The sequence below is a fragment of the Actinoplanes oblitus genome (assembly GCF_030252345.1).
Lineage (GTDB): Bacteria > Actinomycetota > Actinomycetes > Mycobacteriales > Micromonosporaceae > Actinoplanes > Actinoplanes oblitus.
The window spans coordinates 7433793-7664478 of record NZ_CP126980.1; the positions used below are offsets into that span (position 1 = coordinate 7433793).

General features: G+C 71.6%; 192 protein-coding genes, 3 rRNA genes, 2 pseudogenes and 1 riboswitch (1 of these 198 running past the window's edge). Of the genes and pseudogenes, 50 read left to right on the forward strand and 147 right to left on the reverse strand.

Going from position 1 to position 230686, the window contains the following annotated elements; all coding sequences use genetic code 11:
- The 12 genes and pseudogenes from Actob_RS33065 to Actob_RS44145 form a co-directional block, all read right to left on the reverse strand.
- Positions 1–133, reverse strand: partial view of an NUDIX domain-containing protein gene (locus Actob_RS33065; protein ID WP_284915802.1) — the 5' portion only. The gene continues 416 nt to the left of window position 1, outside the view; only the first 133 of its 549 coding nucleotides appear in the window; the start codon lies at positions 131–133; its stop codon lies off the left edge, out of view.
- Positions 133–1818: a CTP synthase gene (locus tag Actob_RS33070; protein WP_284915803.1), complete on the reverse strand. Its 1686-nt coding sequence runs from the start codon at positions 1816–1818 to the stop codon at positions 133–135. Before Actob_RS33070 ends, Actob_RS33065 begins: the two co-directional genes overlap by 1 nt.
- Positions 1819–1941: 123 nt before the next feature.
- The gene (locus Actob_RS33075; RefSeq protein WP_284915805.1) at positions 1942–4182 is read right to left on the reverse strand and encodes a hypothetical protein; all 2241 of its coding nucleotides are present in this window, start codon (positions 4180–4182) and stop codon (positions 1942–1944) included.
- Positions 4179–5288 carry a glycosyltransferase family 4 protein gene (locus Actob_RS33080; protein WP_284915806.1) on the reverse strand — a complete coding sequence of 370 codons (1110 nt, stop codon included), beginning with the start codon at positions 5286–5288 and terminating at the stop codon, positions 4179–4181. Before Actob_RS33080 ends, Actob_RS33075 begins: the two co-directional genes overlap by 4 nt.
- A 136-nt stretch (positions 5289–5424) precedes the next feature.
- Complete coding sequence (gene murJ / locus Actob_RS33085) at positions 5425–6963, reverse strand: murein biosynthesis integral membrane protein MurJ (RefSeq protein WP_284915807.1); 1539 nt, start codon at positions 6961–6963, stop codon at positions 5425–5427.
- A gap of 110 nt (positions 6964–7073) precedes the next feature.
- The gene (locus Actob_RS33090; RefSeq protein WP_284915808.1) at positions 7074–7901 is read right to left on the reverse strand and encodes a hypothetical protein; all 828 of its coding nucleotides are present in this window, start codon (positions 7899–7901) and stop codon (positions 7074–7076) included.
- 16 nt (positions 7902–7917) lie between these two features.
- Positions 7918–8847 carry a copper transporter gene (locus tag Actob_RS33095; RefSeq protein ID WP_284915809.1) on the reverse strand — a complete coding sequence of 310 codons (930 nt, stop codon included), beginning with the start codon at positions 8845–8847 and terminating at the stop codon, positions 7918–7920.
- A gap of 7 nt (positions 8848–8854) precedes the next feature.
- Positions 8855–10033 (reverse strand): putative cytokinetic ring protein SteA, encoded by a 1179-nt coding sequence (gene steA / locus Actob_RS33100; protein ID WP_284915810.1) that lies wholly within the window; start codon positions 10031–10033, stop codon positions 8855–8857.
- A gap of 162 nt (positions 10034–10195) precedes the next feature.
- On the reverse strand, positions 10196–11953 hold the full coding sequence (gene recN, locus Actob_RS33105) for a DNA repair protein RecN (RefSeq protein ID WP_284915811.1): 1758 nt from the start codon (positions 11951–11953) through the stop codon (positions 10196–10198).
- A 172-nt stretch (positions 11954–12125) separates the two neighbouring features.
- Positions 12126–13013 carry an NAD kinase gene (locus Actob_RS33110; RefSeq protein WP_284915813.1) on the reverse strand — a complete coding sequence of 296 codons (888 nt, stop codon included), beginning with the start codon at positions 13011–13013 and terminating at the stop codon, positions 12126–12128.
- Positions 13014–13216: 203 nt separating this feature from the next.
- Positions 13217–14014: pseudogene (locus Actob_RS33115) on the reverse strand (TlyA family RNA methyltransferase); the annotation flags it as partial.
- A gap of 851 nt (positions 14015–14865) precedes the next feature.
- Positions 14866–15522, reverse strand: a pseudogene (locus tag Actob_RS44145) (phasin family protein); the annotation flags it as partial.
- A 95-nt stretch (positions 15523–15617) separates the two neighbouring features.
- Here Actob_RS44145 and Actob_RS33125 point away from each other — a divergent pair.
- Together Actob_RS33125 and Actob_RS33130 are read left to right on the forward strand one after the other, a co-directional pair.
- Entirely contained in the window at positions 15618–15953 is a 336-nt protein-coding gene (locus tag Actob_RS33125; protein WP_284915815.1) for an SCP2 sterol-binding domain-containing protein, read from the forward strand.
- Positions 15954–16364: 411 nt separating this feature from the next.
- On the forward strand, positions 16365–16625 hold the full coding sequence (locus Actob_RS33130; RefSeq protein WP_284915816.1) for a hypothetical protein: 261 nt from the start codon (positions 16365–16367) through the stop codon (positions 16623–16625).
- Positions 16626–16904: 279 nt separating this feature from the next.
- Here Actob_RS33130 and Actob_RS33135 read toward each other — a convergent pair whose 3' ends face one another.
- From Actob_RS33135 to tyrS, 7 genes are all read right to left on the reverse strand, one after another.
- The gene (locus Actob_RS33135) at positions 16905–17903 is read right to left on the reverse strand and encodes an HAD-IIA family hydrolase (RefSeq protein ID WP_284915818.1); all 999 of its coding nucleotides are present in this window, start codon (positions 17901–17903) and stop codon (positions 16905–16907) included.
- The gene (locus Actob_RS33140) at positions 17900–18913 is read right to left on the reverse strand and encodes a Replicase polyprotein 1ab (protein ID WP_284922420.1); all 1014 of its coding nucleotides are present in this window, start codon (positions 18911–18913) and stop codon (positions 17900–17902) included. The genes Actob_RS33135 and Actob_RS33140 overlap by 4 nt, the downstream gene beginning before the upstream one ends.
- 1310 nt (positions 18914–20223) lie before the next feature.
- Positions 20224–20682, reverse strand: coding sequence for a hypothetical protein (locus Actob_RS33145; protein ID WP_284915819.1), 459 nt, complete (start codon positions 20680–20682; stop codon positions 20224–20226).
- Positions 20683–20886: 204 nt separating this feature from the next.
- Positions 20887–21003 (reverse strand): 5S ribosomal RNA (gene rrf / locus Actob_RS33150).
- Positions 21004–21160: 157 nt separating this feature from the next.
- Positions 21161–24233: ribosomal RNA gene (locus Actob_RS33155) — 23S ribosomal RNA — on the reverse strand.
- Positions 24234–24578: 345 nt separating this feature from the next.
- Positions 24579–26093, reverse strand: a 16S ribosomal RNA gene (locus Actob_RS33160).
- Together the 16S, 23S and 5S rRNA genes form the textbook arrangement of a ribosomal RNA operon.
- A gap of 563 nt (positions 26094–26656) precedes the next feature.
- A complete protein-coding gene (gene tyrS, locus Actob_RS33165) occupies positions 26657–27892 on the reverse strand; it encodes a tyrosine--tRNA ligase (protein ID WP_284922421.1) in 1236 nt (411 codons plus the stop codon).
- An 81-nt stretch (positions 27893–27973) separates the two neighbouring features.
- Between tyrS and Actob_RS33170 the strand changes: the two genes are divergently transcribed.
- Positions 27974–28723 carry a polyphosphate kinase 2 family protein gene (locus Actob_RS33170; RefSeq protein WP_284915820.1) on the forward strand — a complete coding sequence of 250 codons (750 nt, stop codon included), beginning with the start codon at positions 27974–27976 and terminating at the stop codon, positions 28721–28723.
- A gap of 30 nt (positions 28724–28753) precedes the next feature.
- Positions 28754–29242, forward strand: coding sequence for a hypothetical protein (locus Actob_RS33175; protein ID WP_284915821.1), 489 nt, complete (start codon positions 28754–28756; stop codon positions 29240–29242).
- A 70-nt stretch (positions 29243–29312) separates the two neighbouring features.
- Here Actob_RS33175 and ptsP read toward each other — a convergent pair whose 3' ends face one another.
- The 9 genes from ptsP to Actob_RS33220 all read right to left on the reverse strand — a co-directional run bounded on the left by ptsP (position 29313) and on the right by Actob_RS33220 (position 37130).
- Entirely contained in the window at positions 29313–30932 is a 1620-nt protein-coding gene (gene ptsP, locus Actob_RS33180) for a phosphoenolpyruvate--protein phosphotransferase (RefSeq protein ID WP_284915822.1), read from the reverse strand.
- Positions 30925–31200: an HPr family phosphocarrier protein gene (locus Actob_RS33185; protein ID WP_284915823.1), complete on the reverse strand. Its 276-nt coding sequence runs from the start codon at positions 31198–31200 to the stop codon at positions 30925–30927. Before Actob_RS33185 ends, ptsP begins: the two co-directional genes overlap by 8 nt.
- An 8-nt stretch (positions 31201–31208) precedes the next feature.
- Positions 31209–32249 (reverse strand): zinc-dependent dehydrogenase, encoded by a 1041-nt coding sequence (locus Actob_RS33190; RefSeq protein WP_284915824.1) that lies wholly within the window; start codon positions 32247–32249, stop codon positions 31209–31211.
- Complete coding sequence (locus Actob_RS33195; protein ID WP_284915825.1) at positions 32246–32689, reverse strand: PTS sugar transporter subunit IIA; 444 nt, start codon at positions 32687–32689, stop codon at positions 32246–32248. The genes Actob_RS33190 and Actob_RS33195 overlap by 4 nt, the downstream gene beginning before the upstream one ends.
- Entirely contained in the window at positions 32682–32990 is a 309-nt protein-coding gene (locus tag Actob_RS33200) for a PTS sugar transporter subunit IIB (protein WP_284915826.1), read from the reverse strand. Before Actob_RS33200 ends, Actob_RS33195 begins: the two co-directional genes overlap by 8 nt.
- Positions 32991–33016: 26 nt before the next feature.
- On the reverse strand, positions 33017–34183 hold the full coding sequence (gene mtlA / locus Actob_RS33205) for a PTS mannitol transporter subunit IICB (RefSeq protein ID WP_284915828.1): 1167 nt from the start codon (positions 34181–34183) through the stop codon (positions 33017–33019).
- Positions 34184–34303: 120 nt separating this feature from the next.
- Positions 34304–35245, reverse strand: coding sequence for a 1-phosphofructokinase family hexose kinase (locus Actob_RS33210; protein ID WP_284915829.1), 942 nt, complete (start codon positions 35243–35245; stop codon positions 34304–34306).
- Positions 35242–36003: a DeoR/GlpR family DNA-binding transcription regulator gene (locus Actob_RS33215; protein ID WP_284915830.1), complete on the reverse strand. Its 762-nt coding sequence runs from the start codon at positions 36001–36003 to the stop codon at positions 35242–35244. Before Actob_RS33215 ends, Actob_RS33210 begins: the two co-directional genes overlap by 4 nt.
- A gap of 167 nt (positions 36004–36170) precedes the next feature.
- Positions 36171–37130, reverse strand: coding sequence for a LysR family transcriptional regulator (locus Actob_RS33220; protein WP_284915831.1), 960 nt, complete (start codon positions 37128–37130; stop codon positions 36171–36173).
- Between the two features lie 72 nt (positions 37131–37202).
- On the opposite strand from Actob_RS33220, the gene Actob_RS33225 reads away from it, so the two are divergent.
- Positions 37203–38585 carry an MFS transporter gene (locus Actob_RS33225; protein WP_284915832.1) on the forward strand — a complete coding sequence of 461 codons (1383 nt, stop codon included), beginning with the start codon at positions 37203–37205 and terminating at the stop codon, positions 38583–38585.
- An 85-nt stretch (positions 38586–38670) separates the two neighbouring features.
- Here Actob_RS33225 and Actob_RS33230 read toward each other — a convergent pair whose 3' ends face one another.
- Genes Actob_RS33230 through Actob_RS33240 form a run of 3 tightly spaced genes read right to left on the reverse strand, consistent with a single transcriptional unit; the run spans position 38671 to position 40434 of the window.
- On the reverse strand, positions 38671–39330 hold the full coding sequence (locus tag Actob_RS33230; RefSeq protein WP_284915833.1) for an adenylate kinase family protein: 660 nt from the start codon (positions 39328–39330) through the stop codon (positions 38671–38673).
- A gap of 19 nt (positions 39331–39349) precedes the next feature.
- On the reverse strand, positions 39350–39922 hold the full coding sequence (locus Actob_RS33235) for a hypothetical protein (protein ID WP_284915834.1): 573 nt from the start codon (positions 39920–39922) through the stop codon (positions 39350–39352).
- Between the two features lie 26 nt (positions 39923–39948).
- Entirely contained in the window at positions 39949–40434 is a 486-nt protein-coding gene (locus Actob_RS33240) for a type II toxin-antitoxin system PemK/MazF family toxin (RefSeq protein ID WP_284915835.1), read from the reverse strand.
- Positions 40435–40700: 266 nt separating this feature from the next.
- Between Actob_RS33240 and speB the strand changes: the two genes are divergently transcribed.
- Entirely contained in the window at positions 40701–41735 is a 1035-nt protein-coding gene (gene speB, locus Actob_RS33245) for an agmatinase (protein WP_284915837.1), read from the forward strand.
- Here speB and Actob_RS33250 read toward each other — a convergent pair.
- The 4 genes from Actob_RS33250 to Actob_RS33265 form a co-directional block, all read right to left on the reverse strand.
- Positions 41700–42254 carry a TetR/AcrR family transcriptional regulator gene (locus Actob_RS33250; RefSeq protein ID WP_284915839.1) on the reverse strand — a complete coding sequence of 185 codons (555 nt, stop codon included), beginning with the start codon at positions 42252–42254 and terminating at the stop codon, positions 41700–41702. The genes speB and Actob_RS33250 overlap by 36 nt on opposite strands.
- Positions 42255–42266: 12 nt before the next feature.
- Positions 42267–43052 (reverse strand): CAP domain-containing protein, encoded by a 786-nt coding sequence (locus Actob_RS33255; RefSeq protein WP_284915840.1) that lies wholly within the window; start codon positions 43050–43052, stop codon positions 42267–42269.
- A gap of 118 nt (positions 43053–43170) precedes the next feature.
- Positions 43171–43383: a DUF397 domain-containing protein gene (locus tag Actob_RS33260; protein WP_284915842.1), complete on the reverse strand. Its 213-nt coding sequence runs from the start codon at positions 43381–43383 to the stop codon at positions 43171–43173.
- Positions 43376–44251, reverse strand: a complete 876-nt coding sequence (locus tag Actob_RS33265) for a helix-turn-helix domain-containing protein (protein ID WP_284915843.1) — start codon at positions 44249–44251, stop codon at positions 43376–43378. Before Actob_RS33265 ends, Actob_RS33260 begins: the two co-directional genes overlap by 8 nt.
- A gap of 228 nt (positions 44252–44479) precedes the next feature.
- Between Actob_RS33265 and Actob_RS33270 the strand changes: the two genes are divergently transcribed.
- The gene (locus Actob_RS33270; RefSeq protein WP_284922422.1) at positions 44480–44731 is read left to right on the forward strand and encodes a hypothetical protein; all 252 of its coding nucleotides are present in this window, start codon (positions 44480–44482) and stop codon (positions 44729–44731) included.
- 1 nt (position 44732) lies between these two features.
- On the opposite strand, the gene Actob_RS33275 is transcribed toward Actob_RS33270, so the two are convergent.
- Positions 44733–46151, reverse strand: a complete 1419-nt coding sequence (locus tag Actob_RS33275) for a hypothetical protein (RefSeq protein ID WP_284915844.1) — start codon at positions 46149–46151, stop codon at positions 44733–44735.
- 202 nt (positions 46152–46353) lie between these two features.
- Between Actob_RS33275 and Actob_RS33280 the strand changes: the two genes are divergently transcribed.
- A complete protein-coding gene (locus Actob_RS33280; protein WP_284922423.1) occupies positions 46354–46950 on the forward strand; it encodes a DNA-3-methyladenine glycosylase in 597 nt (198 codons plus the stop codon).
- A 42-nt stretch (positions 46951–46992) separates the two neighbouring features.
- Here the strand turns inward: Actob_RS33280 and Actob_RS33285 are convergent, their stop codons facing one another.
- Both Actob_RS33285 and Actob_RS33290 read right to left on the reverse strand, forming a co-directional pair.
- Complete coding sequence (locus tag Actob_RS33285) at positions 46993–51762, reverse strand: LamG-like jellyroll fold domain-containing protein (protein WP_284915846.1); 4770 nt, start codon at positions 51760–51762, stop codon at positions 46993–46995.
- A gap of 313 nt (positions 51763–52075) precedes the next feature.
- Positions 52076–54325 (reverse strand): HelD family protein, encoded by a 2250-nt coding sequence (locus Actob_RS33290; protein WP_284915847.1) that lies wholly within the window; start codon positions 54323–54325, stop codon positions 52076–52078.
- 115 nt (positions 54326–54440) lie between these two features.
- Between Actob_RS33290 and Actob_RS33295 the strand changes: the two genes are divergently transcribed.
- Positions 54441–55226: an MBL fold metallo-hydrolase gene (locus tag Actob_RS33295; RefSeq protein WP_284915848.1), complete on the forward strand. Its 786-nt coding sequence runs from the start codon at positions 54441–54443 to the stop codon at positions 55224–55226.
- A gap of 42 nt (positions 55227–55268) precedes the next feature.
- Positions 55269–55781: a hypothetical protein gene (locus tag Actob_RS33300; RefSeq protein WP_284915849.1), complete on the forward strand. Its 513-nt coding sequence runs from the start codon at positions 55269–55271 to the stop codon at positions 55779–55781.
- Positions 55782–55875: 94 nt separating this feature from the next.
- Here the strand turns inward: Actob_RS33300 and Actob_RS33305 are convergent, their stop codons facing one another.
- The 3 genes from Actob_RS33305 to Actob_RS33315 form a co-directional block, all read right to left on the reverse strand.
- On the reverse strand, positions 55876–57507 hold the full coding sequence (locus tag Actob_RS33305; RefSeq protein WP_284915850.1) for an alkaline phosphatase D family protein: 1632 nt from the start codon (positions 57505–57507) through the stop codon (positions 55876–55878).
- Positions 57508–57606: 99 nt separating this feature from the next.
- Positions 57607–57816 (reverse strand): hypothetical protein, encoded by a 210-nt coding sequence (locus Actob_RS33310; protein ID WP_284915851.1) that lies wholly within the window; start codon positions 57814–57816, stop codon positions 57607–57609.
- Between the two features lie 179 nt (positions 57817–57995).
- Positions 57996–58373, reverse strand: coding sequence for an STAS domain-containing protein (locus Actob_RS33315; RefSeq protein ID WP_284915852.1), 378 nt, complete (start codon positions 58371–58373; stop codon positions 57996–57998).
- Between the two features lie 121 nt (positions 58374–58494).
- Between Actob_RS33315 and Actob_RS33320 the strand changes: the two genes are divergently transcribed.
- Positions 58495–59505: a hypothetical protein gene (locus Actob_RS33320; protein WP_284915853.1), complete on the forward strand. Its 1011-nt coding sequence runs from the start codon at positions 58495–58497 to the stop codon at positions 59503–59505.
- On the opposite strand, the gene Actob_RS33325 is transcribed toward Actob_RS33320, so the two are convergent.
- Positions 59489–59686: a hypothetical protein gene (locus Actob_RS33325; protein WP_284915854.1), complete on the reverse strand. Its 198-nt coding sequence runs from the start codon at positions 59684–59686 to the stop codon at positions 59489–59491. The two genes, Actob_RS33320 and Actob_RS33325, sit on opposite strands and share 17 nt — an antisense overlap.
- An 86-nt stretch (positions 59687–59772) precedes the next feature.
- On the opposite strand from Actob_RS33325, the gene Actob_RS33330 reads away from it, so the two are divergent.
- The 4 genes from Actob_RS33330 to Actob_RS33345 are packed head-to-tail and all read left to right on the forward strand — an operon-like array spanning position 59773 to position 67795.
- The gene (locus Actob_RS33330; protein ID WP_284915855.1) at positions 59773–62109 is read left to right on the forward strand and encodes a putative bifunctional diguanylate cyclase/phosphodiesterase; all 2337 of its coding nucleotides are present in this window, start codon (positions 59773–59775) and stop codon (positions 62107–62109) included.
- 37 nt (positions 62110–62146) lie between these two features.
- A complete protein-coding gene (locus Actob_RS33335; RefSeq protein WP_284915856.1) occupies positions 62147–63031 on the forward strand; it encodes a sulfite exporter TauE/SafE family protein in 885 nt (294 codons plus the stop codon).
- A gap of 59 nt (positions 63032–63090) precedes the next feature.
- Positions 63091–65322, forward strand: coding sequence for a diguanylate cyclase domain-containing protein (locus Actob_RS33340; protein WP_284915857.1), 2232 nt, complete (start codon positions 63091–63093; stop codon positions 65320–65322).
- Between the two features lie 58 nt (positions 65323–65380).
- Positions 65381–67795: a putative bifunctional diguanylate cyclase/phosphodiesterase gene (locus tag Actob_RS33345; RefSeq protein WP_284915858.1), complete on the forward strand. Its 2415-nt coding sequence runs from the start codon at positions 65381–65383 to the stop codon at positions 67793–67795.
- A 900-nt stretch (positions 67796–68695) separates the two neighbouring features.
- Here the strand turns inward: Actob_RS33345 and pulA are convergent.
- The 5 genes from pulA to Actob_RS33370 are packed head-to-tail and all read right to left on the reverse strand — an operon-like array spanning position 68696 to position 79608.
- Complete coding sequence (gene pulA / locus Actob_RS33350; RefSeq protein WP_284915859.1) at positions 68696–74104, reverse strand: pullulanase-type alpha-1,6-glucosidase; 5409 nt, start codon at positions 74102–74104, stop codon at positions 68696–68698.
- Positions 74104–75903, reverse strand: a complete 1800-nt coding sequence (locus Actob_RS33355) for a glycoside hydrolase family 13 protein (RefSeq protein WP_284915860.1) — start codon at positions 75901–75903, stop codon at positions 74104–74106. The genes pulA and Actob_RS33355 overlap by 1 nt, the downstream gene beginning before the upstream one ends.
- On the reverse strand, positions 75900–76745 hold the full coding sequence (locus tag Actob_RS33360) for a sugar ABC transporter permease (RefSeq protein ID WP_284915861.1): 846 nt from the start codon (positions 76743–76745) through the stop codon (positions 75900–75902). The genes Actob_RS33355 and Actob_RS33360 overlap by 4 nt, the downstream gene beginning before the upstream one ends.
- Positions 76742–78355 (reverse strand): ABC transporter permease subunit, encoded by a 1614-nt coding sequence (locus tag Actob_RS33365; protein ID WP_284915862.1) that lies wholly within the window; start codon positions 78353–78355, stop codon positions 76742–76744. The genes Actob_RS33360 and Actob_RS33365 overlap by 4 nt, the downstream gene beginning before the upstream one ends.
- Positions 78355–79608 carry a sugar ABC transporter substrate-binding protein gene (locus tag Actob_RS33370; protein WP_284915863.1) on the reverse strand — a complete coding sequence of 418 codons (1254 nt, stop codon included), beginning with the start codon at positions 79606–79608 and terminating at the stop codon, positions 78355–78357. The genes Actob_RS33365 and Actob_RS33370 overlap by 1 nt, the downstream gene beginning before the upstream one ends.
- 185 nt (positions 79609–79793) lie before the next feature.
- Between Actob_RS33370 and Actob_RS33375 the strand changes: the two genes are divergently transcribed.
- Complete coding sequence (locus Actob_RS33375; protein WP_284915864.1) at positions 79794–80843, forward strand: LacI family DNA-binding transcriptional regulator; 1050 nt, start codon at positions 79794–79796, stop codon at positions 80841–80843.
- A gap of 393 nt (positions 80844–81236) precedes the next feature.
- On the opposite strand, the gene Actob_RS33380 is transcribed toward Actob_RS33375, so the two are convergent.
- The 3 genes from Actob_RS33380 to Actob_RS33390 all read right to left on the reverse strand — a co-directional run bounded on the left by Actob_RS33380 (position 81237) and on the right by Actob_RS33390 (position 85537).
- The gene (locus Actob_RS33380; protein ID WP_284915865.1) at positions 81237–81731 is read right to left on the reverse strand and encodes a sugar O-acetyltransferase; all 495 of its coding nucleotides are present in this window, start codon (positions 81729–81731) and stop codon (positions 81237–81239) included.
- 109 nt (positions 81732–81840) lie between these two features.
- On the reverse strand, positions 81841–84915 hold the full coding sequence (locus Actob_RS33385; protein ID WP_284915866.1) for an NACHT domain-containing protein: 3075 nt from the start codon (positions 84913–84915) through the stop codon (positions 81841–81843).
- A 241-nt stretch (positions 84916–85156) separates the two neighbouring features.
- Entirely contained in the window at positions 85157–85537 is a 381-nt protein-coding gene (locus tag Actob_RS33390; protein ID WP_284915867.1) for a hypothetical protein, read from the reverse strand.
- Positions 85538–85793: 256 nt separating this feature from the next.
- Between Actob_RS33390 and Actob_RS33395 the strand changes: the two genes are divergently transcribed.
- The gene (locus Actob_RS33395; RefSeq protein ID WP_284915868.1) at positions 85794–86999 is read left to right on the forward strand and encodes a pectate lyase; all 1206 of its coding nucleotides are present in this window, start codon (positions 85794–85796) and stop codon (positions 86997–86999) included.
- 109 nt (positions 87000–87108) lie between these two features.
- On the opposite strand, the gene Actob_RS33400 is transcribed toward Actob_RS33395, so the two are convergent.
- Entirely contained in the window at positions 87109–87723 is a 615-nt protein-coding gene (locus tag Actob_RS33400; protein WP_284915870.1) for a hypothetical protein, read from the reverse strand.
- A 277-nt stretch (positions 87724–88000) separates the two neighbouring features.
- Positions 88001–89431: an argininosuccinate lyase gene (argH, locus tag Actob_RS33405; protein ID WP_284915871.1), complete on the reverse strand. Its 1431-nt coding sequence runs from the start codon at positions 89429–89431 to the stop codon at positions 88001–88003.
- 80 nt (positions 89432–89511) lie between these two features.
- Here argH and dapE point away from each other — a divergent pair, with 80 nt between their 5' ends.
- Together dapE and Actob_RS33415 are read left to right on the forward strand one after the other, a co-directional pair.
- Positions 89512–90570: a succinyl-diaminopimelate desuccinylase gene (gene dapE, locus Actob_RS33410; RefSeq protein WP_284915872.1), complete on the forward strand. Its 1059-nt coding sequence runs from the start codon at positions 89512–89514 to the stop codon at positions 90568–90570.
- Positions 90571–90838: 268 nt separating this feature from the next.
- Complete coding sequence (locus tag Actob_RS33415) at positions 90839–91219, forward strand: hypothetical protein (RefSeq protein WP_284915873.1); 381 nt, start codon at positions 90839–90841, stop codon at positions 91217–91219.
- Between the two features lie 62 nt (positions 91220–91281).
- Here the strand turns inward: Actob_RS33415 and Actob_RS33420 are convergent, their stop codons facing one another.
- The 15 genes from Actob_RS33420 to egtA form a co-directional block, all read right to left on the reverse strand.
- The gene (locus Actob_RS33420; RefSeq protein ID WP_284915874.1) at positions 91282–92244 is read right to left on the reverse strand and encodes a hypothetical protein; all 963 of its coding nucleotides are present in this window, start codon (positions 92242–92244) and stop codon (positions 91282–91284) included.
- 106 nt (positions 92245–92350) lie between these two features.
- Positions 92351–92674 (reverse strand): hypothetical protein, encoded by a 324-nt coding sequence (locus Actob_RS33425; protein ID WP_284915875.1) that lies wholly within the window; start codon positions 92672–92674, stop codon positions 92351–92353.
- Between the two features lie 167 nt (positions 92675–92841).
- On the reverse strand, positions 92842–94080 hold the full coding sequence (argG, locus tag Actob_RS33430; protein WP_284915876.1) for an argininosuccinate synthase: 1239 nt from the start codon (positions 94078–94080) through the stop codon (positions 92842–92844).
- On the reverse strand, positions 94077–94970 hold the full coding sequence (locus Actob_RS33435) for a hypothetical protein (RefSeq protein WP_284915877.1): 894 nt from the start codon (positions 94968–94970) through the stop codon (positions 94077–94079). Before Actob_RS33435 ends, argG begins: the two co-directional genes overlap by 4 nt.
- Positions 94967–95473 (reverse strand): arginine repressor, encoded by a 507-nt coding sequence (locus tag Actob_RS33440; RefSeq protein ID WP_284915878.1) that lies wholly within the window; start codon positions 95471–95473, stop codon positions 94967–94969. The genes Actob_RS33435 and Actob_RS33440 overlap by 4 nt, the downstream gene beginning before the upstream one ends.
- Positions 95470–96402 (reverse strand): ornithine carbamoyltransferase, encoded by a 933-nt coding sequence (gene argF / locus Actob_RS33445; protein ID WP_284915879.1) that lies wholly within the window; start codon positions 96400–96402, stop codon positions 95470–95472. Before argF ends, Actob_RS33440 begins: the two co-directional genes overlap by 4 nt.
- On the reverse strand, positions 96399–97550 hold the full coding sequence (locus Actob_RS33450) for an acetylornithine transaminase (protein WP_284915880.1): 1152 nt from the start codon (positions 97548–97550) through the stop codon (positions 96399–96401). The genes argF and Actob_RS33450 overlap by 4 nt, the downstream gene beginning before the upstream one ends.
- Complete coding sequence (gene argB, locus Actob_RS33455; protein WP_284915881.1) at positions 97547–98413, reverse strand: acetylglutamate kinase; 867 nt, start codon at positions 98411–98413, stop codon at positions 97547–97549. The genes Actob_RS33450 and argB overlap by 4 nt, the downstream gene beginning before the upstream one ends.
- Positions 98410–99579: a bifunctional glutamate N-acetyltransferase/amino-acid acetyltransferase ArgJ gene (gene argJ, locus Actob_RS33460; RefSeq protein WP_284915882.1), complete on the reverse strand. Its 1170-nt coding sequence runs from the start codon at positions 99577–99579 to the stop codon at positions 98410–98412. The genes argB and argJ overlap by 4 nt, the downstream gene beginning before the upstream one ends.
- A complete protein-coding gene (gene argC / locus Actob_RS33465; RefSeq protein ID WP_284915883.1) occupies positions 99576–100577 on the reverse strand; it encodes an N-acetyl-gamma-glutamyl-phosphate reductase in 1002 nt (333 codons plus the stop codon). The genes argJ and argC overlap by 4 nt, the downstream gene beginning before the upstream one ends.
- Before the next feature lie 194 nt (positions 100578–100771).
- On the reverse strand, positions 100772–101800 hold the full coding sequence (locus Actob_RS33470; RefSeq protein ID WP_284915884.1) for a hypothetical protein: 1029 nt from the start codon (positions 101798–101800) through the stop codon (positions 100772–100774).
- A gap of 179 nt (positions 101801–101979) precedes the next feature.
- Positions 101980–102945 carry an L-histidine N(alpha)-methyltransferase gene (gene egtD, locus Actob_RS33475; RefSeq protein WP_284915885.1) on the reverse strand — a complete coding sequence of 322 codons (966 nt, stop codon included), beginning with the start codon at positions 102943–102945 and terminating at the stop codon, positions 101980–101982.
- Positions 102942–103676 carry an ergothioneine biosynthesis protein EgtC gene (gene egtC, locus Actob_RS33480; protein WP_284915886.1) on the reverse strand — a complete coding sequence of 245 codons (735 nt, stop codon included), beginning with the start codon at positions 103674–103676 and terminating at the stop codon, positions 102942–102944. Before egtC ends, egtD begins: the two co-directional genes overlap by 4 nt.
- Positions 103676–104956, reverse strand: a complete 1281-nt coding sequence (gene egtB / locus Actob_RS33485; RefSeq protein WP_284915887.1) for an ergothioneine biosynthesis protein EgtB — start codon at positions 104954–104956, stop codon at positions 103676–103678. The genes egtC and egtB overlap by 1 nt, the downstream gene beginning before the upstream one ends.
- Complete coding sequence (gene egtA, locus Actob_RS33490; RefSeq protein WP_284915888.1) at positions 104953–106179, reverse strand: ergothioneine biosynthesis glutamate--cysteine ligase EgtA; 1227 nt, start codon at positions 106177–106179, stop codon at positions 104953–104955. The genes egtB and egtA overlap by 4 nt, the downstream gene beginning before the upstream one ends.
- A gap of 271 nt (positions 106180–106450) precedes the next feature.
- Here egtA and Actob_RS33495 point away from each other — a divergent pair, with 271 nt between their 5' ends.
- Positions 106451–108697 (forward strand): exo-beta-d-1,3/1,6-glucosidase, encoded by a 2247-nt coding sequence (locus Actob_RS33495; RefSeq protein ID WP_284915889.1) that lies wholly within the window; start codon positions 106451–106453, stop codon positions 108695–108697.
- On the opposite strand, the gene Actob_RS33500 is transcribed toward Actob_RS33495, so the two are convergent.
- A complete protein-coding gene (locus Actob_RS33500; RefSeq protein ID WP_284915890.1) occupies positions 108690–109415 on the reverse strand; it encodes a winged helix-turn-helix transcriptional regulator in 726 nt (241 codons plus the stop codon). The genes Actob_RS33495 and Actob_RS33500 overlap by 8 nt on opposite strands.
- A gap of 66 nt (positions 109416–109481) precedes the next feature.
- Between Actob_RS33500 and Actob_RS33505 the strand changes: the two genes are divergently transcribed.
- A complete protein-coding gene (locus Actob_RS33505) occupies positions 109482–110279 on the forward strand; it encodes a class I SAM-dependent methyltransferase (protein WP_284915891.1) in 798 nt (265 codons plus the stop codon).
- Positions 110280–110309: 30 nt separating this feature from the next.
- Here the strand turns inward: Actob_RS33505 and Actob_RS33510 are convergent, their stop codons facing one another.
- The gene (locus Actob_RS33510) at positions 110310–110996 is read right to left on the reverse strand and encodes a GNAT family N-acetyltransferase (RefSeq protein WP_284915892.1); all 687 of its coding nucleotides are present in this window, start codon (positions 110994–110996) and stop codon (positions 110310–110312) included.
- Positions 110997–111466: 470 nt separating this feature from the next.
- On the opposite strand from Actob_RS33510, the gene Actob_RS33515 reads away from it, so the two are divergent.
- The 4 genes from Actob_RS33515 to Actob_RS33530 all read left to right on the forward strand — a co-directional run bounded on the left by Actob_RS33515 (position 111467) and on the right by Actob_RS33530 (position 115526).
- The gene (locus Actob_RS33515) at positions 111467–112162 is read left to right on the forward strand and encodes a SanA/YdcF family protein (protein ID WP_328518396.1); all 696 of its coding nucleotides are present in this window, start codon (positions 111467–111469) and stop codon (positions 112160–112162) included.
- Positions 112163–112464: 302 nt separating this feature from the next.
- Positions 112465–113826: a M20/M25/M40 family metallo-hydrolase gene (locus tag Actob_RS33520; protein ID WP_284915893.1), complete on the forward strand. Its 1362-nt coding sequence runs from the start codon at positions 112465–112467 to the stop codon at positions 113824–113826.
- Positions 113827–113988: 162 nt separating this feature from the next.
- Positions 113989–114732, forward strand: a complete 744-nt coding sequence (locus tag Actob_RS33525; protein ID WP_284915894.1) for a GNAT family N-acetyltransferase — start codon at positions 113989–113991, stop codon at positions 114730–114732.
- A gap of 56 nt (positions 114733–114788) precedes the next feature.
- Positions 114789–115526 (forward strand): SDR family oxidoreductase, encoded by a 738-nt coding sequence (locus Actob_RS33530; RefSeq protein WP_284915895.1) that lies wholly within the window; start codon positions 114789–114791, stop codon positions 115524–115526.
- A 113-nt stretch (positions 115527–115639) separates the two neighbouring features.
- Here Actob_RS33530 and pheT read toward each other — a convergent pair whose 3' ends face one another.
- The 9 genes from pheT to Actob_RS33575 form a co-directional block, all read right to left on the reverse strand.
- The gene (gene pheT, locus Actob_RS33535; RefSeq protein WP_284915896.1) at positions 115640–118108 is read right to left on the reverse strand and encodes a phenylalanine--tRNA ligase subunit beta; all 2469 of its coding nucleotides are present in this window, start codon (positions 118106–118108) and stop codon (positions 115640–115642) included.
- A 4-nt stretch (positions 118109–118112) separates the two neighbouring features.
- On the reverse strand, positions 118113–119174 hold the full coding sequence (gene pheS, locus Actob_RS33540; RefSeq protein WP_284915897.1) for a phenylalanine--tRNA ligase subunit alpha: 1062 nt from the start codon (positions 119172–119174) through the stop codon (positions 118113–118115).
- A gap of 492 nt (positions 119175–119666) precedes the next feature.
- Positions 119667–120440, reverse strand: coding sequence for a TrmH family RNA methyltransferase (locus Actob_RS33545; RefSeq protein ID WP_284915898.1), 774 nt, complete (start codon positions 120438–120440; stop codon positions 119667–119669).
- Positions 120441–120506: 66 nt separating this feature from the next.
- Positions 120507–120899, reverse strand: coding sequence for a 50S ribosomal protein L20 (gene rplT, locus Actob_RS33550; RefSeq protein ID WP_014693392.1), 393 nt, complete (start codon positions 120897–120899; stop codon positions 120507–120509).
- A 38-nt stretch (positions 120900–120937) separates the two neighbouring features.
- A complete protein-coding gene (rpmI, locus tag Actob_RS33555; protein WP_185045693.1) occupies positions 120938–121132 on the reverse strand; it encodes a 50S ribosomal protein L35 in 195 nt (64 codons plus the stop codon).
- 139 nt (positions 121133–121271) lie between these two features.
- Positions 121272–121880: a translation initiation factor IF-3 gene (gene infC, locus Actob_RS33560; protein WP_284915900.1), complete on the reverse strand. Its 609-nt coding sequence runs from the start codon at positions 121878–121880 to the stop codon at positions 121272–121274.
- A gap of 387 nt (positions 121881–122267) precedes the next feature.
- The gene (locus Actob_RS33565; RefSeq protein WP_284915901.1) at positions 122268–122726 is read right to left on the reverse strand and encodes a PH domain-containing protein; all 459 of its coding nucleotides are present in this window, start codon (positions 122724–122726) and stop codon (positions 122268–122270) included.
- Positions 122726–123568: an ATP phosphoribosyltransferase gene (gene hisG, locus Actob_RS33570; protein ID WP_284915902.1), complete on the reverse strand. Its 843-nt coding sequence runs from the start codon at positions 123566–123568 to the stop codon at positions 122726–122728. The genes Actob_RS33565 and hisG overlap by 1 nt, the downstream gene beginning before the upstream one ends.
- A gap of 44 nt (positions 123569–123612) precedes the next feature.
- Positions 123613–123876 carry a phosphoribosyl-ATP diphosphatase gene (locus Actob_RS33575; protein WP_189333382.1) on the reverse strand — a complete coding sequence of 88 codons (264 nt, stop codon included), beginning with the start codon at positions 123874–123876 and terminating at the stop codon, positions 123613–123615.
- Positions 123877–123954: 78 nt separating this feature from the next.
- Between Actob_RS33575 and Actob_RS33580 the strand changes: the two genes are divergently transcribed.
- From Actob_RS33580 to Actob_RS33590, 3 genes are read left to right on the forward strand one after another with little or no spacing between them, the layout of a single operon-like run.
- Positions 123955–124824: an ABC transporter substrate-binding protein gene (locus tag Actob_RS33580; protein WP_284915905.1), complete on the forward strand. Its 870-nt coding sequence runs from the start codon at positions 123955–123957 to the stop codon at positions 124822–124824.
- Positions 124821–125660 carry an amino acid ABC transporter permease gene (locus tag Actob_RS33585; protein ID WP_284915906.1) on the forward strand — a complete coding sequence of 280 codons (840 nt, stop codon included), beginning with the start codon at positions 124821–124823 and terminating at the stop codon, positions 125658–125660. The genes Actob_RS33580 and Actob_RS33585 overlap by 4 nt, the downstream gene beginning before the upstream one ends.
- A gap of 1 nt (position 125661) precedes the next feature.
- A complete protein-coding gene (locus tag Actob_RS33590; RefSeq protein WP_284915907.1) occupies positions 125662–126402 on the forward strand; it encodes an amino acid ABC transporter ATP-binding protein in 741 nt (246 codons plus the stop codon).
- A gap of 3 nt (positions 126403–126405) precedes the next feature.
- Here the strand turns inward: Actob_RS33590 and ribH are convergent, their stop codons facing one another.
- The 5 genes from ribH to Actob_RS33615 all read right to left on the reverse strand — a co-directional run bounded on the left by ribH (position 126406) and on the right by Actob_RS33615 (position 131384).
- A complete protein-coding gene (gene ribH / locus Actob_RS33595; RefSeq protein WP_284915908.1) occupies positions 126406–126882 on the reverse strand; it encodes a 6,7-dimethyl-8-ribityllumazine synthase in 477 nt (158 codons plus the stop codon).
- 45 nt (positions 126883–126927) lie between these two features.
- Positions 126928–128136: a bifunctional 3,4-dihydroxy-2-butanone-4-phosphate synthase/GTP cyclohydrolase II gene (locus Actob_RS33600; RefSeq protein ID WP_284915909.1), complete on the reverse strand. Its 1209-nt coding sequence runs from the start codon at positions 128134–128136 to the stop codon at positions 126928–126930.
- A complete protein-coding gene (locus Actob_RS33605) occupies positions 128129–128728 on the reverse strand; it encodes a riboflavin synthase (protein ID WP_284915910.1) in 600 nt (199 codons plus the stop codon). The genes Actob_RS33600 and Actob_RS33605 overlap by 8 nt, the downstream gene beginning before the upstream one ends.
- A 13-nt stretch (positions 128729–128741) precedes the next feature.
- Positions 128742–129827: a bifunctional diaminohydroxyphosphoribosylaminopyrimidine deaminase/5-amino-6-(5-phosphoribosylamino)uracil reductase RibD gene (ribD, locus tag Actob_RS33610; RefSeq protein WP_284922425.1), complete on the reverse strand. Its 1086-nt coding sequence runs from the start codon at positions 129825–129827 to the stop codon at positions 128742–128744.
- A gap of 138 nt (positions 129828–129965) precedes the next feature.
- Positions 129966–130141: riboswitch (FMN riboswitch) on the reverse strand.
- Between the two features lie 61 nt (positions 130142–130202).
- Positions 130203–131384, reverse strand: a complete 1182-nt coding sequence (locus tag Actob_RS33615; protein ID WP_284915911.1) for an aminotransferase class V-fold PLP-dependent enzyme — start codon at positions 131382–131384, stop codon at positions 130203–130205.
- A gap of 76 nt (positions 131385–131460) precedes the next feature.
- Between Actob_RS33615 and Actob_RS33620 the strand changes: the two genes are divergently transcribed.
- Together Actob_RS33620 and Actob_RS33625 are read left to right on the forward strand one after the other, a co-directional pair.
- A complete protein-coding gene (locus tag Actob_RS33620) occupies positions 131461–132045 on the forward strand; it encodes a TetR/AcrR family transcriptional regulator (protein WP_284915913.1) in 585 nt (194 codons plus the stop codon).
- A 5-nt stretch (positions 132046–132050) separates the two neighbouring features.
- Positions 132051–132728, forward strand: a complete 678-nt coding sequence (locus tag Actob_RS33625; protein WP_284922426.1) for a lysophospholipid acyltransferase family protein — start codon at positions 132051–132053, stop codon at positions 132726–132728.
- Between the two features lie 29 nt (positions 132729–132757).
- On the opposite strand, the gene Actob_RS33630 is transcribed toward Actob_RS33625, so the two are convergent.
- The 19 genes from Actob_RS33630 to pyrR form a co-directional block, all read right to left on the reverse strand.
- Entirely contained in the window at positions 132758–133762 is a 1005-nt protein-coding gene (locus tag Actob_RS33630; protein ID WP_407653469.1) for a GGDEF domain-containing response regulator, read from the reverse strand.
- Positions 133759–134439 carry a ribulose-phosphate 3-epimerase gene (rpe, locus tag Actob_RS33635; protein ID WP_284915914.1) on the reverse strand — a complete coding sequence of 227 codons (681 nt, stop codon included), beginning with the start codon at positions 134437–134439 and terminating at the stop codon, positions 133759–133761. The genes Actob_RS33630 and rpe overlap by 4 nt, the downstream gene beginning before the upstream one ends.
- Positions 134440–134480: 41 nt before the next feature.
- Positions 134481–135950 (reverse strand): RsmB/NOP family class I SAM-dependent RNA methyltransferase, encoded by a 1470-nt coding sequence (locus Actob_RS33640; RefSeq protein ID WP_284915915.1) that lies wholly within the window; start codon positions 135948–135950, stop codon positions 134481–134483.
- Positions 135947–136873 (reverse strand): methionyl-tRNA formyltransferase, encoded by a 927-nt coding sequence (gene fmt, locus Actob_RS33645; protein WP_284922428.1) that lies wholly within the window; start codon positions 136871–136873, stop codon positions 135947–135949. Before fmt ends, Actob_RS33640 begins: the two co-directional genes overlap by 4 nt.
- A 4-nt stretch (positions 136874–136877) precedes the next feature.
- The gene (gene def / locus Actob_RS33650; RefSeq protein WP_284915916.1) at positions 136878–137435 is read right to left on the reverse strand and encodes a peptide deformylase; all 558 of its coding nucleotides are present in this window, start codon (positions 137433–137435) and stop codon (positions 136878–136880) included.
- A 48-nt stretch (positions 137436–137483) separates the two neighbouring features.
- Positions 137484–139664: a primosomal protein N' gene (locus tag Actob_RS33655; protein ID WP_284915917.1), complete on the reverse strand. Its 2181-nt coding sequence runs from the start codon at positions 139662–139664 to the stop codon at positions 137484–137486.
- A gap of 158 nt (positions 139665–139822) precedes the next feature.
- The gene (metK, locus tag Actob_RS33660; RefSeq protein WP_284915918.1) at positions 139823–141013 is read right to left on the reverse strand and encodes a methionine adenosyltransferase; all 1191 of its coding nucleotides are present in this window, start codon (positions 141011–141013) and stop codon (positions 139823–139825) included.
- Positions 141014–141055: 42 nt separating this feature from the next.
- A complete protein-coding gene (gene coaBC / locus Actob_RS33665; RefSeq protein WP_284915919.1) occupies positions 141056–142267 on the reverse strand; it encodes a bifunctional phosphopantothenoylcysteine decarboxylase/phosphopantothenate--cysteine ligase CoaBC in 1212 nt (403 codons plus the stop codon).
- Between the two features lie 145 nt (positions 142268–142412).
- The gene (rpoZ, locus tag Actob_RS33670) at positions 142413–142676 is read right to left on the reverse strand and encodes a DNA-directed RNA polymerase subunit omega (protein ID WP_067705078.1); all 264 of its coding nucleotides are present in this window, start codon (positions 142674–142676) and stop codon (positions 142413–142415) included.
- A gap of 12 nt (positions 142677–142688) precedes the next feature.
- The gene (gene gmk, locus Actob_RS33675; protein WP_284915920.1) at positions 142689–143276 is read right to left on the reverse strand and encodes a guanylate kinase; all 588 of its coding nucleotides are present in this window, start codon (positions 143274–143276) and stop codon (positions 142689–142691) included.
- 32 nt (positions 143277–143308) lie between these two features.
- Complete coding sequence (mihF, locus tag Actob_RS33680) at positions 143309–143626, reverse strand: integration host factor, actinobacterial type (RefSeq protein WP_014693418.1); 318 nt, start codon at positions 143624–143626, stop codon at positions 143309–143311.
- Positions 143627–143800: 174 nt separating this feature from the next.
- On the reverse strand, positions 143801–144631 hold the full coding sequence (gene pyrF / locus Actob_RS33685; protein ID WP_284915921.1) for an orotidine-5'-phosphate decarboxylase: 831 nt from the start codon (positions 144629–144631) through the stop codon (positions 143801–143803).
- Between the two features lie 39 nt (positions 144632–144670).
- Positions 144671–145945, reverse strand: a complete 1275-nt coding sequence (locus Actob_RS33690; RefSeq protein WP_284915922.1) for an adenosylmethionine--8-amino-7-oxononanoate transaminase — start codon at positions 145943–145945, stop codon at positions 144671–144673.
- Positions 145942–146970 (reverse strand): quinone-dependent dihydroorotate dehydrogenase, encoded by a 1029-nt coding sequence (locus Actob_RS33695; protein WP_284915923.1) that lies wholly within the window; start codon positions 146968–146970, stop codon positions 145942–145944. The genes Actob_RS33690 and Actob_RS33695 overlap by 4 nt, the downstream gene beginning before the upstream one ends.
- A gap of 76 nt (positions 146971–147046) precedes the next feature.
- Positions 147047–150364, reverse strand: a complete 3318-nt coding sequence (carB, locus tag Actob_RS33700; protein WP_284915924.1) for a carbamoyl-phosphate synthase large subunit — start codon at positions 150362–150364, stop codon at positions 147047–147049.
- Between the two features lie 5 nt (positions 150365–150369).
- Complete coding sequence (carA, locus tag Actob_RS33705; RefSeq protein ID WP_284915925.1) at positions 150370–151476, reverse strand: glutamine-hydrolyzing carbamoyl-phosphate synthase small subunit; 1107 nt, start codon at positions 151474–151476, stop codon at positions 150370–150372.
- Positions 151476–152747 (reverse strand): dihydroorotase, encoded by a 1272-nt coding sequence (locus Actob_RS33710; RefSeq protein WP_284915926.1) that lies wholly within the window; start codon positions 152745–152747, stop codon positions 151476–151478. The genes carA and Actob_RS33710 overlap by 1 nt, the downstream gene beginning before the upstream one ends.
- Positions 152744–153664 (reverse strand): aspartate carbamoyltransferase catalytic subunit, encoded by a 921-nt coding sequence (locus tag Actob_RS33715; RefSeq protein ID WP_284915927.1) that lies wholly within the window; start codon positions 153662–153664, stop codon positions 152744–152746. The genes Actob_RS33710 and Actob_RS33715 overlap by 4 nt, the downstream gene beginning before the upstream one ends.
- Positions 153661–154245 (reverse strand): bifunctional pyr operon transcriptional regulator/uracil phosphoribosyltransferase PyrR, encoded by a 585-nt coding sequence (gene pyrR / locus Actob_RS33720; RefSeq protein WP_407653470.1) that lies wholly within the window; start codon positions 154243–154245, stop codon positions 153661–153663. The genes Actob_RS33715 and pyrR overlap by 4 nt, the downstream gene beginning before the upstream one ends.
- 295 nt (positions 154246–154540) lie before the next feature.
- On the opposite strand from pyrR, the gene bldD reads away from it, so the two are divergent.
- Positions 154541–155029, forward strand: a complete 489-nt coding sequence (bldD, locus tag Actob_RS33725; protein WP_014446326.1) for a transcriptional regulator BldD — start codon at positions 154541–154543, stop codon at positions 155027–155029.
- A gap of 145 nt (positions 155030–155174) precedes the next feature.
- Here the strand turns inward: bldD and nusB are convergent, their stop codons facing one another.
- The 4 genes from nusB to aroB form a co-directional block, all read right to left on the reverse strand.
- On the reverse strand, positions 155175–155609 hold the full coding sequence (gene nusB, locus Actob_RS33730; protein WP_284915929.1) for a transcription antitermination factor NusB: 435 nt from the start codon (positions 155607–155609) through the stop codon (positions 155175–155177).
- Positions 155609–156166 carry an elongation factor P gene (gene efp / locus Actob_RS33735; RefSeq protein ID WP_014693428.1) on the reverse strand — a complete coding sequence of 186 codons (558 nt, stop codon included), beginning with the start codon at positions 156164–156166 and terminating at the stop codon, positions 155609–155611. The genes nusB and efp overlap by 1 nt, the downstream gene beginning before the upstream one ends.
- 75 nt (positions 156167–156241) lie before the next feature.
- Positions 156242–156661, reverse strand: coding sequence for a type II 3-dehydroquinate dehydratase (aroQ, locus tag Actob_RS33740; RefSeq protein ID WP_284915930.1), 420 nt, complete (start codon positions 156659–156661; stop codon positions 156242–156244).
- Positions 156658–157719, reverse strand: coding sequence for a 3-dehydroquinate synthase (gene aroB / locus Actob_RS33745; RefSeq protein WP_407653471.1), 1062 nt, complete (start codon positions 157717–157719; stop codon positions 156658–156660). The genes aroQ and aroB overlap by 4 nt, the downstream gene beginning before the upstream one ends.
- A 120-nt stretch (positions 157720–157839) precedes the next feature.
- Between aroB and Actob_RS33750 the strand changes: the two genes are divergently transcribed.
- Positions 157840–161106: an NACHT domain-containing protein gene (locus Actob_RS33750; protein WP_284915932.1), complete on the forward strand. Its 3267-nt coding sequence runs from the start codon at positions 157840–157842 to the stop codon at positions 161104–161106.
- Positions 161107–161148: 42 nt separating this feature from the next.
- On the opposite strand, the gene Actob_RS33755 is transcribed toward Actob_RS33750, so the two are convergent.
- Complete coding sequence (locus Actob_RS33755; RefSeq protein WP_284915933.1) at positions 161149–161652, reverse strand: shikimate kinase; 504 nt, start codon at positions 161650–161652, stop codon at positions 161149–161151.
- On the reverse strand, positions 161652–162830 hold the full coding sequence (gene aroC, locus Actob_RS33760; RefSeq protein WP_284915934.1) for a chorismate synthase: 1179 nt from the start codon (positions 162828–162830) through the stop codon (positions 161652–161654). Before aroC ends, Actob_RS33755 begins: the two co-directional genes overlap by 1 nt.
- 189 nt (positions 162831–163019) lie before the next feature.
- Here aroC and Actob_RS33765 point away from each other — a divergent pair, with 189 nt between their 5' ends.
- Positions 163020–164300: a multidrug effflux MFS transporter gene (locus tag Actob_RS33765; RefSeq protein WP_284915935.1), complete on the forward strand. Its 1281-nt coding sequence runs from the start codon at positions 163020–163022 to the stop codon at positions 164298–164300.
- Positions 164301–164735: 435 nt separating this feature from the next.
- Here the strand turns inward: Actob_RS33765 and Actob_RS33770 are convergent, their stop codons facing one another.
- The 17 genes from Actob_RS33770 to Actob_RS33850 all read right to left on the reverse strand — a co-directional run bounded on the left by Actob_RS33770 (position 164736) and on the right by Actob_RS33850 (position 187837).
- Entirely contained in the window at positions 164736–165617 is an 882-nt protein-coding gene (locus Actob_RS33770) for a shikimate dehydrogenase (RefSeq protein ID WP_407653472.1), read from the reverse strand.
- Between the two features lie 46 nt (positions 165618–165663).
- Entirely contained in the window at positions 165664–166854 is a 1191-nt protein-coding gene (mltG, locus tag Actob_RS33775) for an endolytic transglycosylase MltG (RefSeq protein WP_284915937.1), read from the reverse strand.
- 139 nt (positions 166855–166993) lie between these two features.
- Positions 166994–168181: an endolytic transglycosylase MltG gene (gene mltG, locus Actob_RS33780; RefSeq protein ID WP_284915938.1), complete on the reverse strand. Its 1188-nt coding sequence runs from the start codon at positions 168179–168181 to the stop codon at positions 166994–166996.
- A complete protein-coding gene (gene ruvX / locus Actob_RS33785) occupies positions 168182–168643 on the reverse strand; it encodes a Holliday junction resolvase RuvX (protein ID WP_284915939.1) in 462 nt (153 codons plus the stop codon).
- A gap of 237 nt (positions 168644–168880) precedes the next feature.
- Positions 168881–171562, reverse strand: coding sequence for an alanine--tRNA ligase (alaS, locus tag Actob_RS33790; RefSeq protein ID WP_284915940.1), 2682 nt, complete (start codon positions 171560–171562; stop codon positions 168881–168883).
- The gene (locus Actob_RS33795) at positions 171559–171849 is read right to left on the reverse strand and encodes a hypothetical protein (protein WP_284915941.1); all 291 of its coding nucleotides are present in this window, start codon (positions 171847–171849) and stop codon (positions 171559–171561) included. Before Actob_RS33795 ends, alaS begins: the two co-directional genes overlap by 4 nt.
- A 26-nt stretch (positions 171850–171875) precedes the next feature.
- Positions 171876–172325, reverse strand: coding sequence for a DUF948 domain-containing protein (locus Actob_RS33800; RefSeq protein ID WP_284915942.1), 450 nt, complete (start codon positions 172323–172325; stop codon positions 171876–171878).
- Between the two features lie 80 nt (positions 172326–172405).
- Complete coding sequence (locus Actob_RS33805; RefSeq protein ID WP_284915943.1) at positions 172406–173416, reverse strand: hypothetical protein; 1011 nt, start codon at positions 173414–173416, stop codon at positions 172406–172408.
- Positions 173417–177645: 4229 nt separating this feature from the next.
- Positions 177646–179397: a replication-associated recombination protein A gene (locus tag Actob_RS33810; protein ID WP_284915944.1), complete on the reverse strand. Its 1752-nt coding sequence runs from the start codon at positions 179395–179397 to the stop codon at positions 177646–177648.
- Positions 179398–179525: 128 nt separating this feature from the next.
- On the reverse strand, positions 179526–179747 hold the full coding sequence (locus Actob_RS33815; protein ID WP_284915945.1) for a hypothetical protein: 222 nt from the start codon (positions 179745–179747) through the stop codon (positions 179526–179528).
- Complete coding sequence (locus tag Actob_RS33820; RefSeq protein ID WP_284915946.1) at positions 179747–181021, reverse strand: MFS transporter; 1275 nt, start codon at positions 181019–181021, stop codon at positions 179747–179749. Before Actob_RS33820 ends, Actob_RS33815 begins: the two co-directional genes overlap by 1 nt.
- 2 nt (positions 181022–181023) lie before the next feature.
- Positions 181024–181605, reverse strand: a complete 582-nt coding sequence (locus Actob_RS33825; RefSeq protein WP_284915947.1) for a helix-turn-helix domain-containing protein — start codon at positions 181603–181605, stop codon at positions 181024–181026.
- Positions 181606–181779: 174 nt separating this feature from the next.
- A complete protein-coding gene (locus Actob_RS33830; protein ID WP_284915948.1) occupies positions 181780–182268 on the reverse strand; it encodes a GyrI-like domain-containing protein in 489 nt (162 codons plus the stop codon).
- 66 nt (positions 182269–182334) lie between these two features.
- Complete coding sequence (gene aspS, locus Actob_RS33835; RefSeq protein ID WP_284915949.1) at positions 182335–184137, reverse strand: aspartate--tRNA ligase; 1803 nt, start codon at positions 184135–184137, stop codon at positions 182335–182337.
- Positions 184138–184411: 274 nt separating this feature from the next.
- Positions 184412–185134, reverse strand: coding sequence for a hypothetical protein (locus tag Actob_RS33840; protein WP_284915950.1), 723 nt, complete (start codon positions 185132–185134; stop codon positions 184412–184414).
- Positions 185135–186217: 1083 nt separating this feature from the next.
- Positions 186218–186562, reverse strand: a complete 345-nt coding sequence (locus Actob_RS33845) for a hypothetical protein (RefSeq protein ID WP_284915951.1) — start codon at positions 186560–186562, stop codon at positions 186218–186220.
- A 51-nt stretch (positions 186563–186613) separates the two neighbouring features.
- Positions 186614–187837, reverse strand: coding sequence for an alanine racemase (locus Actob_RS33850; RefSeq protein WP_284915952.1), 1224 nt, complete (start codon positions 187835–187837; stop codon positions 186614–186616).
- Positions 187838–187890: 53 nt separating this feature from the next.
- Between Actob_RS33850 and Actob_RS33855 the strand changes: the two genes are divergently transcribed.
- Positions 187891–188817: an aminoglycoside phosphotransferase family protein gene (locus Actob_RS33855; protein WP_284915953.1), complete on the forward strand. Its 927-nt coding sequence runs from the start codon at positions 187891–187893 to the stop codon at positions 188815–188817.
- A 65-nt stretch (positions 188818–188882) separates the two neighbouring features.
- Here Actob_RS33855 and Actob_RS33860 read toward each other — a convergent pair whose 3' ends face one another.
- A complete protein-coding gene (locus Actob_RS33860) occupies positions 188883–190511 on the reverse strand; it encodes a beta-N-acetylhexosaminidase (RefSeq protein WP_284915954.1) in 1629 nt (542 codons plus the stop codon).
- A 74-nt stretch (positions 190512–190585) separates the two neighbouring features.
- On the opposite strand from Actob_RS33860, the gene Actob_RS33865 reads away from it, so the two are divergent.
- The 11 genes from Actob_RS33865 (at position 190586) to Actob_RS33915 (ending at position 202223) form a co-directional block, all read left to right on the forward strand.
- Positions 190586–191974, forward strand: coding sequence for a helix-turn-helix domain-containing protein (locus tag Actob_RS33865; protein ID WP_284915955.1), 1389 nt, complete (start codon positions 190586–190588; stop codon positions 191972–191974).
- The gene (locus Actob_RS33870) at positions 191971–193341 is read left to right on the forward strand and encodes an amidohydrolase family protein (protein WP_284915957.1); all 1371 of its coding nucleotides are present in this window, start codon (positions 191971–191973) and stop codon (positions 193339–193341) included. The genes Actob_RS33865 and Actob_RS33870 overlap by 4 nt, the downstream gene beginning before the upstream one ends.
- The gene (locus Actob_RS33875) at positions 193341–193721 is read left to right on the forward strand and encodes a RidA family protein (protein ID WP_284915959.1); all 381 of its coding nucleotides are present in this window, start codon (positions 193341–193343) and stop codon (positions 193719–193721) included. Before Actob_RS33870 ends, Actob_RS33875 begins: the two co-directional genes overlap by 1 nt.
- 163 nt (positions 193722–193884) lie before the next feature.
- Positions 193885–195615 carry a serine/threonine-protein kinase gene (locus Actob_RS33880; RefSeq protein ID WP_284915961.1) on the forward strand — a complete coding sequence of 577 codons (1731 nt, stop codon included), beginning with the start codon at positions 193885–193887 and terminating at the stop codon, positions 195613–195615.
- A gap of 206 nt (positions 195616–195821) precedes the next feature.
- Positions 195822–197114, forward strand: a complete 1293-nt coding sequence (locus Actob_RS33885; RefSeq protein ID WP_284915962.1) for a serine/threonine-protein kinase — start codon at positions 195822–195824, stop codon at positions 197112–197114.
- A 117-nt stretch (positions 197115–197231) separates the two neighbouring features.
- The gene (locus Actob_RS33890; protein WP_284915963.1) at positions 197232–197534 is read left to right on the forward strand and encodes an urease subunit gamma; all 303 of its coding nucleotides are present in this window, start codon (positions 197232–197234) and stop codon (positions 197532–197534) included.
- On the forward strand, positions 197531–197938 hold the full coding sequence (locus Actob_RS33895) for an urease subunit beta (protein WP_284915964.1): 408 nt from the start codon (positions 197531–197533) through the stop codon (positions 197936–197938). Before Actob_RS33890 ends, Actob_RS33895 begins: the two co-directional genes overlap by 4 nt.
- 49 nt (positions 197939–197987) lie before the next feature.
- On the forward strand, positions 197988–199706 hold the full coding sequence (locus tag Actob_RS33900) for an urease subunit alpha (RefSeq protein ID WP_284915965.1): 1719 nt from the start codon (positions 197988–197990) through the stop codon (positions 199704–199706).
- 27 nt (positions 199707–199733) lie between these two features.
- Complete coding sequence (locus Actob_RS33905; RefSeq protein ID WP_284915974.1) at positions 199734–200378, forward strand: urease accessory protein UreF; 645 nt, start codon at positions 199734–199736, stop codon at positions 200376–200378.
- A 130-nt stretch (positions 200379–200508) separates the two neighbouring features.
- A complete protein-coding gene (gene ureG / locus Actob_RS33910) occupies positions 200509–201132 on the forward strand; it encodes an urease accessory protein UreG (RefSeq protein ID WP_284922429.1) in 624 nt (207 codons plus the stop codon).
- Between the two features lie 215 nt (positions 201133–201347).
- The gene (locus tag Actob_RS33915) at positions 201348–202223 is read left to right on the forward strand and encodes an urease accessory protein UreD (RefSeq protein WP_284915975.1); all 876 of its coding nucleotides are present in this window, start codon (positions 201348–201350) and stop codon (positions 202221–202223) included.
- A 451-nt stretch (positions 202224–202674) separates the two neighbouring features.
- Here the strand turns inward: Actob_RS33915 and Actob_RS33920 are convergent, their stop codons facing one another.
- The 8 genes from Actob_RS33920 to Actob_RS33955 form a co-directional block, all read right to left on the reverse strand.
- Positions 202675–203847, reverse strand: a complete 1173-nt coding sequence (locus Actob_RS33920) for an alcohol dehydrogenase catalytic domain-containing protein (RefSeq protein WP_284915976.1) — start codon at positions 203845–203847, stop codon at positions 202675–202677.
- A 121-nt stretch (positions 203848–203968) separates the two neighbouring features.
- Positions 203969–204871: a sigma-70 family RNA polymerase sigma factor gene (locus Actob_RS33925; protein ID WP_284915977.1), complete on the reverse strand. Its 903-nt coding sequence runs from the start codon at positions 204869–204871 to the stop codon at positions 203969–203971.
- A gap of 204 nt (positions 204872–205075) precedes the next feature.
- Positions 205076–205327, reverse strand: a complete 252-nt coding sequence (locus tag Actob_RS33930) for a hypothetical protein (RefSeq protein ID WP_284915978.1) — start codon at positions 205325–205327, stop codon at positions 205076–205078.
- A 306-nt stretch (positions 205328–205633) separates the two neighbouring features.
- Complete coding sequence (locus Actob_RS33935) at positions 205634–207562, reverse strand: serine/threonine-protein kinase (RefSeq protein ID WP_284915979.1); 1929 nt, start codon at positions 207560–207562, stop codon at positions 205634–205636.
- 348 nt (positions 207563–207910) lie between these two features.
- The gene (gene cphA / locus Actob_RS33940) at positions 207911–210637 is read right to left on the reverse strand and encodes a cyanophycin synthetase (protein ID WP_284915980.1); all 2727 of its coding nucleotides are present in this window, start codon (positions 210635–210637) and stop codon (positions 207911–207913) included.
- On the reverse strand, positions 210528–211415 hold the full coding sequence (locus tag Actob_RS33945) for a cyanophycinase (RefSeq protein ID WP_284915981.1): 888 nt from the start codon (positions 211413–211415) through the stop codon (positions 210528–210530). Before Actob_RS33945 ends, cphA begins: the two co-directional genes overlap by 110 nt.
- 39 nt (positions 211416–211454) lie before the next feature.
- Positions 211455–211757, reverse strand: coding sequence for an MFS transporter (locus Actob_RS33950; protein ID WP_284915982.1), 303 nt, complete (start codon positions 211755–211757; stop codon positions 211455–211457).
- 27 nt (positions 211758–211784) lie between these two features.
- Complete coding sequence (locus Actob_RS33955; RefSeq protein WP_284922430.1) at positions 211785–212213, reverse strand: winged helix-turn-helix transcriptional regulator; 429 nt, start codon at positions 212211–212213, stop codon at positions 211785–211787.
- 229 nt (positions 212214–212442) lie between these two features.
- On the opposite strand from Actob_RS33955, the gene Actob_RS33960 reads away from it, so the two are divergent.
- Positions 212443–212964 (forward strand): PaaI family thioesterase, encoded by a 522-nt coding sequence (locus Actob_RS33960; protein WP_284915983.1) that lies wholly within the window; start codon positions 212443–212445, stop codon positions 212962–212964.
- 327 nt (positions 212965–213291) lie between these two features.
- Here the strand turns inward: Actob_RS33960 and hisS are convergent, their stop codons facing one another.
- Together hisS and Actob_RS33970 are read right to left on the reverse strand one after the other, a co-directional pair.
- Positions 213292–214605, reverse strand: coding sequence for a histidine--tRNA ligase (gene hisS, locus Actob_RS33965; RefSeq protein ID WP_284915984.1), 1314 nt, complete (start codon positions 214603–214605; stop codon positions 213292–213294).
- A gap of 8 nt (positions 214606–214613) precedes the next feature.
- Entirely contained in the window at positions 214614–215312 is a 699-nt protein-coding gene (locus Actob_RS33970) for an MBL fold metallo-hydrolase (protein ID WP_284915985.1), read from the reverse strand.
- Between the two features lie 147 nt (positions 215313–215459).
- On the opposite strand from Actob_RS33970, the gene Actob_RS33975 reads away from it, so the two are divergent.
- A complete protein-coding gene (locus tag Actob_RS33975) occupies positions 215460–216323 on the forward strand; it encodes a peptidylprolyl isomerase (protein WP_284915986.1) in 864 nt (287 codons plus the stop codon).
- Positions 216324–216352: 29 nt separating this feature from the next.
- The gene (locus tag Actob_RS33980) at positions 216353–217189 is read left to right on the forward strand and encodes a peptidylprolyl isomerase (protein ID WP_284922431.1); all 837 of its coding nucleotides are present in this window, start codon (positions 216353–216355) and stop codon (positions 217187–217189) included.
- Positions 217190–217258: 69 nt separating this feature from the next.
- Here Actob_RS33980 and Actob_RS33985 read toward each other — a convergent pair whose 3' ends face one another.
- The 8 genes from Actob_RS33985 to ruvC form a co-directional block, all read right to left on the reverse strand.
- On the reverse strand, positions 217259–219748 hold the full coding sequence (locus tag Actob_RS33985; RefSeq protein WP_284915987.1) for a RelA/SpoT family protein: 2490 nt from the start codon (positions 219746–219748) through the stop codon (positions 217259–217261).
- Positions 219749–219923: 175 nt separating this feature from the next.
- Complete coding sequence (locus tag Actob_RS33990) at positions 219924–220469, reverse strand: adenine phosphoribosyltransferase (RefSeq protein WP_284915988.1); 546 nt, start codon at positions 220467–220469, stop codon at positions 219924–219926.
- 60 nt (positions 220470–220529) lie between these two features.
- Complete coding sequence (gene secF, locus Actob_RS33995; protein ID WP_284915989.1) at positions 220530–221681, reverse strand: protein translocase subunit SecF; 1152 nt, start codon at positions 221679–221681, stop codon at positions 220530–220532.
- Between the two features lies 1 nt (position 221682).
- Positions 221683–223623 carry a protein translocase subunit SecD gene (gene secD, locus Actob_RS34000; protein ID WP_284915990.1) on the reverse strand — a complete coding sequence of 647 codons (1941 nt, stop codon included), beginning with the start codon at positions 223621–223623 and terminating at the stop codon, positions 221683–221685.
- A 166-nt stretch (positions 223624–223789) separates the two neighbouring features.
- Positions 223790–224191 carry a preprotein translocase subunit YajC gene (gene yajC, locus Actob_RS34005; protein WP_407653473.1) on the reverse strand — a complete coding sequence of 134 codons (402 nt, stop codon included), beginning with the start codon at positions 224189–224191 and terminating at the stop codon, positions 223790–223792.
- A 122-nt stretch (positions 224192–224313) separates the two neighbouring features.
- Positions 224314–225357, reverse strand: a complete 1044-nt coding sequence (gene ruvB, locus Actob_RS34010) for a Holliday junction branch migration DNA helicase RuvB (protein ID WP_284915991.1) — start codon at positions 225355–225357, stop codon at positions 224314–224316.
- Positions 225354–225956 (reverse strand): Holliday junction branch migration protein RuvA, encoded by a 603-nt coding sequence (gene ruvA / locus Actob_RS34015; protein ID WP_284915992.1) that lies wholly within the window; start codon positions 225954–225956, stop codon positions 225354–225356. Before ruvA ends, ruvB begins: the two co-directional genes overlap by 4 nt.
- Positions 225953–226480, reverse strand: a complete 528-nt coding sequence (ruvC, locus tag Actob_RS34020) for a crossover junction endodeoxyribonuclease RuvC (protein ID WP_284915993.1) — start codon at positions 226478–226480, stop codon at positions 225953–225955. Before ruvC ends, ruvA begins: the two co-directional genes overlap by 4 nt.
- 97 nt (positions 226481–226577) lie before the next feature.
- Here ruvC and Actob_RS34025 point away from each other — a divergent pair, with 97 nt between their 5' ends.
- Positions 226578–227114 carry a hypothetical protein gene (locus Actob_RS34025; protein ID WP_284915994.1) on the forward strand — a complete coding sequence of 179 codons (537 nt, stop codon included), beginning with the start codon at positions 226578–226580 and terminating at the stop codon, positions 227112–227114.
- Here Actob_RS34025 and Actob_RS34030 read toward each other — a convergent pair.
- Genes Actob_RS34030 through pdxT form a run of 3 tightly spaced genes read right to left on the reverse strand, consistent with a single transcriptional unit; the run spans position 227111 to position 229085 of the window.
- Positions 227111–227680 (reverse strand): Uma2 family endonuclease, encoded by a 570-nt coding sequence (locus tag Actob_RS34030; protein ID WP_284915995.1) that lies wholly within the window; start codon positions 227678–227680, stop codon positions 227111–227113. The two genes, Actob_RS34025 and Actob_RS34030, sit on opposite strands and share 4 nt — an antisense overlap.
- Positions 227681–227711: 31 nt before the next feature.
- Positions 227712–228464, reverse strand: coding sequence for a YebC/PmpR family DNA-binding transcriptional regulator (locus Actob_RS34035; protein WP_284915997.1), 753 nt, complete (start codon positions 228462–228464; stop codon positions 227712–227714).
- A 15-nt stretch (positions 228465–228479) separates the two neighbouring features.
- Positions 228480–229085 (reverse strand): pyridoxal 5'-phosphate synthase glutaminase subunit PdxT, encoded by a 606-nt coding sequence (gene pdxT, locus Actob_RS34040; RefSeq protein ID WP_284915998.1) that lies wholly within the window; start codon positions 229083–229085, stop codon positions 228480–228482.
- A 188-nt stretch (positions 229086–229273) separates the two neighbouring features.
- On the opposite strand from pdxT, the gene pdxS reads away from it, so the two are divergent.
- Complete coding sequence (gene pdxS, locus Actob_RS34045) at positions 229274–230170, forward strand: pyridoxal 5'-phosphate synthase lyase subunit PdxS (RefSeq protein WP_284915999.1); 897 nt, start codon at positions 229274–229276, stop codon at positions 230168–230170.
- Positions 230171–230686 lie beyond the last annotated feature (516 nt).

Below are 230686 nucleotides of genomic sequence, written 5' to 3' on the forward strand. Positions count from 1 at the left end.
CCGCGCCCTTGTTGCGCACCACGTCCCGCTTGGCGGTGCCGCCGTCGGACATGGTCACCTCGTCGGTGAACACGTCGAAGATCGCGCCGCGGTAGCGCTCGACGCGGGTCACCGTCTCGTGCTCGAAGGCCATCAGGACTCGACCGGCTCGACCGGCAGCTCGTCCGCTGCGGCGTAGGCCACCGCCGCCTTCACCAGGCCGTCGAAGAGCGGGTGCGGCCGGGTCGGCCGGCTCTTCAGCTCCGGGTGCGCCTGGGTGGCCACGAAGTACGGGTGGGTCTCCCGGTCCAGCTCGATGAACTCGACCAGCCGGCCGTCCGGCGAGGTGCCGGAGAAGACCAGGCCGGCCTGGGACAGCTTGTCCCGGTAGTCGTTGTTCACCTCGTAGCGGTGCCGGTGCCGCTCGGAGATCTCGGTCGCGCCGTAGACCTCGGCGACGATCGAACCGTCCTTCAGCGTCGCCGGGTAGGCGCCCAGGCGCATGGTGCCGCCCATGTCGCCCTTGCCCGCGACGATGTCCTCCTGGTCGGCCATCGTGGAGATGACCGGGTAGGTCGCCGTCTCGTCGAACTCCAGCGAGTTGGCGCCGGACAGCCCGGCCAGGTTGCGGGCCGCGTCGATGGTCATGCACTGCAGGCCCAGGCAGAGGCCGAGGATCGGGATGCGGTTCTCCCGGGCGTACTTCGAGGTGTTGACCTTGCCCTCGATGCCGCGGACGCCGAAGCCGCCGGGGATGCAGATGCCGTCGACGCCCTTGAGCGCGGCAGCGGCGCCGGCCGGGGTCTCGCAGCTGTCGCTCGGCACCCAGCGGATCTGGATCTTCACGGTGTTGCCGAAACCGGCGGCGCGGATCGCCTCGGTGACCGACAGGTAGGCGTCGGGCAGGTCGACGTACTTGCCGACCAGCGCGATGGTGATCGTGCGCTTGGGGTGGTGCACCCGCTCCAGCAGGTCGTTCCACTGCTGCCAGTTGACGTCCCGGAAGGACAGGCCCAGACGGCGTACGACGTACGCGTCCAGCCCCTCGTCGTGCAGCACCTTCGGGATGTCGTAGATGCTCGGCGCGTCCGGGCAGGCGATGACCGCCTCGGCGTCCACGTCGCAGTAGAGCGCCAGCTTGTGCTTCATCTTCTCGGGGATCTCCCGGTCACTGCGGCAGATCAGGGCATCCGGCTGGATACCGATGTTGCGCAGCGCCGCCACCGAGTGCTGGGTCGGCTTGGTCTTCAGCTCGCCGGACGGGGCGAGGTAGGGCACCAGCGAGACGTGCAGGTAGAACACGTGGTCGCGGCCGACCTCGTGGCGGACCTGGCGGATCGCCTCCAGGAACGGCAGCGACTCCATGTCGCCGACGGTGCCGCCGACCTCGGTGATCACCACGTCCGGGACGAGGCCGTTCTCGTCCGGGTCGGCCATCGCGAAGATCCGGCTCTTGATCTCGTTGGTGATGTGCGGGATGACCTGGACGGTGTCGCCGAGGTACTCGCCGCGCCGCTCCCGGGCGATGACCGCCGAGTACACCTGGCCGGTGGTGACGTTCGCCTTGCCGGAGAGGTCCCGGTCCAGGAAGCGCTCGTAGTGCCCGACGTCCAGGTCGGTCTCCGCGCCGTCCTCGGTGACGAAGACCTCACCGTGCTGGAACGGGTTCATCGTGCCCGGGTCGACGTTCAGGTAAGGGTCGAGCTTCTGCATCACGACGCGGAGACCGCGGGCGGTGAGCAGATTGCCGAGGCTGGAGGCGGTGAGGCCCTTGCCCAGCGAGGAGGCGACGCCCCCGGTGACGAAGATGTGCCGAGTGTCGCGCACTGTTGAGGCCAAGGCCCGCTCCCGTGGTCGCCTGTCTTCCAGATCGTGCAGACCGGGCTTCAGCGCCCCATCCACGGGAGTTCACCGTAACACTCATTGCTGGACTCGCCACGTTCGGGCTGGTGGACGTGCGTGTCAACCAGTCGGCTCGGTTACCGAGAGTTGATCACCGTCGGCTTTGCGCAACAACGGGCCGCCCGGGCCGTCGGTCTCCCCGGGCGGCGGCGTGCGGTCCGCGGCGTGCAACAGGACCCGCAGCGCGGTCAGCACCGCGACCGGCACCGCCGTCGCGGCCGCCGCGCCGGCCACCCCGAGCGCGGTACCGCCCAGGATCCCGGCCGTGATGGTCGCCACCACCGTCCCGGCGATCGCGCCGCGGACGGCCGGGTGCAAGCCGTACACCCGGTTCAGCCCGCCCCACGGGGAGAACTGGCAGAACGCCAGCATCAGCGCGCCGGCCAGGGCCAGCAGGCTGAGCGGGCTGTCCAGCAGCGCCTGGCCGTTCGCCGCGGCGGCCCGCTGCATCGCCGGGCCGGCCGTGCCGCTGCCCAGCGCGCTCAGGAACCGGCCCAGGGTGCCCTGCTCCAGCGGCGCCCGGTGCAGGTCGAAGGCGGCGAACCCGACGGTCACCGCGATCGCCCCCACGGTCGCCCAGGCCACCCGCGGGAAGGTGAGCCAGCCGCCGGAGCTGAGCGCGGCGGCCACGCACACCCCGGCCGTCACGGCGATCGCACCGACCGGGTCGGCGCCCAGGTAGGGGCTGCCGACCATGACCACGCCGAGGCCGCCGAACAGCACCATCACCACCGGGCGCCAGGTGCGGCCCACCCACTGGGCGGAACAGCCGGCCGCCAGCAGCAGCCCGGCGACGAACACGCCCAGCCCGACGCTGCCCAGGCCGGCGTACCGGACGCCGTGCGTGGCGGAGTAACCGGCCACCCCGTTGAGTTGCAGGCGGGCGCCGGTGAGCAGGTCGACCACGACGACGATGGCGCTCAGCACGGCCGCCGCGCCCATCGGCCACAGGGTCATCCGGTAGCGCGGGGCCAGGCGTACCGCGAGGGTGCCGGCGGCCATCAGCAGCAGGGTGGCGCCGCCGAACATCCAGGCCGGGTGGGCACTGGACCACCACGGCGCCACATCGGCCACCAGGGCCGCCGGGATCGCCAGCGAGGCGGCGACCAGGGCCGCCTCCAGCACCGCCACCAGCCGGGGCGGGGGCAGCGGCGGGGCGACCGGGCCGGCGTGCCGCCGGGCCCGCACCAGCACCGGCACGACGGCGAGGAACAGCACCAGCTGCAGGGCGGCCAGCACCCCGAAGAAGATCGACGCCACCCCGCGCTGGGCGATCGCCCGCTGGTCGGCGTTGTGGTGCCCCTGCATCGCGGCGGCCACGTCGTCCGGGCGGCCGGTGGCGACGGTGGCGGCGTACCCGGCGAACAGTTTCTCCGGGGCCGGCCGGCCGAGCGCGGCCAGCACCGTCGGGGCCAGGTCGACCAGCTGCAGGTAGCCGTCCCGGCCGGTGCCGGCCGAGGTGAGCCAGCCGCCCCGCCAGCCGTCGCCCTCGGCGATCGCCACGTGCAGCCGGGAGGTGGCGTCGGTGTCGGCGATCCCGGCGATCAGCATCAGCGACCGGTCCGGGCGGGCTGCCAGGATCCGGGCCAGGGTGGCGTCGGCGGCGGCCACCGCCGCCTTGCGCTCCGCGCCGGTGCCGGTGATCGTGCCCAGGTCGACGATGCTCAGCACGCAGTCGGAGAGCAGTTTCGCCGGGTTGGCGGGCAGCGTGTCGGCGTACTGGTCGACGCGGCCGAACGGCCGGGCGGCGGCGACCGCGGCGTTCGGGCCGATCGCCACGGTGCAGCGCACCGACTCGGCCAGCGCGCCCGGGGTGGTGCCGTAAGGCAGCCGCTCCTGGTTGTTGCGGACCACGGTGTTCTGCGCTGTCACGCTCGCGCCGATGGCGTCCGGGCGGGTCAGCTCCGGCACGGCCACCGGGCACCTGCCGTGGACCGGCCGGACGGTGTCCCAAGCCGCGTAGTTGCCCGCGCCCAGGGTCAGCCAGCCGTCCGCCGGGCAGGTGGTCTGCCGGGCCGAGCGCACCGACAGCCAGCCGGTCGAGCCCCGGGTCGCCTCCTGCCACAGGGCCGGGGTGCGCCGCGGGTCGAGGTCGTCCCAGCGCAGGCCGGCCGCGGCGGCGACCACCACGTAGTCGGCCGCGCCGCGCCGCGCCTCACCGGCCGGGCGGATGGTCAGGCCGACCAGGCTGGCCACCCCGATCAGCATGACCAGCAGATAAGGGACCCAGGCCGCGGCACGCCGGCCGCGCGGGGTGCCCGGCGGGCGCACCCGCCGGATGCGGTCGAGCCGGCCGGTCACGCGGCGCTCACCTCGGCATAGGCCGCCCGGACCGCTTCCACCACGGCTTTCTCGTCGGGCCAGGTCGCGGCCCGCACCGGACCGCGGGCGGCCAGGTCCGCGCGCCGCCGCGGATCGTTCAGGAGTTCGCGTACGGCCTGGTCCAGCGCGTCCAGGTCGCCGGGCGGGATCAGCACCGCCGCGTCGCCGACCAGCCCGGGCAGCCCGCCCACCGCCGTGGTGACCAGCGGAACGCCGGCTCGCAGTGCCTCCTGGGCGAACAGCTGCCGGGCCTCCCAGTCGCTGGTGACCACCGCGAGGTCGGCCCCGAGCAGCAGGTCGGGCACGTCGCCCCGGTGCCCGAGCAGGTGGAACGGGGCGTGCTCGCGAGACGCCCGCTGCGCCAGGGACATGTAGCTGGGCCCGGAGCCGGCCACCACGACCACCGGAGCCGGGTCCAGATCACGCCGCCACCGCGCGGACGCGTCGACCAGCAGGTCGTAGTGCTTCTGCGGGTGCAGCCGGCCGACCGACAGGATCAGCGGCGTGTCGCCCTTGAGCCCGAACTCGGCGCGGACCGCCTTGCGGCTGCGTTTCGGGGCCCGCATCTCCGGGGCGGCGACCGGGCCGAGCCGGGCCTTCCGCGCGCCCAGCGCCACCGCCCGCTCCACCAGGTCCTCCGAGGCGCCCAGGTTGAGCGCGGCGTTGCGGGCCACGATCCGCTCGACGAGCGCACCGGCCTGGCCGCGCAGGCCCTTGGCGAGCACCGCGTTGTGCCAGGTGACGACGAGCGGCACCCCGGTGCGGGCGAGCGCCACCACGAACGCGGCTCGCAGCCCGTGCGCGTGGATCACCTGCGCGTCCCGGCCGGCGATGGCGCGGCGCAGCGCCCGGATCGCGCCGGAGTCCTGCGGGCCGGGGTCGGCCGGGATCTCCACCGGCGCGTAGTCGACGCCGGCGGCGGTGAACCCGTAGTGCCCGTCGTTGGCGGCCGGACCGCAGACCAGCACCCGGCAGCCGGCCGCGACCAGCCCGCGGGCCAGCGAGAGGACGTGCCCGCCGGTGCCGCCGGTGGCCGAGCCGAGCACCAGCACGACCGATCCGTGCCAACCGTCGTCGCTGCTCACGAGCGGTCTACCCCTCTCCGTGCGGACACCCGCGCCACATTCTCCACCGGCTGCCTGGAGCCCGGTGGCTTGCAGACATGGTGTCATCGCCCGACCGGCCGGGCCGCGACGCCCTCGACGACAGTGACTCAGGCCGTCATCGCCGCAGCCGGCGCCGCAGCATCCCGGCCACCGGGCGCAGATCCCGCCGATCCAGCACGAACGCCACCGCCAGGAAGACCACCAGCACCGTGATCCCGCCCAGCACGCCCGCCAGCAGGCTGCCCAGCACGCCGGACCGGAGCCCGTCCAGGCCGCGGACCACGCCCCAGCCGGCGAGCCCGGCCAGCCCGGCCGCCACCACCGCCGCGCCGGCCGCCCGGGGCAGGCCGGCCAGTGCCGCCGCCCCGGCATGCCGCCGCACCCCCACGATCAGCAGGACGGCGAGCACCGTCATCCCGGCGGAGTTGGCCAGGCCCAGCCCGAGCAGCTGCCGGTCCGCGCCGGGCTGGGCGAACAGCAACGCGCCCAGCGCCGCCACCGACCAGCCCACCGCCGTGGAGAACGCCGCCGAGGCGGTCGCGCCGCGGGCGTAGAGCGCCCGGGACAGGAGCGCGAACAGCGCGTATCCGAACAGGCCGGGCGCGAACCCGGCGATCCCGGAAGCCGCCGGCTCGGCGCCGATCAGCAGGGCGGCCGGCCGGGCCAGCGCGGCCAGCGCGGCGGCGCCGAGACCGGCCAGCAGCAGGACGGTCCGCGCGGTACCGGACAGCGCGGTGGCGAAGGCCGCCTCGTCGCCCTGCGCGGCGGCAGCCGACAGCCGGGGGTAGACCGCGGTCGCCAGCGGCACCGCGAGCACCGCCCAGGGCAGCAGGAACACGGTCTGCGCGGCGGTGTAGTCGGTGAGCGCCGCGCTCGCCGTCAGCAGCACCACCACCAGGGTCATCAGCTGCTGCGAGCCGACCGTGACCGCGCCCGCCCAGCCCAGCCGGACCGCCTGCCGGCCCTCGTCGCCGGGGAAGCGCAGCGCGGGCCGCAGCCGCAGGCCCAGCTTGCGCAGCGGGATCACCAGGCACAGCGAGAGCACCACCACACCGAGCGTGGTGCCGACCGACAGGATCAGCTCACCGGCGGTGCTCAGCCCGCCGATGTCGGACTTGGCGCCGTCGACCACCGCGTAGGACAGGTAGGCGCCCATCACGGTGACGCTGGACAGCAGCGGCGCGATCACCGGCCAGGCGAACCGGCGATGGGCCTGCAGCACCCCGGTGAGCACGATGCCGAGGCCGTAGAGCGGCAGCTGGGGCGCGAACACCCGCAGCATGCTCGCCGCCACCTGCTGATGGTCCGGCGGTACCCGGGGCAGCAGCCCGGCGATCGGGCCGGCCAGCAGCGCGACCAGGACCGCGATCGGGACCATCAGCGCCAGCACCCAGGTGAGCAGGGCGGAGGCGACGGCGTCCACCCGGCGCCGGTCGCCGGTGGCGACGTGCCCGGCCAGCAGCGGCACCACCAGGCTGGCCAGGGCGCCGCCGGCGACCAGCTCGAACACGATGTTCGGGATGGTGTTGGCGGCGTTGTAGATGTTGCCCAGGCTCTGGTTGCCGACGGTGTGCAGGAAGACGAAGGTACGGCCGAACCCGGCGATCCGCGCGACGACGGTCAGGATCGTGATCAGCGCGGCGGCGCCGGCCACCTTGGCAGCCGTTCCGGTCCCGGCCGGGCCCGCTGGATCGGCCGGAGACCCCGACCGGCTCGCTGGCTCGGCCGGCGTCGCGGACGCGGCGCCGGTGTCGTTCGCCGAGGTCACGCCGGCCGGCGGCCGAGCTCGTCGAGGCGCCGCAGCCACGGCGTGTCCTGGATGACCCTGGTGAAGCTGACCTTCTCGCTGGCCGCGGTGAGCGACGCGAGCGCGGCCAGCGCGGTGAGCCGGCCCAGCGTGCCGGTCCGGGCGGTGAACGCGACACCGAGCAGCGCGCCGAGGGCGTTGGCCCCGGAGTCGCCGAGCATGATCTCTTCGTTCAGGTCGGCCGGCAGCAGGGCGGCGCTCGCCCCGAGCGTTCCGGCGGCCATCGACGCGGTGCGTCCGGCCACGAGCGGCGCGCCCAGGACCATCCCCGCTTTCAACGCGCGGCCGGGACGCAGGTCCAGCAGGTTCAGCAGGTTCGCCGTCCCGGCGATCACGCCGGCGCCGAGCAGCACGTCGGCGCCGCGGCCGAACCGGCCGGCCCGGCGGCTGCCGATCAGCGCCGAGGCGACCAGGCCTGCCGCGCCCACCCCGCCGATCTTGACGAGGCCGCTGGTGACCCGGCCCTCGCGGAGCGCGCCGAGGTGGCCGGCGAAGCCTTTCGCGGTCTTCTGCTCGGGGCGGTTGCCGACGATGTCGTCGTAGAGCCCGACCGCGCCACTGACCGCGCCGGCGGTGACCGCGGCGGCCGCGAGCCGTCCGGTGGGCGCCCCGGTGACCGCGCCGATCGTGGCGCCGGCGGCCAGCGCGGGGCCCCCGGCCAGGGTCACCGTGCGGCCGTGGAAGTTGGTCCGGCGTAGGTCGCCCGCGTGCGGGTCGCGGCGCACCCAGCCGAGCACGGCCCGGGCGACCAGCGCGCCGGTGCCGAGGGAGCGGAGGAAGGCCATGGCTGGAGAGTCTGCCTTACGGCGCCGCCGACGGCACCATCGAGGTGGCGCCGGCGCCCAGGCCGTACTGACCGACCCGGCCCAGCACCAGGCGCTCCCAGCTGGCCATCGCGGTGGACACCTGGCCCTGCACCGTGCTCACGTTGTCCACCGTGGAGATCTGCTTGACCAGCGTGGGGTCGCTGCGCAGGTCGGAGATCAGGTTGTTGTCACCGGCGCTGTCCCCGCCCACCACCAGCGGCTTGTTCTTGTAGAACTGGTTGGCCATGGTGACCTTGTTCCGCGCCTTCTGGGTGGCGTCCTTGTCGGTGGCCGGCGCACCGGCGACCAGCACGATCGCCTCGGCGCCGCCGCTGGCCTTCTCGGCCACCGAGATGTAGCCGGGCTTGGCCAGCGCGGTCAGCACCGCCGTCACGTCGTCCGGGTTCACCACCGTGGCGCCCTGCTCCAGGGTGTGGGCGAGCAGCGCGCTGGCGGTCTCCACCCCGTCGCTGTTCGACGGGAGGCCGGCCGCCGAGATGGTCGGCTGCGACGACTGGTCGGCCAGGTCGAGCAGCTGGTTGGTGAAGTTCGGGTCGAAGAACTTGTCCTCGATCGTGACGTGCGCGGTGATCGTCGCACCGGCCACGCCCAGCATCTTGATCACGCCGTCGGCGGAGTCCTTGCCGCCGGGCAGCGCCACCACGGCGACCTTGCGGGTGGCCAGCTTGCCGGCCAGCACGTACGGCGCGGTCTCGGTGGCGAAGTCCTGGTTGCGGGTCAGCTCCTCCTTGTACTGGTTGACCTGGTCCCGCTTGACGTTGTTGTCCTTGTTCAGATTGGCCAGCTGCTCCTTGAGGTTCTCCGAGACCGGGCCGTTGAGCGCGGCGGTGCCGACCACCAGGCCGATCGCCAGCGCGAGGAAGACCGCGGTGAGCGACACCACGTGGTACCTGAAGTTGATCACGACGCCCTCAGAAAAGATTGCCGAGCTGGAAGACAAAATTGTCCCACCACTCGGACACCACGGTCAGATAGGCCTTGCCCACCGTGGAGACCGCCACCGCGGCGGCCATCGCGGCGAGCGCCGAGAGAATCAGCAGCAGCAGCGCCGAGCCGGAGATGTTCTGCCGGTAGAGCCGGCTGACGCCCTTGGCGTCGACCAGCTTGCCGCCGACCTTGAGCCGGGTGAGGAACGTCGAGGCCATTCCGCCCCGGCCCTTGTCCAGGAACTCCACCAGGTTGGCGTGCGTGCCGACGGCCACGATCAGCGAGGCGCCCTTCTCGTCGGCGAGCAGCATCGCGAGGTCCTCGCTGGTGGCCGCGGCGGGGAAGGTGAGCGCGTCGACGCCCAGGTTGCTGACCCGCTCCAGGCCCGGCGCGCGACCGTCGGGGTACGCGTGCACGACCACCTCGGCGCCGCACCGCAGCACGTCGTCGGTGACCGAGTCCATGTCCCCGATGATCATGTCGGGGGTGTAGCCGTTCTCCACCAGGGCGTCGGCGCCGCCGTCGACCCCGATCAGGACCGGCTTGTACTCCCGGATGTAGGGGCGGAGGACGTCGAGGTCCTCCTTGTAGTCGTAGCCGCGGACCACGATCAGCACGTGCCGGCCGGCGATCGAGGTCTGCACGTCCGGCACGCCGACGCCGTCGAGCAGCAGGTCGCGCTCCTGCTTGAGGTAGTCCATGGTGTTCGCGGCGAACGCCTCGAGCTGCACCGAGAGGCCCTCGCGGGCGTCGGCCATGGATTTCGCCACGCTCTCCGCGTCCTGCCGGGTGCCGGTGGCCACCGGGGTGCCGTCGACCAGCACCTGGTCACCCTCGATGCTGACCGTCTGCCCCTCGCGCAGGCCGGAGAAGACCTCCTCGCCCAGGTTGTCGACGAGCACCACGCCGCCCTGGATCAGCACCTCGGGACCCAGGTTCGGATAGCGGCCGGAGATCGACGGCTTGGCGTTGAGCACCGCGGTGACGCCGGAGGCGACCAGCGAGTCGGCAGCGACCCGGTCCAGGTCGACGTGGTCGATCACGGCGATCTCGCCGGGCCGCAGCCGGCCGGTCAGCCTCTTGGTGCGCCGGTCCAGCCGGGCCACCCCGGAAACCGGGCCCGGTTCGGTGGTGCGCACACGGCGCAAGGTGGGAAGTCGCATCCCGGCCATCCTGACACGCCGCTTCACGCGGCCCCCGTTAGACATGCTCTAGCTCATCGACAAAACGGACTTTTCATCCGCTCGTCCCTCGACCCGTCGTGCTGCGGCCATGCTTCTCCCGGCCTGTCCTCTTTCCGCCTCGCATTCCTCATCCGCCGTATCTCAACCGCGCTTCTCCCGGCCGGCCACGGCCAGCAATTCCTCCGCGTGGGCGATACCCAAGTCCGAATCCGGCAGGCCGGCCAGCATCCGGGAGAGCTCCCGGGCCCGCTCGGTCTCCTCCACGATCCGGACGCCGCTCGTGGTGATCGCGCCGCCGGTGTCTTTCGCCACCACGAGGTGCCGATCGGCGAACGCGGCGACCTGCGGCAGGTGCGTGACGACCAGCACCTGATGGGTACGCGCGAGCCGGGCCAGCCGCCGGCCGATCTCCACCGCCGCCGTGCCGCCGACACCGGAGTCCACCTCGTCGAAGACCAGCGTGGGCGGGCCACCCGCCCCGGCGAAGACCACCTCGATGGCGAGCATCACCCGGGACAGCTCACCGCCGGAGGCGCCTTTCTGCAGGGGCAGCGACGGGGCGCCCGGATGGGCCAGCAGCCGCAGCTCCACCTCGTCGGCACCGTCCGGCCCGGCACCCAGCTCGGCGCCGTCGACGGTCACCGCCGGCTCGTCCTTGGACGGGGCGTGGGTGAGCACCGCCACCTCGACCCGGGCGTGCGGCATCGCCAGCCCGGCCAGCTCCACGCTGACCGCCTCGGAGAACCGGGTCGCGGCCTCGCGCCGGGCCGCGGTCAGCCGCCCGGCCAGCTCGCCCACCGTGGCGGCCAGCCGCTGCCGCTCCCGGTCCAGCTCGTCGAGCAGCTCGTCGGAGGAGTCCAGCTCGCCGAGCCGGGATTTCGCGTTCTCCGCCCAGGCGATCACGCCGTCGATGTCGTCGGCGTACTTCCGGGTGAGGCCGCGCAGCGCGGCCCGCCGCTCGTAGATCGCCTCCAACCGGGCCGGATCGGCGTCCAGCTCGCTCAGGTAGGCCGAGAGCTCCGAGGAGACGTCACCGACCAGGGTGGCCGCCTCCTCGATCCGCAGCGCCAGGTCACCCAGCTTGGCATCCACTCCGGCCTGCCCCTCCAGGGTGCGCCGGGCGGTGCCGAGCAGGGTCGTCGCGTCCGGCGTCTCGTCGCTCGTCTCCACGCCACCGGCCAGCGCCTGCGCCGCGATGGCCGCGGCCACCCGCAACCCCTCGGCGTGCTCCAGCCGCTGCACCTCGGCGCGCAACTCCTCGTCCTCGTTCGGCTGGGGGTCGACCCGGGTGATCTCGTCGAGGCCGAGCTTGAGCAGGTCGGCCTCCTGCGAGCGCTGACGCGCGTTGCGCCGGCGGTCGGCCAGGTCGTCGACCACCCGGCGCCACCGGGTGAACGCCTCGCGATAGCTGTCCAGAAGTTTCTCGTGCCCGGGGCCGGCGAACCGGTCCAGCGCGGAGCGCTGCTCACTGGGCCGCAGCAGGCGCAGCTGGTCGGACTGGCCGTGCACGGCCAGGACCTGCTCGCCCAGCTCGCTGAGCGTGGACACCGGCATGCTGCGGCCGCCGACGTGCGCCCGGGACCGGCCCTCGGCGGTCACCGTGCGGCTGAGCAGCAGCGAACCGTCCTCGTCGGTCTCGCCGCCGGCGTCGGCGATCCGGGTGCGGACCGCGTCACCGAGGGTGCCGTTGAGCCGCAGGCGCCCCTCGACCACCGCCCGGCCCGGGTCGGCCCGGACCCGGCCGGCGTCGGCCCGGCCACCGAAGAGAAGTCCGAGACCGGTCACGACCATCGTCTTCCCGGCACCGGTCTCACCGGTGATCACGTTCATCCCGCCCGACAGCCGCAGCGTCGTGTCGTCGATGACGCCGAGCCCGGTGATGCGCAGTTCCTCCAGCACACGGCAGAGGGTAGTGGGACCCCCCGACAAATGCCCAGCGCGGGTGTTTCTGATCAGCGTCAATCAGCGATACATCCGCGCGCCCCGGCTGACGGCCGCGCTGCTCACGGCCACATCCGCGCTGACGGCCGCCCAGCTGACCGCCGCGCCCGGCCGACACGGATCGCCGTGGTCAGCGCCGGTTGCCGCGCCAGCCGACCACCGGAAGCTCGAATTTCGCCACCAGGGTGTCGGTGAACGGCCGTGGGGCCAGCCGGACCAGCCGGACGGGGAGTTGTCCCCGCTCGACGGTCACCCTCGACCCCGGCGGCAGGTCCCAGGTGCGGCGTCCGTCACAGCAGAGCACCGCGAACGAGGTGTACGGATCCACCGTCAGCACGAACGTCGACGTCGGCGCGGTCACCAGCGGCTTGCTGAACAGCGCGTGCGCACTGATCGGCACCAGCAGCAGCGCCTCCACCTCCGGCCAGACCACCGGGCCGCCGGCCGAGAACGCGTACGCCGTGGAGCCGGTCGGTGTGGCGCACACCACACCGTCGCAGCCGTAGCGGGACAGCGGCCGGCCGTCCACGTCCACCATCAGCTCGAGCATCTGGGCCCGCTGGCCCTTCTCCACCGTCACCTCGTTGAGCGCCCAGGACTCGGCGATCAGGCGGCCGTCGTACTCCGCGCGCACTTCGAGGGTCAGCCGCTCGTCGACGGTGTACCCGCCCGCGACGATGTCCGCCACCACCTGGTCGATGTGCTCGACCTCGGCCTCCGCCAGGAAGCCGACCTTGCCCAGGTTGATGCCGAGCAGCGGCGCCTTCACTGGCCGGGCCAGCTCGGCGGCGCGCAGGAAGGTGCCGTCGCCGCCGAGGGCCAGCACGATCTCGGCGCCCTCGGCGGCCTCCGGGCCGTCGACCGCCTGTGCCTCGGGCGGCAGGTCCAGGTCGGCCACCTCGTCGGCGATCACCCGCACCTCGAAGCCCGCCGCGATCAGGTCCAGCGCGACCGTCCGGGCGTGCTGCGTACTCTGCCGGCGCCCGGTGTGCGTCACCAGCAAAGCCGAGCGAGTCATTTGTCCTCCAGATTGGCCACCGGCTGATCTCCGAACTTCCCCGCCACGGCCCCTGGCTCCGCCACGAGTTCCTCCCGCACCGCGGGTCCCGGCGCCGCCACGAGTCCCGGCTCGCCCACGGGCGCCGGGTCAGCCACGGGCGCCGCATCCGCCACGAAGCCAGGCTCCGCCGCGAGCCCGGCCGGCAGCGACTTCCCGGACGGCCCGGCCGCGACCACCGCCTCCACCCGCTCCCGGTCCGCGGCGGGCGCGCCCCGCCGGAACCAGACGAAGAACTCGACGTTGCCACTCGGCCCGGGCAGCGGGCTCGCCGTCACGTCCACCACGCCCAGGCCCAGCTCCGCCGCGGCCGCCGCGACGTCCAGCACCGCCTCGGCGCGCAGCCGCCAGTCGCGCACCACACCACCCGCGCCGACCCGCTCCTTGCCCACCTCGAACTGCGGTTTCACCATCAGCGCCAGGTCGCCCTCCGGCCCGGTGCAGGCGGCCAGGGCGGGCAGCACCAGGCGCAGCGAGATGAACGACAGGTCGGCCACCACCAGGTCGACCGTCCCGCCGATCTGCTCCGGGGTGAGGGTGCGCACGTTGGTCCGCTCGTGCACGTCGACCCGTTCGTCGGTGCGGATCGGCCAGGCGAGCTGCCCGTATCCGACATCCACGGCGACCACCCGGCTCGCCCCGGCGCGCAGCAGCACGTCGGTGAACCCGCCGGTGGACGCGCCCGCGTCGAGGCAGCGCCGCCCCTCGACGGCCAGGCCTTTCGGGCCGAACGCGGCGAGCGCCCCGGCCAGCTTGTGACCTCCCCGCGAGACGTACTCGGTCTGCGGGTCCTCGCCCGTGACCAGCACCGGGTCGGCCGGGTCGACCATGGCCGCCACCTTGTGGGCCACGGTCCCCCGGACCTGAACCCGGCCGGCCGCGACCAGTTGGGCGGCCTGTTCCCGGGAACGGGCGAGCTTACGGCGGACGAGCTCGGCGTCGAGACGCGCACGGCGGGCCATCAAAATCCTTTTTGTACGTCGGTCAGCGATCGATGCCGGCCAGAGTCTCCTGGAGCACCTGGTGCGCGGCCTCGTACTCGGCGATCTGCTCGGCCGGGGCCAGCCGCGCGGCGTTGGCGAGGGAACTTAGCACCGCGTCCACCGCCGGGTGACCGGTCTCCACCACCATCCCGTCCTCGTCGGTGCGGTAATGCGCCGCCGCCGGCACCGGCTCGCCCGGCGCCCCCGCGGGACGCGACCCACCCGGCGGCGGGCCGGGCCGGAACCCACCGGCCGGCGGCGCGGGCCGGAAGCCGCCCGGTGTCGCCCCCGGACGTGGCCCGCCGGGCAGCGGGCCGGGACGCTGGCCACCCTGGGGCGGGCCGGGGCGTGGACCGCCCAGTGCGGGGTTCGGGAACGTCACGGAATCACGCCTCCGGGGTCTCGGTCCGGCCGGTGCTCTCCGCCACCGGCTGCGACTTCTCGGGTTGAGCCTGACTCGGCACCTGCGCCGTCTTCTTCGCCGCCCGCTTGGCCGGCGCGCGCTTGGCCGGCGTCGTAGGTGGCAGCTCAGTCGCGGCCGCCGCCTCCTTCACCGCGCTGACCGGCGACGCCGCCGTCCCCTCCGGGGTCCCGACAGCCGGTGCGACGTCGTTTCCAGCGGCCGGAGCCCCCGCCTTGCGCGGCGCTCGCTTGGCCGGCGCCTTCTTGGCCGCGGCCTTCTTCGCCGCGGCCTTCCTGGCCGCCGCCTTCCGAGCCGGGCCGCTCGCCGCAGTGGTGGCCCCCGGACTCTCGACCGGCTGCCCCTCCGCCACCGCCGCCGCGACCGCGTCCGCGGCCAGCTCGGCCGGCACCGTCCCGTTCACCCCGGCGGCCGGACCCGCCGAAGTGGATTTCCGCGCCGCCTTCTTGGCCGCCGGCGCCGTCTTGGCCGCCGGCGCCCCGGGTGCGGGCGCGTTACCGGGTGGGGTAGCCGGGGCAGTGCCCGCCGACGGCATCGCGTTCGGGGTGGCCTTCTTCACCGCTTTCTTGGCCAGAGCCTTCTTCGCCACAGCCTTCTTGGCCGGCGCCGAAGCCGCCCGCGCGGCAACCCCGGGCGCGCCGGCCCCTGGGGCGGCAGCGCTGGAAGCAGAAGCGCTGGAAGCAGAAGCGTCGGCAGTCCCCGGCCCGGAAGCCCCGGACCTGGCGGTAACCGCCCCCGGACCCCCCTCGGCCGCGTCCGCCCGAGCCTGCGCCTCCCGCAGCCTCTTCTCCAGATCGTGCACGCGCGTGGTCAACTCGGACACCTCGTCGGCGGTGGCCAGCCCGACCCGCCCGAGCGCGCGATCCACCTCGTAACGAACGATGTTGGTCAGCGCCTCACGGTTGGCGATGCCCGCCGAGAGCAGGTCCTCGACCAGCCCCTGCACCTGCGCCGCCGTCGCACCACCCCGGTTGAGCAGCTCACCGGCGACCTTCTGCGCCTTTTTCCGGGGCGTCTCGGTCAGCCCGAGCGCCAGGTCAAGATAAGCCCGCCATGCATCCGGCATGATCCCTCCTCCTCTCGCCGCGTCGGGTGCCACGCTACCGGCAGCCCCCGACAACTTCCTGAGGTACGGTGCTGGTGTCGCGAGGGGGGACGCCGATGGCCACCGTGGACGAGTGCCGCACAGCCTTGCACGACCTGGCCGCGAAGCTCGCGGCGAACGCGGAGGCGCGCGGCAAGCTCGACCTCGATCGGACGCTCGCCTGCCGGATCACCGACCTGGAGACCGCCTTCCACGGGCGGATCACCGGCGGCCTGCTGACCGACATCGCGGACGGCGACGACCCGAAGGCGAAAATCGCCCTGATCACCACCAGCGACAACCTGATCGCGCTGATCAACGGCCGGCTGGACATCACCCGCGCGATGGCGTCCCGCCAGATCGCCATCAAGGCGAACCCGTTCGACCTGCTCAAGCTCCGCAAACTCCTCTGATCACGCCGGGTGATACGCCCCGGGCGCCCCAATCGTTCAAGCCCGCCCGGCAGCGACGGATCAGGAACGGTCACCATCGCCAAGTGAAGCGGAAATTCGGCCGCTCTCCCACCCGCCGCGCACTGGCGTCGCCGAGATGCGGATCCGCACCGCCACTCGGCCCAGCCGCTCGGCCCGTTGGTGACAGCTTCCGGACGCCCCCTCGCAGGTCGTGCCGCTCGCCTGTGGATCACCAGCGTCTTGATCCACACCTGCCCACCTTCCCGGGCCTCGGCCGCGTCGGACTCCGCTGATCCGCTTGGGGCACCGACGGCGCGGGCGGCCGCTGCCACCCCACCGGCTTGAATCCCCTCGCACCAAAGGGCATTTCGCTGGCCGCCCGCCGATTCCCGGTGGGACGATGAAGGCGAAGTGAGCGACCGCCGGACGACGGCCGCCCCGGGCAACTCGGAGGCGATCATGAACCACGTCCGTCCCGACGTTCCGTGCATCGACGGCACGTGCAACGCGGAAAACGTGCACCAGCGCGCCGAAAAGGTGGCCGTGCCCGATTTTGACTATATGAGCTCGCCGATGGTGGCCATGGTCGACGGCATCTTCCACATCGACCCCGAGGCCCCTCCGCTCCCCCGCCGCCGGCACCGCCCTCGCCCCGAGCAGTACCACCACTGACAATTCAGATCAAAACCCGCTTACGGTACGCCCTGAGCCGTCCCGCCCGCACCCCAGTCCCGCCCGTGGTGCTCCCGCGAGGCCGCCGCCACCCGGGCCCGTGACGCGCCCCCACCCCAGTCCCGCCCATGGTGCTCCCGCGAAGCCGCCGCCACCCCGGCCCGTGACGCGCCCCCAGCCCGGGCTGGTCGTGGGAGTGGTGTCCCGAGCCCGGATACAACGATGAGGGCCAGCCGAGAGAACTCGGCTGACCCTCATCGTCAGGACAAGCAGCGCGGGTCAGAGACCCCAGTCGCGCAGGACTCCGGTGGCCGCATCCGAGCCGGCCTTGACGGCGGTGGCCGGGACCCCGTTCCAGGTGACGCCGCAGAGCAGGCGGAGGGCGTCGACCGCGTCGCCGGAACCGGACAGGGTCGCCCGGTCGCCGTCGTGGGTGAGGTGCCAGCCGTCGACCTCGGTTGCCGGGACCCGGGCCTGGTCCGCGGGGCGGAACAGGCCGGAGAGGTCGGCCGCGACGAAGGTCGGACGTCGCTCGGCGGGAGCGGACAGCAGATCGGCCGGTCCGCTGACGCCGGTGAGAACCAGCAAGCTGTCCATGCCCGCGGTCACCGCGCCCTGGATGTCGGTGTCCAGGCGGTCGCCGATCGCCAGCGGACGCTCCGCACCGGCCAGCGAGGCCGCGGTCCGGAACAGGGCCGGCTGCGGCTTGCCCACCACCACGTCCGGTTCGCGGTCCAGGGCGGTACGGATCACCGCGACCAGCGAGCCGTTGCCCGGCAGCGGGCCACGCGGGCTGGGCAGGGTGCGGTCGGTGTTGGTCGCGTACCAGGTGGCACCCGCACGGATGGCGAGCGCCGCCTCGGCGAGGACCTTCCAGCCGACCTCGGGACCGTACCCCTGAACCACAGCGACCGGGTTGTCCCCGGCCGACTCGACAGGGGTGAGCCCGGCGTCCCGCACCTCGCCGCGCAGCGCCTCCGCGCCCACCACCAGCACCGGCGAACCGGCCGGCACGTGCTCGGCGATCAGCGCGGCGGCCGCGCCGGCCGAGGTGAGCACCTCGGCCGGTGCGGCGCTGACACCCATGCCGGTGAGCAGGGCGGCCACCTCGCCGGCGCGACGGGACGCGTTGTTCGTCGCGTACGCGACAGCGGTCCCGTCCGCACGCAGCCGCTCGACCGCCTCGGCCGCGCCCGGGATCGGTTTGTCGATCAGGAAGACGACGCCGTCCAGGTCGAAGACGGCCAGGTCGTAGCCGCCGGCGAGGTGATCACTCATGCCTGCGACTGGTCGTCCGCCCGACCGGTGAACTCGTCGCCGGCCTTCTCGTACTTCTCGGTCTTCGGCTTCGCGGACTTCGCCTCGGCCGCCGGGACCTCGTCCCGCTCGGCGGTCAGGGCGTCGGTGTTGACGTCGGTGTCGGCCACCCGGGCCTCCGCCGCCTCGTCCTCGTCCTCGAAGTCCTCGTCGTCCTCGTCGTCGTCCTGGTCGGCGAGGTCGTCCTCCTCGAGGTCGTCCTCGTCGAGGTCGCCAACGCTGTCGACGTCGTCCTCGTCGTGCTCCGCCTCGGGCCGGCCGTCCGCGTCGCGGTCGTCGTCCTCGTCACGGTCGTCCCCGGCACGGTCGTCGTGCTGGGCACGCGCCTCGTCGTCGAGGTCCTCGTCGTCCTCGTCGTCGTCACCTTCGATGGTGACCCCGTCGAGCTCGAGGATCCGCTCCGCGGCGTCGGTGAGCTGCTCCTCGTCGACCGCGGCGGCCCGCCCGAACCACTCCCGAGCCTCGTCACGACGACCGGCTGCCAGCAGGGCATCCGCGTAGGCGTAGCGCAGGCGCGCCGCCCAGTCCGCGGTCTCCTCGCCGGTCAGCTCCTTGACCTGGAGCATCGCCACGGCCGCGTCGTGCTGGCCGAGGTCACCACGGGCGCCGGCCGCCACGATCAGCAGCTCGATCGCCCCGGACTTCTCCAGGTTCGCCATGTCGGCACCGCGGTACAGGTCGATCGCCCGCTCCGGCCGGCCCAGCGCCCGCTCGCAGTCGGCCAGCTCGGCCAGGTGGGTCTGCTTGCCGGTCATCCGGTGGTAGGTGCGCAGCTCGGCGATCGCCGTGGTCCAGTCCCCCGCCGCGTACGCCGCCAGGCCGACCGCCTCGCGCACCACGGCGATCCGGGAGGCCAGCCGCCGCGCCGCGATCGCGTGCTGCAGCGCCAGCTCGGAGTCCTCGTCGATGACGGTGCCGGCCGCCACCAGGTGCCGCGAGACCGTGTCGGCGACCTCCCGGGCCAGGCTCACCAGCTCCGCGCGGACCTCCTGGTCCAGGTCGGCCGCGTTGATCTCCTCGGGGATCTCCGGGGCCTGGAAGACGGCCTGGCCGTCCTCGGTGGTCTCCGGCTGGTCGCCGCGGAAGCCGCCCCGGTCCCGGTCGCCGCCGCGGAACCCGCCACGGTCGCCGTCCCGGTCACCACGGAATCCACCGCGGTCCCGGTCGCCACCCTGGTAGCCGCCCCGGTCCTGGGAGCCACCGCGATCGCGGTCGCCGCCACGGAACCCACCGCGGTCGCCACCACCCTGGTAGCCACCCCGGTCGCCGCCACGGTCACGGTCGCCGCCCCGGAAGCCGCCACGGTCGCCACCGCCCTGGTAGCCACCGCGGTCCCGGTCGCCGCCACGGAACCCGCCGCCCTGCGGCCGGTCACCCTGCGGCCGGTCACCGCGATATCCGCCGCCACCCTGGAAGCTCTCCCGGGTGCCACCGGTCCGGTCGCGGTCACCGCCCCGGAAGCCGCCACGGTCGCCACCGCCCTGGAAGCCGCCACGGTCCCCGCCACGGTCACGGTCGCCGCCGCGGAACCCACCGCGGTCCCCGCCACCCTGGAAGCCGCCACGGTCACGGTCGCCGCCACGGAACCCGCCACGGTCGCCGCCACCCTGGTAACCCGGACGGTCGCCACCACGGAAGCCGCCCTGCGAACCACCACGGTCGTCACGGTTGAACGGCCGGCGCTCGCCACCGCCCTGGAAGCCACCACGGTCGCCACCACGGTCACGGTCGCCACCACGGAAGCCGCCGCGGTCGCCACCACCCTGGAAGCCGCCACGGTCACGGTCGCCACCACGGAACCCGCCACGGTCGCCGCCACCCTGGTAGCCCGGACGGTCACCGCCACGGAAGCCGCCACGGTCGCCGCCACCCTGGTAACCCGGACGGTCGCCACCGCGGAAGCCACCGCGGTCGCCGCCACCCTGGTAGCCCGGACGGTCGCCACCGCGGAAGCCGCCCTGCGAACCACCACGGTCGTCACGGTTGAACGGCCGGCGCTCGCCACCGCCCTGGAAGCCGCCACGGTCACGGTCGCCACCACGGAAGCCACCGCGGTCGCCGCCACCCTGGAAGCCGCCACGGTCACGGTCGCCACCGCGGAAGCCGCCACGGTCCCCGCCACCCTGGAAGCCGCCACGGTCACGGTCGCCACCGCGGAACCCGCCACGGTCGCCACCACCCTGGTAGCCCGGACGGTCGCCACCGCGGAAGCCACCGCGGTCGCCGCCACCCTGGTAACCCGGACGGTCGCCACCGCGGAACCCGCCACGGTCGCCACCGCTCACGGAACGGTCGCCACCACGGAAGCCGCCCTGCGAACCACCACGGTCGTCACGGTTGAACGGCCGGCGCTCGCCACCGCCCTGGAAGCCACCGCGATCGCGGTCGCCACCACGGAAGCCGCCACGGTCGCCACCACCCTGGAAACCACCACGGTCGCCGCCACGGTCACGGTCACCGCCGCGGAAGCCACCACGGTCGCCACCACCCTGGTAGCCACCACGGTCACCGCCACGGAAGCCACCACGGTCGCCACCACCCTGGTAACCACCACGGTCACGGTCGCCACCACGGAACCCACCGCGGTCGCCACCGCCCTGGTATCCGCCGCGGTCGCGGTCACCGCCGCGGAAGCCGCCGCGGTCGCGGTCGCCACCCCGGAAGCCGGCCCGGTCGCGGTCACCCGACCGGTTGCCGCCCTGGTATCCGCCTCCATCGCCGCGGCGAGCGTCGCCGCCATCGCGACCGCGGCCCTCCCGGGCCTCGTCACGGTTGCTGGAGCCGCCGTCCTGCGGTCCTGTAGTCACGGATCAGTCCTTCCAAGTACGGCGGCGGGCCCTCGGTGCGGGCGGCCTGGCGTCAAACACAAAGTTACTAGGGAACGAAGTCATAAACGCAGTCGAGGGCCGACCCCAGGTGGGGCGGCCCTCGACCGTTACGTTGAGTCCGGCGGCGTCCTACTCTCCCACACCCTCCCGAGTGCAGTACCATCGGCGCTGGAGGGCTTAGCTACCGGGTTCGGAATGTAACCGGGCGTTTCCCCTCCGCTATGACCACCGAAACAGCTATCAGCGCGGAACCAACCAGCAACCCGTATCCCTCTCCGGCACCCCAGCCGGCCCCGACATCATCGGAAGCCAACCAGAATCCCTGAGAAGAAACAGGGTGGTTGTTCGTTTGCTGTGAATCACACAGTGGACGCAAGCAGAAAATTTAGGGTGGTTAAGCCCTCGGCCTATTAGTACCGGTCAACTCAACACGTTACCGTGCTTACATCTCCGGCCTATCAACCCAATAGTCTCTTGGGGGCCTTACCCACTCAAGGTGGTGGGATACCTCATCTCGAAGCGAGCTTCCCGCTTAGATGCTTTCAGCGGTTATCCCTTCCGAACGTAGCCAACCAGCCATGCTCCTGGCGGAACAACTGGCACACCAGAGGTTCGTCCGTCCCGGTCCTCTCGTACTAGGGACAGCCCTTCTCAAGTATCCAACGCGCACGGCGGATAGGGACCGAACTGTCTCACGACGTTCTAAACCCAGCTCGCGTACCGCTTTAATGGGCGAACAGCCCAACCCTTGGGACCTGCTACAGCCCCAGGATGCGACGAGCCGACATCGAGGTGCCAAACCATCCCGTCGATATGGACTCTTGGGGAAGATCAGCCTGTTATCCCCGGGGTACCTTTTATCCGTTGAGCGACACCGCTTCCACACGCAAGTGCCGGATCACTAGTCCCGACTTTCGTCCCTGCTCGACCCGTCAGTCTCACAGTCAAGCTCCCTTGTGCACTTACACTCAACACCTGATTGCCAACCAGGCTGAGGGAACCTTTGGGCGCCTCCGTTACCCTTTAGGAGGCAACCGCCCCAGTTAAACTACCCACCAGACACTGTCCCTCGACCCGATCAGGGCCGCAAGTTAGATACCCAAACCCAACAGAGTGGTATTTCAACAACGCCTCCACCCGAACTGGCGTCCGAGCTTCACCGGCTCCCACCTATCCTACACAATCGAATTCAGATACCAATGTCAAGCTATAGTAAAGGTCCCGGGGTCTTTCCGTCCTGCCGCGCGTAACGAGCATCTTTACTCGTACTGCAATTTCGCCGGGCCTGTGGTTGAGACAGTGGGGAAGTCGTTACGCCATTCGTGCAGGTCGGAACTTACCCGACAAGGAATTTCGCTACCTTAGGATGGTTATAGTTACCACCGCCGTTTACTGGCGCTTAAGTTCTCCGCTTCGCCCCGAAGAGCTAACAGGTCCCCTTAACGTTCCAGCACCGGGCAGGCGTCAGTCCATATACATCGTCTTACGACTTGGCATGGACCTGTGTTTTTAGTAAACAGTCGCTTCCCCCTGCTCTCTGCGGCCATACCACGCTCCACCCGCAAGGGGCTTCACGCGTCCGGCCCCCCTTCTCCCTAAGTTACGGGGGCAATTTGCCGAGTTCCTTAACCACAGTTCACCCGTCGCCTCGGTATTCTCTACCTGACCACCTGTGTCGGTTTAGGGTACGGGCCGCTCGAAACATCGCTAGAGGCTTTTCTCGGCAGCATAGGATCAATGACTTCACCAGAACGGCTCGGCATCACGTCTCAGCCTATTGCCATGCGGATTTGCCTACATGACGGCCTACACGCTTACCCCGGCACAACCACCGGCCGGGATCATCTACCTTCCTGCGTCACCCCATCACTAAACTACTACCACCCAAGGTCCTGGCCGCCACTCGATCAAACCGAAGTCCTCACAAGCTTTGGGCAGTTAGTACAGATGGGTTCGTCTTGGGCGTTTCTTTGCGGGTACGGGAATATCAACCCGTTATCCATCGACTACGCCTCTCGGCCTCGCCTTAGGCCCCGACTCACCCAGGGCGGATTAGCCTGGCCCTGGAACCCTTGGTCATCCGGCGGAAGGGGTTCTCACCCTTCATTCGCTACTCATGCCTGCATTCTCACTCGTACAGCGTCCACGGCTGGATCACTCCGCCGCTTCACCCGCTGCACGACGCTCCCCTACCCATCCACACAAAGTGTGAATGCCACAGCTTCGGCGGTGTGCTTGAGCCCCGCTACATTGTCGGCGCGGAACCACTTGACCAGTGAGCTATTACGCACTCTTTAAAGGGTGGCTGCTTCTAAGCCAACCTCCTGGTTGTCCATGCGATCCCACATCCTTTTCCACTTAGCACACGCTTAGGGGCCTTAGCTGGCGATCTGGGCTGTTTCCCTCTCGACTACGAAGCTTATCCCCCGCAGTCTCACTGCCGCGCTCTCACTTACCGGCATTCGGAGTTTGGCTGATTTCAGTAAGCTTGTGGGCCCCCTAGACCATCCAGTGCTCTACCTCCGGCAAGAAACACACGACGCTGCACCTAAATGCATTTCGGGGAGAACCAGCTATCACGGAGTTTGATTGGCCTTTCACCCCTAACCACAGGTCATCCCCCAACTTTTCAACGTTGGTGGGTTCGGTCCTCCACGCAGTCTTACCCACGCTTCAACCTGCCCATGGCTAGATCACCCCGCTTCGGGTCTAGAACATGCGACTAAAAACGCCCTATTCAGACTCGCTTTCGCTACGGCTACCCCACACGGGTTAACCTCGCCACATGCCACTAACTCGCAGGCTCATTCTTCAAAAGGCACGCCATCACCCCGAAAGGCTCTGACGGATTGTAGGCGAACGGTTTCAGGTACTATTTCACTCCCCTCCCGGGGTACTTTTCACCATTCCCTCACGGTACTTGTCCGCTATCGGTCACCAGGAAGTATTCAGCCTTACCAGGTGGTCCTGGCAAATTCACAGCAGATTCTAGGAGTCCGCTGCTACTCGGGAACACTGCAAAGAGGCTTGGAATTTTCGTCTACCGGGCTCTCACCGTCTACGGCTGGCTTTCCCACACCATTCGACTAACACCAAACTTTGTAACTCTTCGAGGCCATGTCAGTAACCTCAAGCAGGTCCCACGACCCCCCACGTGCAACCCCTGACAGGTATCACACACGCAAGGTTTAGGCTAGATCCGCTTTCGCTCGCCACTACTCACGGAATCACGGTTGTTTTCTCTTCCTACGGGTACTGAGATGTTTCACTTCCCCGCGTTCCCCTCACATGCCCTATGAATTCAGGCATGGATGACACGACATGACTCGTGCCAGGTTTCCCCATTCGGACACCCTGGGATCACAGCTAGGTTGACAGCTCCCCCAGGCCTATCGCGGCCTCCCACGTCCTTCATCGGCTCCTGGTGCCAAGGCATCCACCGTTCGCCCTTGACAACTTAACCACAGAAAACAAGATGCTCGCGTCCACTGTGCAATTCTCAACCAACGACCAACCCACAACCCCAACAGCAGCTCACCAGCACCGCAATCCGCGGCCGGTATGGGCTGCCAGGTCATGCCTGGCATTGAAGACCAACCACAAGGGTTGTTCTTTCAGATACCCAACAGGGTGCTCATCACCGAGATCCAGCCGCACCAGCCCGCGTTCCCTACCCCGAAGGGTCGTACTAGCGAGGCCGGCCGTTGCCAAACCCGATTAGCCAGTGTCTCCGCCTGTGAGCTCCTCACCAACACATTCGGCTGGTGCAGGATTTCTGTCCATCTTTCGACGGAAGAATGCTCCTTAGAAAGGAGGTGATCCAGCCGCACCTTCCGGTACGGCTACCTTGTTACGACTTCGTCCCAATCGCCAGCCCCACCTTCGACGGCTCCCTCCCACAAGGGGTTAGGCCACCGGCTTCGGGTGTTGCCGACTTTCGTGACGTGACGGGCGGTGTGTACAAGGCCCGGGAACGTATTCACCGCAGCGTTGCTGATCTGCGATTACTAGCGACTCCGACTTCACGGGGTCGAGTTGCAGACCCCGATCCGAACTGAGACCGGCTTTTTGGGATTCGCTCCACCTTACGATTTCGCAGCCCTTTGTACCGGCCATTGTAGCATGCGTGAAGCCCTGGACATAAGGGGCATGATGACTTGACGTCATCCCCACCTTCCTCCGAGTTGACCCCGGCAGTCTCCCATGAGTCCCCAACTGAATGCTGGCAACATGGGACGAGGGTTGCGCTCGTTGCGGGACTTAACCCAACATCTCACGACACGAGCTGACGACAGCCATGCACCACCTGTGAACGGCCCCGAAGGACCCTACATCTCTGCAGGATTTCCGTACATGTCAAACCCAGGTAAGGTTCTTCGCGTTGCATCGAATTAATCCGCATGCTCCGCCGCTTGTGCGGGCCCCCGTCAATTCCTTTGAGTTTTAGCCTTGCGGCCGTACTCCCCAGGCGGGGCGCTTAATGCGTTAGCTGCGGCGCAGAGAACCGGAGAGGTCCCCCACACCTAGCGCCCAACGTTTACAGCGTGGACTACCAGGGTATCTAATCCTGTTCGCTCCCCACGCTTTCGCTCCTCAGCGTCAGTATCGGCCCAGAGACCCGCCTTCGCCACCGGTGTTCCTCCTGATATCTGCGCATTTCACCGCTACACCAGGAATTCCAGTCTCCCCTACCGAACTCTAGCCTGCCCGTATCGAATGCAAGCCCGAAGTTGAGCCTCGGGTTTTCACATTCGACGCGACAAGCCGCCTACGAGCTCTTTACGCCCAATAAATCCGGACAACGCTCGCGCCCTACGTCTTACCGCGGCTGCTGGCACGTAGTTGGCCGGCGCTTCTTCTGCAGGTACCGTCACTTGCGCTTCGTCCCTGCTGAAAGAGGTTTACAACCCGAAGGCCGTCATCCCTCACGCGGCGTCGCTGCATCAGGCTTCCGCCCATTGTGCAATATTCCCCACTGCTGCCTCCCGTAGGAGTCTGGGCCGTGTCTCAGTCCCAGTGTGGCCGGTCGCCCTCTCAGGCCGGCTACCCGTCGTCGCCTTGGTAGGCCATTACCCCACCAACAAGCTGATAGGCCGCGAGTCCATCCCAAACCGAAAAACTTTCCACCACGCTCCATGCGAAGCTAGGTCATATTCGGTATTAGCCCCCGTTTCCGAGGGTTATCCCAAAGTCTGGGGCAGGTTACTCACGTGTTACTCACCCGTTCGCCGCTCGAGTACCCCGAAGGGCCTTTCCGCTCGACTTGCATGTGTTAAGCACGCCGCCAGCGTTCGTCCTGAGCCAGGATCAAACTCTCCAACAAAATCTGTTGTAAAGCGCTCCTGGCAACAAAAATGTTGCCAAAGGAATCTCCCACCTGTCCAAAGACAGGCCGGGGTATTGCCATAATTGGCACTGGCTTTTCAAGCACCCTGTTGAGTTCTCAAAGAACAACCGCACACCATCAGAAGAACCGCTTTCGCGGCCCGCCCTCCGGGGCACTCGCTCTACTTTACCCGCCATTCCCAGTTCGTCAAATCCGCGTTTCGCAACCCGAATTCAACCGACACCGAGAATTCGCACGACCGTAGACCGTGCGATCTTGGTAGGGTTTCCGTCAGGACGGCCGCTCCGAGCCCCTCGCGGGTCTCGCTCGCTCGCCCGTCTCCCTGGCGGCTCGTAGAACATTACTCGCCGCTCCCGGCAACGCCAAATCGGGGCCCAGCGACCGTCGTCACACCCGTCGCGAGGCACAAAACCTCAGGTCAGCGCCGTTTCCGTCGATCACCGACGCCCGGCCCAAGGCCTCATTCCGGGCAGAACGTCACGTGCCATCCTCAGAAATGAAGAATCCCGGCCCCCAAAAGGGGGACCGGGACTCCGAGATCAGGCCGAGAACTCCACGCCGGCGAAGGTCCGCTTGCCCCGCCGCAGCACCAGGAACCTCCCGTGCAGCAGCGCGGACGCGGGCACTGTCGCCTCCCCGTCGGTGATCCGCTCGTTGTTCAGGTAGGCGCCGCCCTCGCTGATCGTGCGGCGGGCCTCGTTGGCGCTGGCCACCAGACCCGACTCCTTGAGCAACGTGCCAACGGTCGGCAGCTCACCGCGTACCGAAAGCAGTCCTGCCTCGGTGAGAGCGGCGCGCAACGTGTCGGCGGACAGCTCGTCGAGCGAACCTCGCCCGAAGAGTGCCTGGCTGGCCGCGACGGCCTGCCGGGCCTCCGCCTCGCCGTGCACCAGCGCGGTGATCTCCTCGGCGAGGGCGCGCTGCGCGAGCCGGGCCTGCGGGCGCTCGGCTGTCGCTTTCTCCAGCTCCTCCAGCTCCTCGCGGGTCTTGAAGCTGAAGTAGCGCAGGTACTTGTCGACGTCCCGGTCGTCGCTGTTGATCCAGAACTGGTAGAAGGAGTACGGCGTGGTCATCGTGGGGTCGAGCCAGACGGCGCCGCCCTCGGTCTTGCCGAACTTGGTGCCGTCGGCCTTGAGCACCAGCGGGGTGACGAAGGCGTGCACCGGGCCGGCCCCGCGGCGGCGGACGAAGTCGACGCCCGCGGTGATGTTGCCCCACTGGTCGGAGCCGCCGAACTGCAGCTGGCAGCCGTTACGCACGTGCAGCTGGTAGAAGTCGTTGGACTGCAGCAGCTGGTAGCTGAACTCGGTGAAGCTGATCCCGCTCTCCAGCCGGTTGCGCACCACGTCGCGGGCCAGCATCTTGTTGACCGGGAAGTGCTTGCCGACGTCGCGCAGGAAGTCGATGACCGAGGTCGGGCCGGTCCAGTCCAGGTTGTTGACCAGGGTGGCGGCGTTCTCCCCGGTGTAGGTGACGAACGGGGAGAGCTGCTCGCGGATGCGCCGCACCCAGCTCTCCACCACCTCCGGCGGGTTCAGCGTGCGCTCGGCGGACTCGCGCGGGTCGCCGATCTGCCCGGTCGCGCCGCCGACCAGCAGCAGCGGCTTGTGCCCGGCCTGCTGCAGGCGCCGCGCGGTGATGACCTGCATGAGGTGACCGACGTGCAGCGAGGCGGCGGTGGGGTCGAAGCCGACATAGAACGTGATCGAGCCGCCGTCGAGTGCCTTGCGCAGCTCGTCGGGGTCGGTCGAGTCCTGGATCAGTCCGCGCCACATCAGGTCGTCTACGAGAGTCACGCACGGATTCTCCCGCACCGCCGGGTGGGCGGCACACCGGGTTTCGGGGATGCTGATCGGATGGGTCACCTGGGTAGCGCGAAACCGCCGCACGAGATCGGCAAGAAGAAGGCAGCGGCCCGTCTCGAGGAGGCGCAGCAGCGGCTTCTCCGGTTGCGGCTGATGCTGGGCGGGCAGATCGGCGACAAGCGGATCGGGCCGCCGCTCTGTGTGCTCTTCGAGGGCTGGGACGCGTCCGGCAAGGGTGGGGCGATCAAACGGCTGGTCGCGCCGCTGGACCCTCGGCACGTACGGGTGTCGCAGTTCGCCGCGCCGACCTACGACGAGAAACGGCACCACTTCCTGCAGCGGTTCTGGGCCGTGCTGCCCGGCGCCGGCGGTATGACCGTGTTCGATCGCTCCTGGTACGGCCGGGTGCTGGTCGAACGGGTCGAGGGCTTCGCCAGCGAGGAGCAGTGGAAGCGGGCCTACGACGAGATCAACCAGTTCGAGCGGGCGCTCACCGCCGAGGGCATGATCCTGATCAAATTCTGGATGCACGTCTCCGACCAGGAGCAGCTGCGGCGCTTCGAGGACCGGAAGAACGATCCGTTGCGGACGTGGAAGCTGACCGACGAGGACTGGCGCAACCGGGAGAAGCGGGAGGCGTACGCCGAGGCGATCGAGGAGATGCTGGACCGCACCGATCAGCCGAAGGCGCGCTGGCACGTGATTCCCGGGGACGACAAGGGGTACGCCCGGCTCGCGGTGGTGGAGCAGGTCTGCCATGTGGTGGAGAAGCGGCTCGCCAAGCTCGGGGCGTTGGCCTGATTAGCCGCATATGCCCGATATGGTGGGTGCATGCGTAAGTTGGTGTTGAGCCTTGCCGCCGTCCTGGCCGGCGTCGCCGGAACGGCGGGAGCGGCGCTGGCCACCGAGCCGGCGCCGCAGCCCGCTGCCACTCCCGCGGCCGCCGCCGCTCCCGTGCCCGCCGCGAAGCCCGTGACCAAGCAGGCGGTAGCCGTCGTTGTCGTCCGCACCGGCGGACGGCACGGCGGCCAGTCGGTGTTCACCCTGGTCGGGGCCTCCTCCCGGGACGAGGCGGAGGTGCTGCGACTGGCCTCCAGCCCGGCGTTCCAGGCACTGCGGCCGCGTTACGCGCCGGCCGGCGCCGTCAAGAACCGGTACACCTATCGGATCGAGGCGGGGTACCGGGACGACAGCAAGAAGCGGGTGACGGTGGTGGAGGGGACGCCCGGCACGCCGAAGGTGGTGCTCGAGGTGATCCGCCTGATGACCGATGAGTCGGACATGTCATCGGATTTCCCGCCGGGATTCCCGTTCAACTGACGATCTCGCGGGCGGCCGCGCGCAAGAAGCCGTTCCACCGGCGACCCCGCGCGGCCGCCGCACGTTTCGCTCAGCCCACGACCTTGCCCACGACCTCGCGCGCGGCCACCGCATCCGGCGCGGCCACCGCCAGCTCCGCGAGGCGACGACATTCCGCGTACGAATACCGCGCCAGCGAGGCCCGCACCCCGGGAAGCGCCCGAGCCGACATGGACAGGCTGCTCACCCCGAGTCCAGCCAGCACCGGAGCCAGCGCCGGATCCGCCGCCGCCTCCCCGCACACCCCGACCGGCTTCCCGGCGGCCCGCCCCGCCGCCCCGCAGATCCCGATCAGCTGGAGCAGCGCCGGCTGCCAGAAGTCGAGCAGGTCCGCCAACTCCCCGCACATCCGGTCGGCGGCGAACGTGTACTGACTCAGGTCGTTGGTCCCGATGCTCAGGAAGTCGACCACCTCCAGCAGGTCGGCGGCGCGCAGCGCGGCGGCCGGCACCTCGATCATCACGCCGGCGGTGGGCAGCCCGGCCTCGCGTACGGCGGCCGCGAAGGACGCCGCCTCGGCCGGCGTGGAGACCATCGGCGCCATCACCCAGACGTCCGCCTCGCTGCCGGCGGCCGCCTCGGCGATCGCGGCGAGCTGGGTGGTCAGCACCTCCGGGCGCCGCCGGGCCACCCGGAGGCCGCGGACGCCGAGAGCCGGATTGGGCTCGCCGTCCTGGTCGAGGAACGGCAGTGGCTTGTCCGCGCCGGCGTCCAGGGTGCGGATCACCACGCGTTGTCCGGGCATCCCGCGGAAGACGTCCCGGTAGGCGGCGGCCTGCTCCTTCCGGCTGGGCTCGGCGGCCCGGTCGAGGAAGAGCAGTTCGGTGCGGAAGAGGCCGATGCCCTCGGCGCGAGGCAGGTCCTTCGCCGAGCCGACGTTGGCCAGTAGTTTCACCGCGTGCCCGTCGGCGGTGCGGCCCGGACCGAGGGCATCCAGCGGATCCGCTTCTCTCGCCGCGAATCGAACGCCCGTCACGCCCACCTCGACCCGGCCGGTGGACCCGTCCACCTCCACCAGGGTGTGCTCCGCGACCGCCGACACCCCGCGGCACGCCACCACCGCCGGCAACCCGAGCGCCCGCGCCAGAATCGCGGTGTGACTCGTGGGCCCGCCCACCTCGGTCACCAGCGCGAGCACCTGAGCCGGGTCGAGATCCGCGGTGTCCGCCGGTGCCAGGTCGCGGGCGGCCAGCACGTACGGATGGCCGGGCCGCGGCACCCCCGGCATCGGCAGCCCGAGCAGTACCGCCACCGCCCGGTCCCGCAGATCGTCCAGATCCGCGACCCGCTCCGCGAGGTACCCGCCCGCCTCGGCGAACATCTCGCGGAACGTGCCGAACGCCCCGTCGATCGCGTGCGGCGCGTCGACGCCCTCCTCGATCCGCGACCGGACCGCGTCGCGCAACTCCTCGTCCCCGGCCATCAGCGCCTCGGCCCGCAGTACCTCGGCCACCGTCGCCTCGGACGCCCGGTCCGCCCGCCGTTCCAGGTCGGCGACCACCGCGGCGAGGGCGTCGAAGGCGCGTGACACCTCGGACGGCGCGTCGGTGACCGGCACCGGCGGGGGCAGCGCCGGCGCCGCCGCGATCCGCAGCAGCGGACCGGCGGCGACACCCGCGGACACCCCGATACCCGACAGGCGCTCAGGCATCGTCGGCGTCCAGATCCCTGGCGAGCAGCGCGGCCAGGTCGTCCAACGCCTGCTCGGCGCCCTCGCCGTCGGCTTGCAGGGTCACCTCGGTGCCCTGCTTGGCGCCGAGCGCGAGCACCGACAGCATGCTCTTGGCCGGCACCGGCTTGCGGCCGGCCACCTGGATGGTGACCTTCACCGGCGCCGCCGCTGCCGCCTCCACGAAGAGTTTGGCGGGGCGGGCGTGCAAGCCGCTGGCGGAGCCGACGGCGACCGTACGTGTGGACATGACGCCTCCTAGGGCTCGATGGTGACCTTGATGGCCTCGCCGCGCTCGACGATGCCGAACGCCTCGATCGCCCGGTCGAGCGGCAACCGGTGGGTGATCAGGTCGGCGACCGGGACGGCGCCGGTGGCCACCAGGTCGAGGGCCTGCCTGTTGTGCGCCGGGCTGGACCCGTTCGCGCCGATGATCATCAGTTCCCGGTAGTGCACGAGGTTCGAGTCGCAGGTGATCGTCGGCTGGTCCTTGGGCAGCCCGCCGAAGAAGCTGATCCGCCCCTGCCGGGCCGCCATCCGAAGGGCCTGCTCCTGCGCCTTGCCGGAGGCGGCGGCCGTGATGATCACGTCGGCGCCGCGCCCGCCGGTGAGCTCGAGGACCCTCTCGATCGGGTCGACCTCGGCCGCGCAGATCGCCGCGTCCGGCTTGACCAGGTCGGCGGCCATGTCCAGACGCTGCCGGCTGAGCTCGACCAGGAAGACCCGGGCGGCGCCGCGGGCCCGGGCCAGCCGGACGTGCAGGCAGCCGATCGGGCCGGAGCCGATGACCACCACGTCGTCACCGTCACCGACCCGGGCGAGATTCTGCGCGTTGAGCGCGCAGGCGAGCGGCTCGGCCACCGACGCCTCGGCGAACGAGACACCGTCCGGGATCCGGTTCAGGCCGTCGACCTCGAGGACCTCTTCCGGTACGACCATGTACTGCGCGAAGCCGCCCTCGAAGTGGTAGCCCATCGACACCTGGTTCAGGCAGATGGTCATCCGGCCGCGCCGGCACTCGTCGCACTTGCCGCAGGGGATCGCGGCGATCACCTGAACCCGGTCACCGGCCGCCCAGCCCTCGACGCCGTCGCCGACCGTGACGATCTCCCCAGCGATCTCGTGACCCATCACCCGGGGCGGGTGGATGTGGTGGTGCCCGAACTTGGAGATCTTCACGTCGGTGCCGCAGGTGGAGCAGTTCCGTACCCGGATCTTCACCTGGCCCGGGCCGGCCTCGGGCTCCGGCACGTCCTCGAACCGGACGTCGCCGGGTGCGTGGAATCGCACGACCTTCACTCGGACTCCTCCTTGATCGACCCGAGCAACCGGATCACCGTTGATGGATCGGTGGCCTCGCGCAGTTCGCGGGCCGCCTCCTCGTCGAGCAGGATCTCGGCGAGGGCGGCGAGCAGCTCGACGTGCCCGTCCCCCTTGGCGGCGATGCCCACACACAGCGTCACCGGCTCGCCGTCCCAGTCCACGGTCTCCGGGAAGCGCAGCACCGACAGCGCGTCCCGACGCACCAGTTCCTTGCCGCCGAGGGTGCCGTGCGGGATGGCGACACCCTCCCCGACGTACGTGGAGATCGACCGCTCCCGGGCCAGCATGGTGTCCACGTAGCCCGGGTCGACCGCGCCGATCTCGACGAGTGCCAGGCCGGTACGGCGGATCGCGTCGTCGCGGTCCGCCGCCGTCTCGGCGAGCCTGATCGCCCGGCGGTCCAGCAGCTCAGACATCGAGGTCGGTGCCCTGCTGGATGGCCTTGACCACCTTGGTGACCGCCGGGTCACCCAGGAAGATCTGGAACGGCACGATCGGCTTGCCGGGTGCCACCGAGCGGGCCCGGGCGGCCAGCCCGGCGTGGCAGACCACCACGTCGGCGTCGCCCGGGATGGAGTTGACCGGGGTGTGCTCGACGGTGACGCCGGTCTTGCCGAGCTGCTTCTTGAGCGTGCTGGCGAGCATGACGCTGCTGCCCATGCCGGCGTCGCAGGCGACGACCAGCTTGTGGATGTCCTTGCCGTTGATGGTGGCCATGACGGACTCTCCGTTCGGGGGGTGGGTTAGGCGGTTTCCTTGGTCTCCGCCGGAGCGGCCGGGTGCTGGGTGCCGGCGGTCTCGGCGACCAGCACCGCCTCGTCGGCCACCGCCTCGTCGGCGACCTCCTCGGGCTCCTGATCGGACTTGAGCCTGCCGAAACCGAGCAGCGCGGAGGCGACGCCGAAGGTGACCGCCGCCGAGATGACCACGCCGAGGATCATGCCGACGTAACCGTCCTTCGCGGTCACCGCGAAGTAGGCGAAGATGCTGCCCGGCGCCGGGGTGGCGACGGTGCCGGTCCCGGTGATCATGAAGGTGGCGACACCCGACATGCCGCCGGCGATCATCGCGAGGATCAGGCGCGGCTTCATCAGCACGTACGGGAAGTAGATCTCGTGGATGCCGCCGAGGAACTGGATGATGATCGCGGCGGGCACCGTCGGGCGCAGCACCCGCGGTCCGAAGAACAGGAACGCGAGGAGCAGGCCGAGGCCGGGCCCGGGGTTCGACTCGATCATGAACAGGATCGACTTGCCGTGCTCCTGCACCTGCTGCACGCCGAGCGGGCCGAACACGCCGTGGTTGATGGCGTTGTTGAGGAACAGCACCTTGGCCGGCTCGACCAGGATCGAGGCGAGCGGCATGAGGCTGTGGTCGAGCAGCCAGTCGACCGCGTTGCCGGCCGCCTTGGTCAGCCCGTCGACGACCGGGCCGATGGTGAGCTTGCCCAGGATGGCGAAGGCCGCGCCGACGATGCCCGCGGAGAAGTTGTCGATCAGCATCTCGAAGCCCGGCTTGACCTTGCCGTCGATCGCGTTGTCGAAGATCTTCAGCACCCACGCGGTGAGCGGGGCGATGATCATCGCGCCGAGGAACATCGGCACGTCCGCGCCGACCACCACGCCGAAGGTGGCGATCGCGCCGACCACGGCGCCGCGCTGGCCGTGCACGATCCGGCCGCCGGTGTAACCGATCAGCACCGGCAGCAGATACTTGATCATCGGGTCGACGAGCTGGGCCAGATTCTCGTTGGGCAGCCAGCCGACCGGGATGAACAAGGCGGTGATCAGGCCCCAGGCGATCAGCGCGCCGATGTTGGGCATCACCATCCCGGCCAGGTAACCGCCGAGCTTCTGCACGCGGGCCCGGAAACTCGTCCCGGTGACCTCAGGGGTGTACGAAGACGCCATCGCGGATCTCCATTTCGTCGATCGGGGTCGTGTCAGGCCCCCGGGAGAGATTTCGGGTAGGGGTCAGCCGCGACCGCACGGCCGCTGCTGGTGACGGTTACCGAGTTGGGGGTACGGCGCTCAGTCGCGCCCGAGGGGACGGGTGGGGTCGGGGTGGGGGTCGAGGCGTACCGTCGAACGGTCGAGGTCCTGGGGTCCCGGCATGCGGCTGCCCGGCAGGCTCACCGCCGCCGCGCCCCAGGCGAGTCCCTCGGTGAGCGCGGCCGCGCCGCACGCGCCCGCCGCCAGGAACCCGGCCAGCAGCGCGTCCCCGGCCCCGACGGTGCTGCGCGGGACGGTCACCGGTGACGTCCCGGCCAGCACCCCGGACTCCTCGACCAGGACCGCGCCGTCCGCGCCGAGGCTGGCCAGCACCGCCCCGGCGCCGGCCGCGCGCAGCCGGGCGCAGGCGTCCAGGACGTCGCCGAGCGTGCCCAGCTCGGCACCGGCCGCCTCGGCCAGCTCCTCCCGGTTCGGCTTGACCAGGGCGGCGCCGGCGTTGACCCCGGCGAGCAGGGCCGGGCCGCTGGAGTCGACGGCGAGCCGGGCGCCGGCCGCGACCAGCCGCTCGCAGAGTGCGGCGAAGGCCGGGACGGACGGGCCGGGTGGCAGGCTGCCGCAGATCACCACCCAGTCGGCGAACCTGGCGGAGGCCAGCACCGCGTCGCTGACCTCGGCGAACTCCGCGGCGGTGAGCGTCGGACCGGCTTCGTTGATCTTCGTGACCGTGCCGTCCGGCTCGGCCAGGGTGATGTTGGAGCGGGTCCGCCCGACGATCGGGACGGCCACCAGGTCGACGCCCTCCCCCTTGAGGAGGTCGACCAGCTGCTCCCCCTCGGCGCCGCCGGCCGGCACCACGGCTGTCGACCTGATCCCGTTGGCGAGCAGCGCGCGGGAGACGTTGACACCCTTGCCGCCCGGGTCGATATGCGAGTCACCGGCCCGCAGCACCTCGCCGCGGACCAGCGCGTCGACCTCCAGGGCGCGATCGACGCTCGGGTTGAGCGTGACGGTGAGGATCATGCCCGGACCATCCGCACCCCGGTGGCCTCGACCTCGGCGGCCAGCTCGTGGTCGAGCCCGTTGTCGGTGATCAGCAGGTCCAGCTCGGCGAGGCCACCGAACCGGGCCAGGTAGTCGTTGCCGATCTTGGTGTGGTCGGCGAGCAGCACCACCCGGCGGGCGGCGGCGATCATCGCCCGCTTGACCGCCGCCTCGGCCGGGTCGGGGGTGGTCATGCCGCGCTCGACGGTGCAGCCGTTGGTGCCCATGAAGGCCACGTCGACGTACATCTCGGACAGCGGCCGCAGCGCCCAGTCGTCCACCGTGGCCAGGGTCTTGCCGCGCACCCGCCCACCGAGCAGCAACACCGTCAGGTTCGGCTTGAGGCCCAGCGTCGCGGCCAGCACCGGCGAGTTGACCACGACGGTGAGTTCGCGGTCGGCGGGCAGCAGGTGGGCCAGCCGGGCGGTGGTCGTCCCGGCGTCCAGGATCACCGCACCGTCCTGCGGGACCTCGGCCAGGGCGGCCTTGGCGATCCGTTCCTTCTCGCCGATCAGCACGGCGTCGCGGGTGGCCAGGGCAGGCTCGAAGCCGAGCCGCTCGACCGGGATCGCTCCACCGTGCACCCGGCGCAGCACACCGGCCCGCTCCAGCACCGTGAGGTCGCGCCGGATCGTCTCGGCGGTGACGGTGAAGCTGTCCGCCAGCGTGACCACGTCCACCCGGCCCTCCGCACGGGCGCGCCGGACGATCTCCTGCTGCCGTTCCTCCGCGTACATCCGCTCACCGTCCAGCCATCGATTTTGCTTTGTCTTTGTTTACGCCCGGTTCTGTCCGAGCGCAATATGTCAAAGAGATTTCGGTCTCCGCACAGGAGAAATCCTGGAGCATCAATGGGGCGAATGCCGCGTCATCCCCCGGACCACGCGGAGCGGTCGGATGATCATCAATGCCCGACTGTGTTGGCTTTCGCCTCGCCCGCGGGATCCGGGGCACCCGCGGTACGCCCGGCCAGCTCGGCCACCGTCTCGCGGACCCGATCGCGGAGCCAGCGGTGCGCGCCGTCGGCGTCGTAGCGCTGATGCCAGGCCATGGCGATCTCCTTGGGCGGCAGCGGGACGGGCGGACGCAGCGCGACCAGGCCCAGGGCCTCGACCGCCCGGCTGCCGAGCCGCTCCGGCATCAACCCCACGAGATCGGTCCGGGCGACCACCACCAGGGCCGCACCGAAGGTCGGCACCGCGAGGGCGACCTGCCGGGTCAGCCCCAGCCCGGCGAGCGCCTCGTCGATCGGGCCGGTGAGCTTGCCCCGCCGGGACGCGCTCACGTGCACGGCCGCCGCATAGCGCTCCGGGGTGAGCTCCCCGGCGGTCAACGGGTGGCCGGCCCGGACGATCGCCGCCATCCGGTCGGTGAACAGTGGCTCCACCACGATCTCCGGCGGCGCGTCGGGCACCACGCCGATGTCCAGGTCGGCCTGGCCGTCACGCAACTGCAGGCCGCCGTCCGCCGCCGGATCCTCACCGAGGAAGCGCAGCGTGACGCCGGGCGCCTCGGCCCGCACCCGGGCCAGCAGCTCCGGGCCGAGCGCCGTCGCCACGTCGTCGGCGAGCACGGTGAAGACCCGCCGCAGGGTGGCCGGGTCGGGCGGGTCGGGCGGGGTGAAGACCGCGCGGGCGCGCTCGACCAGCGCGTGCACCTCGGTGCGCAGCTCCTGGGCACGCGGGGTGAGCACCATCCGCCGCCCGGACCGGACCAGCACCGGATCGCCGATCACCGCCCGGATCCGGCCCAGCGCGCGGCTGGTGGCCGGCTCGGACAGGTGCAGCCGGCGGGCCGCGCCACCGACGCTGCCCTCCTCCAGCAGCGCGTCCAGGGCGAACAGGAGGTTCAGGTCCAGGTTCATTGCGTCTCGTGCAACCTTTCCTTGTGAAGCATGCATTTGACGTCAGATATGGGCGATCCTAGCGTCGATCACATGAAACGCGAGAACTCCACGCTGGCCCTCATGTGCCTGACCGTGCTGACCCTGCAGGCGCTGGTCGCGGGCATCAACCTGGCCATCCCGCGGCTCGCCGCGAGCGGTCTGCACCCGGGCCCCGGCGACCTGGTCTGGATCGTCGACGCCTACGTGCTGGCCTTCGCCGGCCTGCTCATCCCGGCCGGGGCGCTCGGCGACCGGCTCGGCCGCAAGGGTGTGCTGATCGCCGGGCTGGCGCTGTTCGGGGTGGCCAACCTGCTCAGCGCCCTGGCCCCGGACGTCACGGTGCTCCAGGCCGGCCGCGCGCTCGGCGGCGCCGCCGCCGCGCTGGCCCAGCCGGCCACCCTGGCCCTGCTGCTGCACGCCACCCGGCCGGAGCGCCGCCCGCAGGCGATCGCCCTGTGGACCGCCTGCATGGGCCTCGGCGGCATGGCCGGCAACCTGGTCGCCGGCGCGGTGCTGCAGTGGTTCGACTGGCCGGCGCTGTTCCTGACCTTCGTCCCGGTGGCGCTGCTGCTGGTGGCCGGCGTCGCGGTGTACGTGCCCCGCGCGCCCCGCCACGACGCCCCGGTCGACCCGATCGGCACGGCGCTGCTCACCGGCGGCCTGTTCGCCCTGCTGCACGGCATCATCGAGGGCCCGGAACGGGGCTGGACCGACACCGTGGTGCTGACCTCGTTCGCCGCCGGGCTGGTCGTGCTCGCCGCCTTCACCGGGCACGCGCTGCGCTCCCGCAGGCCGCTGCTCGACCCGCGGGTCTTCCGGATCGCTTCGGTACGGGCCGGCGCGCTCGGTGTCGGCGCGACGTTCTTCGCGCTGTTCGGGCTCTTCTACGTCAACGCGCAGTTCCTGCAGAACGTGAAGGGCTACTCGACGCTGCTCACCGGCGTGGCGATCGGCCCGCTGGCGATCGGGATGGGCGTCATCTCGCGGCGGGCGGTGCCGCTGGCCCAGCGCTTCGGTCCCCGCCCGGTCATCGCGACCGGCCTGGCCACGATCGTGCTGGGCCTGCTCCTGCTGTCGACGGTGCGGGCCGGCACCCCGTACCCGATCTACGCGATCTACCTGCTCCTGATGGCTACCGGGATGGGCCTGTGCGCACCGGCCCTGACCGGCGGCATCCTGGCCGGGCTGCCGGCCAGCAGCGCCGGCCTCGGCTCCGGGCTGAACTCGGCGGCCCGCGAGGTGGGCGCCGCGCTCGGCGTCGCGCTGATCGGCACGGTGCTCACCGAGCACCACGCGCTGCGCTCCCCCACCGACTTCCTGGCCGGCCTGAGCGTCGGGTACCGGGTGCTGGCCGCGGTGCTCGCCGCCGCCGCGGTGCTCGTGGTCGCCACCTGGCCGACCACGTCCCGCGACTGCGAGCCGGTGGCCGCGTGAAAAGCCGGCACCCGGCCGCCCGGCCGGGTGCCACGAGCACGGGCCGGCGGCGGGACCGCGCTCCGGGCGTACCGGAAGAGGGGTTTCAGTGGTCGTCGGCCGGAATGTAGGCAGGCAGGCCGAGGGTTTTGCGGATGGCGTTCTGGACTTCGTCGACCGGCGGGCGGCCGTCGACGTCGTGGACGACCTCCTTGCGCTGGAAGAGCTCCAGGACCGGGCGGGTCTTCTCGTGGTAGTCGCGCAGGCGGGCCTCCAGGGCCTCCGGGGTGTCGTCGGCCCGGGTGACCAGCTCGTGGCCGCAGATGTCGCAGCGGCCCTCCTGCTCGGGGCGGTCCGCGATCAGGTTGTAGTCCATCCCGCAGTTCGGGCAGAGGCGGCGGCTGAGCACCCGGCGGCGCACCTCGTCGTCGGGCAGTTCCAGGTGGATCACCGCGTCGAGGTCGTAGGACTCCATGAAGAACTCGGCCTGGCGGCCGTTGCGCGGGAAGCCGTCGATGACGAAGCCGAAATTCCAGTCGTGCTGGTCGAGACGGTCCCGGACGACCGCCTCGACGACGTCGTCGCCGATCAGCTCGCCGGCCGCCATGGTGCGGCGGACCTGGGCGCCCATCTTGGTGTGGTTGCGCACGTTCCATCGGAAGATGTCGCCGACGCTGATGTGCACCAGGTCCAGGTCGCGAGCCAGCAGCTGGCCCTGGGTGCCCTTGCCGCTGCCCTGCACCCCCATGATCACGTACTTCCGCATGTGGGCGTCCTCCTCGAGGTCAGTCCGCCGCGCCGATGCGCAGCGGGCCGGGTGCCGGACCGGTCAGCGTGGTGGGATCGATGCTCCAGGCGCCGGCCACCCGGAACACGTCGCGCTCGGCGACCAGCACTGTGGACTCGTCGTCCAGTGTGCCGGGCAGGCCGGCCTCCCGTTCGGCCGGGCCGGGCTCGCCGAACCACGAGGTGACCTCGCCCGTCTGCCCGACATACCCGAAGGCCCGCACGAGATCACCTCGCACGGCCCGCTGCCACCGATGCAATTCGGTCACCCGGTGGGTGGCGAAGTACTGCACCTCGGTGTCGAGTGTGGCCGAGAGCGCCACCACGTCCGGGGCCGAGGAGATCAACCAGTGCCCGGCGGCCAGCACCCAGGACGTGTCCCGGGCACCGGGCAGCGGCGGCGTGATCGCGACCCGGTCGCCGGTCAGGTGAGCCAGGTCGAGGCCGTCCCGCCACCGCACCGGACCGAGATCACGCAGCCCGAGGGCGGAGCGGATCGCGTCCTGATCCCGGCCGGCGACCGCCAGCCAGGCCTGCTTGCCGCCGAAACCGGCCATGACGTCCGTTTGCATGTCCGCAACGCTAGCCGGTTGTCCGGTTATGCCCAGCCGTAATCCCGCTGGAGCGCGGCCGCCACCCGGGTGAACCGGGTGCGGTCCAGGATGGCGCCCTCCCGGCGGATGCCGTCCTCCGCCACCTCCAGGACCCGGTCCAGGCGGACCCAGCTGGGGCGCTGGGTGCGGTCCCACTCGCCGACGCCGAGGGCGAGCCAGTTGCGCTGGCCGTCGCGCTCGCTCTGGCTGGACAGCATCAGGCCGAGCAGGGTCCCGCCGGTCCGGCCGACGACCAGGACCGGGCGGTCCTTCCCCTGACCGGGGTCGTCCTCGTAGGGGACCCAGGTCCAGACGATCTCGCCGGGGTCGGCGTCGCCGTCGAGGTTCGGGGAGTAGGCGATGGTGCGGGTGCTGTGCTGCTCGGTGGGTACGTGGCGGGGCGGGCGGGAAGCGGGCGGTTGCGGCCTCGGCGACCCGCCCGGGCGGGCGGCCGGCGGCTTTCCCGGTCCGCGCGGCTGCCGTTCCGGCACCGATGAACGGGGACCGGCGGTTGGCGTGGCCGGCCGGGAACGCACGGTCGGTTCCGGTCGGGAACGCACGGTCGGTTCCGGTCGGGAACGCACGGTCGGTTCCGGCCGGGAACGCACGGTCGGTTCCGGCTGGCCGAGGATCCGGCGCAGGAGGGACTTCAGCAATTCGAGCACCGCTGCACCTTACGGCCTCCCCGGAACTGTACGGCCGTACAGTATGGCGATACAGTCCCCGGCGACACCGTGCGCCGGGAAGGATGCAGAACATGACGCGCTATGGACCGATGTTCGGGCCGGACTACACATTCCTCGGGGTCCCCGACTGCGACTGGCGGGAGCCCGAGACGTACGCCGACGCCGACGTGGTGATCATCGGCGCCCCCTTCGACGGCGGCACCTCGCACCGGCCCGGCGCGCGCTTCGGCCCGCAGGTCATCCGCGGCACCGACTACCTGGCGCACGACGGCTCCCGGCCGCACATGGCGATGCGGGTCGACGCGCTCGGCCCCGACCTGACCGTCAAGGACGCCGGCGACCTGGAGGTGTTCAGCGGCGAGATCGAGCGCAGCTGCCGGACCATCGAGGAGGGTGTCGGCTTCATCGCCCGCAACGGCGCGATTCCCCTGGTGCTGGGCGGCGACCACACGGTGACCTGGCCGGACGTGACCGGCGTGGCCAGCGCGTACGGTAAGGGCCGGATCTCGGTGATCCACTTCGACGCGCACGCGGACACCGGGGACATCGAGTTCGGCTCGCTCTACGGCCACGGCCAGCCGATGCGCCGGTTGATCGAGTCGGGCGCCGTCCGCGGCGACCGGTTCCTGCAGCTGGGCCTGCGCGGCTACTGGCCGGGCCCGGAGATCCTGGACTGGATGGCCGACCAGCGGATGAACTCGTTCCACATGAGCGAGATCGTCGAGCGCGGGCTGGACGCGGTGCTGGACAGCGCGTTCGAGATCGCCATGGACGGCTGCGACGGCGTCTTCCTCTCGGTCGACATCGACGTCTGCGACCCGGGGCACGCGCCCGGCACCGGCACCCCGGAGCCGGGTGGCTTCACCGCCCGGCAGCTGCTCGACAGCGTCTCCCGGATCTGCCACGAACTGCCGGTGGTCGGGATGGACATCGTCGAGGTGTCGCCGCCGTTCGACCACGCGGAGATCACCGCGATGCTGGGCAACCGGGTGGTCCTGGAGGCGCTCTCCGGGATGGCCCGGCGGCGCAAGGACGGCGACGGGCCGCGCTGGAAGCGTTCGACGCCGCTGCTAGAGGGCCGGGGTACGACCCAGCAGCCGGGCTAACGCGTCCTCCAGCAGGTCGCGGGCGGCGGCCCGGTCGATCGCCGGGTCGCCGAGCACGACGGGCAGCGCCAGCCCGTCGATCAGGGCGAGCACCTGCTGGGCGACGCGCATCGGGTCGTCGGCCGTGAGGTTGGCGGCGATCAGCTCGCGCCAGCGGGTGTAGTCGTTGAGCACGTCGGCCCGCACCTCGGCGTCGCGCGACGCCCAGCGCCAGCTCTCCACCCAGAGGCGCCAGGTGGTGTCGTTGCCCAGGTGGCCGGCGATCGCCAGGAGCCGCTCCCACGGGTCGGTCAGCGGCCGGAGCAGCTCGCCGACCAGCTCGAACTCGCGCTCGGCGGCGTGCCGGAAGACCGCGATCAGCATGTCCTCGCGGGTACCGAAGTAGTACTGCAGCGTGGAGACGCCGACGCCGGTCGCCGCCGTCACGTCGCTGAACCGGGTGGCGTCCGCACCACGGGCCGCGACCACCTCACCGGCCGCCGCCAGGACCTCTACGCGCTTAGCCGCCGACCGCCTCACCGGGCATGTCTATCACCCGACGAAGTCCTGGGTCATCCAGGTGATGCCCTTGCTGTCGCGCACCACGCTCAGCCCGATCCGGGTGAAGCTCTTGCTGAGCAGGTTCCTGCGGTGCCCGTCGTTCGGCGGGACCTCGGCCAGCATCGAGTCGGTCAGGCCGTTGGCCGCCTTCACCTTGGCGGTCGCGCTGCTGCCGCTGGAGCCGTAGCCGATGTTCTCGCCGGCACTGCTCCAGGAGACGCCCTGGGCGCTGAACCGCTTGCCGATGTCGCCCTCGCCGGAGCACTGGTGGGAGAGTCCGCAGCCGTCGATCATCAGCTGGTTGTGCAGCGCGGACGCCTTGGAGAGCTGGGCGTCCAGGGTGAGCGCGGGCAGGCCGGCGCCGGCCCGGGCCGCGTTGATGTGGGCCAGCACCTGATCGAGGATGTCGTCCGAGGTGACCGGGACGGTGGTGCCCTCCGGCACCGCCGCGGTGGTCCGCTTCGACGACGTCTTGCGGGTCGGCGGAGTGGTCACGGTCTTCTTGCTGACCGTGGCGCGCGGCGTGGGCGAGGACTTCTTGCCGGCGGTGGGCGACGGGGCGGCCGAGCTGGGCGCGAGGTCGCCGGCCGGCAGCGGATCGGCGGCACCGCCGCTCGGGGTCGCGGCCGCGGCAAGCGGGGCGTCCGCCGACTGCGGCACCGGCGTGTCCGAGGAGCCGCTCAGGATGCCGGCGGAGATGAAACCCGCACCGATGACCACGGCTGTCGAGCCCGCCACCAGGGTGTATCGGAGACGGGCGGCAGCGGAGAGCGACACGGATATTCACCTCGGTGAGTCGGGGCAGGGGACGACGCCCCACGACTATGCGCGACCGACCGGGTGAGAACGGCAGACGAAAGAATTCCTTAAGGTACGGCTCACGGACTCATAAAGATCATCGGTTTTCAAGATCAAATTCGCCGGAGCGTACGCCGTCCAGGAATGCGCTCCACTCCGCCCGGGTGAAGACCAGCGTGGCGCCCCCGGGGTCCTTGGTGTCCCGCAGCGCCACGATGCCCGGAAGGTTGGTGGCCACCTCGACGCAGTCGCCCCCGTTGCCACCGCTCCGGCTGCTCTTGTGCCAGACGGCACCGGTCAGGTCAGCCATCGCTCTCCTTGATGATCTTGCCGATGAGGTCATCGGAATCGGACTGGCTCAGCGCGACAGCGTCCAGGGCCGCCCAGATCGTCTCGTACGTCGCGACTTCGGCGAGTTTATCGAGGTAGAGGGCGCCGGTGAGATTCTCGCAGTAGATGGTGGTGGGCTCCGGCGAGGCCGTCCCGACGGCGGCGAACTCCAGGATGGTGAACTGCCCGGAGCTGGCGGCCTGATGCGGACCGACCCCGAACGGGATCACCCGGACACTGATGTCCGGCCGGGTGGAGACGTTCACCAGGTGGGCGAGCTGCTTCTGCATGCCCAGGGTGTCCGGGATGGACCGGCGCAGTACGCCCTCGTCGATGATCACCTCCAGTCGCGGCGGCCGGGGCCGGGCCCGGCGCAGCAGGGACTGCCGCTCCAGCCGGACGGCCACCGCGTTCTCCACGGCGGCCGGGTCCTCGCCGTGCCACCGGCCGAAGACGAACTCCGCGTACTCCCGGCTCTGCAACAGGCCGGGGATCACGCTCGGCGCGAACTGGCGCAGCCGGGACGCGGCCTGCTCCATCCCGACGTAGAGCTCGAACCAGGCGGGGACGACGTCACCGTACGCGTGCCACCACCCCTTCGCCTTGGACTCCTGCGCCAGCCCGATCAGCACCTCGGTCATGTGGCCGGGCGCGCCGTACACCCCGCACATGGCGATCACGTCGTGCTTGCGGACCGGCACCTCACCGTTCTCGATCCGGTACATCCGGGCGCGGGAGAACTCCAGCTCCTGCGCCGCCGCCATCAGCGAGATCCCGGCCTGCTCGCGCAACTGCCGCAGCAGCCGCCCGACCTGCCGTCTCGGTACCGTCGATCCGGTCTCGGACATCCCGGCGAACTCCTCCCCGCTGCACGCCACCCCGCCTGGCGACGTGTCGATCGCCTCGCCGCGCCGCGCCGGGGTGTCTCGAACGAGACGATCCGAACGCCTGCATCGAGACGGCGAGAATCCATTTCCGAGATTCTCGCCGCTGCGGCTTGAGTCCGAGCCTAGGGCACGGAACGCTCCATTGTGTAGTCGCCGGATCGCAGAAGGTAAAGGTCACCAGGGGTGGACATGCTCGTGCCGCGGACCGAACACGTCGGTGAGCGCCCCGGCTGGGACTGCCGGGTCTGCGGCCGGCCGTGGCCGTGCGCCACCGCCAAGGTCGAGCTGGCCGAGCAGTACCAGCGGTTCCCGCACGGTCTCGCCGTCTATCTCGGCTCGTGCCTGATCGAGGCGATCGACGACTGGGCCGCCGGCTCCGGCGGCCCGCCCGCCGACCTCTACGACCGCTTCCTGGGCTGGTCCGGCGCCGACACGCCGTGAGTCACCTGGTCACCTTCGGGCGCAGCGCGCGGTACAGCTGGTTGTCGTTGACGGTGGTGTAGAGGGTCGGATCGGAACCGGTCATCACCACCCACGGGCAGTCCTTCTCGGCGCCCGCCAGGGTGACCTCGGCGACCTTGCGGCGGGTGGCCACCTCGTACAGGCTCAGCCGGTAGCGGCCCACCTTCAGCGGCAGCTTGGTCCGGCCGTCGCCGGCACAGTCCTTGAGCTTCGCGCCGCCGCCGATCAGATCCAGACACGCGACCAGCTGGGCCTTGGCCGCGGGCGGCGCCCAGGTGCGCTGCGCCAGCTTCGAGCCGTAGGCGAACCGATTCAGCGTGCGGGTGGACCGCTGCGACAGGTCGAGTCGGTCACGGACGCTGATCACCATCGGATGCGGCGCCTTACCGCGGAACTTCGGCGCGGCCGGGAAGTAGGTGCTCCCACAGACCTGGTCGAGGTCGGTGGCGGTGCGCACCGGACGGGTCGCGGCGCGCGGGGCGACGCTCGCGGCAGGCGACGCGGAGGTGGCCGGGGCGGGCGGCGCGACCAGGTCGCCGGTCGGCACGTCGGAGATCGACGGGACTCCGCCGCCGCTCCCGCCGACGAGCCAGCCGACGGCGAGCAGCAGCACCGCCGCGATGCCGCCGGCGGTCACCCACGTCCGGCGCGTCCAGGATGCCCAGATTCTCGCGGTACGCCCGGAGCCCGTCCCGCCGCGCGTGGCGATGGGGTGATCGGGCCTGGTCACCGGCGGTGCCGGAGTCTTCGCCGAGGCGGGCTCCGCGGCCACCGGCAGCGGGATCTTCGCCGTGACCGGCTCCACGCCCGCCGGCGGGGCGGCCTCGGCGGTGGCGGGCCGCGCGCCTGCCGGCGGAGAGGTCTCCGCCTTGGCGGGCTGCGGGCCTGCGGGCTTCTCCCCCGCCGGGTTGGCTTCGGCCGCCTTCGCCGTCACGGCCTTGCCGGTCAGCGCCGGGAGGATCCTGGTCACCGAGTTGTCGCCGGGCGGCGCCGCGGGGCGGTCCCGGTTCGCCGTGGCAGCCTTGAGCAGCGCGATCATTTCCGGACTGAGCGGCTCGACAGGCTCCGCCGGGGCTTCCGGCGCCCGGCCCGCCTCGGCGCCAACCGGCTCTTCCCTCACGGGCTCCGTCTTGGGCGACTCCACCCTGACCGGCTCCGCCTTGAGCGACTCGACCTTGACCGGCTCGGGCTTGGGCGACTCGGGCTTGACCGGCTCCGCCTGAGGCTGCTCGGTCTTGGCCCGCTCCGGCCTGGGCGGCTCGGTGTGCTGCTCCTCGGCCGCTCCGGGGTCCGTCTCGGCTCCCGGTGCGTGCGCGTCCGCCGGAACCGGCTGCCCCGCCGACTCCGGTGTGATCGCGGCGGCATCCTCGTCGCCCCGCGGCTGCTCTGCCTGCGCCATCGTTCGCTCCCCAGCCCCATCCCCGATGGCGGCGAACTATACCGACCGGTAACACGTACGTCACCGGAGCGGCCCGCGGCGCATGCTTCCGGCCGTACCGGAAATGGGTCTGACTGTGGCGAGTGACCGATGGTGATCGGCGGCGCCCCGGTGGGCTCGTGGTTGTCGGCTGTGATGGGGTGGAGCGGTGACGTTCGGGTGGATGGAGCTGCCGGCCGAGTCGGTGGACGTGGCGGCGCGGGAGCTGCTCGGGTGGCGGCTGAGCGCGAACGGGGTGACGGTGCGGCTGACCGAGGTCGAGGCCTACAGCGGGCTCGGCGCGGATCCGGCCAGCCACGCGCACCGCGGGGTCACCCATCGCAACGCGGTGATGTTCGGGCCGGCCGGGCGGCTGTACGTCTATCAGATCTACGGGATGCACTTCTGCGCCAACGTCGTCTGCGGCGAGGACGGCCGGGCCGCCGCGGTCCTGTTGCGCGCGGGCGAGGTCGTGGACGGGCTGGAGATCGCCAGGTCCCGCCGGCCCGCGGCCCGCACGGACGCCGACCTGGCGGCCGGGCCGGCGAAACTGATGCAGGTCCTGGACCTGAACCGGAGCGCCAACGACACCTCGGTGGTGGACGGCAGCGGTCCCGCGACGCTGACCCCGCCGGCGAGCGCGGTGGGCGTCATCGAGTCCGGCCCGCGGGTGGGCGTCACCTCCGCCCACGACGTGCCGTGGCGGTTCTGGCTGGCCGGCGATCCGACGGTGAGCGCGTACCGCCGGCACACGCCGCGCAGGCGTGCCGCACGGGCCTGAGGTGGCTGCCGCGCCGGACGCGGCAGCCACCCCGGATTCCGGCTAGTCGGAGATGCGGATGTCGTCGATGAACCCGCGGTACCCGCCGGTGTTCAGCGGCTGGTCGTACGCGATGTCCAGCTGACTGACCTGCTTGCCGTTGGCGATCGCGCCGAGCGGCACGACCACCTCGTTCCAGGTGTCCATCGCGAGCTTGCCGCACTGGTACAGCGGGTGGGCGCGGTTGCCGTTCTGATCGGTGGCCCCGCTGTCACGCAGGTTGCTCTGCGCGCCGCCCGCGTCCGTGAAGATCAGGTCGATGGCGACGCAGGAGCTGTTGTTGCCGCTGACCAGATCGCTGGTACGGGTGCTCTGTGGATAGATCCGGTAGGTCAGCCGGGTGGCCGGCGTGACCTTGACACCGGCCACCTGGAACGCCTTGGTGTAGGCGTAGGAGGTGGTCGCGCTGTTGTCCTTGCCGGAGTACATGATCACGTTGACGCCGTTGTACGGGCCTTGCGTCATGCCCCCGGTCGTGACCAGCTCCGGGCCGGTCAGCGCGCAGCACACGCCGCCCACGTTGACGATGCCTCCGCCGGGCACCGCCGACGAGACCGTGTTCTGCCAGGTCAGGCCCAGCTCACCGCTCTCCAGGCCGGTGGCGAACAGCGGCGGGACGTACACCGTGTCGGTGATCTTGACGTCGTCGACGAAGCCGCGGTAGCCACCGGTGCTGCCCGGCTGGTCGTAGCCGATGTCGATGGTGTCGATCTGTTTGCCGGCGGCGATCTGGCCGATCGGCACGACGATCTCGTTCCACGCGTCGAGGGTCAGCTTCCCGCACTGGTACGCCGGGTGCGCCCGGTTCCCCCGCTGGTCGCTGATGCCGCTGTCGCGCACGTTGGTGCCGTCGGTGAAGACGACGTCGATGGCGACGCAGGTGCTGTTGCTGCCGCTGACCAGGTCGCTGGTGGCGGAGCTCTGCGGATAGACGGCGTAGGTGAGCACCGACTGCTGCTGGACCCGGAGGTTCCGCAGGTCGTACGCCTTGGTGTACGCGTAGGACCGGGTGTCGCTGGTGTCCCTGCCGGAGTACATCACCGCGTTGCGGCTGCCGTCGGGGCGCGCGGGGGCGTCGTTGGTGACCACCAGCTCGGCACCGGTCAGTGAGCAGCAGATGCCGGCGACGTTCATGTCGGCACCGTGCCCGGGACCCCGGGCAACGCTGTTCTTCCAGGTCAGCCCGGGCTGACCCGGCTCGGTGCCGCTGGCGAAACCGGCGGCGTTGTCGGTGACCCAGTCACTGCCGACCACGCCCTGCTGGATCTCCACCTCGTCGAGGTTGCCGAACCACTGCTCGCCGTACGCACCGGTCTGGCCGTCGGCCGTCGCCCAGGCGCTGCCGACGGTGAGCACGCCCGGCGCGTTCCACAGCACCCCGGAGCGGGTGGCCGCCAGTTCGCCGTTGACGTACAGCCGGAGCTGCTGGGAACTCGCCGCGTTGTAGACGAACTGCAGGTGGAACCAGTCGTTGGTGTCCTCCCCGGTGAGCAGCCGCGGTGCGATCAGGTGCGAGTACTGCACGCCGGTGCCCTGGTCGGCACTCGGCCACATCACCTCGAACCGGGTGCCGGCGACGCCACCCGCCGTCGAGGGCCGGGTGCCGAGGTAGAAGGCGGACTGCTTGCTGCCGCGCTGGGCCACAGCGGTCATCGCGGTGTCCAGCCGGGTCGGTTGCACCCAGACCGAGACGGCGAACGACTGATCGGTACGCAGCACGGCGGCGTCCTGCCAGTCGGCGGGCTGCCCGGGAGCCGCCACGTTGCGCTGCGAGTAGCCGTACTCGTGGGTCGCCTCCCGGTAGTGCGGGTCGGTCGGGTCGTCGGCGAAGTGCACGTCGTCGAGGTCCAGCGACGCCGGGGTCAGCGCCGCGCCGCCACCGAAGTTGCTGGTGCCCTGGGTCAGGGCGAGCCGCCGGTTCCAGCCGCTTCCGGACTCCGGCGCCTCGCACGTGTCAGGTGTGCCGCTCTGGTAGCAGGGGGTGGCCGAGTCGAAGTTCCACCGGGCCACGGTGACCGGGGCCAGGATGCTCGGCTCGTCGAAGCCGCCGGAGTCGGGCTCGGACGCCCGCATGCCGGTGAGGTCGTTGCGCACCAGCGTCCGGTTGAAGACCTGCACGTCGGCGACGCTGCCGCGCAGGTACTCGCCGTAGGTGCCGGCGGTCACCTTGCGGTTGCCGATGCGCAGCGATCCGCCGGCGCTCCAGGCGGCGGGGGCCGCCACCTCGGCCTTGAGGACGCCGTCGACCCAGATCGCCAGCTTCCGGCGGGTGGCGTCATAGCTGCCGGCCACATGGGTCCACCGGCCGGCCGTGGCGCTGTTGACGGCACAGGCCGAGGTGTAGGCGGTGGTGGACGCCTCATCGGCGTGGCGCAGCCCGAAACACCAGTTCCGGTCGGTGGTGCCGTCGCCGTTGAGGTCCTCGGGGCGGAACTGCAGCTGGAAGCTCGCGGTGTTCGCGCCGTCCTGGGACACCACCGTCTGCGCGGCGGTGACGTCGTCCAGCTTGGCCCACGCCGCGACCGAGTAGTTGGCGGTGGTGTCCACCAGCTTGGGCGTGGTCAGCGAGCCGGCGCCGCCGAAGCCGAGGTTCTGCGCACCGACCAGCCGGCCCTGGTCCCCCCAGGTGGTGCCGGTGGCGGTCAGTACGTTGTCACCCGCGAGGCTGGGCTGCTGGTCGGCCAGGGCCTCGGACGGACCGGCGCCGGGACGGGTCTCCAGGCTCCAGCGGGCCAGCGCCGGGGACGGGCGCGGCACGGTGATGTCCACCGAGTCGTAGCCCTTGTTGTTGGTCAGGTCGATCGCCTGACCGAACATGATCGCGATGCCGTACTTCGGCGCGTTGATCGTGACGACGGCTTCCTTGCCACCGTTCGCCGCCGGGCTCGCGGCGACCTCGTTGATCGCGGCGTCGCTCCAGCCGTACCGGAAGGCCCGGACGTCGGTGTCGGTCGAGGAGAGCCGGAAGGTGGCCGGGGCGCCCGGCCCGACCGGGGTGCCCACCGCGGTGACAGTGATCTGCGGTGCGCCGATGTCCACCACGAAGTAGCACCACGCCGAATCCTTGCTGCGCTGGTTGTAGGGCGCGGGATCGGTGCTGAAGACCTTGAACGCGTAGCGTTTCTGGTCGGTGAGCGCGGGGCTGACCGCGCCGCTGGTGGCCCGCGAACCGGCGCCCACCGAGGTGGCGCCCGGCGCGGCGATACCCACCGCGGACCCGTTGCGGGGCGCTTCCATCAGGGTCCAGGAGGCCTTCAGGGTCTGCGCGGTGCCGTCGGCGTCACCGAGGACCGCCGAGAAGGTCGGCGTCGTCGTACCGATGTGGATGTCGTCGGTGGGGTTGCAGTCGACGCCGTTGATCTGCAGCCGATCCGGTGCCGTCGGGATGGCGTCCTTGTCGACGATGAGCTTGGCGTTCGCCGGGAAGTACTTCTTCCAGCGGGTGCCGTCGGACTCGGAGCCGCCGTCGGCGTCCCGGGCGGTGAAGGCGAAGTTCACCGACGGGGTGCTGGACCGGGCCAGCTCACGCACCAGGGTGGTGACCGCGTCCGTGTTGAAGTTGACGGTCATGTCGGGCTGCGGGGAGTCGCTGCAGCCGGAGCCCTCGTTGGCGTGCGACGAGGTGGTCGCCAGGTACTTGCCCAGCCCGGTGCTCCACGCGGTGCGCGGGGTGCTGAACGCGCCCGCCTGGAACATGCTGTTCGGCGTGTTGGTGCAGGACCAGGTGTGGTCCACCTTCATCTGCACGTAGGCGTCGTGCACGTAGGTGCCCGCGATGCCCTTGAGCGGGAACTCGAAGAACGACCGGTAGGTCCGGCCGTCCGGGTCCTTGCCGACCCGGGCCACCGAGGTGTCGGTGTTGTTCGTGTTGTTGTTGGTGCCGTACGCCCACCGCGAGTCGTCGGTGCTCCAGGCCGGATCGATGAAGACCGGGAACGCCGCGTCGGCGCCCAGCAGCTTCGCGTCGGGGCGCAGCACGAGGTCGCCGTCCCGCGTCAGCTCGGTGCCCAGCACCGCCGTTTTCGCCAGGTCGCCGGGCGCCGCGTGCGACGACTCCGCGTTGATCTGGGCACGCTGCCGCGTCGACGGCTGGCGGGAGTCCCACATCTGCGGTGCCGCCGCGGAGGCGATCAGCCGGGACCCGGCGAACGCCTGCAGCGACCCGTTCGCCAGGCGCCGCGTGTGCACGTCACCGCCCAGGTCGAAGTGCGGTTGCCGGACGGCCGGGTTGGCCGCCGCGGTGGCGTTCTTGACCACCAGCACGTGGGTGAAACCGGTCCGCGTCGCGTGCACCACCAGGTCCACCCCCGGCAGCACCTCCGGGTACGTGGCGGCGTCCGCGGAGAGCGACGGCGTGGGGAGCGGGCCGTGCGGCCAGGACAGCGTGAACGTCTTCCCGTCCCGGACCAGGGTCACCAGCGGGCCGGTGCCGCCACCGGAGAACCGCACGTCCGCCAGGGTGGCGGCCGGGCGCAGCAGCCCGTCCTTGCCCTTGGCGAGCCGCATGTCGATGTCCGTCCACGACCCGTCACCGCGCCGCACCCGCTGCGGCACCGCCGCGGCCTCGTACGTCAACCGGCCGGTCGGCTCGGCGAAGACCTGGACGAACTCGGTCCGCTCCGCCGTCACCTCCACCCGCGAGCCGGACCGCTTCGCGGCACTGAGGGCGGACGCGACGCTCGGAGCCGCGTCCGGTGCCGGCGCGGCGGCGGCCGGTCCGGGCTCCGCCTGCGATGCCGCGACAGCGAGCGTCGCGATGCTGAGAAAGGCCATGCACGCGCGCGACAGACGTCTGCGCCGTACGCCAGGATCGAACCGAGCGGAAGGTCGGTCAAGCATGCGTATCCCCAACGCTATGGATGTGATCACGGTTGCCGCCGGGAGCCGGTCGCGGGGGATGCGGCGGTGGCCCACCCGGAAACGGGCAGGCGGAATCGGTCGTCACGTCGCATCCCCCCGTACCGATGCACAGCGACACCGGAACACTATGTCCACTGTCAATGGATTGCTAGACGCGAATCTTGATGACTGACCTGCGGCTTCGCGGGAAGTGTCACAGGGGCGCCGGTCCTGCCCGCCTCGGTGATCACTCGTGGTCGAGGGTGAAGACGCCGAGGCGCTGGGTGGGCCGGGTGAGGGCGACGTAGAGGTCGTTGGCGCCGCGCGGCGAGCCGGCCAGGATGCGGTCCGGGTCGACCACCACCACCGTGTCGAACTCCAGGCCCTTGGCCTGGGCGACGGTGAGCAGCACGGCCGGCTCCTCCAGGTCCGGCGACGGGCCGCCGGCCAGCTGCGGCAGGGCGGCGGTCAGGGTGGTCAGCAGGTCCGCCGGCACGATCACGGCCAGCCGTCCGTCGCCGACGGTGTCCTTTTCGTACGCCACCCGCGCCACCAGCTCGTCCAGCGATCCGGTCGCCTCCCAGGGCGGCACTCCGGTGGACCGGACCGGGCGGGGCGGGACGATCGCCGGGTCGGCCGCGGCCAGCCGGTCCCGGGTGTAGTCCATGATCTCCGCAGGGGTGCGGTAACTGACAGTCAGCTCGGCCAGCCGCCACCGGTCCGCCACGTACGGCGCGAGCACCTCCGCCCAGCCGTCCGGCGCGCCGAGGCTGCCGCTCTGCGCCAGGTCGCCGACCACCGTCATGGAGCGGCTCGGGCAGCGGCGCATCAGCAGGCGCCAGGCCATCGGCGAGAGTTCCTGCGCCTCGTCGACGATCACGTGGCCGAACACCCAGTCCCGGTCGGCGGCGGCGCGTTCGGCGGCGGTGCGGTGCTCCCGGTCGGCGAGGCGGTCGGCGAGCATGTCGGCCTGCATGATGTCGGCGATGTTCGGGATCGCCGCCTCGTCGTCGTCCTCCAGCTCGAAGGACTTGGAGCCGGCCGTGATGTCCAGCACGCCCTGAGCGTAGGAGAGCCGGATCGCGAGCTCCCGGCCGGCGGCGGCACGGGCCGCCCGGTCGTCGTCGCCGAGCAGTTCGGCGGCCTCGTCGAGCAGCGGGACGTCGGCGGGCGACCAGCCGGCGCCGGGCTCCCGGCGGAGCAGTTCCCGGTCGGCCGGGCCGAGCAGGCCGGACGCCACCTCCGGTGCCGCGTACAGACCGGTGAGCAGTTCGGCGGGGGTCAGCACCGGCCACAGCGCGTCCAGCGCGGCCCGGACCAGCGGGTTGCTGGCCAGGTCCGCGCGCAGGTCGGCCAGGTCTGCCTCGTCGAGCACGTTCGGCGAGGTGAGCGCGTCGTCGGCGCCGAGCGGGTCGTCCCAGAACGGATCGGCGCCGATCCGGTCGGCGACCTGACCGGCGAGCACGTCGAGGACCCCGGTCTCGAAGATCGGGCGGGCCAGGTTGTGGCGCGGGCCGGCGGCGCGGGCCCGCTGCCGGGCCGGCTCGCAGTCGGCAGCGGTGAGGCGCAGCACCTGCCCGTCGACCTCGATCTCGATCGGCTCGGCGGGGACCCGCTGCCGGTCCCGGACCGCCTCGGCCAGCACCTCGACCATCACGGCCCGGCCCTTGACCTCGGCGGTGGCCGGCGACTCCGGCCGGTGCGCGGGCAGGCCCGGGAAGAGGTCGCCCAGGGTGGCGAGCAGCACGCCGGTCTCGGCGAGCGACGGCAGCACCTGGGAGATGTAGCGCAGGAAGGTGGCGTTCGGCCCGATGATCAGGACGCCGCGGGCGGTGAGCTGCTCGCGGTAGGTGTAGAGCAGGTAGGCGGCGCGGTGCAGGGCGACGGCGGTCTTGCCGGTGCCGGGACCGCCCTGGACGACCAGGACGCCGCCCGGTTCGGCGCGGATCACCCGGTCCTGCTCGGCCTGGATGGTCTCGACGATGTCGCGCATCCGGCCGGTGCGGTTCGCGTCCAGGGCGGCGATCAGGGCCGCCTCGCCGACCAGGGCGCGGTCGCCGGCCCGGTCCAGGTCGAGGATCTCGTCGTTCAGCTCGACGACGGTACGCTCCCGGGTCCGGATGTGGCGGCGCACCGTCACGTCGTACGGGGTGATCGCGGTGGCCACGTAGAACGGGCGGGCGGCCGGCGCGCGCCAGTCGACCAGCAGCGGGTGGTCGGTGTCGTGGATGCCGATCCGGCCGATGTGCAGGCGGTCGCCGTCGCGCAGGTCCAGCCGGCCGAAGCAGAGGCCCTCCTCGACGGCTTCGTACTGGGCGAGGCGCTCGGCGTACCCGTAGGCGGCGACATCCCGCAGGGAGAGGGCCTCCTTGGTGCCGCCGCGGTGGCGCTGGGTCTCGGCGAGCCGCTGGCGGGCCTGCGCCCGCAACTCGTCGAGGCGGCCGTAGATCACGCTGAGGTGGGATTGTTCCTCGGCGAGACTTGACAGACTTGACACCGTGGGCCTCCGGACGTATTCTGATAGTGGTTCTTTCGGCCTGTTGCGCTCTCAGACGCGACAATCTGTCAGGCTAGCAGAGTTTCGGGCGCCCGTGTGCGGGTAGCCGCGCGGCATGACATCGCAGGCCACCGTCACCTTCGTCGGCAACGCCACCACGCTGCTCCGGCTCGGCGACTTCACGCTGCTCACCGACCCCGCCTTCGGCCACGCCGGCAGCCGGGTCCACCTGGGGTACGGCATGTGGACCCGCCGGCTCACCGACCCCGCCATGGCGTACGCGGACCTGCCGGCCCCGGATGCCGTCCTCCTCTCCCACCTGCACGGCGACCACTTCGACCGGGCCGCCCGCCGGACCGTCCCGCGCGACCTGCCGATCCTCACCACCCCGCAGGCCGGGCGCCGGCTGCGCCGGGGCTGGCCGGGCGTCCGGGGTCTGCCGGTCTGGGACGCCCACGAGTGGCGGCGGGCCGGGCAGACGTTGCGGGTCACCGCGCTGCCCGGCCGGCACGGTCCGGGCCTGTTCGACCGCCTGCTGCCGGACGTGATGGGCTCGCTGGTCGAGTGGGAGCGGGACGGCCAGCCGATGACCCGGCTCTACATCACCGGGGACACCCTGTACCGGCCGTTCCTCGGCGAGATCCGGGAACGCTGCGGTGAGATCGACGCCATGCTGCTGCACCTGGGCGGCACCCGGATCCTGGGCCTGCTGCTGACCATGGACGGCCGGCAGGGTGCCGCGCTGACCCGGCTGATCAACCCGCGGGTCGCCCTGCCGATCCACTACGACGACTACCGGGTGATGAAGTCGCCGCTGAGCGACTACCTGGTGCGCTGCCGGGAGGGCGTCCACCCGCTGGTCCGGGGCGAGACCTACGACCTGCCGCTCCGGGTGCGCTGAAACGTCCCCGGCACGGCCGGGCGGGCACTAGCGTCTCCGGTGATGATGTCGCGTCGGGGGCTGCTCTTGTACAGCGTGCTGTGCGGTGCCGGGGTGCTGTGGTCGGGCGTACTGGTGGTGACGCTCGCGCTCGGGCATCGGCCGGTGCACGCGGTGATCGCGGTGGGCATCGCGGCGCTGCTGACCGTGCCCGGGTTCGCGGCCGGGATCCTGGCGAACCGGCGCGCCTACCGCACCCAGCAGCCCCGGCGGCTGTGGAGCCTGGCGTCCTGGGTGCCGCCGCACGTGCCGGGCTGGGCGGCGTTCACCGCCGGGCTGGTCTTCTTCGGGTTCTGGCTGGCGATCGTGCTGGCCTTCGTACAGCTGGACGGCAACCCGCAGATCCGCGACGGGCAGTACGTGCTGGCCGACCACGACAAGATCGTCACGGTGTCCGAGCGGACCTACAACCGTCAGCTCGACCACGAGCAGCAGATCTCGCTGTCGGTGCTGGGCGCGTTCGCCGTCGGCGGCGCGTTCCTGTGCGCGGCCCGCGCCACCGACCACGAGACCTGACCGGGCTCGGGCACCACCCCACCCCCACCGAGGGGCGTACGCGCGGGCGACGATCACCCGCGCGTACACCGTCGGGTAGCCGAGCCGGGGCGCGTCAGCCGGCCGGCGCGCTCTCCTTGCGGATCTTCGAGGAGCCACGGCCGACCGACCAGCCCTGGACCCACTTCGCCGCGGTGTCCTTCCTGGTGCGGTCGGCCAGGTGGTACCAGTCCATCCGGCAGCGCGACCGGGTCACCTCGAGCACGCCGTACCCGTGCCCGTCGGTCTCCACCCACTTCACGTGCGGGTTGGTGGCCTTGATCAGGCCGGCGGCCAGCAGGCTGAGCGGGCCGCCGGCGGCGGTGCCGAGGTAGTCGTTGATGTTGTCACTGGTCACCGACGGCACGACGAACTCGGCGGCGGCCGGGTTGGCGGTACCGGTGTCCTTGGTGGTCAGCTCGTTGGCCCAGCTGGTGTGGATGTCGCCGGTCAGGAAGACGACGTCGGTGGTCCGGTGCGCGCGCAGCGTGTCGACCAGGCGCTCGCGGTCGGCGTTGTAGCCGTCCCACTGGTCGGCGTTGACCACGACGCCGTTCTGCGGGACCCCGATCAGCTCGCCGAGCGGGCCGAGCAGCCAGGCCGGCAGGGTCAGGACGTCCAGCCGGGAGATCATCACCGGGTTGCCGACGATCTTCCAGAGCGCCGTGGAGTTGATCAGGCCGTCGGTGAGCCAGGACAGCTGGTCCGCGCCGGCGATGGTCCGGTCCTGGTCGTCGACATCGCCGCCGCTCGCCTGCTCCGAGCGGTAGGTGCGCAGGTCCAGCATGGAGAGCTCGAACAGGTCGCCGTAGCGCAGCCGGCGGTAGATGTGCCCGTCGGCGGCCAGCCGCACCGGCATCCACTCGGCGTACGCCTGCCGGGCCGCCGCCACCCGCGCCGCGAAGTCGCCCTCGGTGCCCGGCGTGTGGTTCTCGGCACCGCCGCTCCACATGTCGTTGGCCACCTCGTGGTCGTCCCACGTGATGATCCACGGGACCGAGGCGTGCAGGGCCTTCAGGTCGGGGTCGGTCTTGTAGAGCGCGTGCCGCGTCCGGTAATCGGCCAGGGTCAGCGTCTCGTGCTCCGGGGCGGTCTTGCGGACCACCTTGCCGCCGGCGTCGAACTCGCCGGTGCCGTACTCGTAGATGTAGTCGCCCAGGTGGATCACCAGGTTGAGGTCGCCGCGCTCGGCCAGGTGCCGGTACGCCGCGAACCAGCCGGCCTCCCAGTTGGCGCAGCTCACCACGCCGGCCCGCAGCCGCGCGATGGCGTCGGTGGCGGCCGGGGCGGTCATCGTCCGGCCGGTCGGCGACCAGGCGCCGTCCAGGCCGAAGCGGTACCAGTACGTGGTGGCCGGGCTCAGCCCCCCGACGTCCACCTTCACCGTGTGGTCGCGGGCCGGCCCGGTGACGACGGTGCCGGACTGCACGACGGTGCCGAAACCGGCGTCGGTGGCCACCTGCCAGGCGACCTCCACCTGCGGGCCCACGCCGGAGGCCGGCACCGACTCGGGGGTGGGGGTGACCCGGGTCCACAGCAGGATGCCGCCGGGGAGCGGGTCGCCGGAGGCGATCCCGTGCTGGAAGACGGAGGAGCCGGCCGCCACGGCGGCCGAGGGCAGCGCGGCGGCGACAGCGCCGGCACCGGCGGACAGGCCGGCGAGGAGGACGGTACGGCGGTCAACCGCCGCGTTCGGGAGGACAGTCATGCGGTTCTCTCTAGCAGAGCCAGAGACTGACATGAATGCCCTCAGTCGGATGTTCGACGGCGCTTCACCGGGCGAGCCACTGGTTAACTCGCCGGTAGCTCAGGCGGCCCGGCCGAAGATCTCGACAGGCGCCGGCTCGCCGACGACCCGCGTCGCGGACGCCGCGAACGCCGCGGCCGCCTCGACGGCCTGTAACGCTATCGCCCGGCGCTCGCCGGGCTCGACACAGCGCGCCGCGGCCAGCTCGGCCCGCAGCAGCGACAACCTACTGAGACAGTCGTCCATCAGCGTCAGCATCTGGTCGTGCATGGAGAGCCCTCCGTATCCCCCGCACCCGGCCGCGTTGGTAACCCGACGTCGACTGTACGTTTACTTTTTGTTTTCTTGGGGACGAGCCCGTTAAATCTCGACGCTCGGGACAGGGCGTACCGGGAAATGGGAGCGTGCCCATCGGCGGCCCGCAGCGGGCAGCGTGCCGGTTGCCGGGGTCAGCTCAGCCCGGCCAGCGCCGCGTCGATCGTGTCGCCGGTGGCCGGGGTGTACAGGTGCTCGTCGCCGCGCGGGCACAGGCCGGTGGCCTCGAGCGCCTGCCGGACATGACCCTCGGCGTTGATCACCTGGTAGCCGTGGCCGCCGCGCAGCGCGCGGGTGTACCCGACCAGCAGGACCTCGATGCACTCGCTGCCGATCAGCTCCACCCCGGCCATGTCGACGACGACCCGGGCACCGCGTGCCCGGTCGAAGGCGTGCCGCAACTCCCGGCGCAGCTCGTTGCCGGACTTCTTGTCGAAACAGCCCCGCAGGTGCAGGAAGACGGTCGCCTCGGCCTTGCCGGAACGGTGGATCACACAGCGCACTTCGCCCATGCCACCGGTCTACCGGCCAGATGTGTACGGGCGACCAACGCGACGATAAGTCGGCGTCCGGGGAGCTGAGTGCTGTGTCACTGTGCGCTCCGGGCGTGGCCGGTACGTCTACCGTGTGGCCGTGGAGATCGAACTCTGGTCGGTGGTCGCCGAGCCGGAGGCGCTCGCCCTGGCCGGACCGGGGGCGACGCTGCTGGCCGGCACGGACGCCGCGTTCGCGGTCGGCCCGGACACCCTGGTGGTGATCGGCCGGTCGGACAGCGGCGCCGCGATGGTCCTCTCCGAGCCGTTCCCCGAGCTGGTCGAGGAACGGCTGGCCGGCGTGCTGCGCCCGGCCGTGCACGCGTTCGCCCGGCTGCCCGAGGGCTGCCTGGCGCTCGGCGTGGCGCAAGCCGCCGAGCTGAGCTACCGGCGCGGGGCGCTGCACGACATCCGGCTCAGCTTCGAGACGCCGATCCCGCCCGACCTGCTCGGCCAGGTGACGCCGGAGCTGGACTGGCTGGAGCCGGCCGGGCGCGACCCGATCGCCGCCATGGAGCGGTTCATCGCCGGCTGGTACGCCGGCGTCGCTCCGGTCCAGGACGTTCCCGCCGGTGCCGGCCCGGCCGCGCTACGGGCCTTCCACCGGGCCGCCGCCGGTCGCCCCGAGGTGTACGGCAGGTCCTGCCGGATCTTTCCCGAGCCGCTTCCCGGGCGCCCGGACGGGCTGCTCACTTTCGGTCAGGAGGGCGATGGGGTCTTCGCCCTGCTGATGGATCCGGAGGGCGACGACCCGCGGGTCTACTACGACGGGCTCAGCGACCGGCTGCTGCCCGAACGGGAACGGCTGGCCGGCTACCTGCTGCACGCCGCGCTGGTCCGGGCCGCGATGGACGGTCCGCTGGGCGGGATGGCGTTCGTCGACCGGCCGCAGGCCCGGCGGATCGTCGCCCCGCTGCGCCGGGTGCCGCTGCGGCCGATGCGCTGGCCGTCGCTGTTCACCAGGTGCTACGCCGGTCCCGGCATGGTGGTGGTGATCGGCGAGGACGACGCCGACTGGTACGAGATGTACGTCGGCGTCCGCCACCCCGGCCTGCTGCGCCGGCTGCGCAAGCTCGGCCTGGACTGGGAGTCGTTCACGGACGGCTCATGAGATCGTCCCGGGCCGCGGTGAGCTCGGCGATCGCGGCGCCCAGCGAGTCACCGCCGGGCCCGTCGCCGGCCAGTTCCCGGGCCACGGCGAGCAGCCGCAGCGTGTCGGTCATGGTGGCGGCGACCGAGCTCACCCGGCGGGTCAGGTCGTCGCGCAGCATCGCCAGCACAGGTTCGTCCATGGCCACCCTGATCGGCACGGCGGGCGGTGACTGAAGCAACCGGGCTTTCCCCTTCATCGTTCGCACCCGCGTCCGATGAAAGGACCATGCGCCTACCGACCCGTGTGCCGCGCCGGCTCGACGTCCCGTCCGCGGTGGTCGTCGGCCTGCTCGCGTTCGTGATCGGCTGGTTCGTGATCGGTCTCGGACACGTCTGGTCGCACCCGATCATCGGGTGGCTGCCGCTCCCGGTCATCGTGGCGAGCTTCGTGCGGGAGTGCTACCGCCTGGACCGGTGCACCGACCTGGACCGGGACACCCGCAAGTTCTGGGGCCGGCTCGGGGTGGCGGCCGCCGTGCTGATGGCCGGCGTCCTCAGCAGCATGCACGACGCGCTCGGCGGCCCGGTGCCGTCCCCGGCGTTCAGCCCCCGCACGCAGGCCCTGTACGGCGTGGTCGCGGCGATCATCCTATGGGCGCTGCTGCGGCTGCCGGCCTGGCAGCGTTCCCGCAGCGACTGGTTGCGGTTCGGCCTGGACACCGCGATCGTGCTGCTCACCGGCGGAGTACTGGCCTGGCACTGCTGGCTGAACCGGGCCGGCTTCGGCGACGGGCCGACCGCCACCCCGGCGGCGACCCTGGTGATCCTGGTGGTCGCCACCATCTCGCTGGTCGCCTTCCTCAAGGTGGCCTTCGCCGGGGCCGGGCGGCTCGACCGCGGAGCGCTCTACCTGCTCGCCGCCGGCGTCGCGCTGGCCGCCGCGACCGCCGGCATCGCCCCGCTGCTGACGGACCGGCCGTACCTGAGCACCACCGTGCTGGCGGCCCCGTTCTCGCAGGTCACCGGGGTGCTGGCGGCTCGCCGTCAGTGGCGGCGGCGTCACCTGGCGACCGCCGAGCGGCCCCGCGCGCGCCGGTTCAGCATCCTGCCGTACGTCGCTGTCGCCACGTTCTACGGCGCCCTGCTCGCGGTGGAGCTGCCGGAGGGCGGGCCGGACGTGGCGATCGCGCTGACCGCCACCGCGCTGACCGTCCTCGTGGTGATCCGGCAGATCAGCACGCTGCGGGACAACGCGCGGCTGCTGGACACCGTCGACGCGAGCCTGCGGCAGCTGCGGGCGTACCAGAAGGAGCTGGACCACCAGGTCACCCACGACCCGCTGACCGGGATCACCAACCGGCCGGCGTACGCCGGTCGTCTCGCCGCCCAGCTCGCCACCGGCGAGCCGGCCGTGGTCGTGCTGCTCGACCTGGACGACTTCAAGGTGGTCAACGACCGGCACGGGCACGAGACCGGCGACGCCCTGCTGCGCGCGATCAGCACCCGGCTGCGGCAGAGCCTGCGCCCGCGGGACACCGTGGCCCGGCTCGGCGGCGACGAGTTCACCCTGCTGCTTCCCGGCGCCGGCATGGACGAGGCCGAGGACCTGCTGAGCGGGCTGCTGGCCACGGTGCAGCAGCCGCTGATGCTGGACGGCCGGGAGATGGCGCCGCGGATCAGCGCCGGTGTCACCCTGAGCGTGCCCGGCGACTCGTCCGAGGAGCTGCTGCGCCGCGCGGACGTGGCGATGTACGCGGCGAAGAACGCCGGCGGCGGCCGGTGGACCTGGTTCGACCCGATCATGGACGCGCGGGCGGACACCGACGCCCGGCTCGGCGCCGACCTGCGCCAGGCCATCGCCCGCGACGAGCTGTTCCTGCTCTACCAGCCGATCGTCGAGCTGCCCACCGGGCGGCTCGCCGGGCTGGAGGCCCTGATCCGCTGGCGGCACCCCGAGCACGGCCTGGTCTCGCCCGCCGACTTCATCCCGCTCGCCGAGCGCAACGGGCAGATCATCGAGGTGGGCCGCTGGGTGCTGACTCAGGCGATGCGGCAGATCGCCGAGTGGCAGCGCGAGCACGGCGCGGCCGCACCGGCGAAGGTGTCGGTGAACGTCTCGGCCCGGCAGCTCAACGAGCCGGGTTTCCCGGAGGAGGTGGCCGCGCTGCTCGCCGCCACCGGGCTGGATCCGGCCCGGCTGGTGATCGAGGTGACCGAGACCGCGGTGCTCGGCACCGGCGCCGCCCTGGAGGCGGTCCGCCGGCTCGACGAGCTCGGCCTGCGGATCGCGCTGGACGACTTCGGGACCGGCCAGTCGTCGCTGAGCCTGCTCGTCGACACGCCGGTCAGCTGGCTGAAGGTGGACAAGTCGTTCGTCGACGGGGTGACCTCGGCGAGCCCGCATGCGGTGATCGTGGACGGGTTGATCGGGATCACCCGGGGCCTGCGGATCCAGGCGGTCGCCGAGGGGGTGGAGACCGCTGAGCAGGCCGAACGCCTGCACCAGGCGGGGTACCGATTCGCCCAGGGTTATCACTTCGCGCGCCCGCTGAGCGAAAGCGACGTGCTCCTCCTGCTGGCGCGTCCCAGCTCGCGAGAAACTCGACAATCTCAACTGATTTAGTAGACAAGGTGGGCGATCGTCGAGCAGACTTCCGCCCATGGATTTCACCATGGCGCTCGCCGGTCTCGGCGTCGGAATCGTCGTCGGCCTGACCGGCATGGGTGGCGGCGCGCTGATGACGCCGATCCTGGTGCTCTTCTTCGGCATCAACCCGGTCGCCGCGATCGGCAGCGACCTGGTCGCCAGCGCGATCATGAAGCCGTTCGGCGGCGCCGTGCACGCCCGCCGCGGCACGGTGAACTGGCCGCTGGTCGGCTGGCTGTGCGCCGGCAGCGTGCCCAGCGCCTTCCTCGGCGTGCTGCTGCTGCGCGCCTTCGGCGACGACGAGTCGCTCCAGCACGGCGTCAAGATCGCCCTGGGCGTGGCACTGCTGCTGGCCGTCGCCGGCATGCTGCTCAAGGCCTGGATCAGCCGGCGCGCCGCCGACGGACCGGCCCCGAAGATCACCGTCAAGCCGATCCCGACCCTGCTGGTCGGGGTCATGGGCGGCCTGGTGGTCGGGCTCACCTCGGTCGGCTCCGGCTCGCTGATCATCGTGGCGCTGCTCGCACTCTACCCGATGCTGCGCGCCAACGACCTGGTCGGCACCGACCTGGTCCAGGCGATCCCGCTGGTCGCCGCGGCCGCCCTCGGTCACCTGCTGTTCGGCGACATGAGCTGGGGCATCGCCGGCGCGGTGGTGCTCGGCTCGATCCCCGGCGTGCTGATCGGCTCCCGGATCTCCTCGCGGGCACCCGGCGGCCTGGTCCGGTCCGCGCTGATCATCGTGCTGCTGGCCAGCTCGCTCAAGCTGTTCGACCTGCCCACCCAGGTGGTCGGCATCGTGGCGGCCGGCGCGCTGGTGGTGGCGGTGGTCCTCGGGGTGACGAAGCCGTTCGGCAAGGCGCCCCAGCCGGCCGGGCGGGAGACCGTCTCGGTCTGACACTCATCTCGCCATCTCCCTCGCCGATCTGGGACAGGTCGGCGAGGGGAAGTGGTCGGATGAACGTGCGGCAGAAGCTGCTGGGCGGGTATCTCGTGGTGGCCCTGATGGTCGCGGCCACCGCCCTGATCGCCTGGTACACCGACCAGACCTCGGCCCGCCGCGCCGCCACCATCGAGGCCGCCCAGGTGGCCCGGGGCATCGGCAAGGACATCGTGTTCGGCCTGCCCGGCACGGTCGAGGGCGGCTCCCAGCCGCCGTTGTACTACAGCCCGGCGGCGTTGCGGCAGTACCTCACGCGGCTGCGGGAGACCCAGCACCGCAACGTGATCGCGATCGACTACGGGAAGTACGTCATCGGCGACACGAACCCGGCGAACGTCGGCGTGGTCTACCGGCACGACACCGGCGGCGAGGTGGCCCGCACCATCCGGGACGGCAGGTCCCGGGTCTTCGTGGAGAAGAGCGCCGAGCACCCGCAGGGCATCAAGCAGGTGGTGGTGCCGATGATCGGCCGCAACGGCGACGCCATCGGCGCGGTGATCGTCGAGTACACCCCGCTCTACCAGCAGATGATGTCCGGCGCACGGGACGCCCAGACCGTCCTGTTCAGCACCGCGGCCATCGCGTTCGTGGTGGTGCTGCTGGTCGGCTGGGTGCTCGCCACCTCACTGACCCGCCGGATCACCAAGCTCACCACGGCGGTCGGCGTGATCGGCGCCGGTGACTACACGCACCGGCTGCCGATCACCACGGACAGCGACGAGATCGCCCGGCTGGCGCTGGCCGTCAACGCGATGGCCGAGCAGCTCGACCGGTCCGCCCGGGAGATCCTGGCCAAGGAGTACACCGACAGCATCCTGGCCAACGCCGGCGAGGGCATCTGCGGGCTGGACGCCGGCGGCCGGATCGCGTTCGCCAACGCGGCCGCCGGGCGGATCACCGGGCTCGGCGTGGCCGGTCTGCTGCGGCGGGACGCCACGGTGCTGCTGCCGGAATCGCTCGGCCTGGAACCCGGCACCACCGAGGGCCGCCTGCAGCGTCCGGACGGTTCCACAGTACGGGTGGAGTACACCGTCAGCGAGATCGAGAAAGCAGGTCGCCGGATCGGCGCGGTGATCGTGCTGCGCGACGTCAGCCGGCAGCGCGCCCTCGAATACGACCTGCGCCACCAGGCCCTGCACGACGCGCTCACCGGCCTGCCCAACCGCAAGCTGCTGCTGAGCCGGCTGGCCGAGGCGCACCGGCGGGCCCGCGCCGGCGGTGCCCCGCTCGCCGTGCTCTACCTGGACCTGGACGGGTTCAAGCGGGTCAACGACACGCTCGGGCACGACGCCGGCGACCTGCTGCTGCAGGCCGCCGCCCAGCGCCTGACCGGGGCGCTGCGCGCCGGCGACACCGTGGCCCGGCTCGGCGGCGACGAGTTCGCCGTGCTGCTCGACGACGCCGACCCGGCCACCGCCGAACGTCTCGCCCAGGCCTGCCGGGACACGCTGGCCCAGCCGTTCGCGCTGCACAACCGGGAGGGCCGGGTCTCGGTGAGCATCGGCGTGGTGCCCGACGCGGCCCGGTACGCCGACGCCGACGAGGTGCTGCGCAACGCCGACGTGGCCATGTACGCGGCCAAGGGACAGGGCAAGAACCGCTGGCTGCTGTTCGAGGACCGGATGCACGAGCAACTGGTGTGCCGCCTCGACCAGGAGTCCCGGCTGCGCGCCGCGGCGCACCGGGGCGAGTTGCTGCTGCACCTGCAGCCGGTGACCGGCGGGCCGGACGGCCGGCTGGCCGGGGTCGAGGCCATGGCCTGCTGGCAGGACCCGGAGCAGGGGCTGCGGACGCCCGGCTCGTTCCGCCCGCTCGCCGAGCAGACCGGCACGATCGTGGAGATCGACCGGTGGGTGCTGCGGGAGGCCTGCCAGGCGGTCGGGCAGTGGCAGATCGAGGACCCGGCCACCGCGCCGGCCTGGGTGGCTGTCACCCTCTCCGCCGCGTCCCTGGCCGAGGCGGACCTGACCGACCAGGTCGCCCACGCCCTGACCGCGACCGGTCTGGCCGCCGGCAACCTGGTGCTGCAGCTGACCGAGACGATGGTGACCCGCGACCTGGCCCGGGCCACGGCCCGCCTCGGCGAGCTGCGCGAGCTGGGTGTGCGGATCGCCATCGGGGTCACCGAGGCGGCCCGGCTGGACCTGCTGACCCTGCCGGGTGGTGACCTCGCCCAGGGCTACCACCTGGGACAACCGACGCCGGCCGCCGCGCTCCGCACCCGGATCGCCGCACCGGCCGCTTAGCTCTCATCTTCCGGCCGGTCGTGCCGATCTTTAACAGGTCGGTGGAAGTGAGGGTCGGATGAGCGTACGCCGGAAGCTCCTGGCCGGTTACCTGGTGGTGGCCTGCCTGGTGGCCGCCACCGCGGCCACCGCGTGGCTCACCGACATGTCGTCGGCGCGCCGGGCCGCGGCCCTGGAGGCGGCCCAGGTGGCCCGGGGCATCGGCAAGGACATCACCATCGGGCTGCCGGTCGACAACCCGGGCGAGATCACCTTTCCGCTGTACAACAGCCCGACCTCGCTGGCGAACTACATCAACCGGCTGCACGGGAGCCAGCACCGGGACATCGTCGCGGTGGACATCGGCAAGACCATCCTGGGCGACGCCGTACCGGAGAACGTCGGCTCGGTCTTCGACCACGACACCGGCAACGAGGTCGGCCGGACGATCGCCGACGGCAAGTCCCGGACCTTCGTGGAGACCAGCGCCGACTACCCGGCCGGGATCAAGCAGGTGGTGGTGCGGATGGAGGGAGCCGGCCACCAGACCCTCGGTGCCGTCATCCTGGAGTACACCCCGCTCTACGACCAGATGATGGAGTCCGCCCGGCGCGCCCAGTTCATCATCCTCGGCGCCGCCACTGCCGCCTTCCTGCTGGTCCTGATCCTCGGCTGGGTCCTGGCCGGCTCGCTCACCCGGCGGATCACCGCGCTCACCACGGCGGCCGGCGTGATCGGCACCGGCGACTACACGCACCGGCTGCCCGGCATCGGACCGGCCGACGAGATCGGCCGGCTGGGCCAGGCCTTCAACGCGATGGCCGAGCAACTCGACCAGTCCGCCCGGGAGATCCTGGCCAAGGAGTACACCGACAGCATCCTGGCCAACGCCGGCGAGGGCATCTGCGGGCTGGACCCGGACGGCCGGATCACCTTCGCCAACGCCGCCGCCGGGCGGATCACCGGCCTCGGGATCGGCGGGCTGCTCCACCGGGAGGTGTCCGTCCTGCTGCCGGAGGTCGGCGACGAGCTGAGCCCGGGCACCCGCGAGGTGTCCCTGCAACGGCCGGACGGGACGAGTGTCCGGGTCGAGTACACGGCCAGCCAGATCCAGAAGGCCGGGCGTACGCTCGGCGCGGTCATCGTGCTGCGCGACGTCAGCCGGCAGCGGGCTCTCGAACACGACCTGCGGCACCAGGCCCTGCACGACGGCCTGACCAATCTGCCCAACCGCAAGCTGCTGCTGGACCGGCTGGAGCACGCGCTCACCAGGTCCCGGGCCACCGGCGAGCCGCTCGCGGTGCTCTACCTGGACCTGGACGGCTTCAAGCGGGTCAACGACAGCCTCGGGCACAACGCCGGCGACATGCTGCTGCGCACCGCGGCCGAGCGGCTGACCGGCGCCCTGCGCCCGCTGGACACCGTGGCGCGGCTGGGCGGCGACGAGTTCGCCGTGCTGCTGGAGGACGCCGACCGGGCGACAGTCGAGCGGCTGGCCCGCGCCTGCCTGGACGCCCTCTCCCGGCCGTTCCTGATCCACAACCGGGAGGCGCTGGTCTCGGTGAGCATCGGCGTGGTGCCCGACGCGGCCGGTTACGCCGACGCCGACGAGGTGCTGCGCAACGCCGACGTGGCCATGTACGCGGCCAAGGAGCAGGGCAAGAACCGCTTCCTGACCTTCGAGACGCAGATGCACGAGCAGCTGCTGAACCGCCTGGACCAGGAGGCCCGGCTGCGCGACGCGGTGCGCCGCGGCGAGCTGCGGCTGCACCTGCAGCCGGTGGTCGGCGTGGCGGGCGGGCGGATGGCCGGCGCCGAGGCACTGGTCCGCTGGCAGGACCCGGAACAGGGGCTGCGGATGCCGGGCTCGTTCATCCCCCTCGCCGAGGAGACCGGCACGATCGTCGACATCGACCGCTGGGTGCTGCTGGAGGCGTGCCGGGCGGTCAAGCGCTGGCAGGACGAGGATCCGGCCACCGCGCCGGCCTGGGTCAGCGTCAACCTCTCCGCCGCGCACCTGGAGGTGCCGGACCTGACCGACCAGGTGGCCCACGCCCTGTCCAGCACCGGCCTCTCGCCGCACTGCCTGGTGCTGGAGCTGACCGAGACGGTGCTGATGCGCGACCTCGCGGTGACCGCGGCCCGCCTCGACGAGCTGCGCGAACTCGGTGTGAAGATCGCCATCGACGACTTCGGGACCGGGTACTCCTCGCTCGGCTACCTGCGCGACATCCCGGTCGACGTGCTCAAGATCGACCGCTCGTTCATCGACGGGCTGGTCGGCAACGGCCGCCAGCAGGAGCTGGTGAACGCGGTGATCCAGCTCGGTCACACGCTCGGGCTGCGGGTGGTGGCCGAGGGCGTCGAGGAGGCGTCTCAGCTGTCCCTGCTGACCGTGATGGGCTGCAAGTTCGCCCAGGGTTACCACCTGGGCCGGCCGGAGCCGGCCGCTGATCTCTACAGCCGCCTCGCCACCCCGGCCCTGCACGGCTGAGGCCGCTCAACCCTTTCCGGTACGCCCACCGCCCCGCACCCGCCCCGCCCGGCCCAACCATCCCTGCCCGGCCCAGCCAGTCCCGCCCTGCCCGGCCCAGCCAGCCCCGCCCTGCCCAGCCAGCCCCGCCCGGCCCAGCCGCCCCCGCCCGGCCCAGCCAGTCCCGCCCGGCCGGCCTCACCCGGTCCGGCCGGCCCCGTCGGCAGCCGGGTCTCGCGTCCACTCTCGCGACGTCCGCCTGGCGCAAGCACACCCCCGCGCCCCATTCCTCAGCTGGCACCCACGGTGGTCTCACCAACCCGGACACCACCACCACGACCAGCCAAGCACTGCGGCTGGCAGCCACGGTGGTCTCACGGGCGCGGAGACCACCACCAGGACCAGCCACGAACCGGCAGCTGGCACCCACGGTGGTCTCACGAACCCCGAAACGACCGCCACGACCAGCCGAGCACTGCGGCTGGCGCCCACGGTGGTCTCACGAGCCCCAAGACCACCACCACGACCAGCCGCGAACTAGGGGCTGGCAACCACGGTGGCCTCACCAACCCCGACACCACCACCACGACCAGCCGCGAACTAGGGGCTGGCAACCACGGTGGCCTCACCAACCCCGACACCACCACCACGACCAGCCGCGAACTAGGGGCTGGCAACCACGGTGGCCTCACCAACCCCGACACCACCACCAGGACCAGCCGCGAGCTGCGGGCTGCGGGCTGGCGCTCACGGTGGTCTCATGAGCCCCGAGACCACCACCACGACCAGCCGCGAACTGGGGGCTGGCAACCACGGTGGTGTCACGGGCCTCGAGACCGCTGCTGCGACCGGCTGGGGGACGGGTCCGGCCCCGCCCTCCCGGGCTGATCGGGTGAGCGGGGCCGGTGATTCCGGTGTGCGTCAGCTCTGCACGAAGACCGACACCGTGCGGGCCGGGACGGAGAACGTGCCGGTCGCCGGGGCGAACGACGCGGTCCGGACCAGCGGGTCGGCGGAGGCCCGCTGCACCGGGTGCAGGGTGACCTTCTTACCAGCCAGCGCGGAGATCCGCTGGGTGGCGGTCGCCGCCGTGGAGTTGAAGACCACGGTGATCGACTTCCACCGACCGTCCAGGCCGCGGGCGTCCAGCGTCATGGTGATCACGCCGGGCGTCTCGTCCGTGCCGGAGAGCGGGAACGCCACCCGGTCCTGGACCTGCTTGCCGGTCGCCAGCCCGAAGACCGGCGAGGACTTCCGGATCCGCAGCAGCTCCTGGTAACGGGCGTCGGCCAGGTTGATCGCCGTGCAGTCCGGCTTGAGGGCGGGGTCGGCGAGCAGCGGCTTGGCGTACTGCCACTTGGACTGGTTGTCCGCGGCCGGCGGCAGGCCGCGGCCGAAGCCGTTGCCCCGGGTGCAGTCCCACTCGATCTGGTTGAACCAGTCCCCCGAGTTGAACGAGTTGCGGTCGAGGGACTTGGAGCGCAGCCGCTCGCTGCCGGCGGTCACGAAGCCGACGCCCTGGCCGAGCACCGTGGTGGCGAGCGCCACCGACTGCGATCGGGCCCGGTCGGTCGCCGAGGTGGCCTGCGGCAGCTTGAACGCCATCGAGTCGTACAGGATCTCGTTGTCGTGCGCGTCGACGTAGGTGATCGCCTCGGACGGCGCCGAGGTGTAGCCCGCCGGCGCGCCGTTGTAGTCGACGTCCTTACCGGCGACGACCTGACCGGCGCTGGAAGTGAACGTGTAACCAGCGAGGTTGCCGGTCAGACCGACCTTGATCAGGTCCTGGTAGTGCAGCAGCCGCGCCTTCCGCGCCGCCGCGTCCCCGTTGGCCGGGTCGCCGTTCGGCTGATCCGCGAGACCGGAGCCGAAGCCCTGGATCCGCGGGTTCTCGTCGAACGGGCCGCCGCCGCGGACCGCGTCCCGGAGCCGGTCGTTGAACGTGCCGATCCCGGTGCCGGCCATGTTCGCCTGGGTGGCCTGCACGAAGCGGGCGTTGTTCGCCACCTCGCCGAAGTTCCAGCCCTCGCCGTAGACGTAGATGTTCTTCCCGTCGACACCGTCGTGTTTCGGGGTGAGCTTGTCCAGCGCCTTGCGAACGGCCAGGATGTTCGCCTTCGGGTGGTGGCCCATCAGGTCGAACCGGAACCCGTCCACCTTGTACTGCTTGGCCCAGGTGACGATCGAGTCGACGACCAGCTTGCCCATCATCGCGTTCTCCGGCGCGGTGTTGGCGCAGCAGGTCGAGTTGGCCACCGTGCCGTCGGCGAGCAGCCGCTGGTAGTAGCCGGGCACGATCTGGTCGAGCACCGACTTGTCGTCGACGCCGGCCGCCGAGGTGTGGTTGTAGACGACGTCCATCACCACCCGCAGGCCGGCGTTGTTGATCCCGGCGACCATGGCGCGGAACTCCTTGGTGCGCTGAGCCGGGTCGACGGCGTAGCCACCCTCCGGGACGGTGTAGTGCAGCGGGTCGTAACCCCAGTTGTAGCCGTCCGAGCCGGCGACCTTGGCCACGCAGGCCTGCTGCTGGTCCGAGTCGGCCGGGAGGGCGGCCAGGTCACAGTCGGGCACGGCCTGGTCGGCACGGTTCTCCGGGATGGTCGCGAAGTCGAACACCGGCAGCAGGTGCAGGTGCGTGACCCCGGACTTGCCGAGCTCCGCCAGGTGCTTCATGCCGTTCGAGGCCGGCGACGTGAAGGCCTGGTAGGTGCCACGCGACGCGGCCGGCACCGACGTGTCGGCGATGCTGAAATCGCGTACCGAAAGCTCCTGGATCTGGATCTTCGCGGGCGCGGTGGCGACCGGCTTCCGCAAGGAATGCCATCCGGCGGGCGCGAGCGCCGCATCGGAGAGATCCAGGAACTGGCTGAGCTTGGAATCGGTGGACAGGGCCACCGAGTAGGGGTCGGTCACCGAGGCGGTGACGATCTTCCGCACGGCCGGCTGCCACGCGGTGACCCGGAACTTGTAGAACTTGCGGTAGAGGTCGCGTCCGGCAGGCGCGGACCAGATTCCGGTACGGTCATCGCGCCGCATCGTGACGATGGTGGCCGAGGCCGACCCCGCCGTGTCGTAGACCTCCAGCTCGACGCTGCGCGCGGTCGGCGCCCAGACCGAGACCTTGCCGTGGGTGTAGCCGAGCTCCGCGTCGACCGCCGCCGAGTAGACGTCGTCGAGCGCACCCGCGGTCTGCACTCCGGTCGCCGCGAGCAGCTTCCCGGTGGCGTCCCGCTCGGTGATCACGACCTGGCCGCGCAGGATGTCGGCGATGTTCGCGAAGGAACCCTGGAACGCGCTGTACTGCCACAGGTGCGGGAAGGCGGCGCGCTGCTTCTCGGTCAGGCCGGTGCGCCGCGAGGCGAGCCGGACGCTCCGGTAGGAGCCGGTGAGCTCACCGTCGGCCACCCCGATCTCGCCGGTCGCGGAGTAGACCAGGTCGTAGACCTTGCCGTCGGTCCCGGCGCCGACCTCCTGCAGCGTCGTGCCGGTGCCGGTCTGCCAGGAGATCGTGGACCGGTCGATCCAGACCGCCGACTCCTTGGACAGGTCGGTCGAGCCGCCGCCGCCGGCCGTCTTGACCAGCGGCAGCAGCCGCTTCACCTGCCCGGCGAGCAGCCAGACCTCGTGGCTCGCGTCGGCGAAGGTGAGGCGCTGGTCGGTGGGCAGGTCCTTGGCGTCGCCGTTGTGGATGATGTAGCTCAGCCCGGCCGCCCCGTCGGCCAGCGGCACCTCGAAGACCGCGCCGAACGAGTCGATCCTGGTGGGCGCGAGCGGGCTGCCCCAGTCGGTGCCGGTCGCGGCGCCGTCCCAGACGTGCAGGCCCCAGCCGGCGTAGTTCCCGTCGGCGCGGCGCCAGTGGATGATCGCCTTCGACGTGTCCTGCTCCACCTGGGGCGGGGTGGTGTAGATCGTGCTGTCACCCTGCTTGAGCCAGACCTCGGGGGTCTTGTTCGGGTCGAGCGAGCGGTCGGCGTCGGTGTCCTTCACGCCGTCGGCGTTCACCACGATGAAGCCCATGCTCTTGGCGTTCGGCGCGAGCTTGACATAGGCGAAGCGCCCGTACGCGTCCTCGCCCGCGAACGGCTGCCCGTGCGGCCAGGTGGTGGACATCGACGGGTCGACGTCACCCCAGGTGTAGAGGCCCCAGTCGGCGTAGCCGCCGGCCGGGCGCTGGTAGTGCACGATCGCGTAGTCGACGGTGGACGCCGCGGCCGGGGTGCCGACCGTGATCGCCGTCGTGGCGGAGGCGAGCCGCCCCTTGCTGTCTCGCACCACTGCCTTGTACTTCACCGGGGTGCCGCCGGCAAGCCCGTCCAGGTCGTGGTAGATCCGGTAGGGCGCCTTGTCGGCGGTGCCGAGCAGCTCCCACCGGCCGTTGCCGACCTGGGCCGCGAAGGTGACGGTGGCCAGCGGGTCGCCGGTGGTCTCGGCGACCAGCTCGGTGCGGGTCGCGACGGCGGCGCCGTCCTTGGGAACGCTGAGGCTGACGGTGGGGGCGGCGGTGACACCACCCACCGGGGTGCCGGCCCTCAGGACGATCGAGCTCAGCGCCGGCACGGTGACCGTGATCTTGCCGGCCGGGTCCGCCGTCACCGGCGACGACCCACCGTAGATCCCGGTGAAGGTGGCACCGGGCGACGAGGTGGCGAAGCTGACCGTCTGGGTGGTGGTGGCGCTGTTGGCCGCTACCACGTACTCGGCCCGCTTGGCCCGGTCGATCCGGGAGACCGCGAAGACGCCCTGGCCCTGCGCCGCGTACCGGGTCTGCTGCACGCCGGTGACCAGCGCCGGGTTCGCCTTGCGCAGCTTGGCGAGCGCGGCGATCGTCCGGTAGAGCGGGTGCGCGGTGTCGTAGTTGTCCACCGCGTGGGTGCGGTCGGTGCCGATCAGGTCGTCGTCCAGATAGTCGGCCGACTTGCTGGCGAACATGTCCTGGCGGGCGTCCTTGTCACCGCCCGGCCCGGTGAAGCCCTGCTCGTCGCCGGAGTAGACGACCGGCTGGCCGCGGGTCAGGAACATCAGCTCGTGCGCCAGCTGGTCGCGCTTGAGCCGGGTGTCGGCGGACGCGGCGGCGGCGATGAACGAGCCGATCCGGCCCATGTCGTGGTTGCCGAGGAAGGTCGGCAGCCGCTCGGCGCTGGTGCTCTCGGTGGTGTACAGGTCGTCCTTGGCGTAGACGTCGGAGAGCGCTGTGGCGTTGCCGGCGCCGGTGACGAACGCCTGCGCCGCCGCCTGGAACGAGAAGTCCAGGGTGGCCGGGAGTCCGCCCTTGCGCACGTACGTGGACTCGATCTCCTGGTCCGCGCTGTAGACCTCGCCGAACATGAAGAAGTCCTTGCCACCGGCCTTCCTGATGCCCGCGGTGAACTGCGGCCAGAAGTCGAGGTCGGTGTGCTTGACGGTGTCCAGGCGGTAGCCGTCGATGCCGGTGCTCTTGATCCAGTCGGCGTAGATCCGGGTCATGCCCTGGACCACCTCGGGACGCTCGGTCCACAGGTCGTCGAGGCCGTAGAAGTCGCCGTACTCGCTGTTCTCGCCGGAGAAGGTGGAGTCACCGCGGTTGTGGTACATCGTCACGTCGTTGAGCCACGCCGGCGTCTTGGCCCTGGCGTCCGCCTTGTCGGCGAAGGTCGGCGTGTAGGGGAACGAGGTGCTGTCGACCGGCGGGAACCCGTTCCGGCCGGTCGCGTAGTTCCGGTCCTCGAACGGCTGGCCCTGCGTGTCCGTGTACGGCGAGGTCGTCTTGTCGACGTACGTGTACTTGTTCTCCTGGTACTTGATGACGTCGGCGGTGTGGTTGACGATGATGTCCAGGAAGATCTTCATGCCCCGCTGGTGCGCGAGCCGGACCAGCCGCTTCAGGTCCGCGTTCGTCCCGAAGTGCGGGTCGACCCGGGTGAAGTCGGTGATCCAGTACCCGTGGTAGCCGGCCGAGATGTCGCTGCCGCTGCCCTGCACCGGACGGTTCTTGAAGACCGGGGCGAGCCAGATCGCCGTGGTGCCGAGCCCCTGGATGTAGTCCAGCTTGTCGATCACCCCCTTGAGGTCGCCACCGTGGTAGAAGCCCTTGTCGGTGGGGTCGTACCCGGTGGTGAGCCGGTCGCCCCGGAGGCCGCCCCGGTTGTTGGACCGGTCGCCGTCGGCGAACCGGTCCGGCAGGACGAAGTAGTACTGCTCGTTGGTCGCCGGCTGGTCGGAACCCCAGTTGGCGATGACTGCCGCGCTCGGCTCGGACGGGGCGGCGGACGCCTCGGCAGCCGGGATCGCGAGCAAAGGTAGGAGAAGGCTGAGCAGCGCGGTCCCCCACCGCGATTTACTCGATGCCACTATGCACCCTTCCGGTTCTGGCGTACGGACCACACCTGGAAGGTAGGTCCATCTTCATTGATTTCGATACATCCATCGGTACCGACCTTGAGGGTGTCGGCGCCGCCGTAGAGGTTCGTGCCGTCGACGCCGGCCGGTAGGCCGGCCAGGCGCAGCGGCTCGCCGGCCGCTCGCCGCGCCACCACCAGGACCGCGTCGTCGGCCGTCTCGCGCAGGAAGGCGAGGGTGTCGCCGGCCGCGTGCGCCCAGCGCAGGCCACCGGAGCGCAGCGCGGGCGTCGCCCGGCGCAGCGCGATGAGTTCGCGATACGCGCCGAGAGTGCGCCGGTCCCAGGTCTCCGGGCGGTGCCACGGCATCGGCGTACGCGAGTGCTCGCCGTTGATCCCGGTCAGGCCGAGCTCGTCACCCGCGAAGATCATCGGGGTGCCGGGCAGGGTGCAGAGCAGCCCGGTGGCCACCTCGTGCCGGTCCGCGTCGCCGACCACCGAGCGGATCCGGGGCGTGTCGTGCGAGCTGAGGATCTGCCACGAGCTGGTCCACGATCGCCAGGACATCTGCGCGGAGAACGCGCTCATCGTGGCGACCAGCGCGCCCGCGTCCCGGTCCGGGATCTCCCCGGGCACGCCCAGGAAGTCGTCGAACGGCAGCACCGCGGCGCGCAGCCAGCTCCACACCGGGCGGGTGAAGCCGGCGTAGTTCATCGTGCCCTGCCAGCCGTCGCGGTCCAGGTCACCGGTGGCGTCGTGGGCGTGCTCGCCGATCAGCAGGGCGTCCGGGCGAGCCTGCCGCACGGCGCGGCGCAGCAGGACCGCCGCCTCGCGGGACCAGTCCTCGGCGCCGCGGCGGCCGGTCATGTTGGCCACGTCGACGCGCCAGCCGTCCAGGGCGTACGGCTGGGTCAGCCAGTGCTGGGCGATCCGGGCGAAGCGGCGGCGCAGCTCGTGACTGCCCCAGTTGAGCTTGGGCAGGCTGGGTACGCCGAGCCAGGACTCGTACCCGCCGTCCGGGGTGAAGTAGTAGAGGTCGCGCTCGTCCGGGAACCACCGATGCGCGTCGCCGGTGTGGTTGGTGGTCAGGTCGCCGATCAGGCGCATGCCCCGGCCGTGCACCGCCTCGGCCAGCCGGACCAGGGCCGCGTCCCCGCCGAGCAGCGGGTCCACGGTGTCGAACGACGCGCTGTCGTAGCGATGGTTCGACCGGGCCGGGAAGAACGGTGTCAGGTACAGCGTGTTGGCGCCGAGGTCGGCGATGTGATCCAGGTGCCCGGCGATGCCGTCCAGGTCGCCGCCGTACACCTGGGTGGCGGCCAGTGGTGGCTGGGCCGCGACCGGCTCGTCCCAGCCGCAAGCCACCGCCCAGTCCGGGGTCCGCTTCGGTCCGGAGGACGCGAAGCGGTCCGGGAAGATCTGGTAGATCACCGCGTCCCGCGCCCAGGCCGGCGCGGGGGCGTAGGTGACCAGGCGGAAGTCGGTGGCGTCCGGGACGTCGTGCTGGGTCACGCCGCAGCCGGTCAGCCACCGCACCGCGCCACCCGCGGTGCGCAGCAGGAACCGGTACGGCGTGACCGGGTTGCGGACCTCGAGCTCGGCCCGCCACCACTCCCCGCCGTCGTCGCGCCGGTCCACCACCGCCGAGGTGAAGACCGGCTCGCCGTCGCGGACCCAGCGCATGTGCACCCGCGACACCCGGCTCCCGGCCGGCACCCGGACGAAGACGCTCACCGTCTCGCCCAGGGCCGGCGCGGGGTTGGACACGTAGGCGTCCGAGCCGTCGTGGTGTGGCAGGAGCAGCCGGCTCATCCCTTGACCGCGCCCGCGCTCAGGCCTTCCACGATGTACCGCTGCAGGTACATGAAGACGCCGACGGTCGGGATCGCGGTGAGCAGGGTACCCGCGCAGAACATGCCGAAGTTGGTGTCCCGCGAACCGGCGATCAGCCCGTAGAGGCCGACGGCGAGGGTCTTCGAGTCGCCCTCGGTGAGGAACACGTTGGCGATCAGGAACTCGTTGATCGTGCCGATGAAGGCGAGCAGTCCGGTCACCGCGAGGATCGGCGACACCAGCGGCAGCAGGATCCGGAAGAAGATCTGCGAGTGCGAGGCGCCGTCGACGTACGCCGACTCGTCGAGCTCCTTCGGGATGGTGTCGTAGAAGCCCTTCATCAGCCAGGTGTTCACGCCCAGCGCGCCACCCAGGTACAGGAAGATCATCCCCCACCAGGTGTTGAAGCCGAACGCCGGCCACAGGTCGGTGATCGTGGAGAACATCAGGAAGATCGCCACGACCGCGAGGAACTGCGGGAACATCTGGATCAGCAGCAGCGAGAGCAGACCGACCCGGCGCCCGGCGAACCGCCGCCGGCTGAACGCGTAGGCGGCCAGGGCCGAGAGGAAGACCGAGGCGGCCGAGGCCAGGCCGGCGATCACCACCGAGTTGAGGAACCAGTGCGGGAAGCCGGTCCGGCCGAGCAGGCGGCTGAAGTTCTCGGCCGACGCCCCGGTGGGCAGCAGCTCGGTCGACGAGAGCGTGCCCAGCGGGTTCAGCGCCGCCGACAGCACGAACAGCAGCGGGACGAGCGCGAAGACCACCCCGAGGACGGCGACCAGATGGCGCCAGCCGACCTGTTTGATCCAGCGGGTCACGAGTACACCTCCTCCTGCTGCCGGGTACGCCGGAAGCTGATCGTGGAGACCACCGCGACGATCAGGAAGATGAAGATCGAGATCGCGGCGGCGAAGCCGTACTGGGCGCCCGAGGCGCCGAAGGCCAACCGGTAGGTGTACGTGATCAGCAGATCGGTGGCACCGTTGGTGAGGTTGTCCGCCGGGAACGGCGCGCCCTCGGTGGTCAGCCAGATCGCGTTGAAGTTGTTGAAGTTGAACGCGAACGACGAGATCAGCAGCGGGGTCAGGGCGATCATCAGCAGCGGCAGGGTGACCGCCCGGAAGCCCTTCCAGGCGCCCGCGCCGTCCACCTTGGTGGCGTCCACCAGTTCGCCCGGGATCGCCTGCAACGCGCCGGTGCAGACCAGGAACATGTACGGGTAGCCGAGCCACAGCTGCACCAGAATCACCGCGATCCGGGCGGTCATGGCGCCGCCGAACCAGTTGGTGTGTATGCCCAGCAGGTTGTTGATCAGCCCGAAGTCGGTGTTGAACATGTCCCGCCAGACCAGGAGCATCGCGAACGACGGCATGGCGTACGGGAGCACGAGCAGGACCCGGTAGAGGTTGCGGAACCGGACCCGGCTGGAGTGCAGCGCCACCGCGATGAACATGCCGAGCAGGAACGTGAAACCGGTGGAGCAGATCGCGAAGATGAAGTTCCACACCAGGGTGCCCAGGAACGGACCGGCGATGCTGTCGTCGGTGAGCGCCCGGGTGAAGTTCGCGAAGCCGACGTTGACCTTCCAGCCCTGGGCCAGCTTCTCGCCGTCGGCGGCCACGAACGAGCCGATGCCGTCGTCGGCCTTCCACGTCTTGCCGCTGGTGGTGTCCCGGATGCTGTCGGTCGCGGCGTCGTACGCCCGGCCGGCCTTGCCCTCGTAGGCACGGGACAGCCCGGTGGAGCGGATCGCGCCACCGGCGGTCGGCACCGCGAACTCGGTGATCTCCTTGCTCCGGGCACTGGCCTGGCCGACGGTGAGCACGGTGTAACCCCGGGCCGCGGTGACCTTGCCGGACGAGGTGACGGTGACGTCGCCGGCCGGCAGCTGCTTGAGTCCGGAGCCGTCACCGGCGGAGACCTTCTTGGTGGCCGGGTCGGTGATCAGGAACACGAGTCCGCCGGTGGCCGGGTCGCCGGTGGTGGCGATGGAGAGGGCGTACTCGGTGGAGCCGGGCACCTGGGTGACCGACGCGGTCTGGATGGCGACGACCGCGTCCTGCTTGCTGCCCCGGTGCCCGTCACCGAAGTTGGTGAACGCCGTGCCGGCCGTGTAGAGCACCGGGAACAGCTGGAAGATCACCAGGAAGACGGTGCCGGGCAGCAGGTACTTCGCCGGGATGTGCCGCGGCGTCAGGTAGGCGTAGAGCAGCAGCGCGGTGGCCGCGACCAGGATGCCGAGGCCCACCCAGTGCTCGTCCTGGGCGAGCGGGAACGCCGCCCACACCGCGAACGACACCAGCAGGCCGAGCAGCACGATCTTGACGGCGAGACCGGCCACGCTGGTGCCGCGCTCGCGCCGGTTCGCCGGCTCGGGATCGGAGGCGGGGAGGGCCCGCGTCGCGGGCCCTCCGAGCTGCGTCGTCATTACTTGATCTGCGACGAGATCGTCTTGCCGGCGGCGGTGATGGTCTTCTCCGGGTCGGCCCCGCCGATGACGGCGGACTCGGCCTTGCCGAACGGGTCCCAGATGGCGGCCATGGCCGGGATGGCGGGCAGCGGCACGGCGTTCTCACCGGCGGTGACCCACTTCTCCAGGTCCGGATCGGAGCCCTTGACCTGGTCCAGGGCGGCGGTCAGCGCCGGCGGCCGGGGCTCGGCGTTGTAGAGCGCGACGGCCAGGTCCGGGGTGGTCACGTAGTTGGTGACGAACTCCTGCGCCAGTGCCTTGTTCTTGCCCTTCGCGGCGACGTAGAAGGTCTGCACGCCGAGGAACGGGGTGGCGGTCTTGCCACCGGCGAAGCCCGGGACGGCGGTGATGTCGTACTTGAGGTTCGCCTTCTTCACGTCGGTGACGGCCCACGGGCCGGAGACGAGGTAGGCGCACTTCTTGCCGGTGAAGGTGGCGATCGAGTTCTGGTCGCTGATCGAGCGCTTGAGCGCGCCGTCACCCTTCTCGCCCAGCGCGGCCAGCTTCTTGAACGCCGCGATCGACTCCGGCTTGCCGACGCCGAGGTCCTTGGGGTCGTAGTCGCCCTGCGCGTTGGTGCCGAACAGGTAACCGCCGGCCGAGCTGTACAGCGGGTACGAGTGGTACGCGTCGCCGTTCTGGCCGACCTGCAGGCAGAGGATCTCCGAGACCTTCTTCGCCGCCTTGAGCTTCTTGCCCTCCTTGACCAGGTCCTCGATGGTCGCCGGGGCGGCCGGGGCCAGCTCGGTGTTGCGGATCAGGCCGAGGTTCTCGGTCGCGTACGGCACGCCGTAGGTCTGCCCGTTGAAGGTGACCGCCTTGATGGCGTTCGCCGCGATGCCGCTCTTCTGCTCCGCGGTCAGCTGCACCGGGTCGATGGCGCCGTTCTGCACCAGGTTGCCGATCCAGTCGTGCGCGCCGACCATCACGTCCGGGCCGCTGCCCTGCTGGGAAGCGGTCAGGAAGGTGGTCTGCTGGTCCTTGGAGATGGCCTGGACCTTGACCGTCACGCCGTTCTCCTTGCCGAACTTCTCGGCGAACGGCTTGAGGGCGGCGGAGCGCTTGTCGTCGGCCCAGATCACCAGCTCACCGGTGGCGGCGCTGGCCTGCGGCCCGGCGGTGGTGCTGTCTTCCTTCTTGTCGCCACAGGCGGCGACGCCGACCAGGCAGAGCAGGCTTGCCGCGATCACTCCGGCGGTGCGGATGCGCATGGAAAGCTCCCGTTCTTATACGGATTTAGCGCGAGAAAAGGGGTGTCCTGAGCGCGGCCCATGGCTCGGCGCTCACAAGATCGGTAAGGTGTCGTCCTTGTTGCCGGGACGTTAGCAAGCTCTTGCAGTCAATGGAAGGGCTTGCAGAGCGATGCCCGGTAACAGCTCGGCACTACAGTGACAACATGCGTGCACGGATGGCGGACATCGCCCGTCAAGCCCAGGTCAGCGAGGCGACGGTCTCTCGCGTCATCAACGACCGCCCCGGCGTCTCCGCGGAGACCAGGCAGGCGGTGCTGACCGCCCTCGACGTGCTCGGCTACGAGCGCCCCGAGCGGCTGCGCAAACGCAGCGCCGGTCTGGTCGGCCTGGTGGTGCCCGAGTTGGACAATCCCATCTTCCCGGCGTTCGCGCAGGTCATCGAGTCGACGCTGGCTCAGTCCGGGTACACGCCGGTGCTCTGCACGCAGTCACCCGGCGGCGTCACCGAGGACGAGTACGTCGAGATGCTGCTGGACCGCCAGGTCTCCGGCATCGTGTTCGTCTCCGGCCTGCACGCCGACACCACCGCCGACCCGGAACGCTACCTGCGGCTGCTCGCCCGGCCGCTGCCGATCGTGCTGGTCAACGGGCACACCGACGGCATCGACGCACCGTTCGTCTCGTGCGACGAGCAGCTCTCCGGCGATCTGGCGGTGGGACACCTCGCGTCGCTCGGGCACCGCCGGATCGGGATGATCTCCGGTCCTCACCGGTTCAGCCCGGTGCAGCGCAAACTCGCCGGCTATCGGGCCGCCATCCAGCGCGAGCTCGGGGTGCCGGCGTCCGAGGTGGACGATCTCGTGGAGCTGACACTGTTCGGCGTGGAGGGCGGCGAGGTGGCCGCGGAACGCCTGCTGAACAAGGGCGTCACCGGCATCATCTGCGGTTCCGACCTGATGGCACTGGGCGCGATCCGTGCCGCGCGGCGCCGCGGGATGGACGTGCCGGGCGAGGTGTCGATCATCGGGTTCGACGACTCGCCGCTGATGGCTTTCACCGACCCGCCGCTGACCACCCTGCGCCAGCCGGTGGCGGCGATGGCGGTGGCCGCCGTCCGGTCCCTGGTCGACGACATCAACGGGCACGGTTCGCCCAGGTCGGAGTACCTTTTCCGGCCGGAGCTGGTGGTCCGCAACTCGACGGCGATGGCCCCGGCCCGCCGCAAGCTGACCGCTGACATCTCCGCCGCCTGACGAAACCTGCTGCAAGTTCTTGCACGATCGGGCGGCGCAACCCGCTCGTTCGCTCAAGAGAGCGTGTTCTCCGCCTCGTTCGAGCGGCCGGTCTTGCGCAGCTGAGGCGGGCTCGGTGGCGGGCATCGCGAGGCTCGTGACCGGCACGGGCAGGCTCGGTAAGAACCGGCATGCCCGCCACCTCTCCGAATGCACCGACCGCAACGTCGTCACTACGCAGCGCGCGCAAATCCCTGCTTTCCCGGCGGCATCGCCGATCAGTGATACACATCACATTTTTTCTTAACCGGTTAACCAGCGGAGCGCGTCGGGCTTGCTTTCGCGGCGTCGGCGGACGGGCGGCTGCCGGGTCCTTGCAGGGTTCGGCTGGGGCGGTCACGACGACGACGCCGATCACCGAACCGGTCCAGTCCCCTCCCCGAGCCGCTTGCGCTCGACGATGCTCGTCGCGGTGACCACACTCATCGGCGGCACGTCCTTCGCGACGACAGCACCCGCCCCGACGACCGAGCCGCGCCCGATCGTCACCCCCGGAGTGATGGTGGCCGCCGCCCCGATCCACACGTCGTCCCCGATCACGATCGGCGCATGCGTGATGAAGTCGTACCGCTCGTCGACCTCCACCGGATGCCCGGCGGTGCTCAGCGTCACCCGCGGCCCGATCATCACCCGGTCCCCGATGGTGATACCGCCGTAGTCGAGGAAGAAGCACCCCTGATTGATGAACACCCGCTCGCCGAACGTCGCACCCAGCCCGTAGTCGCAGTGGAACGGCGGCAGGATCGACAGCGACTCGGGAACCGCGCCGCCGAAGATCTCGCCCAGCACCGCCCGCCGCGCGTCGAGATCGTCGAACGGCAGCGCGTTGAGCCGCGCGGACAGACTCATGGCCCGCTGCACACGCTGCGCGAAAAGCCGCGACTCGGGCGTCCGGGTAGGTAGCCGTTGCTCGTTACGCACGCCCCGATGGTGGCACGCCACGACATCATCGGATCCGCTAGGTGATCGTGCCGGTCTGCACCCGCTCCCGCAGTTCCATCACCCGTTCCCGGCTGGACCCGGCGAGCCAGCGCAGCTTGGTGCGCGAGGTGCCCGGCAGGCGCAACCAGTCCACGAACCGGTCGTCGCCGAACGGGGGCTCGTTCTCCCAGATCGTCGGCGGAACCCGCCACCGGACACCGGACGGCATGATCCGGGTCAGGTGGTCCAGCGCGTGGTCGAGGTTCACCAGCGTGGCACCCATCGGAACCAGAACCGCCGGGTCGCGCCGGGCCCGGTCGTCGAGATCCTCGAAGAGCCGTCGCAGGCCCCAGCCGGTCCGGATCTCGGTCAGCGCGCCGAGCAGGTCGGCATCGTCCACCTTCCGCGCCGGCCGGCCGCGCCACCGGGTCAGCCACCGCTGGTCATGCAGCCAGTCCCCGGCCAGGCCGTACGCGAACGCCACCGCCGCCAGCGACAGCAGCACCACGATGACCGCCACCCGGGCGGAGTGCTCGGCGGCTCCCGAGAGGCGCAGAACGCCCGCCTCCCTCTGATCGCCGACCACCGCCGCGACCACGAGCACCAGCGAGGCGATGCCGAACGCAGCCGCCCGGCTCCCGGACAGCTGAACGCTGTCGAGGCGCCGCCGCAGGAGCGCTCCGAGAGGCCGGCGCATCCGGAGCAGAGCGGTGTCGGCGGGCGTGCCGGCGATGTGCACCACCGCCGCCACGATCGGCCACAACGGGAGCAGGGCCAGGACGAGATGGCCGAGATGCCGCACGGCGCTCCGCGGAGCGAGGAAGAGCCAAGCCGCAACCGTGGTCGTGGCTTCGCCCACGGCGACACAGAACACGATCGAGGCCGTGAGAAGAAGCAGGTAGCCGACCAGCGGGGCAACTGTCGGTGGCATCGGCGAACCGTGGACCGCGCCGGCCCAGAGCAGGGCGACGACGAACAGGACGGCGAAGATCACGCCGAGGCCGGCAAACCCGGAGAGGAACCAACCGATCGCGTAGAGACCGAACACCGCGGCGGTGACCTCGCTGATCAGGCGAAGTCCGCCCAGCCAGGACGGCAGGCCGTCGGCCGCTCCCACGCTCCAGTTCCGCTCCAGGTCGAGGATCTGGTTGATCAGGAGGAAGTGCACCGTCTCGTCCGGGAACGGCGGCAGGTCGAGGCGCACCACCTGGTCGAGCGCTTTCCTGCGGAGCACCGTGATCGTCTCCCGGACCAGCGTCCTGCCGATCGCCCACTGGGCCAGCCAGTCCGGCACCAGGGCGAGCACGTCCAGGGCGAGTGATCGGTCGTACGCGGTGCCGGCCACGAAGGCCCCGATCACCAGCCGGCCGACCGTGTCCCCGAGCGATCCGGGCAGCTCGGCCTGCCGCGGCTGGCCGGCGGCGAGCATCCGGACCAGCGGGACGCTCGCCGGCGGCCATTCGAACCGGGCGACCCGGCGCGCGGTCATCCGTGCCGGGTCGCCGAACCGCACGATCTCCGGCAGCCCCGTCATCCCGGCCAGCGTCTCGGCGAGCATCCGCTCCGCCGCTGTCAGGATCGCGGCGCGCTGCCCGGCGGTGCCGTTGCGCAGCAGGAGCGGAACCACACCCTCCCAGCGGTGACCGGCCAGCATCTCGCCCGGCGCCAGCAGGCCCGGCTCGGCCAGCAGCAGGCCGGCCGCCAGCAGTTCCTGGATCGACCGGTGCGCGAAGGTGAACGCCTTGAGCGGACCGGCCCCGCCGGTGTCCGGAACCGTGCGGAGCAGGCGAGCCTGCTCCAAGGTCTGCACCGCCGCGTGCAGCTCGGGCCCGGACGCGAACTCCCGCTTCGCCATCTCGGCGTCGACTCGGGCCCAGTTCCAGCCGGTCGGCGCGTCCAGCAGGGTGAGGCAGAAGGCCAGTTGCTGAGCCACCCGGACGACGCCGGCCGCCACCGGTTCGCGGCCGCCGAGGATCCGCACGACGCGCGCGTGCACCGCCTGATGCGTGACCCCGAAGACGCCGCCGTCCAGGGCCGCGGAGTCAGTGTCCCTGATGTATCCGCAGATCAGGCGCAAGGTCAGCGGATTCTCCGCGAGCCGCCGCAGGCCGGGGTCCGCGGACAGGCGTTTGCTCAGTGTCCGCCGCGGCTGTCGCTGCGGGATCAGCGCCTTCATCAGTGACCGCTGGTTCTTCGGGCTGAGCGGGTTGATGGTGATCAGCCGGGACGAGGTGATCGCGCTCGGCTCGGCGAAGTCGCGGCTGGCGATCACGGCGTGCGAGTTCGGCAGGCTGTCCACGAGACGGCGGATCGCGGTCAGGTGCTCCTCGGCCGTGCGGGCCACGTCCGTCGAGTCCAGCAACGCCGGAATCTCGTCGAACGAGTCGAACAGGAAGAGCCAGCCGACCACCTCCCGGTGTTCCCGGAAGTACTGCAGCACCTTTCCGCGCAGGAACGAGTCGCCCCTGCCGAGCAGCCCGGCCAGGAACTCCCGGTACGAATTCGCCTCCACCGGACCCGCATCGGTGACGAAGAAGCGCAGGTCCACGTAGACCGGGATGACGCGCCCCTGAGCCGGACGCCGCCCCCGGGGCATCCCGCGCCGGGCGAGCCCGCGCAGCCCGTACGTCTTGCCGGCGCCGGCCGGTCCGCGGACCAGGGTGAGCTGGCCGGCGCCACGCCAGCGGGCCCGCAACAGCCGGGACAGCCGGATCCGGCGTTCCTTCCGGCCGATCCGGCTGGTCGCGTCCACGTCGACACCCGGCTCCGAGGCGTCGGTCCCGGCATCCTCGACCAGGTCTCCGGCCGCCTTGATCATCTGAAGGACGTCGTGGTCGACGATGGTCCGGGGGATCCGGCGCAGCCGGCGGACGCCGATCAGCAGGAGGGGAAGGGCGACGAGCGCGGCGGCACCCCGTTCCCACGGGTCCAGTCGGTGCCCGGGTATCGCGTTCAGTGCCGAGACGACGAGCACTCCACCCGCGCAGAGCACCGCGAGCCAGCTGACGACCCGGCGGAAGGACCGGGGCCACTCATTGGCGTGTCCGAGCGTGTCGAAGAGCAGCGAAGCGGTCGACACCGCCAGCGCGGCGACGTCCAGGGCATTCTCCATACGAGATCCTCCGGCTCGCGAATGCCCTCCACTTGAGGCCACCGCGGAAGTCCCGTCAACCCCGCTGCCCGCATCGGACACGGGGGCGCCTCGCCCGGCCGCTTCGGCCCGGCGTCCGGCCCGGCGTCCGGCCCGGCGTCCGGCCCGGCGTCCGGCCCGGCGTCCGGCCCGGCGTCCGGCTCGGCGGCGATGGCCCGGCCCGCCGGACCGCGGCCGGCCGGCACCCCGGCACGGGTGGCCGTCAGCGCCGCCGGAGCAGGACGGCCGCCACGACGACCGGGACCATGCAGACGGTCTGCAGGGCGGCGTACCAGAGCGGGCAGACGCCGGGGATCAGGTCGACGCCGACGACGGCGATCGGCAGGACGACGGTGAGCGTGCGGAGGCGGTCGAGGGCCTTGGCGTTGCCCCGGCCGGCGGCGGTGGCCATCCGATAGAGCAGGACGGCGACGATCGGGAGCAGGACGCCGCGGATCCACATGAACGTGTTGACCGGCTGACCGTGGGCCGCGACGGCGGCCAGGCCGGTGAGGGCGATGCCGCTCAGGACGGTGTAGGCCTTGAGGCTGGTCGCGGTCTTGTCGAGGCTGGTGGCGGCCGGGCGGTTCATCGTGATGTCCATGCCGGAAACGCTACGGAGCGTGCTCGGCGGCCGGTATCCGTCTGGCGGGAAGGTCGAGTGGGCCCAGACCCACCATCGGGCGCGGACTCATGCGCGCCTCGCGGAGCAGGGTCGGTGACCGAAAGTGACAACTCCTTGCATCGCCATCGACACATCTCTATCCTCCTCAGGAAAGCGCTTTCCTCCCTGCCCCACTGTTCCCCAGAAAGCGCATTCCCCCAGCAGGGCCCATCCCCAGTAGAAGCAGGTGAGACACATGAGACGACCAGTCGCCGTGCGCTGGCTGTCGGCGGGAGCCACAGCCGCCGTGACCGCCACGATCGCCCTCACCCTCCCGGCGTCCTCCGCCTTCGCCGCCGACAACCTCAGCCTCAGCGCCGGCGCCGACGGCTCCAGCAAGGCCAGCGGCACCAGTTACGGCAACGTCCGCGACGGCAACACCAGCACCTACTGGTCGCCGGCCGGCTCCACCGGCTACGTCTCGGTCAAGTGGGGCAGCGCCACCACGGTGTCCTCCGCGATCATCAGGCAAGCCTCCGGCGGCGGCACGATCAACGCGTGGCGCCTGCTCAACGCGGACACCGGTGCGGTGCTGACCAGCGGCAGCGGCAGCCCGAGCAGCATCTCCTTCGGCTCGACAGCGCTGAAGAAGCTCACCTTCGAGATCACCGGCGCGTCCAGCGCGCCGCGGATCGCCGAGTTCGAGACATACGCCTCGGGCGGCGGCACCACCCCGACCAGCAGCCCCACCGCCAGCCCGAGCCCGACCGGCGGCGGGACCGGCACGCCGACCGGCACGTGGCCCACCTCGACCGGCTCGGTGAGCGTCTCCGGCACGATCTCCGTCTCGGGCACCTTCGACGGCGGGATGAAGACCTACTGCTGCATCGGCGACGGCTCGCAGAACGAGTCCCAGGACCCGATGTTCGAGATCGCCAACGGCGGCACCCTGCAGAACGTCATCATCGGCTCGCCCGCCGGGGACGGCGTGCACTGCGCGGGCACCTGCACCATCAAGAACGTGTGGTGGAACGACATCGGCGAGGACGCCGCGACCTTCAAGGGCACCACCGGCGGAACCAGCTACGTCATCGGCGGCGGCGCGCGGTCCGGCAGCGACAAGACGTTCCAGCACAACGGCAACGGCACGGTCAGCATCTCCGGCTTCTACCTCAGCGGCGCCGGCAAGCTGTACCGGGCGTGCGGCAACTGCTCCAGCTCCTACCAGCGCAACGTCAAGATCGACAACGTGCTGCTGAACGACATCGACATGGTCGCCGGCATCAACACCAACTGGGGCGACACCGCCACCATCACCCGGGTCACCCTGACCAACAGCTCCAGCGCCGTGGTCTGCGGCCAGTACAAGGGCGTCGCCAAGGGCAGCGAGCCCAGCTACCTCGGCGAAGGCTGGAACAACGCCAACTGCAAGGTCACCAAGAGCGACATCACCTACAAGTAGCGGAGCCGGGTGCCTTCCAGGCACCGCCGGCACATGCCGACCGGCGCGCTCGCCCCTCGCGGGCGGGCGCGCCCCGGCCCACGTCGCACACCTTTTCGGTACGCGTTTCTCAGGTGCCGGCCGGCGGCTGCGGGTCGTCCCCGAGGACTCGCTGGACCACCTGGTAGACCTGCTCGACGGTGATCCCGTGCCGTTGCGCGATGCCGTGCACATCGTGACCGTCGGCGTATTCGGCGACGACGCCATCCTCGTTCACGAAGACGTGCGGCGGCACGTGCTCCGGTCCCGGATACCCCGGTGGACCGTAAGCGATCGGCGGAGGGTAGGGCTGCGGCACCGCAGGCGGCGCGTGATGACCCGGGGGCGCTTGACCCTGCGGCGGATAGTAGCCAGGCGGCGGATAGTAACCGGGCGGCGGCGGATATCCCGGAGGGCCGTAGTAACCGGGTGGCGCTTGAGGATCCGGTTGGGGGTAAGGACCCGGCGGCGCTTGATGACCCGGTTGGCCGTAAGGACCCGGCGGCACCGGCGGGGCGGGATAACCGGGCGGCGCGTGGTAGCCCGCCTGCGGCGGAGGATAGCCCACGGGCCCGACCTCCCGCTCGACCACCGCATAGACCTGCGCGACGGTGAGTCCATACCGCAGCGCGATGCTCTCCACGTCGTAGCCGTCACCGAACTCGGCGACGACGCGATCCACCCAGCTCGGCTCTGCCTCGGTCACCCACTCAAGCTATCGGCCCGGCCCAAATCCGGGGGTGTGCGGAGGTCGTCGACGAGCTGGGGGTACCGCGGCCACCCGCCACGCCCGTAGCTCGCCGGGCGGTCCGGGGCCAAGCGTGCCTCGCGTGGCTCGGCGGGACTCTGCCAGGGCGTACAAAATGGGGTTTCACCGGCGAAGGCGGCCCGGACGATGCCGGACCGCCTTGCCGGAAGCGGTCAAGAATGCGCCGCAGCGGTCAGCGGGGATGACCTTTCTCCACCGCCGATAGCGCCACCGGTCAGCGGGGGACGACCTTCTCCACCGCCCACTGGCGCCAGGTGTCCAGTTTGTGCTGGACGGTGGCCAGCTGCTCGCGGACCGGGCCCGGGCCCGTCGAGCCCGGCGTGGTGCGGGCCGCCAGGGCCGAGGAGACCGAGAGGACCTCGCGGACCGACGGGTCGAGGTGGCCGCTGACTGTCGTCAGGTCGTCGTCGGTCAGGTCCTCCAGCTCGCACTCGCGCGCCGAGCAGAGGGCCACCAGCTTCCCGGTGATCTCGTGCGCGTCGCGGAACGGCACGCCGCGCCGGACCAGCCAGTCCGCCACCTCGGTGGCCAGCGAGAAGCCGACCGGGGCGGCGGCCGCGAGGCGGTCCACGCGGACGGTCATCGTGGAGATCATCCCGGCCAGCGCGGGGAGCAGCAGCTCCAGCGTGTCGACGGCGTCGAAGGCCGGCTCCTTGTCCTCCTGCATGTCGCGGTCGTAGGTGAGCGGGAGGCCCTTGAGCATGGTGAGCACCGCGACCAGGCCGCCGACCAGCCGGCCGCTCTTGCCGCGGGCCAGCTCGGCGATGTCCGCGTTCTTCTTCTGCGGCATGATCGACGAGCCGGTGGCGAACGCGTCGTCCAGCTCCACCCAGCCGAACTCGGTGGAGGTCCAGAGCACCACCTCCTCGCCGAGGCGGGACAGGTGCACGCCGATCAGCGCGGTGACGAAGAGGAACTCGGCGACGAAGTCGCGGTCGGCGACGGCGTCCATCGAGTTCGGCGCGGGCGCGGCGAAGCCCAGCTCCTTGGCGACAGCGGCCGGGTCGAGCGGCAGCGACGAGCCGGCCAGGGCGCCGGAGCCGAGCGGGCTGATCGCGGTCCGGACGTCCCAGTCGCGCAGCCGCTCCAGGTCACGCAGCAGCGGCTGCACGTGGGCGAGCAGCCAGTGACCGAAACTGACCGGCTGGGCGTGCTGCACGTGGGTCATCCCGGGTGCCGGGGTGTCGACGTTGCGCGCGGCCTGCTCGGTCAGCGCGTCGGCCAGCTCGATCAGCGCGACGGCCACCCCGCGGGCGTGGTCGCGCAGGTAGAGCCGCAGGTCGGTGGCGACCTGGTCGTTGCGCGACCGGCCGGCGCGCAGCTTGCCGCCGAGCGCGCCGAGGCGCTCCAGCAGGCCGCGCTCCAGGGCGGTGTGCACGTCCTCGTCCTCGATGGTGGGGCGGAACTCGCCGGCGGCGCAGGCCGACTCGAGGTCGTCCAGCGCGGCCAGCATCCGGCCCAGCTCGTCGGCGTCGAGCAGCCCCGCGTTCGCCAGCACGCGGGCGTGCGCGCGGGAGGCGAGCAAGTCATAGGGCGCCAGCCGCCAGTCGAACTGGACGCTGACGCTCAACCGGGCCAGGGCCTCCGCCGGACCACCGGCGAATCGCGCACCCCAGAGCCGGGTCGGCTCGTCACTCTCCGGCACACCTACTCCTTGATCGTTAGAAACTTCCGCCTGACTTTAACGCGTGCATAATAATACCCCACCTCTGATAAAGTTGCATCATGGCTGATCTCGATCTCACCGGCGACGTCGTCGCCCTCACCCGCGTCATCTGCGACATCCCCTCGGTCAGCGGCGACGAGACGGAGCTCGCCGACGCCGTCGAGGCAGCACTGCGGAAATACCCGCACCTGGAGGTGCTGCGCGACGGTGACGCCGTGGTCGCCCGCACCAACCTGGGCCGCGCCACCCGGGTCGTGCTCGCCGGCCACCTCGACACCGTCCCGATCGCCGGCAACCTGCCGGTCGTCGAGGACGGCGACGTCCTGCGCGGCCGCGGCACCGTCGACATGAAGGCCGGAGTCGCCACCACGCTGCACCTGGCCGCGACGCTGACGAGCCCGCGCTACGACGTCACCTATGTCTACTACGACCACGAGGAGGTCGCCGCCAAGCTGAACGGGCTCGGCCGCCTGGTGCGCAACCACCCCGACTGGCTGGCCGGCGACTTCGCCATCCTCGGCGAGCCGAGCGACGGCACCGTCGAGGGCGGCTGCCAGGGGACCATGCGCGTGAAGATCACCGTGCCGGGTGTCGCCGCGCACGCCGCCCGCTCCTGGATCGGCAGCAACGCCATCCACAGCGCCGGCGGGGTCCTGGACGTGCTGCGGGCCTACCAGCCGCGGCGCCCGGTCGTCGAGGGACTGCAGTACCGCGAGGGCCTCAACGCGGTGAAGATCGAGGGCGGCATCGCCGGCAACGTCATCCCCGACCTGTGCACCGTCTTCGTCAACTACCGGTTCGCCCCGGACCGCTCGGTCGAGGAGGCCGAGGCCCACCTGCGCGAGGTCTTCGCCGGGTTCGACCTGGAGGTCACCGACAGCGCCCCCGGCGCGCGCCCCGGCCTGGACAAGCCGGCCGCCAAGGAGTTCGTCGACCTGGTCGGCCGCCAGCCGCAGGCCAAACTCGGCTGGACCGACGTGTCGCGCTTCGCCGCCCTCGGCATCCCGGCGGTCAACTACGGCCCCGGCGACCCGCTGCAGGCGCACACCGACGGCGAGCACGTCCCGATCCCGGAGATCCGCACCGCCCTGCACAACCTCACGACCTGGCTGAGCTGAGCCCGCGGCGAGCGGCCCGGCTCCTCCCGGGCCGCTCCCGTGGCCGGGATCCGGAAAGTGTCGTACCGGTGTCGCATGATCGCGGGGTGACGTGGACGCACCTGCTGCCGGAGACCGGCGAGATCGACCCACCGCCGCCGGGACGCCTCCGCTTCGCCACCTGGTGCGGTGAGCCGCCCCCGCCCGACCCGGCCGACGCCGGCTTCGAGGAGGCGGTCCTGCGGGCGGCGTCACCGGCCTGTTCCGCCACGCCACGGCGCTGGCCAAGGTGTCCCCGCCGCGGGCCTGGCTGCGATCGGCGGCACCGTTCGCCGGCGAGTGGCCGGTGCGAGCGGTGCTGGAGTGCTTCGCCGGCTTCGCCGGCCACGTCTGGTCCGGCAGCGACGAGTTGCTTCGCGGGCTCACCTGGATGCTGTCACTGGATCCCTCCCCGGAGGCCACCGAGCTGCTGGGCCGGGTCGCGGTCACGGCCGGCTCGTCCGGTGCGCGCAGCAGGGGCTACGTGTTCGCTCCGCTGACCGCCGCCGCTGCCGTCGAGATCCTGACGAGCCGGCCCGGCGACGTGCCGGGCCGGGCGCTGACCGAGCTGTCGCGGATCGTGGTTCACAAGGCGCTGCTGGCCCGGGTGCGCGCCGCTCTCGACCGGTGAGCTCGTGGCGCGCTGGTCCGCGGCAGGTGCACGGGATCCATGCGGCGGCCGGGCGCGTCGCCTCAGTCAGGCAGCGCGCCGGCGAGCACCCGTCTGGTCCGGCCGCCGAGGGCGTCGAGCTCGGCGGACGCGCCTCGCACCTCGGTGACCAGTTCGACGGCGGCCAGCAGGTGTTCGAGGGCGATCACGTGCTCGTCGAACGGCTCGTCGTCCGCGAACCGATCGAGCAGGATCGCGAAGTCGGCCAGCACCGCCTCGGCATACCCGGCCGCCCGGCCGGCATCCCCGACGCGCAGGCAGCAGCGGGCCGCTTCGATCATCGCTCGCCCGACGAAGGCGTGGCTCTGGCCCAGCAGCCGCGTGGTGATGCGCCCGGCCAGGTCGAGGGCGCGCTGTTCGAGTCCCGGGTCGGGCAGGGCCGCGAACTCGGCGGCGAGCTGACGGGCCGCCATGGCGAGCGCGACGCCGTCGACCCACTGCTGGGAGCCCTCCGGAGCGCACGGCCGCTGCCCCAGCCCCGCGATGCACGCCTCGGCGGCGACCGAGACCGACGTCGCCGCCTGGACCAGCAGGCGCGAGCGGGCCGGGCCCCGCACGTCCGACGCGACGGCCAGGCGGGCGACCTCGAGGGCCACCGCGATGTCCTCGGTGCCCCGGGTCGGCTCGCCCGGCCGCGCCCTCGCCAGCAGGGCCGCCGCGGCGGCCCTGTCTCCGGGTGCCGGCCCGGCCGCTTCCGCGGCGACGGGCAGTCCGAGCTCCAGCCGGTAGGACGTCCACGCCAGCGGATCCTTGACCCGGTCCGGCTCGTTCTCGGGACGCCCGGACGAGGCGCGGACGACGCCACCCATGACCCGGTCCATCGCGAGCCGCGCGTCGTCGAACGGCAACGCGAACCGCTCGGTCAGCACGGTCAGGACCTCGCGACGGCTCGTCCCCCCGGCCTCGGCCGCCCGCAGGAACACCACGAGATCGCGCACCGTGGTTCCGCGCGCGAGGCGTACGGACAGATCGTCGGTCCACTCCACGGCTAGAGGATGCCGCTCCCGGCCGTGGTCGACAAGCGGGCCGGGAAAAGGGCGCGCTCACCGTGACCGGTGAGCGCGCCGGAGTGCCGTACCGAAAAGGTCCTGACTACTTGCAGGCCTCGGTCAGCTTGACGGTCGCGTTGGTGAACGCGGTGACGTCCGGCATCTGGGTGCTCCCCGCGCTGATCGTCGTGGCGAACCCGTCCATCAGGGTGGCCACCGACTCGGCGGTGCTCCGCACGTCGCCGTCGGCCTTCTTGGCCTCTTCGCGGACCTTGGCCGCGCTGTCGGAGTACGTCTTGGCGAGCCCCCGCGGGTCGTCGATCTGCTGCATGCCCTTGCTGGTGACGCCGGTCAGCTCGGCCTTGATCGCGTCGCAGGCGGCCTTGGTGTCGCCGTCCGCCCCGCACCCCGCCATGGCCGTGACCATGACCAGCACAGCAGTTCCGAACGCGATCGTGATCGCACGCAAGAGGTTCCCCCGATGATCGTGGTGAATGGCGAGCTGGCACCGTAGCAACGGCGCACCACCACCCACCCGGGAGGCCGTCCCCGCACGAGGAAGATCACAGCGCGGGGCGACCCGGGAACCCTGTCCTACTCGGCCGGGGTGGCGGCCAGGCGGGCGATGCTGCCCGGCATGGCGTACATGTGGGCGAAGGCACGGGCCTGCTCGCCGGTCCAGGCCGAGGAGCCGTGGCCGTAGACGATGCCCGCGCGGGTGGCGGCGTCCAGCAGGCTGTACGGGCTCGACGAACCCAGCAGGACGATGTTGCCCTTGTGCAGCTTGACGCGGACGGTGCCGGTCACCCGGGTCTGGCTGGAGTCCAGGAAGGCGCGGAAGTCGTCCATGATCGGGTCGAAGTAGACGGCCTCGTGGAGCAGGTCGCCGTACGTGTTGCCGAGCTGCGCCTTGGTGGCCTGCTGGCGGTTGGAGAGGACGAGTTTCTCCAGCTCGCGGTGCGCGGCGATGAGGATCAGCATGCCGGGCGCCTCGAAGCCGACGCGGGCCAGGTTGCCGACCATCGTGGAACCCATGTGGATGCCCCGGCCGACGCCGTGCTCGCCACCGAGGACGTTGAGCGCGGAGAGGATCGCGTAGTTCGGCGCGTCCGCCTCGACCAGCGGGGCGCCGTCGGCGAACGAGGCCCCGGTCACGATCCCCTTGTCGAAGGTGAGGTGCAGCTCGACGCCGTCGGCCGGGGCGTCGGCGATCGACCTGGTGTAGGTCCAGGCGTCCTCCGGGAGGTACTCCCAGCTCCCGTAGGTCTCCTCGCCGCCGATCGAGGTGCCGATCAGACCCTCGTTGATCGAGTACTTCTTCACCTTCTCGCTGACCGCGAAGCCGCGGCTGCGCAGGAACTCGGCCTCCTCCTCGCGGACCAGGCGCTCGTCCCGGACCGGGGTGATGATCTCCAGGTGCGGGGCGAGGGCGCGGATCACCGCGTCGTACCGGACGTGGTCGGCGCCGGCGCCGGTGGAACCGTGCGCGATGCCCGTCGCGCCGACCTTGAGGGCGACCTCGACGACCTTCTCCGCCTGGATCAGCCGCTCCGCGCCGACGCACGACGGGTAGGCGCCGTTGCGCAGGTAGTTCGCCTTGATCGCGTAGGTGACCACCCGGTCGTAGAGCTCGGCGCGGGCGTCGACCACGTGGTGCTCGACGGCGCCCAGCTCCTCGGCGCGGGCCTTGACGGCCTCGGCCTCACCGCTGTGCAGCCCACCGGTGTCGATGTTCGCGGTCACCACGTCCCAGCCCTTCTCGCGGAAGTCCACGAGGGCGTACGAGGTGTCCAGCCCACCGGAGAAGGCGAGAACGATCTTGCGCTTGGTCATCGGGACAGTTCCTTCTCGAGAATCGGTACGTACGTCTTACCGTCCTGGACGACGTGGCCGGGCGGCAGGACGTAGAACTCGCTGCTGCCCGCCTCGATCGCCTTCTGCATCGCGCTCTGGCGCGCGTAGTCGAACGGGTCGAGCAGGAACGAGTGCGCGGGCAGCTCCGAGCCGGCCGGCAGGGTCAGGTCGGACTGGTAGACGAACGAGCCCGGCGAGGTGTGGAACGGCACCGTGGCGACCAGCACCTTCAGCGCGCCGAACTCGGTGTGCACCTTGAGGGCGCTGTTGTCGTACTGGGTGACGCCGTCCAGCTTCTGCGCGCGGTACGCGGAGAGCGCGAGTGCCTTGGCCGCCTTGCCCAGCCCGACGGCCGGCATCAGCGACCAGAGCGACCAGCCCACCCAGCGGCCGGGCTCGGCCGAGGGCGCGGCGCAGTACCCGCCGACCGGCACCGGGCCGGTGTACCCGCTGGCCCGCATGTCCTCCTGCACCTTGCGCAGCAGCTGCTTGACGTCGGTGTCGAAGCGGAACGTGCTCCGCTCGACCATCGCCGCGAACTCGTCCTGCGGCAGGCTGGCGATCAGGGCGGCGGCCGGCATCAGGATCAGGTCGACCATCACCCACTGCGGCATCGGGATGCCCCGGTCACCGAAGGCGATGCCGTTGATCACGTTGAACAGGTTCAGGAAGTCACGCACCGACCAGGCCCGCTCGGACGTGTCGGTGAAGTCGAGCCAGTTCAGCTTGTAGCCGTACGGCAGCTCGTTGAGCTGCGGCCGGACCGTCTCGTTGGAGGCGAGGAAGAACTCCACCCCGAGCCCGGCCAGCTTGCCGGTGTGGTCGGCGAAGTCGGGGAACCGGGTCTCCACCGCGGACGAGAAGATCATTGGTGCTCCTCACGAGAGTCAACGTCCGACCGGCTCCAGTTGCCGAGTTTCTCGGCGAGGGCGGCGCCCGACGTGGGGCCGTTGTCCCGCGCCACGACGAGGATGGTGTCGTCGCCGGCGATGGTGCCGACCACGTCCGAGAGCCCGGACCGGTCCAGCGCGCTGGCCAGGAACTGGGCGGCACCCGGCGGGGTGCGCAGCACGGCGATGTTGCCGCTCGCGTCGACGCCGGTGAGCAGCTCCCTGAGCAGCCGGATCAGCCGGGCCGGCCCCTGCCCGGTGGTCTCGCGCAGCGGCCGCTTGCCATCCTCCGGGATCAGGTAGGCGCCGCTGACCTTCACCGCGTTCAGCTCCTCCAGGTCACGGGAGAGCGTGGCCTGGGTGACCTGCACGCCCTCGGCGGCGAGCAGGTCGGCCAGTTCGGTCTGCGAGCGCACGGTCCGGCTCCGGATCAGCTCGACGATCCGGGCGTGCCGCCCCGCCCTGGTGATCGGCCCGCTCATCCCTCGTTGACCGCCAACAGCCAGGTGAGCAGCGCCTTCTGCGCGTGCAACCGGTTCTCGGCCTCGTCGAAGACCACGCTCCGCGGGCCGTCCATCACCTCGTCGGTGATCTCCTCGCCCCGGTGCGCGGGCAGGCAGTGCAGCACTATCGCCTCGGGCGCGGCCTTGGCCAGCAGCGCGCTGTTGATCTGGTACGGCCGGAACGGGGTGAGCCGGTCCTTCCCGTCGTCCTCCTGACCCATCGAGGTCCAGGTGTCGGTGGCCACCACGTGCGCGCCGTCGACCGCCTCGTTCGGGTCGCGCAGCACCTCGACCGAGCCGCCGGTCCACGCCGCGATCTCCGCGGCGCGGCCGACCACCGCCGGGGCCGGATCGAACCCGGACGGCCCGGCCACCCGCACGTGCATCCCGGCGGTGGCGCCGGCCAGCAGGTAGGAGTGGGCCATGTTGTTGGCGGCGTCACCGACGTACGCCAGGGTCCGCCCCTGGGTGGCGCCCAGCTTCTCCCGGATGGTGAGCAGGTCGGCCAGCAGCTGACAGGGGTGGTACCCGTCGGAGAGCGCGTTGATCACCGGGACGTCGACGCCGGAGGCCAGCTCGGCGAGGCGCTCGTCACCGTGCGTGCGGTAGACCATCGCCGCGACGTAGCGGGACACCACCCGGCCGGCGTCGGACAGGCTCTCGCCGCGGCCGAAGTGGGTGTTCTGGGTGTCCACGATGATCGGCTGGCCGCCCAGCTCGGCGATGCCGGCCTCGAACGAGAGCCGGGTGCGCAGGCTGGCCTTGTCGAAGAAGACGGCCACCGAGCGGGGGCCGGCCAGCGGGGTGTGGCCGAATCGGTTCGCCTTCATCGCGGCGGCCAGGTCGAGGACCTCGGCCTGCTCCTGCGGGGTCAGGTCGTCGTCGCGGAGGAAGTGGCGCGGGGTCACCGGATACCGTCCAGGGCAGCGATCAGGGCATCCGCCTGATCGGAGGAGATGATCAGGGGCGGGGCGAGCCGGATCACGTCCGGTTTGGCCGGGTTCACCAGGAAGCCCGCCTCGCGCAGCCGCGCCGCGACGTCGGCGGAGACCGGCTGGTTGAGGACGATGCCGAGGAGCAGGCCCGCGCCGCGGACATGCTTGACGTACGGGTGGTTCAGTCCCTCGATCCCCCGCCGCAGCCGCTCACCCACCCGCTTGACGTGATCGAGCAGCCCCTCGCCGGCGATCGTCCGGACCACGGCGAGTCCCGCCGCGCAGGCGATCGGGTTGCCGCCGAACGTGGTGCCGTGCGAGCCCGGGGTGAGCAGGTCGGCCGCCGCCCCGAACGCGATGCAGGCGCCCAGCGGCAGGCCGCCGCCGAGCCCCTTGGCCAGGGTGATCAGGTCCGGCTCGACGCCCTCGGCCTGGTGGTGGAACCAGTGCCCGGTCCGCCCGATGCCGGTCTGCACCTCGTCCAGTGCCAGCAGCGCACCCGACTTCTCGGTGATCTCCCGGGCGGCCGTCAGGTATCCGGGAGGCGGCACGACAACGCCGTTCTCCCCCTGGATCGGCTCCAGGATCACCATCGCGGTCTCGGTGGTCACGGCCGCCCGCAGCGCCGCCACATCCCCGAACGGGACATGGGTGACCTCGCCCGGCAGCGGCCGGAACGGATCCCGCTTGGCCGGCTGGCCGGTCAGGGCCAGGGCGCCCATGGTGCGTCCGTGGAACGCGCCCTCGGTGGCGACGATGTGGGTCCGGCCGGTCCGCCGGGAGATCTTGAAGGCGGCCTCGTTGGCCTCGGCGCCCGAGTTGCAGAACAGCACCCGCCCGGTCCGGCCGGCCAGGGCCAGCAGCAGCTCGGCGAGGGCCACCGGGGGCTCGGCGATGTACAGGTTGGAGACATGGCCGATCTGCCGCATCTGCTGCGTCACCGCGGCGATCACGCCCGGGTGGGCGTGGCCCAGCGCGTTGACGGCGATGCCGCCGAGGAAGTCGACGTACTCCTTGCCGTCCTCGCCGGTGAGCACCGCGCCCTCGCCCTTGACCAGGGCCAGCGACGGGGTGCCGTAGTTGTTCATCATCGACGCCTGCCAGCGCTCGGCCAGGCTCATGAGGGGACCACCATGGTTCCGAATCCTTCTTCCGTGAAGACTTCGAGCAACGTCGAGTGGGCGACCCGGCCGTCGACGACGTGCGCCGAGGGGACCCCGCCGCGCACCGCGCGCAGGCAGGCCTCCATCTTGGGCACCATCCCGGACTCCAGGCCGGGCAGCAGTTTCTCCAGCGCGTCCGCGTCGATCTCGCTGGTCAGCGACGACGTGTCCGGCCAGTTGGGATAGAGGCCGGGCACGTCGGTGAGCACCACCAGCTTGCGGGCGCCGAGCGCGACGGCGAGCGCGGAGGCGGCGGTGTCGGCGTTCACGTTGTGCAGCAGACCACCGGCGTCCGGGGCGACGGTGGCGATCACCGGGATCCGGCCGGCCGCGATCAGGTCGTCGACCGCCGAGGTGTTCACCTGATCGACGTCGCCGACCTGGCCGATGTCGACCTCCTCGCCGTCGACCAGCGCGCCCCGGCGGACCGCCGTGAACAGCCCGGCGTCCTCACCGGAGAGACCCACCGCGTACGGGCCGTGCTGGTTGATCAGCCCGACCAGCTCCCGGCCCACCTGGCCGGTCAGCACCATCCGGACGATCTCCATGGTCTCCGGCGTGGTGACCCGCAGGCCGCCGCGGAACTCGGACTCGATGCCGACCCGCTTGAGCATCCGGTTGATCTGCGGTCCGCCACCGTGCACCACGACCGGCTTGATCCCGACATGCCGCAGGAAGACCATGTCGGCGGCGAAGGCTTTCTGCAGCGCCGGGTCGATCATGGCGTTGCCGCCGTACTTCACGACGATCGTGGCGCCGTGGAAACGCTCCAGCCACGGGAGCGCCTCGATCAGGATCTCGGCCTTCTCCAGCGGGTTCATGAGCTGTAGGCCGAGTTCTCGTGCACGTAGGCGTGCGACAGGTCGGTGGTCCAGATCGTCGCGTTCATCTCGCCCTCGTGCAGGTTGATCGTCACCCGCACGTCGCGTTTCGACAGGTCGACCTTCGCCCGGTCCTCGGCGGCGGCACCGTTCCTGCACACCCAGACGCCGTTGATCGCGACGTCGACGCGGTCCGGCTCGAAGGCCGCGCTGGTGGTGCCGACCGCGGCCAGGATCCGGCCCCAGTTCGGGTCGTTGCCGAAGAAGGCGGTCTTGACCAGGTTGTTGCCGGCCACGGTCCGCCCCACCTGTACGGCGTCGGCCTCACTGGCCGCGCCGGCCACCTCGATCGCGATGTGCTTGGTGGCGCCCTCGGCGTCCCCGATCAGCTGCTGGGCCAGGTCGTGGCAGACCTCGGTGACCGCGGCGGTCAGCTCGGCCAGCGACGGCTGCCGGTCCGAGGCACCGCTGGCCAGCAGCAGCACCGTGTCGTTCGTCGACATGCAGCCGTCCGCGTCGATCCGGTCGAAGGTGACCCGGGTGGCCGCGCGCAGCGCCGCGTCCAGCGTCTCGTTGTCCGCCGACGCGTCGGTGGTGATCACCACGAGCATGGTGGCCAGGGCCGGGGCGAGCATGCCGGCGCCCTTGGCGATGCCGCCGACCGACCAGCCGTCGCGCCGCGCCACAGCGTTCTTGGCCACCGTGTCGGTGGTCATGATCGCCTCGGCGGCGCGCGGACCGCCGTCGGCGGCGAGCGCCTTGACCGCCGCGTTCACGCCCGGCAGCAGCTTGTCCATCGGGAGCAGCTCGCCGATCAGGCCGGTGGAGCAGACCGCGATGTCACCGGGGCCGATCATCAGTTTCTTGGTGGTGCGCAGCACCGAGGCGGTGTGCTCGGCGGTGGTGTGCGTGTCGCGGAAGCCCTGCGAACCGGTGCACGCGTTGGCGCCGCCCGAGTTGAGCACCACGGCGCGGATCACGCCGCCCTTGAGCACCTGCTGGCTCCAGAGCACCGGCGCGGCCTTGACCCGGTTGCCGGTGAAGACGCCGGCCGCGGTGTAGTCCGGGCCCTCGTTGACGACCAGCGCGACGTCGGGGTTTCCGCTGGCCTTGAGCCCGGCGGCGACGCCCGCGGCCTTGAAGCCCTTGGGATGGGTAACGGTCACGGTGCCACTCCGAAGACGCTGAGGCCGGCCGTCTCCGGCAGGCCGAACATGAGGTTGGCGTTCTGTACCGCCTGGCCGGCGGCGCCCTTGCCGAGGTTGTCGAGCGCGCTGACCACGATGATCCGGCCGGAGTCGACGTCGACGGTGGCCTGCAGGTGGCACGAGTTGGAACCGGCGGTGGCCGCCGTGTGCGGCCAGGCGCCCTCCGGCAGGACGTGCACGAACGGCTCGTCGGCGTAGGCGGCCTGCAGCGCCTCGCGGGGGTCGCCGCCGTTCAGCCGCCTGGTGGTGATCGTGGCCAGGATGCCGCGCGGCATCGGCGCCAGGATCGGGGTCATCGAGAGCGAGGCGGCGCCGGTGGCCTGCTTGATCTCGGCGACGTGCTGGTGGGCACCGACCTTGTAGGGCGAGAGGTCACCCATCACCTCGCTGGCCAGCAGGTGCGCCTTGGCGTTGCGGCCGGCGCCGGAGGTGCCGGAGCTGGCGACCACCACCACGTCCTCCGGGTCGGCGACGCCGGCGGCGATCAGCGGGGCCAGGGCCAGGATGATGGTGGCCGCATAACAACCCGTGTTCGCCACCCGGTCGGCGGCCTTGATCGCGGCCCGGGCGCCGGGCAGCTCGGGCAACCCGTAGGTCCAGGTGCCGGCGTGGCCGCCGCCGTAGTAACGGGTCCACTGCTCGGCGCTCTCCAGGCGGAAGTCGGCACCCAGGTCGACGACCCGGGTGCCCTCGCTCAGCTGTGCCGCGACGGCTGCCGACTGGCCGTGCGGCAGGGCGAGAAAGACCAGGTCGGCGTCGCCGAGCGTGGCCGCGTCGGTGGTGCCGAGCGTCAGGTCGAGACCGGCCAGCTGCGGGTGCACGGACGTCACGTGCTGCCCGGCCTGGCTGTGCGCGGTCGCCGCGATCAGGTCGAACTCGGGGTGCCCGGCCAGCAGGCGCAGCAACTCCCCGCCGGCATAACCACTTGCCCCGGCCACCGCGACCCGGATTCCCATACCCACCTCCGCATGACTATGCAAAGAACCGTATCAACTCACATTCCTTGCGGCAACCACGCCGTGCCCGGAGTCACCTTCGCGCGCCACCCGACTCACCACCCGATAAATCAGTATTTATCGGGCATGCGAGGGCGGTGGGAAGCGGCGCGGCCCGAACCACGGCGGCCGCTTCGCTCGCGGTCCGGCAGACGTCAGGGGCGCTGGGACCAGGTGTGCCAGGCGTCGAGCCAGCGGGCCTCGGCGTGCCGGATGCCGACGAAGTCGGCCGCGGTGGCCGGTGGGCGGCGGGCGTCCTGGCGCGCGCGCCACGCCTGCTGGGCCGGGCGGCTGGGCACCGTGGTGGCGAGCCCGGTGGCGTAGAGCAGCGTCTCGTTGATCGCGCGCTCCCGCAGGACGGCGTCGGCGCGGAACCAGGCCGCATCCCGGAACAGCGTGGTGAGCTGCGACAACAGGTCGGTGATGGCGGCGTCGGCGGCGTCCGCCGGCTGGCCGGCCAGGTCGGACTGGCGGCGTACCGCGGCCGCCCACAGCGCACCCCAGGACGCCGGCAGCCGGGGCACCGGACCGCCCTCGGCCTGCCAGACCTCCGACTCGCGCGCCTCGCGCAGCACCACGTCGACCAGGACCCGGTGCGGTTCGCCGACCGGCAGCGGCGGCTCGGGCTCGGCCGCCGCGCCGGCCGGCGACCACGGCTCCGGGCCGGGCAGCGGCGCGTCGAGCAGGTCCGCGATCTCGGCGCCGGGCAGGATGCCCAGTCGCGGTTCGAACCCTTTCCGGTACGCGGTGAGCCCCACCTCCACCTCGCCGAACAACCCGGCCTCCAGAACGATCCGGGCCGCCCACCAGTCCGGGCCGGCGTGCAGCACCCGGGCGGTCACCGTGCGCCCGTCCACCACCACCGGCCGCTCCGACGTGGTCCAGCTGACGTCGGCGAACCGGATGCCGGCCGCGCGCAGCCGCTCCTCGAGCACCTCCCGCAGCCCGGACGACTCCTGACCGGTCCCGGACCACCTGGCGGTCTCCACGGCCAGCCACGAGTCCGAGTCGCCGTATCGCACGGTGACCGAGGTGAGCACGTTGTCGCTGCTGCCCCAGCCGTCGATGCGGGCGCCCGGCGCGCCCGGCACACCGATCATCGGGAGCCGCCCGGCGGCCAGCCCGCGGCGCAGCTCGGCCCGATGGTCCCGGCGGCCCGGCCGGTCCGGCGACGCGAATCTCATGTCCCCCACCCCCTCAGGAGAACTCCATCACCGCATGCCGGGTCAAGCTCCCGGCCGGGCGCGAGGCGGGCCCGGATCGCCTCGGTCCGCGGCACCGGCCGGACGCGCGCCCGGCCCGTCGCGGGGACGGGCCGGGCGGGATGCCACGGGAGCCGGCTCCGGGCGTACCGGAAAGCGCCTCAGACGGCCTGGGCCAGAGCGACGCCGAACCACTCGCGCGGATCGGACCACCAGTGGCGGAGGGCGAAGCCCGACGCGGCGAGCTCGGCGGCGAGACCGGCGCGGCGGAACTTGGCGGAGATCTCGGTGCGCATCTCCTCGCCCGCGGTGAACGCGACGGTGAGGTTCAGGTCGCGGATGTGGACCTGCTGCGGGCGGGTGGAACGCAGTCGCATCTCGATCCACTCGTGGTCCGGGTCCCAGCGGGCCACGTGCTCGAAGGCCAAGGGATCGAAATCGGCCCGCAGCTCGCGGTTGATGACGTGCAGGACGTTCCGGTTGAACTCGGCCGTCACGCCCGCCGCGTCGTCGTAGGCGGGCACCAGCACCGCGGGGTCCTTGACCTGGTCGGCGCCGAGCAGCAGCCACTCCCCCGGGTGCAGCGTGGTCCGCAGATCGGTCAGGAAGGCGGCGCGCTCGTCCGGGACCAGGTTGCCGATCGTGCCGCCTAGGAAGGCCACCACCCGGCTGTCGCCGTCGGGAAGATGGCGCAGGTGGCGGGTCAGGTCACCGACCACGCCGGCGATGCTCAGGCCCGGGTAGGCGGCGGTCAGCGACTCGACGGCGGAGACCAGGGCGGATTCGGACACGTCCAGCGGGACGAAGCTGCCGAGGGTGCCCCGGGCACGCATCGCGTCGAGCAGCAGCCGGGTCTTCTCGGAGGAGCCGGAACCCAGCTCGACGAGGGTTTTCGCGTCGGTGATCCGGGCGATCTCGACGGCGTTCGCCTCGAGGATGGCCCGTTCGGTACGGGTCGGGTAGTACTCGGGCAGCCGGGTGATGTCCTCGAAGAGCAGGCTGCCCCGGGCGTCGTAGAACCACTTCGGTGGCAGGCGTTTCGGGCTCGCGGTGAGGCCGTCGCGCACGTCGGCGCGCAGCGATCGGGCGAGGTCACGCTCGTCGAGATGCTTCTCCAGCGAAGTCACAGCTCTCCCAGGGTCACGTCGGTGGGCGTGGCGATCAACAGGCGGTTGTCCGGGACCGGGGTCCAGGCGGGGTCGTCGTCGAGTGGTTCGGAGGCGACCAGGACGGCGTCGCCGGTGGCGCGGACGGCGAGTGAGTGGCCGGCCGTGGTGGCGACGATCCGGTCGCCGTCGGTGAGCAGCAGGTTGAGGCGGGAGTCCGGGGCGGTCCCGCGCACCCCGGCGACGAGTGTCGCGATCACCTCTTCGGCGGGCTTCCCGGCGCGCAGCCAGTGCCCGATGTACCGGGCGACGGCGGCGGAATCCGTCGGCGCCTCGAGAGTCAGCAGCTCCTCCACCGGCAGCTCGGCGGCGAGCCCGGCGAAACTGGCCGGGAATCCCCGCACCACGCCGTTGTGGCTGAGCAACCAGGAGCCGTCGAGGAACGGTGCCGCAGCGGTCTCGACCACCGGCATCCCGACGGTTGCCGAGCGGACCGCCGCCAGGATCGCGCCCGACGCGGTGGTCGCCGCCAGCCCCGGCAGCGCCGCATCCGACCAGATCGGCATCGCGCTCCGGTAGCGGATCGGCTGGTCCCCGGCGAACCAGCCGACCCCGAAGCCATCGGCGTTGATGGTGCCGCCGCCCCGCATGTCGCGCGGCGCCCAGGCCTGGTGCGCCAGCGCGTGCGGCGGATCGAACAGCACCGCGGCGAGCGGCACGGGCGGCCCGAGGTAGGCCAGATGACGGCACATCAGACCAGGTCCCGGGCGCATCGGAAGCCGCTGAAGATCTGCCGCCGGATCGGATGGTCCCAGTTGCGGAACGTCCCCCGGCAGGCCGCCGGATCGGTACCGAACGACCCGCCGCGCAGCACCTGGTAGTCGCCGCCGAAGAAGACCTCGGAGTACTCGGCGTACGGGAAGACGCGGAAGCCGGGGTACCCGTGGAAGCCGGACGAGGTCCACTCCCAGACGTCGCCGATCAGCTGGTGCACGCCGAGCGGGGACGCGCCCGCCGGGTAGGCGCCGACCGGTGCCGGGGCGAGGTGGCGCTGCCCGAGGTTGGCGTGCTCCGCACCGGGCGGGTCGTCGCCCCAGGGGAAGCGCCGGGATCGGCCGGTCGCCGGGTCCCAGCGGGCCGCCTTCTCCCATTCGGCCTCGGTGGGCAGGCGCTTCCCGGCCCAGGTGGCGTAGGCCTCGGCCTCGAAGTAGCTGACGTGCACGACCGGCGCGTCTTTCGCCAGCGGCACTGTCCGCCCGAACTGCCGGACGGCTTCGCCCTCGACCCAGTGCATCGGTGCGGTCAGGCCGGCGTTCTGCCGGTGCGCCCAGCCGCGCTCACTCCACCAGTGCGGGTCGTCGTAACCCCCGGCGTCGATGAACTCCAGGTAGGCGCCGTTGGTCACCGGCGCCGCGTCGATCAGGAACGCCGGAACGTCCACCACGTGCGCCGGCCGCTCGTTGTCCAGCGCCCACGGGTCGGTGTCGGTGCCCATGGTGAACGGCCCGCCCGGAATCAGCACCTCCCCGCGCACCCGCCGGTTGCCCGGCGGCGGTGGCGGCGCGGAGAGCACCGGCCCGCCCGCGCGCAGCTGGTGGGTGGCCAGCATGGTCTCGTCGTGCTGCTGCTCGTGCTGCACGATCATCCCGAACGCGAACCCCTCGCTGACCAGCGGCCGCTCGTCCAGCCGCACCCGGTCCAGCACGTCCAGGGCCTTGTCCCGCACCTGCGCGAGGTACTGGCGCGCCTCGGCCGGGTCGAGCAGCGGCAGCGCCGGGCGGTCGCGGCGGGCGTGCTTGAACGCGTCGTAGAGATGATCGATGTCCTGCCGGACCGGGTCGCGCCCGCCGACGTCGCGGACCAGCCAGAGCTCCTCCTGGTTGCCGACGTGCGCCAGGTCCCAGACCAGCGGCGACATCAGCGGCGAGTGCTGCTGGACGAGATCGTCGTCGTCGACCGCGTCGGTGAGCAGGGCGGTCCGTGCCCGGGACCGCTCCAGTTCCGCCGCGATCAGGTTCTTGTCCGTGGTCAACGTGTACTCCCTCGCACTTCCCGGTTGCTCCCTCTCACTTCTCGCGGTGGCCGGAGGCGTCGCCCCAGGACGCCGGCGACCTCCTCGCGCACGGCGGCCGGCAGTCCCGTGCGATCGAGGTACCGGCACGCCAGCTCGGCCAGCCCGGCGGCCGCCGCCCGGACCACCGGATCCCGCAGCCCGGCACGCGCGGCCGGCCGCCATCGACCGGCGGCCGGTGCGGCGATCTCCCTGGCCCGCGCCATCAGCACCGGGTCGGCCATCAGCGTGGCGACGACGGCGGCCGGCGCGATCCACTCGCCCCCGGGCTGGGTGTCGAGGTAGCGGACCTCGAGATAGCCGCGCGGGCGGACCGGCGGGAACAGGGTGTTGAGGTGGTAGTCCAGGTCGGCGACGGTGGGTGGCCGCTCACCACCCGAGGTGATCCAGCGGGCGAAGGTGAGGCCGGGCGGCGCGTCCCACCGGTCGCCGTCACGCCGGACGCAGAGCAGCGGGGCGTTCAGGGCGTACCGGGCCCAGGTCTCCGCCGGTCCGCCGCCGTTCGCCACCGGGGCGGTGCGGCGGGGGTCGATGCCGTACCAGGCGGCCATCCGGGCGGACGCCCACCCGGTGTCCCGCCCGGCGTGCACCCGGGAATTGGCGAAGAGGGCCAGCAGCGGCGGCCCGAACTCGTGCAGCGCCGCCCAGCGCTCGGCGACCTGGCCGGCCTCGCCCGCGTCGAGGCAGATCTGCAGCCCGGCGGTGCCGGTCATCATGGTGCGCCCGGCCCGGTCGAAGGAGCGCTCCATCGCCGCGTAACGCGGGGTGTCCAGGATCCGGCGGGGTTCTCGGTGCTCGTCGAGGCCGCGGTCGCCGAGGACCAGTCCGGCGCGGGCGAGCAGCGCGGTCAGGGCCGCGTGGTCGGTGGTGACCGCGGCGTGCAGGGCGGTCAGCGAGTCCGCCGGGGCCGACGAGATCTCGACCTGGCCGCCGGGCTCGACGGTTACCGTGCCACCGGCCGGCAGCGGCAGTGGTTCCGGATTGCCGAGGGTGGCCGGCGCGTGCACCCCCAGCGCGGCGCGCAGCTCGCCGGGCCCCAGCGGGGCCGCCGGGTCGCCGGCGCGGTGTGTGGTCCATTCCAACTCGACGCCGACCCGGCGCGGTGGACCGGTCTTGAAACAGATCCCCGAGATGTGTTCGATCGCTTCCGCAGTGCTGCGCAGCACCAGATCGACCGAGTGCATGCTCCCCCTCGACGCAGTCCGGACAATCACTTAGAGTGATCGAAATGCTCCGATCCGTCCGACCCTCATCGGACCCTACCCGGATCTACGCGAAACCGCCGCTCCGGTTCACGCGGTTTCCGGATGTTTCCCCCACCGTCGGCAAGCCGTCCCGAGGATCTAAAAGTTCCGGAACCGACCCGGGGTGCCGGAACCGGTTCCGGACTGGAAGACTCCCTGTCGTTCGTGTTTGGCAGACCGTGCTTCGCGGTCGTGACGACCGGAGGCCCGCGTGCCCGCAGACTTCCCCTACCTGGACCCGTCCCTCGATGTCGAGGCACGGGTGGACGACCTGCTCAGCCGCATGACCCTGCCCGAAAAAGTGGGTCAGATGCTGCAGCTGGACGCCCGCCAGGACCTAGCCGAGATCATCCAGGAGAAGCTGGCCGGATCCATCCTGCACACCTCGCCGGCCAAGTTGATCGAGGCCGGCGAGCTGCTGTCCCGCACCCGGCTGAAAATTCCGCTGCTCACCGCGGAAGACTGCATTCACGGCCACTCGTTCTGGCCGGGCGCCACGATCTTCCCGACCCAGCTCGGGATGGCCGCCTCCTGGGACCCGGCGCTGGTCGAGCGGGTCGCCCGGGCCACCGCCGTCGAGGTCTCCGCGACCGGCATCCACCAGACCTTCTCCCCGGTCCTGTGCATCTCCCGGGACCTGCGCTGGGGCCGCACCGACGAGACGTTCGGCGAGGACCCGCTGCTGATCGGTGACCTGGGCGCCGCGATGATCCGCGGCTACCAGGGCGACGGCCTGGCCGACCCGACCGGCATCCTGGCCACCGCCAAACACTTCGCCGGTTACTCCGAGACGCAGGGTGGCCGGGACGCCAGCGAGGCCGACATCAGCCGGCGCAAGCTGCGATCCTGGTTCCTGCCGCCGTTCGAGCGGGCCGTCCAGGCGGGCTGCCGGGTGTTCATGCTCGGCTACCAGTCGATGGACGGGGTGCCGATCACCGCCAACAAGTGGCTGCTCGACGAGGTGCTCAAGGGCGAGTGGGGCTTCACCGGCACCCTCGTCACCGACTGGGACAACGTCGGCCGGATGGTCTGGGAGCAGAAGGTCTGCGCCGACTACGCGGAGGCCGCCGCGGTCGCCGTCAAGGCCGGCAACGACCTGGTGATGACCACGCCCGGCTTCTTCGAGGGCGCCCAGCAGGCGATCGAGCGGGGCCTGCTGACCGAGGCCGACATCGACTCCGCGGTCCGCCGGATCCTGCGCCTCAAGTTCGACCTCGGCCTCTTCGAGAACCCGCGGACCGGCGACGCCGAGCGCCAGCGCGAGGTGATCGGCAGCGCCGCGCACGCCGAGCTCAACCTCGAGGTGGCCCGCCGTTCGCTGGTGCTGCTGCGCAACGACGGCACCCTGCCGCTCGACCCGTCGGCCGGCACCCGCCGGATCGCGGTGCTCGGGCCGAACGCCGACGACGTCTCCGCCCAGCTCGGCGACTGGGCCGGCAACTCCGGCCAGGTCGGCTGGATGCCGGACGGGCACCCGCGGGAGATGACCTCGACGGTGCTGGACGGGATCCGGGCCACGGTGCCGGCCGGCTGGACGGTCGTCCACGAGCGCGGCGCCGAGATCGAGCGCCTGGTGCCCGACCCGGAGGGCGAGACGTTCCCGGACGGCCAGCCCCGCCCACCGATCGCCGAGTCCGCGCCCGTCGACCCGGCCCAGCTCGACGCGGCGGTCCGGCTCGCGGCCGGCTCGGACTACGCGGTGGTGGTGGTCGGCGACACCGTCAACCTGACCGGGGAGGGCTGCTCCACCGCCACCCTCGAACTGCTCGGCGGGCAGATCGCGCTGCTCGACGCGGTCGCCGCGACCGGCACCCCGATGATCGTCGTGCTGGTGAACTCGAAGCCGCTGGCGCTGCCCGAGTCGGCGCTGACCGCGGCGGCGATCGTGCAGGCGTTCAACCCGGGCATGCGCGGCGGGCAGGCCATCGCCGAGCTGCTGCTCGGGCTGATCGAGCCGAGCGGCCGGATGCCGATCTCGGCCGCCCGGCACGTCGGCCAGCAGCCGGTCTACTACAACCAGCTGCGCGGCCAGCACGGCACGCGGTACGCCGACCTGACCCAGGACCCGCTGTTCGCGTTCGGCGAGGGGCTCAGCTACACCACAGTGGTCTACGACGGGCTGGCCATCGGGGAACCGGACGTGCCGGCCGACGGGGTGGTGCGGGCGACCGTACGGCTGTCGAACACCGGGGCACGACCGGCACTGGAGACGGTTCAGGCGTACGTCAGTGATCTGGTCACCAGCGTGACCTGGGCGCACCGGGAGCTGAAGGCGTACCGGCAGGTGACGGTGCCGGCCGGGGAGAGCGTGACCGTGGAGATCGAGATCCCGGCCGCGGACTGCACGCTGGTCACCGCGGACGGGCGCCGGGTCGTCGAGCCGGGGGACTTCGAGCTGCTCGTCGGGCCGAACTCGCGCCTGTCGGCCCTGCAGTCGGCGAAGTTCCGGATCAGCTGACGACCGGTCGCGCTGTCGCGCTCTCCGGCCCCGCTGCGGCGCTCTCCGGTCGCGGCACGGTCGCGAACGCCATCAGCTGGAACCAGGCCGGGACGGCGCGGCGCAGCGCCTCCCGGCCGTCCAGCCGCACCTCGCCCGACCGCAGCGCCGACTCCCACGAGCGCGCACCGCGCCACACGTCGGTCAGGCCTCGCAGATCCGCCGTGACCAGCACATCCACCTCGTGCCCGGGGTCGGCGTCGCAGACGTCGGCCTCGTCCGGCGTGATCACCAGCCACCAGTCGCGCACCTGCCGGACCACCCCCGGGAAGCGGAACCGCAGGACCGTCCGCCGGTCCGGCACCGCCCGGTGATCCACCCGCCGGTGCATGTCCCAGAGCAGCAGTTTCGGATCGAGGTCCGGATCGCCGATCTCCGGGATCCACCGGGTGCCCCAGACACCCAGGGCCCGCACTATCGGCTCCAGCTCCCGGCCGGCCGGGGTCAGCGAGTAATCCACCTCGACACCGGTCGGGGTCCGCTCGACCAGCCCGGCCGAGGCCAGCTGCTGCAACCGCCGGGACAGCAGCGTCGGCGACATCCGGGGCAGTCCGCGGCGCAGGTCGTTGAACCGCCGGCTGCCGGAGATCAGCTCCCGGATCACCAGCAGCGTCCAGCGCTCGTCGAGCAGCTCCATCGCCTTCGCCACCGGGCAGAACTGGCCGTAGGACGCTCCCATGGATGACCACCCCCGGTACAGATCGTGTACTAGGCCGGGCCCGGCGCGAATCCTACCGTCGGCGACATGACTGATACCGAGCTCAAGAGCAAGCACCGTGCGATGTGGGCCTCCGGCGACTATCCGGCGGTGGCCGACCTGGTCGCGCCACTCGGCCCGGCCCTGGTCGAGGCCGCCGGCATCGGCCCCGGCCAGCGGGTCCTGGACGTCGGCGCGGGTACCGGCAACGCGGCGCTCCCGGCCGCCCGCACCGGCGCCGACGTGACCGCTAGTGATCTCACCCCTGAGCTGCTCCGGGTCGGCGAGCAGCGCAGCGACACGAAGCTGATCTGGACCGAGGCGGACGCCGAGGCACTGCCGTTCCAGGACGCCGAGTTCGACACGGTGATCTCCTGCATCGGCGTGATGTTCGCCCCGCACCACGAACGGGCCGCCGCCGAACTGCTCCGGGTGTGCCGGCCGGGCGGCACGATCGCGCTGGCCAGCTGGACCCCGGAGGGCTTCATCGGACAGATGTTCGCGGTGCTCAAGCCGTATGCCGCCGCCCCACCACCCGGCTCCACCCCGCCGCCGCGCTGGGGCGACCCCGCGCACCTGGCATCCCTCTTCGGCGAGCGCGTCACCGGCGTCTCGGCGCGGCGCCACAGCCTGCGGGTGGACCACTTCGGCACGGCCGAGGCGTTCGCCGACTACTTCAAGCGGAACTACGGCCCGACGATCGCGGTGTACCGCAACATCGCCGCCGACCCGGAGCGGGTTGCCGCGCTCGATGCCGCGCTGACCGATCTGGCCCGGCGTTTCGATGTCGGCGACGGCGCCATGGACTGGGAGTACCTGATCTGGACCGGCCGGCGCACCGCCTGACCCCGCCGGTCTCACCGGCGCCGGGCCGCTTCACCGCTGCCGGGCTGCGGCGACCCGGCACAGGTCAAAACCCAATTTCCGGTACGTCCGGATTGCCGCCACATTGACATAGTCCGCCAGCAGTGCCACCCGTTCCCGGCCCACCAGCAGCTCGTCGGTGGCGAACCCGCACAGGGCCGCCGCCAGTCCCCGCCCCCGGGCGTCCGGCCGGGTGGTCACCCCGGCCAGGAACCCGATCGCCTCGGTCGACCAGGCATCCGCCGCGACCGCCACCAGCCGCCCGCCCGCGTCCCGGATCCCCGCCCACCGCCGTACCCCGCTCTCCCCCGGCCGGGCGTAGGAGTCCGGGAACGACTCCGTCAACAGCGCCGCCACCTCATCCCATTCGTCCTCCCCGAGCCACCCGGCCCCGGCCGCCGGCGTCCCGCCGATCGGCTCGGTGATGTCCATCCAGGCGAACTCGGCACTGACCTCCAGCTCAGGCGTCCGCGCCACCACCGCCGCGACCAGCTCCTCCGGCCCGAACGGCCGGAACGTGCCACCCACCTCGGGCAGCACCTCCCGGATCAGCCCGGCCAGCGCGTCCGGATCACCGCTCATCACCAGCCGGTCCCAGTGCGCCAGCGCGGCACAGGCCACCACCGTCGCCCCGGGCCGCCGCCACACTCGCGCGCCGTCCGCCGCAGCCGCCCACCGTACAAAAAGATCGTCACCCACCCGCCCACGCCCCGCTCCAGCCGCCCGCCCCCTCCAGCCGCCGATCCCCTCCAGCCGCCCGCCCCTCCAACCGCCCGCCCCCTCCAACCGCCGTTCCCCTCCAGCAGCCGGCTGCCCCGCCGAATGTCGCCGCCGGCCGCACGTCGCCAAAACCACGGCTGGCTCTCACTGTGCTCTCGCAAGCCCGGACACCACCACCACGACCAGCCGCGAACCGGAGGCTGGCACCCACGGTGGCCTCAACACCCCGAACACCACCACCACAACCAGCCGCGAACCCAGGGCTGGCACCCACGGTGGTCTCAACAGCTCGGAGACCACCACCACGACCAGCCGGGGACCGGGGGCTGGCACTCACGGTGGTCTCAGCGCGCTGGATGGCACCGCAGGGACCAGCCGGGGCTGGTGGGGTGGGCAGTCTGGCACGGAAGCGGTAGGTAGGGGTGGTCGGGAGCTGCGAGAGTGAGCCGGTGCCAAAGATCTTCCTCGGCCGGGTTCGCCGGTCTCGCTGGTTCCGTCGCCTCGTCATCTCGGGCATGCTGGGGACGGCACTGGCGATCGTGATCGTCGCGTCGTCGAACCTCTGGCTCCGCAGCAGCGCCTCCGGGCACGTGTACTCGGCGGCCGACGTGCCGGAGGCGCCGGTGGCGCTGGTGCTGGGCGCGCAGGTGGATCCGCCCGCGGAGCCGTCGGCGTTTCTGGCGGCGCGGCTGGACATCGCCAAGGAGCTCTACGAGGCCGGCAAGGTCAAGGCGATCCTGGTGTCCGGTGATCACGCGGAGTGGTCCTATGACGAGCCGGGGGCCATGCAGGTCTACCTGATCGCCCGCGGGGTCCCGGCCGACCGGATCGTGCTGGATCATGCCGGGTTCGACACGTACGACTCGTGCTCGCGGGCGAAACACGTCTTCGGGGTGAGCCGGGCGATCGTGGTCAGCCAGTCGTTCCACGTGCCGCGGGCGGTGGCGGTGTGCCGGTCGCTGGGCGTCGAGGCGGACGGGGTCGGTGACGACACCGCACGGATCTACAAGCCGATGTGGGCGCGGGGTGAGATGCGCGAGTGGGGCGCGGCGGTGAAGGCCGCCTGGGACGTGGCGACCCGCCGCGACCCGGTCTTCCTCGGCCCGCACGAGAGCGGCGTCGAAACCGCGGTGGCGCGCGGCTGACCCACCGGGACCGCGGTGGCGCGCGGCTGACCCCATCGAGAACGCGGAGGCGCGCGACTGACCCCATCGAGAGCGCGGAGGCGCAACCGACCTGACCAGACCGCGGTGGCGCGCCGCTGAACCAATCAGACCGCCGGGGCGGAGCAGCGCTGGACAGGACCCAGGTGGCGGCGCGGAGCCGTGCCACCTTGGCGCCCGAGGCGATCGCCTGGCTCGGCCCGACCGTCCAGCGCTACCCGCATGGCACCATCTGACATCGACGGTCATGGACACCTCGTCCACGGTGGACCAGAGTGGCAGGCATGACGAAACGGCGTGTTCTGCTGACCGCCGCGGCCGCGGCTCCGCTGGCAGCCCCGGCGCGGGCCGCGCAGGCGGCCGGCCCGCACCGGCGCCCACCCGACCGCGAGCTGCGGGCGATCCTCCGGGAGATCGACCCCCGCCGGATCGAGGCCACCGTGCGGCGGCTGGCCGCTTTCGGTACGCGGCACACGCTGTCCTCCCAGACCGATCCGGTACGCGGCATCGGTGCCGCCCGGGACTGGATCCATCAGCAGCTGCTGGGCTACGCGGCCACGTCGGCCGGCCGGATGACCGTCGAGCTGCAGTCCTTCGTGCAGCCGGTCTCGCCGCGGGTGCCGACCCCGACCACGATCACCAACGTGATCGCCACGCTGCGCGGCAGCGCCACCCCGGAGCGGCTCTACGTGGTCACCGGGCACTACGACTCGCGGGCCACCGACGTGCTCGACTTCACCAGCGACGCGCCGGGCGCCGACGACGACGCGTCAGGCGTCGCGGTGGTCCTGGAGGTGGCCCGGGTCCTCGCCCGGCGGGCGCCCCAGGCGACCGTCGTCTTCGCCGCTGTCGCCGGCGAGGAGCAGGGCCTCTACGGCTCGGATCACCTGGCTCAGGCCTACCGGGACGCCGGCGCCGACATCCAGGCGATGTTCAGCAACGACATCGTCGGGACCGGCGACGCGCACGACGGCAGTCGCCCCGACAACCGCACGGTGCGGCTCTTCGTCGAGGGCGTGCCGACCGCGGAGACCGCCGCCGAGGCGAACATCCGCAGGAGCGTCGGCGGGGAGAACGACGGCCCGTCACGCCAGGTGGGCAGGTTCGTCAAGGAGGTCGAGCCGGCGGGCACGAACGTGCGGGTGATCTGGCGCCGGGACCGCTACCTGCGCGGCAGCGACCACGTGTCGTTCCTGCTGCGCGGCTATCCGGCGGCCCGGTTCACCGAGCCGCGGGAGAACTTCGCCCACGAGCACCAGAACGTCCGGGTGGAGAACGGCGTGCAGTACGGCGACCTGGTCGAGTTCTGCGACTTCGACTACATCGCGCGGGTGGCCCGGGTGAACGCCGCCACGCTGTGGTCGCTGGCCACAGCCCCCGGGACGCCCAAGGACGTGGTGATCGACACCACCCAGCTGACCAACCAGACGACCCTGCGCTGGACCGTCGGGACCGAGCCGGACCTGGCCGGATACGAGATCGTCTGGCGGGAGACCACGGCTCCGGACTGGACCGCCGCGCTGCCGGTGGGCAAGGTCGGTACCGCCACCGTGGACATCTCCAAGGACAACGTGTTCTTCGGGGTGCGGGCGGTGAACGCTTCCGGTCAGCGCAGTCCGGCTGCTGCGCCGCGGCCGTCCGCCTGATAGATTCACGTCGCGATCGCGCGGACGGCGTGATCCCCGAGTGCTCGAAAGAGTGAAGCCTGTGATCCCCGCGGTGCTCAGCGGCCACTGCCGCTAGACGTCCCTGCCTCACATCCTTCCTTTTCTCTTTCTTCTTCGAGCCCTCGAAAGGGTCACCTCACCATGGATCTGCGCATCCAGCGCTCCGTCGTCGCCACCCTGAGCAACCGTCCGAACGCCGTCGAGTGCGGCCCGTTCGTGCTCGGGTTCGACGACAGCTCCGACAGCCCGTTCATCAACTACGCCACGCCGGTTCCCGGCGCGGAGATCACCGCGGATCAGGTGGCTGCCCTGGTCACCGCATTCGGCGATCGCAAACCCCGTTTGGAGTACGTCGTCAGCAGCGCCCCCACGCTGGAGAAGCTGCTGGTCGAAGCCGGATTCACGGTCGAGGCCCGGCACGAGTACCTGGTCTGTACGCCGTCGACGTTCGCCGAGCCGCCCGCCCCGGCCGGCTTCGAGCTGTTCGAGCCGGTCAGCGACGACGAGCTGACCGGCATGATCACGGTGCAGAGCGAGGCGTTCGGCGCGATCTACACGCCGAACCCGGCGGAGCTCGGCCGCCAGCGCCGCAACCAGCAGCGCGGTGGCATCCTGGTGGCCGCCCGCAGCGCCGACGGCCACTATGCCGGCGGCGGCGCCGCGACCGTACCGAGTGACGGCATCAGCGAGGTCGCCGGGATCGCCGTCGGCGAGCGGTTCCGCCGCCGGGGCCTGGGCGGCGCCATCACCGCGGCGGTGACCAGCCGCCTCTTCGCCAACGGTGTGGACATCGCCTGGCTGGAGGCCTCCGGCGAGGACTCCTGGCGGGTCTACGAGCGGGTCGGCTTCCGCCCGACCGGGCAGCGGCTCTACATCTCCAGGTAGTGGGAACGCTCCCGGGGCATCCCGCCGTGGGTGCCCCGGGACTTTATCGTGGCCGCGTGACGATCAAGGGCGCAGCTTTGGTTACCGGGGCCTCACGGGGGCTGGGAGCGCACATCGCTCGGCGGCTCGCGGCTGACGGGTGGGCGGTGGCGGTCAACTACCGCTCGGATCGGGACGGGGCGGAGCGTGTCGTCGCCGACATCGTCGCCGGGAGTGGACGGGCGGTCGCGGTGCACGGGGACGTGACCGACGAGAACGCCGTACCGGAAATGGTGGCCTCGGCCACGGATCGCCTGGGACCGATCGGCGTCGTGGTGGCGAATGCCACCGGGCCGCAACCCACCGGACCGGCCGAGGAGGTCAGCTGGCGGGACCACCTGGACCAGCTGGAGTTCTTCGTGAAGAGCCCGACGCTGCTGATGCAGGCGACCCTGCCGGGGATGCGGGAACTGGGCGGCGGGCGGTTCATCCACATCGGGTCGGACGCGTTCGAGCGCGCGCTGCCCGGGATGTCGGCCTACAACGCGGCCAAGGGGGCACAGCTCGGGCTGGCCCGCACGTGGGCCCGGGAGCTGGGGAGATACGGCGTCACGGTGAACGTGGTGGCGCCCGGCTGGATCCCGGTGGAGCGGCACGGGGACGCGGACACCGCCGGGTATGTCGCGGATGTACCGCTGGGCCGGATCGGCACGCCGCAGGACATCGCGGAGGTGGTGGCGTTCGTGGCGTCGGACGCGTCCCGGTTCGTCACCGGGGAGCGGATCACCGTGAACGGCGGGCACACCATCGACTGAGCACCGGCGCCGGTCGCGGCCGGGTCACTTCTGGTGGGACCGGCGGCGGGCGTACCGGAAGAAGCTCAGGGACCCGCGGCGGACCGCGGGTCCCTGAGCGAACGGTGTGCGGGTCAGGCGCCGCGCAGCGTGGCGCCGAAGCAGGACGCGGTCAGCGCGACCGCCGCGTCGCGGGCCGCGATGGTCTCCTCCGAGGTGAGGGTGCGGTCCGGGGCGCGGAAGGTCAGCTTGTAGGCCAGCGACCGCTTGCCCTCGCCGAGCTGCTCCGACTCGTAGACGTCGAACAGCGCCACCGACTCCAGCAGCTGGCCGGCGCCCTCGGCGAGGGTGGCCTGCACCTCGCCGGCCGGAACCGTGCGGTCCAGGACCAGAGCCACGTCGATCAGCGCCGGCGGGAACGTGGAGATCTTCGGGGCGTCGACGACCGGGGCGTCCGGGAGGGCGTCCAGGTCGATCTCCATGGCGCTGGTGCGCTTGGGCAGTTCGAGCGCGGCGACGACGGCCGGGTGCAGCTCGCCCGCGTAGCCGACGACGTCGTCGCCGACCAGGATCGCGGCGCAGCGACCCGGGTGCCACGGGGCCTGCTCGGCGGCGCGGACCGAGACCCGCGACGCCGGGACCCCGGCGGCGCTGAGCGCGATCCGGGCCGCCTCGATGGCGTCCGCCCAGCTCGCCGCCTGGCCCGGACCCCACCAGCCGGCCGGCGAGACGTCACCGGTGAGCACCGCGGCCAGGTGCCACGGCTGCTCCGGGACGATCGCGTTGGCCTGCGTCCACTCCTCGGCGGTGGGCCGGCGGTCGACGCCGAGCACCGGCGGGGCGGTGGCGGTCAGGTGCGGCAGGAACACCGCGCCGGTCTCGAAGAGCGCCACGTCCCGGTGACCCCGGCCCAGGTTGCGCTTGAGCGTGCCGAGCAGCGGGCCGAGCAGGTTGGTCCGCAGCAGCGGCTCCTCCTCGGAGAGCGGGTTGGTCAGCCGGACCGCGCTGCGCCGCGGGTCGTCGGCGGGCAGCCCCAGCTGGTCCGCCGCGCCGGGTGCGACGAACGGGTAGGACAGCACCTCGACGTAGCCGTTCTCGGCCAGCGCGCGGCCGACCGAACGGAGCCGGCGCTGCGCCGGGGTGAGGCCCTTGCTGGCCCCGGCCGGCGGCAGCACGCTGGGGATGTCGTTGTACCCACCGAGCCGCGCCACCTCCTCGACCAGGTCGATCGGGGCGACCAGGTCGGGCCGCCAGCTCGGCGGGACGACGTCGCTGCCGGAGACCGTGCAGCCGACCGCTGTCAGCAGCTCGGCGATCCGGTCCGCCGAGTAGGGCAGGCCGATGATCCGGGACGGCAGGTCGGCCGGCAGCGTGATCGCGGTGCGCGGCGCGACGTGGTCGATGTCCAGCACCCGCTCGTCGACGGTCCCGCCGGCGTGCTCCACCAGGATGGCGACGGCCCGCTCCAGCGCGGCCAGCGTGAGCTGCGGGTCGACGCCCCGCTCCCAGCGCTTGGCGGCCTCGCTGAACAGCTTGTGCCGGCGGGCGGTGCGCCCGACCATCACCGGGTCCCAGTGCGCGGCCTCGAGGAGCACGTCGACGGTGCCCTGCTGCCACTCGCTGGTCTCGCCGCCCATCACCGCGGCGAGCGAGATCGGCCCGGTCTCGTCGCAGATCACCATGTCCTCGGCGTCCAGCACGCGGGCGACGCCGTCCAGGGTGGTCAGTTTCTCGCCCGGGCGGGCACGGCGCACGGTCAGGCCGCCGCGCAGCCGCTGCAGGTCGAAGACGTGCATCGGCTGACCGAACTCGAGCATCAGGTAGTTGGTGATGTCGACGGGCAGCGAGATGGCCCGGATGCCCGACGCGATCAGCCGGCGCTGCATCCACTCGGGCGACTTGGCGGCCGGGTCGATGCCGCGCACCACGCGAGCCGAGAACCGGTCACAGCCGACGGTGTCCTCGACGGTGAGCGGCCACGGGACGTCGGCGGTCCGGCCGGCGGCCTCGATCGCGGCCGGGTCGGTGAACGCCACGCCGAAGTGGGTGGCCAGCTCGCGGGCGATGCCGCGGACACTCATCTCGTAACCCCGGTCCGGGGTGATCTCCACCTCGACCAGCACGTCGTCGAGCCCGACCACCGGGCGCGCGTCCACGCCGGGCGCGGCCGCGTCGGCGGGCAGCACGATGATGCCCTCGTGCTCGTCGGAGACACCCAGCTCGCGGGCCGAGCAGATCATGCCGTGCGAGTTGCGGCCGTACGTCTTGCGGGCCCCGATCGTGAAGCCACCCGGCAGCTCGCCGCCGGGCAGGATGACCACGACGAGGTCGCCCTCGGCGAAGTTGCGGGCGCCGCAGACGATCTCCTGCGGCACGGCACGGCCGACGTCCACGGTGCAGAACCGGATCGGCTTCTTGAAGCCGGTCAGCTCCTCGATGGTCAGCACCCGGCCGACGACCAGGTCGCCCTTGATCGTGGCGGCCTGGTCGACGATCGACTCGACCTCCATGCCGAGGTTGGTGAGCGCCAGGTCGAGCCGCTCGGCGGTGAGGTCCGCGGGCAGCTCGACGTACTCGCGCAGCCACGACAGTGACGTCTTCATCGCGTCAGGACTCCATTCCGAAGTTCGTGGTGAACCGCACGTCGCCCTCGACCATGTCGTGCATGTCGCTGACGCCGTTGCGGAACATGAGGGTCCGCTCGACACCCATGCCGAACGCGAACCCGGAGTACTTGTCCGGGTCGATGCCGCAGGCGGTCAGCACCTTCGGGTTGACCATGCCGCAGCCGCCCCACTCCACCCAGCGCGGGCCGTCGCGGTGCTGGGCGAACCAGACGTCGAACTCGGCCGACGGCTCGGTGAACGGGAAGTAGTGCGGCCGCCAGCGGGTCCGCGCGTCCGGGCCGAACATCGCCTTGGCGAAGTGGTCCAGGGTGCCGCGCAGGTGGGCCATCGTGATGCCCTCGTCGATGACCAGGCCCTCGATCTGGTGGAAGACCGGGGTGTGCGTGGCGTCCAGCTCATCGGTGCGGTACGCCCGGCCGGGGCTGACGATGCGGATCGGCGGCGTCCGGCTGAGCATGGTGCGCACCTGCCCGGGCGACGTGTGGGTCCGCATCACCAGCCCGGGCAGGTCGACGAAGAACGTGTCGGAGGCGCCACGCACCGGGTTGTCCGGCCCGATGTTGAGCGCGTCGAAGTTGGCCCACTCCAGCTCGAGCTGCGGACCGTCGACGATGTCGTAGCCCATCCCGATGAAGACGTCGCCGATGTGCTCCATCAGCGTGGTCAGCGGGTGCCGGGCGCCGCGCGGGCGGCGGCCCCAGGGCAGGGTGACGTCGACCCGCTCCTCGACCAGCACCCGGGCGGCGCGGTCGGCCTCCAGCTCGGCCTGCCGGGCGTCGTAGGCGGCCTGGACGGCCTGACGGGCGACGTTGACCCGCTTGCCCGCGTCGGATTTCGCGGCTGGGGGCAGCGAGCCGATCTCCCGGCGCGCGAGGGACACCGGCGAGCGGTCGCCGAGGTGCGCGGGCTTCAGGGCCGCGAGCGCGTCGAGGTCGGTGGCCTGCGCGAAAGCCTTTTCGGCATCCGCGACGGCGGCCTCGAGAGCCTCGGGCGCGAGCAGGGCGGCCTGCTTCGGATCATACGGATCGTTGCGGTAGGACATGGTCGGGCGAACTCCCTCACACCGGATGAGCCATCGGCTACGTCGGGACTGAGTGCACCGAGCGCAGCGAGGGCCGCGAAGGGTCAACTCAGTCTGAGCAGTCGGGACTGAGCGCACCGAGCGCAGCGAGGGCCGCGAAAGGGTCAACTCAGTCTGAGCAGTCGGGACTGAGCGCACCGAGCGCAGCCAGGGCCGCGAAGGGTCAACTCAGTCTGAGCAGTCTAGTGAGGCACGGCTGGGCCGCAGCCCGCCGGTCAGCGAGTTCGCGCAGGAGTCAGATCCGGCGCCCGCGACCAGCGGGCCGGATAAACAGTTCCCTCGGACCTGACATGGCGCCCAGCATACCGTCCCGCCGCCGGGCCCCGCCGACCGATATCGGGTCGGTGGCACGTGCCGGTGCCGCGTGGCGCTCGCCGGCGGGATGAACGTCAGGCGTGTGGTCCTCGCGGCCCAGGCTGTGGTCGGGTTCATCGGGTCCCGGCGGACGAGCCGTCAGCGCTGGGCGCGCGCTGACGCGTAGAGGCAGACGGCGGCCGCGGCGGCCAGGTTGAGGCTCTCCGCGCCGCCGTAGATCGGCACCCGGACCCGGCGGTCGGCGGCGGCCAGCAGGTCGCCGCCCAGGCCGTGCGCCTCGGAGCCGAACAGCCAGGCGGTCGGCGCGCTCAGCAGCCCGCCGTCGAGCAGCGAGTCCACGTCGTCCGCGCCGGTGCCGCTGGTCGCGAGAACCTGCAGGCCGGAGTCCTGGAGCAGGTCGAGCACGCCGAGCGGGGCACGGACCACGTCCACGTGGAACAGCGAGCCGGCCGAGGACCGTACGCATTTGCCGTTGTAGGGGTCGACCGCGTCACCCGCGAAGATCACCGCGTCCGCGCCGGCCGCGTCGGCGGTGCGCAGGATGGTCCCGGCGTTGCCCGGGTCGCGGATCTCGGCGAGCACCGCCACCAGCGTGGGCCGCTTGCCGAGCGCCTCGGCGATCGGCACGTCGACCTGCTCGCAGAGCGCGACGACGCCCTGCGGGTGCACGGTCTCGGTGAGCGCCGCGAGCGCCTCGTCGGTGACCGGGGAGACCTCCGGCGCCTGGGCGGTCAGCTCGGCGTGCTTCTCCAGGCCGGCCGGGGTGCCGAACAGCTCCAGGACGACACCGGCGGCGAGCGCCTCGCGCACGGCCTGCGGCCCCTCGGCGAGGAACCGCCGGGCCTGGTCACGGTCCCGGCGCCGGTGCAGGCGGCGAGCGGCGACGATTCTCGGGGTACGCGGTGTGAACATGTCTCCGTCTCGGGAAAGGGAAACGCCCCCCGATCGCTCGGGGGGCGTTCCTGGAGATGCGCGAACTCAGGCGGCCTGAGCGGCGGCGCCGCCGGTGCCCTCGGCCGCGACGGCCGCGCGAGCGACCTCGACGATGGCCGCGAACGCGGTGGCGTCGTTGACCGCGAGGTCCGCCAGGATCTTGCGGTCGACCTCGACCTCGGCCAGCTTCAGGCCCTGGATCAGGCGGTTGTAGGTCATCCCGTTGGCGCGGGCGGCCGCGTTGATACGGGTGATCCACAGCTGCCGGAAGTCGCCCTTGCGGTCACGGCGGTCGCGGTACGAGTACTGCATCGAGTGCAGCACCTGCTCCTTGGCCTTGCGGTACAGGCGGGAGCGCTGACCGCGGTAGCCGCTCGCGGTCTCGAGCAGGGTACGGCGCTTCTTCTGGGCGTTTACCGCCCGCTTGACGCGTGCCATTTCAAGTACTCCTTACAGGGGAACGTGTCAGGCGCGCGTCAGCGGCCCAGAAGCTTCTTCACTCGCGCGGTGTCGGCCTTGGCGACCACCACAGTGCCGGTCATCCGGCGGGTAACGTGGGAGGACTTGTGCTCGAGCAGGTGGCGCTTGCCGGTCTGCTCCCGCACGATCTTGCCCTTGCCGGTGACCTTCACCCGCTTACCCATGCCGGTGTGGCTCTTCATCTTCGGCACTTAGAACGCCTCTTTCTGATCTTTCCGCCCGACCAGGGGAACGCGCGGAAAAGCTGACTAATCGAGGATTGTTCACGACGGTTGAGACGACCTGCCCCGCTTACGAAGCGTTCGCCTCAAGGTAGGTCGTGAACAAACCTCACTCTGCGGTGGTATCGGCAGGGGTGGCCGGCGGCACCTCGGTACCGTCGCCCTCACGCGGCTCACGAGCGGGCTTGCCGCCAGCCGCCGTGGCGGCGACCGCAGCGGCCTTCGTGGCCCGGTGCGGCGCCAGCACCATGATCATGTTCCGACCGTCCTGCTTCGGGCTGGCCTCCACGAAGCCCAGCTCGGAGATCTCCTCGCTGAGCCGGCGAAGCAGCCGGAAGCCCAGCTCGGGGCGGCTCTGCTCACGGCCGCGGAACATGATCGTCACCTTGACCTTGTCGCCCGCCTTGAGGAACCGCACCACGTGACCCTTTTTGGTCTCGTAGTCGTGCGGGTCGATCTTCGGCCGCAGCTTCATTTCCTTGATGACGGTCTGCTGCTGGTTGCGCCGCGCTTCGCGGGCCTTCAGTGCGCTCTCGTACTTGAACTTGCCGAAGTCCATGAGCTTGCACACCGGCGGCCGGGCCATCGGAGCAACCTCGACCAGGTCCAGGTCCACGTCCGCGGCCAGTTGGAGCGCGCGCTCGAGCGGCACGATGCCGACCTGCTCACCCTCCGGACCGACCAGACGGACCTCACGAGCCCGGATCTGTTCGTTCACGCGTGGTTCGACGCTGATGGGGCCTCCTCAGTTGCAATCCTCGCCCGACCGGAATCGGCCGGGCGCTGTCAATGTCGGTCGGCCCCGAATCACCGGCCCGCTGACGTGCGGGACGGCCGGGAAAGCAGAAGGCCTCGGCCGCACGTTCCCGTGCATGCCAAGGCCCGCTCGACCGGTCATCGACGTCCCAACGAGGAACGTGCCCCGGACAGGGAAAATTCCCTGCTCGGATGACCGGACCCGGACACAGTCAGTGACTCGGGTGGGAACCAGCGGGCTCCTCTTTCGCGCCTGACTCAGGGCCAGACGTGGTCGACTGCCCACTAGCTTACCAGGCGTGGCATCAGCCCTGATGCCGGGCACCTCAGGGCTGATGCACAGCCGAGGTCAGGCCTCTTGCGAGGCCGAATGCAAAGCCCGGAGCTTGCGTACGCCGTCGACCGCGTAGTCCTTGTCCACCGCCTGCAGCGCGTGGATCGACACCTGCTCGTCGTCGAGCAGCTCCAGGTGCGCCCACGCCGAGTTCCGGTCGAAGCGCACCGCGCGCACCACCGTCCACGGCAGGTCGTAGCCGCCGACCACGTTGCGCACGTGCACGCCCTGCTCGTCGGCGCTGACCCGGGGCCGGCAGAACGTCAGGATGCCGAGCCCGATCAGGATGCCCAGGCCGATCATCGCGGCCTGGTCACCGCGCTGGAAGCTGCCCGAGCCGACCTGCCCGGCGTTCTCGAAGCCGGCCTGGCCGTGCAGCCCGAAGCTGAGCACGGTGAAGAAGATCGCCACCGCGGCCGCGACCGGGGCGGCCACCATGCGGATCTTCTTGGGGCGGAAAACCACGTCAGTCATCACAACCTGCAATTGGCGATGTCGGTTACCAGGATGGCACGCGCGCCGATGTCGTACAGCTCGTCCATCACCCGGTGCACCTGGCTGCGCTGGACCATCGCCTGCACGGCGACCCAGCCCTCCCGGTGCAGCGGGGAGACGGTCGGCGACTCGATGCCCGGGGTCAGCCCGGTGGCCTGCTCCAGCAGGTCGGCCCGGACGTCGTAGGCCAGCATCACGAAGTTGCGGGCGACCAGCACCCCGTTGAGCCGGCGCAGCAGCTGGGTGGCGGCGGCCGGAGCCTCGGCCGCCCGGCCGATCAGGATGGCCGACGAGCGCATCAGCGGCTCGCCGATGGTGACCAGGCCGGCCTGGCGCAGCGTCGCGCCGGTCTCCACGACGTCGGCGATCAGATCGGCGACACCGAGGCGGACCGCGTTCTCCACCGCGCCGTCCAGGCGGACCACGTCGGCCTTCAGCTCCTGCTCGGCCAGGTACGCGCCGACCAGGCCGGGGAAGGCGGTGGCGATCCGCTTGCCGCCGATCTGGTCCACCGAGGCGAGCGTGCCGGCCGGGGCGGCCCAGCGGAACGTGGCGCCGCCGAAGTTCAGGTCGAGCAGCTCGGTGGCCGGCACCCCGGAGTCGGCCAGCAGGTCGCGGCCGGTGATGCCGAGATCCAGGTCACCGGAGGCGACGTAGGTGGCGATGTCACGCGGCCGCAGGTAGAAGAACTCGACGTTGTTGGCTTCGTCACGGCAGACCAGATCCTTGGGATCGGTGCGCTGCCGGTAGCCGGCGTCCTTCAGCATCTGGGCGGCCGGCGCGGAGAGGTTGCCCTTGTTCGGGATGGCGATGCGCAGCATGGAGGTGCTCCTTCGTTCTCGGACGGACGGACCGGGGCCGCACGTCAGAGATGTCGGTACACGTCCTTGAGCTCGATGCCGGTGGCGATCATCAGGACCTGTGCCTGGTAGAGCAGCTGCGAGATCTCCTCGGCGGCCCGTTCCGGCCCCTCGTGCTCGGCCGCCATCCAGGACTCGGCCGCCTCCTCGACGACCTTCTTCCCGATGAAGTGGACTCCGCGTTCGAGCGCGGCGACCGTGCCCGAACCGGGGGTCTGTTCCGCCGCCTTGCGCTGCAACTCGGCGAACAGTTCTTCGAACGTCTTCACGGGGAACGATTGTTGCAGCTCATTACGGTCTGACGACGAACGCCCCCAGCCCGTGGGACGTCTTTTAAGCTGCCCCGCATGGTCAGCCGTTTCACCCCCCTCCTCGTGGGTGGCGTCGCATTGGCGCTCGCCACTGTCTCGGCCTGTTCCCCGGTCGATGACGACACCACCTCCGGCGCATCCCCCTCCGCCACCTCGGACGCCTGTCCGTCCGGCGCCCTCGGCACCGTCGCCGCGGGCAAACTCACCATCGGCACCGACGACCCGGCGTACGAGCCGTGGTTCTCCGACGGCAAGCCGGCCAACGGCCAGGGCTTCGAGTCGGCGGTCGCCTACCAGGTCGCCGAGCGTCTCGGGTACGCGAAGGAGAACGTGGTGTGGACGTCGGTGACGTTCAACAACGCGATCGCGCCCGGGCCCAAGGCGTTCGACTTCGACATCAACCAGTTCTCCATCACCGACGAGCGCAAGCAGGCGGTGGACTTCTCCTCGCCGTACTACCTGGTCCGGCAGACGGTGATCACGACGAAGAAGTCGAAGATCGCCGGCGCCAAGTCGCTGGCCGAGCTCACCGGCGCGAAACTCGGCGCCCAGGTCGGCACCACCAGCTACCAGGCGATCACCGACATCATCAAGCCGACCACCAAGCCGTCGGTCTTCAACAACAACGACGACGCCAAGAAGGCGCTGGAGAACGGCACCGTCGACGGGATCGTGGTGGACCTGCCCACCGCGTTCTACATGACCGGCGCCGAGCTGAAGGACGGCGTGATCGTCGGTCAGCTGCCGCAGGTGGGCGTGCCCGAGCAGTTCGGCCTGGTGCTCGACAAGGGCTCGAAACTGACCGGCTGCGTCAGCCAGGCGGTCGACCAGCTCCGCGGCGACGGCACGCTCGCGGTGCTGGAGAAGACCTGGCTCGCCGACTCCGGGGCGCCCGAACTCACGTGACCCACGCACCCAGTCAGCGGCAGCGGGAGCGGTTCGCCTACCGTCGCCGGCAGGCGATCCGCTCGGTCCTGCTCGCCGCCCTCTCCACCGCCGTCGTCGGGACGCTGCTGGCCGTCGGGGTCACCGGGGCGCCCGGCTGGCCCCGGGTCAAGCAGTCGTTCTTCGACCTGGACGTGGCGGTCGAGTACTTCCCGTCCGTGCTGGACGGCTTCTGGCTCAACGTCCGGCTGTTCCTGGTGTGCGCGCCAGTGGCGCTCGCGCTCGGGCTGCTGATCGCGGTGCTGCGCACGCTGCGCGGACCGGTCGCCTTTCCGGTACGGGTGCTGGCCGCCGGGTACACGTACTCGTTCCGCGGGCTGCCGCTGATCATCGCGATCTACCTGTTCGCGTTCGGCGTCCCCGGGCTGCGGTTGCGGGGCACCCCGGACGTGGTGGTGCTCGGCGGGGCGGCCATCGTGATCACCTACGGGGCGTACCTGGCCGAGGTGTTCCGGGCCGGGATCGAGTCGGTGCATCCCAGCCAGGTGGCGGCGGCCCGGTCGCTGGGTCTGAGCCACCGGCAGGCGATGCGGCACGTGGTGCTGCCGCAGGCGGTCCGCCGGGTCACCCCGCCGCTGCTCAACGACATCGTGGCGCTGCAGAAGGACGTCGGGCTGATCTCCCTGGCCGGGCCGATCGACGCGATCCGGGCCGCCCAGATCGGGGTGGCCAAGAGCGGGAACTTCACCCCGTACGTGGTGGCCGCCGTGCTGTTCATCCTGCTCGCCCTGCCGCTCATCGCGATCACCGACCGGGTGACGCTGCGCGCGGCCCGTGCCCAGAACGCGGGGACCTGACGTGGTGCTCTCCTGCCGGAACATCCGCAAGGTCTTCGGTGACCACGTGGTCCTCGACGACCTCAGCCTGGACGTCGGCGAGCACGAGGTGGTGGCGCTGATCGGCGCCTCCGGCTCGGGCAAGTCGACGCTGCTGCGCTGCGTGAACCTGCTCGCCGAGATCGACGACGGGACCATCCACCTGGACGGTGACGAGATCACCGACCCGCGGGTCAACCCGGATCTGGTACGGCAGCGGATCGGTCTGGTCTTCCAGAGCTACAACCTGTTCCCGCACATGACGGTGCTGGACAACATCACCCTCGCCCCCACGCGGGTGCACAAGCGGGCCGCCGCCGAGGCGCGCGAGACGGCGATGGCCTGGCTGGGCCGGGTCGGGCTGGCGGACAAGGCCAAGGCGTACCCCGACCGGCTCTCCGGCGGCCAGCAGCAGCGGGTGGCGATCGTCCGGGCACTGGTCAACAACCCGCGGCTGCTGCTGCTCGACGAGGTCACCTCGGCGCTCGATCCGGAGCTGGTCGGCGAGGTGCTCAGCATGATCCGGGATCTCAAGGGCGAGGGCATGACGATGGTGCTGGCCACCCACGAGATGGGGTTCGCCAAGCAGGTGGCCGACCGGGTGGCTTTCCTGGACGCCGGCCGGGTCCTCGAACAGGGGCCGCCCGAGCAGGTGCTGGGCGACCCCACCGAGGCCCGGACCAGGCAGTTCCTGGCCCGGATCATCGAAGCCGGCCGGCTCTGAGCCTCAGTATTTCTGGACCTCGCGGATGGCGAGCGCGGCGTCCAGCACGGCGACCGTGCTCTGCCAGCCCTTGTCCTCGATCGAGTCCTCCAGACCGGCCCGGTCCCGGGCCTGGCCGAGGCTGTGCACGGTGAGCACGCCGTGCGCGACAGGGGTCTGCTCGTCCAGCGAGACCCGGGTCAGGCCGGCCGTGACGGCGTCGCAGACGTACTCGAAGTGCTGGGTCTCGCCCTTGATCACCACGCCGAGGGCGACCACCGCGTCGCAGCGTTTCGCCAGCGCCTGGGCCACCACCGGCAGCTCGACCGACCCGGCCACCCGGGCGGTGACGATGTCGGTGACGCCGCACGCCTCGGCGGCCGCCCTGGCCCGCTCCATCATGTGGTCGACCAGGTCGTTGTGCCAGCGCGAGCCGACGATGCCGAGCCGAAGCCCGGCCGCGTCGACGGTCTGCATGTGCGGATCACCGAAGCCGGCCATCTCAGTCCCCCTTTTTCGTCATCATCGCCGCAGTTGAGGCCCGGGTCAGCCCAACGCCTCGAACAGGTGCCCCATCCGGTCCCGTTTGGTACGCAGGTACCGCACATTCTCCGGGTGCAGGCGGACCGGCAGTTCCTCGCGGCCGGTGACCCGCAGGCCGTACCCCTCCAGGCCGGCCCGCTTGGCCGGGTTGTTGGTGAGCAGCCGCATCGAGCGCACGCCCAGGTCGTAGAGGATCTGCGCGCCGGTGCCGTAGTCCCGGGCGTCGGCCGGCAGGCCGAGCTCCAGGTTCGCGTCGACGGTGTCGAAACCGCGGTCCTGCAACTGGTACGCCTGGAGCTTGTGCAGCAGGCCGATGCCCCGGCCCTCGTGCCCGCGCATGTAGAGGACCACCCCGCGACCGGCGGCGGCCACCCGCTCCAGGGCGGCGTCCAGCTGCGGGCCGCAGTCGCAGCGCCGGGACCCGAAGACGTCGCCGGTCAGGCACTCGGAGTGGACCCGGACCAGTACGTCCTCGCCGTCGGTCAGGTCGCCGTAGACCAGCGCGACGTGCTCGCCGTTGTCGGCCTCGGTGCGGTAGCCGACCGCGGTGAAGACGCCGTGCTCGGTCGGCAGCACCGTCTCGACCACCCGCTCGATCTGCTTCTCGGCCCGCTCCCGCAGGTAGGCCACCAGGTCGGCGATGGTGATCAGCACCAGATCGTGCTCGACAGCGAATTTCTCCAGGTCGGGAAGACGCTGCATGGTGCCGTCGTCGTTGACCATCTCGCAGAGCGCGCCGGCCGGGCTGCACCCGGCCAGCACCGCCAGGTCGATCGAGGCCTCGGTGTGGCCGGGGCGGCGCAGCACGCCGCCGGCCTTGGCCCGCAGCGGGACGACGTGCCCGGGCCGGGACAGGTCCGCCGGCTGGGTGTCGGCCGCGCCGAGCAGGCTGATGGTCCGCGCCCGGTCGGCAGCCGAGATGCCGGTGCTGACACCGTGCCGGGCGTCGACGGCCACCGCGTACGCGGTGCCTTTCTTGTCCTGGTTCGTGTGGTACATCGGGGGCAGTTCCAGCCGGTCGGCCTCCGACTCGGTGATCGCCACGCAGATGTACCCGGACGTGTAACGGACCATGAAGGCGACCAGCTCCGGGGTGGCGTGCTCGGCCGCGAAGATGAGGTCGCCCTCGTTCTCCCGGTCCTCGTCGTCCACCACGATCACCGGCCGGCCGGCCTTGATCTCGGCGATCGCGCGCTCGATGCTCTCAGACATTGCGGCTCCCCAGCATCTTCTCGACGTACTTGGCGATCACGTCGACCTCGAGGTTGACCGGCTCGCCGATGGCCTTGCTGCCCAGCACGGTGTGCTTGGAGGTGGCCGGGATCATCCCGACCGAGAACGTGTCAGCGGTGACCGCCATGACCGTCAGTGAGACCCCGTCGACCGTGATCGAACCCTTCTCCACCACGTATCTCGCCAGCTCGGCGGGGAGCGAGAAGGTGACGACCTCCCACTGGTCGGCCGGCTCCCGGGAGACCAGCGTGGCCACCCCGTCGACGTGGCCCTGCACCAGGTGGCCGCCGAGGCGGCTGCCGAGCGCGGCGGCCCGCTCCAGGTTCACGTTGCTGCCCACCTCGAGCGCGCCGAGCGAGGAGCGGCGCAGGGTCTCGCCCATCACGTCGGCGGTGAACACCCCGTCCACGTTGTCGATCACGGTGAGACAGACGCCGTTGACGGCGATCGAGTCGCCGTCGCGGGCGTCGGAGGTGACGAGCGGGCCTCGGACGGCGATGACCGCCGAGTCCGCGGAGCCCTCGGTGAGCCTGACGATCTCACCCAACTCTTCGACGATGCCGGTGAACATAAGCTCAGGCCTTTCATTCCGCGGGTGGGTGGTGGGCGGGGCGGTCGGACGGCTTCTGGCGGAGCGTGGCGGTGAAGCGCAGGTCGCCCCCGATCTGCGCGATGTCGGTGAAGTCGAGTTCGAGGGCGTCGGCGATGGTGCCGACACCCGCGTCGACCAGGGCGGACCGGCCGGCGCCGAGCAGTTTCGGCGCGACGTAACCGATCACCCGGTCGACCAGGCCGGCCGCGAGGAACGCGCCGGCCAGCGTCGGGCCGCCCTCCAGCAGCACGCTGCGGATGCCGCGCGCGTATAGCTCGGTGAGCATGGCGTGCAGGTCGACCCGGCCGTCCGGGCCGTGGCCGGCCTCGGCGGCGGTGACGATCCAGGTGGGCGCGGCCGCGTCGCGGACGCGGGCACCCTCCGGGGTCCGCCCGTGGGTGTCCACCACCACCCGCAGCGGCTGCTTGATGGCGAGCGACCCGTCCCGCAGGTCGCGCACGGTCAGCTGCGGATCGTCGGCGACAACGGTGCCGACGCCGGCCACTATCGCGTCGACGGTGCTGCGCAGCACGTGCACGTCGAAGCGGGACTCGCTGGAGCTGACCCACTGGCTGGTCCCGTCCGCGGCGGCCGAGCGCCCGTCCAGGGTGGCGGCGAATTTCCAGGTCACGAACGGGCGGCCACGGCGCACGGCGGTCAGCCAGGCGATGTTGCCCAGCTCGGCCTCGGCGCGGCGCATCCCGGTCGCCACCTGCAGGCCGGCCGCGCGCAGGGTGGCGGCGCCGCCGGAGGCCACCGGGTTGGGGTCGTCGACGGCGATCACCACGCGGCGCAGCCCGGCCTGGATCAGCGCCTCCGAGCACGGGCCGGTCCGGCCGGTGTGGTTGCACGGCTCCAGGGTGACCACGCAGGTGCCGCCGCGGGCCCGCTCGCCGGCCTGGGCGAGCGCGACGATCTCGGCGTGCGGGCCACCCGCGTACGCGTGGAAGCCCTCGCCGACGACGGTGCCGTCCGGGCCGAGCAGCAGGCAGCCGACCACCGGGTTGGGGCTGGTCGTGCCGAGGCCCCGGGCGGCCAGCGCGACAGCGCGGCGCATCGCCTCGTCCTCGGTCACCATCGCTGCGACGTCCCTCTCACGCGGTCGGATCACGCGCGACAGGCAACGGGAGAAAACGCCAAGAATCGGGCACCGAGGGTACGCTTCGCGCACCCCGGCCGTGTGCGGCCCTCGCTGAGGGCACACCCGTCCGATTCCGCGCGCTGTCTCCCATCCGGACTGTCTGACCTGGCTTTCGCCTGATCAACCGTCGGCCCTGGAGTCTCACCAGGTCCACCGGCCGTCGTGGTGCGGACGTCCGGGTCGCGGGCTTACCGCTGCACAGGCAACGGATCACCGCCGGTTCGGAATTTCACCGAGTCCCGCCAGCGCGTGGTGGGTTAACCCCGAGTCTTGCACGCGCCGGCGAATTTGCCACCCCGAGGGCGAGGGATCTCACAAACGCTTGCCGGCGAGAGCCCCTACCAGCGCCGCGGCGTGCTCCACCTCGTCCTCGGTGTTGTAGTAGTGCGGGGAGAACCGGACCAGCGGCGGCGGATGGCGCTCCTCGGTGTCGAACTGCTGATGCGCCGGCTCGGTGCTGGTCACGTTCACCCCGGACTCGGCCAGCCGCGCCACCACCAGCTCCGACTCCAGCCCGTCGACGGTCGCCGTGACGATCGCGCACCGCTGCCGGCCCAGGTCGTGCACCGTCACTGCGGGGATGTCCTCCAGCAGCCCGCGCATCCGGTCGCCGAGTTCCTCGTTCCGCTTGCCGATCTCGTCGAGCCCGAGGTTGAGCGCCTGGTCGACGGCCGCGCCCAGGCCCAGCACCGCCGCGTAGTTGAGCTCCCAGGTGGCGAACCGCCGCGCCCCGGGCACCCAGTCGAACCCGCGCGCCCCGTCCCACTCCGCCGACTGGATCTCCACCACGTGTGGTTCCAGCCGCTCCAGCACCCCGCTGCGGACCCAGAGGAAGCCGGTGCCGCGCGGCCCGCGCAGGAACTTGCGCCCGGTGCCGCAGAGGAAGTCACACCCGATCTCGGCGACGTCCACCGGGAACTGCCCCACCGACTGGGTGGCGTCCAGCAGGTAGGGGACGCCGGCGGCGCGGGCGATCCGCCCGACGTCGGCCGCCGGGTTGACCAGGCCGCCGGCGGTGGGCACGTGGGTCAGGCCGATCATTTTGGTACGCCCGTCGATCAGCCCGGCCAGCGCCGACGTGTCGAGCTGCCCGTCCGCGTCGTTCGGCACCACCACCACCTCGGCGCCTGCCCGGCGGGCCGCCTGCAGGTAGGCCAGGACGTTGCTGCCGTACTCGTTGCGCCCGGTCAGAATCCGGTCACCGGGCCGCAGCGGCACCGAGTAGAACGCCGCCTGCCAGGCATGCGTCGCGTTGTCGAAGAGCGCGATCTCGTCGGCCCGCCCGCCGAGCAGCTCGGCGAGCCCCGCGTAGACGGCGGCGACCCGGTCGGCGGCCGCGGCGGCGGCCTCGTAGCCGCCGATCCGGGCCTCGAGCCGCAGGTGCCCGACGACGGCGTCCAGGGTCTGCTGCGACATCAGCGCCGCGCCCGCGTTGTTCAGATGGATCCGATTGCGGCAGCCGGGCGTCCCGGCCCGAAGCGCGTCCACGTCCATCCCCGCAGCGTCGCAGAACTCCGGCCCCGGCGCATCTTTCGTAGACAGTGTCTACTGCCTCTGGTAGACAGTGTCTATGCCCGCTGACGACGCCCTACGCGATCGACTCGTCCGGGTGGGCGCGGAGTTGCTGCGCACCGAAAGTCCCGGTGCTCTCTCACTGCGTGAGATCGCCCGGCGGGCCGGCGTCTCGCACGGCGCGCCGCGCCGCTACTTCCCCACCCACAAGTCCCTGCTGTCGGCGATCGCCCGGTCCGGGTTCGCCGATCTGACGGCCGAGATCGAGGCCGCGCTGCGGGAGACCGCCGGCGACCCGCGGTCGCAGATCACCGGGCTGGCCCGGGTCTACGTACGATTCGCCGCCGCCAACCGGAGCATGTTCGAGCTGATGTTCCGGCACGACCTGCTGGAGACCGGTGGCGAGCTCGGTCTGCGCGACGCGTCACTCCCGCTCTTCCAGCTCCTGGTCGACCTGGTCGCCGCCGCCGGGCCGGCCGGGCAGCCGTCCGCGCGGGTGACCGCCGCGTCGATCTGGGCGGCCCTGCACGGCACCGCCCAGCTCTGGATCTGGGGCTCGCTCACCCTGGCCACCGGGGCCACCGACCCGGGCCCGTTCATCGACGCCACCCTCGCCGCCCACCTGGGGAAGGACACCCGATGACCCGTATGCCACCGCTCTACGCCGTCGCGCACCGCACGCTGGGCACCGTGCTGCGCGGTTTCTGGCCGACCACCGTGACCGGGCTGGAACACCTGCCGGCCGGCTCCGGCGCGGTCCTGGCGGCCAACCACCACGCCATCGCCGACCAGCTCTTCCTCGGGGTCAACACGCCACGGCACATCGCGTTCTGGGCCAAGGCGGAGTACTTCCGCGAGGCCGGGCTGACCCGCCTGGTGGTGACCGGGATGGGCGCCATCCCGGTGGAGCGGGCCGGCGGCCGGGCGGTGCTCAGCGCCTTCGACGCGGCGGTGCCGATCCTGCGGTCCGGCGGGCTGGTCGCGGTCTTCGTGGAGGGCACCCGCTCCCCCGACGGGCGGCTTCACCGGGGGCGCACCGGGGCGGTGCGGCTCGCCGCGCAGGCCGGGGTGCCGGTCGTGCCGGTGGGCATCCGCGGCACCGACCGGATCCGGCCGGCCGGTCGCCGCCTGCCGCGACGGCACCCGATCCGGCTGGACTTCGGGCCGCCGATCCCGGTCAAGGTGGCCTCAGCCTCGGACGCGCGCCGGCTCACCGACGAGGTGGTCGCCCGGATCCAGGGGCTGACCGGCCAGGAATACGTCCCGAAGTACGCCGCGCTGCCCAGCTCCGCCACGCCCGGTGGCACACCGCCCGCCGGCCGCTGAGCAGCCGGCGTTTCGCGGGTGCCGTCTGACTACTCCGCCTCGCTGCGGCGGCGGTCGATCGCGACGTAGGAGCCGGGCTGGGACTTGGCCACCTTCTTCATCTCCGAGGCGACGGCGATGACCATCCGCGGATCGGTGAACTGGCGGCCGTCGGCCGTCGCCTGGGCGACCCCGATCGACAGCGTGACCAGGGCGGCGCGCTGCTTGTTGCCGCGCCGGTCCGGCACCTCGATGTAACCGCGCTGCGCGTCCTTCTGGTCGTAGAGCCGGTCGGCCGCCGACTCGAAGTCGGTGACCATGCTCTTGGTCAGCGGCAACACCTGGTCGGGGTGGCAGATGAAGACGAAGTCGTCGCCGCCGATGTGGCCGAGAAAGATCGACGGCTTGCCCGCCGACGAGCTGGCCCGCTGCAGGCTGCGCGCCATGGCGGTGATGAACTCGTCGCCGCGGTCGAAACCGTAGACGTCGTTGACGCTCTTGAAGCGGTCGATGTCGATGTAACCGACCGAGTAGTCGCCACCGGACCGGATCCGCTCGATGATCTCGCGGCGCACCCGGGCGTTGCCGGGCAGGCCGGTCAGCGGCGAGACCTCGCGGAACTCCTTGTTGCGCCGCAGCGTGGTGGAGACCCGGGCGATCAGCTCGGCGGTGTCGAACGGCTTGGTCAGGTAGTCGTCGGCGCCGGTGGTCAGCCCGACCACCTTGTCCACCGTCATGCTCCGGGCGGTCAGCATGATCACCGGTAGGGCCGACGTCAGAGGATCGGCCCGCAGGTTGCGAATCAGCTCGACGCCGTCCATCCGGGGCATCATCCAGTCGACGACTGCCAGGTCGGGCCGGTGCGTCTCCATCATGTCGAGCGCTTCCTGCCCGTCCCGGGCCCGGATCACCTCGAAGCCGTGCACCTTGAGGTTGAACTCGACGAAGCTCGCGATGTCCTCGTCGTCGTCGACGACCAGGACGAGATCCGGTCGTTGCTCGTCGGCGTCGAGCCCGAGGTCCTCGACCGCGGGCCCCGGCTCGGAAGTACTCACATCGAGTTCCCCATCCGATTGGCGGCCAGTGCCCGAAGCTTACGCACCGCCTCGGCCGGGTCGCTCATGCCATAGACAGCGGTGCCCGCCACGAACGCGTCGGCGCCGGCCTCGGCGGCCTGCTCGATGGTGTCCGCGGCGATCCCGCCGTCCACCTCGATGCGCACGTCCAGGTGACCCACCTCGACGCGCCGCCGCACGTCACGCACCTTGTCGAGCATCTCCGGCAGGAACTTCTGCCCGCCGAAACCGGCCTTGATCGTCATGATCAGGACGGTGTCCAGATAGGGCAACAATTCCAGGTACGGCTCCACCGGGGTGTCCCGGTCGATGGCCAGGCCCGCCTTGGCCCCGGCCGCGCGCAGCGTCTTGGCCAGCCCCACCGGGTCGTCGCAGGCCTCGGCGTGGAACGTCACGTTGTACGCCCCGGCCTCGGCGTAACCGGGCGCCCAGCGCTCCGGGTCGGTGATCATCAGGTGCACGTCGAACGGGATCGTCGTCGCCTTGCGCAGGCTCTGCACGATCGGCAGGCCCAGCGTCAGGTTCGGCACGAAGTGGTTGTCCATGACGTCCACGTGCGCCCAGTCGGCGGCCCCCTCGATGGCGTGCACTTCCTCGGCCAGGCGGGAGAAGTCGGAGGCGAGGATGCTCGGCGCGATGATCGGCGAAGGTGTCACCGATGCAGTGTATGACTCGCGCCGAGCCTCCCCCGCACTAGTCAGCTGGTGCGGCGCAGCACCGCCAGGAACATCGCGTCGGTGCCGTGCCGGTGCGGCCAGAGCTGGACCGTCGGGCCCGGGCCGAGACCCGGCATGCCCGGCGGCAGCAGCGGCCGGGCGTCGACGAAGTCGACCTCCACCCCGCTGCGCCGGGCGCCCTCGCTCACCGTCACCTGGGTCTCCACCATGTGCGGGGAGCACGTCACGTAGGCCACCACGCCACCCGGGCGGACCGCCCGCAGCGCGGCCACCAGCAGCTCCCGCTGCAACTTGGTGAGCGGCGGCAGGTCGGCCGGCTGCCGGCGCCAGCGGGACTCGGGCCGGCGGCGCAGCGAGCCCAGCCCGGTGCACGGCGCGTCGACCAGCACCCTGTCGAACGACTCCTCGGGCAGGTCCGGGTCGCGGCCCACCGACCGGCCGTCCATCGGCAGGACCGTCACCGGCATCCCCTCGGTGGCCTGCTCGACCAGGCGGGCCCGGTGCTCGGCCACCTCGACGGCCGTCACCTCGGCACCGCGACCGGCGGCGATCGCGCCGATCAGGCCGGTCTTGCCGCCCGGGCCGGCGCACAGGTCCAGCCAGCGGGTGTCCCGGCCCTCCACCGGGGCGGCCAGCAGTGCCGCCGCGACCAGCTGGGAACCCTCGTCCTGGACGTGGGCCCGGCCCTCGCGGATGGCGGCCAGCTCGCGCGGGGCGCCACCGTTGAGGTAGACCGCGTACGGCGAGAACGCGCCCGGCACCCCGTCCACCTCGTCGGCCAGCTCCACCGCGTCGGCCCGGCCCGGACGCGCGCACAGGTGCACCGTCGGCGCCTGGTTGTCCTCGATCAGCAGCCGGGCGGTGTCCTCCAGGTCGCCACCGAGCGACTCGGCGAACGCCCGCACGATCCACTCCGGATGATGGTGGTGCACCGCGAGGTGACCGACCAGGTCGTCCTCGGCCGACGGGGCCAGTTTCGCCAGCCAGTCGTCGAGCGAGGTCTCGGAGATGGTGCGCATCACCGCGTTGGCGAAACCGGCGGCGCCCGGGGCCACCGAGCGGACCAGGTCGACGGTCTGGTTGACGGCGGCGTGCGACGGCACCCGGGTGTAGAGCAGCTGGTAGGCACCGAGCCGCAGGGCGTCGCGCGCCGGCGCGTCGATCCGGGACAGCTCCCGGCCGGCGGCGTCGACGATGATCAGGTCGAGGGTGCCGAGCGCCCGGAGCGTGCCGTACGTCAGCTCGGTGGCGAACGCGGCGTCCCGCCCGTGCAGGCCCATCCCGGCGAGGATCTCGGACAGCACCAGGTTGGCGTACGCGTCGTCGCGGTGCACGGCGGCGATCGCCTCGTAGGCCGCCTGGCGCGCCGGGTCGGACGGCGGGCGGCCACCCCGCGGTGCCCGGCCGCTGCGCTGGTCGCGCGGATGTCCCGGCCCGGACGGGCGCCGAGGGCCGGCGCCGTGTGGCCGTGAAGCCCGATGTTCCGTCACGCGAGCTTCTCCCCTGCTTCGATACGCATCCCGCGAGCCCAATCGGTCGCGGCCATCGGTTTCTTGCCCGCCGCCCGGACCTCGCCGAGCTGCACCGGCGTGGTGGCGGTGCCGACGAGCACCTGGGTGCGCTCCACCCGCAGCTCGCCCGGCGGCAGATGTGGCGCGTTGGCGACCGGCCGGACCGGTCCCAGCTTGAGCCGGTCGTCGCGCAGCGTGGTCCACGCGCCCGGGGCCGGAGTGCACGCCCGGATCCGCCGGTCGACGGCGAACGCCGGGTCGGTCCAGCGGATCCGGGCGTCCTCGACGGTGAGTTTCGGCGCCAGGCTGACCCCGTCGTGTGGCTGCGGGTGCGCCCGGGCGGTGCCCGCCCCGATCGCGTCGAGCACCGCGACGAGCAGGCCGGCGCCCTCGTGGGCGAGCCGCTCCAGCAGGTCGCCGGAGGTGTCGTTGAACCGGATCTGATCGGTGACGGTGCCGTAGACCGGGCCGGTGTCCAGGCCGGCCTCCAGTTCGAAGACGCTGGCCCCGGTCACCTCGTCACCGTGCAGCACGGCATGCTGCACGGGGGCCGCGCCACGCCACGCGGGCAGCAGCGAGAAGTGCAGGTTGAGCCAGCCGTGCCGGGGGATCTCCAGGGCCGACGGCGGGACCAGGGCACCGTAGGCCACCACCGGCACGCAGTCCGGCGCGAGCTCGCGCAGGCGCTGCTGGAACTCCGGCTCGCGCGGGCGCTCCGGGGTCAGCACCTCGATGCCGCGCTCGTCCGCCCACGCGCCGACCGGGGACCGGACCAGCCGGCGGCCGCGACCGGCCGGGGCGTCCGGCCGGGTGACCACGGCGAGCAGCTCGTGCCCGGAGGCGGCGATCGCGTCCAGGCTGGGCAGCGCCACCTCGGGGGTACCGGCGAAGACCAGGCGCATCAGCTCACCGCCCCACGCCGAAGATGCCACGGCCGTGCGGGCTCTCCTTGACGGTGGGTGGCTTGGCCGCGTCGTACCACTCGGCGGAGCGGATCTGCCGCATCGCGTCCTTGCGGGCGGCCGAGTCCAGGCGGTCCAGGAAGAGCACGCCGTCCAGGTGGTCGGTCTCGTGCTGCACGCAGCGGGCCATCAGGCCGGTGCCGACCAGCTGGATCGGCTCGCCGTGCTCGGAGAAACCGTTGGCCACCACATTCTGCCGGCGCTTGGTGTCGATGTAGATGCCCGGGATGGAGAGGCAGCCCTCCGGGCCGTCCTGCTCCTCGTCGTCCGGGAACGACAACACCGGGTTGACGATGTGCCCGACCACGTCGTCGACGTCGAAGGTGAACACGCGCAGGCCGACACCGAGCTGCGGGGCGGCCAGACCGGCGCCGCCCTCGTCGAGCATCGTGTCGGTCAGATCCTTCACCAGCTTGCGCAGTTCCTTGTCGAAGTCGACGACCGGATCGGCCGCTGTGCGCAGCACCGGGTCGCCGAACAGACGGATGGGCTGGACGGTCACGCGGCGGAACTCCTCAATCTGGGAAAACGGCTCCCACAGTCTACGGACTCAGAAGAGGTCGGCCGGGTCCACCTGGATGCGCACCGGGACCGCCGCCTTGCGGGCGCTGCGCACGCCGGCGGCCACGTGCAGGGCGTGGGCGAGGTCGGCGGCGCGGGACCGGGACACCCGTAGGAGCATCCGCTCCTGCTCGTCACCGGCCGGGACCGGGCCGAGCTGCTCGGTGCCGTCCGGCAGATCGGCGATGGTCAGCAGCTCGGCGACGGCCGGCGCGGTACCGGTGACGCTGGCCATCCGAGCCGCCGGCGGGAAACCCAACTCGCGGCGTTCGGCCAGCTCACGGGCGGCGAACCAGCCCGGGTCCCAGCGCAGCAGGGCCTGCACCGGGGCCAGTGAGCCGTCCGCCACGACGATCACCTTGCCGCCCTGCGAGCCGGGGCGGGCCAGCGCCGACGCGTTCAGCCAGCGGCGCATGGTCTCCTCGGCGGCGCGCAGGTCGGCCCGGCTGAGCAACGCCCAGGTGTCCAGCAGCAGGACCGCGCCGTAGCCACCGGCGGCCACCGGCTCGGCGCCCGGGGTGGCCACCACGATGGCCGGCTCGTCCGGGACCGTGTCCAAGATCTCGTCCCGGCCGGAGGTGCGCACCGGCACACCCGGGAACGCCCGGCCCAGCTCCTCGGCGGTGCGCCGGGCCCCGATGATCGAGGCGCGCAGCCGCCGCTCGCCGCAGACCGGGCACTGGTAGGCCGGGAAATTCCGCCCGCACCAGAGGCAGACCGGCACGTCACGGGCGCTGTGCAGGGCCAGCGGGCCGGAGCAGGCCGGGCATCGGGCGGGATTGCGGCACTCCACGCACGCGACGGCCGGCAGATAGCCCCGCCGCGGCACCTGCACCAGCGCCGGGGCGCCGGCCTGCACCGCGGACCGGGCCGCCTGCCAGGCGACGCTCGGCAGGCGGGCGACCACCGCGCCGGGGTCGCGGGCCAGCTGCGGATCGTCACCGGTCGGCGAGATGGCCGGCTGCCGCCGCCGCAGCACGGCGCGGTCGGCGACGATCTCCCGGGCCCAGCCGGTCTCCAGCAGCAGCTGGCCCTCGCCGGTCCGGGCGAAGCCGCCGACCAGGGCCGCGCAGTCGGCCAGCCGGGCACGGGTGAGCAGCACGTCGCGGGCGTGCGGGTAGGGCGAGCGGGGCTCGGCGTGCAGGTCGTCGCCGTCGTCCCAGATGACCACCAGGCCGAGCGCGGCGACCGGGGCCCACATCGCCGCCCGGGTGCCGGCCACCACCGGGACCTGGTGCCGGCTGGCGGCGAGGAACCGCCGATAGCGCTCGGCCGGGCCGAGCGCCGCGTTCAGCGCGACGTGCCGGCCGGCGCCGAGCACCTCGGTGAGCGCCCGGTCGACCCGGTCCAGGTCGCGCGCGTCGGCGACCACGATGACCACGCCACGGCCGGTGCGCGCGGTGGCGGCGGCGGCCTCGGCGATCCGCAGCGGCCAGTCCTCGCCCGGCAGCGCCGACCAGACGGCGCGGGCCGGGCGGCCGTCCGCCAGGGCCCGCAGGTAGGCCGGGCCGGCCGGGTAGGAATCCCAGCCACCCGCGGCGGGCGCCCGGAAGGACGGCCCGGCGGCCGGCTCGCCCGCCGCGCCCCCGTCCACCGGCTCGTCGCCGGCCGTCGCCGACCCGGTCCCCGCCGCCGGATCCGACTCCGGCACACTCCCGGCACCCAGATCCGAGTCCGGCACACTCCTGGCCACCGGATCCGACTCCGGCACACTCCCGGCCACCGGACCCGACTCCGGCACAGCGCCGGCCACCGGATCCCGGCCGGGCAGCGTCTCGGGGGCCGTCTGGGACTCCACCCGGGCGTGTCGGGGCGGCACCGCCAGCCGCAGCACATCGGCCAGGCTCCCCGCATAGCGATCGGCGACCGCCCGAGCCGCCCGGGCCACCTCGGGATCCAGCACCCGCTCCGGGGAGACCACCTTTTCCAGGAAGGCCAACCGGCCCTGATGCTCCGAGGCCTCGGCGCGGGACAGCAGGAACCCGCTCACCAACTGCCCGGCGAACCGCACCTTGACCCGCACCCCGGGCTGCGCCGCCTCGTCATCGGCGCCGGCGACCAGATAGTCGAACGGCCGGTCCAGGTGTGGCAGCGGGACGTCGACACACACCCGGGCCACCGGCAGACGCTCCGCCGGCTCCCGCTCCCCACGCACACCCTTGGTCCCCATCTCCGAACATTCTGCCCGCCCCCTCCGACATTTCCGGCCGCGGGCGAGCCCACGGCCCGCCGCCCCCGGCGATCGCCCGATCGGGGGTACGCCCGCGGAGAACGCGGAAGCCGGCGCCCACCAGGGGCGCCGGCTTCACCGACAACGAGCGAGGAGCCTCAGGAAGCGGCGTTCTTCAGGTCCTGGGCGCGGTCGGTGCTCTCCCACTTCAGGTCGGGCAGCTCCCGGCCGAAGTGACCGTACGCGGCGGTCTGCTGGTAGATCGGGCGGAGCAGGTCCAGGTCCCGGATGATCGCGGCCGGGCGCAGGTCGAAGATCTCGGTGATCGCCTTCTCGATCCGCTCGACCGGCACGTTCTCGGTGCCGAAGGTCTCCACGAACAGGCTGACCGGGTGGGCCTTGCCGATCGCGTAGGCGACCTGGGTCTCGCACCGCTCGGCCAGGCCGGCGGCGACCACGTTCTTGGCGACCCAGCGCATCGCGTACGCCGCGGACCGGTCCACCTTCGACGGGTCCTTGCCGGAGAACGCGCCGCCACCGTGCCGGGCGTACCCGCCGTACGTGTCCACGATGATCTTGCGGCCGGTCAGCCCGGCGTCACCCATCGGGCCACCGATCTCGAACCGGCCGGTCGGGTTCACCAGCAGCCGGTAGCCCTCGGTCTCCAGGCCGAGGCCCTCCAGCTCGGGGCCGATCACGTGCTCCCGCACGTCCGGGGTGAGCAGCGACTCCAGCGAGATGTCCGCAGCGTGCTGCGAGGAGACCACCACGGTGTTCAGCCGGACCGGGCGCAGGCCGTCGTACTCGATGGTGACCTGGGTCTTGCCGTCCGGGCGCAGGTACGGAATCGTGCCGTCCTTGCGCGCCGCGGACAGGCGCCGGGCCAGCCGGTGCGCGAGCGCGATCGGCAGCGGCATCAGCTCGGGGGTCTCCGAGCAGGCGAAGCCGAACATCATGCCCTGGTCGCCGGCGCCCTGCTGGTCCAGGATGTGTTCGGAATCACCCTCGCGCAGCTCGATGGCGCTGTCCACGCCCTGGGCGATGTCCGGCGACTGGGAGCCGATCGAGACGCTGACGCCGCAGGACGCGCCGTCGAAGCCCTTCTTCGACGAGTCGTAGCCGATCGCCAGGATGGTGTCGCGCACGATCTTGGGAATGTCGGCGTACGCCTGGGTGGTGACCTCGCCCGCGACGTGCACCTGGCCGGTGGTGATCAGGGTCTCGACCGCGACACGGCTCCGCGGGTCCTGCGCGAGCAGGGCGTCGAGAATACCGTCGCTGATCTGGTCAGCGATCTTGTCCGGGTGGCCTTCCGTGACCGACTCGGAAGTGAACAGGCGGCGTGCCACGGTGCTCCTCAGTTGTCGAAAACAGGTAACGCGGAAGTGTAATCAGCGCGGCCGAACCTCACCGCCCTGGGCATCGAGCCTGCCCACGACGTGGTCAAAGATCCTATCTGACACATCGTCTTTGGAGAGTTCGTCGAGGGCCTCGGTGAAACCGTCCGCGCCCAGCACAGTAACGGTGTTCCGATCGTGTCCGAAAACCCGATCAACCCCTACTTCATTGACGACGATGAGATCCGCCCGCTTTTTCAGCATTTTCGCCCGGGCGTGTTCCAGCGCGTCGTGCGTCTCGGCGGCGAACGCCACGAGCAGCTGCCCGGGCAGTTTCGCGGCGCCCAGTTCGGCGGCGATGTCCGGGTTCGTGACCAGGGCGATCGGCGCCGGGGAGCCGTCGTCGGTCTTCTTGATCTTCTGCTCGGCGACGGTGGCCGGGCGGAAGTCGGCGGGAGCGGCGGCCATCACCACGACGTCCGCCGCGGCGGCCGCCTCGACGGTGGCCTTGCGCAGTTCCTCGGTGGTGCCCACGTGAATCAGATCGGCACCGGCCGGGTCAGGCAAAGTCACGTTCGCCGCGATCAACGTCACTCGGGCGCCGCGGGCCAGGGCCGCCCGGGCCAGGGCGTAACCCTGCTTGCCGGAGGAGCGGTTGCCGAGGAAGCGGACCGGGTCGAGGGGCTCCCGGGTGCCGCCGGCGGTCACCACGACGTGGCGGCCCGCCAGGTCCCGCTTGGCGGTGAGCGCGCGGAGAGCGTACGCGAAAATCGCCGACGGCTCCGGCAGGCGGCCCTTGCCGGTGTCCTTGCCGGTGAGGCGGCCGACGGCCGGCTCGATGACCAGCGCGCCGCGGGATCGCAGGGTGGCCACGTTGGCCCGGGTCGCCGGGTTCTCCCACATCTCGGTGTGCATGGCGGGGGCGTAGACGACCGGGCAGGTGGCGGTGAGCAGGGTGTTGGTGAGCAGGTCGTCGGCGATGCCGTGGGCGGCCTTGGCCAGGATGTCGGCGGTCGCCGGGGCGACCACCACCAGCTCGGCGGCGCGGCCGATCCGCACGTGCGGCACCTCGTGCGCGTCGTCCCACACCTGGGTGGCGACCGGGCGGCCGGAGAGGGCGGCCCAGGTGGGCTCGCCGACGAACTTGAGCGCCGAGGCGGTCGGCACCACCCGGACGCCGTGGCCCGCCTCGGTGAACAGCCGCAGCAACTCACAGGCCTTGTAGGCGGCGATGCCACCGCACACCCCGAGAACGACCTCAGTCACGTCACCACTCCAAGATCACGTTCATCGCATCGAGGCCGGGACCCGCTGGGCAGTCGTGGGGTCTGGAGGCTCGGCCCTCAGGCAGGCGAATAAGCAGAATGCCCTCGGTTCGCGCTTGCGAACTGAGGGCACCCAGGCATGCGGCTTACGGGTGGTCGGTCGGCTCGGCGGTCAGCAGGCCGGCGTTGATCTCCCGCATCGCGATGGAGAGCGGCTTCTCCTGCGGGGTGGTCTCGACCAGGGGACCCACATACTCGAGCAGACCCTCGCCGAGCTGGCTGTAGTAGGCGTTGACCTGGCGGGCGCGCTTGGCCGCGAAGATCACCAGCGAGTACTTCGACGAGGTCTTGTCGAGCAGCTCGTCGATCGGCGGGTTGGTGATGCCCTCGGGGTTGGCGACAGTTCCCACTGTGGTGAATCCTTAATGCTCGTGGGCTAGGTATAACGAACCGAGCAATCCTACCAGCTCGTCAGCGGCCCGCTCGACGAAGTCGTTCACGACGGTGACGTCGAACTCCGACTCGGCGGCCAGTTCCTCGTCGGCGTGCGCCAGCCGGCGCTTGATCGTCTCGGCGTCGTCGGTGCCCCGGCCGATCAGGCGGCGCTGGAGCTCCTCGACGCTCGGCGGGGCCAGGAAGACCAGCTGGGCCTCCGGCATGGCGGCCCGCACCTGACGGGCGCCCTGCAAGTCGATCTTCAACAGCACGGGCCGGCCCTGCTGGAGCCAGCCCTCGACCTGCGCGCGGGGCGTGCCGTAGAGGTTGCCCGCGAATTCCGCCCACTCCAGCAGTTGGTCGCCGTCGACCAGGCGCTGGAACTCGGACCGGGTTACGAAGTGGTAGTGCTCGCCGTCGGTCTCGTAGTCGCGTTTCTTGCGTGTCGTGACCGACACCGACAACCGGATCCAAGGCGAGCGCGCCCGGATCAGCTCGATCACACTGTCCTTGCCGACCCCGGAGGGGCCGGACAGGACGGTGAGGCGGGCTGCCGGGCGCGCGTCGTCATCCATGCTCACGGCTCATTCCTACACGAGCCGATGAGTCAGTTCGCAGCGAACTCCCCCAGGAGGGCCTTGCGCTGCTGGTCGCCGAGACCCCGGAGCCGGCGGCTCTCGGCGATCTTCAGCTTCTCCATGATCTGGGTCGCGCGGATCTTGCCGATGCCCGGCAGCGCCTGCAGCACGGCCGAGACCTTCAGCTTGCCGACGACCTCATCGGCCTCCGCGCGGTCGAGCACGGCGGCGAGGGTGGTCTTGCCGGACTTGAGCTGTTCCTTCAGCTCGGCCCGAGCCTTGCGAACTTCCGCGGCCTTCTCCAGCGCGGCAGCGCGCTGCTCGGGGCTCAGTGACGGGAGCGGCACCAGTTCTCCTCAGGTCCCTATCGCGGCGGTAGTTCAATACCGGCGCTTCTGTGAAACGTGGTGTGCCAGGGAACCAAAGGGGCATGTGGTTCCCGGCGCCGGGAAAACTAGCGGTCATCGGCGCGTTCGGCAACGTGGGGGTACCCCGGCCCGCACCCGGATACGCAGCGGGTTTCACCCGAGCGCGGCGCGCACCTCGGCCAGAACGCGGTCCGACGCGGCCCGAAGATCGGCGATTTCCGGGCCGGCCGCGAGGACTTCCCGTGAGTACGACGGCAACACGTTGTGCAGGCTTTCGCCGAAGACCGCGCGCAGGTCATCGGGCGTTCCGCCCTGCGCTCCGAGGCCCGGCGCGAGCAGCGGACCGTTCACCGCGGAAAGGTCGTGACCGGTCTTTCCGATCGTGGCGCCGACCACCAACCCGAAACTTCCGAGCGGGCTCACACCCGCGTTGAGCTGGGAAATCTCGTCGATCACCGTTTGCGCGACGGTCTTCCCACCAGGGCCGACGGCATGCTGGACGGAGGCGCCTTCCGGGTTGGAGGTCAGTGCGAGGACGAAAATTCCGGCACCGGTTTCGGCGGCGAGATCGAACGCCGGCCGCAGCGAGCCCACTCCCAGATAGGGACTCACAGTAATCGCGTCGGAGCGGAGAGTACTCGCTGGATTGAGGTAGGCGGCGGCGTAGGCGGCCATCGTCGAGCCGATGTCGCCACGCTTCACATCGAGCAGGACAAGAGCGCCGGCTTCCCGAGACTGTCGGATAGTTGACTCAAGAATCGCGACGCCACGTGACCCAAATCTCTCAAAAAACGCGGCCTGCGGCTTCAGAACGGCCACCCGATCGGCCAGCGCGTCGACCACCGTACGGGCGAAGCGCTCCAGGCCGGCGACATCGTCGGAGAGGCCCCAGCGGGCCAGCAGAGCGGCATGGGGATCGATGCCCACGCACAGCGGACCCCGCTGATCGATAGCCGCGTGCAGCCGTTCGCCGAAGGTTTCCATGTAGCAATTACCACCCAAGGTGTAGTCAGTACGGTCGTGTCAGCATGCCGCCACGGCGGCGGCGATCCCCGCGGTGATGCGGGCCACGTCGGCGTCGTCCGCGACGTAGGGCGGCATGGTGTAGATCAGGTCCCGGAACGGCCGAAGCCACACGCCCTCGGCGACGGCGGCCGCCGTCGCCCGCCGCATGTCCACCGGACGGTCCAGCTGGACCACCCCGATCGCACCCAGGACCCGCACGTCCGCGACCCCGCGCGCGCCGCGGAGCGGTTCCAGGCCGCTTCTCAACAGGACTTCGATTTCCGGTACGCGCCGAGCCCACCCGCCGTCCCGGAGCAGTCCCAGCGAGGCGTTCGCCACCGCGCACGCCAGCGGATTGCCCATGAACGTCGGCCCGTGCATCAGCCCGCCGCCCTCCCCCGCCGAGATCGCGGCCGCCACCCCGGGCGTGCAGAGCGTCGCCGCCAGCGTCAGGTACCCGCCGGTCAGCGCCTTGCCGAGGCACATGATGTCCGGGCTCACCCCGGCGTGCTCGGCGGCGAAGAACCGCCCGGTGCGGCCGAAGCCGGTGGCGATCTCGTCGAAGATCAGGAAGATGCCGTGCTCGGTGGTGATCTCGCGGAGCACCCTGAGGTACTCCGGGTCGTGGAAGCGCATCCCGCCGGCGCCCTGGACCACCGGCTCGACGATCACCGCGGCGAGTTCACCGGCGTGGCCGGCGATGGTCTCGCGCAGCGAGTCGGCGTATTCCGGGACGTATCCGGCCGGCGGCGCGCCGGCGAAGACCTGGGCCGGCAACACCCCGGTCCAGAGCGAGTGCATCCCGCCCTCCGGGTCACACACGCTCATCGGGTGGAACGTGTCCCCGTGATACCCGCCGCGCCAGGTGGCCAACTTGCGCCGCCCGGGCCGGCCGAGCGCCCGCTGCGCCTGCAACGCCATCTTGATCGCCACCTCGACGGCGATCGACCCGGAGTCGCAGAGGAAGACGTGCTCCAGGCCGGGCGGCGTGAGCTCGACCAGGGTGGTGGCCAGGGTGATGGCCGGCTCGTGGGTGAGCCCGCCGAACATCACGTGGCTCATCCGGCCGGCCTGCTCGGTGAGCGCCGCGTCCAGCACCGGGTGCCGGTACCCGTGCACGGCGGCCCACCAGGACGACATGCCGTCCACCAGCTCCCGGCCGTCGGCCAGGCGCAGCCGGACCCCGGCAGCGCTCTCCACCAGGTAGGGATCGCCGCTGCCGGGCATCGGCCCGTACGGGTGCCAGACGTGCGCCCGGTCGAGCGCAAGCAGGTCGCGCTCGCCGGGGCTCATCGCGCGGTCGTGGCGCGGGACGGGCGGGCGCCCTGGGCGACCGCCTTGACCAGGTCCGGGCCCCGGTAGATGAACCCGGAGTAGAGCTGCACCAGGGTGGCCCCGGCGTCCAGGATCCGTGCGGCGTCGTCGGCCGACATGATCCCGCCGACCCCGATGATCGGCAGCCGGCCGCCGGTCTCGTCGTGCACGAACCTGACCACCTCGCGGGACCGCTCGGTGAGCGGCTTGCCGGAGAGCCCGCCGGCCTCGGCGGCCAGGTGCTGGTCACCGGGGGCGAGCCCGTCCCGGGCCAGCGTGGTGTTGGTGGCGATCAGGCCGGCCGCGCCGTGCTCGAGGCAGACCTCGAGCAGCTCGGCGATGGCCGGCTCGGTCAGGTCCGGTGCGATCTTGACGAGCACCGGCACCGGGCCGCTCAGCTCCTTCAGCAGCGTCGTCAAGAAGTCCCGGTCCTGCAGGCTGCGCAGGCCCGGGGTGTTCGGCGACGAGACGTTCACCGCGATGTAGTCGGCGTAGGGGTGCAGCAGCCGGTAGGACTCCAGGTAGTCCTCGACCGCCTCGTCCAGCGGGGTGACCTTGGACTTGCCCAGCGAGATGCCGAGCGGCACCCCGATCGGGCCGAGCTCCGCCAGCCGCGCGGCCAGGGCGGCCGCGCCGGCGTTGTTGAAGCCCATCCGGTTGATGATCGCCTCGCTCTCCCGGAGGCGGAACAGGCGCGGCTTGTCGTTGCCCGGCTGCGCCTTGGCGGTGACCGTGCCGACCTCGACGAAACCGAATCCGAGAGCCGGCCAGGCGGGCAGCGCCAGGCCGTTCTTGTCCATCCCGGCGGCCAGGCCGACCCGGTTGGGGAAGCGCACGCCGAACGCGTCCACCGGGGCGGAGAACGCGTAGCGGCGGCGCATCACCTCGCGGGCGGCCGGCGGCATCGAGGCGAGCCGGTGCAGCGTCCACTCGTGCGCGGACTCGGCGTCGCCGCCGCCCAGCCGGAACAGCACCGGCCGGACGGCGTTGCGGAACAGGTTCATAGCTGCGCCATCCTCGGCCTGCCCTCGCCTGCGAGGTCGTTGTCAGGTGCCGGTGGCTGCCGCTCGGTGCGGTCGGTCATGCCAGGTCGCTCCGGAGCATCTTGTGCAGGTCCTGCAGCGGCCGCACCGACATGTCGCCGCGCATCAGGGCCTCGATGCCCATCACCGCCGCGGCCGCGCCCGGCACGGTGGTGACGCACGGGGTGTCGGCGGTGACCGCGGCGCTGCGGATCTCGTACCCGTCCTGGCGGGCGCTGGCGCCGGAGCCCTGCGGAGTGTTGATGATCAGGGCGATCTCGCCGGCCAGGATCAGCTCGACGGCGTTCTTGCCCGGGCTCTCGTAGTGCTTCGGGACGACCTCGCAGTCGATGCCGTACCGGGCGAGCACCTCACCGGTGCCGGACGTGGTGACGATGGTGAAGCCCAGGTCGGCCAGCCGCTTCACCGGGAAGACCATCGACCGCTTGTCCCGGTTCGCCACCGAGACGAAGATCTTGCCGCTGGTCGGCAGCGACCCGTACGCCGCGGCCTGCGACTTGGCGAACGCCTGCCCGAAGCCGGCGTCGATGCCCATCACCTCGCCGGTCGACTTCATCTCCGGGCTGAGCAGGCTGTCCACGTTGTTGCCGGCGAGGGTGCGGAACCGCTTGAACGGCAGCACCGCCTCCTTGATCGCGATCGGGGCGTGCGCCGGGGTGGACCCGCCGTCCCGGTCGCTCACCAGCATGCCCTCGGCCCGCAGCTCGGCGATGGTGGCACCGAGCATGATCCGGGCGGCCGCCTTGGCCAGCTGCACGCCCGTCGCCTTGGAGACGAACGGCACGGTACGCGACGCCCGCGGGTTGGCCTCCAGGACGTAGAGCTGCTCGTCCTTGAGCGCGTACTGGACGTTCATCAGGCCGCGCACGCCGATGCCCCGGGCGAGGGCCTCGGTGTAGCGGCGCACCTCGGCCATGTGCGAGGCGGCCAGGGTGATCGGCGGCAGCGAGCAGGCCGAGTCACCGGAGTGGATGCCGGCCTCCTCGATGTGCTCCATCACGCCGCCCAGGTAGACAGCGCCGGTGGCGTCGCAGAGCGCGTCCACGTCGATCTCCACGGCGTCGTCCAGGAACCGGTCGACGAGCACCGGGTGGTCCGGGGAGATCTCGGTGGCCCGCTCGATGTAGCCCTTCAGGGTGGGCTCGTCGTAGACGATCTCCATGCCCCGGCCGCCGAGCACGTACGACGGGCGGACCAGCACCGGGTACCCGATCGTGTCGGCGATCGCCTTGGCCTCGTCGAACGAGGTGGCGGTGCCGTGGTCCGGCGAGCGCAGCCCGTTCTCGGCCAGCAGCGCGCCGAACAGGCCACGGTCCTCGGCCAGGTCGATCGACTCGGGCGAGGTGCCGACGATCGGGATGCCGGCCGCCTTCAGCCGGTTCGCCAGGCCGAGCGGGGTCTGCCCGCCGAGCTGGACGATCACGCCGATCACGCCGGGGCCGCCGGCCGCCTTGCCGGAGCTGTCCTCGGCGTGGAACACCTCGAGGACGTCCTCGAAGGTGAGCGGCTCGAAGTACAGCCGGTCGGCGGTGTCGTAGTCGGTGGAGACCGTCTCCGGGTTGCAGTTGACCATCACGGTCTCGAAGTCGACACCCCGCAGCGCCTGCACGGCGTGCACACAGGAGTAGTCGAACTCGATGCCCTGACCGATCCGGTTCGGGCCGGAGCCCAGGATGATCACCTTGGGCCGATCGCTCGGCGCGACCTCGGTCTCCTCGTCGTACGACGAGTAGTGGTACGGCGTGTTGGCGGCGAACTCGGCGGCGCAGGTGTCCACCGTCTTGTAGACCGGACGCAGGCCGAGCCGGTGCCGCAGCGCGCGCACGCCGTCCTCGCCGGCCAGCTCCGGCCGCAGCGCGGCGAGCTGCTTGTCGGAGAGCCCGGACCGCTTCGCCTTGCGCAGCAGCTCCTCGTCCAGAACCGGCGCGGCCAGGATCTCCTCGCGCAGGTCGACCAGAGCCTTGATCTCGTCCAGGAACCACGGGTCGATCCGGCCGCTCGCCGCGTGCACCTGCTCGACGGTGGCACCGAGCCGGAACGCGTGCTCCACGGTGTAGAGGCGGCCGTCGTGCGGCGTCTTCAGGGCCTCCAGCACCTCCTGGAGGTCGTCGGTGGCGTCGGCGTAGGTCCAGAAGCCGGCCCGCGACGTCTCCATCGAGCGCATCGCCTTGTTCAGCGCCTCGGCGAAGTTGCGGCCCAGGCTCATCGCCTCGCCGACCGACTTCATCGTGGTGGTGAGCTCCTTGTCCGCGCCCGGGAACTTCTCGAACGCGAACCGCGGGATCTTCACGACCACGTAGTCGAGCGCGGGCTCGAACGCGGCGGGCGTCTTCAGCGTGATGTCGTTCGGGATCTCGTCCAGGGTGTAGCCGATGGCCAGCTTCGCCGCGATCTTGGCGATCGGGAAGCCGGTGGCCTTGGACGCCAGGGCCGAGGAGCGGGAGACGCGCGGGTTCATCTCGATCACGATCATCCGGCCGTCGTCCGGGTTGATCGCGAACTGGATGTTGCAGCCGCCGGTGTCCACGCCGACCTCGCGGAGCACCGCGATGCCCAGGTCCCGCAGCTTCTGGTACTCCCGGTCGGTGAGCGTCATGGCCGGGGCCACGGTGACGCTGTCGCCGGTGTGCACGCCCATCGGGTCGAGGTTCTCGATCGAGCAGACGACCACGACGTTGTCATGCTTGTCGCGCATCAGCTCGAGCTCGTACTCCTTCCAGCCGAGCACGCTCTCCTCGATGAGCACCTCGTGCACCGGGGAGGCGGCCAGGCCGGCGCCGGCGATCTGCTCCAGGTCCTCGCTGGTGTGCGCCATCCCGGAGCCCAGGCCGCCCATGGTGAACGACGGGCGGATGACCACCGGCAGGCCGATCTGCGCGACGGTCTCGCGGACCTCGTCCATCGAGTGGCAGACCCGCGAGCGCGGGGTCTCGCCGCCGGCCTTGGCGACGATCTCCTTGAACAGCTGCCGGTCCTCGCCCTTGCGGATGGCGTCCACCTTGGCGCCGATCAGCTCGACGCCGTACTTCTCCAGCACGCCGCTCTCGTGCAGGGCGATGGCGGTGTTCAGCGCGGTCTGGCCGCCCAGCGTGGGCAGGATCGCGTCCGGGCGCTCCTTGGCGATGACCAGCTCGACGAACTCCGGGGTGATCGGCTCGACGTAGGTGGCGTCGGCGAACTCCGGGTCGGTCATGATCGTGGCCGGGTTGGAGTTGACCAGCGAGACGCGGATGCCCTCCTCGCGCAGCACCCGGCACGCCTGGGTACCGGAATAGTCGAACTCGCAGGCCTGGCCGATGACGATCGGGCCGGAGCCGATCACCATCACATGCTTGAGATCTTCACGCTTCGGCATCTGCGTCAGCCCTTCTTCTCGACGAGCTCGACGAACCTGTCGAACAGGTAGTCGGCGTCGTGCGGGCCGGCGGCGGCCTCGGGGTGGTACTGGACGGTGAAGGCGGGCACCTCGATGCCGCGCAGCCCTTCGACCACGTTGTCGTTGAGGCAGACGTGCGAGACCTCGACCCCGCCGAACTCGGTGTCGAGCACCCGGCCGATCGGGGCGTCGACAGCGAAGCCGTGGTTGTGGCTGGTCACCTCGACCTTGCCGGTGGTCTTGTCGAGCACCGGCTGGTTGATGCCACGGTGGCCGTAACCGAGCTTGTAGGTGCCGAAGCCGAGCGCCCGGCCGAGGATCTGGCTGCCGAAGCAGATGCCGAACAGCGGCACCTGGCGGCGCATCACCTCCCGGGCGAGCGCGACCGGCCCGTCGGCGGTGGCCGGGTCACCCGGGCCGGGCGAGAAGAACACCGCGTCCGGGCTGACCGTCAGCAGGTCCTCGATCGACGAGGAGGCCGGGAAGACGTGCGTGGTCACGCCGCGGGCGGCCAGCCGGCGCGAGACGTTGCGCTTGATGCCCAGGTCCAGCGCGGCGACCGTGTAGCGGTGCTCGCCCTTGGCCTCGACCGTGTACTTCTCGCCGGTGGTGACCTGCGCGGAGAGGTCGGCGCCGAGCATCTGCGGCTGGGCCAGCACCCGGTCGTGCAGGCTCGTCACGTCGAGGTCGACGGAGGAGATGCCGACCCGCTGGGCGCCGCGCTCGCGGAGGTGGCGGGTGAGGGCGCGGGTGTCGATGCCGCTGATCCCGACGACGCCCTCGGCGGCCAGGCGCTCGCCCAGGTCACCCGTGGAGCGCCAGTTGGACGGGCGGCGGGCCGGGTCGCGGACCACGTAGCCGGAGACCCAGATCCGGCCGGACTCGTCGTCCTCGTCGTTGACGCCGGTGTTGCCGATCTGCGGCGCGGTCTGCACCACCACCTGCTTGTGGAACGACGGGTCGGTGAGGACTTCCTGGTAACCGGTCATGCCGGTGGTGAAGACCGCCTCGCCGAAGGTCTCCCCGACGGCACCGTAAGCCGTGCCGGAGAACGAGCGTCCGTCCTCCAGCACCAGAATCGCCTTAGCCATTACTTGACAGCCTTCCCGTCCAGCACAGTCGCTTCGCCCCGCAGGAAGGTCGCGACGATGCGACCGGGCAGGGTCATCCCCGCGTACGGCGTGTTCCTGCTGCGGCTCGCCAGGCCACCGGGGTCGACCACCCAGCGCGCCTTCGGATCCACCAGCGTGAGGTTGGCCGGCGTACCGGCCTTGGTCAGGTCACCGCCGTGCCCGGTCAGCCCGGCGATCCGGGCCGGCGCGACGGACATCCGGTCGGCGATCAGGTCCCACTGCTCGCCGAAGACGCTCAGCACGATCGGCAGCGCGGTCTCCAGACCCAGCATGCCGGGCCGGGCGTACGACCACTCGCATTCCTTGTCCTGCACCGCGTGCGGGGCGTGATCGGTGGCGACCACGTCGATCACCCCGTCCCGCAGCGCCTGGCGCAGGGCGGCGACGTCGTCCTGCGTACGCAACGGGGGGTTGACCTTGAAAACCGGGTCGTAACCGCTCGCCAGCTCGTCGGTCAGCAGGAGGTGGTGCGGGGTGACCTCGGCGGTGACCCGGACCCCGCGGGCCTTGGCCTGGCGCAGCACCTCGACCGAACCGGCGGTGGAGACGTGGCAGACGTGCAGGCGGCTGCCGACGTGCTCGGCCAGCAGCACGTCCCGGGCGATGATCGCCTCCTCGGCGACAGCCGGCCAGCCGGTCAGGCCGAGCCGGGTGCTGACCTCGCCCTCGTGCATCTGCGCGCCCTCGGTGAGCCGGGGCTCCTCGGCGTGCTGGGCGATCACCCCGTCGAACGCCTTGACGTATTCCAGGGCGCGGCGCATCAGCTTCGGGTCGGCGACGCAGAAACCGTCGTCGGAGAAGATCCGGACGTTGGCGGCGGAGCTGGCCATCGCGCCCAGCTCGGCCATCTGCTTGCCGGCCAGCCCGACGGTGACCGCGCCGATCGGCTGCACGTCGACCAGGCCGGCCTCGCGGCCCAGGCGCCAGACCTGCTCGACCACGCCGGCCGTGTCGGCGACCGGCGAGGTGTTCGCCATCGCGCAGACGGCCGTGTAGCCGCCCAGGGCCGCGGCGCGGGAGCCGGTCTCGACGGTCTCGGCGTCCTCGCGGCCCGGCTCACGCAGGTGGGTGTGCACGTCGACGAGGCCGGGGAGGGCCACCAGCCCGGTGGCGTCGATGACCTCGACGTCGGTGCGTTCATCGGAAGAGGCGATCTGTCCGTCGCGGATGAAGAGATCGCTCGGCGCGGCGCCGAGAATCGAGACGCCCTTAAGCAGGTACGCCATCACTTGCCTCCCAGGAGCAGGTAGAGGACGGCCATCCGGACGCTGACGCCGTTGGCGACCTGTTCGACGATCGTGGAGCGGGGCGAGTCGGCCACCTCGGGCGCGATCTCCATCCCGCGGTTCATCGGGCCGGGGTGCATGACGATCGCGTGCTCCGGCAGCCTCTTGAGCCGCGGCACGTCGAGCCCGTAGCGGCGGCTGTACTCGCGCGCTGACGGGAAGTAGGAGTCCTGCATCCGCTCGGTCTGCACGCGCAGCATCATCACCACGTCGCTGTCCGGCAGCACGCTGTCGAGGTCGTAGGAGACCTGCGTCTTCTCCGACAGCGCGGCGGCGACGTCGAGCGGGATGAGGGTGGGCGGGCCGACCACGGTGACCTGCGCGCCGAGCGTGGTCAGCAGCAGCACGTTGGAGCGGGCCACCCGGCTGTGCAGCACGTCGCCGACGATCGAGACCTTCAGGCCGTCGAGGCGGCCCAGGCGGGAGCGCATCGTGTACGCGTCCAGCAGCGCCTGTGTCGGGTGCTCGTGGGTGCCGTCGCCGGCGTTCACCACCGAGCCGTCCACCCAGCCGGCCAGCCGGTGCGGGGCGCCGCTGGCCGAGTGCCGGATGACCACCGCGTCGGCGCCCATCGCCTGCAGGGTCAGCGCGGTGTCCTTGAGGCTCTCGCCCTTGGAGACGCTGGACCCCTTGGCCGAGAAGTTGATCACGTCGGCGGAGAGCCGCTTGGCCGCCGCCTCGAAGGAGATCCGGGTGCGCGTGGAGTCCTCGTAGAACAGGTTCACGACGGTGCGCCCGCGCAGCGCGGGCAGCTTCTTCACCTCGCGCCCGGAGAGCGCGGCCATCTCGCCGGCGGTGTCCAGGATCAGGGTGGCGGTCTCCGCGTCCAGGTCGGCAGCGGAACGCAGGTGCTTGATCACTGGAGGCCTCCGATCAGTCGTACCTCGTCGGTGCCGTCGATCTCGGTGAGCGCGACCTTGACGCTCTCGCTGAGCGCGGTCGGGATGTTCTTGCCGACGTAGTCGGCGCGGATCGGCAACTGCCGGTGACCGCGGTCGACCAGCACCGCGAGCTGCACCGAGCTGGGCCGGCCGAGGTCCTGCAGGGCGTCCAGGGCGGCGCGCACCGAGCGGCCGGAGAAGAGGACGTCGTCGATCAGGATCACCCGCAGGCCGTCGATGCCGCCGGCCGGCAGCTCGGTCTTGCCGAGCGCGCGGGTCGCCTGCAGGCGCAGGTCGTCGCGGTAGAGCGTGATGTCCAGGGAACCGACCGGGACCTCGACGCCCTCGAAGGCGTGTATCCGGGCGGCCAGGCGATGGGCGAGCGGGACACCGCGGGTCGGGATGCCGAGAAGCACGGTGCCGGTGGCGCCGGACGTCTTCTCCAGGATCTGATGGGCGATCCGGTCGACGACCCGGGACAGGTCGGACCCAGCCAAAATGATCTTGCTAGGCGCGTCTGCGCGTGGCTGTGCCACGGCGGACCTCCTTCCCCGCCTCACGGGACGGGTCGTTAAAGGACGTCGGGATCGGGCTGGTGTCCGTGCGGACCTGGCCCGATGGCTGACGCTACGTTACCAGTGGCCGGAGCGTTGACCAGGGTGACCTGCCTGACCCGCAGACAATACGGACAAATTCTGCAAGTAGGGATACAGCCGGTAACTTTGGTGCGGCCCACACGACTCATCGGTAACCAACACTTGACCGGCGGTCGCAAACTCCGTACCGTCACGCAGCGTAGCGATCCGTGAGGAAGAACCCTCCGGGCCAGCACAGCACAGTACTGGGAGTGTCCGAATGCCGTCTGAGTACGCGAAGTCGCTGGGCGCTCGCCTGCGCTCGATTCGCCAGCAGCAGGGCCTGTCCCTGCAGGGAGTCGAAGAGAAGTCCAACGGTCGCTGGAAAGCTGTCGTGGTCGGCTCGTACGAGCGTGGTGACCGCGCGGTAACCGTGTCCCGCCTGGCCGAACTGGCCGACTTCTACCGGGTGCCCGTCTCCGAGCTGCTGCCCGATGGCAGCGGCATCCGCCTCGAGGCCACCAACAAGATCGTGCTGGACCTCGAGAAGCTCTACGACACCACCGGTGAGGACCTCGCCTACGTGGCGCGGTACGCCCGGGCCATTCAGCAGCAGCGTGGCGACTACAACGGCCGGGTGCTGTCGATCCGCGCCGACGACCTGCGCGCCCTCGCCATCGTCTACGACATCTCGCCGTCCGGCTTGATCGAGCGCCTGACCGAGCAGGGTGTCCTGGTGGCCGACCCGCGGGCGTTCTTCGCCAGCTGAGCCGGCTGAGTCCGCGCAATCAGAAGAGCCCGCGTCGGCCCCCCAGATCGACGCGGGCTTACTTCGTACCGTAAAAACAGAAACCTTCGTACCGAAAAACAGAAACGGCCCGGACCGAAGCGGTCCGAGCCGTTTTGCGCTTTTCCTACCTTGTCGCGAATGCCGCGATGCGGTCCAGCAAGCCGTTGAGGAAGCGCGGACTGTCGTCGGTCGACATCTCTTTCGCCAGCTCGACGGCCTCGGTGATGGCCACCGGGTCGTCCACGTCCGGCTCGTAGAGCAGCTCGTAGACGGCGATCCGGGCCAGGTTGCGGTCGACCACCGGCATCCGGTCGATCGTCCAGCCCTCCGCGTAACTCGCGATCAGCTCGTCGATCCGGTCCAGATGCTTGGCGACACCCTCGATCAGGGTGACCGCGTAAGCCAGGTGCTCGGGGTGCGGCTTGGCGATCCGATCGAGATAGGTGACCAGCACCTGGCTCGGCGGCAGATCGCGCATGTCGGCCTCGAAGAGGACGTCCAGCGCACGCTTGCGCGCCTTACGACGCGCAAGCCGTTCCTTCTTGGGACCTTCGGCCATCAGCTGCGGCCGAGGTAGCGGCCGTCGCGGGTGTCGACCTTGATCTTCTCACCGGTGGTGATGAAGAGCGGAACCTGGACCGTGGCGCCGGTCTCGATCGTCGCCGGCTTGGTGCCACCGGTCGAGCGGTCGCCCTGCAGGCCCGGCTCGGTGTAGGTGACCTCGACGAAGACGCTGGTCGGCAGCTCGATGTAGAGCGGCACGCCCTCGTGCAGCGCGACCGTGGCCTCCGCCTCGGGCAGCAGGTAGTTGGCGTTGTCACCGACAGTGGCGCCGGGGACGTGGATCTGCTCGTAGGTGTCCAGGTCCATGAAGACGTAGTCGTCGCCGTCCTGGTACAGATACTGCATCGTGCGCTTGTCCACGGTCGCGGTTTCGACCTTGGTGCCGGCGTTGAAGGTCTTGTCGACGACCTTGCCGGACAGCACGTGCTTCAGCGTGGTCCGCACGAAGGCCGGACCCTTACCGGGCTTGACGTGCTGGAACTCAACGACGGACCACAGCTCCTTGTCGAGGTTGAGAACCAGGCCGTTCTTCAGGTCGTTGGTGGAAGCCATGTCCTGCCTTGATCTTGACGCGAATCGGTGACCGAACCACTTTACCGGCGATGACCTGGTGAGGGCGAATCGGGTCTACCGGCAGATGTGCTCCAAAGCCAGCCGGTAACCGTCGATACCGAGCCCCGCGATCACCCCGGTGGCGACCGCCGAGATCACCGAGTGGTGCCGGAACTCCTCCCGCTGGTGGATGTTGGAGATGTGCACCTCGATCAGCTTGCCACGCAACATCGCGCAGGCGTCCCGGACCGCGATGTTGTAATGCGTCCAGGCGCCCGGGTTGAGCACCACGTCGGCGCCCTCGTCGGCGGCCGCGTGCAGCCACTCCAGCATCTCGTGCTCGGCGTTGGTCTGCCGGATCCGCACTGTCGCGCCGAGGTCGTCGGCGACCGTCCGGCACATGTCGACCAGGTCCTGATACGTCGTGCTGCCGTAGATGTCCGGCTCCCGGGTGCCGAGCCGGTTCAGGTTGGGCCCGTTCAGCACGTAGATCATCGCGCCACCTCGTCGTAGGCCCGCCGCAGCAGGTCGTCGTCCGGTCCGGCCAGGATGCCGGGTTTCGCCAGGCCGTCGAGCACCACGAACCGCAAGGTCGCGGCCCGCGTCTTCTTGTCGACGCGCATCCCGGCCGCCAGGTCGCTCCAGGCCTCTTTCGCGTACGACGTGGGCAGGCTCAGCATCTCCAGGATCTGCCGGTGACGGGCCGCCGTGGCCTCGTCCAGCCGCCCGGACAACCGGCCCAGTTCCGCCGCGAAGATCATGCCGACCGCCACCGCGTGCCCGTGCTTCCAGGTGTACTTCTCCCGGCGCTCGATCGCGTGGCCCAACGTGTGCCCGTAGTTCAGGATCTCCCGCAGGCCGGACTCCGTGAGGTCCACGCCGACCACGTCGGCCTTCACCTGGACCTTGCGCTCGATCAGCTCGCGCAGCACGTCGCCGCGCGGGTCGAGCGCCGCCTCCGGGTTCTCCTCGATCAGCTCCAGGATCCGCGGATCCGCGATGAAGCCGCCCTTGACCACCTCGGCCAGGCCGGCGGCGATGTCCTCGCGCGGCAGGGTGTCCAGCGCGTCCAGGTCGCAGAGCACCCCGGCCGGCGGATGGAACGCGCCGACCAGGTTCTTGCCGGCGGCGATGTTGACAGCGGTCTTGCCGCCGACCGCCGCGTCGACCATGCCGGCCACCGAGGTGGCGACCGGGATCCAGCGCACCCCGCGCAGCCAGGCCGCGGCGACGTAACCGGCCAGGTCGGTGGTCGCCCCGCCGCCGACCCCGACCACCACATCGGTACGGGTGAAGCCGGCCGCCCCGAGCCGATCCCAGCACCCGGCCGCGACCTCGACGGTCTTGCCGCCCTCGGCATCCGGCACCTCGATCATGACGGTCTGCCGATCCGTCACCGCGGCGACCGCCTCGGCCCGCTCCCGCAGCGTCGGCGGGTAGAGCACCGCCACCCGGGCGGCCCCCTCGATCAGTCGCGGAAGCTCGCCGGTCAGCCCGCGCCCGACAAGCACGTCGTACGGACGGTCACCATGCACCGAAATTCGCGTCACCACGGCCGTCACCCTATCCGTGCGGTCACGTACCGTTCGCCCCGCTCGGTTCAGTTCCGCCAGGTGGGCGGTTCGCGCGAGCCATGCTTGCTGTCCGTGTCCGGCGTTCGTACCGTGCGTGGAGTGACCACTGTCGAGGCGGCACTGCTGAAAGTCGGACAAGCGGTGGTTACCCCGTTCTTCCGGCACTGGCTCGGCGCCAGGAGATCCGCACGGGAACGCTCGCTGCCGCTCAGTGACCTACTGCGGCAGCGGGCCAAGGACGAGTTCTCCCGCCGACGCGGGCAGCGGGAGATCGATGCGGTGGTCGACGAGGTGGGTGAGCGGCTGCAGCCGTTGATCCGCACCAGGTTCGCGGAGCTGCCGGAGAACGAGGTGATCGCGGCCCTGGAAGCGGTCGCGGACACGTTCGGCCGGGCGGACCTGAGCGACGACGCGCTCTTCGGCGCGGACCTTCAGCCGGCTCGACTGCTGCCTCATCTCCGGTCCGCGGAGCCGCCGGCCGGATTGTCCGAGCTCGGGTCGCGGCTCTACGACGTGATGCTGGAGGACTGCGCGCGGTGCTTCACGCAGTTCGTGGTGCAGACCGCGCCGTTCACCAACCGTGCGCAGGTGGCGATCCTGTCCCGGTTGTCCGAGGTCACCGAGTTGATGACGGAGGCAGTGCACAAGCTGGCCCTGGCAGTTCCGGACTCCACCACCGATTTCCTCTCCCGGTACCGGGACTTCCTCGCCAAGAAGCTGAACACCCTGGAACTGGTCGGCCTCGACACCCAGTACCGGCCTCGCACCACCCTGAGCGTCGCCTACATCAGCTTGGCGGTCATCGGCGACGGCTCGACCAGCCGTTCGCAGCGGGTCTTCTGGGACCCGGGGCTGCTCCGTCACGCCCGCCTCGACGGTGCCGACTCCGAGCGGGTCGAGCAAGCCCTCTCCCGGCGCACTCGCACGCTCATCCGCGGCGAGGCCGGCGCGGGGAAGTCCACCCTGTTGCGGTGGCTCGCGGTGACGGCGTCCAGAGGCGGCTTCACCGGCGCGCTCTCCGATTGGAACGGCCGGGTGCCCTTCTTGATCAAGTTGCGGAGCTGGCCCGACGCCCTGCCCGCCCCGGAGCAGTTCCTGACCGGCGTCGCCGATCCCGTGGCGGGCGCGAAGCCCGGCCATTGGGTCACCGAGCAGTTCCGCGACGGCCGAGCATTACTGCTGGTGGACGGCGTGGACGAGCTGCCGGTGGAACGGCGCGCCCCGGTCCGCGGGTGGCTGCGGGACCTGCTGACCGCGTACCCGGACATTTTGGTCGTGGTGACCTCCCGGCCGCCGGCCGCGCCGGTCCGCTGGCTGGAAGCCGAGGGCTTCGAACCCTTGACGCTGGATCGCCTCTCCCCCGCCGATGTCCGAGCGCTGATCGACCAGTGGCACCAGGCGGCCCGGACGTCACCGTCGCTGCCGTGTCCGCCGTCCGAGCTTCCTCGCTATGAGCAGGCGCTGCTCACCCAGCTGGCCGCCAACCGGCACCTGTCCCGGCTCGCCGGGAACCCCCTGATGGCGGCCATGCTGTGCGCGCTCAACCTGGACCGCCAGACGAACCTGCCGCCCGACCGCATGGGTATCTACCAGGCCGCCGTCGACATGCTCCTGCACAAGCGCGACCAGGACCGGGGGGTGACCACGGCCCTGCCCGACATGACTGTCCCGGAGAGCCTGCAGTTGCTGCAGGACCTGGCCTGGCGGATCTCGCTGAACAATCGCTCCGAGCTGTCCCGGGCGGAGGCCGAGGCGTATGTGAGCCGCCGGCTGGCCGGCATGCACCGGATCACGGCATCGGCCGGAACGGTGCTGGAATATCTCGTCGAACGCAGCGGTGTCCTGCGAGAACCGGCGGCGGAGCGGATCGACTTCGTGCACCGGACCGTCCAGGAGTATCTCGCCGCGAGGGAGGCGGCGGAGCAGGCGATGGCCGGTCTGCTGGTGGGCCAGGCGCATCTGGACGGATGGCGCGAGATCATCATCATGGCGACCGGACTCGCGAACCGGCCGATGCGAACCGAGATCATCGACGGTCTGCTCCACCGAGCCGCCGCCGAGTCACGACATCGCCGGGCCCTGATCCTGCTGGCCACCTCCTGCCTGGAGGCACTTCCCGCGCTGCCGCCGGAGTTGCTGGCCGAGGTGGAACGCCGGCTGGCCGGCCTGCTGCCGCCGCGCAGCCTCCCGGAATCGCGGTCGCTGCAACCGGTGGGCGAACCGTTGCTCCGGCGCTTGGAAGGCAATCCCGCCAGGTTGAGCGAGGCCCAGGCAGCGGCGACGATCGCCACAGCCGCGTTGATCAACGGGCCGCGCGCGATCGAGATCCTGGGGCGCTTCACTCACGACGCGCGCAGGCGGGTGCAGCTCGAATTGATCAAGTCGTGGAAGTACTTCGAGCCGTACGAATACGCGGAACGGGTACTGGCCGACGCACCGTTGGACGACGGCGAGGCAGGCGTCACCGAGCCCAGCCTCCTGGCCGCCACCCACCATCTCCGCCATCTGACCGGCCTCCAGGCGGTCTTCGACACCCGCTGCGATCTCGACGCCTGCCCACCCCTCCCGCACCTGAAGTGGCTCCATCTCCGTCTGGGCTGGGACGGCCGGCTGAACGCCCTTGACCGGCATCCCGCCCTGGAGAACCTTCTGATCACCTCGGACGCCCGGCGGCCGACCGCGGCGGAGATCCGCTCGCTGGTCCGGCTGCCACGCCTGCGGGTCCTGACTCTCTACGCACCTGGCAGCGTCGACGCCGAAGCGCTGACCACCATCGCGGAGATGAGCTGGCTGCAGTACCTCAACCTCAGCCTGCGCGAGGTGCGCGACCTGAGCACACTCGCCGCGCTGACGGATCTGAGAGGCATCTACTTCGAAGGCGGACGGGTCGACTCGCTCGCCGGGCTGCGGAACTGCCCCATCACCACTCTCGGCTTCGGTGCCATGGACCGGCGTCCCACCGTCCCCGACGGCGACTGGGGAGCCGCCTTCCCACACCTCGAGCACGTCAACTTCTGGAACGGAGACCCGCCTGACCTCGGGTTCGCCGCGACCGTGCCGACCATGCAAAGCCTGCGGGTGACGAACGCCGACTCACCGACGGTACGTTCGCTGCGATCACCGCGATCGCTGACACAGCTCATGGTCGAGTTCGACGAGCACTCGCCCGACCTCGGACCGCTCCTGCGGCATCGCCAGATGAGTTCGCTGGCGCTCCACTCGCCCGGCAGCCTGGATCTCTCTCCGCTGGTCGACTGGGAGGGCGGGCCTCTGCGCGTCATCGTGCGCCGGGGTCAGCAGATCAGCGGACGCGACCTGCTTCCCGCCACGATCCGGGTCTCCCGGCGAGCCGAACTGGCCTGGTGAGGCCAGACCGTGGTCGGAGTCCGACCGGGGCTGCGGCGTGGCCTAGGCACCCAGCAGCGCGGTGACCTCGACGGCGATCTCGGCCGGCTCACGGCCGTCGGTGATCACGGTGTGGGTGGCGACCTCCGTGTAGAGCGGCCGCCGCTGCTCCAGCAGGAACTTCATGGTGGCGCGCGGGTTCATCGCCAGCAACGGCCGCCCCGCCCCCAGCCCGACCCGCTTGATCGCGTCGGCCAGCTCCACCGACAGGAACACCACCGTGTGCCCGAGCAGCAGCTTCCGCGTCGACTCGTCCATGATCGCGCCGCCGCCGAGCGACAGGACGCCGTCGTAGGACGACAGCGTCTCGGCCACCACGGCACGCTCCAGGGCACGGAACGCCGGCTCACCGTCCTCGACGAAGATGTCCGGGATCGGCTTGCCGGCCCGCTGCTCGATGATCGTGTCGGTGTCGGCGAAGCCCACACCGAGCGCCCCGGCGACCGCCTCGCCGATCGTGGTCTTGCCGGCGCCGGGCGGCCCGACCAGGACCGCGACCGGCGCCATCAGCGGATCACCAGCGCGTCGAGGTACGACGCCAGGTTGCGGCGGATCTCGGCGACCGAGTCGCCACCGAACTTCTCGGTCGCGGCCTCGGCCAGCACCAGGGCGACCATGGCCTCGGCGACCACCGCGCCGGCCGGCACGGCACAGACGTCGGAGCGCTGGTTGATCGCGGTGGCCGGCTCGCCGGTGAGGATGTCGATGGTCTGCAACGCCCGGTTCAGCGAGGAGATCGGCTTGAGCGCGGCACGGACCCGCAGCGGCTCGCCGTTGGTGATGCCGCCCTCCAGGCCACCGGCCCGGTCGGTGACGCGCTTGACCCCGTCCGCGGTGGGGACGATCTCGTCGTGCGCGACCGAGCCACGCGAGCGGGCCTGGGTGAAACCGTCGCCGATCTCCACGCCCTTGACCGACTGGATCGACATCAGCGCGGTGGCCAGCCGGGCGTCCAGCTTGCGGTCCCACTGCACGTGCGAGCCGAGGCCCGGCGGGATGTTGTAGGCCAGCACCTCGACGATGCCACCGAGCGTGTCGGCGTCCTTTTTCGCCGCGTCGACCTCGGCGACCATCCGCGCGCTGGCCTCCGGGTCGAGGCAGCGCAGCGGGTCGGCGTCGATCCGGTCGGCGTCGTCGGGCGTCGGGATCAGGCCGGACTTGGCGGCGACCGAGCCCAGCTCGATCACGTGCGACACGATGTCGATGCCGAGCGCCTGCTTGATCAGCTGCTTGGCGACCACGCCGACGGCGACCCGGGCCGCGGTCTCCCGGGCGCTGGCCCGCTCCAGGATCGGGCGGGCGTCGGTGTGCCCGTACTTCTGCATGCCGGCCAGGTCGGCGTGACCGGGGCGGGGGCGGGTCAGCGGCGCGTTGCGCGACTGCGCGGCGAGCACCTCCGGGTCGACCGGATCGGCCGACATGACCGTCTCCCACTTGGGCCACTCGGTGTTGCCCACCCGGATCGCGACCGGGCTGCCCAGGGTGCGGCCGTGCCGCACGCCGCCGATGAACTCGACCTCGTCCTGCTCGAATTTCATCCGGGCGCCGCGCCCATAACCCAGGCGACGGCGGACCAGGTCACGAGTGATGTCCTCGCTCGTCACCTCGATCCCGGCGGGAACACCCTCGAGCAGCGCGACGAGCGCCGGTCCGTGCGATTCACCTGCAGTAAGCCAGCGCAGCATGGCTGCAGTCTAGAGACGCGCCGCCCGCACCCGGACGCGAGGCACGCGGATCCCGCTCTCCGGACAGATCTTCAAGATCAAACCCGATCAGGGGTACGCCCGCAGCCGGCACCCGGTCACCCGGTGTGACGACCGTTACCAATCGTCGCCGGCCGGAAGATCCCGCTCCGGGGCCGGCTTGTCGTGGACGTGGCCGAGACACCTGACCCGACCCTGCCCGCCGACGGCCGCTCCCGCGGTGAGCTGCTGCCCCTCGGGCGCCGCTTCCGGATGGTCCTGGTGCTCGGCTTCCTCAGCGCGCTCGGGCCGCTGACCATCGACATGTACCTGCCGGCGCTGCCCACCATCACCACCGACCTGCACGCCACCGCCGCCGCCGTACAGCTCACCCTCACCGGCACCCTGGTCGGCCTGGCGGTCGGCCAGCTGCTGATCGGCCCGCTGGCCGACGCGGTGGGCCGGCGGGTGCCGCTGCTCGCCGGTATCGGGGTGCACGTGCTCGCCTCGGTGTGCTGCGTGCTCGCGCCCGACCTGGCCGTGCTCGGCACGCTGCGGGTGATCCAGGGCCTGGGCGCCGCGGCCGCCGCGGTGATCGCGATGGCGATGGTGCGCGACCTGTTCGACGGCATGGCGGCGGCCCGGCTCTTCTCCCGGCTGATGCTGGTCGTCGGCGTGGCGCCGATCCTGGCGCCGACCATCGGTGGCCTGGTGCTGAACTGGACGTCCTGGCGGGGCGTCTTCGTGGTGCTCACCGCGGTCGGGATGGCGATCATGGCGGCCGCCGCCGTGGTGCTGCCCGAGACCCTGCCCCGCGACCGGCGGCGCAACGGCGGCCTGCGGGGCACCGCCCGCGACTACGGCCGGCTGTTCACCGACCGGGTCTACGTGGGCCTGATCCTGGTCGCCGGTCTCGCGATGGCGGCCCTGATCGCGTACGTGAGCGGCTCGTCCTTCGTCTTCCAGGACGAGTTCCACCTGAGCGAGCAGCAGTTCGCGCTGATCTTCGCGGGTGGCGCGGTGGGGCTGATCGGCGCCACCCAGTGCAACGTGCGGCTGCTGCGCCGCTGGACGCCGCAGCGGATCCTCGGCGGTTCGCTGCTCGCCGGGCTCGGCTTCGGCCTGGTCCTGCTGTTCACCGCCGCCACCGGGCGGGGCGGCCTGGCCGGCGTGCTGATCCCGCTCTGGCTGGTGCTGGCCATGGTCGGCCTGGTCATGCCGAACGCCCCGGCGCTCGCGCTGGCCCGGCACGGCGAGGTGGCCGGCACCGCCGCGGCCCTGCTCGGCGCCGTCCAGTTCGGCGTCGGCGCACTGGCCGCCCCGCTGGTCGGCGTGCTCGGCGTGGGCGCCGTGGCGATGGCGACAGTGGTGTTCGGCGGCATGCTGGCCGCCACCGCGGTCTGCTACCTGGTCGTCCGCCCCCAGCACCTCCCGGTCGACGACCTCGAGCCGGCCCTGCCGGCCCTGCACTGACCAGCCCTCGCCGCGCCGCGGCAACCCGTCGAGGCCCACAAACCCGACGGCCGCTCACCCACCAGCAGACCCCGGACGCAGCCAGCCCACCGGCCAGCACGACCCCTGGACGCGGCGGCCCTCCACCCACCGACACGCCCGGACCCGGTGAGCGTTCCTCCACCAGCACGGCCGGGACCGCGGCGGCCCGACCAGGTGCGGTCCCGCGCCGCGTCGACCGTGCGCTCAGCGCAGGCGGGCGACGTGCCGGTTTTGATCTCCGGAACCACCCGCGGACAGTGCAGGGTGGGCTGATCGTTCTGGACGCGCAGCGGCCAGATCAGCCCACCCGGCCCGCGCGGGAGCATGCGATCCGCACCCCGCTGGGCCCGCGTAAATGAAGATCTTGAAGTTGACCTCGATTGAGCTCTTGAAGTCGGCCTTGAACGACATCGCCTAAGCGGCCCGGTTGCGGGCGGCGGCGTCGAGGGCGGTCCGCATCGCGTCCTCGGGCGCCTCGGCGCCGGTGAACTGCTCGAACTGGCTCAGGGCCTGGGCCAGCAGCAGGTCCAGCCCGGAGACCACGGGCAGTCCCGCCGCGGACGCCGCGGCGGCCAGCGGGGTCGGCCACGGGTCGTAGAGCGCGTCGAACAGCACCGTGCCGGGCCGCCAGGTGATCTCGGCGGCCAGGTGGTCGGCGGCGCCCTTGGGGACCGTGGAGATCACCGCGTCGGCGTCGAAGGCGGCCGGCGCGGCGACCCAGTCGGCGCCCTCCAGCTTGAGGCCGAGCGCGGCGGCGACCGGCTCCAGCTCGGTGCGCGCCTCCGGGCGGCGGGTGACCACGGTGACCACCTCGGCGCCCAGCTCGGCCGCGGCGGCCAGCGCGGCCCGCGCGGTGCCGCCCCCGCCGAGCACCGTCACCCGGGGCGGCGCCTCCTTGACCGCGTGCCGGCCGGTGCTCGTGCCGACGCCGGCCTCGCGCAGCACACGGACCATGCCGGGGATGTCGGTGTTGTCGGCGTGCCAGCCGCCGTCCGGCTGCCGGACCAGCGTGTTGGCCACCCCGGCGGCGATCGCGGCCGGGGTGGCCGAGCCGGCCAGCGTGAGCGCGGCCTCCTTGAGCGGCATGGTCAGCGACAGCCCGGCCCACTCCGGGCCGAGCCCGGCGACCAGGCCGGCCAGCTCCGCCTCGCCGCACTCGATCGCCTCATAGGTCCACCCCTCGAGACCGGCCGCCGCGAACCCGGCCCGATGGATCACCGGCGAGAGCGAGTGGGCGATCGGCTTGCCGAGGACGGCCGCCCGTCGAGGGCTGGTGGTCTGCACAGCGGGTCCCATCCTTGTCGTCGTCGGGGAGTCGCCGCCGTATTCTACGAAGCCACGCTCAGCAGAGCGGGATGCCGTTCTGACAGGCACGCAGCCGATTCCGGTCGTGGTCCGCACCGGTCTTGCCGTACGCCATGGTGCCCTTGGTGTCGATGCTGATGAAGTAGTAGTACGGGAAGTTGTTCGTCGGGCTCATCGCGCCCTTCAGCGCGGCCTGGCCCGGGTTGCCGATCGGTCCCGGCGGCAGGCCCGGCTTGTCGTGCGTGTTGTACGGGTTGTTCGGGTTGTGCAGGTCCGACTGGGTCAGCTTCTCGGACGGTTTGACCTTCTTGCCGCTGATCCGCAGCCAGTAGTTGACGGTGCTGTCCAGGCCCAGGCAGTGACAGGGGAACTCGCCGTACGCCCGGTTGTAGATCACCCGGGACACCTTGGGCATGTCCTCGTCCTTGAGCGCCTCGGCCTGCGCGATCGACGCCACGATCAGCGCCTGGTACGGCGAGATCCCGCCCCGGCCCTTTTCCACCGTCGGGACGAACTCCAGCTTCTCCATCTCGGCGTTGAAGTTGCCGATGATCGTCTTGAGCACCTCGGTGGCGTCCGCCCGCGGCGACAGCTCGTAGGTCGCCGGGTAGAGGAAGCCCTCGATGTCGGTCTTGTCGGCCGGCTTGCCGTCACCGCGCCGGAACCAGGCCTCGTCGACGCCGAGCGCCACCGGGTTCTTCGCGGCCTTGGCGAAGTCGGCCACCGGGATCTTGGTGGCCTGCGACAGTTTCTGGAAGGTCTGCTGGTAGGACAGCCCCTCCGGGATGGTGACCTTGTTGACCCAGCGGCTCTTCGGGTCGAGCAGCGCGGCGAGCGCGTCGCTGGCCTTCATCTCGACCTTCAGCCGGTACCAGCCGGCCTGGATGTTCTTGCTGCGGTTGTTGTCCTTGGCCGCGTCGGTGAACGCGTCGACCGAGGCGACCACCTTCTGCCGCACCAGCGTGGTGCCGATGTCGGTGGCCGACTGCCCGGTCTTGATCTGCACGATCGCCTCCGCGCCACCCGGGCCCGCGTAGTCGTCGGCGACGAAGAAGCCCTTCACCTTGCTGTAGGCGAACCAGCCGCCGCCGACCAGCAGGCCGAGCAGGACCAGGCTCATGAAGAACGCGATCGCCGAACGACCGCCGCGGCTCCGGTTCCGGTGCCGTGACGCGGCCGGCTGCGCCTGTTCCTCTTCCTCCAGCACCGCATCGAGATCGTCAAGCATTTCTGCCTCCGCTGCGCGTCCAGCATGCCAAGCCCCCGGCTGGAACTACGACGGGAAGGGTGTCACGGATCGACTCCCGGCGCTACCTCACGCGAACGGCCGGCCGGGAATTCCCGGCCGGCCGTCGATGCGTGGCAGCTCAGTTACCGCACAGCGGAATGCCGTTCTTACAGGCCTTCCGGATGTTCGCCCGGTGTTCGTCGTTGGTCTTCCCGTACGCCATCGTGCCCTTCTTGTCGATGGTCACGAAGAAGAAGAACTGGTTCTTCGGCGCGTTGATCGCACCTTTCAGCGCGACCTCACCGGGATTGCTGATCGGACCGATCGCCATCCCCTTGACGTCATAGCTGTACGGATTCTTCGGGTCGTGCAGCTCGGAGGCGAGCAGCTTCTCCGAGGCCTTCGCGTCCTTCCCGCTGATCCGCAGCCAGTAGTTGACGGTGCTGTCCAGCTGCAGGCAGCCACACGGGAAGGTGCCCAGGTAGGCGCGGTTGTAGAGCACCCGCGCGACAGGGCCCATGTCCTCCGGCAGCAGCGCCTCGACCTGCGCGATCGAGCCCGCGACCAGCGCCTCGTACGGTGAGATGTGCAGTTTGCTGGTCGCCTGGTTGGCGAAGTCCAGCTCGTCCATCTCCGCGTTGAAGTGCTTGATCATCGTCTGCAGGATCTGGGTGGCGTTGGCATCCTTGGGGAACTCGTAGGTCGCCGGGTACAGGAAGCCCTCGATGTTGGTCTTGTCGACCTTCTTGCCGTCCTGACGCTTGAACCACAGCGCCGGCACGCCCAGTTTCTGCGGGTCCTTCGCCGCCTTCTTGAACTCGGCCGCCGGGATCTTCGTCGCCTGCGACAGCTTGTCGAAGATCTGCAGCGAGATCAGGCCCTCCGGGATGGTGACCTTGTTGACGTTCTTGTTCTTCAGGTCGAGCAGCGCGGTCAGCGCGTCAGCGGCCTTCATCTCCTTGCGGAGCAGATAGGATCCGACCTGAATGTCCTTGCTTTTCGGGTTGTCCTTGGCGGCGTCGACGAAGGCCGCGGCGCTTTTCACCACACCCAGCTTGTACAGGGTGTTGGCGATCGCCGTCGCGGTGTCGCCGGACTTCACCTCGACGACCACCGAGCCGGTCCCGGGACCGGGGTAGTCCTCGGCCGAGAAGAAGCCCTTCACCTTGCCGATCCCGAAGTAGGCTCCGCCGCCGAGCGCGCCGAGCAGCACGATGACCAGGGCCATCGTGAGCAGCGTCCGGCCGCCGCCCTTCTTCTTGCGATGTCGCCAGCGACCCGGGTCCTCACCGGCCCCGTCGAATGCGGCATCCAACTCGTCGATCAATTAAGTCTGCCTCCGCTGCGCGTCCAGCCAGCCCTGCAGGATCTCCACGGCGGCCGCCTGATCGACGACCGCGCGCTGCCGACGCCCTCGGACGCCCCGTTCGCTCAGCCTACGGCTGGCGACGACCGTCGACATCCGCTCGTCGGAGAGGACGACCGGCCGCGGCGCGAGCACCTCGGCGAGTCGTTGCGCGTACGCCCGGACGTGGCCGGCCGCCACGCCCTCGCGCCCGTTCAGCGCGACCGGGAGCCCGACGACGATCTCGACCGCCTCGTGCTCGTCGGCCAGCCGGGCCAGCTCCGCCAGGTCGGTGGGGAGCTTGTCCTCGCCGGCCTGCTGGTCCCGTGCCACGGTCGCCACCGGACTGGCCAGAATGCCGTCCGGATCGCACTTGGCGACCCCGACACGCACCTGTCCGACGTCCACCCCGAGGCGTACGCCCCGGGTGAAGCCGTGCGTCACGCTCTCTCCCCGCACACCAGCAACCCGCGTCTCCCTGTCCCCGGCCCAGTCTTTTCGAAAAGCGAAGGAGCTATTCATCAACGAAAGTCCATGAAAGGCTCCCGATCGCGGGCAAAGCTTAACCGCTGCGCCCGCCGATACGCGGGCCCCCTGTGCCGCCGCTGAGAATTATCAAGAAAAAGGAAAGGATCCGTCGCGCTGCGCGACGGATCCTTTACCAGAACGCACTCAGACGATTCAGCTCGCCTCGGTCAGCGCCTTCTCGACCGCGGCCAGCAGGTTCGGCGCCTCGGCCGCCGGCACGCCACCGCCCTGCGCCAGGTCGGCGTTGCCGCCGCCCCGGCCGGACAGCGCGCCCCGGACCAGGTCACCGGCGGACAGGCCGCGGCCTTTCGCGGCCGCGTTGATCGCCACGATCAGCGTCGCCTTGCCACCCGAGCGGGCGGTCACCGCGACCACCGCCGGACGGGCCGGGTCGAACTTGCCGCGGATGTCCTGGGCCAGCGTGCGCACGTCGTTGCCGCCCGCGCCCTCCGGCGCCTCGGTACCGACGTAGGCCACCCCGCGCAGGTCCTTCGCCTGGTCGACCAGCGCGCTCGCCCCGGCCAGTACCATCTGCGCCCGCAGTTTCTCCAGCTCCTTCTCCGCGTCGCGCAGCGCCGTGACGGTCTGCTCGACCCGGTCGGCGACCTGGTCGCCGGGCACCCGGAACAGGTCGGCCAGGCGGGACACCAGCAGGTGCTCCTTGGCCAGGAAGCCGAACGCGTCGATGCCCACCAGGGCCTCGACCCGCCGCACCCCGGAGCCGATCGACGACTCGGTGAGAATTTTCACCAGGCCGAGCTGGCCGGACCGGGACACGTGGGTGCCACCGCACAGCTCCCGGGCGTAGTCGCCGACCTCGACGACCCGGACCTCGTCGCCGTACTTCTCGCCGAACAGCGCCATCGCGCCCAGCCGGCGCGCCTCCTCCTGCGAGGTGACGAACGCGTGCACCTCCAGGTCACGCAGCAGCACCTCGTTGATCTGCTGCTCGACGTCGAAGAGCACCGACGGGTTGACCGCGCCCGGGGTGTGGAAGTCGAACCGCAGCCGGCCCGGCGCGTTCAGCGAACCCGCCTGGGTCGCCGACTCGCCGAGGAAGTTGCGCATGGTCTGGTGGACCAGGTGGGTCGCGGTGTGCGACCGGGAGATCGCCTTACGGCGGGTCACGTCGATCTCGGCCAGGCCGGACTCGCCCTCGCGCACCTCACCGCGGATCACCCGGGCCTTGTGCACGATCAGGCCGGGGATCGGCTGCTGCACGTCGACGATCTCGAGCTGGCCGCTGCCCACCTTGATCACACCGGTGTCGGCCTGCTGGCCACCGCCCTCCGCGTAGAACGGGGTGGTGTCCAGCACCAGCTCAACGAAGTCACCCTCGCCGGCCACCTCGACCCGGCCCCGATCGGTGATCAGCGCCCGGACCCGGGACTCACGGGAGATCTCCTGGTAACCGGTGAACTCGACGTTGCCGCCGGCGTCCAGCGCCGAACGGTACGCCGAGAGGTCCGCGTGGCCGGTCTTGCGCGCCGCCGCGTCCGCCTTCGCCCGGGCCCGCTGGTCGGCCATCAGCCGCCGGAAACCCTCCTGGTCGACCGACAGGCCCTGCTCCTGCGCGATCTCCAGGGTCAGGTCGATCGGGAAGCCGTACGTGTCGTGCAGCTGGAACGCCTTGTCGCCGGAGAGCTGCCGGCCACCCGACGTCTTGGTCTCGCTGATCGCGGTGTCCAGGATCGTGGTGCCGGAGCGCAGCGTGCCGAGGAAGGTCTCCTCCTCCTGGTACGCGTACGTGGAGATCCGCCCGAACTCCTCGGCCAGCTCCGGGTACGACGGCGACATGCAGTCCCGCGCGATCGGCAGCAGCTCGGTGAACGCCGGCCCCTGCCAGCCGAGCAGGCGGATCGCCCGGATCGCCCGGCGCATGATCCGGCGCAGCACGTAGCCACGGCCCTCGTTGGACGGGACGATGCCGTCGCCGATCAGCATCAGCGCGGTGCGCACGTGGTCGGCGATCACCCGCAGGCGTACGTCGTCGGGGTGGCTCTGGTTCGCCGCGTGCCCGGAGTGCGCGCCGTACTTCTTGCCGGTCATCTCGGCCGCGCGGGACAGGATCGGGCGGACCTCGTCGATCTCGTACAGGTTGTCGACGCCCTGCAGGATCGACGCGATGCGCTCCAGGCCCATGCCGGTGTCGATGTTCTGCTTCGGCAGGTCACCGACGATCCGGAACTCCTCCTTCGAGGTCACGTCGGTGATCTCGTGCTGCATGAAGACCAGGTTCCAGAACTCCAGGTACCGGTCCTCGTCGACCTCCGGGCCGCCCTCCTTGCCGTAGTCCGGGCCGCGGTCGTAGTAGAGCTCCGAGCACGGGCCGGCCGGGCCGGGGATGCCCATCGACCAGAAGTTGTCCTTCTTGCCGCGGCGCACGATCCGCTCGGCGGGCAGGCCGGTCTGCTTCCAGATCTCGATGGCCTCGTCGTCGTCGAGGTAGACGGTCGCCCAGATCTTCTCCGGGTCGAGCCCGAAACCGCCCTGCTCGACCGGTTTCGTGGACAGCTCCCACGCCAGCGGGATGGCACCCGCCTTGAAGTAGTCGCCGAACGAGAAGTTGCCGTTCATCTGGAAGAACGTGCCGTGCCGGCTGGTCTTGCCGACCTCGTCGATGTCCGGCGTCCGGATACATTTCTGCACGCTCGCCGCCCGCTGGTACGGCGGGGTGCGCTGGCCCAGGAAGAACGGCACGAACTGGACCATGCCGGCGTTGATGAACAGCAGGTTCGGGTCGTCGATGGCCGGCAGCGGGGCACTCGGGACCACCGTGTGCCCGTTCGCCTCGAAATGCGCCAGAAAGCGCCGCTTGACTTCCGCCGTCTTCATCGATTTCCCTCCTGCGAACCGGGCTGCGTGTCCTCGCGCAGCTCGGCGAATTTATCCTCGTACAGAACCCCCTCGGCGAACGCCTCGTGGATCTGTTCCTCCCGCTCGGCCATGCCGTCGCGGACGTCTTCCACGAAGCTACGCACCGACTCGACGAGCCCGCCAGCGGATTGCGAGAGCGAGGTGGCGATCCCGGTGGGCGTGAACTCCTCGGCCTTCTGCGTGAGCTTGCGCACGACGATGGCGCCGACGGCCAGGCCGACACCGAGCCAGAGCAGGCGTTTCATGACGGCGATCCCCTCTGTACCTGGGTTCAGCGACGCGCCCGGCGGCGCTGCTTGATCTCAGCGCGGACCTCGCGGTCCTCCTCGGCGTGCCGGCGGGCGGCCGTCGCCTTGCGCAGGCCGTAGCCGAACGAGGCCACCTTGACCAGCGGGTTGGCGGCCGCGGCGGAGGCCACGGTGACCAGGTTGGCGACGTTGGCGGTGATGTTCTGCGCGTGCTCGGTCATCGTGTCGACCTTGGCCAGCTGCAGGTTCACGCCGTCCAAAGAGACCTGGACCTGGCCGAGCGCGGTGTTCACATTCTCCACCGTGGTGTTCACGTTGCCGAGCAACGGCCCGGTGCGGTCGGTCACCTCATTGATCGCCCGGGTGGCGGCGTCCACGGTGCGGCCCAGCTTCAGGATCGGCACGGTGAGCACGAGAACGAGCATCAGGAAGGCGCCCGCCGCGATCAGACCAGCGATTTCTCCGGCGTTCATTAAGCGCGTCTCCTCTTCGGGTGGTCACGGATTCGGCGGGGACAACGTGCAGACCCTACCGTCCGTGACCACCACCCGCTTCACGACGCCTGGGGTGTCGGCTCCAAGAGTGGATCGGCGTCGTCCAGCGTCGGATCCGGGGTCACCCCGACCGGGCCCGGGTTCTTGTCGACTTTGCCGCGCTCGTCACCGATCTCGTACTGCACCTTGAGGCTGACCGTGGAGCCCTCACACTTGCCGACGCCGGCCCGGCCGGCCTCGGCCGCGTCGGTGCCGGCCGGCGGCACCGCCTCCTGCGCCACCTGGTCCACCGCGCAGCCGGGCAGGCTGACCAGCAGGTCCAGGTTGAACTCGTCACGTTTCCAGCACGAGTAGACGCCGTTGTCGGCCGGCACCTTCGTCTCCGGGCAGCCCTTGACCTGCCAGCGCTTCCACCCGGCCTCCTCCAGCGCCGTGGTGTAGGCCTGCGCGGTCTCCTTGAACGGGTGCTCCGACTCGGCCAGCCGCTCCCGCAGCCGGCACTCGATGAAGCACCAGCGGCTGCTGGTCGCCACGTCCTGCGGGTTCTTGGCCGCCCAGGCCGGCACGTCCAGCGCGTCCAGGGACGCGAAGACCGGGTCGTCGGCCATCGCGCGCAGCCCGAAGAAGGCCGGCAGCACCAGCAGCACCACGGCCGCCAGTGTGGACAGCGTGATCAGCCGCAGGCGCCGCTGGGTGCGCAGCCTCTGCCGCAGCTCACCGCGCAGGCCACCCTCCGGTTCGCCGCCGGGTTCGCTGTCGCTTCCGGATTTTTTCGGTACGCCCGGAGCAGCGCCCACCCTGGCCACCGCGATCGTCCCGGTCCCGTGTCCGGTACCGAGCCCGTCCTCCGGGCCGTCCCAGTCCTCCGGCGTGTCCCAGTCCGCGGAGCCGTCCCCGGCTCCGTCACCGGCCCAGTCCGCGGGGCCGTCGGCAGCCCCGTCCCCGGAGCCGTTCGCGAACCCGTCCCGGGGGCTGTTCGCGGGGGCGTCGCCGGGTGCGAAGCCGTCGTCCGGGCCGAAGCCGTCCTCCGGTGCGCTGCCCGGGACGGGCACGGACGCGGTTCCCGGCACCGAAGCCGAGCCGACTCCTCGGGGTACCACGACTGCCGAGGCCGCGCTGCCGGGCACGCTGGCAGCGCCGCGGCCCGGACCACCCGGACCGTTACCGGGCACGCCGGCACCGCCGCGACCCGGACCGTTCGGACCGTTACCGGGCACGCCGGCAGCACCGCGATTCGGACCACCCGGACCGCTACCGGGCACACTCGCCGCACCACGGCCCGCACCGTTACCCGGCACACCGGCAGCGCCGCGACCAGGGCCACTACCGGGCACACTGGCAGCGCCGCGACCCGGACCACCCGGACCGCTACCGGGCACGCTGGCAGCGCCACGGCCCGGACCGTCTCCGGGCACGCTCGCTGCACCACGACCCTGGCCATCCCCGGGCACGGTGGCAGCACCGCGTCCCGATCCGCCTCCCGGCACCGGGGCAGCGGCACGACCGGGGGCGGCCGGGCCGTTGGCGGCCGCCGCGCCTCGTGGCATGCCGCTGTGGTCACCGGCCTCCGCGGCGGCAGCCGATCCGGCGCCGCGCGGCATGCCGCCGGGGCCGTCGGCCTCCGGACCGCCGGGTCCGCCCTGACCGGGTGCCCCCGCCGGGGCCTGCCCACGTCCCGGGCCGGCCGGGCCGTTCCCGGGCACACTCGCGGCGCCGGGCACCCGGGCCGAGCCGTTGCCCCGCGCGCCGGCCGGGCCATTCCCGCGGCCACGGGCCGGAGCATTCCCCGGAGCGTTGCCCGGCGCCACCGACGGACCGCCACCGGGCCCACCCACGGGGCCGCCACGGGGCACACCCGCCGGGCCACCACCGGGTCCACCCGCCGGACCGCCACCGGGTCCACCCGCCGGACCGCCACCCGGCCCTCCCGCCGGACCGCGACCGGGCACACCCGCCGGACCACTGCCGGGCACACCCGCCGGACCGCTGCCGGGGACCCGTGCCGAGCCGGTGCCCGGACCACCCGGACCGGGCACCGCGGCGGCACCCGCGGCACCGACCCGCGCGGCGCCGGCCGCCGGCTTGCCTCCACGGCGTCCGGACGCCGGCGAGACAGGCCCGCTGGCCATGCCCCGTTCCGGAACGCCGGTCCCGGCCGCGAAGCCCTGACTCTGTTCCGGACCGGCGGGGCCGCGGCCCTGCTCCGGGACCGCACGGCGGCGGCGACCACGCGAAGTCGGCTGTTCGGGCCCACCCATGCCGGACGCGAAGCCCTGGCCAGCCTCGGGGCCATCGGCACCCGCCGGGAAACCCTGGCTCTGCTCCGGATCGCCCATGCCCGCCGGGAAGGCTTGGCTCTGACCCGGGCCGCCCGTCCCCGCCGGGAAACCCTGGCTCTGATTCGGGCCACCCATGCCCGCCGGGAAGGCCTGACTCTGACCGGGAGCGCCCATACCTGCCGGGAAGCCCTGACTCTGATTCGGGCCACCCATGCCCGCCGGGAAGCCCTGACTCTGACCGGGAGCGGCCATGCCTGCCGGGAAGCCCTGGCTCTGACCGGGAGCGGCCATGCCTGCCGGGAAGCCCTGGCTCTGGTCGGGAGCGCCTCGGCCGGCGGCGGAGCCGGGCTCGGCCGGCGCGCCGACCAGGTCAGCGAAGGACGAATCGGCCGGAATCCGGCCGCCGGGTGCCTCGCCGCGACCACGCCGACCCGGACCCGCCTGTCCCGGCACCGAGACGGCGCCACCGGGGGTCACGCCGGGCTGTCCGGTTTCGACCGCACGCCGGTCCGTGGTGAAGCCGTCCTCGTCCGGCTGAAGCTGACCGTTGTCGCCGCGCGGGGCGGGACGCTGGATGACACCCGAGGTGCTCTCCGCCATCGCACCCGCGCGACCGGGAACTGCCGGGGCACGCTTGCCTTGCCGGCCCGGCACGACCGGCGGTACCACGGCCGCGGCCCGGATCGGCCGGCCGTCACCGGGACCGATCCGCCGGGGACCGGGCACGTTGCCGGGTCCACCGGGCTGGTCGGGCCCCTGTGCCCCGCCCGGCGCGCCACCGGGAACCTCACCCTGCCGGCCCGGCATCCCACCGGGACGAGCAGGTCCACCGGGACCGCCCGGGCCGAAAGAGCCGCCGGAACCACCGGGTCCAGCGGGACCACCGGGTCCGGCAGGTCCACCCGGACCACCGGGGACAGCGCCCGGGCGACCGGGCCGGCGCTGAGGGGTGCCCGGCCCACCGGCCGGCATCCGCTGACCGGTGCCCGGGGCGCCGGGACCGCGCTGACCCGCGCCGGGGCCTGTGTCCGGAGCCTCATGCCGCCCGGTGCCCTGTTCCGGGACGGCGGCATGCCCGGCCCGGTGCCCGGCCCCACCATCCGGCTGAGCGTGCGCTCCGGAGACCGGACGCGCGGAACCACCACGGACCCCGCCGGGACCCTCCGGCGCGGCATGCGCACCCGAAACCGGACGCGCGGAACCACCACGCATCCCGCCTGGACCCTCCGGCGCGGCATGCGCACCCGAAACCGGACGTGCCGAGCCACCACGGACCCCGCCGGGACCCTCCGGCGCGGCATGCGCACCCGAGACCGGACGTGCCGAACCACCACGCATCCCGCCGACGGCACCCGCGGACCCGTCCGAGGCGGCGTGTGACGGAGCAGCATGCGAGGCCGGCGCACCGGAGACCGGTCGCGGTCCGCGTCCGCCGTAAGTGCCGTCCGGGGCCGCGTAGGAGCCTTCCGGCCCACCGGCGCCGGGCCGGCCGTAAGCGCCACCGGGGCCCGGGTGGGCGGTTTGTGGGCCACCGGCACCGGGCTGGCCGCCGTAACCACCGGGCTGCGTGCCACCGGGTGCGCCGGAGACCGGGCCGGCGGTGCCGTAGACACCGGGCTGGCCGGCGGCTTCGGCTCGGGCCCGGCGGTTGCGTCCGCGGCTGGTTCGCTCGGCGGGCTCACCCGGGGCGCCTCCGCCGGCCTGGCCACGGCCGCCTCGGCTGTCCTGGTCGGCGCCCGGGATCGGGCCGGTCTGATAGACGCTCGGCGGGACCGGGTCGGGCTGGTAGACGCTGGGCGGCACGGTGCCGCCGGGCACGCCGGCACCGGACGGCGGGATCGGGCCGGTCTGATAGACGGCGGGCGGGATCGGACCGGACTGCTGGGCGTCCACCCGCCCGGCGTCACCCCGGAACCGATCCCGGGCGGGACCGGCCGGGGACGTCGGGCGCATTCCGGGAGAGACCGGGCGTACGCCGGAAGTCATCGCACGAGGATCACCGGGAGTCGCGCCACGCGGATCGACAGGCGCCGCACCTCGCGGATCCGGCGCGGGACGCGCGCCGGGGATCTCCGGAGCGTTACCGGAGCGCGGCACCGCCGCCGCGGGAGTCCGGCCCGGCGGCATCTGACCGGGCGACACGGGATTCGGCGGTAGCTGCCCGCCGGCACCACGCTGACCGGGCGGCACCTGCCCACCCGGCATCGGACCCTGCGGACCGGGCCGCCCCGGCGCCGCTCCGGGCGGCATCTGCCCAGGCTGCATCGGACCCTGCGGACCAGGCCGCCCCGGCGCTCCACCGGCCGGCGTCTGGCCGGGAATCGGACCGGACATCTGACCGGGCACCGGCTGACCACCGGGAACCGGACCACCCCGATGGCCGGGCGGAACCGCGCCGGGCGGCATCTGTCCTTGCGGCCCGGGGCGCCCCTGCGGGCTGGGCTGTCCCTGCGGACCGGGCTGTCCCTGCGGACCGGGGCCACCCGGCCCCATCCGGCGGACCGGCGGTGCCTGCCCCGGACCGACCGCTCCCGGAACCGCCGCCCCGCCTGCCGGACCACCCGCAACCGGACCGGGACGCTGCACCGGACCGGTGTACTCGCCGGAGCCCGCCTGCCAGCCGGGCGCGGGCTGCCGCTGCACCGGACCGGAGTACTCACCGGAGCCGGCCTGCCAGCCGGGCGCGGGGCCGCCAACAGGCCGGGCGGCCGGGCCGTCACCGGCCGGCTCGTCGTGATCGAAACCGGCGCCGAAGACCGGTCCGTCCTCGTCCGGGCGGTCCTCCGGGCCGGGTGCCATCCGGCCGGACTTGCTGGTGCGGGCCTCGCCGGGCGCGGCACCGGGGCCGATCGCGCCGCCCTGCTCCTTGGCCGTCCACAGGTCGTCGAGCCAGCCGGTCTCCTCGCGCGGGACCTCGACCGGCTCGGCCGGCTGCTCGGCGCGGCCACGCCCGAAACGGCGGCCCTTCTTGCCGCCGCCCTGCCCGGCGTCGTCGTCGGGCCGTTCGGCTCCGCGCGGAGTCACGGCTGTTCCTTCCCGGCGGCGTCGCCGCTCTCGTCTGACCGCATCACGTCACCCTCGGCATCCGGCCCGGCCGCCGCCGCACCCGATCCCGTCACCGCCCCCGGAGGACCCGCGAGCCCGCCCGGCCCGGATCCGTCCACCGGCCCCGGATCCGCCACCGGCCCGGAACCACCCGCCGAACCCGGATCCGCCGCCGGCGGCTCCGCGGGAGCGGCAACCGCCGGACCACCGGACGCCGGATCGGTCACCGCCGGCTCCGCCGACGTGGCGACCGGGCCGCCGGCCGCCGGGTCCGCCGAACCGGCGGCCACCGGCGACTGTGACGCATCCGGGCCCGGAGCACCACCCGCCGCGCGGTCCGTGCTGATCGCCGAAGCGGCACGGGGACCCAGCCCCCGCACGATCCGGCGCAGACGCGGCACCCGTTCGCCCACGGCGCGTTCAGCCCCGTGCTCGGTCGGCCGATAGTAGTCGGTGCCGACGAGATCGTCGGGGACGTACTGCTGCCGGACGACACCTCGTGGGTCGTCGTGCGGGTACCGATAACCGCGACCGTGACCAAGACCACGCGCGCCGGAGTAGTGCGCGTCGCGCAGGTGGTTCGGCACCGGTCCACCCCGGCCGGCCCGTACGTCGGTGATGGCCGCGCCGATCGCCGTGGTGACGCTGTTCGACTTGGGGGCGGTGGCCATGTGCACCACCGCCTGGGCCAGGTTGAGCTGGGCCTCGGGCATGCCGATCAGCTGCACCGCCTGAGCCGCGGCGGTGGCCACCAGCAGGGCCTGCGGGTCGGCCATCCCGACGTCCTCGCTCGCGAAGATCACGATGCGCCGGGCGATGAACCGCGGGTCCTCGCCGGCCACGATCATCCGGGCCAGGTAGTGCAGGGCGGCGTCCGGGTCGCTACCCCGCATGCTCTTGATGAACGCGCTGGTCACGTCGTAGTGCGCGTCGCCGTCCCGGTCGTAGCGCACGGCTGCCACGTCGACCGCGCGCTCGGCGGTGGCCAGGTCGATCTCGGTGGCGCCCTGGGCGAGCGCGGAACCGGCGGCGGCCTCCACGGCGGTCAGCGCCTTGCGCACGTCGCCGGCGGCCAGCCGTACGAAATGGTCCTCCGCCTCGGCCGACACGGTGACCGCGCCGCCCAGCCCGCGCGGATCGGTGATCGCGCGCCGGATCAACCGGCGGACGTCGTCCTCCCGCAGGGCCTGCAGGGTCAGCAGGACGCAGCGGGAGAGCAGCGGCGAGATCACCGAGAAGTACGGGTTCTCGGTGGTGGCGGCGAGCAGCGTGACGGTGCGGTCCTCGACCGCGGCGAGCAGCGAGTCCTGCTGGGTCTTGCTGAAACGGTGCACCTCGTCGATGAACAGGACGGTCGGCGGGCCGCCGCGCCGGCGCTCGGTGCGGGCCGTGTCGATCACCGCGCGCACGTCCTTCACCCCGGCGGTGAGTGCGGACATCGCCACGAACTTGCGGTCGGTGGCGTGCGCGACCAGGTGCGCGATGGTGGTCTTGCCGGTGCCGGGCGGCCCCCAGAGGATCACCGACATCGGGCTGGACCCGGTCACCAGCTGCCGCAACGGCGCACCGGGGGCGAGCAGGTGCTGCTGCCCGACGAGCTCGTCGATGCTGGCCGGGCGCATCCGGACGGGAAGGGGGGCGTCCGCCGCGGGTGTGCCGAATCCGGCGGCCGGGGCCTCCGTCGATCGGCCCGGCTGCGCGAGTGAGAAGAGCCCGTCCATTTCCATCGCAACCGACAGTACCGGCCGTCCGGGGCCGATCCGAAATGCGACCTCGCCACCTGTGGACACGCTCCCGGCCCGCTAACGCACCGCTACTGAGCGTGTGCGCGCGGGCCGGAGAAGAGCGCTGAAACTCAGCCGCGGCCGGGGCGGCGGCCGTAGAAGCGGCGGCCGGAACCGGAGCCGGAGCCGAAGGTCGGGCCGCTGCCGACGCCCGCCAGGTAGAGAGCGAGCAGCAGCAGGCCGAGCGACGCCATGGTGGAGAAGTTGAACAGATCGGGAGCGCCGAAGTTGGTGTCGAGCAGGTCGGCGAGCAGGTAGATGCCGAAGACGACGGCGGCGGCGATGGCGAGCATCAGGTTCCTCCGGGGGTGAGAGCCGATGTCGGGCTGGTACCCGTATCGATGGGTCCCCGAAACTTGGGTTTCACCAGATAGAGCGGGGCGGCCGCGGCGAGCACCAGACCACCGGCCACGATCGCCGCGCTGACGCTCACGCACTGTGCGAACGCGGTCAGCAGGATCGCGCCGACCGCGAAGCCGGGCTGGCCGACCATCGAGTTGAGCGACAGCAGGCTGGTCCGGTACTCCCCCGCGGCCTGACGGTGCAGCAGGCCGGCGTGCACCGGGTTGGCCGCGCCGTGCACGGTGTAGGTGAGCAGGAAGCCGATGATCACCCCGGCCGGGCCGGCCAGCAGCCCCATCCCGACGATGGTCAGGCCCTGCAGGATCCGCAGCGCGAAGCCGGTCCACGGCGCGCCGATCCGCCGGACGAGCAGCGGGATCAGCGCCGCGCCGGCCGCCGAGGCGCCCCACGCGGCCGAGCTGGCCGGGCCCATCAGCGCGGCGGCCGCGTCCTGGTCGGCGAGCACCTCGCTGAGCCGGATCGGCATCAGCTTCTCGAAGGTCACCATGCCGAAGCTCCACAGCAGCTCCACCGTGATCAGCGCGAGGACCACCCGGGAGCGGCGGACCAGGCCGAGCGCCGAGCCGATCGCCACCGGCACGCCGCGGACCGAGGCGATCCAGGCCGCCGGCCCCCGGGCGGTGCGCTCCTCGGTCATCAGCAGCGCCACCGCCACCGTGCTGACCGCGCTCAGACCGAGGGCGACCAGCAACGGTTCGGTCAGCGCGCCCACTGCCCCGATCGGACCGAGCCAGATCAGGCCACCGCTGACCAGTGCCCCGGCGGCGACGGCCAGGCTGCACGCGACCGAGCCGTGACTCAGGCCGGTCTCGAGGTCGGCCGTCCGGTCGGCGGCCAGCGACGCGTCGACATACCAGGAGTCGAGCGGCCCGCTGTCCAGCGCGCGGAAGACGCCCTGCAGGAACCAGGCCAGCGCGAACAGGGCGACAGTGCCGGCGAAGCACATCACGGTCAGCGAGAGCAGGTTGACCGCGCCGGCGATCAGCAGCACCGGGCGCCGGCCGAGCGCGTCGGCCAGCCCACCGGTGGGCAGCTCCAGGACCAGCACGGTGATGCCCTGGACGGCGGCGGTCACGCCGGCCTGCGCGATCGTCAGCCCCCGGTCCAGCGGGAGCAGCGTGGTCAGCGGCACGGTGAGGCCGACCGGCAGCCAGCGGACCACGATCAAGAACAGATACCGGAGGCGGATTTCGCGTACGCCCATTGTCACGTCCCGCCCTCGATCCGCGGGAGACCGGCGACGTAGAGGGCGACCGGCCGCGCGTCGGGGCCGGGAGCGTCCGCACCCAGGCGCCGGTACCGGTCGACGACCTCCTCGATCTCGCGGAGCATGGCCCGGGTCTGCGCCGAGCCCAGGTGCAGCAGGTAGTCGGAGATCTCGGCGGTCTCCTGCCAGCTCGCCGGCTCGTCCGGCAGCGCGCGCCGCCAGTTCTGCGCGAGCTCGGCGAAGCGGCTGACCTGGAACGCCTCCAGCCACTCGGCGGCCGCGGTGGCCTCCGGGTCGCCCTCGTAGTGACTGCGCCGCCAGCTGCTCATGTCGTGCGCGGCCCGCCACCACCGCTGCCGGCCGCCACCGGCACGGTCCTCCTCGGTCACCAGGCCGACCTCGGCGAGCTGGCGCAGGTGGTAGCTGGTCGCGCCGGTGTTGGTGCCCAGGTCGGCGGCGAGCCGGGTGGCGGTGGCCGGGCCGGCGAGCCGGAGCCGGCCGAGCAGCCGGAGGCGCAGGGGATGCGCCAGCACGCGGATCTGCCGGCCGGAGAGGTGTACCTGGGTGAGATCGTCGGCCATGGATCCACAATAACTGTGCATAGAAGTTGTGCAAAGGAATTGTGGAGGGACCACGGATGCCGCCCGGCGGTCGCCGGGCGGGTCTGGAGCGGGCGGCGCTCGCGGGTGGCCACGGGCGGGGTGGGGTGGGCGCGCTGCGATGCCCGGGGAGGTGACAGGCGTACGAAATGGGTGTCAATCGGCCAGTTTGAAGAGCAGGGCCGTTTCCCACTTGTGCATGTCGGGCTGCTCGGCCGGGTTGGTCATCAGGATCTCGACGCGGGCGTTCCAGCGCTCACCCGTCGGCGTCGGAGTCATGTCCCAGCTCAGGCCCTTGCGCTGGGCCCAATCCAGCAGGCGGGCGGTGACGCTCATCAATTGATCGGGGTGGCCGACATGGGTGACGGTGGCGTAGCGGCCGGCGGGCAGCGTGTCGACGAAGTGGGGCGGATCCACCGGAACCGGGCCGGCGACCGGGATGCCGGCCTCGACGACCATCTCCGCCGCCATGTCGATCACGCGATAGCGGAAGAACGGCGCGCCGGTGACCCGCACGCCGCGCTGCGCCAAGCCGGCGAACATGGTGGGCAGGTGATCGGCGACGCGGGCGAACTCGATCATGGTGATCGATTCGCGGCGCCCGACGTAGGGCTGCTCGGCGCACTGGACGATGGTCGGCTCCACGCGGACCAGTCTCACAAAACAGTGGTGGCCCCGCATCCTCACGCGGGGCCACCACTGTCGACAGGGCTAGTTGGAACGCTCCACCGGGACGGCCTGGCCGTCGGTGCCGGGCGTGCCGGCGGTCGCCTTCGGCTTGGCGTCGACGCCGGCCTCCAGGCGCTGCTGCGCGGTGATCGGGGTCGGCGCACCGGTCAGCGGGTCGAAGCCGCCGCGGCTCTTCGGGAACGAGATGACCTCGCGGATCGAGTCGAACCCACCGAGCAGCATGCAGGCGCGGTCCCAGCCCAGCGCGATGCCGGCGTGCGGCGGCGGGCCGTACTTGAACGCCTCGAGCAGGAAGCCGAACTTGTCCTGCGCCTCCTCCGGGGTGATGCCGAGCAGGTCGAAGACCCGGCTCTGCACGTCACCGCGGTGGATACGGACGCTGCCGCCGCCGATCTCGTTGCCGTTGCAGACGATGTCGTACGCGTAGGCGAGCGCCTGGTCGGGGGCGGTCTCGAACTTGTCGAGCCACTCCTCGTTCGGCGAGGTGAAGGGGTGGTGGACGGCGGTCCAGCCACCGTCGTCGGTCCGCTCGAACATCGGAGCGTCGACGACCCAGCAGAACGCCCAGGCGTCCTCGTCGATCAGCTTGGCGCGCTTGGCGATCTCGATGCGGGCCGCGCCGAGCAGCTCCTGCGCCTCCCGCCGGTCGGTGCTGGCGGCGAAGAAGACCGCGTCGCCCGGCTTGGCGCCGACCGCGTCGGCCAGCCCCTCCAGGTGAGCGGCGGACAGGTTCTTCGCGACCGGGCCGCGCGGGGCGCCGGTCTCCGCGTCGAGCACGACGTAGGCCAGGCCGCGGGCGCCCCGCGCTTTCGCCCAGTCCTGCCAGCCGTCCAGCTCCTTGCGGGTCTGCGCGGCGCCACCCGGCATCACGACGGCGCCCACGTAGCCACCGGCGTCGATCGCCCCGGCGAACACCCGGAACTCGGTGCCGCGCAGGTAGTCGGTGAGCTCGGTCAGCTCCAGGTTGAAGCGCAGGTCCGGCTTGTCGGAACCGTACCGGTTCATCGCGTCGTGCCAGGTGATCCGCGGGATCGGCAGCGGGATCTCGTAGCCGGCCAGCTCGCTCCAGAGCTTCGAGACGATCTCCTCGCCCAGCTCGATGATGTCGTCCTGCGTGACGAACGACATCTCGATGTCCAGCTGGGTGAACTCCGGCTGCCGGTCGGCGCGGAAGTCCTCGTCGCGGTAGCAGCGGGCGATCTGGTAGTAGCGCTCCATGCCGGCCACCATCAGCAGCTGCTTGAACAGCTGCGGGGACTGGGGCAGCGCGTACCACGTGCCGGGCTGCAGGCGGACCGGCACCAAGAAGTCGCGGGCGCCCTCCGGCGTCGACCGGGTCAGGGTCGGCGTCTCGATCTCGTTGAAGTCGCGGGCGTGCAGCACCTCGCGGGCGATCTGGTTGGCGCGGCTGCGCAGGCGCAGCGCCTTGGCCGGGCCGGAGCGGCGCAGGTCCAGGTAGCGGTACTTGAGGCGGATGTCGTCGGAGGCGGTGATCGTGTCGTCGATCGGCAGCGGCAGCGGGGCCGCCTCGGAGAGCACGGTCAGCTCGCTGGCGACCACCTCGATCGCGCCGGTGGCGAGCTCCGGGTTCTCGTTGCCGGCCGGGCGGGCGTTGACCTCGCCGACGACCTTGACGCAGAACTCGTTGCGCAGCGCGTGCGCGTCCTCCTCGCGGAAGACCACCTGCACCACGCCGGAGCCGTCCCGCAGGTCGACGAAGATGACACCGCCGTGGTCACGCCGGCGGGCCACCCAACCGGCGAGCGTCACCGTCGTGCCGGCGTCAGTTGCACGCAGGCTGCCGGCGTCATGGGTCCTGATCACGGAAACGACTCCTAACCGAGTTTCGCGGGGCGCACCCGACATTCTGTCAGCACCACGTCGGCGCCCGTCCCACGGGCCGGTTTAGCCCTGTTCGTCCCAGCCGGCTGTCTCTCTTGCGCACCTGCCACCAGCCTCGAGCCCCCTCCCCTGGCTCTCCTCACGCCGCCCGCCCTCTCGTCGCGCCGCCAGCCTCTCCCGCCCAGCCGCCCGCCTCCTTGCGCCTCTGTCCCTGAGCCGCTCCGTTCGTCCCTTCACTCCGCCGCATCCGCCCGCCTCACGTCGGAGCCAGCCAGGAGGTGGCTCTCAGGCTCGCCGCGCCGGTGCCACCCACCTCGCTGATCTCCACCAGCACCAATCGGGCCGGCTCCGCGGCGGTCAGCACGCAGAGCGCCGCGCCTTTCCGGACCTCCACCTCGACGCCCGGCCCCAGCGGCCCGGTCCGGATCGCCCGCAGGCACCCGGCCGCGTCGAGGCTCCCGTTCGCCACGCTGCTGCCGGCCACCGAGCCGATCGCCAGCGTCAGCCGGGCCGGCCCGTTACCGCACCGACTGTCATAGCGCAGGTCGGCGCCCTGCTCGGCAACCCCGACGCGAGGTTCGTCGAGGTCCAGGTAGACCAGCGCGGCACAGCCGATCCGCACATTCAGGGCCTCTTTCGCGTACGTCACCAGCGGCCCCACCGTGGCCCGCGCGGCCGTTGCGCTCGTCTCCGGCATCTCCATCGGCTTGGCGGCCAGCCGGTGCAGCAGCAGCCCGGTCGCGGCACTGCCGGCCAGCGCCAGCAGGCTGACCAGGAGCGCGGTGATCGCCAGTCGCCGCTGGTGCCGGGTCTCGGGCGTCGGGAGCCGCTCGGTGAGACCCTGCTCGGTAGGCCACCACGGCGTCTGGGAAACCTCCGTGCCGTCCGCACCCAGCCGCCCCATCTCGCTGTCCAGCCGCCACTTCGGCCGGTTCGGCCTGGGCGGGCCGGTGTCACCTCCGCCCGCCGGGCCAGCCACCTCCCCAACCTGCCGGCCCGCCCTGTCCCCCGCGCGCCGAACCACCCCAACCCCAAGCGGCCGCTCCTCCCCGGCCCCACCACGCCGGACCACCCCAACCCCGAGCGGCTGCTCCTCCCCGGCCCCGCCCTGCCGGACCACCCCAAGCCCGCGCGGCTGCTCCTCCCCGGCTGCGCCCTGCCGGACCACCCCAAGCCCGCGCGGCTGCTCCTCCCCGGCTGCGCCCTGCCGGACCACCCCAACCCCAAGCGGCTGCTCCTCCCCGGCTCCGCCCTGCCGGACCACCCTTTCCTGCGGCTGCCGGTCCGGCCCATCCCTACCTGAGCGGCTCGGGCTGTCGTCGGCCGGCCGGTTCACCTCGGCCCCGGACGACCGGCCCGCACTACCCTCCGCGTGTGCTCTCGGCGTCGGCACCGGCACGGGGGCTCCCGACTGCTGGGGATATGCCTGCCGGATCGAAGCCGGATGCCCACCCGGCACGCTTCCCGCCCGACCCACAGTCCTCGCCGGACGATCCGCCACCGGCCCGTCGCCTCCCACCGGCTGCCCAGACGTCGGCACGTCCCGGCTCACCGGAATCTCCACCACCACCGGGGCAGCCGCCGCCCGGCCGTCCCGGTCCACCCGAGCACCGCCTCGCGGCCTGGCCGCCCCGACTGCCCGGGTGCCCCTCGCAACGGGAATCCTCGGAGCGACGTGGATGTCCGAGGCAACCGCCGGACTGACCTGACCGGCCAGCCCCGCCCGGTCACCGGCGTCCCCAGTACCACCGGCGTCATCCCCAGCACCGGCGTCATCTCGACCGCCGTCATCCCGGAGTGCGCGCTCATCAGCGCTCCCGGAAGAGGCCTGACCGGCATGATCTGCATAACTGGCTGCGCGAAAAACAGGCAAGAGGAACCCCTCCAGCGAGTAGGCAAAACCTCCCAAATAGGATAAGTAGCTTCGATCTTCCGCAACATCCCCCGCCGAGGCGACTCCCTCCCCTATCTCCCTGGCACAGGGTCCGCCTGTCGAAACCACCCACGGGCGAGCACCGGAACGACACTCGACGAGCCCACCTCGCCGGCCCGCGGCGAACCGTCACCTGAACTCGCGGACCACCTCGATCGTCCCGACGATGTGGTCGTTGAACTCCTCGAGCTCCTCGGCGGGCACCCACAGCTCGAGAATCGTGTCCCCGCCCGCCTGCCGCACCGGATAGCGAGCCGCAAACGCCGCGTCCACCTCGAATCTGGTCACGAACCCCACGCCCGAAGCGGGCACGTTCCAATCCCGAGCGATCATGACGGCGTAGTCCTCGTTGAGCACCGGGTAGAAGATCGGCTGGTCCGGCAGCCGCGGCGGCCACCGCCGCCATCCCGATGCCCGCACCAGATCGAGCTCCTTCGGCCCGGTGGGCCGCCAGAGGGTGAGTGTCTCCGTCATGAAGCGCAGTCTCCCCACATCGGCTCCGCCTGTCGCTCGCTTTCCAACGGGTCAGAAGTAGGTGTGCAGCACGTCCACCACCCGCCGCTCCTCGTCCACGACCGGAATGTCCCGCCACTTGTCGAACGCGGTGCACGGATGCGAGATCCCGAACCGCACCAGATCACCCGGCACCAGCTCGACACCGTCGGCCGTCTCCAGATAGGTGTGATGGTCATTGAGCCGGGTCACCCGCAAACCGTCGGCAGGCAACACGTCCGCCCCGGCGACACCGCCGGTTTCCTGGCCCGGGGCGCCGCCGGCCCGCCGGATCTCCACCGGCACCGGCAGCCCCTCGTCGAACGGAGCGTCCCGCTTACCCATCCCGGCCAGCGCCAACCCTGACTCGGGCACCGACAGCACCTGCGCCCAGATCTCCAGCGCCGCCACCAGCATGCCGTCCTCGGGCACCCGGGTGAACGGCGTCCGCTCCCGATAGAAGCCGTCGTCGTGAGTGACCGACGCGCCGCTGCGCAGGATCAGCCGTGCCCGCGCCGACAGGCCGGCCAGCCGCTCGGTCACCCGGTCGAACCACGCGCTCCCACCGGCCGAGACAATCGGCTGCCCGGGCAGCAACCCGGCCTCCGCCAGCCGCTCGAATCCGGCCACCAACAGGTCGAGGTAGGCGTCGACCCCCGGCTGTTCGGCGATCTGTCCCTCGTATCCGGTCACGCCGACGAGTTCGACACCTGGCTCGGCGACGGCGGCTCGGGCCACCTCGACCAGCTGATCGAGTGTGCGCACCCCGGTCCGCCCGCCGGGATGGCCGAACTCGACCAGCACCCGTGCCCCGCCCGCCGCGCCCGCCGCCCTCACCCCGGCCACCGAGTCGACCTGGAAATACACCTCCCAGCCCGCGGCGCTCTCCGCAGCCAGCCAACCCAGCGCGGCCGGATCGAGCACCTGGTTGGCGATCAACACCCGCGGCACACCGAGTCGCCGCAGCACGAGGGCCTGATTGGCGGTCGCCACCGTCAGCCCCCACGCGCCGGCACGCAGCTGGGCGTCGAACAGGCCGGGTGCCATGGTCGTCTTGGCGTGCGGCGCGAAGTCGAACCCATGCTGCCGGCAGTAGGCGGCCATGGCAGCGATGTTCGCCTCCACCGCGTCACGCCGCACCACCAGGAGCGGCCAGGTGAAGCCTCCGCCGAAGATGCTCGGCCGCTCCGCCGCGACCTGCTCGGCGGTCCGAGTGTCGTGTGGCAGCCAGAAGCCCTTGCTCCGCCAGTCGATCATCGCCCTCGCCCTTCCTCGGTCGTGGTCTTGTCGCCGATTGCCAGACTGCTCGCATGGTGAAGATCGCCCTGCCGGGCACGTTCCAGCGCCGGGTCATGGATTGCTGGGGCCTCGCCGGAACCCGGTGGCTGGCCGATTTCCCGGAGATCGCCAATCAGGTGCTGCGGGATTGGGATCTCCGCCTGGACCGCACCTATCCGCTGAGCCTGAACTGGGTGACCCGGGTCCACCGCGCCGACGGGTCGGCCGCCGTGCTGAAGATGGGTGTGCCGGAGTCGGAACATCTCACGCACGAGGTCGCCGCACTGGAGTTCTTCGGCGGGCGCGGCGCGGTCACGGTACTCGCCCGCGACGCCGCGCGAGGTGCCGTGCTCCTGGAGGAGGCCACACCCGGAGTTCAGGCGCGATCGCTGGTGCCGGATCGGGACGAGACCGCCACCGCCACGCTGATCGACGTCATGCACCGCCTGCACCGGCCGGCGCCGCCCGGCATCGCGCTCCCCGAACTCGCCGCGCGGCGAGCGTCCTTCGACGAACACCTGCTCCGTTTCCCGGCGGACGATCCGCTGCCCCGGCACCTGGTCGAGCTGGCCGGGCGACTGCTCACCGAACTGTGCGCCACCGCGTCCGAGCGAGTCGTCCTGCACGGCGACCTGCATCACGACAACGTCCTCACCGCGGGCCGTGAACCGTGGTTGGTGATCGATCCGCACGGCGTGGTGGGCGACCCGGGTTACGAGATCGGGGCGATGCTCTACAACCCGGACCCGATGGATGACGACGACACCGTCCTCGAACTGGTGCCGGCCCGGATCGAACAGCTCGCGGACGGGCTCCGCATGCCTGTCGAACGGGTCGTCTCCTGGGGTTTCGTGCAGGCGGTGCTCGCCGAGGTGTGGAATGCCGGCGGAGACAGCACCGGCACCCGCACCGGACGACCGCTGCGTCTCGCGCACCTGCTGCTGCGCCGTCTGCCCTGATCCGGACCGCGTGCCGCGGCCCGACCGGGCGCCGCGACCGATCCGCGCGACGCGATCAACGGCGATCATGCGGGTGCCTGCGTCAGGTCCGCGGTCATCTCGCGCAATTCCGCGAGACGATCACTGACGGTACGAGGATGGCCGGGCGCATCCGGTCGCGCGTCCCAGGGCCGGGGCCCGGTGAGTGGCCGATAGTTCACCCCGAGGGCGTCGAGCCGCCTCAGGTGGGTGGGCAGCCCTGCGGAAAACGTGGCGAAGTCGCGCTCAGCCGGGCCCCAGACCGTCTCGGCGAACGCGCAGAGCCGGGGAAACGCCTGGTAGTCCACACGGCGAGCGGACTCCATGTGCTCGGTCCAGAGGTTGGCCTGCCCGCCGAGGATCCGGCCGGCCTGCTCCGGGGTGAGGCCCGGCGGGATCGGATCGAAGGCGTGGACGTCGGCAAGGGTGAGCTGGGTGCCCACCGGGGTCGGCTCGGCCGGGTCGTCGGACTGCCGATAGTCCAGGTAGACAGCGGTGTCGGGGCAGGAGACGACGGCATGCCCGGCACGGGCCGCGTGGGCGGCGGGCCCGGCTCCCCGCCAGGCGGCGATCACCGCCCCGGGCGGCGCACCACCGGCCAGGATCTCGTCCCAGCCGAACACCCGGCGGCCCCGTGCGGCCAGACGCCCGGCCAGCCGGGCGGTGAACCAGGACTGCAATCGCTCGGGTCCGGCCAGGCCCTCGGCTCGCATTCTGGCCTGGGCGATCGGGCTGTCCCGCCACTCGTCGGCCGGGCACTCGTCGCCGCCGATCCCGATCAGCTCGCTGGGGAACAGGTCGCAGAGGTGGTCGAGCACCGCGAGGCAGAAGTCGACGGCGCCGGGTCCCAGATTGAGCACGTGCGGCGAGATGCCCCAGGAGCTGCGGACCGCACCGGCGAAACCATTACCGAGCGCCGGGTAGGCCGCGATCGCGGCCTGCATGTGCCCGGGCATGTCCACCTCCGGGACCACCGTGACGTGACGGGCCGCGGCATACGCCACGATCTCCCGCAGGTCGTCGTCGGCGTAGAAGCCGCCGTGCGGACGGGCGTCATAACGCTCGTGCTGCCGGGACCCCAGCATGGTGGCCGGACGCCAGGCGCCGACCGTGGTGAGTCGCGGCCACCCCGGCACCTCGATACGCCAGCCCTGGTCGTCGGTCAGATGCAGATGCAGAACGTTGAGCTTGTGGAAGGCGATCAGGTCGATCAGTCGGAGCACGTCGGCGACCGGCATGAAGTGGCGCGCGACGTCGAGCATGACGCCGCGCCAGCCGAAGCGCGGCGCGTCCTCGATCCGGCCGCCGGGCAGCGTCCACGGGCCGTCGGCGAGACCGGCGCGGCGTAACGTGGCTGGCGGAAGCAGCTGCCGCAGGGTCTGCAGACCATAGAAGACGCCGGCTGCGGAGCCACCGTGAAGGTCCACGCCGGCTGGCCGGATGTCCAATCTGTAGCCCTCGGCCGGGAGGGCCGGGTCGATCCGCAGGTGGATGCCGCCAGGGCCGGGCGGGAGGTGGCAGCCGGTGGCCGGGCTCAGCGTGCCGCGCAGCCAGCCGGCCACCTCGGTCAGCTCGGGACCGGCGTCGAGCGGGGTCGCCGGGTCGAGCGCGAAGCCGTCACCCCATGCCTGGATCCGGGCAGGCGTCGGGAACAGGCTCGTAAGTAGCTCGTTCATGGTGCCTCCTTGACCTGGCCCGCGTTTTCCTGGAGGCTACTACGAGCCACATACGAACCACCAGAGGAGACGCCATGATCATCGGAGTCGTGGTCCACTCCGGTCAGCGCGGCCGTTTCGCCGAGGCGGCTCGCACGCTGACCGGCGTCTCCTTCGCCTGGGCGGTCTACGAGCGCGAGGAGGAGATCCGCGACCGGGTCGGCGACCTCCTGTCCACCGGCACGCTGGACGGGCTGCTGCTCGGCCTGCTTCCCTTCGCACGGGCCCGCGACCTGTTGCCCCCGGGCCTGCCGGTGGCGGTGACCCGATCCGCGGCACTCGACCTGGCCCTCGCCTGGGCACGGGCGCGGGGCAACGGCTGGCCGGCGACTCCGGTCAGCATCGACACCTTCCCCGACGAGACGGTCACCGAGGTGGCTGCCGCGCTCGAGCTCGACCGATCCGCGATCGCCTCCCTCCCGTTCCGACCGGAGCAACCGGTGGCCGAGGTGGTCGCCTTCCACCGCGAGCGACTCGACGACACCGCCGCGCCGTACGTGATCACCGCACGCACCGCCGTGGCCGCCGCGCTGGACGGGCGGACCGCTGTGCTGCAGGCGGTGGCCACCCCCGGCACGATCCGAGCCGACCTGCACGAGTTGGTCCTGCGGGTGCGCGGCCGCCGGGCGGACGAGCAACGGTTCGCCGCAGCGGTCTTCCGTGCCCCGGTGCCGGGCGCCCGAGAGGCTCTGCGCCGGGCCCTTGCCGAGCTGCCCGAGCTGGCCGACGCCTGGATCGACGACCACGGGCCACGAGCGGTGATCGCCTTCGCGCCGGCCGGTGTCTTCCAGACCATGACGCGGCACTGGCTCCGGCTCCCGCTCGGCGAGGCGACCGGTTTCCACGGCGCCCGCCCGCCAGCGGATCCGCGGGACGCCGGCGACGACTCGGCGCCGCCTGACGACGGCGACGACGGCACGACGGGCCACGCCGTGCCGAGCAGCGGTGTGGTGATCGGTGACACCGCGGTCGGCTTCGGGATCGGGGCGTCGGCACGGGGCAGCGTGGCGCTGGCCGAGCAGGCGGCGGATCGTGCCGAGCGAGACGGTCCCGCAGCCGGCTATCTGATCACTGACGACGGTGTGATGATCGGCCCGATCGGCTCGGCGGGGCCACCGCTCACCTATACCTATCGGGAGCACGGCGGCCTGGAGGAGTTGGCCGGCCGCGCCGGGCTGAGCGCCGCCACGATGTCCCGGCTGGCAGCACTGGAGCGCTCACTCGGCGGCCGCCCGATCACCCCCGGGGAGTTGGCTCGCGCGTTGGGGATCACCGATCCGAGCGGGCGCCGCCTGATCCGCAAACTCGGTGAGGCCGGTCTGGTCGCCGGCGAGGGCAGCGCCCAGCCACATCAGAAGGGCCGTCCCACCCGGCTCTATCGGCTGGCGATCCAGGCCGCCCTGACCACGGGCGGCAGCCAATGACCTACGACCTGCTGCTGACGGGCGGGACGGTGCTGACCGCCGAGGCGCTGACGGGCGGGACGGTGCTGACCACCGAGGCGCTGACCAGCGAAACGGCACCGACCGATCATTCGCTGCCGACGGGCGGAGGAGAACCGGGCGGCCAAGCGTCGCTGCGCGGTGGGCCACTGGCCGGCGGCCGGATGGTGGACGTCGGGGTCCGCGACGGGAGAATCGCCGCGATCGGGCGGGACCTGCCTCGCGACGCGCGCCAGACGGTGGACGTCACCGGACGGCTCGTCACACCGGGCCTGATCGACTCGCACACCCACGTGGGCCCGGGCTATTGGGGGATCGACCCGGACCCGATCGCCTGGTGTTCCGGGGTGACCACCTGGGTCGACGCCGGGTCCGCCGGGGCGTACACCCTGGATGGCCTGCGCCGGGTCGCGGCCACCGCGACCGTACGCGTGCCCGCGCTGCTGAACATCTCCGCTGTCGGCCTGGCCGGGCGCACCGGCGAAAGCCGGGATCTGGCCAACTGCGACGTCGCGCTGGCGATCGACACCATTCAGGCGCATCGCGAGCTGATCCGCGGGATCAAGGTGCGCGTCGACCGGGAGACCGTTGGCGACAACGGAGTCGAGCCCCTGCGCCGTGGCCTGGCCGCCGCGGAGTCCTGCGGGGTGCCGGTCATGGTCCACATCGGCGCCGCTCCGCCGGAGCTCGACGAGGTCCTCGACCTGCTGCGCCCCGGTGACATCGTGACCCACTGCGCGAGTGGCATCGCCGCGCCACTCGGGCCCGCGGTGCGCGCGGCGGCCGGGCGCGGGGTGCTGCTCGACCTGGGGCACGGCTCCGGCGGTTTCGCCTTCGACGTGCTGGCGGCTCAACTGGACGCCGGTCTGCGTCCTCACACCGTCTCCACCGACCTGCACGCGCGCTCGCTGTACGGGCCGGTCTTCGATCTGCCCACCACGATGGCCAAGCTGCTGGCAGCCGGGATCCCGCTGGACGAGGTGTTCGCCGCGGCCACCCGGCATCCGGCCCGGGCGCTGGGCCTGCCCGGCGGGACGCTCGCGGTGGGCGCCCCCGCGGACTTGGCGGTCTTCGACGTGCGCGAGGAGGAGTTCCCGGTCGCCGACGCCCACCGGCAGGTCCGGATCGCGCCGATGCGGCTGGTGAACACGGCGACCTATGTGGCCGGGCGGCTGCTGACCCCGTGCCTGCCCGGCCCGCCGCCGCCGTGGGTCCCGCTCACCGACGCGCAGCGCGCCGCTCTGGCCGACCGCGCGCGCCACATCCGTGACCTGCTCGCCACGCCCCTGGTGGGCGTGGACGGGCTGGCCGAACAGTTCCCGAGAACCAACCAACCTAGGAGTTCCTGATGCCCAAGCGCGCTGTGATGACTGACAAGGCGGCACCGGTCGGTGGCCCGTACTCGCACGCGGTGGTGGCCGGCGACACCATCTACCTGGCCGGCGCGGTCCCGGCCCTGCCGGACGGGACATGGGTGACCGGCACTTTCGCGGAGCAGGCGCACGCCGCGTTCCGCAACCTGGCGGCGGTCGCCGAGGCGGCCGGCGCGAGCCTGGACGACGCCGTCCGGGTCGGGGTCTACCTGCGGGACTTCGGTGACTTCGCGGCGATGAACGAGATCTACCAGCAGTACATCAAGGGCGAGAACCGCCCGGTCCGCACCACCCTGCCGGTCCCCCTGGTCGGCTTCGACATCGAAATCGACGCCATCCTCTACGTCGGCGACTGACCCCGGCGGCTGGCCGAAACAGCGCGGCACGGATCGGTCCGGCACAGGACCGATCGGCAGCGCGGAGAGGCACGGCGGGGACAGGGTGACCGCGGATGGCGAGCAGACCGGGCCGGGAAGGGAGGGCGGATAGGCCGGGACACTCCTGGGTAGAGGAAGACGCATGCCTCAACCCGGAGAGTTGCTCGGCGGACGGTACCGGCTGGACGAACGGATCGCGGCCGGTGGCATGGGCGAGGTCTGGGCGGCCACCGATACCGTGCTGGGCCGTCCGGTCGCGGTGAAGACCCTGCTCGGCGGGCTCGGGGCGGATTCCGGGTTCCTGAACCGGTTCCAGCACGAGGCCCGGACGATGGCCGCGTTGCGGCATCCGGGCGTGGTGCCGGTGTACGACTTCGGGGAGACCGAGGACGGCGCCTTCCTGGTGATGGCGCGCGTGGCCGGGCAGCCGCTGAACCGGCTGCTCGCCGACCGCGGGCAGCTCACCGTGGCCGAGACGATGTCGGTGGTGGCGCAGGCGGGACGGGCACTGCAGGCCGCGCACGAGGCCGGGGTGGTGCACCGGGACGTCAAGCCGGGCAACCTGATCATCGAGCCGGACGGGACGGTGGTGCTGGTCGACTTCGGAGTGGCCCGGTCGGCGAACTCGGTCACCCTGACCGGGGCGCGCGAGGTGGTCGGCACCGCGCTGTACATCGCTCCGGAGCAGGTGTCCAAGCGGGCCACCGGTCCGGCCGCGGACATCTACGCGCTGGGCGCGGTGGCGTATCACTGCCTGGCCGGGCGTCCGCCGTTCCTCGGGGACAACCCGCTCGCGGTGGCGCTCCAGCACGTGACGGACGAGCCCGCGCCGCTGGCACGGGAGATACCCCGCCCGGTCCGCGACCTGGTCGGCATCGCCCTGGCCAAGGATCCGGCCGAGCGCTTCCCGTCGGCCGCCACCATGGCCGCCGCCGCCGAGTCGGCGGCGGACGGCATCGCGCTCAGGCCGGGGGCCGCCACCGCCCTGCTCGCGACAGCGGCCAACCTCGCCGCCACGGAACAGGCCGCCGCGGGGAGGACGGGGACTGCCGGGACAATCGGAACCGCTGGAACCGCCGGGACCGCTGAAACCAATGGAACCGCCGGAGCCGGGACCGCCGGATTCACTGGAACCGCCGGGACCGCCGGGACGAACGCGACCGACGGGACCGGGACAGCCCGGACCGCTGAAACCGCGGCCACCACCCGGACCGCCGTCCCCGCCGGAGCGTTCGCCGCCCGCGCCATGGTCGGCGCCCCGCGCCACCCCGACCTCCCACCCGGACCGGCCCGGGACGGCCACACCATGGCAGTCACGATCCCGGCTTCCGCCGAAACGCTCGGCCGCCCGGCGATCGATGACCCGGAACTCCCACCGCCCGCCGACCCCACCGGTCCCCGGCGCAAACGAGCCCTGCTCACCGTGATCGCCACGGTGCTGCTGCTCCTCGGCGCGGCAGCCGCGATCGCCCTGGCCGATCCCTTCCACCTGTTCGGCGACGACCCCACCGGCGGCACCGCGCCCGGCGCCGGCCAGCCCTCGACCATCGTCAAGACCAGCGAGACCCCGGCCACCACCCGCAAGCAGGACCACACCGACCGACCCCGCAAGACCACCCCCACACCCACCCGGAACGGCGGCCCCGCGACCGAGCCGACCACCTCGGCCCAGCCGACCGAGACCGAGACGAGCACCGAGGAGACCACCGACCCCACCGAGGACCCGACCACCGCCGCGCCGACCGACACCGAGACCTCGAGCGACGATGGCGACACCGGCGACACCGGTGGCGACACTGGAGGCAATGGCGAGAACACCGGAGGCAACGGCGGAGGCGAGGAGAACGAGGGCGCCGGAGCCAACGACCAGTAGGCCAGGGTCGAACGACGTACACCACATGAACCGTGACATCCCGGGACAATGCGTCCGACATCGAGGGCATGCGCGCCGGCTCGTGAACGGTGACCCGGCCGTGCTGACCGCGACTGCGGTCGCGGCCGACCCGGAGGCCGAGCTCCGGCAGATCATCGCGGCGTCCGAGGCTGCCGGTAGCAAAAACCAGGCATAGGCTGTCACCTATGCCCGACGCCGGTGACGCGCTGAACGCGCGCTACCGGCTGGACGACCGGATCGCGGCGGGCGGCATGGGCGAGGTGTGGCGGGCGACCGACACCCTGCTCGGCCGCCCGGTCGCGGTCAAGATGCTGCTGGTCGAGCACGCCGCCGAGCCGACCTTCCAGCAGCGGTTCGAGCACGAGGCCCGGGCGATGGCCACGCTGCGGCATCCCGGGGTGGCGGCGGTCTACGACTACGGCACCACCGCCGAGGGCGCCTACCTGGTGCTGGCCCGGATCGACGGGCAGCCCCTGGACCGGCGGATCGCCGAGCGCGGCCGGTTCTCCCCGGCCGAGACGATGGCCCTGGTGGCCCAGGTGGCCGGGGCCCTGCAGGCGGTGCACCGGGCCGGCATCGTGCACCGCGACGTCACCCCCGGCAACCTGATCATCGAGCCGGACGGCAACGTGGTGCTGGTCGATTTCGGGGTGGCCCGCTCGGCCCTGTCGGTGACCCTGACCGGCGCGCGCAACGTGATCGGTACCGCCTGCTACATGGCTCCGGAGCAGGTGGCCAAGGCGACCGTCGGTCCCGCCGCCGACCTGTACGCCCTCGGCGCCGTCGCCTACCACTGCCTGACCGGCCACCCGCCATTCGAGGGTGACGACGCCGTCTCGATCGCGCTCCGGCACGTCACCGAGGAACCGCAGCCGCTTCCCGGCGACCTGCCCGAGCCGGTCCGCGCCCTGGTCGCCCGGGCGCTGGCCAAGGATCCGGCGGACCGGCACCCGTCCGCCGCCGCGCTGGCCGGCGCCGCCCGGTCCGCGCTCGGCGGCCGTCCGGACGCCGCCGGCCTGCTGGCGACCGAGAGCGCCACGGTCGCCATCCAGTCCGCTCCGCCCGCGCCGCCCGCGGTGATCCTGGACCGGCCACCCCGGACCCGTCTCCTGCTGCCGGTCCTGGCGGTCCTGCTGGCCGCGCTCTCCGGAGCGGCCGCCGTCACGCTGGTCAGCGACCCGTTCGACTGGTTCCCGGCCACCCCCGCCACGACCCCGGCCCCCACACCCGCCCCGCCGAGCGGATCACCACGCCCGAGTCCGGCACCCACCCCATCGAAGACGATTTCCGGTACGCCCACCGCGGAGAACCCGCCGCCCACCCGCCCTCGGACTCCCCGTACCCGCCGCAGTTCCCGCAGCCCCGCACCCAGCAGCCCGTCCCCGCCGACCAGCGCGGACCCCGGCGGCAGCGGCACCACCAGCGAGGAGCCGGGCAACTCGGAGCCGGCCGGCGGCGGCCCCTCCGGCGACTCCTGAGCCCGAAGCCCGCACATTTCCGCCCGGATGAGCGGTGCGGACGTGTTTTGATCAGCGAGGGTTACCCGCCGGAAATCTCCACATGCGAACATCTCGGGGCGCGACCAGGGAGGTGCTTTGTTCCTCAGCCGACATGAGCAGGAACGTCTGCTCATTCACGTGGCGGCCGACGTCGCCCAGAAGCGACGCGCGCGCGGTCTGAAACTCAACCACCCCGAGGCGACCGCGATCATCACGGCGTTCCTGCTCGAGGGCGCCCGTGACGGACTCGGCGTGGTCGAGCTGATGGATGCCGGTCGCCGGGTCCTGACCCGCGACGACGTACTGCCGGGCGTGCCCGAAATGCTGACCGAGGTGCAGGTGGAGGCCACCTTCCCGGACGGCACCAAACTGGTCACCGTGCACGGGCCGATCGCATGATCCCCGGCGAGATCCTGTTCGGCGACGGCGAGATCGTCATCAACCCCGGCCGGCCGGAGCTGGACCTGACCGTCCGCAACACCGGTGACCGGCCGGTCCAGGTCGGCTCGCACTTCCACTTCGCCGAGGCGAACGCGGCACTGGAGTTCGACCGCGAGGCGGCGTGGGGTCACCGGCTCGGCATCCCGGCCGGCACCTCGGTCCGTTTCGAGCCGGGAATGCCCCGCGACGTCGTCCTGGTCCCGCTGGCCGGCAACCGGATCGTGCCGGGGCTGCGCGGTCTCGCCGGTGGCGTGCTGGACCGCGTCCCGCCACCCGCCGAGCCCGACCCGACCGACATCGAACCCGCCGGCTCCCTGGACGAGGACACCGGCGAGGCCCAGCCGAACGGGAGTCCCCGGTGAGGCGCGCGACGATCGAGCCGACCGGCACGCGGAGAAGTGAGGACGCCGCATGACCTCCCTGGACCGCAGCCGCTACGCGGCGCTCTACGGACCCACCGCCGGCGACCGGATCCGGCTCGCCGACACCAACCTGCTGATCGAGATCGAGGAGGACCGCAGCGCCGGCCCGCACCCCGGTGACGAGGTGGTCTTCGGCGGCGGCAAGGTGATCCGCGAGTCGATGGGCCAGTCCCGGGCCACCCGCGCCGAGGGCGTGCCGGACACCGTGATCACCGGCGTGGTGGTGCTCGACCACTGGGGCATCGTCAAGGCGGACGTCGGCGTCCGGGACGGCCGGATCACCGCCATCGGCAAGGCCGGCAACCCGGACACCATGGACGGTGTGCACCCGGACCTGGTGATCGGCGCCAGCACCGAGATCATCGCGGGCAACGGCAAGATCCTCACGGCCGGGGCAATCGACAGCCACGTGCACCTGATCAGCCCGACCATCCTGGACACCGCCCTGGCCGCCGGCATCACCACGATCATCGGTGGGGGCACCGGCCCGGCCGAGGGCACCAAGGCCACCACCGTCACCCCGAACGCCTGGCACCTGGCCCGGATGCTGGAGGCGATCGACACCTTCCCGATCAACGTGCTGCTGCTCGGCAAGGGCAACACGATGTCCGAGGAGTCGATGTGGGAACAGCTGCGCGGCGGGGCCGGCGGCTTCAAGCTGCACGAGGACTGGGGCACCACGCCGGCCGCCATCGACGCCTGCCTCAAGGTGTGTGACGCCTCCGGGGTACAGGCGGCGATCCACACCGACACGCTGAACGAGGCCGGTTTCGTCGAGGAGACGATCCGGGCGATCGGCGGGCGCTCCATCCACGCCTATCACACCGAGGGCGCCGGCGGCGGGCACGCGCCGGACATCATCACGGTGGCCGCGCACCCCAACGTGCTGCCGTCGTCGACGAACCCGACCCGGCCGTACACCAAGAACACCCTGGCCGAGCACCTCGACATGCTGATGGTCTGCCATCACCTGAACTCGGCGGTGCCGGAGGACCTGGCGTTCGCCGAGAGCCGGATCCGGCCGTCCACCATGGCGGCCGAGGACCTGCTGCACGACCTCGGAGCGATCTCGATGATCGGCTCGGACTCCCAGGCGATGGGCCGGGTCGGCGAGGTGATCATGCGAACCTGGCAGACCGCGCACGTCATGAAGGCGCGGCGCGGCGCGCTGCCCGGCGACGGGTCCGCCGACAACAACCGGGCCAAGCGATACGTCGCCAAGTACACGATCTGCCCCGCGGTGGCGCACGGGATGGCCGGCCAGGTCGGCTCGATCGAACCCGGCAAGCTCGCCGACCTGGTCCTGTGGGATCCGGCGTTCTTCGGAGTGCGCCCGGCGCTGGTGCTCAAGGGCGGGATGATCGCGTACGCGCAGATGGGTGACGCGAACGCGTCGATCCCGACGCCGCAGCCGATGCTGCCGCGGCCGATGTTCGGTTCCTTCGGGGTGGTCCCGTCCCAGACGTCGCTCGCGTTCGTCGCCCCGGCCGCGATCGACGCGCTGCTCAGCGACCGGATCGGGGTGAAGCGGGCGCTCGTCCCGGTCGGTGACACCCGCTCGGTCGGCAAGGCCGACCTGCCGCTCAACGACGCGATGCCCCGGATCGAGGTCAAGGCGGACACCTTCGAGGTACGCGTGGACGGCGAGGTCGTGGAGCCGGATCCGGTGACCGAGCTGCCGATGGCCCAGCGATACTTCCTGTTCTGACGGGCCCGGTCCGATGAGCGCTGTCCGATGAGTCTCGCGACGCTCCTGCTGCTCGCCGACGGCCGGCTGCCGTCCGGCGGCCACGCGCACTCCGCCGGGCTGGAGGCGCAGGTCGCGGCCGGCCGAGTCCGGTCCGTCGACGACCTCGGCGGGTTCCTGCGCGGGAAGCTGGCGACCAGCGGGCTGGTCGCGGCGGCGTTCACGGCCGCGGCGTGCGGCTCCCCGGCGAGGTTCGCCGAGCTGGACGCCGGGCTCGACGCGCGGACGCCGTCACCGGCCCTGCGCAAGGCTTCCCGGGCGCAGGGCCGAGCGCTGCTGCGGGCCGGCCGGGCGATGTGGCCGATGGCGGACATCGGGCGGGAACCGCACCAACCGGTCGCGCTCGGTGCGCTGGCGGCCGCCGCCGGGCTCACACCCGGCCAGGCCGCGACCGCCGCGGCGCACGGCACGATCACCGGTCCGGCCAGCGCGGCGGTCCGGTTGCTGGGACTCGATCCGTACGGGGTGCACGCGCTCCTGGCCCGCCTCGCACCCGCCTGCGACAGGGTGGCGGCACTCGCCGCCGCACGGTCCTGCGACGCCGTCGACGACCTGCCGGCCGCGGGCGCTCCACTGCTCGACATCGGCGCCGAACACCACGCCACCTGGGAGGTGCGTCTCTTTGCATCCTGAACCGCAACATCCTGAACCGCGGCATCCTGAACCGGGGCATCCCGAACCGGGGCACCCGCAGCCCCACCAGCACGGCCCCGACGAGGTTCCGCACACCCATCCGGAACCGGGGGTCGATCCGCACGCTCCCCTGCACGCCGGGGCGCGGGCACTGCGCATCGGGATCGGCGGCCCGGTCGGATCCGGCAAGACCGCGCTGGTCGCGGCGCTGTGCCGGACCCTGGGCGCGGAGCTGCGCCTGGCCGTGGTCACCAACGACATCTACACCACCGAGGACGCCGACTTCCTGCTGCGCAACGGCGTGCTGCCGGCCGAACGGATCCGCGCGGTGGAAACCGGCTGCTGTCCGCACACCGCCATCCGCGACGACATCTCGGCGAACCTGGACGCCGTCGAGGACCTGGAGGCGTCCCTCGGCCCCCTCGACCTGGTGCTCGTCGAGAGCGGCGGCGACAACCTGACCGCGACGTTCAGCAAGGGCCTGATCGACCAGCAGATCTTCGTGATCGACGTGTCCGGCGGCGACAAGGTGCCGCGCAAGGGCGGCCCCGGCGTCACCACCGCCGATCTCCTGGTCATCAACAAGACCGACCTGGCCCCCCTGGTCGGCGCCGACCTCTCGGTGATGGACCGGGACGCCCGAGCCCGCCGCCACGACCTGCCGACCGTTTTCCTGTCCCTGACCGAGGACCGAGCCGCCACCCCGGTGGCGAACTGGATCCGAGGCCTGGTGGCAGCCCACGTCTCCGCCTGACGGGCCACGGTCCGGCGGCGGCGCCCGCCCCGCCGGAGCTCACGCGACCCCCTGGCCGCGCGTGCCCCGCCCGGCACGACACCGCCAGGTGCGCTGGCGCACCCTCGCCGGAGCCCACGCGACCCCGGCCATGCGTGCCCGGCTCCGGCCCGATGGCGACGCGGGTCCGTGGCGCGGACGCCACAACGAAAGGAAGCTGCTGGTGGAGCATGGGAATGAAGGCTGAGGCGCGGGTCGTGGCCGAGGCCGACGGGCACGGCGGGACCCGCCTGGTCGTGCTCCGCGGCCAGTCCCCGCTCCTGCTCCGGCGGACCGGCCCGCACCGGGCAGCTGTTCCTCGCGCGGCCACCGGCCCGACCGTGCACCTGATCGGCGGCGCGGCCGGCCCGCACCCGGCAGCTGTTCCCCGCACGGCCACCGGCCCGACCATGCACCTGATCGGCGGCGCGGCCGGCCCACTGCGCGGCGACGACCTGCGGCTGGACATCGAGGTCGGTCCGGGCGCGTGGCTGGAGATACTGAGCGTCGCGGCCCAGCTGGCCCTGCCCGGCCGCCCGGCGCCGGCATCCCGGATGACCATCACCGCGACGGTCGCCGCCGGCGGCACACTGCGGTGGCTCCCGGAGCCGCTGATCGCCGCGGCCGGCTGCGACCACATCGCCGTCACCCGGGTCACGGTCGAGGCCGGCGGCTCCCTGCTGTGGCGCGACGACCTGGTCTGCGGTCGCCACGGCGAAGATCCGGGCGATGTCATAGCCGACACCCTTTTCGGGTACGCCGGCAGCACCCTCCACCGTCACGAACTGGCGGTAGGCCCACGCGCCCCCGGCTGGAACGCCGCCGCCGTCCTCGGCCCCCACCGAGCCATCGGCACCCTCCTGCTGGCCGGCCCCGCCGCAGCCGTCCCGAACCTCACCGTCCCGCATTCCCCTGGTCCCAGTCCCACCGTCGCGGCTGCCGCGATCATGCCCCTGGCCGGCCCCGGCGTGCTGGCCACCGCCGTAGCCCCCGACATCCGCGCCGTCCGAGCCGCCCTGGATCCCCTATGCGCCCTCCGCCCGACCCCCTGCGCATCCCCCGGCTGGCCGTGAGCACCCTGTCCCAGCCCGGGACACCACCACCAACACCAGCCCACAACACCCGGCTGGCCGTGAGCGCCCTATCCCAGCCCCGGACACCACCACGAGCACCAGCCCACAACACCCGGCTGGCCGTGAGCACCCTGTCCGAGCCCGGGACACCACCACCAACACCAGCCCAGGACACCCGGCTGGGCGTGAGCGCCCTGTCCGAGCGCGGGACACCACCATGAGCACCAGCCCACAACACCCGGCTGGGCGTGAGCGCCCTATCCCAGCCCCGGACACCACCATGAGCACCAGCCCAGGACACCCGGCTGGGCGTGAGCGCCCTGTCCGAGCGCGGGACACCACCATGAGCACCAGCCCGAGGTGCTTGGGACGGCAGCGGGCCGTGGGCGGCGGCTGCGACAGTGACCCGCGATCCGGGGAACCGAGCCCGTCGGGCCCGGCGAGGGGGCAATCAGCGTGACGGGTCGATCATGGTCATGCCGGCGACCGTGGCCTGATCGAATCCGGGCAGCAGCGCCGCCGCCTCAGCGAGGCCGACGGTGCGTTCGATGAGTCGTTGCGGCTGGAGCACGCCCTGCTCGATCAACCGCATCATCGCCGGATAGTCCGCGGCGGCCATCCCGTGGCTGCCCAGCACGTCGAGTTCCCAGCCGATCACCCGCGACATCGGCAGCCGCGGGTGCCCACCGACCGGCGGCAGCAGCCCGATCTGCACATGCCGCCCCCGCCGGCGCAGGCTGAGAATCGCGTCGGCGCAGGCCCGCTCGTTTCCGACCGCGTCGACAGTGACGTGGCTACCGCCACCGGTGATCTCTGCGACCGCGCCCGGCACGTCACTGACCGAAACGAGCCGACCGCCAACGGCGCCCGGACCGTCACCGACCGAGACCGGCCGGGCCGCAACCGGGGACGGGCCGGAAGCGGCCACGACAGGCCCCTCGGCGAGCCGCACCGCATCGTCCGGGACCGGGTCGCCGGTGAGCAGGGTGTACTCCGCCCCGATCCCGGCCGCCACCGCCAGCGCCTCCGGATTCCGGTCCACCGCGACCACCCGAGCCCCGAGCGCCCGGGCGATCATCACCGCGCTGAGCCCGACCCCGCCCACGCCGACAACCGTCACCCACTCCCCTCCGGCAACCCGGGCCCGCCCGGCCAGCCCCCGGTACGCCGTGGCGAACCGGCACCCCAGACTCGCCGCCGTAGCGAACTCCACCTGGTCCGGAACGGCCACCAGGTTGGTGTCGGCGGCGTGCAGTACCACGTACTCGGCGAACGATCCCCAGTGCGTGAACCCGGGCTGCTCCTGCTCCGGGCACACCTGTGCCTGCCCGCTCCGGCACCACTGGCACCGCCCGCACCCGCACACGAACGGCACTGTCACCCGGTCACCGGCGGCCCAGCCGGCGACGCCCGGACCGACCTCCGCCACCACCCCGGCCAGCTCGTGCCCGGGCACGTGCGGGAACACGATGTCGTCGTCGTGGCCGGCCCACCCGTGCCAGTCACTGCGGCACAGCCCGGTGGCCAGCACCCGGACCACCACCCCACCGGGCGGGGCGACGGGCTGGGGAACTTCTCGAACCTCCGGACGGCCCCGGACGGTATCGACAACCACGGCACGCATCGGAACATCCTCCCCCACCCGGCACCGGGAACGGCGGGACCGCTGACCGCCGTACCGAAAGCGCCGCGGACATGGTGGAGGGCGGACCGCAAGCGATCCGCCCTCCGCCGCATGTGATTCGCTACGCGGCAACCGCTATCGGTACGCCGTGACTGTCGGTCAACGCCAGCCGGGTGTGCAGGTTGCCCTGCTGCTGCACCTTCGCGAAGTACTCGGTGCGCCGGCGTTGCAGGCAGCCCTTCCGGGTGCGCGGGCCGCCGGCGGCGACGGTCAGCAGTTCCGGCGCGAGCGAGCTGTTCAGTCCCTCACGCAGCAGGCGCAGCGCCTCGGTGCGCAGCTGGGAGATCCGGGACTCGGTCACGCCGAGCCGCGCCGCCACCTCGCTGAGCGGTTGCTCCTGCAAGAACGACTCCTCCACGACCTGGCGCAGCCGCTCGGGCAGCGCCTGGATGGCCTGATGCAGGTAACCCAGCCGTTCCCGCTTGAGCAGCAGGTCCTCCGGTCCCTCGGACAGCTCCGGCACCATCTCCTCGGCCGCCCCGGTGGGGAAGCCCTGCAGGCTCAGCAGCGACGCCTTCTGCACGTCGTCCTCGACGCTGGCCAGTTCGGAGACCCCGATGCCGAGCATCTCGGCGACCTCGGCGTCGCTGGGCGTGCGCCCGAGAGCGGCGGTGAGTTCCTGGCGAGCGGTTGCCGCGCGCCGTGCTCGCGCCCGCACCGATCGGCTGGCCCAGTCCTGTCCCCGGAGTTCATCCAGCAGCGCGCCGCGAATCCGGACGGCGGCGAAGCGGTGGAAGGGAATCCCGCGGGTCACGTCGAAGGAGCGAGCCGCTCCGAGCAACGCCGCGAAACCGGCTGATGAGAGGTCATCTGAGTGGACATGGCCGGGCACCCGGTTGAGCAATTCCCGGACCAGATGGCCAACCATCGGCATGTGTTCGCGGATCAGGTCCTCGATGTCGCGCGCGGAGGGCGCGTCGTGATGGGTGCCGATGGTGGCGGGGAGTTCGGTCGTGACGGTCACGTAGTCCTCCTCGCTCGTACGAACCGGCTGGTGAAGCCGGCTGACGAGAAGAACACTGATCGCCGTTGGGTGCAGCGGGGCCCGAACTCGGTTGCTTTTGTGGAGTTTTTTCACGTAAAGCCTCAGGTCGGGGCGACCCGAGCGGCAAAGCACGACGATCCGCCTGGCCCACGGCCATGCGGATCGTCATCAGGAGAGAAAACCTCAGTGGCACACCGGTGCGCGCCAGGCCACGACCTCGGCGAGTTCGTCCTGCACCCACCGCATCCGGCGGACCGCCACGTCGGGATGGTCACCGAACTCGGTGGCCACGCCGGCGGCGCATCCGTCACTGCCGTACTGGAGGATCATGCTGGTGATCGCCTCCTCCAGGACGGCGCGGCTCGGGTACTCGGACGGCTGCAGGTGTGAGACGAACAGCGCCTCGGCGGCCAGATCCTTCACAGTGCTGATCATTGTCGAACTCCCCGTTGCGACGACCTGCTTGTTGGTCCGGTGGACAACCCTCGCTCATCATCGCCGCGAGAGCTGTGCCGGTCGGCAGCCACGCCGTGCGAAAACACCGCGATCCGGGCAACGATCATCAGGGTGGATGACCGTGCGGAAACCCGGGCGGATGGAAGCAGAGCGCCTGTCGTTCTCGTTTCACCGTAACTCGGTGGTCGCCGGTTCGACTTCTGGTTTTTCTCCCCGGCGGCTGCCGCGGCCGGTCTGATCAACTGACCGGCCGCCAGCCCTTGTACCCACCACCGGGCCGGACAATCACGTCGTAGTGTCGTCGCCGTCGAGTTCGTCGTTCGGCGGCAGTACCGGTGTGGTCGGGGTGGGTGTCGTCTCGGTCGTGGTGGGCGTGGTGGGCGTCGGCGACGACGGCCCCTCCGAGGCGTGCGGCTCCGGCGGGATGGTGGTGGTCGGGCCGCTGCTCGGACCGCCGTTGTCGATCCCGCTGCCGGTCGGCGCCGACGAGCTGCTCGCCCCGGCGGTCGGGGTGACCCCCGGCGTCCCGGGCTTGGCCGGCGCGGCGCTGGTGGTGGTCGGCGTGATGTGCACGATGCCGCCCGGGTCGATCGAGATGCCCGGCTCCGGGGTGCTCTCGGTGGCCGGCGCGCCGAACCGGGTGGTGCCGTCGGAGAGGTGCTCCACCGGCCGGGACGGCGCACCCGGCTCGCTGGACACGAACGCCTCGCAGTTCTTGCCGTTCAGCTGGAACACCATCGGGGCGGCGTTGCTCTGGGCATAGCGCCCGGTGATCTCCAGGGTGGTGTTCTCCTGCGGCTGGAGCGGGCCGGGCGACTTGACGGTGACCGCCCGCTGGCTCTGCTCGAGATCGATCTCGCCCTTGCCCTTGACCACCTGGTCACCGTTCATCAGGAACCAGAGCTTCCAGTCCTCGACCGGCGTCTCGCCCCGGTTGGCGACCGTCACCTGCGCCTTGAACCGGCCGTTCTGCTGCGACCAGACGGCGTAGCTGACGATGCAGTTGCCGGACGCGGCCACCACGCTGGGGCCGGCCGGCACCACCGCGTTGGCACGGTCGTCCGGCTCGCCCGGGGCGGCCAGGCTCCACCCGTACGTCAGGGCGGTGAGCACCGCGATGGTGCCGGCCACCACCAGGACGCGCCGGGTCCGGACCTGTTTCGGGCTGCGCGCCGGTAGCGGGGCGGCCGGTGGCGGGGGCGGCGTCGGCGGGGCGGCGCTGCCCGGGCGCAGCGGTGGAGCCTTGGGCGCCGGGTCGGCGGCGGCCGCGGCCGGGCCCATGCCGGCGTACGGATAGCCGGACGGCAGGATCGTGGTGTTCTCCCCGCTGTCCGCCCAGTCCGCCTGGAAGCCGCCCACCTGGGCCGGCGGGGTGCCCGCCGCGATCCCGGCGAGCAGGTGCGCCACCTCGGCGGTGGGTGGCCGGTCGGCGGGACGTTTCTCCAGGCAGCGGCCGATCAGCGCGTCCACCTCGGCGGGCAGGCCGTCGACCGGGGGCAGCGGCTCGGGCTCGGTGTACTGGTGCGCGCGCAGCAGGGCGGTGGTGGTGCCCACGTCCCACGGGAGCTGGCCGATCAGCATCCGGTAGATCAGCAGGCCGACCGCGTAGACGTCGGTGGCCGGGCTGACCTGGCCGCCCTCCAGCCGCTCGGGCGCCAGGTAGGCCGGGGTGCCCAGCAGGCTGCCGTCCGGGTCGGTGTCGTTCTCCCCGATCAGGGCGGAGATGCCGAAGTCGACCACCTTGGCGCCGGACGAGGTGAGCATGACGTTGGCCGGGGTGACGTCGCGGTGCACGATGCCGCGGGCGTGCGCGGCGGCCAGGGCGGCGGCCACGTCGGCGCTGATCCGCACCGCGGCGTCCCACGGCAGGGTGCGGACCCGGGACAGCACGGCGGCCAGCGACTCGCCGTCGACCAGCTCCATCACGACGTACGGCACCGGCTCACCGTCGACCGTGGTGGCCTCGCCGTAGTCGTACACGTTGGTGATGTGCGGGTGGCTCAGCCGTGCCGCGGCCTGGGCCTCGGCGCGCAGCCGCCGCCGGAACGACGGGTCGGCGCTGGTGGACGGGGGCAGCACCTTCACCGCGACCTGGCGCCCCAGCACCTCGTCGAACCCTCGCCAGACCACTGACATCCCGCCGGCGCCGAGCCGCTCGACCAGCCGGTACCGGCCGGCGAGCAACCCCGAACCGGGCAGGTCCGTCGTGCTCATGTGCCCCCACATGCGCGCTTCGAGGAAACGCCGGACCGCACCGCCATGCGTCCGACGCTGGGCGAGCCGGGCCCGCCATCGGACCCTGAGCATCCCCCATCGACGGCGAGGATGTTAGTACCTATCCGGCTCCAGATCGACCCAGTCATCACGCGATCTACCAGGGAATAATTACCGTGAGTTGGAGCGGGTGCACGCACCCGGACACGACGGCAAGCGCTTTCCGCCACGGAGCGCCACGAGATCAGCCGAGGATTGCCCGCTTCGTCGGAACTTGCGGTTTCAACTTTAAGGATGACTCCATGAAGGAGTTGTCACGATCGGTCAGAGGTTGGGCACCCAGAGCGATCATGGCTGTCCATGATCTGTCACACTGCTTGACACCAGTTGCGGGGCCGACCACCCCGCCGGGGGTACCGGCGGCACCGGCGTGACCGGACGACTGCCCGCCGACACGGCGCCCAGCCCGGTCAGGAAGTCCCGCATCGACGCCCACTTCTCGTAGATCACCAGCACCACCTCGCCCGGCGCGGCCAGTCCCAGCGCGGCGGTCACCGCCTCCCGGCTGCCGTCCGCGCGTACCGTCCGGATCTGCGGCCGGCGCGCCCGCATCTCCCGCTCGACCAGCCGGGACACCTCGCCCGGGGCACGCCCGCGCGGGTCGCAGTCGTCGTAGAGCACCGCCCGGGTCAGGCCGTCCGCCAGGATCTGCGCGGAGGCGGCGAGCAGGTCGTCCCGGCGGTCCCCGGGCAGGGTCACCGCCGCCACGCAACGGTCGGTGCCCCACAGCCGGTGCAGTGTCCGCAGCGTGGCGGCGAGCGCGGCCGGGTTGTGCGCGTAGTCCAGGAAGAGCGAGACGTCACCGAGCCGGAGCAGGGTGCCGCGGCCCGGGTTGTCCACAGTCGGGTCGAACTCGGCGAGGCGGGCCGCCACGGTCTCCGGGCGGGCACCCAGGGCGCGGGCCGCGGCGATCGCGGCGAGGGCGTTGGCGGCGGCGTGCGGGGCGGCTCCCCCGTACGCCCCGGGCACCTCGGCCAGGCGCAGCAGCGGGGTCCGCCGGGCGCCGGTGGCCTGGACCAGCCAGCCGTCGTGCACGACGTACGCCGTACCGCCGCGGCCCAGATGCTCGGAGAGCACCGGGTTCGCCGGGTCCAGCCCGAACCAGACCAGGCGCTTGCGGTCGGCGCGTACCCGGGGCCGGCCGGCCAGGCTGCGCACCCACGGGTCGTCGACGTTCAGCACCAGCGTGCCGCCGTCCCGGACCCGTTCGGCCACCACCGCCTTGACGTGCGCCAGGTCCTCGATCGAGGCGAGCCCGTCCTGCCCCAGGTGGTCGGCGGTGATGTTGGTGACCACCCCGACGTCCGTCCAGTCGTAGCCCAGCCCGCGGCGCAGCAACCCGCCCCGCGCGGTCTCCAGCACCGCCACCTCGACCTGCGGGTCACCGAGCACCTGCTGCGCCGAGCGCGGGCCGGTGGCGTCGGCCAGGTACACCGCGCGGCCGTCCACGTACACCCCGTCGGTGGTCGCCGTCCCGACCCGCCGGCCGCCGCTGAGCAGATGCGAGATCAGCCGGGTCACCGTGGTCTTGCCGTTCGTGCCGGTCACCGCGACGGCCGGGATCCGCCCGTCGGAGCCGCCCGGGAACATCGCCCGGACTATCGCGTCGCCCACGTCGCGGGACCTGCCGCGTACCGGGGCCAGGTGCATCCGCAGCCCGGGCACCGCGTTCACCTCGATCACCCCGGAGGCCGGCTCGTCCTCGCCGGACGGCGGCAGCGGCGCGGCGATGTCCGGCAGCCGCAGGTCGATCCCGGCGATGTCCAGCCCGACCAGCGCGGCCACCCGCTGGCAGAGCCGGGTCACGTCCGGATGCACCTGGTCGGTGACGTCCCGGCTGGTGCCCCCGGTGGAGAGGTTGGCGCAGTCGCGCAGCCAGACGGTACGGCCGTCGGGCGGCACCTCGTCCGGCCCGAGGCCGGCCGTCTGGAGCGCCGCGGCGTCCAGGGTGATCCGGGTCAGCACCCGGGAGTGCCCGACGCCGCGCCGCGGGTCCGCGTTGACCCGCTCGACCAACTCGGCGAGCGTCGACTCGCCGTCACCGACCACGTGCGCGGCGATCCGCTCGGCGGCGGCCACCACCTCGCCGGCCACCACCAGCACCCGGTAATCCCGTCCGGTCAGCTGACGTTCGACCACCACGTCCGGGCCGGCCGCGGCGAACGCCCGCTCGACCGCCTCCGGGGTGTCCAGCCCGAGGACCACGTCACACCCCTGCCGCCCGCGCCGGGGCTTCACCACCACCGGCGGGCCCAGCTCGGCCAGCAGCCGGACCGCCTCCTCCGGGGTGGTCGCGACGCCGCCGGACGCGACCGGGATGCCGGCCTCGCCGAGCAACCGCCTGGTGACGTGCTTGTCGCAGGCGATGTCGATGCCCACGCCGCTGGTCCGGTCGGTCATCGCGGCCCAGGCCATCCGCCGCCGGGTGCCCCAGCCGAGCCGGACCAGGCTGAGGTCGTCGAACCGCTCGACCGGGATGCCCCGCCGGCGGGCCGCCTCGATGATCGCCCGGGTGCTCGGGCCGGTCGCCTCGCGCTCGGCGATCGCCGCCAGGTCGGCGAGGCGTTCGGCCGGCGGGCGGCAGGCCCGCCCCGCGTGAATGGCCAGGACCAGCTCCACCGCGGCGTCCAAGAGCTTTCCCGGTACGCGTGACTCCGGCGACTCGTCCACCGGGCACTCCAGGATCACGTCGTAGAGTCCGGTCTCCCCGGCCGACACGGTCCGTCCGAAGCTGACGTCCCGGCCGATCAGCTGGGACAGTTCCAGGCAGACGTGCTCGGTGACGTGCCCGAAGTAGGTGCCGCCGCGCAGCCTGCTGACGAACCCGCCCGGGGCGCCGGCCGCGCAGTGGTGGTCGGCCAGCCCGGGCAGCGCCCGCAGCAGGCGCTCGGTGAACCCGGTGACGTCAGAGGTCTCCTGGCCGGTCAGCTCCTCCAGCCGGATCCGGGCCACCACCGCCGGCCGGGACAGATACACGTTCGGGCCGCGCAGGCGGCGCAGGCTCTCGATCTTCATGGGAGTCGTCCCCGATCCCCGGCCGCCGGCCGGTCAGGTGAAATGTGTGCCCCGCCGGCAACACGTGAACCAGGGCCCCGGTCAGCGCTATCGGCCCGGCCGGCGGAACCCTGATGTCGGTGGCCGCGCCAGCGTCGACCACCGTGACCGCGCCACTGCCGAGCACCTCGAACCGGTCGCCGTCGGTGAGGATCGCGGTGTCCTCGTCGATGCCCAGGCCGAGTTCGTGCGGATACCTGGCGACCGCGCTGAGCAGCCGGTTCAGCCGCCCGCGCTGGGCGAAGTGCTGGTCGATCAGCACCCTCGGCAGGAACTCCAGGCCGGGCGCGGTACGCACGGCGTCCGCCGTCACCCCCGGCCGGTCCCCACCGACGATCATGGTGCCGGACATCATCGCCGCGCCCGCGCTCGTCCCGCCGAGCACCACAGCGCCACCGCCGACCAGCTCCCGCAGCAGCGAGTCGGTAGCCGTCCCGCCCAGCACGCCGGTGATCCGCTCCTGGTCACCGCCGGTGAAGAAGACCCCGGTGGCGGTGCGCAGCAGATCGGCGCTCTCGGGCGCGTTCGCGTCGGCGCGGGTGGCCAGGCGCAGTGCGCGGGCCGAGCCGGCGCCCAGCGAGGTGAACGCGTCCACGTGGAACGCCTCGGCGGTGTCCGGCGTCTCGCTGGCGGTGGCGATCACCAGGATCCGGGCCGACGCAGCCCCGGCCAGCTCCACGAACCGGGCGAGCAGTGCCGGCCCGGCGGCGCCTCCCATGATCAGTAGCCGGCCGTCCACCGTGCCTCCTCAGCGGGCCCAACCGGGCCACTGTTGAGGTTAATCGGAACAAAACCGAAACATCCGGCTAATCAGAATGCTCAGAAGGCAGCAGGTGGCGGACCTCGGGCGGGCCGTCGGCCAGCGCGATCGCCCGCTTCTCGATCGCTCGTCCTCCTCGGTGAGCCGGCCCTGGTGCTGGCGCAGGTACTCCTCCCACGTCGCGACCAGGTAGACCTCGACGAACCGGGCCGGGTCGGCGCCGTCCCGGAACAGGCCCCACCGCATGGCGCCGGTGCGCTGCCGGAAGCCGCGCAACTCGCGCATGGCGGCCACGAAGGCCGCCGGGTCGGACCCGGTCACCCGGTACGTGGCGGAGACCAGGATCGTCTAGGTCGCCGGAGTTCTCCGCCGGGCACCCGGTCCCGGGCGGGACAGCACGTCGCGGTGATCGGTCACCTCGTGCCGGTCCGCGCAGCGGATCTCGACGCGCAGCTCGGCGGCGCAGTCCCGGTGCACGAACTCGATCGGCGGCCCCTGCGGATCGGCCAGATAGCGGTCGCCCCACCCGGCCAGCGCGATCAGCACCGGATAGAGGTCGAAGCCCTTCGCGGTCAGCCGGTACTCGTGCCGCACCCGGGCGCCCGGCTCCTGGTAGGGCTCGCGGCGCAGCACCCCGTGCCCGACCAGGGCGGCCAGCCGGTTGGCCAGCACCTGCCTGGGGATCCGGGTGCGCACCCGCATGTCGTCGAAGCGCCGGATCCCGGTGAACACCTCGCGCAGCACGACCATCGTCCACTTCTCGCCGAGGATCTCCATCGCCCGGCCGATCGTGCAGTTGTCCACGTCCCAGTCGAGCGCACCCGGCTTGCCGTGATCAGCTCCCGCCTCACCGCGGCCCGCACCCGCCTCACCGCGGCCCGCACCCGCCTCACCGCGGCCCGCTCCCGACCTACCGTGCTCCGCACTCGGCGGTGTGACATGAGCGACCATCCGACCAGGCTAGGTCTCGTTGACAGACGCAGCAAGTAGGTGCCAGCCTGCATCCATGACGCAGACTCAGGATGCTCCGGCCCAGACCCGGACCCGCACCTTCTCCTGGACCGACCCGTCCGAGCACGTCAAGCTGCTCGCCACGCGCACCGGCCTGGACATCCTGCGATCGATGGCCGCCGGCGAGCTCCCGCCCCCGCCGATCTTCCAGCTGATCGGCGGCAGCGGCCTGCACGCCGAGCCGGGCAGCGTCACCATCACGCTCGACCCGCAGGAGTTCCACTACAACCCGATCGGCACCGTGCACGGCGGGATCATCTCCACCCTGCTGGACACCGCCGCCGCCTGCTCGGTCCAGTCCACCCTGCCCCTCGGCGTCGGCTACACCAGCATGGACCTGAACGTGAAGTTCCTCCGCGCCGTCACCGTCACCTCCGGCACCCTCACCTGCACCGGCGCCGTCCTGCAGAGCGGGCGCCGCACCGCCCTCGCCGAGGCCCGGCTCACCGACGCGCAGGGCCGCCTGATCGCCCACGCCACCTCCAGCTGCCTGCTGTTCGAGCTGCCCAAGCCGTAACCGTCCGGGGCATCGCCCGGCGATCACTACCATCGCGCGGCTGTCCGAGCCGCAGGTCGACCGCCTACTTCATCCCGCGCACCTGACGTCCGGCGGAAGCGCAAGCGAGAGTCCCCGCCGAAAGCGCGAGCGGAGGGCGCCGACCGAAACCCTGGCGGAGGGCGCCGACGGAAACGCTGGCGAGGACCCCGGCGGGACCGGCGGCTCAACGGGACCGGCGGCTCAACGGGACCGGCGGCTCAACGGGACCGGCGGCTCAACGGGACCGGCGGCTCAACGGGACCGGCCGGTGGCGCGCCGCCTGGGCAGCGTGCCACCGGCGTACCGTCAGATGCCGGTGACCACCGGGTGCAGGTCGGCGGTCGGCGGGGTCCAGGAAGAAGCGTCAGCTTCGACCTGTTCGCCGGAGCGGATGTCCTTCACGGTGTCCGGCGAGCCGGGGAACCAGACGAACGGGATCCCGCGCCGGTCGGCGAACTGGATCTGCTTGCCGAACTTGGCCGCCGTCGGCGCCACCTCGGTCGGGATGCCCCGCCTGCGCAGCGCGGTGGCGATCCGGTCGCACTCGACCCGCTGCTCCTCGCTGGGCAGCGCGACGACCACGCAGGTCGGCACCGATCGGGAGGCGCCGAGCGCGTTCTGCCCGAAGAGCAGGCCGAGCATCCGGGAGACGCCGATCGAGATGCCCACGCCCGGGAAGCGCGTGTTGCCGACCGACGCCAGGTTGTCGTAACGGCCGCCGGAGCAGATCGAGCCGAACCGTTCGTACCCGAGCAGTTGGGTCTCGTAGACCGTGCCGGTGTAGTAGTCGAGGCCGCGGGCGATCTTCAGCTCGGCCCGGATCAGGCCCGGCGCGTGCTCGTTGGCCGTCTCCACCACCCGCGCCAGCTCACCGAGCCCCTCCTCGAGCAGCGGGTCGCTGACGCCGAGGGCCTTCACCGCGTCCACGAACGACGCGTCGGAGGCGGAGATCTCGGCGAGCCGCAGGCACGCCTGGGCCTGCGCGTCGGTGGCGCCCGCCGTCTCGACGAGCAGCGCGGCCACCTTCTCCGGGCCGATCTTGTCGAGCTTGTCGACGGTCCGGAGCACCTGCGCGGTGTCCTCGAGGCCCAGGCCGCGGTAGAACCCCTCGCACACCTTGCGGTTGTTCACCAGGATGACCGCCCGCGGGATCGGCAGCGACCGGAAGACGTCCCCGATCACCAGCGGCATCTCGGTGTCGAAGTGGAACGGCAGGGTGTCCCGGTTGACCACGTCGATGTCGGCCTGCAGGAACTCCCGGTAGCGGCCCTCCTGCGGCCGCTCGCCCCGCCACACCTTCTGGATCTGGTAGCGGCGGAACGGGAACTGCAGCTTGCCGTGGTTCTCCGTGACGAACCGGGCGAACGGCACGGTCAGGTCGAAGTGCAACCCGAGCTGGTCCTCGCCCCGGCCGGCCGCCGAGTCCTCCTGCAGCCGGCGCAGCAGGTAGACCTCTTTGGAGGTCTCTCCTTTGGACAGCAGGGTCTCCAGGGGCTCCACCGCGCGGGTCTCCAGCGAGGCGAAACCGTAGAGCTCGAAGGTGGATCGGATCTTGTCCAGCACGTACTGCTCGACGATGCGCTGGGACGGCAGCCACTCAGGGAAGCCGGAAATAGGCACTGAATCTCCTATAGGAAGCGGCCGGGCGCCGCGATCAGCTCCCGCAGATAGGGGTTCGACGCGCGCTCACGGCCGACGGTGGTGGCCGGTCCGTGGCCGGGCAGCACGACGGTGTCGTCGGCCAGCGGCAGGATCTTGTCCCGCAGGCTGGTCATCATCGTCGGGGTGCTGCCACCCGGCAGGTCGGTGCGTCCGATCGAGCCCGCGAAGAGCACGTCTCCGGAGAGACAGATCTCCTCCGCGTCCCAGGAGGAGCCCGCTCCGGGCAGGCGGAACAGCACCGACCCGCCGGTATGGCCGGGCGCGTGGTCGACGGTGATCTCCAGACCCGCGATGGTCAGCACCGCGCCGTCCGTCAGCGGGGCGACATCGTCGGGTTCGGCATAGGGCAGGCGGCCGCCGAACAGCGAACTGAGATCCATGCTCAGTCCCTTGGCCGGATCGGCGAGCATCTCCCGGTCGGCGGGGTGCACATACGCCGTGATGCCGCGGGCGCCGCACACCGGCGCCACGGAGAAGGTGTGGTCCAGGTGGCCGTGGGTGAGAAGCACGGCTGCCGGGGCGAGCCGGTGCCGGGCGAGCAGCTCGTCCAACTCGTCCAGCACACCGATCCCGGGGTCGACGATCAGGCACTGCTCGCCCGGCCCCGCGGCCACCACATAACAGTTGGTGCCGAAGGCCTGCGCTTCACAGCTGGCGACGAGCACGGGCCGGACCCCCTCTTGAAAAACAGGTGCGAATCGTAACGAGCCTAGCTGGGCAGCCGCACACCACTTTCTCAGGAGGTACCCGTACACTCTTGCGGGCGTGTGGCGTGCCGCACCCCTTGACATGCACAGGGAAGGACAGCGTTAGTGGCTCCCAGCAAGGACCGGCAGCGCAAGCTCGCCCGCGCGAAATACGAACGCCAGATGGCTCGCCGGGCCGTCCGGGAGCGGCGGCGCCGCCGGGTGCTGGCCGGCGCCGGCATCGGTGTGGCCGTGCTGCTCGTCGCGGTCGGTGGCGCCTGGATCGGTGGAGCGTTCGACAAGGACGAGAAGACCACCACCGAGGCCGCTGACACGTGCCTTTGGTCACCCCTCGACAAATCCAGCAACTCGGACAAGACCGACGTCGGCACCCCGCCCAGCAAGGACCTGCCGACCACCGGCACCGAGACCATGACGATCAGCACCAACCAGGGTGCCCCGATCACTGTCAGCCTGGACCGCGCGAGCGCCCCCTGTGCCGCCGCCAGCTTCACCCACCTGGCCGGCAAGAAGTTCTACGACAACACCGACTGCCACGAGATCCTCGACATCGGCGCGGTGCACTGCGGCGACCCGAGCGGCACCAACAACGGCGGCCCGCTCTACAGCTTCTACGACGAGAACACGCCGGTGCAGCCGGAGCCGGCACCGAGCGCCAGCGCCGCCGCCAAGCCCCCGGTGCTCTACCCGAAGGGCACCGTGACGATGATCGGTAACCCGACCGGCAGCAACGGCAGCCAGTTCCTCGTCTTCTTCAAGGACTACGCGCCGACCACCAACGCGCCGTACTCGATCGCCGGCAAGGTGACCGGCGGGCTGGACACGCTGGCGAAAATCGGCAAAATCACCACGGTGGCCGATAACGCGGGCGACAAGGTCAAGCCCTCGCAGAAGATCACCATCAAGACCCTGACCGTCGGCGCGGATGCCGCCGCCACGGCCGCACCCTCGGCGAGCGCGCAGTCGTGAGTTCGGAAGAGACCAGCAGGAGGAACGACGTGTCGTCGATCAAGGACCGGCAGCGCGCGGCGGCGCGGGCGCGGCTCGAGAAGGAGATGGCCGAGCGCGCCGCGGCGGCCAAGAGCCGGCGTCGCAAGCAGGCGATCATCGGCTCGGCCCTGGCCGTGGTGGTGGTCGCCGGCGCGGCCGTGTGGATCGTCACCGCGCTCAAGAAGGACGACAAGAAGTCGACCTCCAGCGCTGCCGGCACCGTGGCCTGCAGCTGGACCCCGGAGGACGCGTCCACCGGCGGCCCGGGCATCAAGGACACCGGCGGCACCCCGCCGACGAACGTGCCGAACGTCGGTAAGGAGACGCTGACGCTGGACACCGGCCTCGGCGTGATCACCGCCGCGGTCGACAAGGCGAAGGCGCCGTGCACCACCGCCGCGTTCGACTACCTGGCGACCAAGAAGTTCTGGGACAACACCAAGTGCCACCGCCTCACCACCGCGGGCATCAAGGTGCTGCAGTGCGGTGACCCGACCGCGAAGGGCAAGGGTTACCGGCAGACCGACGGCCAGGGCGGCCCGAACTTCAAGTACGCCGAGGAGAACCTGCCGCTCGGCCAGGACCCGACCTACCCCAAGGGCACCCTCGCGATGGCCCGCACCCAGACGCCGGGCACCACCGGCAGCCAGTTCTTCATCGTCTGGGGCGACGACATCAAGGCCGACGCGCTGCCCGCGGAGTACACCATCCTGGGCACCGTCACCAAGGGCATGGACATCGTGGAAAAGGTCGGCAAGGCCGGCAGCGACAACGCCAACGGCCAGGGTGACGGCCACCCGAAGCTCGAGGTCAACATCAAGACCCTGACCATGGCCGCGGCGTAACCCCCGCTCCGCACGGAACAGCGAAACCCCGCACCGGTCACGACCGGTGCGGGGTTTTCGCTATGGCGGTCAGGCGCCGGAGGTCACCCGGTAGGCGTCGAAGACGCCGTCGACCTTGCGCACCGCGGCGACCAGGTGCCCGAGGTGCTTGGGGTCGGCCATCTCGAAGGTGAACCGGCTCACCGCCACCCGGTCCCGCGTGGTGGTGACCGTCGCGGACAGGATGTTCACCCGCTCCTCGGAGAGCACCCGGGTCACGTCGGCCAGCAGCTTGTGCCGGTCCAGCGCCTCCACCTGGATGGCCACCAGGAACGTCGACGCCGACGTCGGTTTCCAGCTGACCTCGACCACGCGCTCCTCCTGCTCGCGCAGGTCCTGAGCGTTGGCGCAGTCCTCGCGGTGCACGCTCACCCCGCCGGAGCGGGTGACGAAGCCGAACACCGCGTCGCCCGGCACCGGGGTGCAGCAGCGGGCCAGTTTGACCCAGACGTCGGAGACGCCCTTGACCACCACGCCCGGGTCCTGCGCGGTGCTGCGGTTGCGCGGCGGGCGGGTCGCGACGGCGGTCTCCGCGATGTCCTCGACAGCACCCTCCTCGCCACCGAACCCGGCGACGAGTTTGGCCACCACGGACTGGGCGGAGACGGTGCTCTCCCCCACCGCGGCGTAGAGCGACGAGACGTCGGGCAGGTGCAGGTCACGCGCGATCGTCGTCAGGTTCTCGCTGGTCAGCATGCGCTGCAGGGGCAGACCCTGCTTGCGCATCGCCTTGACGATCGCGTCCTTGCCCTCCTCGATCGCCTCCTCGCGGCGCTCCTTGTTGAAGAACTGCCGGATCTTCGTCCGGGCGCGCGGGCTTTTCACGAAGCCGAGCCAGTCCTGCGTCGGACCGGCGGTGCTGGACTTGGACGTGAAGATCTCGATCACGTCGCCGTTGGAGAGCGTCGACTCCAGCGGCACCAACTTGCCGTTGACCCGGGCGCCGATGCACTTGTGCCCGACCTCGGTGTGCACGGCGTAGGCGAAGTCGACGGGCGTGGAACCGGTCGGCAGCGGGATCACGTCGCCCTTGGGCGTGAAGACGTAGACCTCCTGGCTGGAGAGGTCGAACCGCAACGCGTCCAGGAACTCGGACGGGTCGCTCGCCTCGCGCTGCCAGTCGAGCAGCTGCCGCAGCCAGGTCATCTCGTCGATGTGCGCCGGCGGGCCGACGATCGTCGCGCCCTTCTGCTCCTTGTACTTCCAGTGCGCGGCGATGCCGAACTCGGCGGTGCGGTGCATCGCGAACGTCCGGATCTGCATCTCGACCGGCTTGCCGGTCGGGCCGATGACCGTCGTGTGCAACGACTGGTACATGTTGAACTTCGGCATCGCGATGTAGTCCTTGAACCGGCCCGGCACCGGCTGCCAGTTCGCGTGGATCACACCCAGCGCGGCGTAGCAGTCGCGGACCGTGTCGACCAGGATGCGGACGCCGACCAGGTCGTAGATGTCGTTGAAGTCGCGGCCCCGGACGATCATCTTCTGATAGATCGAGTAGAGGTGCTTGGGGCGGCCGGTGGTCTCCGCCTTGATCTTCGCCGACTTGAGGTCGAGGCTGACCCTGTTGGTCACCTGGCGCAGCAACGCCTCGCGCTGCGGCTGGTGCTCCCCGATCAAGCGGTTGATCTCCTCGAACCGCTTGGGGAACAGGGTGCCGAAGGCCAGGTCCTCCAGCTCCCACTTGATCGTGTTCATACCCAGCCGGTGGGCCAGCGGGGCCAGGATCTCCAGCGTCTCCTTCGCCTTCTGCTCCTGCTTGGCGCGGGGCAGGAAGGTGAGGGTCCGCATGTTGTGCAGCCGGTCGGCCAGCTTGATCACCAAGACCCGCGGGTCCTTGGCCATCGCGACGACCATCTTGCGGATCGTCTCGGCTTTCGCCGCGTCGCCGAGTTTCACCCGGTCGAGCTTGGTGACACCGTCGACCAGCAGCGCCACCTCGGCGCCGAAGTCGTTGCGCATCTGCTCGAGGCCGTAGTCGGTGTCCTCGATCGTGTCGTGCAGCAGCGCGGCCACCAGCGTGGTGGTGTCCATGCCGAGGTTGGCCAGGATGGTGGCGACGGCGAGCGGGTGCGTGATGTAGGGGTCGCCGGACTTGCGGTACTGCCCCGAGTGCCAGCGGGCCGCGACGTCGAACGCTTTCTGCAGCTGGCGGACGTCACCCTTGGGGTGGCTCGCCCGGTGCGTGGCGATCAGCGGCTCGAGCACCTCGCTGACCTGCGTGCTCTGCCACGGCGCGTTGAACCGGGCCAGCCGGGCCCGCACCCGCCGCCCGGTGGGCGCGCTGGCGAAGCCGCCGAACCCGGACTCCTCGGTCGGCGCGAAGGGCTGGGTGGACTCCGGATCGGACCCGTTGGTGTGAGCCCCGTTGGTGGCCGCCCCATCGGCGCTGACGCCGTCAACCGGGGCCTTGTCGTCAGCGCGAGCCGTCTCGGCGGGCGTGCCATCGCCCGTGCCGGTCCGCGAGTTCTGGGTCGGTTGCACCGTGCCCTCCGCCGGAGGGACGACGTCGCTGGACACCGGCCTCCTCATCACCTTCGCCATGGTCTCCACCGGTGCGAGACGCCCGGCGAAGTCGATTTCTCCCAGGGGTGGCCCTCTGGAACGACCATCCTACCCGCACCGACATCGCGATCGGCCCTGCCGAACGGGAGAATCGGCCGGACCGGGCGGGCGAACAACCAGCTAAACCGGATCAAACGGTCAGCAGGGCGTGTACCGTCCGCGGCTCCAGCTTCTCCCGCCCGTTCAGGAAGCCCAGCTCCAGCAGCACGGAGAAACCGGCCAGCGTGCCGCCGGCCCGCTCCACCAGGTCCATCGCGGCGGCCGCCGTGCCACCGGTGGCGAGCACGTCGTCGACCACCAGGACGCGCTGTCCGGCGATGAACGCGTCCTCGTGCACCTCGAGGGTGGCCTCACCGTATTCGAGCGCGTACGACGCGGACAGCGCCTTGCGCGGCAGCTTGCCGGCCTTGCGGATCGGCACCACCCCGGCACCGGTGGCGTAGCCCAGCGCCGCCGCCAGCAGGAAGCCGCGCGCCTCGACGCCGGCCACCACGTCGAACGAGCCGGCCCCGTAGTGCGCGGCGATCCCGTCGACCACCTGGCGGAACACCGGGCCGTCGGCGAACAGCGGCATCAGGTCCTTGAAGACGACGCCCGGCTTGGGGAAGTCCGGCACGTCGATGCTGGCGCCCGCGACCAGGGCGGCGAGCTGGGCCGGGGAGTTCTCGGTAGACACGGCGAACAGCCTAGAGGCCCGCCACCGCGGCAACGGTGACGGGCCTCTGGTCCAGCGTTTCTAGCGCTTGCCGCCGGGGCGGTTGTTCGCACCGCGACGGGTGGCCGGGCGGGCACCCGGGCGCGGCGTGCTGCCACCGGCCATCGCCGGGACGTCGGCGTCGGTGGCGTTCGCCGGGCGGGTCCGCTCGCCGCGGGCCACGTCGTCCGACCGGTTGGCCCGGCGGGTGAGCACCCGGGCGTTGTGCGCCTTGATCTTCGGCTCCTGGTCCTTGAGCGCGCTGAGCACCGGCGCGGCGAACAGGATCGAGGAGAGCACCCCGAAGCCCATGCCGACGAAGAGCACCAGGCCCAGGTCCTTCAGGGTGCCGGCGCCGAGCAGGCCGGCGCCGATGAAGAGCAGGCCACCGACCGGCAGCAGCGCCACCAGACCGGTGTTCAGCGAGCGCATCAGGGTCTGGTTGACCGCCAGGTTGGTCGCCTCGGCGTAGGTGCGGCTGCTGCCCGCGGTGATGCCCCGGGTGTTCTCCTGCACCTTGTCGAAGACCACGACCACGTCGTACAGCGAGTAGCCGAGGATCGTCAGGAAGCCGATCACCGTGGACGGCGAGACCTCGAAACCGACCATCGAGTAGACACCCGCGGTGAGCACCAGGTCGAGCAGCAGCGAGGCCAGCGCGGCCACCGCCATCCGCCACTCGAACCGGATCACCAGGTAACCCACCACCAGCACCAGGAAGACCAGCAGACCGATGATCGCCTGCTGGGTGACCTGGCCGCCCCAGGCCGGGGACACCTGGCTGTCACTGACGTTCTCGGCCTTCACCCCGAGGTCGGCGACCATCGCGGCCTTGGCCTTCTCCGCCTCGGCCGGGGAGAGCGCCGAGGCGCGCACCGTGAAGCTGGCGTCCTTGCCCTCGCCGACCTGCTGGGCGGCGTTGACCGTGGCACCCGGGTTCGCCGCGGAGATCGCCGTGTGGACCGCGTCGTTGACCCGGTCCTTGGTCAGGACCGTGCCGTTCGCGGAGGCCGGGATGCTGAACGAGGTGCCACCGGCGAACTCGATGCCGAGCTCGAAGCCGCGGATCAGGAAGCTGCCGATCGAGATCAGTACCAGCGCGGCCGCGATGGTGAACCACATCTTCCGGCGGCCCACGATGTTGATGTTCGCTTCACCCGCGTAGAGGCGGGACGCGAGACCGGGACGGGCCATGTCAGGCCTCCTTCACACGCGAGGAGACGGACTCCTCGGTCGAGTTGCGGCGCAGGACGCGGCCGAGACCGCTGACCCGCGGCGACAGGAACGCCTTGGTGTTGGCGAACATTGTCATGATCGGGTGCCGGAAGAGGAACACCACGACCAAGTCAAGCACGGTGGAGAGGCCCATGGCGAAGGCGAAGCCCTGCACCGCGCCGATCGACACGATGTACAGCACCACCGCACACATGATGGTGATGGTGTTCGCCGAGATGATCGTCCGCCGGGCCCGGTGCCACGCCCGCGGCACCGCGCTACGCGGCGTCCGGCCCTCGTGGATCTCGTCCTTGAGCCGCTCGAAGTAGATGACGAACGAGTCCGCCGCCACACCGAGCGACACGATGAAGCCGGCGATACCGGCCAGCGTCAGCGTGTATCCGATGGTACGGCCCAGGAAGACCAGCGCGCCGAAGGTGAGCAGACCGGAGAGCATCAGGCTCAGGAAGATCACCGAGCCGAGCAGCCGGTAGTAGAAGAACGCGTACACCGCCACCAGGGCCATGCCGATCGCCGCCGCGATCAGACCGGCTTCCAGCTGCTGGCCGCCGAGGCTCGCCGAGATGGTCTGCGCCGGACCGGCCGAGAAGGTGACCGGGATCGCGCCGAACTTGAGCTGGTCGGCCAGCTTCTTGGCGCTGACCGCGTCGAACTGACCGGTGATCTGCGAGGAGCCGGTCAGCACGCCCTGGATCTGCGGCGCGGAGAGGATCTCCTTGTCCAGCACGACAGCCACCGCGCAGTGGTCGGCGTTGTTCGGGTACAGCGCCTGGACGGCGGTGAAGCAGGGGTCGCTGGAGGTCGCGTTGTACGCCTCCCGGGTCAGGTCGGCCCACTTCTTCTGGCCCTCGCTCTTGAAGTCGAGCGAGACCACCCAGCGGCCGGTCTGCTGGTCGAGCTGCGGGCTAGCGCTGGAGATGTCGTCGCCGACGACCTTCGCCTTGTCCAGCTTGACCTTGGCGACGCCCTCGAAGCAGGCCACCACCTCGGTGTCCCGGTTGTCGATCGAGCCGTTCGGCCGCTTGTTGAGCTGGTCGCAGCCGATCGTCGGGACGTTGAACTGCATCTCCGGGCTGAGCGCCGCCACCTCGGCCGGGTTCAGCGTGGCGAACGGCTTGTAGGCCAGGCCCGCCTTCGGGTCGGTGGACAGGTCGACCGGCGCCTTCAGCGCCTCGGCCTGCGCCCAGAGCTTCGCGCCGACCTTCTGCGCGATCGCCGCGCGCTGCGCCTTGACGTCGGCGGTGACCGGCGCGTCCGACGCCGCCGCGCTCGGGGTGGCGGCCGGCGCCCCGGCCGAGGCCGACGGTGCCGCGGACGGCTTGACCGACGGGGTGCTGCTCGGCACCGCCTCGCCACCGCCCTGGCCGCCGGTGCCCGCCGACGCGCTGGAGGTGATCTTCGGCGCGGCGCCGGCGCTGCTCTTCGGCTTGGCGCCGGCCGAGGCCGACGGCTTGGCCGACGGGTTCCCGCTCGCCGCCGCGCTCGGCGTCGGCGACGCCGGGTTCAGCGCGCTCGCGGCGACGTCGCCGGTGGTCGCGGTGACCAGCCGGAACCGCATGTTCGCGGCCTGGGCCAGGTCCTTGAGCTGGTCCTTCGCCTCACCGGCCAGCGAGACCACGATGGTGTTCTTGCCCTGGATGACCACGTCGGCCTCGGAGACACCGAGAGCGTTCACGCGCTTCTCGATGATCGACTTGGCCTGCTCCATCGCCTCCTGGCTCGGCGTGCCGCCGGCCTGCGTCGCGATGTACGTCGCCTGCGTGCCACCGACCAGGTCGAGCCCGCGCTTCGGTTGCAGCCGGTCGGTGAAGCTGCCCTTGGCGTCACCAGCGAAGAAGACCAAGAGATACAGGACGACGAAGATCAGGCCGAGCACGCCGAGTTGGCGTCCGGGATGCATCTGTCCCTGTGGTGGTCGTGCCACGGCGTTCGGTCTCCCTGTGTTCCGGCCGCGCGGCCGCGCGGCTCTGTCGATCGATGGCCGGCCGTCGACTTGTCGGACGGCGGCCGGGACGGACCGGGCCCGCCGGCGTAGGCGCCGCGGGCCGGTCCGGGGGGTGGTGTTGTCAGTCCTGCTTCCGGACGTCGACGACCGGGCTCGACGGCTCGTCCGCGACCGGCTCGGCCACGACCGGCTCGGCCTCGGCGGCCGGCTCGGCGGCGCGGGTGACCACCCGGGCGATGGCCGGGCGGGCGAACCGGACCACCACGTCCGGTGCGATCTCCAGGGTCACCACGTCGCTCTCGGCGGTCACCACGGTGCCGTGCAGCCCGCCGATGGTCACGACCTCGTCACCCGTACCGAGCTTGTTCTGCATCTCCATCGCCTCCCGGCGCCGCTTCTGCTGCGGCCGGATCATCAGGAAATACATCACGCCGATGATCAGGATGAAGGGCAGGAACAGCCCCAGTGGGTTGGAGCTCGCGGACTCGGCCACGTACACGGGAAACAGCCTTCCGTAGGCCACCGGGAGCTCGTTCGAGGCTCGCCGGGGCGTCAAAACATCCGGGTTGAAGCGGGGGCGAGTCTAATCGGTCAACCTGGAGACTACGAATGCGGCACACGTCACGTTCACATCACGAGGGATATTCACGCATCTCGCGCGAACAGGTCTCCCTGAAACACCCCGGACCTGCCGTCCTGCGGCGGAGTCTTGCCCAAGTGCGCCCAGCCGGCCTCGGTGGCCACCCGGCCGCGCGGGGTGCGGGCGAGCAGCCCGGCCCGCACCAGGAACGGCTCGCACACCTCCTCGACCGTGTCGGCCTGCTCACCGACGGCCACGGCCAGCGTGGAGAGGCCGACCGGGCCGCCCTTGAACGACTCGATCAGGGCGCGCAGCACCGCCCGGTCCAGCCGGTCCAGGCCGAGCGCGTCGACGTCGTACACCTGCAGGGCGGCCTTGGCCACCGCGTCGGTGACCGTCCCGTCGGCCCGCACCTCGGCGAAGTCCCGGACCCGGCGCAGCAGGCGGTTCGCGATACGCGGCGTGCCGCGGGAGCGGCCGGCGATCTCGGCGGCCCCCTCCGGGGTGATCGGCACGCCGAGGATCCGGGCCGAACGGTGCAGCAGCGCGTCGAGGTCGGCGGGTGAGTAGAAGTCCAGGTGCGCGACGAAGCCGAACCGGTCGCGCATCGGCCCGGTCAGCAGGCCGGCCCGGGTGGTCGCGCCGACCAGCGTGAACGGCTCCACGTCGAGGGGGATGGCGGTCGCACCCGGGCCCTTGCCGACCACCACGTCGACCCGGAAGTCCTCCATGGCGCTGTAGAGCAGCTCCTCGGCCGGCTTGGCGATCCGGTGGATCTCGTCGATGAAGAGCACGTCGCCCGGGGCCAGGCCGGTCAGGATCGCGGCCAGGTCGCCGGAGCGCTCGATCACCGGGCCGCTGGTGGTCCGGATCCCGGTGCCCAGCTCGGCCGCCACGATGTTGGCCAGCGTCGTCTTGCCCAGGCCGGGCGGGCCGGAGAGCAGGATGTGGTCGGGCGGGGTGCCGCGGCCCATCGATGCCTTGAGCAGCAGCTCCAGCTGGTCCCGGACCCGGTGCTGGGCGATGAAGTCGGACAGCCGGCGGGGGCGGACACTGGCCTCGGCGTCCAGCTCACCGTCGCCGACGAACGGCGAGAGGTCGTCGGTCATCGCGTCTTGCCCAGCAACCGGATGGCCTGGCGCAGCAGCACCGGAACCGGCGGCACCTCGCCGTCGATGGTCTCCCCGATCGCGGCGACCGCCTGGTCGGCCTGGGTGGCGCTCCAGCCGAGCGCGAGCACACCCTGGCGGACCTGCTCCTGCCAGGCGCCGTTCAGCACGCCGGCGCTCCCGCCGTCGCCGAACCCGACCGGGCCGATCTTGTCCTTGAGCTCGACGATCATCTTCTCGGCGCCGCGCTTGCCGATGCCCGGGACCTGGGTGAGGGCGGCGATGTCGCCGCCGCCGATGGCCCGGCGCACCGCGTCCGGCTGGTGGACCGCGAGCACCGCCTGCGCGATCCGCGGGCCGACCCCGTTGGCGGTGAGCAGCAGCTCGAACAGCTGCCGCTCGTCGTCGTCGGCGAAGCCGTAGAGGGTGAGCGAGTCCTCCCGGACGATGAGCGTGGTGGCCAGCCGGGCCTCGGCACCGGTGCGCACCCCGGCCAGCGTGTTCGGCGCGCAGAAGACCCGCATGCCGACGCCGCCGACCTCGACCACGGCACTGTCCGGGAGGATCGCGGTGACCACACCGCGCACGCTGGCGATCATCGGCTGCTCCTGCGGGCGGCGGCGAGCGCCGCGGCTTGGATCCTGGCGCGGGTGCCCCCGCGCCAGATGTGACAGATGGCGATGGCGATGGCGTCCGCCGCGTCCGCCGGTCTCGGCGGCGCGTCGAGCCGCAGCAGGCGGGTCACCATGGCGGTGACCTGCTTCTTGTCCGCGGTGCCGGAGCCGGTGACGGCGGCCTTCACCTCGCTCGGCGTGTAGGTCTGCACCGGCAGCCCGGCCCGCGAACCGGCCAGGATGGCGACCGCGCTGGCCTGCGCCGTGCCCATCACGGTCCGCGCGTTGTGTTGCGAGAACACCCGCTCCACCGCCACGCTCTCCGGCCGGTGCAGCGCGACCAGCTCGGTCAGGCTGCGGTCCAGGTGCAGCAGGCGCAGCGAGATGTCCTCGTCCGGCTCACTGCGCACCACGTGGTAGGCGATCAGCTTGCCGGGCCGGCCGGGCACGCCCTCGACCACACCCACCCCGCACCGGGTGAGACCCGGGTCGATGCCGAGCACGCGCACCACGGCCTCCCCTCACGTACGTGTGTTCGACACCCTAATACGGTCACCCCTTGCGCTCGCCGCCGACACGCTCCGACGATGGGTGCGGGAGGTAGCGATGTACCTCATACCGCCGATGGACGACGACCCGCCACCGGAGTTCGTCGATGTCGTCGCGGCTCACGAGGCCGAACTGCGGCGCGAGGCGCTGCGCCTGACCGGCGGTGACCCGGTGGGCCAGGCGATCTATCAGGACGCGCTGACCGACCTGGCCGGCCACTGGCGCCGGCTGCACTGGTGGGGTCGCCTCACCGGCTCCGACGCCCCCGGCATCTACCTGCGCAAACGCCTGGTCAAGCGGACCGCGGCGTGGTGCGACGACCAGGTTTACGAGGTCGAGGTCCGCGTGCTGCGGCCGCCGGCACCGGCATGGGTCACGGTGGGCGGGCACGCCGCCAGCATCGCTTTCCACAAGGCCGCGGTGCTTGACGGTACGGCGCGAGCGGGCCTGCTCACCCTGGCGGACGCCTCCGTCGCCTGGTGCCACGCCTGGCGCCAGTCCGAGCACCGCCGCATCGCCCGCCTGCTGATCGGCGGCCTTCTCCTGGTCGGCGGCATCATCCAGTGCATGTCCTGGCTCGCCACCGGTTCCTAACCCTCGGCCCGCCCAGCCTTGTACTCGGCTTCCAGCTCGGAGAGGCGGAGTTTGCGCTTTTCGATGTAGACCGGCTTGCCCGCGTCCTCGCCCAGCCGGTTGACGATGACCGTGGCGTCGTCGTGCGAGCGATCGTCGTCCCGCTCGACGATCCAGTATTCCGGGATGCCCTGCTCGGCATACCAGTCGGCTTTGTAGGTGTACTCACCGTTCGGCGAGTTCTCCGAGACAACCTCGACCACAAGGCTGAAGGCAGATCCGGGCAGATTCGAATAGTCGGCAGTATTAGGTGGCAGCGTGAGGACCACGCCGACATCCGGGAGGCGACAGTCCCGCGGCCGGGTTCCGAGCACTCCAGGATCCTGGAACGCCCGGGCGCCGGCCGCGAGCAACATAAGGCAGACCCGCATCGTCATGTCTTTATGCCAGAACGACGACGGCGTCATGATGACGAGGTTTCCGTTATGCAGTTCATAGCGATAGCCGGGGGGCAGGTGGACAAGATCCTCGACATCCAGATCCTCGAGGGCTGACAGGTGCAGCACTGGGTCGTTCAACACGAGCACCCCCTCAACCTACTTGCCCCGCGACTACCTGTCACGCGTCAATGAGTGCCATTACCTCGTCTGATACATCGAAGTTGGCGTAGATGTTCTGGACGTCGTCGCAGTCCTCCAGGACGTCGATGAGCTTGAACACCTTGCGGGCCGGCTCCTCGTCCAGCGGGACCGTCATGGTCGGGATCAGCGGGGACTCGGCCGAGTCGTACTCGATGCCGGCGTCGCGCAGCGCGTTGCGCACCGCGATCAGGTCGGTCGGCTCGCTGATCACCTCGAACGAGTCGCCCAGGTCGTTGACCTCCTCGGCGCCCGCGTCCAGGACGGCGAGCATGACGTCGTCCTCGCTCAGGCCGGCCTTCGGGATGATCACCTGGCCCTTGCGGTTGAACAGGTACGACACCGAGCCGGCGTCGGCGAACGTGCCGCCGTTGCGGGTCAGCGCGGTGCGCACCTCGGTGGCGGCCCGGTTCCGGTTGTCGGTGAGGCACTCGATCAGGAGCGCGACGCCGTTCGGCCCGTACCCCTCGTACATGATCGTCTGCCAGTCGGCGCCGCCGGCCTCCAGGCCGGAGCCGCGCTTGACCGCGCGGTCGATGTTGTCGTTCGGAACCGACGACTTCTTCGCCTTCTGAATGGCGTCGTAGAGCGTGGGGTTACCGGCCGGGTCGCCACCGCCGGTCCGCGCCGCGACCTCGATGTTCTTGATCAGCTTGGCGAACATCTTGCCGCGCTTGGCGTCGATGACCGCCTTCTTGTGCTTGGTCGTCGCCCACTTGGAGTGGCCGGACATGCGTAACCTCCGTGTCTACCGTGCGGGTGCGGCCTGGCGGACCATCTCGACGAAGTACCGGTGGACGCGAAGGTCGCCGGTCAGCTCCGGGTGGAAAGCCGTGGCGAGCAGGTTCCCCTGCCGAACGGCGACAATCCTACCGGCGGCGTCCCCGGCGGCCACGCGACCCAGCACCCGCACGTCGGGGCCGACCTGCTCGACCCACGGCGCGCGGATGAAAACGGCGTGGAACTCGCCGCCCTCGATGCCCTCGATCTCCACCGCACCCTCGAACGAGTCGATCTGCCTGCCGAACGCGTTGCGCCGGACGGTCATCTCGATCCCCTGGAAGGACTCCTGGTCGGGACGGCCGTCCAGCACCGTGGTGGCCAGCATGATCATGCCGGCGCACGAACCGTACACCGGCATGCCATCCGCGATGCGCTTCCGGATCGGGTCGAGCAGGCCGAAAGTGATCGCCAGGTTGCTCATCGTGGTGGACTCGCCGCCGGGAATCACCAGCGCATCGACGTCCGACAGCTCCTCGGGCCGGCGGACCGGACGGGCCAGTACGTCCGATTCGGCCAGAGCGGACAGATGTTCGCGCACGTCGCCCTGCAGGGCCAGCACTCCGATGTTCACGCGGTCAACTCTAGGACGCGGCTTCCGGGCGGGACCGCTCCGGGCGTACCGCAAAAAATGGCGAAGCGGGCCTCGCGCCCGCCGGCGGACCGCTAATGCAGGCCACCCGGGGGTCGATTGGCTATCGAGCAAGCCCGGCAGCGCTTCCTACGATCGCCCTATCCCAACCCCGCACGAGGAGTCGTTCCATGTCTGAGAACCAGCCCGCCATCGGCACCGCCCGCGTCAAGCGCGGCATGGCGGAGATGCTCAAGGGCGGCGTGATCATGGACGTCGTCACCCCCGAGCAGGCGAAGATCGCCGAGGACGCGGGCGCCGTGGCGGTGATGGCGCTGGAGCGCGTCCCGGCCGACATCCGGGCGCAGGGCGGCGTCTCCCGGATGTCCGACCCCGACATGATCGACGGCATCATCAACGCCGTCTCCATCCCGGTGATGGCCAAGGCCCGGATCGGCCACTTCGTCGAGGCGCAGGTGCTGCAGGCGCTGGGCGTCGACTACATCGACGAGTCCGAGGTGCTGACCCCCGCCGACTTCGCCAACCACATCGACAAGTGGCAGTTCACCGCGCCGTTCGTGTGCGGCGCCACCAACCTGGGCGAGGCGCTGCGCCGGATCACCGAGGGCGCCGCGATGATCCGCTCGAAGGGTGAGGCCGGCACCGGCGACGTCTCCAACGCCACCACCCACATGCGCAAGATCCGCTCGGAGATCCGCCGGCTGCAGACCCTGCCCGAGGACGAGCTCTACGTCGCGGCCAAGGAGCTGCAGGCGCCGTACGAGCTGGTCAAGGAGGTCGCCGAGGCGGGCAAGCTGCCGGTCGTGCTGTTCACCGCCGGCGGCATCGCCACCCCGGCCGACGCCGCGATGATGATGCAGCTCGGCGCCGAGGGCGTGTTCGTCGGCTCCGGCATCTTCAAGTCCGGCAACCCGGCCCAGCGCGCCGCCGCGATCGTCAAGGCCACCACGTTCCACGACGACCCGGACGTGATCGCCAAGGTGTCCCGCGGGCTGGGCGAGGCCATGGTCGGCATCAACGTCGACGAGATCCCCCAGCCGCACCGCCTCGCCGAGCGCGGCTGGTAATCGAGCACGTCCGCGAAGGGCCGCCCCCGGTTGGGGCGGCCCTTTCGCATGTCACCGGGTCGCGGTCCGCTCATGGTCGCTTCCGCTGATTTCCGGTACGCCTGGGAGGCGGGTTGCGGTCCGCCGTCGCTTTCCGGCCGCGCTCCGGCATTCCCGGTGCGGGCCGCGGGTCGGTCTTCCCGGTACGGGCCACGGGCCGGTCTTCCCGGTACGGGCCACGGGCCGGTCTTCCCGGTACGGGCCGCGGGCCGGCTTTCCCGGGGTTGCTTCCGCAGCGTCGCCTGTCTTGCTCCGCAATACCCGGCTGGCCCGGATGGCCCTGTCCAGGCCCGGGAAACAACCACGAGCACCAGCCCGACAACCCCGGCTGGCCACCACAGTCCCCTCCACACCCCGGACACCACCACCAACACCAGCCCAACAACTCCGGCTGGCCACCACGGTCCCCTCCACGCCCCGGACACCACCACCAACACCAGCCCAACAACCCCGGCTGGCCACCACGGTCCCCTCCAC

Coding starts and splice junctions, on each gene's coding strand:
- egtA (WP_284915888.1), bottom strand. CDS start 106,179: ATGCACTCGGTCGATCTGGTGCTGCGCAGCACTGCGGAAGCGATCGAA.
- Actob_RS33620 (WP_284915913.1), top strand. CDS start 131,461: ATGCCCGCTGACGACGCCCTACGCGATCGACTCGTCCGGGTGGGCGCG.
- Actob_RS33770 (WP_407653472.1), bottom strand. CDS start 165,617: ATGGGACCCGCTGTGCAGACCACCAGCCCTCGACGGGCGGCCGTCCTC.
- Actob_RS33930 (WP_284915978.1), bottom strand. CDS start 205,327: ATGATCAGCACTGTGAAGGATCTGGCCGCCGAGGCGCTGTTCGTCTCA.
- pdxS (WP_284915999.1), top strand. CDS start 229,274: ATGTCTGAGAACCAGCCCGCCATCGGCACCGCCCGCGTCAAGCGCGGC.
- Actob_RS33435 (WP_284915877.1), bottom strand. CDS start 94,970: ATGATCTTCTCGTCCGCGGTGGAGACCCGGTTCCCCGACTTCGCCGAC.
- mtlA (WP_284915828.1), bottom strand. CDS start 34,183: ATGGCGTCTTCGTACACCCCTGAGGTCACCGGGACGAGTTTCCGGGCC.
- steA (WP_284915810.1), bottom strand. CDS start 10,033: ATGCGACTTCCCACCTTGCGCCGTGTGCGCACCACCGAACCGGGCCCG.
- Actob_RS33960 (WP_284915983.1), top strand. CDS start 212,443: ATGACGCAGACTCAGGATGCTCCGGCCCAGACCCGGACCCGCACCTTC.
- secF (WP_284915989.1), bottom strand. CDS start 221,681: ATGGCCCGTCCCGGTCTCGCGTCCCGCCTCTACGCGGGTGAAGCGAAC.
- carB (WP_284915924.1), bottom strand. CDS start 150,364: ATGCCGAAGCGTGAAGATCTCAAGCATGTGATGGTGATCGGCTCCGGC.
- Actob_RS33300 (WP_284915849.1), top strand. CDS start 55,269: ATGATGTCGCGTCGGGGGCTGCTCTTGTACAGCGTGCTGTGCGGTGCC.
- Actob_RS33235 (WP_284915834.1), bottom strand. CDS start 39,922: ATGCAAACGGACGTCATGGCCGGTTTCGGCGGCAAGCAGGCCTGGCTG.
- Actob_RS33365 (WP_284915862.1), bottom strand. CDS start 78,355: ATGACGACGCAGCTCGGAGGGCCCGCGACGCGGGCCCTCCCCGCCTCC.
- Actob_RS33425 (WP_284915875.1), bottom strand. CDS start 92,674: ATGGTCACGGCCATGGCGGGGTGCGGGGCGGACGGCGACACCAAGGCC.
- Actob_RS33800 (WP_284915942.1), bottom strand. CDS start 172,325: ATGAACGCCGGAGAAATCGCTGGTCTGATCGCGGCGGGCGCCTTCCTG.
- Actob_RS33355 (WP_284915860.1), bottom strand. CDS start 75,903: ATGAGCCGGCTGCTCCTGCCACACCACGACGGCTCGGACGCCTACGTG.
- Actob_RS33170 (WP_284915820.1), top strand. CDS start 27,974: ATGGGTCACCTGGGTAGCGCGAAACCGCCGCACGAGATCGGCAAGAAG.
- Actob_RS33275 (WP_284915844.1), bottom strand. CDS start 46,151: ATGGCGCAGGCAGAGCAGCCGCGGGGCGACGAGGATGCCGCCGCGATC.
- Actob_RS33655 (WP_284915917.1), bottom strand. CDS start 139,664: ATGGGGACCAAGGGTGTGCGTGGGGAGCGGGAGCCGGCGGAGCGTCTG.
- dapE (WP_284915872.1), top strand. CDS start 89,512: ATGGCTGATCTCGATCTCACCGGCGACGTCGTCGCCCTCACCCGCGTC.
- Actob_RS33325 (WP_284915854.1), bottom strand. CDS start 59,686: ATGGACGAACCTGTGCTGGCGATGCTGCGCGACGACCTGACCCGCCGG.
- Actob_RS33210 (WP_284915829.1), bottom strand. CDS start 35,245: ATGATCCTCACCGTCACGCTCAACCCGAGCGTCGATCGCGCCCTGGAG.
- aroC (WP_284915934.1), bottom strand. CDS start 162,830: ATGCTGCGCTGGCTTACTGCAGGTGAATCGCACGGACCGGCGCTCGTC.
- Actob_RS33690 (WP_284915922.1), bottom strand. CDS start 145,945: ATGAGCCCCGGCGAGCGCGACCTGCTTGCGCTCGACCGGGCGCACGTC.
- Actob_RS33880 (WP_284915961.1), top strand. CDS start 193,885: ATGCCTCAACCCGGAGAGTTGCTCGGCGGACGGTACCGGCTGGACGAA.
- Actob_RS33295 (WP_284915848.1), top strand. CDS start 54,441: ATGACATCGCAGGCCACCGTCACCTTCGTCGGCAACGCCACCACGCTG.
- Actob_RS33505 (WP_284915891.1), top strand. CDS start 109,482: ATGACTGATACCGAGCTCAAGAGCAAGCACCGTGCGATGTGGGCCTCC.
- Actob_RS33815 (WP_284915945.1), bottom strand. CDS start 179,747: ATGCTCGCCATCGCCGCCGCCGTCGTCTTCGGCATCTACCTGCTCGCC.
- argC (WP_284915883.1), bottom strand. CDS start 100,577: ATGGGAATCCGGGTCGCGGTGGCCGGGGCAAGTGGTTATGCCGGCGGG.
- Actob_RS33305 (WP_284915850.1), bottom strand. CDS start 57,507: ATGACTGTCCTCCCGAACGCGGCGGTTGACCGCCGTACCGTCCTCCTC.
- Actob_RS33895 (WP_284915964.1), top strand. CDS start 197,531: ATGATCCCCGGCGAGATCCTGTTCGGCGACGGCGAGATCGTCATCAAC.
- Actob_RS33565 (WP_284915901.1), bottom strand. CDS start 122,726: ATGACTGACGTGGTTTTCCGCCCCAAGAAGATCCGCATGGTGGCCGCC.
- alaS (WP_284915940.1), bottom strand. CDS start 171,562: ATGAAGACGGCGGAAGTCAAGCGGCGCTTTCTGGCGCATTTCGAGGCG.
- Actob_RS33230 (WP_284915833.1), bottom strand. CDS start 39,330: ATGCGGAAGTACGTGATCATGGGGGTGCAGGGCAGCGGCAAGGGCACC.
- Actob_RS33220 (WP_284915831.1), bottom strand. CDS start 37,130: ATGAACCTGGACCTGAACCTCCTGTTCGCCCTGGACGCGCTGCTGGAG.
- Actob_RS33900 (WP_284915965.1), top strand. CDS start 197,988: ATGACCTCCCTGGACCGCAGCCGCTACGCGGCGCTCTACGGACCCACC.
- Actob_RS33195 (WP_284915825.1), bottom strand. CDS start 32,689: ATGTCTGAGCTGCTGGACCGCCGGGCGATCAGGCTCGCCGAGACGGCG.
- Actob_RS33605 (WP_284915910.1), bottom strand. CDS start 128,728: ATGTTCACCGGCATCGTCGAAGAGTTGGGTGAGATCGTCAGGCTCACC.
- Actob_RS33145 (WP_284915819.1), bottom strand. CDS start 20,682: ATGGCGGCGACGCTCGCCGCGGCGATGGAGGCGGATACCAGGGCGGCA.
- Actob_RS33345 (WP_284915858.1), top strand. CDS start 65,381: ATGAGCGTACGCCGGAAGCTCCTGGCCGGTTACCTGGTGGTGGCCTGC.
- Actob_RS33850 (WP_284915952.1), bottom strand. CDS start 187,837: ATGATCGACTGGCGGAGCAAGGGCTTCTGGCTGCCACACGACACTCGG.
- Actob_RS33955 (WP_284922430.1), bottom strand. CDS start 212,213: ATGGAGATCCTCGGCGAGAAGTGGACGATGGTCGTGCTGCGCGAGGTG.
- Actob_RS33915 (WP_284915975.1), top strand. CDS start 201,348: ATGAAGGCTGAGGCGCGGGTCGTGGCCGAGGCCGACGGGCACGGCGGG.
- Actob_RS33340 (WP_284915857.1), top strand. CDS start 63,091: ATGAACGTGCGGCAGAAGCTGCTGGGCGGGTATCTCGTGGTGGCCCTG.
- Actob_RS33395 (WP_284915868.1), top strand. CDS start 85,794: ATGAGACGACCAGTCGCCGTGCGCTGGCTGTCGGCGGGAGCCACAGCC.
- Actob_RS33935 (WP_284915979.1), bottom strand. CDS start 207,562: ATGAGCACGACGGACCTGCCCGGTTCGGGGTTGCTCGCCGGCCGGTAC.
- Actob_RS33470 (WP_284915884.1), bottom strand. CDS start 101,800: ATGAGATTCGCGTCGCCGGACCGGCCGGGCCGCCGGGACCATCGGGCC.
- Actob_RS33440 (WP_284915878.1), bottom strand. CDS start 95,473: ATGAGCGGGCCGATCACCAGGGCGGGGCGGCACGCCCGGATCGTCGAG.
- Actob_RS33090 (WP_284915808.1), bottom strand. CDS start 7,901: ATGGCCTTCCTCCGCTCCCTCGGCACCGGCGCGCTGGTCGCCCGGGCC.
- secD (WP_284915990.1), bottom strand. CDS start 223,623: ATGCATCCCGGACGCCAACTCGGCGTGCTCGGCCTGATCTTCGTCGTC.
- speB (WP_284915837.1), top strand. CDS start 40,701: ATGACGCGCTATGGACCGATGTTCGGGCCGGACTACACATTCCTCGGG.
- carA (WP_284915925.1), bottom strand. CDS start 151,476: ATGGCTAAGGCGATTCTGGTGCTGGAGGACGGACGCTCGTTCTCCGGC.
- Actob_RS33695 (WP_284915923.1), bottom strand. CDS start 146,970: ATGAACCTGTTCCGCAACGCCGTCCGGCCGGTGCTGTTCCGGCTGGGC.
- Actob_RS33845 (WP_284915951.1), bottom strand. CDS start 186,562: ATGACGGAGACACTCACCCTCTGGCGGCCCACCGGGCCGAAGGAGCTC.
- Actob_RS33390 (WP_284915867.1), bottom strand. CDS start 85,537: ATGGACATCACGATGAACCGCCCGGCCGCCACCAGCCTCGACAAGACC.
- Actob_RS33215 (WP_284915830.1), bottom strand. CDS start 36,003: ATGTACGCGGAGGAACGGCAGCAGGAGATCGTCCGGCGCGCCCGTGCG.
- mltG (WP_284915937.1), bottom strand. CDS start 166,854: ATGCTTGACGATCTCGATGCGGTGCTGGAGGAAGAGGAACAGGCGCAG.
- aroQ (WP_284915930.1), bottom strand. CDS start 156,661: ATGATCTACGTGCTGAACGGGCCCAACCTGAACCGGCTCGGCACCCGG.
- Actob_RS33330 (WP_284915855.1), top strand. CDS start 59,773: ATGCGCCTACCGACCCGTGTGCCGCGCCGGCTCGACGTCCCGTCCGCG.
- Actob_RS33380 (WP_284915865.1), bottom strand. CDS start 81,731: ATGAGTCTGTCCGCGCGGCTCAACGCGCTGCCGTTCGACGATCTCGAC.
- ptsP (WP_284915822.1), bottom strand. CDS start 30,932: ATGCCTGAGCGCCTGTCGGGTATCGGGGTGTCCGCGGGTGTCGCCGCC.
- Actob_RS33110 (WP_284915813.1), bottom strand. CDS start 13,013: ATGACTCGCTCGGCTTTGCTGGTGACGCACACCGGGCGCCGGCAGAGT.
- Actob_RS33175 (WP_284915821.1), top strand. CDS start 28,754: ATGCGTAAGTTGGTGTTGAGCCTTGCCGCCGTCCTGGCCGGCGTCGCC.
- Actob_RS33820 (WP_284915946.1), bottom strand. CDS start 181,021: ATGGGCGTACGCGAAATCCGCCTCCGGTATCTGTTCTTGATCGTGGTC.
- Actob_RS33450 (WP_284915880.1), bottom strand. CDS start 97,550: ATGAGCCTGGCCGAGCGCTGGCAGGCGTCGATGATGAACAACTACGGC.
- Actob_RS33270 (WP_284922422.1), top strand. CDS start 44,480: ATGCTCGTGCCGCGGACCGAACACGTCGGTGAGCGCCCCGGCTGGGAC.
- fmt (WP_284922428.1), bottom strand. CDS start 136,873: ATGCGCCTGGTCTTCGCCGGTACCCCCGAGGTGGCGCTGCCCAGCCTG.
- Actob_RS33185 (WP_284915823.1), bottom strand. CDS start 31,200: ATGTCCACACGTACGGTCGCCGTCGGCTCCGCCAGCGGCTTGCACGCC.
- Actob_RS33500 (WP_284915890.1), bottom strand. CDS start 109,415: ATGGGAGCGTCCTACGGCCAGTTCTGCCCGGTGGCGAAGGCGATGGAG.
- Actob_RS33125 (WP_284915815.1), top strand. CDS start 15,618: ATGGCCACCGTGGACGAGTGCCGCACAGCCTTGCACGACCTGGCCGCG.
- cphA (WP_284915980.1), bottom strand. CDS start 210,637: ATGAAGATCGAGAGCCTGCGCCGCCTGCGCGGCCCGAACGTGTATCTG.
- rplT (WP_014693392.1), bottom strand. CDS start 120,899: ATGGCACGCGTCAAGCGGGCGGTAAACGCCCAGAAGAAGCGCCGTACC.
- bldD (WP_014446326.1), top strand. CDS start 154,541: ATGCCGTCTGAGTACGCGAAGTCGCTGGGCGCTCGCCTGCGCTCGATT.
- Actob_RS33905 (WP_284915974.1), top strand. CDS start 199,734: ATGAGTCTCGCGACGCTCCTGCTGCTCGCCGACGGCCGGCTGCCGTCC.
- Actob_RS33135 (WP_284915818.1), bottom strand. CDS start 17,903: ATGAGTGATCACCTCGCCGGCGGCTACGACCTGGCCGTCTTCGACCTG.
- Actob_RS33885 (WP_284915962.1), top strand. CDS start 195,822: ATGCCCGACGCCGGTGACGCGCTGAACGCGCGCTACCGGCTGGACGAC.
- Actob_RS33385 (WP_284915866.1), bottom strand. CDS start 84,915: ATGGAGAATGCCCTGGACGTCGCCGCGCTGGCGGTGTCGACCGCTTCG.
- Actob_RS33625 (WP_284922426.1), top strand. CDS start 132,051: ATGCCACCGCTCTACGCCGTCGCGCACCGCACGCTGGGCACCGTGCTG.
- Actob_RS33875 (WP_284915959.1), top strand. CDS start 193,341: ATGCCCAAGCGCGCTGTGATGACTGACAAGGCGGCACCGGTCGGTGGC.
- Actob_RS33225 (WP_284915832.1), top strand. CDS start 37,203: ATGAAACGCGAGAACTCCACGCTGGCCCTCATGTGCCTGACCGTGCTG.
- Actob_RS33855 (WP_284915953.1), top strand. CDS start 187,891: ATGGTGAAGATCGCCCTGCCGGGCACGTTCCAGCGCCGGGTCATGGAT.
- Actob_RS33795 (WP_284915941.1), bottom strand. CDS start 171,849: ATGAAACGCCTGCTCTGGCTCGGTGTCGGCCTGGCCGTCGGCGCCATC.
- Actob_RS33265 (WP_284915843.1), bottom strand. CDS start 44,251: ATGTCCGAGACCGGATCGACGGTACCGAGACGGCAGGTCGGGCGGCTG.
- ruvB (WP_284915991.1), bottom strand. CDS start 225,357: ATGACCGACGACCTCTCGCCGTTCGTCGGCGACGGTGAGCTGGACGCC.
- Actob_RS33580 (WP_284915905.1), top strand. CDS start 123,955: ATGGTCAGCCGTTTCACCCCCCTCCTCGTGGGTGGCGTCGCATTGGCG.
- egtC (WP_284915886.1), bottom strand. CDS start 103,676: ATGTGCCGTCATCTGGCCTACCTCGGGCCGCCCGTGCCGCTCGCCGCG.
- Actob_RS33600 (WP_284915909.1), bottom strand. CDS start 128,136: ATGTCTGAGAGCATCGAGCGCGCGATCGCCGAGATCAAGGCCGGCCGG.
- efp (WP_014693428.1), bottom strand. CDS start 156,166: ATGGCTTCCACCAACGACCTGAAGAACGGCCTGGTTCTCAACCTCGAC.
- gmk (WP_284915920.1), bottom strand. CDS start 143,276: ATGGATGACGACGCGCGCCCGGCAGCCCGCCTCACCGTCCTGTCCGGC.
- Actob_RS33755 (WP_284915933.1), bottom strand. CDS start 161,652: ATGGCGCCGGTCGCGGTCCTGGTCGGGCCGCCCGGCGCCGGCAAGACC.
- Actob_RS33260 (WP_284915842.1), bottom strand. CDS start 43,383: ATGGCTGACCTGACCGGTGCCGTCTGGCACAAGAGCAGCCGGAGCGGT.
- Actob_RS33810 (WP_284915944.1), bottom strand. CDS start 179,397: ATGGAAATGGACGGGCTCTTCTCACTCGCGCAGCCGGGCCGATCGACG.
- Actob_RS34035 (WP_284915997.1), bottom strand. CDS start 228,464: ATGTCCGGCCACTCCAAGTGGGCGACGACCAAGCACAAGAAGGCGGTC.
- Actob_RS33860 (WP_284915954.1), bottom strand. CDS start 190,511: ATGAACGAGCTACTTACGAGCCTGTTCCCGACGCCTGCCCGGATCCAG.
- tyrS (WP_284922421.1), bottom strand. CDS start 27,892: ATGTGGCGCGGACTGATCCAGGACTCGACCGACCCCGACGAGCTGCGC.
- Actob_RS33865 (WP_284915955.1), top strand. CDS start 190,586: ATGATCATCGGAGTCGTGGTCCACTCCGGTCAGCGCGGCCGTTTCGCC.
- Actob_RS33285 (WP_284915846.1), bottom strand. CDS start 51,762: ATGGCCTTTCTCAGCATCGCGACGCTCGCTGTCGCGGCATCGCAGGCG.
- Actob_RS33825 (WP_284915947.1), bottom strand. CDS start 181,605: ATGGCCGACGATCTCACCCAGGTACACCTCTCCGGCCGGCAGATCCGC.
- nusB (WP_284915929.1), bottom strand. CDS start 155,609: ATGGCCGAAGGTCCCAAGAAGGAACGGCTTGCGCGTCGTAAGGCGCGC.
- ribD (WP_284922425.1), bottom strand. CDS start 129,827: ATGGTGACCGAGGACGAGGCGATGCGCCGCGCTGTCGCGCTGGCCGCC.
- Actob_RS33525 (WP_284915894.1), top strand. CDS start 113,989: ATGGATCTGCGCATCCAGCGCTCCGTCGTCGCCACCCTGAGCAACCGT.
- argB (WP_284915881.1), bottom strand. CDS start 98,413: ATGAACCCGCTGGAGAAGGCCGAGATCCTGATCGAGGCGCTCCCGTGG.
- Actob_RS33310 (WP_284915851.1), bottom strand. CDS start 57,816: ATGCACGACCAGATGCTGACGCTGATGGACGACTGTCTCAGTAGGTTG.
- Actob_RS33200 (WP_284915826.1), bottom strand. CDS start 32,990: ATGGCCACCATCAACGGCAAGGACATCCACAAGCTGGTCGTCGCCTGC.
- argG (WP_284915876.1), bottom strand. CDS start 94,080: ATGACCAAGCGCAAGATCGTTCTCGCCTTCTCCGGTGGGCTGGACACC.
- Actob_RS33280 (WP_284922423.1), top strand. CDS start 46,354: ATGGAGCTGCCGGCCGAGTCGGTGGACGTGGCGGCGCGGGAGCTGCTC.
- pheT (WP_284915896.1), bottom strand. CDS start 118,108: ATGAAGACGTCACTGTCGTGGCTGCGCGAGTACGTCGAGCTGCCCGCG.
- ruvA (WP_284915992.1), bottom strand. CDS start 225,956: ATGATCGCCAGCGTGCGCGGTGTGGTCACCGCGATCCTCCCGGACAGT.
- Actob_RS33520 (WP_284915893.1), top strand. CDS start 112,465: ATGACGAAACGGCGTGTTCTGCTGACCGCCGCGGCCGCGGCTCCGCTG.
- Actob_RS33615 (WP_284915911.1), bottom strand. CDS start 131,384: ATGGACGTGGACGCGCTTCGGGCCGGGACGCCCGGCTGCCGCAATCGG.
- Actob_RS33545 (WP_284915898.1), bottom strand. CDS start 120,440: ATGTTCACACCGCGTACCCCGAGAATCGTCGCCGCTCGCCGCCTGCAC.
- Actob_RS33375 (WP_284915864.1), top strand. CDS start 79,794: ATGCGTGCACGGATGGCGGACATCGCCCGTCAAGCCCAGGTCAGCGAG.
- Actob_RS33920 (WP_284915976.1), bottom strand. CDS start 203,847: ATGCGTGCCGTGGTTGTCGATACCGTCCGGGGCCGTCCGGAGGTTCGA.
- pheS (WP_284915897.1), bottom strand. CDS start 119,174: ATGTCCTACCGCAACGATCCGTATGATCCGAAGCAGGCCGCCCTGCTC.
- pyrF (WP_284915921.1), bottom strand. CDS start 144,631: ATGGAAACCTTCGGCGAACGGCTGCACGCGGCTATCGATCAGCGGGGT.
- hisG (WP_284915902.1), bottom strand. CDS start 123,568: ATGCTGCGCATCGCCATCCCGAACAAGGGCAACCTCTCCGCGCCGGCC.
- Actob_RS33370 (WP_284915863.1), bottom strand. CDS start 79,608: ATGCGCATCCGCACCGCCGGAGTGATCGCGGCAAGCCTGCTCTGCCTG.
- Actob_RS33870 (WP_284915957.1), top strand. CDS start 191,971: ATGACCTACGACCTGCTGCTGACGGGCGGGACGGTGCTGACCGCCGAG.
- Actob_RS33315 (WP_284915852.1), bottom strand. CDS start 58,373: ATGGGCGAAGTGCGCTGTGTGATCCACCGTTCCGGCAAGGCCGAGGCG.
- Actob_RS33335 (WP_284915856.1), top strand. CDS start 62,147: ATGGATTTCACCATGGCGCTCGCCGGTCTCGGCGTCGGAATCGTCGTC.
- Actob_RS34025 (WP_284915994.1), top strand. CDS start 226,578: ATGTACCTCATACCGCCGATGGACGACGACCCGCCACCGGAGTTCGTC.
- ribH (WP_284915908.1), bottom strand. CDS start 126,882: ATGGCCGGCTTCGGTGATCCGCACATGCAGACCGTCGACGCGGCCGGG.